Here is a 225729-nt window from a genome sequence, read left to right on the forward strand (position 1 = left end):
CCGCCGACGCCGAGGCCCTGCTGAAGGCCGAGATCGAGCCCGGCAAGACCGTCCAGGCCCTGATCGAGGAGAACAGCGCCAAGATCGGCGAGAAGCTGGAGCTGCGCCGCTTCGCCCACTTCCAGGGCGCCTTCGTGGCCAGCTACCTGCACAAGTCCGACCCGTCCCTGCCGCCGACCACCGGCGTGCTGGTCGAGCTGGACACCGAGAACGCCGAGGTGGCCAAGGACGTCGCGCAGCAGATCGCCGCGATGGCGCCGAAGTACCTCGCCCGCGAGGAGATCCCCGCCGAGGCGATCGAGAAGGAGCGGGCGCTCGCCGAGCAGCTCACCCGCGACGAGGGCAAGCCCGAGCAGGCCATTCCCAAGATCGTCGAGGGCCGGGTGAACGCCTACTTCCGCGACTTCGTGCTCCTGGAGCAGGCGTTCGTGAAGGACGGCAAGAAGACGGTCGCCAAGGTCCTCGACGAGGCCGGGGTGAAGGTCGTCCGCTTCGCCCGGTTCAAGGTCGGGCAGGCATAAGGGCACTCTGGAGACAGGTACCCGAGACATCGCAACGCAACGAGGAGGCCGCCGACGTGCAGGACAAGACGACCACCAGCGCGACGGCGGCCTCGTCGTCCGACCGGGCCCCATCCATTCGGAGCGCCTCCGGCCAGCACGCGCCGCGGGCCGGCTGGAAGCGGGTGCTGCTGAAGCTGTCGGGCGAGGCGTTCGCCGGACGTGACCCGCTCGGCATCGACCCCGAGGTCGTGCAGCACGTCGCCGAGGCCATCGCCGAAGCCGTCCGGGACGGCGTGCAGGTGGCGGTCGTGTGCGGCGGCGGCAACATGTTCCGCGGCGCCGTCATGGCCGAACGCGGCATGGACCGGGGCCGCGCCGACTACATGGGGATGATCGGTACCGTCATCAACTGCCTGGCCCTCCAGGACTTCCTGGAGAAGCTCGGGCTGGACACGCGCGTGCAGACCGCCATCACCATGAGCCAGGTGGCGGAGCCGTACATCCCGCGGCGCGCCATGCGGCACCTGGAGAAGGGCCGCGTGGTCATCTTCGGCGCCGGACTCGGCCAGCCGTTCTTCTCCACCGACACCACCGCCGCGCAGCGCGCGCTGGAGATCGGGGCAGAGGCGGTACTGAAGGCAACCCAGGTGGACGGCGTGTACGACGCCGATCCACGAAAGAATCCAGAGGCGGTCAAGTTCGACCGTTTGGAATACGGTGAAGTTCTACAGCGGGGCCTGAAGGTCATGGACGCCACGGCCATCAGTCTCTGCATGGACAACGCGCTCCCCATCGTGGTCTTCGACCTCATGGGGCAGGGCAACATCGTCCGGGCCGTCCGGGGTGAGAAGATCGGCACGCTGGTCAGCCCGGCACAGGGCTGACCGCAGCCCGCGGCGGCGCCGTCCGTGCCGCCCGACCGCAGGACCAGGGCCGACCAGATGACATGGGAGTCGCAGTGATCGACGAGACCCTCCTCGAAGCCGAGGAGAAGATGGAGAAGGCGGTCGCGGTCGCCAAGGAGGACTTCCAGGCCATCCGCACCGGGCGGGTCACCCCCGCGATGTTCAACAAGATCACCGCCGAGTACTACGGGACGCCGACGCCGGTCAACCAGCTCGCGTCGTTCACGCTCCCGGAGCCGCGGATGGTCATCGTCCAGGTCTTCGACAAGTCGTCCATGCAGGCGGTGGAGAAGGCGATCCGCGACAGCGACCTCGGCGTGAACCCCACCAACGACGGCAATGTCATCCGGGTCGTGTTCCCCGAGCTGTCGGAGGAGCGCCGCCGCGAGTTCATCAAGGTCGCCGGGACGAAGGCCGAGGAGAGCCGGGTCTCCATCCGCAACATCCGCCGGCGCGCCAAGGACACCCTCGACAAGCTCGCCAAGGACGGCGAGGCCGGCGAGGACGAGGTGCGGCGTGCCGAGAAGGATCTCGACGACATGACGCACCGTTACGTGGCGCAGGTCGACGAACTGCTCGAGCACAAGAAGGCCGAACTGCTCGAGGTTTGATGGAACTCGACGATGCCGGGGGGCCTTCGGGTTCCCCGGATGAGCCGGAGGTCGACATGGCCGGCCCACCCCCCGGAGAAGCACTGGACTCGCCCTCCGAGCAGGACGGCTCCGCGAAGAACGTCCCCCCTGCGGACGTGCCGCCCTCCGGTGCCACCGCCGCGTTCCCTTCTGGGACGTCGAATACGACGCATTCCGACGCGTCCCCTGAAGGCCCCTCTGGGGAGGCCGAAGGGAAACGTGAGAGCAAGACCGGCCGTAACCTGCCGCTGGCCATCGGCGTGGGCGTCGCCCTGGGCGCGCTGGTCCTGGTGTCGCTCTACACAGTCAAGGAGATCTTCCTTGGCGTGATGGTCGTGTTCCTCTTCCTCGGTATGCGCGAGATCACCGAGGCGTTCAAGAGCCGCGACATCCACGTCCCGTTCATTCCGGTCGCGGCGGGCATGGTCGGCACACCCATCGCCGCCTACATATGGGGGCCCACCGCCACGGTGGCGGCGGTGTCCCTGACCGTGCTGGCGCTGTTGATGACGCGCATGACCGAGGGCGCCGCCGGATACGTGCGGGATGTTGCCGCAGGGTCGTTCATAGCGGGCTACCTGGTGCTCATGGGCGGGATCGTCGCGCTGCTCATGCGCCCGGACGACGGCGACCACCGCATCGTCATCTTCATCGCCACGACCGTCGCGAGCGACATCGGCGGTTATTTCGCCGGGTCCTTCTTGGGCAGGCACAAGCTGGCGCCCACGATCAGCCCCAAGAAGACATGGGAGGGCGTCACCGGCTCGGCCATCACGTGCATGGCCGTCGGTGGCTGGCTGGTGTGGTGGCTCCTGGACGGCGGGCACGTCTGGCAAGGTGTGCTCATCGGGCTCGCCGCCGTGGTCACCGCGACCGCCGGCGACCTCGTCGAGTCGATGGTCAAGCGTGACCTCGGCATCAAGGACATGGGAACACTCCTTCCGGGCCACGGCGGGGTGATGGACCGCCTCGACTCCCTGATCGCGACGGCCCCCGTCGTGTGGCTTCTTCTGGAACTGTTCCTTCCGAGCTGAGACGCCGCCAGGGCGCGTTTCGAGGACAGGTCAGCCAGAGCGCTCCTGGGAAATGACCCAGGAGCGGCCCTGCTGGGCAAGACGCCGGATGAGCGCGTCCGATCCCTCGCTCTTGGCGTAGCGGTGATCCTCACCGGTGATGGGCACGAGCCACAGCCATCGGACGGCGTCGCCGTTGAGTGTCAGCCCGGTCAGCGCGGGCGCTTCAGTGCCTGCCAGACGGCTCGGGTCGTCCAGGAGCAGTACGCCTTCCCAGGACGACTCGCCGCCGCCCAGGGGGAACGTGCGGGCCTCGTGGTACCACTTGACGACGTCTCCAGGCGCGAACCATGTCACCGACCGCCATGGGTACTGCGCCAGCCAGGGAAAGATGCTGCCGGCCTTCTGGCTGGGGAGTGTGCTGGCGACGGCGAGTTCTATCCGTCCGTATGGGGCGACGTCGTCTTCGTACAGTTCGACCGTGGGCATACGTTGGCGGCTCATCCCGACCGTGCTCAACACGGTGAAGTCACGATCGCCTCTCGCGGGACGTTCTGACACGCCTACAGTCGGGGCCACCCCGGTTCTGCCGCTCGCCAGTTGCCGTCCAACGTCGTGCCAGTAGTGGCCACTTGGTCCGAGCCTTTGCAGCAGATGGCCGAGCACCGACTGCTGGAACTCAGCCCAGGAACCGTCGGCGTGGCACCGCTTCCAGTGCTCACGCGCCTGGTCGATGCGTGGCCCGAAGTCCTTGATCTCCTCGTCCAGGGGGAACGCGAACGGGCTCTGCCGTGTGGCGTCGCGGGCGTATCCGGGGATGCCGCGTCCCATGTCCGACCAGCCGGGGATCACGAACAGGGGATCGCCCGCCTCCAGGACGGCGACACCGTCGCCTTCCTCGAACCACACCACTTCCAGGGCCTCGGCGTCCAGCGCGGCGCGTCCCGGCGGATGGTGCACGTGGGACTCCGGCAGGAGGGGCGCACGGCCCGCGTCCAGCCGGGACTGGTCCAGCTCCGGCGGGGCCTTGCGGTGGTTGGCGACCCACGTTGCCCCGACCACCGAGTCCCGTGCGTCCTTCAGGTAGGCCACGGTGACGTCGCCGTCGGTCTCGACGATGAGCCGCCGACTGCCGTACGGGCTCGCCGCGGCGTGAACGACCTTGGCCGCGGACCCTCGGGGCGAGGCGTCGCCCCTACGCAATACCGCCATGATCGAGACCTTAGTCGCAGACAAGGTCATGTGCAGGAATGTCGCCCTACACGTCGTTCGCGGACGGACGAGGCACCGGCCGGTGTTTGCGACACTGGAAGGACCATGTCTACGACCCCGCCCGACACCAGCGGCACCAGGCCCGCGAAGACCCCGGCGAAACTCGTCTTCGCCGCCCCGAGGCGCGCCAGGCCGCCGAGGCACCTGGCCGACCTCACCACGGCCGAGCGCCGGGAGGCGGTCGCCGAGCTGGGGGAGAAGCCGTTCCGCGCCGACCAGCTGTCCCGGCACTACTTCGCCCGTCTTGTCGACGACCCCGGCAAGATGACCGATCTGCCGGCCGCCGTCCGCGAACGCCTCGTGTCCGAGCTGCTGCCCTCGCTGCTGACGCCCGTGCGCGAACTCGACTGTGACGGCGGGACGACGCTGAAGACCGTCTGGAAGGCGTTCGACGGCGTCCTGTTCGAATCCGTGCTCATGCGCTACCCGGACCGGGCCACGATGTGCGTCTCATCCCAGGCGGGGTGCGGCATGAACTGCCCCTTCTGCGCGACGGGGCAGGCGGGGCTCACCCGTAACCTTTCCACGGCCGAGATCGTCGAGCAGGTCGCCGCGGGCGCGCGCGCACTCGCGCGTGGGCGCATCCCGGGTGGGCCGGGACGCGTCTCGAACATTGTCTTCATGGGCATGGGTGAACCCCTGGCCAACTACAAGGCCGTGATAGGCGCGGTGCGTCGTATCACTGATCCGGCGCCTGCCGGGTTGGGCATCTCCCAGCGGTCGGTCACGGTCTCCACGGTCGGGCTCGTCCCCGCGATCGAGAAGCTCGCCGCTGAGGACATGTCCGTCCGGCTGGCGGTGTCCCTGCACGCGCCCGACGACGAGCTACGGGACGATCTGGTGCCCATCAACAACCGGTGGAAGGTGTCCGAAGTCCTGGACGCGGCGTGGGCCTACGCGGATCGCAGTGGCCGCCGTGTCTCGATCGAATACGCCCTCATCAAGGACATCAACGACCAGGCATGGCGGGCCGATCTTCTCGGCAGGCTCTTGCGCGGGCATCTCGTACACGTCAATCTGATCCCGTTGAATCCGACACCGGGTTCCAAGTGGACCGCCTCCCGGCCCGAGGACGAGCGCGAGTTCGTCCGGCGCCTGGAGGCCCACGGGGTCCCGGTCACGGTGCGCGACACCCGGGGCAGGGAGATCGACGGGGCCTGCGGCCAGCTGGCCGCGTCGACCAGGGACTGAGCGCGCCGCGGACGTGTCCCCGGCGTCCCGCGGGCGCGGGACGCCGCTGAGGAGCACGGTACGGGTGAGGACGAGCGCGCGGTTGCCGGTGGCCTTGCGCGGCTACGACCGGAACCAGGTCGACGCCCTGCTGAAGCGGATCTCGCAGGCGCTGGACGGCGGGCCGCCGGTCTCCGCGGACGAGGTGCGCGCGGCCCGTTTCGACGTCGTCCTGCGCGGCTACGACAACCGCGCGGTGGACGAACTGCTGCGCGAGTGCATCAGGGAACTCCAGGCCAGGGCGCCGATCAGGGAACGTCCCGGACGGCCCCGCGCGCACCCGGCGTGGCTGATCACCTGGATCCAGAACGCCCGGTTCTCCGGGGCCGGCCTGCGCCCCGGCTACGACGTGCGGGACGTGGACGCGTTCCTGGACCGGGTGATCGCCGGCCTGCGCGGCGCGGCCCCGCCCGTGACGGCCCGGGATGTTCGGGAAAGCGCCTTCCGCGTCGTCCGGCTGGGGCCCGGCTACGACGAGCAGGAGGTCGACCGGTTCCTGGTGCAGCTCGCGAGCGCCCTGGAGCACTGACCGGAGTTATCCACAATTTCGGCCGCGGCTGCGTGTGGCCGCCGCGCGAGGTCACGCTACGCGCATGGACAACTTCGTGGCACAGCGGCAGCGGCTCCGCGCCCTGTTCGACGTCTTCCTCACGCCCGAGCTCTCGGCGGTCCTGCTGCCCCTGGCCAGGCCCGCGTTGCGGCCCGGCGCCGGGGACGGGGTCCACGTCCGCCTCGGCGGTACGCCCCTCCTGCCGCCGGGCGAACCCTGGCCCACGTGGGAGGGCCGCTCCCTGGCCTTCCTCGGCGCGATCGACTTCACCGGGCTCGCCCGCTTCGGCGGGATCCCCGGTCTGCCGTCGTCCGGCAATGCCGCCTTCTACTACACCGACGAGATCCCGCGGCCCTGGGGCGACAAGGCCGCACAGCGGAACGGCTGGCGCGTCTTCACCGGCGACCTCCGCGAAACGAGCCCGCCGCCGGGCGCGGCCATCTACCCCCAGGCCGCGCTGAGTGCCACTCCGTTCCTCTCCCTGCCCTCGCCCCAAGAGGCCGTGGTGCGGCGCATGGACACCATCTACAGCGGCCTCCTGCCCGTCTACGAGCAACTGCACGCAGCCTGGACGCGCCACACGTGGCCGGACGACATGCCGGTCCACCAACTGGGCGGATGGCCGACCCTGATCCAGCGTCCGATCGGCCCTGACTGCCTGTACGCGTCAACGGGCCGCACCCTGGACTCCGTCAAGCCGCCATCCCTCACCCCCGAGGAGCAGCGCGCCGTGGAGGAGTGGCGCCTCCTCCTCCAACTCGACTCCGACGACCGCCTCGGCTGGTACTGGGGCGACCCGGGCCGCGTGTACTTCTGCAACCGCCAGGACGACCCCTTGGAACGAGCATGGCTGACCCTGCAAGCCGCCTGATTCTGCAAGCCGCCTGACCGCGCGCCACACCCGCCGCGGTGAGGTCAGGGGCGGCGGTGGGCGGTGGCGACGTAGGCGGCGCCGACGACGGCGGACCAGAGGAGGAGGTGGAGCGCTATCGCGGGGAAGCGGGAGGTGAAGGCCGCCGGGCCGTGGTGGGCCGCACGCAGCCAATCGATCATCGGGACGGAGAGCCAGGCGAGGCGTCCGATGCCGAGGAGAAGAAGCGCGGTGGCCCCGCCGAGGAGAACGAGCAGGGATACGCCCGGATCGGGGATGAGCGCCCGGCTCGTCCAGGCGCCGAGCAGGGTGCCGGGAACGGCGACGAGAGCGTTCAGGGCACAGCCGGCCAGGATCGCTGATCCGGGGCACTCCAACCGGACGGCCTGAAGGAGGGGAACGAGCAATGCGACGGCGCCCAGGGAGAGGTTCGTTCCGTACGCCGCGAGCAGCCCCGCCCAGATGGGAGTGGAACGGTGGCGGACGGCGGTGGCCGTCAGTGCGCGCTGCTCGTCGGGCTGGGTGTCGAGCAGGGCGCGCGCCGCCCAGGCCCACACCGGGAACATGAACGCGGCCGTGTCCGCGAACGTCCGGGCGGCGAGGTCGGCCGCATGCGGTCCGCTCGGCCCCTGCAGGAGGAACAGCGCCACGAACAGCGCCACGATGATCAGCGGCTGCAGGACGCGCAGCGAACCGGCGTAGCCGGCGACCTGAAATCGGACGAGCGCGATCATCGCTTGGGCCTCCGTACCCGGTAGCCGTCCGCGCGGAGCTTGGTCTCCACGGTGTCGGCATGGTCCTCGGGTACCTCGACCTCCAGGACGGTCCAGTCCGTGGCCGCACCGGACGGGAGCCGGGTGACCGTCGCCTCGGCCACACGCAGCCGGTCGACGTCCGGGAGAGCCTCGATGCACCGCTGGTGGTCGCTGACGACCACGGTCGCGCCGTCGCCTGCGAGGTCGGAGATCAGCCCGGGGAGGGCGCCGCGCGTGGCCGCGTCCAGACCTGCGAACGGCTCGTCCAGGACCAGGAGTTCCGGGTCGCCCATGAGGGCCTGCGCGAGCCCGATCTTCTGGGCGCTGCCCTTCGACAACTCGGGGAGCCGCACGTCGAGGAGGTGATCGAAGCCGAGCCGCTCCGCCCATGTGCCGGCCGCGTCCGCCGGCACGCGGCGCATCGCGGCCATGTGCCGCAGATACCCGCGGACGCTGAACGGCTGGTCCACGGGGAAACGCTCAGGCGCGTACCCCACCCGTGCCGGCCGGTCTTTGACGACGCCCGCACGAGGTTTCCGTAAACCTGCGACCATGCGCAGCAAGGTGGACTTCCCGGCGCCGTTACGCCCGGTCACCTCGGTCACGCTGCCGGGATCGAGGGACAGCGTGACGTCCTTGAGCACCCAGGGGTCCGACCGGCGATAACGAAAGGCGACACTCTCAAGCCGCATGAGAACCGCACGATAAGCCCCCGCCCGTAAGGGCGGCGTTAATCGCACTCGCCCCCACCCGCGAGCGTGTGGCGGCCCGCAGGTTTCCTCGGCGGGGGGCCGGTGAACGGCAGGTGGGACGCGAGCGATCCGGCCATCGCCTTGCTGATCTTGGCTGCGGACCGCGATCGACGCCACCGAGCCGGCAAGGCGGCCGCCTCCCTGCTCACCGCCGCTTGACACAGAGAGGTGCCGGAACCCGTACGTCCCCTCAGCGGTGTGCGGGGGCTGCGGGACTGTGCGGGGGCGGGAGAATGAGGGGATGGGTGAGCCGGCGGGCAAGGGCTGCGCATTCTGCGAGATCGTTGCGGGGGAGCGGGCGGCGCATGTCGTGCTGGACGCGCCGGACGCGGTGGCGTTCCTGGATGCGCGGCCGCTGTTCAAGGGCCATACGTTGCTGGTTCCGCGGACGCACTACGAGACGCTGGGCGATCTGCCCGGGGACTTTCTCGGCCCGTTCTTCGGGCACGCCCAGCGGCTCGCGGGGGCGATGGAGTCGGTGCTCGGCGCGGCGGGATCGTTCGTGGCCATGAACAACCGGATCAGCCAGAGCGTCCCGCATCTGCATGTGCACGTGGTGCCGCGCAATCGGAAGGACGGGCTCCGGGGTTTCTTCTGGCCGCGGCACAAGTACGACTCCGACGGGGAGGCGGCCGGGTATGCGGCGCGCCTGTCCGAAGCGGTCGCCGGCCGTTCATGACCCCACCGGGTGCCCGGGGTGTGTCCGCGGCCGTTGCTCATGGCCGGCGAGGACGAGGCCGGGAAGGTGGAGGCCGCTCTCTTCACGCAGTTCGCGGACGGCCGCTTCGAGGGGTGTTTCGCCCGGTTCGATGCGGCCCTCTGGTAGCTCCCACTGGTGGCGGTGGCGGTGGCGGTCGAAGACCAGGAGCAGGTGGTAATCGTGCCAGACGGCGGCGAGGGCCGCGGGCATCGGCGCGTCGAGCGGTGCGGCGGGGGTGTGCGTGGCCGCCGGGAAGCCGAGAAGCGCGTTGCCCTCGTCGTCCTCCGCCAGGGCTTCGCCCATGGACCGGTCCTCCGGTTGCGCGGTGGTGTCCTCCCGCCGAGCCCGCCCGAAGCCACGGGGTGTCCGCGCACCCAATCAGGGTGGCCGGTTCGGATGCCCGTGGTCGGGCGCGCTCGGTGGGAGGCGGGGGATGCTCGGGAGCGTTGGTGGCGGGGCGGGAGACTCCTCGGCCGGTGCGGCGCTCAGGTCAGTGCTATCAGGAGAGCCACGTAGGGAGGTGTCGGGTCGACGTCGGCGGGGGGCGCTTGGCAGGTGGCGTGTTCGTGGAGGTCGCGTTCGGCTCGGTCCAGGGCGGCGGAGAGGACGTAGTCGGTGATCGTCCAGCCGATCAGCTCGGCCGCCTTGCGGATTGCGTGGAACTGGTCCGCGGAGGTGCAGAAGGCGATGTGGTCATCGGTGGCGGGAAGGTCCTGGCGGACCGACTCTGGCATGGCCGGTCTCCTTCCTTGCGGCTCTTAAAAGTACGCCGCGAGGTGTTGCCAGGACATCCCCATTGAGAACGAGAATCGTCGGGTGTGCGGAGGAGTCAGCGGGTCCCCCAGGAGTAGGTCTGTTTGCGCAGCTTGAGGTAGACGAACCCTTCCGTGGAGACGACCCCGGGCACGGCGCGGATACGGCCGAGAAGTTCCAGCAGACGTGCGTCGTCCTCGCAGACCAGCTCGACGAGGATGTCGAACGAGCCGGCCGTGATGACGACGTAGTCGATCTCGGGGAGGCCGGCGAGCTCGTCGGCGATCCTCTCCAGGTCGCCCTCGCACTTGACCCCGATCATCATCTGCCGGAAGAAACCGAGCATGAGCGGGTCGGTGACGCCGACGATCTGCATGACGCCGGCGTCGAGGAGCTTCTGGACGCGCTGGCGGACGGCGGCCTCCGACAGGCCGACGGCCTTGCCGATGGCAGCGTAGGAGCGGCGGCCGTCCTGCTGGAGCTGCTCGATGATGTGCTTCGCGGTCTCGTCGAGCTGGACGCGGGATGCGCGTTCCATGGGCGGTCTCCTAGTTGCGGCATCGAGAGTGGGAGGCGTCTGGACCAAGCGAATCAGTCGTGAAACTGGATCGTAACAACGGAATCACTTGTGTTGGGCTGAATCCTCTGTCAGGGTCGGGCCAACAGGACACAACGGGCGACGTTGCCCAGGAGGGACCTGAGGATGAGCGGCGAGCGGCTGCGCAACTTTATCGGCGGCGAGTACGTGGACGCCAAGGACGGGCGGACGCTGGAGGTGGTCGACCCGAGCACCGGCGAGGCGTACGCGGAGGCGCCCGTGTCCGGCGCCGAGGACGTCGATGCCGCGTTCCGCGCGGCGGCCGACGCGTTCCCCGCTTGGCGCGACGCCACGCCGGGTGAGCGCAGCCTGGCGATGCTGCGGTTCGCGGACGCGGTCGAGGCACGGGCCGAGGACCTGGTGAAGGCCGAGGTCCGCGACACCGGCAAGCCGGTCCAGCTGACCCTGGACGAGGAGGTGCCGCCGATGGTGGACAACCTCCGCTTCTTCGCCGGGGCCTCCCGCGTGCTGGAGGGCAAGGCGACCGGCGAGTACATGGCGGACCACACCTCCTCGATCCGGCGGGAGCCGATCGGGGTGTGTGCGCAGGTGACGCCCTGGAACTACCCGATGATGATGGCGGTCTGGAAGTTCGGGCCGGCGCTGGCGGCGGGCAACACCGTCGTGCTCAAGCCGTCGGAGACGACGCCGGCGAGCACGCTCATGCTGGCGGAGATCGCGGCCGAGGTCCTGCCGCCGGGCGTCTTCAACGTGGTCTGCGGCGACCGCGACACCGGACGCGCGCTGGTGGAGCACCCCACGCCGCAGATGGTGTCGATCACCGGCAGCGTCCGGGCCGGCATGGAGGTCGCCGCGGCGGCGGCCAGGGATCTCAAGCGCGTGCACCTGGAGCTCGGCGGCAAGGCGCCCGTCATCGTCTTCGACGACGCGGACGTCGAGGCGGCGGCGACGGGCATCGCCGAGGCCGGCTACTTCAACGCGGGGCAGGACTGCACCGCCGCCACGCGCGTCCTGGTCGCCGAGCGGCTGCGGGGCGAGTTCACCGAGGCGCTCGTGGAGGCCGCCAAGGGCACCGCCGTCGGGCCGCCGAGCGACGCGGACGCCTTCTACGGGCCGGTGAACAACGAGAACCAGCTCGCGCGCGTCCAGGGGTTCATCGACCGGGCGCCCGGCCACGCGAAGGTCCTGACCGGTGGCGAACGGGTCGGGGACCGCGGCTACTTCTTCGCGCCCACCGTCGTCGGCGGCCTGAAGCAGGACGACGAGATGGTGCAGAACGAGGTGTTCGGGCCGGTCATCACCGTGCAGAGCTTCTCGGACGAGCAGCAGGCCATCGCGTGGGCCAACGGCGTCAAGTACGGCCTCGCCGCGAGCGTGTGGACGCAGAACCACGGCCGCGCCATGCGGATGAGCAAGGCACTGGACTTCGGCGCCGTGTGGGTCAACACCCACATACCCTTCGTGTCCGAAATGCCGCACGGCGGCTTCAAGCACTCCGGCTACGGCAAGGACATGTCGATGTACGGCATCGAGGACTACACCCGCATCAAGCACGTCATGCACTACATCGGCGGCTGACCACCGCCGCCCGAGCCCGTGAAGGAAGACCCGCCATGACCGAGACCCAGCAGGCCCCGGCGCGCGACGACCCGGGTCGCGCAGTTCCCGCCATCGAGCTCACGGGAGTGGAGAAGGCGTATTACGCCCATGGCGAGACCGTGGCCGCGGTCCGCGGTGTCGACCTGGAGATCGGGCAGGGGGAGTTCTTCTCCCTGCTCGGCCCGTCCGGCTGCGGCAAGACGACGACCATGCGCATGATCGCCGGCTTCGAGGAGCCGACGGCGGGCGCCGTCCACTTGCACGGCCAGGACGTCACGGGTGTGTCACCCAACCGGCGCGACGTGAACATGGTGTTCCAGTCGTACGCGCTGTTCCCGCACATGAGCGTCTTCGAGAACGTCGCGTTCGGCCTGCGCCGGCGCGGCGTTCCGAAGGCGGACATCACGCGGCGGGTGGGGGAGATGCTGGACATCGTCGACTTGGCGGGGCGGGAGCGGCGCCGCCCCGCCGAGTTGTCCGGCGGCCAGCAGCAGCGGGTCGCGCTGGCCCGCGCGCTGGTGAACCGGCCGCGCGCCCTGCTGCTGGACGAGCCGCTGGGGGCGCTGGACCTGAAGCTCCGCCAGGCGATGCAGGTCGAGCTGAAACGCATCCAGCGCGAGGTCGGCATCACGTTCGTGTACGTGACGCACGACCAGAGCGAGGCCCTGACCATGTCGGACCGCATCGCCGTCATGAACGACGGGCTGATCGAGCAGCTCGGCACGCCGCGGGAGATCTACGAGCATCCCGCGTCCCGGTTCGTGGCCGGGTTCATCGGGACGTCCAACCTGCTCGACGGCGAGGTCGCCGAGATGGGGCCGGGCACCGCGGTGATCTCCTACGGGCCGGATGGGCGGATCGAGGTCCCGGTGCGCGACGGGGTGAAGGTCGCGGCGGGGCAGCGGCTGGAGCTGACCATCCGCCCGGAGAAGATCGACATCGGGCTGGACAAGCCGGCCGACGGGCTGTGCGCCGTCCGCGGCACCGTGACCGAGGTCGTCTACCTCGGGACGTCGACGAGCTACAACATCACCACCCACACCGGCGCCGATGTCGTGGTCTTCCTGCAGAACGCCACGTCCGCCGATGACATCGCCACCCGCGGCGACAGTGTCTGGCTGTCGTGGGAGCCGCGTCACTCTTACGCCATAGGAGCCCCCCAGTGAGCAGCATCGACCCCGCTTTCCTGCGCGGCCTCACCCGCCCCCGCCTGGCACGTTCCAGTTATGCCCGCAGGGACGTCCTCCGGATGATGGGCGCGGCCGGTGCGGGACTCGCCCTGTCGGCCTGCGGCGTGCAGGGGCAGGGCGGCAAGGAGAAGGTCAGCCAGAGCGACGTCCAGAAATACTGGGCGGGCAAGACGAGGAACGGCCGGCTCAACTGGGCGAACTGGCCGGGCTACATGCAGGACGACCGCGAGACGATCAAGGCGTTCGAGAAGGAGACCGGCATCAGGGTGACCTACAAGGAGGTCATCCAGGAGATGGCGCCGTGGTTCGGCAAGATCCAGGCGCCGCTGGCGGCGGGCCAGTCCATCGGCTTCGACCTGATGATCATGACGAACGGCATCCAGCTGGAGCAGTGCCGCCAGCTCGGCTACCTGGCGCCGCTCGACCTGTCGAAGCTGAGGAACTTCCAGGCGAACGCGGGCGAGGCGTTCAAGAACCCGTCCTACGACCCGGGCAACGCCCACACGATCCCCTACGAGTCGGGCGTGACCGGCATCGCGTACAACACCAAGTACGTCAAGGAGGAGATCACCAGCATCGCCCAGCTCTTCGACCCGAAGTACAAGGGCAAGGTCGGCATGCTGGGCGACTCGCAGGAACTCGGCAACTTCGGGATGTTCCTGCTCGGCATCGACCCGGAGAAGTCGACGAAGGCCGACTGGGAGAAGGCCGCCGAGAAGCTCCGCGAGCAGCGCGACAAGGGCATCGTCCGCAAGTACTACAGCCAGGACTATGTCGATGCCGTCAGCAAGGGCGACGTGTGGCTGACGATGGCGTGGTCCGGTGACGTCTACAGCCTGACGAGCCCGGACGTGAAGTTCGTGGTGCCCAAGGAGGGCGGCACGATCTGGACCGACAACCTGTGCATCCCGAAGACCGCCGAGAACCCGGTGGACGCGCTGACCCTCATGGACTGGCTGTACGTCCCGGAGAACAACGTCCCGCTGACCGAGTTCATCAACTACATGCCGCCGATCCCGTCCACCCAGCGGCTCATCGCGCAGAAGGCGGAGAAGGCCACCGGATCGCAGAAGAGGGACCTGACCCGGCTGAGCACCAGCCCGCTGATCTTCCCGTCCGAGAGCGACCTGGCCCGGCTGCGGCACTACCGGCGGCTCACCCAGGCCGAGGAGCCCGAGTACCAGAAGATCTTCGAACCCATCGCCAAGGGGTCGTGATGGCGCGCGGACGGGGGCGGCTCGCGCCGTACCTCATGATCCTGCCGAGCGGGCTGTGGATGGCGGTGTTCTTCCTCATCCCGATGGTCTTGATGGTGTCCCTGTCGCTGCAGACGGGCAACCTCATCGAGGGGTTCCGGCAGACGTTCCACTGGCAGAACTACACCGACGGGCTGAACACCTACGGCGACAAGTTCGTCCGGTCGCTCTGGTACGGGCTCCTGGCGACGGTCGCGTGCATCGCGCTCGCCTACCCGGCCGCGTACTGGATCGCGTTCCGCGGCGGACGGCACAAGTCGACGTACCTGTTCCTGCTCCTGCTCCCGTACTTCGTGTCGTTCATCCTGCGGACGGTGTCGTGGAAGCTCGTGCTGACCGACAACGGGCCGATCCTCGGGCCGCTGCGCGGCAGCGGGATCCTGCCGAAGGACTTCCACATCCTCGACACCGGCGTCGCGGTGGTGTCCGGGCTCGCCTACAACTTCCTGCCGTTCATGGTGCTGCCGATCTACGTGGCGCTGGAGCGGATCGACCACCGGGTGGTCGAGGCGGCCTACGACCTGTACGCGAGCCGGCTCCAGGCGTTCACGCGGGTGATCCTGCCGCTGTCGCTGCCCGGTGTGTTCGCCGGCGTGATCATGACGTTCGTGCCGGTGTCGTCGGACTACGTCAACGCCGAGGTCCTCGGCGGACCGCAGAACACCATGATCGGCAACGTGATCCAGACCGAGTACTTCAACAACAGCGCCTACCCGATGGCGTCGGCGCTGTCGTTCTCGCTGATGGCGATCCTGCTCGTCGGCATCTTCGCCTACGCGCGCACCCTCGGCACACAGGACGTTCTGGAGGCGGCGGGACGATGACGACGCTCACCACCACGAAGACCCCGGTACGGGGCCGTCCGGCCCGCCCGAAACGCCGGATCTCCGGCCTGCACGCCTACACGCTCGCGCTGATCGCCTGGCTGATCCTGCCCATCGCGATCATGATCCTGTTCGGGTTCAACGACACCCGCAGCAAGCAGAACTTCGAGTGGCAGGGCTTCACGCTCAAGTGGTACGCCCACCTGTTCGACAAGGGCGACCTCACCACCGCGGTGATCAACTCGCTGACGATCGCGCTGCTCAGCACGCTCATCACCACGATCCTCGGGACGTTCGCGGGCCTCGCGCTCGGCCGGTACCGGTTCCGCGGCAAGGGCTCGACGAACCTCGTGCTGTTCATGGCGATCTCCTGCCCGGAGATCGTGATGGGCGCGTCGCTGCTGTCGATGTTCGTCACGTTCAACCTGCCGCGCGGCTACCTGACGATCCTCGTCGCGCACGTGATGTTCTCCATCGCGTTCGTCGCGGTGACCGTCCGGGCCCGCGTCGTCGGCCTCGACCCGGCGGTGGAGGAGGCGGCGCAGGACCTCGGGGCCGGGCCGTGGACCCGGTTCCGCCTGGTCACCCTGCCGATGATTATGCCGGGTGTGGTCGCGGGCGCGCTGCTGGCGTTCGTGCTGTCCATCGACGACTTCATCATCACCAACTTCACCAGCGGCTCCACCATCACGTTCCCGCTGTGGATCTACGGCTCGACCCGGACGGGAACGCCGCCGCAGGTCAACGTGATGGGAACGCTCATCTTCGCGGTCGGCATCGTGATCGCGGTCGTCTCCGCACGGCGCAACATGCGCGCGCCGCGCTGACGACGTCCGCCGGAGGACGACATGGACGTTCAGAAGGCGCTCGCCGACGCCGAGCCGAAGCCGTACTGGCTGCAGGACCCGGCCCGTCCCGGGGCCGGGTCCCCGCTGGAGGGCGCGCGGGAGTGCGACCTCGCCGTCATCGGCGGCGGGTACAGCGGCCTGTGGGCGGCCCTGCTGGCCAAGGAGCGCGACCCGTCGCTGGATGTGATCGTGCTGGAGGCCGGCCGGATCGGCGGTGCCGCGTCCGGCCGCAACGGCGGGTTCTGCGCCGCCAGCCTCACCCACGGGCTGCAGAACGGCATCGGCCGCTGGCCGGACGACATGCACACGCTCGAACGCCTCGGCTGGGACAATCTCCGCGCCATCGGCGACACGCTCACCCGGTACGGCATCGACGCCGAATGGGAACCCACCGGGGAACTGAGCGTCGCCACCGAGGAATGGCAGGTGCCCGCCCTGGAGGAGGCGGCGGAGACGGCGATCGAGCTCGGCTGGGAGCCCGTGCTGCTCGACCGGGACGCCGTCCGCGCCGAGGTCGACTCGCCGACCTACCTCGCCGGCCTCTGGGACCCGGACGCCACCGCGATGGTGCATCCCGCCAAGCTCGCCTGGGGCCTCGCGGACGCCTGCCGTTCCCTCGGCGTCCGCGTCTTCGAGAACACCGGCATCACGGGCCTGCGCTCCGGGATCCGCGGGCTCCACCTGACCGCGCGCCACGGCGCCGTGGTCACCGCCCGGCGGGTGGTCCTCGGGACGGGCGCGTTCCCGCCGCTGCTGAAGCGCCTGCGCGGCTTCGTCGTCCCCGTGTACGACTACGCGCTCATGACCGAACCGCTCACCGCCGCCCAGCGCGAGGCGATCGGCTGGAAGAACCGGCAGGGCATCGGAGACAGCGCCAACCAGTTCCACTACTACCGGCTCACCGCGGACGACCGGATCCTGTGGGGCGGCTACGACGCCATCTACCACTACGGCAACGCGATACGTTCCGACCTGGAACAGCGTCCCGCCACGTTCGGCACCCTCGCCCGGCACTTCTACGAAACGTTCCCCCAGCTCGAAGACGTCCGCTTCACCAACGCCTGGGGCGGTGTCATCGACACGTGCAGCCGCTTCTGCGCGTTCTTCGGGACGGCCTACGACGGCAGGCTCGCGTACGCGGCCGGCTACACCGGCCTTGGCGTCGGAGCCACCCGCTTCGGCGCGGACGTCATGCTCGACCTCCTGCACGTCGGCCTCGCACCTGGTGAGGAGACCGAGCGGACCCGGCTGAAGATGGTGCGGACCAAGCCCGTCCCGTTCCCGCCCGAACCGCTCCGGTACGGCGTGATCGAACTGACCCGGCGCGAGATCGCCCGCGCCGACCGCAACGCCGGCCGCCGCGGCCTCTGGCTTCACACCCTCGACCGCCTCGGCCTCGGCTTCGATTCGTGAGTCAGTCGGGGGAGGCGTCGGTCGTCCCGAAGATCACTGAGGAGATCTCCAGGTAGAGCTGCTCGGGGTACGGCATGAAGTTGATGCTCTGGAGCCACTGCTTCTGGCCCGCGGACTCGGTGCGGAACTCGCCGTAGCCGAGCATCCGGCCGAGCATGGACCGGTTCAGCGCGATGTCGGTGAGCTTGGTCAGCGGCATCATCACGACGTTCCGGTTGAACACGCCGCTGATCACCATGACCCGGTGCTCGGTGACCAGGAAGAACTCCAACGACCAGGCGATGACCTTCCAGACCAGGTAGGCGATGGCGATCAGCCACAGCCACCAGATCCAGGCCGCGCCGGTGACCGCGCTGACCGCGCCGCACACGATGAGCCCGGCGACGACGGCGGAGACCGGCACGAGCAGGACGGCGGGGTGCCGGCGCACCGCGATGACCCGTCCCTCGTAGGCCATCAGGTACTTGTCGACGGTGCGCGACGAGTTGTCGCGGTGAACGATCATGTCCTGCAGATTCACGGCGGCGTCCTCGTCATGATCCGGTTGGTCCCAACGGTAGCCGACGGCGCGCCGGCCGCGCAGGGGGCCGCGTGGTAAGGGCTCTGGGGTCGTAAGGGATCTTGTCGGCGGAAGGCCGGGCGCCCGAAGATGGGCGCCATGGAGTTCGCTCCGGACGTGACGGCGCGCCCCGTCTGGCGGCTGCTGCTGCGGGGCCTCGGCGTGTACCTGCCGGGCTGGGAGATGCCGGCGGGCGTGCTGCACGTCCGGGACACGGCGGCGGCCGGCGGGTTCGGGCCGCCCGCCTACCTGGACGGCGGCGCCGGGTTCGGCATCCAGATCCCGGACCGCCGCCGGGGCCTGGAACCGGACCGGGAGATCTACGTCCGCGGCCGGGAGAACCCGAGCTTCGGCATCGTCGTCGCGGGCCCGGCCGCGGCGATCGGCAGCCGGGTCGTGGACGCCGGCGTGCTGCTGCGGTTCGCGCGCCGGCTGACGTTCGAGGAGCTGTTCGACACCCGCGACGCCGGCTCCGTCCCGTACGCGGTGCGCGGTGCGCGGGCGGTGGAGAACGTGGTGTTCCTCGACCGCGCGGCCGGGATCGGGCTGTGCGCCGAGGTCGACCCGCTCACCCGCGCCGCCGCCTGCCCGCTGTACGTGCGCATGGGAAGCCCGGCGGAGCGGACCGTGCGAACCTACGGGGCGCCCCGCCCTACGGGCCGGCCCAGCCGGTGAGGTCCCACAGCTGATGGGACGGCAGCCGCCGCAGCCGGACGGCCGCGGCGGCCGGATCCCAGAACACCTCGTCACTCTCCAGCTCCAGTGACTGCGCGGCGGTCAGCACGGCGCACAGCAGTTCGCCGCGCGTCCGGACGGCCAGGAGCGGGCCGATCTGCGCGACGGCGCCGGAGCACTCCGCGAGCGTCCGCAGGAGGGCCTTGAGCGCGGCCTCGTCCTCGGGCGGGCGCGCTGGCCTCACCCCGGACGGGACGCCGGGCTCCACCCGGGCCAGGCCGTGCCCGGACCCGCGGGCGCCGCCCCCCGGCAGGTCGGCGCCCGTGGAGATGAGCAGCGCGCTGAACACGCCGGCGAGGTCCTCGCAGGCATGCCCGCCGAGGAAGTAGCGGCGGCGTCCGGGGGAGCCGGGCGCCGGGTCGTCCGCGCCCTCCGCCGTGCGGAACCGGACGTTCAGCCGGTTCACGCGGACGCACCGCTCGTACACCTCGCAGAGGATGTCCTCCAACTGGCCGTCGCGGGTCCAGAGCCGCCCGGCGGCGGTGACGGCGTCGCCGGGCGCGCGGGGACGCCCGGTGAGCGCGGCGGTGACGGTGCCGTTCAGCTCGCCCTCGGTGAACTGCAGCAACTCGGCGACGATGTCCTCGACGTCCTCCAGCGTGCGGGTGAGGGTGCGCTGCAGCTCCAGGATCTGCGTGCCGCCGCGTTCGAGGTCGGCGAGCCGTTCGAGGGCCGCGTCGACCTTCCCGGCGGCCGTGCCGGCGTGCGCGCGGGTGACGGTGCGCACCGACGTCTCGACCTCGCCGAGCTTGCGGCGCAGCGCGGCCAGCGTGATCCGCTGCTGCTCCAGCTCGTGCAGCCGTCCCGCCTGCGCGCGCAGGTGGTCGTCGGCCCGGTGGACGAGGCCCGCCAGCTCCTCGACCTGCCCGGTGTTGCGCCGGAGCCGGTCATCGAGCGCGGGCAGTACGTCCTGCTTGACCCGCGCCAGCTCGGCGGTGAGCCGCTCGCCGACCGTGACCAGGACGTTGTTCTGCTTGGTGACCTGGTCGTTCAGCTCCTCGATCCGCCGGGTGAACGCGTCGGCCTGGTCGCGGCTCTGCTTGCCCGCGTACAGTTCGAGCGCCCCCACCACGACGCACATCACCACCAGGATGACGGTCGTCATGGCACTCCTCGGGGCGTGACGGCGATCGCCGGATCCAGTTTTGATCGCGACCATAACTTGCGATCATGTGCGCCGACCGAAACTTACGTAACCGACTGATCTCAGTGACCGCCCGCTCCCGCCAGCCCCTTCCATGTCATTCCGTAATCGGTTACGTGCTATAAGTCGCGGACTTTCAGACGCAGCCCTCGAATTGCGGGACGGTGGTGGTGAGCTTCAGCCCGGTGTTCCCGAACCACCGCTTCAGCAGTTGCGGCATGGTGCCGTCCTGGTACAGCCCGGTGATCGCCTTGTTCACCGCCTCGCAGCCGTCCACGTCGCTCCTGCGGATGCCGACGCCGTACGGCTCGTCGGTGAAGGAGGCGTTCACGATCGTGAGCTTCCGGCCGTTCGCGGCCGCCTTCCCGGCGAGTCCGGCGAGGATCAGGTCGTCGGTCGAGACCGCGTCCAGCCGGTTCTCGACGAGATCGGTGAGGCAGGCGGAGTAGCCGTCCTCCTCGACCGGCAGCGCGGCGACGCCCTGCTCGTCGTGGATGCGCGGGAACGACACCGAGCCGCGCACCTTGCAGAGCCGCCGGCCCTTCAGGTCGTGGATGCTCCGGATCTTCCCGGCGTCGGACGCGCGGACGAGGACGTCCTGGTGGGCGACGTAGTAGGGGCCCGCGAACGCGACCTTCACCTTGCGTTCGGGGGTGACGGAGTAGCTCGCCACGACGAGGTCGACCTCGCCTTCCTGGAGCATCTTCTCGCGCGTCGCGGAGTACACCCGCTTGAACGCGACGTTCTTCCCTGCGACGCCCAGCCGCCCGGCGATCGCCTTGGCGACGTCGATGTCGAAGCCCTTGTACGGACCGTCGCCCTCGCGTTCGCCGACGCCCGGCTGGTCGGCGTTGACGCCGATGACCAGCCGATCCTTCGTCGCGACGGAGGTCTCGCCGGCGTCGGCGAGGCCGCACGCCGCGGCCGGGCCGAGCATGGTGAGCGCGGCGGCGGCGGCCGCGGTGCGCCGCGCCCTCACTTCGACCACCGGTACTCCGCCAGGCGGGGCCGCACCCCGGCGAGCACGAGCAGGGCGATGGCGGCGCCCGCGGCCGGCAGGACGGCGTACCAGCCGCTCGTCCCGCCGTCCCCGTCCCGCACGGCGTCGTCGAACGCCTTCCGGTGGATGCCGATCAGTGCCTGCAGCGACCGGTCGTACCGTGTGAAGTCCGCGCCCGCGGCGCCGCGGGCGGCCACGGCCTGATCCCGCTGCCCGCCCTTGACGAGGTCTCTCATCCGCCGGTCGTTCGCCTGGACCTTCCGGTAATCGCGCAGGACGCCGTTCATGACGTTCACCAGCTGTGCTTTCTGCTCGGCCGACTCCGCCGGGCGGTTGGCCTCGGTGCCGAGGAAGCCGAGGAACGGCGCCCGTCCGGGCTCGAACGACAGATCCTTCTGCACGGCCGCGTTGTACTGGGTCAGGTTGCCCGCCTTCAGATAAAGGACGGTCTGGGATTTGCTCAGATACACCTGCTCGTAGGCGTCGGCTCGCCCGGGGTCGAGCAGGAACCGGGTCTCGTCCGCGTTCGCGCTGTTGCTGATGGCGCGCGTCCGGGAAAGCGCGAGGATCGAGTCGAAGCCCTCTTCCTTGGCCTTGCGCAGATGGCCGGCCTGGCCGGACAGCATGAGGGTGCCCGCGCCCACCAGGACGAGCGTGCCGATCGTGGCCAGCGCCAGTGGCACGTTCAGCAGCCGGCGGAAGCGCTTCGCGAGGTACAGCTGGAATCCGGCCAGGGTCGCCAGCAGCGCCACGCCCGCGACCAGGACGCCCGTGCGGCCCATGAGGACGGCCGACCGCCTGTCCTCGTAGGTGTGCCGGACGAGGGTCCCGTTGTCGAGCGTCAGGTTGTACGCCTTGGGCAGCAGGTCCAGCTTCATCAGGTCGGCCGCCTGCCGGTAGAGCTCGGTGACCTGCTGCGACGGCGGACCGGACGGGTGCGGGGACTGCCGGTCCAGCAGGAGGGCCTGCCCGGCGAGGCGCTCGTAGCGGCCCAGGGCGTCCAGCAGGTCCCGGGCCGTGTTGTTCTCCGTCGTCTCATCGGCGAGCTTGGCGGCCTTGAGCAGCGCGTCCCCGGCCTTGCGCCGGTTGTCGTCGTAGCGGGCGACGGCCTGATCGCGTCCGCCGCCCGGTGCGTCGCCGATGAGCAGCGCGTTGGCGAGCTGCGCGTCCATGTCGGAGAGCTGGAAGTACAGGTCGCCGGTGGCGACGACCTGCGGGCCCGCGTCGTGCCCGATGACCCGCACGCCCTCGCGGGCGTTCGCGACCGCCGCCCAGCCGATGCCGAGCAGCACCACGAGCAGGACGAGCGACAGCGCGGTCAGCGCCCGGACGCGGGCCGCGACCGTGCGGGGCAGCAACCGCGCGACGCCTGCCGGCGGTTTCTCGGGCGCATGCCGGAGCCGCCCGGCGGAGCCGCGGCGGGCGGGCGGCGCCTGCGTCGCAGGGGCGGGCGGGCCCGCCGGGGGAGACTGCTGAACGGCGGTCATGTCGCCTCGCCTCGGATGAGCGTGATGGTGGTCCAGGCGCCCACGTGGATCCGGTCGCCGTCAGAGACCGGGACCTCCACGTTGTACGGGATGGGTTCGGTGGACCCGTTCAGGCAGGTCCGGTTGGTGGAGCCGGGGTCGACCAGCGTCCAGGTGCCGTCCGGCTTGCCCAGCAGCACCGCGTGGACGTGCGAGACGCCGGGATCCTCGGGCGGTTCGCGCAGATCGATCTCGGGCGGGGACGGCTGCGCCGAACTGCGCCGCCCGATCCGCACCTCCCGCCCGGTCAGCGGGATCCGGCGCTCGGGCGCGTACGGGGGGAACGAGAGCGCCGCCGAGTCGGGCCCCTCCTCGGCGATGACCGTGGCGAAGTACTCGCGGTCGGCCGTCACCACCGCCGTCCAGGCCGTGCCGGGAACGGGCGGGGAAGGGACGGGCGGCGCCGGAACCGGGGGCGCCGGCGCGGGATCCGGCGGCGTGGGAACCGGCGGGCCGGGCACCGGAGGGGCCGGTACGGGCGGCGCGGGCCGCGGATCGGAGGGCGCCCGGTCCCCCGCCGGCGCCGTCCGCGGTGTCGGCTTGCCGCCGCCGGTCGCGAAGTCGTAGCCGCAGGCCTCACAGAACCGGTCGGTGCCGGGCGTCCCGCAGTCCGGGCAGGGCCGGGCGGCACCGCCGGACGGGGCCTGGAGCCCGGCCGTGCCCGGCGGCCCGGCCGCAGGGGCGTCGCCGATGCGCTCGCCGCAGACGTCGCAGTAGTCCGCCGCCTGCGAGGCGTGTCCGTTGGGGCAGCTCGCCATGCTCAGCCCTCGCCCCTCCGCGTGGTCACGGTCTCGTCCTTGCGGGTCCGGACCGTCTTGCTGGAGCGGGTGTCCAGCTCCATCTCGGCGGCCTTGTCGATGTCGCGCTTCAGCCGGACGGTCCCGGTCGCCGGGTCGATGACGTCCACGACCCGGCGCAGCATCGCGGTGATCGCGTCGTTGCCGGCCTCGTCGGCGAGCACCACGGCCCGGCCGAGCCGCGCCGTCGCGGTGTCGAGGTCGCCGTCCTTGCGGGCCTGCAACCCCTCCTGGATGACGGCGGCCAGTTCCGCCTGCCCGGTGTAGTGCGCCACCCGCGCGTTGATCTGGGTGGACCGCGCCTCGTCGTCCGTCCACTGGGCGAGCACGTTCCCGGTCGCGAGGACCTTCGCCTCCTCACCCGGCCCGCCCGGCACGACCAGCTTCACCCACGCGGCGCGCAGTTCCTTGCCCACCGGACCCGGCGGCACGTCCACGCAGATGTGGTAGTCACGGCTCTCGGCGCCCCACGCGCCCAGCGGGTAGTCGCCCGCCTGCGGCGCCGACTCCACGCGCTTGCCGGTCAGATCCTCCACCGACGGCATCACCTGCTTGACGAACCGCAGCGTCGCGGTCTGCGGCGTCCACACCCGCAGCGCGACGTCGGCGACGGACTTGCCCATCGCCGCCTCCGTCATCGCCTGGAAGTCGGCGACGAGGCCGGCCGGGTCGGCGACGATGTCGACACCGCCCAGCATCGCCGAGGCGACCTTGCGCAGTTCGGCCACCTCCCAGTCGGTGCCGACGCCGCGGCAGTCGCACACGAAGCGGCCGCCGCACTCCGCCAGCGCGGCGTCCAGTTCCTCGGGCGTCTCATGCTGGTTCTTGCCGTCGGTCAGCAGGATCGCGTGCCGGATACCGCCCTGGACCGTGTCGAAGAGCCGGTTCGCCAGCCGCAGCCACGACCCGATCGCGGTGCCGCCGGCCGCCTTCAGCCCGCTCAGCGCGTGCTTGGCCGCCGCGCGGGTCTCCGGCGACGCCGCGACCAGCCCCTGATGCCGGGGAAAGACCATCGTGGCGGTGTTGGACCCGGAGACGACGGCGAACTCCACACCGTCCCGCAGCGTGTCGATCGCGACCTGGGCGGCTGCCACCGCCGCGCGCAGCTTGGTCTCCGGATAGGACATCGAGCCCGAGGTGTCGATGATGATCACCTCGGATGCCCGGGTGGTGGACGGGACCGCCGCGCCGCCCGCCGCGGTCGCCTCGACGGACACGATGGCGTGCACCTCGCGTCCGCCCTCGGGCAGGAACCGATTCTGGTCGATCTTGATGGTGAACTGCGGCTCGCTCATCGGGGCTGCTCCGTGCTCTGCGGGATGTCGCGGCTCTGGGCGGGGAGACGGGGAACGGACGAGGCGGGGGACGGGAGGGGGATCACGGCGACGGTGATGTTGTCGCGGCCGCCCGCGTCCAGGGCGTGCCGCACCAGCGCCCGGGCCGCGCCGAGCGGGTCGGCCGCCGGGTCGGGCCCGGTCCCGGCGCCGCCCGGACCGCCGGCCAGCAGCGCCGCCAGGTCGCCGGCCGCCGGGAAGTAGTTCCACAGGCCGTCGCTGCAGACCAGCAGCGTGCCGGGGCCCGCGGGCCGGAACGTCGCGACGTGCGGGCGGACCTCCCCGGCGTCCACGCCCAGCCACGCGGTGATGACGTGCGCGTTCGGGTGCGCCTCCGCCTCCGCCTCGGTCAGCGAGCCCTCGGCGACCATGAACGCGGCCCACGAGTCGTCCTCGGTGAGCCGGCGGGACGGGCCCAGCTCGGCCATGTCGCCGGTGCTGACCTCGGCGGCGCCCGCGCCGGTCTCGTCGGCCGCCGGGCCCGATGCCCCGTTCTCGCCGGGGCCGGCCGCGCCGTCCGCGGACAGCCAGTAGGCGCGGCTGTCGCCGACCCAGCCGACGGTGACGGCCCCGCCGCGCGTCACCGCGGACACGTACGTGCACGACGGTGCGTCGGACGGGGACGTGGCCAGCGCGGCGACGGCCGCCGCCGCCGCCAGCGCGGCGTGCCGGGTGGCGTCCTCGGGGTCCTCACCGGCGTCGAGCCGCGCCGCCAGCTCGGCGGCGCCGACGTCGGCGGCCGCGCGGGACGCCTGCTCGGGACGCTGCGACGATCCGACGCCGTCGGACACCACGGCCGCGATCCCGGTGGCGTGGGCGGTGAGGGCGAGCGCGTCCTCGTTGCGGCTGTAGCGGCGGCCGCGGTCGCTGGCGCCCGCCGCCACCACCGGCCGGCCGCCGGCACCGCCGGGGGCGGGCAGCTCGATCTCGACGTGGTCGCGTTCGGCGGGCTGGCGCAGCCCGCAGCGCTCGCAGTAGCCGTCCGCGTCGATCGCGGCCCCGCCACAGCCGGTGCACGGCCGCGCCGCCGCCCGCTGCCGCGCGGACGGCGGCTCCTGCTCGATCGCCTCGTCCGGGCGGCCCGCCCCGGACGAGGCCGCGGACGGCGCGTCGGTGAGGCGGTGCCCGCACTCCTCGCAGAAGACCTCCTCCGGGTACACGAGCTCGCCGCAGGCGGGACAGGAGAGTTCGGCCGCCTTGATGTGATCGGCGGTGGTGCGGTCGGCGGCCGCCTGGTCGGTTCCGGCGTGGTCGGTGCCGGTCTGGTCGTCGGTCACAGCAGCGTCCTCGGGCGTACGGCGTTGGCGGAGTCGACGAGCCGGCGGCACTCGTCCCGGTCACGGGTGCGGCGCGCCAGCTCCCGGTACGTCGCCTCCAGCAGGCGGCGCAGCGAGGTCTCGGTGAGCGGCGCGCCGAGCAGCGACCCGCCCTGCGTGCCGCCCGCCGCGGCGGACCCGCCGAGGAGCCAGTCGAGCGCGGCCTCCAGCACCTCGGCGGCGAGCCGGTCGCGGCGCTCGGCGTCCAGGTCCAGGGCGGCGAGCCGGTCACCGGCGGCGACCAGCTCGGCGGCCGTCAGTTCCGCGGGCGGACGGCCGCGCACCGCGGTCGCCACCGCCGCCACCTGCGCGGGCACGTACCGGATGGAGATCTTCGGCACCGAGTCGAGCGCGGCGACGGCCGCGCCCCGGTCACCCGCCGCGAGATGCACACGGGCCAGGCCGAACGCCGCGTTGATGTAGTTCTGGTCGGTGCGCCACACCGTCTCGTACAGGCGGATCGCCTCGGCCGGCGCCGTGGACTCCCGGCAGTAGGCGAGCCCCAGCCTGGGCGCCGGCTCGCCGGGCAGCAGCCCGTACAGCCGGTCGAAGAGCGGCTCGGCGTCGGCCACGCGGCCCCGCGCCAGCAGTGCGACCGCGCGGTACCAGCCGATCCGCCAGTCGCCGGGACGTTCGGTGGCGAGCTCGTCGAGCAGCCGGTCCACCTCCTCGGCCGCGCCCAGCTCGATCTTGATGCGGGCGAGCGCCAGCCGGACCTCCGGGGTGCGCGCCGGCGCGCTCGCCGCCGCCTCCGCGGCCTGCGCGGGCTCCAGCGCGGACAGCCCGGACACGAACCCGGCGGCGGGGTCGGTGCCGTCCACCAGCGGCACCGGCAGCGCCGCCGCGGCCGCCTCCGGCGGGACGGGCGGCAGCGCCTGCTCGCCGGCCGCCTCGCCCGTCCGCGTGGTGAACCGCTCCGGGCCGAACAGCCCGGACGGGGCGGGACGCGGCGTGCCGTCCCCGGCGGCGAGCACCTCGCGCAGCACGCCGGTGAGCTGCTCGGCCATCTCCGCCGCGTCCTGGAACCGCTGCGCCGGGTCACGGTGCGTCGCGCGGCGCAGGAACCGGTCGTAGGACTCGAACCGCCGCAGGACCGGGACGTCCGAGCGCGGCGGCAGCGAGTCGACGAACGTCCTGGTGTAGCCGCGGAACGGGAAGCTCAGCACGGCCAGCGCGCGGCCGACCGTGTACAGGTCGGAGGAGACGGACGGCCCGTCGGCGGCGATCTCCGGCGCCTGGTAGCCGACCGTGCCGTAGATGGCGCCGTCGGGGTCGGCCAGCCGGCGGACGCCGCCGAGGTCGATCAGCCGCAGCTGCTCCTCGGACTGGATCACGTTGTCCGGCTTGAAGTCGCAGTACACCAGGCCCTGCGCGTGCAGGTACTCGAACGCCCGCAGCACCTCCAGCCCGTAGGCGATGGCCTGCGCGAGCGGCAGGTGCTTCTCGCCGGGCGGCTGCGGCTGGCGGAGCAGGATGTCCTTCAGCGACTCCCCGCCGACGTACTCCATGACGATGTAGCCGTCGCCGCCGTGCTGGACGAAGTTGTAGATCTTGACGATGTTGGGGTGCTCGACCTCGGCGAGGTAGGCGCGCTCGGCCGCCGCCGCGGCCATGGCGTCGGCGTCCCCGCTGTCCAGCAGGCCCTTCAGCACCACCCAGCGATCGCTGACGTTGCGGTCCTTGGCCAGGTAGATCCAGCCGAGGCCGCCGTGGGCGAGGCAGCCCAGCACGCCGTACTGCCCGCCGACCAGGTCGCCCGGGCTGAGCTTCGGGGTGAAGGAGAACCGGGCACCGCACTTGGGGCAGAAGCCCTCGGTCCGGCCGGGCCGGTCGCCGCGGCCCCGGCCGACGGGCTCGCCGCAACTGCTGCAGAACCGCTTGGCCTCGGCGACCTGCGGGTCGCTCATCACCGCGCCGGCGGGGTCCCGGTAGGGGACGCGCGGCACCTCGACCAGACCGGCGCCGAGCATGCCGCGGCGGCCGGACGAGCGCGACGACCCGGTGCGGGTGCTGCCCGTCCGGGTGCTGCCGGTCGTGGCGGCCGACGCGACGCGGGAGGTGTGCGCGGGCGGCGAGCCGCAGACGTCGCAGTAGCCGTCCATGACCGTCCCGGGGCAGCCGGCCTGCCCGCATCCGTCGTCCGGCTGCTCGGCGGGCGGACGCGGCGCCGGCACGCCCGGCGCGGTGCCCGGTGCGATGCTCGCCGGGGGGCTGCCGCAGATGTCGCAGTAGCCGTCCGAGATCGTCCCGCCGCAGCCCGGCTGCATGCACGCGTCAGGCGCGGACGGTGCCGCGGTACCGGGCGAGGCTGCCACGCCGCATAGGACGCAGTAGCCGCCGTCGACGGTTCCGCCGCAGCCCGGCTCGGCGCACTGGCTCATCGTTCCGCTCCCTTCGTCCGCGACATGATGGCCCGCTGGTACTCCGACAGCGTCACGGTCGCGCGCCGCAGGTCGCAAGGGGAGGTCCACAGCAGCTCGCGGGCCTGCTCGTAGATCCGGGCCAGTTCGGCGTCCTCGGCGTGGCCGAGCCGGGCGGCCTTCACCCGGTAGGCCGCCAGCCGGCCGCGCAGTTCCTCGCGGCGGTCCAGCAGCCCGCGGATCACGCCCGCGGTCTCGCGGGCCTGCTCCAGCGCCGTGGCGGCGGCGCGTTCCAGGCCGGCGACCCGTTCGGCCAGATCGTGCCAGCCGCGGCGCGCCGGCGCGCCGGCCCCGCCGACCGCGGCGAGCCGGTCGGCGAGACTCGCCGACCGCTCGGGCAGCTCGGGCAGCACCGGGGAGGCGATCTTGGCGAGCACCTCGTCCCGGACCGCGCGGGCCTCCGCCTCCGCCTCGCGCAGCAGGTCCAGGACGGCGCCGACACCGCGGATCCTGTCGGCGAACCCGTCGCGCAGCCGCTCCGCCTCCGCCAGCCGCCGGCGCACCCCGGCGAGGCCGGTGAGGACCGCGTCCAGCCGCGCGGTGTCGGCACGGCCGTCCCGCGCGAGGGCCAGCGGGTCGCCGCGCACGGCGGCCGCGACGGCCTCCAGCTCGTCGCGGAGACGTTCGAACTCCGGGTCCGTCCCGCCGAGGGATTCGAGCAGTTCCCCGGCGGCCCGCCGCTCGGCCTCCACCTCCGCGAGCCGGGACAGCAGCGTCGACCAGACCGTGTCCAGTGCCGCGACCGACCGGGCGACCCCCTCGTACAGCGCCGTCATCCGGTCGACCGCCGCCCGCAGCGTGAGCCGCTCGCCGGACGGGACGGCCAGCAGCGTCCGCCGCTCCAGCGGGACCTCGGTGACGGGCAGCTCCACCGACGGGCCGGTGAGCAGCCGGGTCAGCTCCACGAGCTGCGCCTGCCCGGGCCTGGGGTGGCGGGCCCGCAGGCCGGCGGCCGCGTCGACCGCGCGCCCGTACAGGTCGAACAGCGTCCAGAGGGACGTCGTGCGGGACCGCACGTCGGACTGTACGCGCCGCGTCTCCCCATCGAGTACCGCTCCGTCCAGTAACTGGTACCCCTGGTGGGCCTCCAGTTCGAGCAGCGCGCCGCCGATGCGCTCCTTCTCGTCCTGGAGCCGTGCCAGCGCCCGGTCGGCCTCCTCACGGCTCATCGGGGGGCCGCCCACGCGCGCGTCACTCAACGCCGGTCCACGCTTGGCCCATGTCCGCCCCTGATTCCCCCGGATGGAGCACGTTTCGGGGCCTCAGTGTTCCGCATGCACGGCCGCCTTCTCAACCGCGGAGCGATCACCGGTCCCCGGCGTCCGCGCCCTGCGTCACGCGACGCGATCCGGCCGCGCCTCGGGCCTGTAAAATGTCGGTGTTCGAACGTATCATCGAAGTATGGCGAACGTTGTGACGCACCTCCAGACCGCGCCCACCGAGCCGGCCCCGCTCACCGCGGCCGAGATCGCCGCCCTCGCGCTCTCCCTCGCGCACCTCGGCACCGGCCCGCAGGCCACGACAGCCCGCCGTGCCCTGCACACCCTCCTCGACGCCGCCCCCCACGACGACGTCGTCACCACCACCCTCGCCACCCTCACCACGCCGCTCGACACCGCCACGTCCGACCGCGCCCGCGTGATCGCCGCCGCCATCACCGACCACCGCGTCGTCCGGCTCTGCTACGGCGACGCCGGCGCCAACGTCACCATCCGCGAGGTAGAACCCGTCACCTGCCTCGTCCACCGCGACCACTGGTACCTCGTCGGCTGGTGCCGCATGCGGCGCGGCATCCGCGCCTTCCGCTTCGACCGCATCCTCGCCGTCGAGTCCACCGGGCTGCGCGCCCGTCCCCGCCGCGCCGAGCGCTACCTCCCGTTCCAGCGGAAGGCGGGCTGACCGCCGCGCAGCAGACGGCCCACGGCGCGGCCGACGTGTTCGCCCGTGCCGTGGGCCAGGCGCCGCAGCGGGGTGCGCAACGGGTCGGCGGCCTGTTCGGCACGGAGGACGTCGATGATGTCCTGGACGGACTTGCGGACCAGGTCGCGCACCTCCGACATCGCCGCGTCGTCGTCCGCGTGGCCCGCCCAAGGCGTGGTGTCGATCGGCTCGCCGAAGCCGAAGTAGAGGCGCTCGGGACGCGGGATCGGCGTGAGACCGAGGCCGCGCGAGACCGGCGGCAGCAGGTCGTCGCGCTTGCCGCGTTCACCCATCACCACACGTCCCAGCGCCCGGGCGGGGGCGAGAAGGCGGCTGTCGGACTCCAGGAGCGGGGTGAACATCTCCTCCACGCCGACCGACCCGAACGGGACGATCGGGCAGCCCGCCTCCACGGCGAGCCGGGCGAAGCCGAGCCGGCCGTCCCACTGCAGCCGGTACCGGTCGTGGCGGGCGCGGGTGGCCTCCCGGGCGCCGCCGGGGAACACGACGACGATCTGCCCGGCCCGCAGGAGGGCGCGGCAGTTGGCGCGGGTGCCGTCGACGGAACCGCCCATGGTCATCAGCGACCGCCAGCCGGGCAGTTGCCAGTGCAGGTGGTCGGCCATCGAGCGGACCCAGACGCCGTGGCGGCGGTGGATCTCGAAGAAGATCAGCGGTGCGTCGACGATCCCGTAGACGGTGTGGTTGCCCGCGAGGAGCGCGGGCCCCCGCCGGGGGACGTTCTCCAGCCCGTGGAAGACGGGCGACGTCCACGCGCGCCACGGTTCGAGCGCCATGTCCGCCGCGCGGATCAGGTGCTCGGGCGGTGGGGTCCAGTCGATGGGGGAGGCCATGTACGCAGCGTAAACGGGGACCGGTCATGCCTCCGCCATGAGATCTGCGTGCGGTTCACGGGCGGGGCCGGCGCCCGTCAGACCGCCACCGTGCACTCGACGGCGCCGGCCACGACGGCCTTGATGTCGTGGGTCCGGGTGTAGGCGGCGCGCTGGAACCGGGCGCCGTTGCCGCGTTCGAGGAGGCGGCGCAGAAGGAGGGTGACCGATTCGAGGTCGCCCGACCGTTCGAGTGCGGGGGAGAGGTGGTCGAGCAGCGCGGTGACGACCAGGCGGGCGGGGGCGGCGCGGCGGGTGCACGGGTGGACGAGGTCGTCGCGCAGCCCGGAGCGGCCGGCCCGCCACATCGCCAGCCGTATCAGGTCGGTCCGCACCCGGTCGGGCGGCTCCCCGGCGTGCCAGGCCCCGGCGGCGGTGTCGACCAGCGCCCGGACGAACGCGGCCATCAGCACGGCGTCGTCGGCGTCCAGGCACACGTCCGGCACCCGGATCTCCACGGTCGGGTAGCGCCGGGACAGCCGGGCGTCGAAGTAGATCATGCCCTCGTCGAGGAGCGCGCCGGTCGCGAGCAGCGCCTCGACCGTCGCCCGGTACGCCTTCGCCGAACCGAACAGCTCGGTCGGGCCGCTGGACGGCCAGCGGCTCCACACCTGGTGCCGCCAGCTGTCGTAGCCGGTGTCGGCGCCCTGCCAGAACGGCGAGTTCGCACTGAGCGCGAGCAGCGGCGGCAGCCACGGCCGGATGCGGTCCAGGACGGCGACGCCCTCGTCCGGGGACTCGATGCCGACGTGCACGTGGCAGCCGCAGGTGAGCTGCTCGTCGGCGGTGCGCCCGTAGGCGTCCGCCATCCGCAGGTAGCGGTGCGACGGGGTGAGCGATGGGCGGACACACGCCGGGGACGTGGCGAGCGCGGCCACGGCGGTACCGACCCCCGCCGCCGACTGGGCCGCCGCCAGCCGCGCGGACCGGATGTGGTCGGACAGTTCGCCGAGCGACGTGCAGACGGGGGTGGCCGTTTCCAACTGCTCGCGCTGGAACTCGGTCTCCAGCGGTTTCGACCGCCCGCCGCCCGCCAGGAACACTTCGTCATGGCACTGCGCGTAACGGATGACGGATCCGGACACCGCCTGCGGGGCGCCGTTCGCCGGGTCGACGAGGAGGAGCTCCTCCTCCACCCCGAACGTGCGCGGACCTGTGTGAACGGTCACGAGGGTGTCCTTCCCCGTGAGTGCACCGATGTGCGTCCGGGACGGGAATCGTCCCGGTCGAAGGGCCGTGCCCGCAACGCGCCCGTCCGCGATCGAGCGCTTGGCCGAAAGCTGGACGTGGACGTTGCCTGTTTCGCTGAGCCACCCGGCGAGCGGTGTCCCCGTCTCCTGGCAGCGGACGAGGTGGAGCAGGGGCCGGCCTTGCTGATCATGAGCCCGGCCGACCTGCTTCAGAAGGTCAGAGCCGGTCGATCTCCGTCAGATCGATGTCGATGTCGAACGGCACCGTGAGCTTGAGCCGGTCGTGGTGAACGCCGGTCGCGACATAGGTCTTGGTGGCCACGTCAAGCTCGAAGACACAGACCATGGGGCGCCCGCCGGTGTTCTCCACGCGCCAGAAGTGAGGAATGCCGGCCTCGGCGTAGAGTTGCGGCTTGCGTTCTCTGTCTCGTATCGCGGATTCTTGCGAGACGACCTCGATGGCGAGGAGGACGTACTCGGGCTCGTATGAAGTTTGGTCCCGTCCGGTGATGCCCTTGGCATCCAGGACGAGGACGTCGGGCTCCGGCCGCTGGCGATCGGCCAACGTGACCGTCATCTCTCGACGAACACGCAGGCCATCGGGTAGCTGCCGACGCAGGGCGCTCTCAAGGAGCGAGACCGTCAGCATGTGGAAGTCGGCTTGGGGGCTCACGAGGATGATGCTGCCATCGATCAACTCTGCGTGAGATGGCAATTGCGGAAGGTGGTCGAGATCTTCTGCCTTGAAGCCCTCCGGCGGAGGAAGGAGCCACCCGGGCACGGGCGGGTCATGGCGGTGCTCTTCCGCCTGGCCGTTGTCCGTGGAGTGCTGGACGTAAGGCGCCCGCTCAGGGTCTGGCATGTCGTCCACTGGCAGTGCCCTCATGGTGTCCTCCCAGGCGAACGGGTTCTCAGCCACTTCGTCTTGCCCTAGGCGAGCCTACCAACTGAGCCGGTTCCGTATTGGCTAAGTCACGGATCGTAAGCCGGTCAGGGGCGTTCCCAGCGGACGGAGCTCAACGCCAGCAGCGCGACGTGGAACGAGACGCAGGACTCCACGTCGTCGAGATCGGCGTCGAGGACGCGTTCTATACGGCGCAGGCGTTCATAGAAGGCGGGACGGGAAAGGTGGGCCTGCTGGGCGGCGACGGCCTTGTTGCGCCCCGACTCCAGATACAGCTCCAGGATGCGGGTCAGGTCGCTGCCCCGCTGGGCGTCGTACTCCAGCAGCGGCCCCAGCTCGCGCTCGACGAACGTCTGGACGCGGGCGTCGTCGCGCAGCAGATGGAGAAGCCCGCGAAGGCGCAGGTCGGGGAGCCGGTAGAACAGCCGGGCGCCGGAACCGCGGGCGGCGACGTCGGCGACCTGCTCGGCCTCCAGGAACGACCGCCGGACGTCCTGGATCGTCTCCACCACCGACCCGGCGGCCATGACGGTGCCGCCGGACTGGTTGCGGATGCGGGTGGCGACCTCGGTGAGCGCCGTCTCCGCGTCGGCGCGGGCGGGCAGCGAGGCGAGCACGCCGACGCGGGCGTGCGGTCCGCCCTCGTCCAGCACCCCGACGAGCGCCGCGAGGCGGGCGTCCTTGCAGGCCGCGGCGGCCGTCTCGGCGAGCGCGGACAGCTCGCCGACCGGCGGCGCCGCCGTGCCGGGCCCGCGATGCCGGAGCACCACGCCGAGCAGCCGCCGCCCGGACAGCGGCACGCCGAGCGCGCGGGCGCGGGCCGCGGCCTCCTGCGGGTCGGAGTAGGCGTGCGCGAGGATGCGGGCGATGATCGTCCCGTGCGCCTGGCGCTCGACGCTTTCGGCGTGCCGGTCCAGCAGCCGGCCGAGGGCGAGGGTGGTGGCGGCCCGCTCGATCAGCACGGTGTCGCGCGGTGACGGCGGCGAGCCGAGGACGATGATCAGCCGGCCCCAGTCCTCGCCGCGCGCGCCGACCATGGTCACCAGCCAGCCGGAGGTCGGGTCGTAGCCGGTGCGGCGGCCCGGCCGGACGGCGCGCGAGCGGGTCTCCCACGCCGACAGCAGCTCCGCCGGGTCGGCGCCGCCGGCGTCGGCGGCGAGGACCTGGTGCGCGAGGTTCTCCAGCACGACGGGATGCCCGCCGAGCGCGGCGACCTGCCGGACGACCTCGTCGGTGGAGGCGCCCTCGACCGACAGCTGCGTGAAGATCTCGTGGAGCCGCTCGGACGCGCGCAGCTCGGCGAACTGGTCCTGCACGATCCGCGCGTGCACGGATTCGGTGATGTCCACGAACGCGGGCTCGTGCGCGAGGACGATCACCGGGAGGCCGTGGTCCTCGGCGGCGGTGGTCAACGCGGACGGCAGGACGCTGGCGTAGCGCCGGCCCAGCTCGATCATCAGCCCGCTGACCCCGACCTCGGCGAGGTCGGCGATGTAGGCGCGCAGCCGCTCCGGCTCGTCCGGCAGCGCGATCCCGGTCGTCAGGACGAGCTCACCGCCGTGCAGCAGGTGCGCGATGTCGGTGACCTCGGCGACGTGCACCCAGCGGACGCGGTTGCCGGTGCGGTCCGCGCCCGCGACGACGTGCGGCTGGCCGCGGCGGACCGCGTCGAGCTGGAGGACGTCGTCGACAGTGGGCAGCATTGCTCGCGATGATATCCGGACGCGGTGCCGGCGGTGCTGATCGCGTCGTTGCAGGAGGTCAGCCGCCAGCAGACCGTTAACGGGAGGCGCCCGGTCGTGACACTCTGCGGGTGGCCCGGGCCGTCCGGGCGGCCGAGACTTGAGTCATGTCGGAACACGCGAACCTGCTCCGGCGCCACAGGGCGGTCATGCCGTCGTGGATGGCGCTCAACTACACGGACCCCATCGAGATCGTCGGCGGCAAGGGCGCCCGCGTGACCGACGCCGAGGGGAACGTCTACCTCGACTTCTTCACGGGCATCCTCACGAACATGCTCGGCTACGACGTCCCCGAGGTGCGCGACGCGGTGGAGCGGCAGCTCGCCACCGGGGTCGTGCACACCTCCACCGCGTACCTGCTGCGCGGGCAGATCGAGCTGGCCGAGAAGATCGCCCGGCTGTCCGGCATCCCGGACGCGAAGGTCTTCTTCGCCAACTCCGGCACGGAGGCGAACGAGACGGCGCTGCTGCTGGCCGCGTACGCGCGGCGCAGCGACCAGGTCCTGGCGATGCGGCAGAGCTACCACGGCCGGTCGTTCGCCGCGGCGGGCGTCACCGGAAACCGGGCCTGGACGAACCTGTCGTTCTCGCCGCTGGACGTCCACTTCCTGCACGGCGCCGACCGGCACCTCCCGCAGTTCGCCGGCATGTCCGACGAGCAGTACATCGACGCGTGCGCGCAGGACCTGCGGCACGTGCTCGCCACCGCGACCGGTCCCGACGTCGCCGCGCTCATCGCCGAGCCGATCCAGGGCGTCGGCGGCTTCACGATGCCTCCGGACGGGCTGTTCGCCGCGTACAAGAGCGTCCTGGACGAGTCCGGCATCCTGCTCATCTCCGACGAGGTCCAGACCGGCTGGGGACGGACGGGCCAGGGCTTCTGGGGCATCCAGAACCACGGTGTGACCCCGGACATGATGACGTTCGCCAAGGGGCTCGGGAACGGCTTCGCGGTCGGCGGCGTCGTCGCGCGCGGCGACCTGATGGACGCGCTGCCCGCGCTCGGGATCTCCACGTTCGGCGGCAACCCGGTCTCGATGGCCGCCGCGAACGCGACGCTCGACTACGTCCTGGACCACGACCTGCAGGCCAACGCGGCGAAGCAGGGCGCGAAGATCATCGGCGGCCTGCGCGGTGCCGCCGGGCGGCTGCCGGTGGTGAAGGACGTCCGCGGCAAGGGCCTGATGTTCGCGGTCGAGCTGGCCGATCCGGGCACCGGTGAGCCGAGCCCGCCGCTCGCCGCCGCGGTGATGGAGGCGGCCCGCGAGCGGGGGCTGCTGATCGGCAAGGGCGGCCTGTCCGGCAACGTGGTGCGCATGGCGCCGCCGATGACCCTGACCGACGCCGAGGCCGCGGAGGGGCTCGGCATCCTGATCGCATCTCTTGAGACGGTGAACGGGGAAGCCGCATGAGCCGGCACGTCACGCACTGGATCGGCGGCAAGCCGTTCGACGGGGAGGCGGCGCGGCGCGGCGACGTCTACGAGCCCGCGTCGGGGCGGCTCGCCGGGACGGTCGACTTCGCCGGCCGGGCCGAGGTCGACGCGGCGGTGGCCGCGGCGAAGGCCGCGTTCCCCGGCTGGCGGGACGCCTCGCTCTCGCAGCGCGCCAAGGTGCTGTTCCGGTACCGCGAGCTGGTCAGCGCGCACCGGGACGAGCTCGCGCGGCTCATCTCCGCCGAGCACGGCAAGGTGATCTCGGACGCGGCCGGCGAGGTGGCCCGCGGCCTGGAGGTCGCCGAGTTCGCCTGCGGCATCCCGCACCTGCTCAAGGGCGGGTTCTCGGAGAACGTGTCCACGCGGGTGGACGCCTACTCGATCCTGCAGCCGCTCGGCGTGACCGCCGGGATCACCCCGTTCAACTTCCCGGTGATGGTGCCGATGTGGATGTTCCCGGTGGCGATCGCGTGCGGGAACACGTTCGTCCTCAAGCCGTCGGAGAAGGACCCGTCCGCGTCGGTCCGGCTGGCGGAGCTGTGGGCCGAGGCCGGCCTGCCGGACGGGGTGTTCAACGTCGTCCACGGCGACAAGGCCGCGGTGGACGGGCTGCTGCACCACCCCGACGTCAAGGCCGTCAGCTTCGTCGGCTCCACGCCGATCGCGCGGTACATCTACGCGACGGCGGCGGCGAACGGCAAGCGGGTGCAGGCGCTCGGCGGTGCCAAGAACCACATGCTGGTGCTGCCGGACGCCGACCTCGACCTCGCCGCGGACGCCGCCGTGTCGGCGGGATTCGGCTCGGCGGGGGAGCGGTGCATGGCGATCTCCGTCGTCGTGGCCGTCGACCCGGTCGGGGACGAGCTGATGGCCAAGATCCGCGAGCGGGTCGCCAAGCTCAAGGTCGGTCCGGGCGACCACCCCGAGTCGGAGATGGGCCCGCTCGTCACGCGGGCGCACCGCGACAAGGTCGCGTCCTACCTGGACGGCGGCGTCGCGCAGGGCGCCACCCTCGCGATCGACGGACGCGACCCGGACGTCCTCGGCGGCGCGGGCGACGGATTCTGGCTCGGCCCGACCGTCCTCGACCACGTCACCCCCGAGATGGACGCCTATAAGGACGAGATCTTCGGCCCGGTGCTGTCGGTCGTGCGCGCCGGCTCCTACGAGGCGGGCATGGAGCTGATCGCCGCCAACCCGTACGGCAACGGCACCGCGATCTTCACCAACGACGGCGGGGCGGCGCGTCGCTTCCAGAACGAGGTGGAGGTCGGCATGGTCGGGGTGAACGTGCCGATCCCGGTGCCGATGGCGTACTACTCGTTCGGCGGCTGGAAGGACTCGCTGTTCGGCGACAGCCACGCCCATGGCATGGAGGGCGTCCACTTCTATACCCGCACCAAGGCCGTCACCGCGCGCTGGCTTGATCCCAGCCACGGCGGTGTGAACCTCGGCTTCCCCACCAACGGCTGACAAAGCGGACATACGGCCGGCGGCCCCAGGCTGCCGGCCGTATGCCCGGGTCGCCGGCTTTGTTTGGGAATTTCCCACCACCGCCGTTCTTGGTCGTCAATTTTCGTCGCGCGGAAATAGTGACGGCACCCATTGACGGGCTCTGTGCCGGGCGACACAATCTCACTGTCTCAATTAATTGAGGCGAAATTGAAAGTCAGGGTGCGCAGTCAGGGAGTCGCGCTATGGCCGCAGGCGACCACGCCGCAGAGGTGGACGCGCTCGGAAGGCGATTTCCGGGCTGGACCATTTGGTTCGGCCTGTTCACCGGCCATTGGTGGGCCCTGCCGCCCAAGGGCCGCGATGTGGGCGACCTCGTCGAGGCCGACACCCCGCAGCGGCTCATCGCACGGATCGAGGTGGTCAAGCACGCCGCCCCGAGGCGGCCGCCGGCCGATGGGCCGGCTTCGGGTGACGGCCCCGCGCGGCCGTCCCGCGACACCCGGCAGGACGCGCGGCGTCCCTCGAACCTCCTCCGTCTCGAGGGCGTCACACCGCCGCCGTTCGGCCGGGGACCGGTGATCGCGTGGCCGGGCAGCACCGCAGGATGATCCGCTGTTCCCCACCCTCGCCACGCCCGCCGGTGCCGCCGCGGTCCCGGGCAGGACGGCAGCCCGCGCCATATCCCTCTCCAGCAACCTCCGTGTATGGCGCGGACGCCAGCACCCGCCGTCCCCCGGGGCCCCGGCGGTTTCTCCGTTGACGACCCGGCCGTAAAGTCTCAGGAAATGGTGGGGCAATGGTCATGGGGTTCTTACCTTCAAGAAAGATTGCGCGGGCGGGCCCGGGGGCCGTTCTTCGGTAATTGGCCGCCGCTGCGTCGTCTGCCGGAGGAAAAATTCCCGGAGACCGTCGATTGAATCGCGCCCGCCCGCCCGGACGGCGGGAATGGCGGTGTGGACGCTCCGCGGGAAACCGGCTCCGGGCGGGTGCGGGCCGCCCGGCCGCGCCGGAGACGCTACGCTGCGCCGACGGGCCCGTTCACGAGGAGGAGGGCCCTGGGCACGGATCGGGAGCGACATGCGGTGGACGGCCACGGCACGGGTCAAGGCGGCGGCGGCCCTGGTGGCGGCCGCGGCGCTCGCCGCGGCGGGCCTCGCCGCCTGCAGCGAGGACGCGGACGTGCCCGCCGGCGTCGCCAAGGTGGCGAGCACCCTCGGCCCCGGTGAGGGGATGCTCAACCTCCTCACCCTCCCCGGCTCCATCGAGAGCGGCGACACCGACCCGCGCGTCGACTGGGTCACCCCGTTCCAGGAGCGCACCGGCTGCAAGGTCGGCCTCAAGGTCGTCAAGACGCCCGAGGAGATGGCCGACCTCATGCGCGACCGGGACCGCCGCTACGACGGCGTCGCCGCGCCGCCCGAGGTCGCCGGGCGGCTGGTCACCGAGAAGCAGGTCGCCCCCGTCAACACCGACCTCGTGGACGGCTACAAGAAGCTGGAGCCGAAACTCCGCGGGCTGCTGGAGCGCGAGGGCAAGCACTACGGCATCCCGTACGTATGGGGTTCCAACCTGCTCATGTTCGACACCCGGACGGTCCCGCCGCCGGCGAGCTGGGCCGCCATCTTCGAGCCCGGGCAGGCCCGCCGGTACTCCGGGAAGCTGATCATGCGGGACAGCCCGCTCGCCATCGCCGAGGCCGCGCTCTACCTGAAGGGCCGGGAGCGCAAGCTCAAGATCCGCGACCCGTACTCGCTGACGCCGAAGCAGCTCGCCGCCGCCGGGCGCGTGCTGGCGAAGCAGCGCCCCTACGTCGGCGAGTACTGGGACCTGCCCGCCGACGCGATCAGCGCGTTCGCGGGGCAGCGGGCCGTGCTCGGCCAGGCGTGGCCCTACCAGGTGGACGTGCTGACCCGCGCGGGCCGGGCCGTCCGGGGCGTCATCCCGTCCGAGGGCGTGACCGGCTGGCTGGACGCGTGGATGATCGGCGCCCGCGTCCAGCACCCGAACTGCATGTACCAGTGGTTGCAGTGGACCGCGTCGCCGGACGTCCAGCAGCAGGTCGCCGAGTGGACCGGTGTGGCGCCCGCGAACCCGCAGGCGTGCTCGGGCGACCGGCTGAGGTCCGGCTTCTGCGCCGCCTACCACGTCGGCGACCGCGACTACATCAACAAGATCATCTTCGCGCACGCGCCGGCGAAGGCGTGCGGCGGCGAGTCGAAGAAGAACGACTGCACCGATTACGCGGAGTGGACGAGGACCTGGATCGAGGCGACGCATCCGCAGGCGGGCGGGCAGCCGAAGGCGAAGCCCTGACGGCCTGGGAGGTCTCTCCGGCGCGCCCGGCCGCCCCCAGCCGGGCGCGCCTGCCGGGTGGTCCCGGGCTTCCCCCCGAATGCCCGGGTCACCCCTCTCCCTGGAGAGACCTCCACGGCGGCGGGAGTCGGGCCCGCCGCCCTCGCCGGCGCCGGCCCCCCGACCGGCCCGCCGGCGTCCGTGCGCGACTCCCCGAGGCCCCGCCGTAGGCGGGGTACCGGCGGGGCGGGTGCGCAGTCGGCGCACGCGAACACCCCGGACGAGTCCGGCAGGCGGCCGGCGCGGACGCGCGGCCGGGGCCACTTCTTGCGGCGGACGACGCACGCGTCACCCGGGAACCGGGCCGTGCCCAGCCCGCCCGGGTCCACGACCGGCTCGCCCGTCTGGCCCATTCCCATCCCCCTGGAGGGAGTCGCTTCACGTGACTCCTTTATAGGTGGGGCCGGGTGTTGTCACCGTTACCAAAAGTGAAAAGGGCGGCAAAGGCTGTCATGTCGGCCGCCTGTTCACCGGGGGGCGGTCCTAGCCGGCTCCTCGGCCACCGCGACTGCCGCAACCGCTTCGACCAGGGGCTTTGCAGACCAGGGTTATGCGACCACGGGCTGGGTGCTTTGCAGTGCTTTGGCGGTGTTGTGCGTACAAAGGAGACATGTCGGCACGGAACGTCGGTTCTCCGCACGTCCGGCCGCACAGGCCCCGCTCCGCACGGGCTCGCGGGACACCGGCCGCGGTGAGCGCGCTCGGTTCCCTGCTGGTGGCCGCGGTGGTCGTGGCGGCCGCCGTGCTCCACCTGCTCGCCGGAGTCCAGCACACCGGTGTGCTCCTGCTCGTCACGGCCGTGCTCTGCGTGGTCGTCGTCGCGCTCGCCTCCTGGGGCGTCCGGCACGCGGTCGCGCGGGCGCTGGAGCCGGTCGACCGGCTCCAGGCGGAGATGGCGGAGCTCGGTGACACCGATCTGAGCCGCCGCGTCGGCGTCCCGCCCGCCGGGGACGGCGCCGAGCAGCTGGCCGGCCGCGTCAACGAGCTGCTCGGCCGGCTGGAGAACGCGGCCGAGCAGCGGCGCGCGTTCATCGCCGGCGCCTCGCACGAGCTGCGCACGCCGCTGACCGGCCTGCGCACCCGCATCGAGCTGGCCCTCCTGGACGACCCCGCCGACAGCGACCTCGTCGACAACCTGAGGCGCGCCCTGGGCGACGCCGAGCGCCTGCACCAGATCGTCGACGACCTCCTCGTCCTCGCCCGGCTCGACTCCGGCGACCCGCCGGCCGGCGAGCGGCTGGATCTCGGGGCCCTGGTGGAGAGGGAGGTGGCCCGGCAGCTGCCGCCCATCCCGGTGAGCGTCAAGGCGGAGACGGGCGTCATGGTCACGGGCAGCGGGGTGCGGCTCGGCCGCGTCCTGGTCAACCTGCTCGCCAACGCCCAGCGCTACGCCGCCGCGCGGATCGAGGTCGCGGTGCGCGCCGAGGACGGCGAGGCCGTGGTCGAGGTGTACGACGACGGCCCCGGCATCCCACCCGCCGACCGCGAGCGCGTCTTCGAGCGCTTCGCCCGCCTCGACTCGGCCCGCAGCCGCGACAAGGGCGGCAGCGGCCTCGGCCTCCCGATCGCGCGGCAGATCGCCGTGGCCCACGGCGGACGCCTCTACATCGCCGACGGCCCCTACGGCGCCCGCCTCGTCCTCCGCCTTCCCCTTGCGCGCTGACCCGGCGGACCGCGGCCACGAGGGGAGGCCGGGCGGGCCGATGACCGACAATGGAGCGGTGAACTCTCCCTCTCACCACGACGCGTCCGCCCGTGAGGTGGTCGTCCTCGGCTCCACCGGTTCGATCGGCACCCAGGCGCTGGAGGTGATCCGCCGCAACCCCGGCCGGTTCCGGGTGACCGGGCTCGCCGCCGGCGGCGGCCGGGTCGGCCTGCTGGCCGAGCAGGCGCTGGAGTTCCGGCCCGAGATCGTCGCGGTGGCGAAGGCGTCCGCCGCGCAGGAGCTCCAGCTCGCCTTCTACGCCGAGGCCAAGCGGCGCGGCTACGCCTCCGGCGACTACGCCATCCCGAAGATCGTCGCGGGTCCGGACGCGGTCGCCGAGGTCGCCGCCTGGCAGTGCGACGTGGTCCTGAACGGGGTGACCGGCGCGCTCGGCCTGGCCTCGACGCTGGCCGCACTGGACGCCGGGCGGACCCTCGCCCTCGCCAACAAGGAGTCGCTGATCGTCGGCGGCCCGCTCGTCAAGGAGCGGGCACGGCCGGGGCAGATCGTCCCGGTGGACTCCGAGCATTCGGCGCTGGCCCAGTGCCTGCGCGGCGGCCGCGCCGAGGAGGTGCGGCGGCTCGTGCTGACCGCGAGCGGCGGCCCGTTCCGCGGCCGGAGCCGCGCCGAGCTGTCCGGTGTCACGCCCGAGCAGGCGCTGAACCATCCGACGTGGGACATGGGGCCCGTCATCACCATCAACTCCGCGACCCTGGTCAACAAGGGGCTGGAGGTCATCGAGGCGCATCTGCTGTTCGACGTCCCGATGGACCGGATCGAGGTCATGGTGCACCCGCAGTCGGTCATCCACTCGATGGTCGAGTTCGTCGACGGCTCCACGCTCGCGCAGACCAGCCCGCCCGACATGCGGCTGCCGATCGCGCTCGGCATCGACTGGCCGGGCCGGGTCCCGGACGCGGCCCCCGGCCTCGACTGGACCAAGGCCCACACGTGGGAGCTGTTCCCGCTCGACGACGCGGCGTTCCCCGCCGTCGCGCTGGCGCGGCACGCCGGTGAGCTGGGCGGGACCGTCCCGGCCGTTTACAACGCCGCGAACGAGGAATGTGTGGACGCGTTCCGCGCGGGACGGCTCCCGTTCCTCGGGATCGTCGACACGGTCGCGCGGGTGGTGCAGGAGCACGGTTCGGGTACGCCCGGGGAGCTGACGGTGGACGACGTCCTCGCGGCCGACGGGTGGGCGCGGGCCAGGAGCAGGGAACTGACCGGAACCGACTGACCCCGGGCACCCCGGGATCGAGCCCAAGGGGACCTGGATGGCCTTCTTCCTGGGCGCGGTGGCGTTCGTCATCGCGCTGCTCGCGTCGGTGATGCTGCACGAGGGCGGCCACCTGCTCACCGCCAAGCGGTTCGGGATGAAGGCCACGCAGTACTTCGTGGGTTTCGGGCCGACCCTGTGGTCGATGCGCCGGGGTGAGACCGAGTACGGGGTGAAGGCGATCCCGCTCGGCGGCTTCGTCAAGATCGTCGGCTATACCCCGCTGGAGAAGATCGATCCGGCGGACCGGGATCGCGCGTTCTACCGGCAGCCCGCCGGCCGTCGCGCGGTCGTCATCGGGTCGGGTGTCGTCGCCAACTTCGTGTTCGCGTTCGTGCTGCTCATGGTGATGGCCATGACCGTCGGCGAGCCGCGGCCCGGCACGGTGACCAACACGGTCGACAAGGTCACGACCTGCGTGCCGGCCGGGCTGCGGGGCGGCTGCGGCGGTGACCGTCCGCCCTCCCCGGCGACGCGGGCGGGGCTGCGGGCCGGTGACCGCGTCGTCGTGTTCAACGGCACGCCGATCTCCGGCTGGGACCAGCTCACCGGGGCGATCGACAAGACGAAGCCGGGTGAGACGGTGAAAGTGGTCGTCCAGCGGCCGGGTACGGGCGGGCAGGTCACGCTGCCGGTCACGCTCGCGGACGTGGAGGGGCGGCCGTTCATCGGCATCTCCGCGAAGGTCGTCGGCGGCGGCTACGACCGGGCCGGGCCGCTGGACGCGGCGGCGTTCGCCGCGCGCGGCATCGGCCGGACGATCCAGGGCATCGGCAAGGTCGCGGCGGACCTGCCGTCCGCGGTACCGAAGCTGTTCTCACCCGCCCGGGAGAGCACGCCCGGCGGCCAGGTCGGCAGCGTGGTCGGCGCGACCGAGGTGTCCGGGCAGATCTTCTCGTCCCAGAGTTCCGCCCGGGACAAGCTCGCCCTGTACCTGTCGCTGGTCGTGTCGGTGAACATCTTCCTGGGCGCGGTCAACGTCCTGCCCCTGCTTCCGCTGGACGGGGGGCACCTCGCCGTGGTCGCGTACGAGCGGCTGCGCGCGGGCGTCAACCGGATCCGGGGACGGCCGGATCCGGGCACGGTCGACATGACCAAGCTGCTACCGCTGACGTACCTGGTGGTCCTGTTGCTCGTGGGGTTCGGGGTGCTGCTGATCCTCGCCGACCTGTTCAACCCGCTCCGGCTACCGGGATGACGCGCGATGTTCGCGCAATGGAGTCGTATGGTCCCGGTCTTCGTCACCGGGTGCCGTCAAGACGGCCGCCCGTGGCGCTTAGGCTTTGTACCGGGGCCGCGAGTAAGAGGAGAGGGATGAGCGTTTCACTGGGAATGCCGGGTGTCCGCGGGGACGACGACGAGCAGAGGGCGCAGGGGCTGAGCGTGCCCCGCCGCGCGTCCCGGCGGATCATGGTCGGGAACGTTCCGGTCGGGGGTGATGCGCCGGTGTCGGTGCAGTCGATGACCACGACGCTGACCGCCGATGTGAACGCCACGCTGCAGCAGATCGCGGAGTTGACCGCGGCGGGGTGTCAGATCGTGCGGGTGGCGGTGCCGTCGCAGGACGACGCCGACGCGTTGCCGGCGATCGCGCGCAAGTCTCCGATCCCGGTCATCGCCGACATCCACTTCCAGCCCAAGTACGTGTTCGCGGCGATCGAGGCGGGTTGTGCGGCGGTGCGGGTCAATCCCGGCAACATCAAGAAGTTCGATGACAGGGTGGGGGAGATCGCGCGGGCGGCTTCGGATGCGGGGGTGCCGATCCGGATCGGGGTGAACGCCGGGTCGCTGGACAGGCGGTTGCTGGAAAAGCACGGCAGGGCCACTCCCGAGGCGCTGGTGGAGTCGGCGCTGTGGGAGTGCTCGCTGTTCGAGGAGCACGGTTTCGGTGACATCAAGATCTCGGTCAAGCACAACGATCCGGTGGTGATGATCGAGGCGTACCGGCGGCTGGCGGCGGCGTGTGATTATCCGCTGCATCTGGGGGTGACCGAGGCGGGGCCGGCGTTCCAGGGGACGGTGAAGTCGGCGGTGGCGTTCGGTGCGCTGCTGAGCGAGGGGATCGGGGACACCGTCCGGGTGTCGTTGTCGGCGCCGCCGGTGGAGGAGGTGAAGGTCGGTATCGCGATCCTGGAGTCGCTGGGGTTGCGTGAGCGGGGTCTGGAGATCGTGTCGTGTCCGTCGTGCGGGCGGGCGCAGGTGGATGTGTACACGCTGGCCGAGCAGGTCACCGCGGGGTTGAAGGACTTTCCGGTGCCGCTGCGGGTGGCGGTGATGGGTTGTGTGGTGAACGGTCCGGGTGAGGCGCGGGAGGCCGATCTGGGGGTGGCGTCGGGCAACGGCAAGGGCCAGATCTTCGTCAAGGGGAAGGTCGTCAAGACCGTTCCGGAGGCGCAGATCGTCGAGACGCTGATCGAGGAGGCCATGCGCATCGCCGAGGAGATGGGCATCGAGATCGGCGAGGACGGCTCGGTGAGCGGGCCGGGGGCCGACGTCGTGGTCGGCTGACCGGCGACGAGCCTGCGCCATGGCGCACAGGGCCCCGGGTGTGAACCCGGGGCCTTTTCGTGTGTGCGCAAAGGTCGCGTGAAGGTGCGCCCTTTTTGCAGCTCCGGGACCGGAACGTCCGGGGTTGTCACAGAGTTCCGCTGATCTTGTCACGATTCGGCATCCACTTGTGAGGGCCCCTGTCCTGGCGCACGCCGAAAACGCCACAATCTCCTGTCGTTTACCCGGATGCCTGACTCAACGGAGTCGGCACGATAGGGGGATATGTGAAGAGGATCGTTGTCATGGCCGCAGTGGCCGGGCTCGGTCTCACCGGTCTGGGCGCCACAAGCGCGCAGGCCGCGGGCCCCTCCGCCGGAACGGCCGGAGGCTTCAATCCCGCCGCGCTGAACTGGCACGCCTGCCCCGCGGACTTCGTCCAGACGGTGCACGACTTCTACGACGCCCTGTACCCGGTCTCCAAGATCGTGCAGTGCGCCGAGCTGTCGGTGCCGCTCGACTACGCCAAGCCGAACGGCACGAAGATCACCCTCCAGCTCACCAAGACGCCCCACACCGGCGAGGGTGAGGCCAAGGGCGACATCGTCGTCAACCCGGGCGGACCGGGCGGCGGCGGCGCGCTGTTCGGGCCGCGCGTGTTCGCGCAGAACTCCGCCCCGATGCGCGAGGCCTACAACGTCATCGGGTTCGACCCGCGCGGCGTCGGCATGAGCGTCCCGGCCCTCAGCTGTGACCCGAACTACACCAACGCCCCGCGCCCCGACTACGGCACGGGTGACCGCAAGTCGGTCAGCACCTGGCTGAAGATCTCCAAGAACTACGCCGAGGCGTGCGGCAAGGCAGACAAGATCGGGCTGCTGAACCACATCAAGACGATCGACTCGGTCAACGACATCGAGTCGATCCGCCGGGCGCTCGGCAACAAGAAGCTCGACTACTACGGCGCCTCGTACGGGACCTACCTCGGTTCCACCTACGCCACCGTGTACCCGCGGAACGTCGGCAAGATGGTGCTGGACGGCAACGTCGGCCCGTCCGACGCCTGGTACCAGGCCAACCTGAACCAGGACGTCCAGTTCGACATCAACATCGAGTACTACTTCGGCTGGATCGCGAAGTACGACTCGGTGTACCACCTGGGCACCACCCAGAAGCAGGTCCGCGACTACTTCTACAAGCTGCGCCACGACCTCAAGTACAAGCCGGTCTACTACACCGACCCGGACAGCGGGCAGGCCCTCGCGGTCGGGCCGGACGAGCTGACCGACGTGATCCTGAACGCCGGCTACCGCCGCAGCCGGGCCATCTGGCACGGCTACGCCGCCGCCCTGTCGGCGTACAAGGCCGGCGACACCGCCACCTTCGCGCAGACCTTCGGCGCGCAGACCACCGGCGGCTCCGACGACAACGGCTTCGCCGTCTACCTGGGCGTGCAGTGCACCGACGTCCAGTGGCCGACGAAGTGGAGCAAGTGGCAGCGCGACAACGAGCGGATCAACCGCAAGCACCCGTTCGAGACGTGGGGCAACGCCTGGTACAACGCCCCGTGCCTGTACTGGCCCGCCAAGGCCGGCGAGCCGGTGAACATCGGCCACACCCGTGACCTGCCGCGCAACATCCTGATGTTCCAGTCGACCGCCGACGCGGCCACCCCGTACGAGGGCGCGCTGGACATGCAGCGCCGGCTCAAGGGCTCGCGCCTGGTCGTCCAGGACGGGGACCGGACGCACTGCATCGTGCACCGCGGCTCCGCCGAGGTCGACGCCTACTTCGACGCGTACTTCCTGCGGGGAGAGCGGCCGGAGAAGCGCACCGTGCACGTCCCGCAGCTCGGTGACCCGACCCCGCCGTCGCAGGCGTCCGCCCGGACGCTGAGCGGCACCCGGGTGCCGGACGCCGCGCGCCTGGAGGCGGACGTCATCCGCTGACCGGCGCCGGACGGCCTGTCCTGAGGGCCCCGGGGAGCGATCCCCGGGGCCCTTCGGCGTCCCGGCCCGGGACGCGCCGCGACATCACGAAGTTCCACGGAAATTGTCACGATTTCGCATCCAGTCACCCAGTGCTCTGCCGTCATAAGCGACATAACCGTCACAATCTCCACGCAATCCGCATCCGTTTGTATCGGCGTGGCTCCCCTCTCCGGCCCAATGGGGCGTCGGAGCCGCCGATCTGAGGGGGTCTAGTGAAGAAGATCGTTCTCGTCACGACCGCGGCGGTCGTGGCGGCGGGGGGCGGCACCGTGGCCGCCGTCTCCGCGAGCGCGGACGCCGGCCGGGCCGGCGCCGCCACGGTCGCGGCCCAGAGCATCGACTGGGGCAAGTGCGAGGTCAGCGGTCCGAACGACCCGATGAACAAGGCGCAGTGCGCCGAGGTCGAGGTGCCGCTCGACTACAGCCGGCCCAACGGCCGCAAGATCTCCATCGCGGTGTCGCGCTTCAAGCACACCGACGAGAAGAACTACCAGGGCGTCCTGTTCGTGAACCCCGGCGGCCCGGGCGGCTCCGGCCTGCGCTACGCGCCGGCCCTCGCCCGCTGGATGGGCGGCGTCGGCCACGCGGACGTCGCGGCCAAGTACGACATCATCGGCTTCGACCCCCGCGGCGTCGGGTCCAGCAAGCCCGCGCTGACCTGCGACCCGAACGTCAACGACCCGATCCGGCCGGACTACGTCCCGCGCTCGGCGAAGCAGGAGCGGGCCTGGATCGCCAAGTCGAAGAAGTACGCGCAGGACTGCGCGAAGAACTTCGGCTGGATGCTGCCGCACATGCGCACCACCGACGCCGCCCGCGACGTCGACTCGATCCGCGCGGCCCTCGGCCAGCAGAAGATCAGCTGGTACGGCTTCTCCTACGGCACCTACTTCGGCGCCACCTACGCCACGCTCTTCCCTGGCCGCGTGCAGCGGATGGTGCTGGACGGCAACGTCAACCCCAAGACGGTCTGGTACGACGCCCAGCTGGAGCAGGACAAGGCGTTCGAGCACAACATCCGGGCCTGGTTCGCCTGGATGGCCAAGTACGACTCGATCTACCACCTCGGCACGTCCGAGAAGGCCGTCCGCGCCACCTACTACAAGGCGCTCGACGGGGCCAGGAAGTCCCCCATCGGCGGCAAGATCGGCCCGGCCGAGCTGACCGACATCGTGCTCAGCGCCGGGTACAACACCGGCTACTACATCCCGTTCGCGCAGGCGCTCTCGGCGTGGGTCAACGCCAAGGACCCGTCCGGCCTGCTCGACTGGCTCAACACCGGCGGCCAGGACAACGACTTCGCCGTCTACAACGCCGTCCAGGCGGCGGACGCCCGCTGGCCCCGCAACTGGAGCAAGTGGCACCACGACGCGGCCGAGCTCTACCGGCAGGGCTACAAGTTCGAGACGTGGGGCAATGTCTGGTTCAACGCCCCGGTCGCGTTCTGGCCCTTCCAGGGCGGCCCCGCGTTCAAGCTGAAGGGCGCCAAGGGCCTGCCGGGCATGCTGCTCGTCCAGTCCACGGAGGACGGGGCCACGCCGGTCGTGGGCGGGCTGGAGATGCACAAGGTCTTCCCGTCCTCGCGGCTGGTGTTCGAGGTCGGCGGCAAGACCCACGCCAACACGCTCAACGGCAACGCGTGCCTGGACGACAAGGTCGCGGCGTACCTCGACACCGGCGCGCTGCCGGCGAGCCACCGCGGCCCGGACGCCTACTGCAAGGCCGTCCCGGCGCTGAACGACCCGGACCCGACGGGCATGACGATGAAGGCCGCCCGTGCCACCACGGGCAAGGACCTTCCGGTCGGACGTCCGTAGGACTTCCCTAGCACGCCGTTCCGTGGCGTGTCCGTCCCCCGCCGGGACGGGCACGCCACGGTTCGTTTGTGCGGTCTCGCCCGGGACCGCCGTTATCGAACCCGCGGGGGTGTCCGGCAGCCGGACCGCATAGGCTTGGGCTCGTGGAGCTTTCAGTGGTGAGGGCCGACCGGGGGCCGTTCCCGTCCCGGGGCCGGTAGCCATGCGCATGCTGGGCTCGATGCCGGTGCGCGTGCTGGACGATCGGTACCGGGCCGAGGCCCTCGCGATCCTGGACGCCGACCCGGTGTCCAACGTGTTCGTCAGCTCGCGCGTGCACGCCGCGGGCCTCGACCCGCGGCGTCTCGGCGCCCAGATGTGGGGTTACCTGCGTGACGGGCGGCTCGTCTCGCTGTGCTATTCCGGTGCCAATCTCATCCCGGTCGCGGCCGGGCCGGAGGCGGTCCGCGCGTTCGCCGAGCGGGCCCAGGCGCAGGGGCGGCGCTGCTCGTCCATCGTCGGGCCCGCCGGCGCGGTGGGGGAGCTGTGGGAGATCCTCGCGCCGTACTGGGGGCCGCCGCGGGCCGTCCGCGCGTCCCAGCCGGTGATGGCCACCTCCGCCGTCTCCGGCGTGCCGGCCGATCCGCGTGTCCGGCGCGTCAGGATGGAGGAGTTCGACATCGTCTACCCGGCCTGCGTCGCGATGTTCACCGAAGAGGTCGGGGTGTCGCCGAACGCCGGTGACGGCGGCGTCCTCTACCGGGCCCGCGTCGCCGAGCTGATCCGCGACGGCCGCGCGTTCGCCCGGATCGAGGACGGCCGCGTCATGTTCAAGGCGGAGATCGGCGCCGTCACCCCGCGGGCCTGCCAGGTGCAGGGCGTGTGGGTGCCGCCCGACCTGCGCGGCCGGAGACTGTCGGAGACCGGGATGTCCGCGGTGGTGCGGGAGGCGCTGCGCAGCATCGCGCCGATCGTCTCGCTGTACGTCAACGACTACAACACGCGGGCACGCGCGGCCTACCGGCGGGTCGGATTCAGCGAGCAGGGTTCTTTCATGTCGATCCTCTTCTGACCTGCGTCCGGCTTGTCGCTGCGTGCCCGATCTGCCCCGATCACCTGATTTGATCTTGCCGGACGGGTACCATCCCGCCGTGGAGTTCGCCGGGGCACTGCGGCAGGCGATCCAGGCGAGCGGGCTGACCCTGGAACGGATACGCCACCGCCTCGGCCGGCGGGGGCTGACCGTCAGCGTGGCCACCCTCAGTTACTGGCAGCGGGGTCGCAGCCGGCCCCGCTCACGCACCGTCGTGGTCGTGCTGGAGGAGATCCTCCAGGTGCCGCCGGGCACGCTCACCGACCTGCTGGACGATCCCGCCCCCAGCACGGCGCCCGGCCGGGGCACGGCCGGACGCGGCGGGCTCACCGGGCCTCCCGGCGCCGGGGAGCGGGGCCGCACGGTGCGCGAGCTGTGGCCCGACCCCGAACGCTACGCCTGCCTGGTCGGGCAGCTCGACCGGTCCGGGGACCACCGGCTCGAACGGCTCAGCATCCACGACGTGTACCGGCTGGACGGGACGCGCGGCTGCTGGACGCTGTCGGTCCGCACCGTCCTGCGCGCCGCGGGCGACGACATCGACCGGGTGGTGTGCGTCCACCGGACGGGCGGCGACCAGGCGGGCAGGGCCGGCGGCGGGACGGGCGGGCTCGCGGCCGTGCGGTACTGCCGGCCCGGCCGCATCCGCGCCGAGGGCGGGCTGATGGCGTTCGAGCTCGTCTTCGACCGGGTGCTGTCCACGGGGGACACGGCGGTCGTCGAATACGAGGTGGGGCCGGTCGGGGAATCCCCGCCCGACAGCTACGACCGGCGCTTCTCCCATCCCGTCCACGACTACGTGGCGATCATCCAGTTCGACGGCGACCGGCTGCCCGCCCGCTGCTACGGTTTCACCGCGGAAAGCTCGCAGGCCCCGCGGCAGCGGCTCGGCGAACTGTGGGTCGGCACGTCCGGCAGCGCGAACCTCGCGGTCGGCGCGGTCCGGCGCGGCATCGTCGGCATCGAATGGGAGTGGCATTGACCGGCATCGGCGCTGGGGCGCCGTTGCGGGGCTCGCCTGTTGGCATCGGGGCCCGCGGGTTTTACAGTGAGCGCGGAAGTGGCAATTCCAATAGTCAAGGCCGTTTGGCGGGGGGCCGGCCGGAGTGGATCCGGGAGGCCGCAAGTGCAGAGTGTCGCAGAGGATGATCTTCTACAGGTCCTACAGTACGGTCCGTTCAACGTCGCCCTCCACGCCGCCATCCAGGCGCGTGGCCTCAGCCTCGACTCGCTGCGGCGCCGCCTTGAGGAACAGGGCATCGCCGTCAGCCTGTCCACGCTGAGCTACTGGCAGCGCGGGCGGACCAGGCCCGAACGCGCCGACTCGCTGCGCGCCGTCCGCGGCCTTGAGGTCATCCTCGAACTGCCGCGCCATTCGCTGCTGACGCTGCTCAAGCCCGCGACCGAGCGCACCGCCGGGCCGTGGCTGCCGGTGGAGGAGCTGTGCCCCGAGCCGGGCGTCCGCGACCTGCTGGACGAGATCGGTGACCGCGGGGAACGGCTGATCACCGGGCTCAGCCTGCACGACCAGTACCTCGTCGGCCGCCGCCGGGAACTGCGCGAGGTCCGGGTCCGCGCGGTGTTCCAGGCGCAGCAGCGCGGCGTCGACCGGTGGGTCGCCGTCTACCACCATCCGCAGGGCGTCCTGCCGTCGTCGCGGACGGTGCGCGGCTGCCGGTTCGGCCGGGTCCGGATGGACGAGTCGAGCGGGCTCATCGCCGCCGAGCTGCTGTTCGACCGGGCGCTCGGCCGCGGTGAGACGTACCTGCTGGAGTACGGCTTCGGGTTCGAGGAGACCGGCCCGCCCATCTGCGAGGAGGGGCGCGGCTTCCGCACCCCGCAGCACGAGTACCTCATCGAGGTGCGGTTCCACCCGTCCGCGCTGCCCGCCCGCTGCTACCGGACGTGGCGTCCCGACGGCCACACCGCGCTCAAGGACTCCGCCGACCTGCGCATGTCCAGCTACCACAGCGTCCACTTCATCGAGTTCGGCGTGGCCGCCGGCTGCCACGGCATCCGCTGGGAGTGGGATTAGCGGGGGAGCGGGACTAGAGGACGAGCAGGCGCAGCAGGCGGTCGAGTTCGGCGGCCGGGTCCCCGGTGAGGCCGGCGTGCACCGGGCCCGGCTGGACGATCGTGCTGCGCGGCGCGGTCAGCCACCGGAACCGCCTGCCCGGGCTCTGCGACGCGGCCTGCCCGGCGCGTTCGCCGCCGTGGCACACCGCGTCCACGCCCTTGAGCGCCGACCGGACGCCCGCCAGGTCCAGGGACGGGTCGAGGGCGGACAGGCGGCGCTCGTCCAGGTGCGTCCGGCAGCCGAGGTAGTCGAGCGCACGGCAGTACACCACCACGCCCACGTTCATCGACTCGCCGCGTTCGACGCGGGGGACGACCCGCAACGCCGCGTACTCGAACACCGTGGGCTCGGCCGCCGCCCTGATGTTGCTCGTCCCGCCGCCGCCCGTGCGGGTCCTGCGCGGCGGGGCGCCCCCCCGCGCCTCCCGGTCCGTCCCGCTCATGCCGGGCCTCCCAGCCGGCCGGGACGGTTCTGCCCGCGCCGCGCGGACGTGTCCGGCGCGTGCCCGCCGACCTCCAGGTCGGGCAGCCAGTCGCGCGGCTTGCCGGCGCGCGGCAGCAGGATCTCGACATAGGCGTCCCGGAGCTGCTGCGGGCCGGCGAAGCCGGGCTCGCCCTCCAGCCACAGGTCGGGCACGAGCGCGGTCACCTCGCGCAGCAGACCCTCGGTGATCTTCGGGGCGAGGTCGGCCTCGGCGGCCTCCAGCCGGGTCGCGTACGGGGTCAGCACGTGGTCGTCCACGTCGTAGGGGCCGGAGAACAGCCGGGCCGCGTTCGCCCAGGCGTGGTGGAAGATGAGGCTTGCGCCGTGGTCGATCAGCCACACGTCGCCGTGCCAGACGAGCATGTTCGGGTTGCGCCAGCTGCGGTCCACGTTGCCGATGAACGCGTCGAACCACAGCACCTGCGACGCGAAGCCGGGGTCGGGACTCCAGCCGAGCGGGTCGAAACCGAGCGACCCCGGCAGGAAGTCGACGCCGAGGTTCCAGCCGGGACTGGCCTTGAGGAGGTCCTGGACGTCGGGGTCGGGCTCGTGCCGTCCGATGGCCGGGTCCAGGTCGATGAGCACCTGCTCGGGCACCCGGAAGCCGAGCCTGCGGGCCAGCTCGCCCGCGATCACCTCGGCGATCAGCGCCTTGCGGCCCTGCCCCGCGCCGTGGAACTTCATGACGTAGGTGCCGAGATCGTCGGCCTCGACCACGCCCGGCAGGGAACCGCCCTCGCGCAGCGGCGTCACGTATCGGATGGCCGTCACATGTGGCAACACGTCGCAACGCTATCGGGTGGGGGTGTGCGCGGGATAATCGATGACATGGGCGTTGAACTGCTCGACCTGTCGGTGCCGATCAGCACGGGCATGCCGGTGTATCCGGGTGATCCCGAGGTGGAGGCCGTCGCGGCGCTCACCGTCGCGGACTCCGGCGTGAACGTCCTCGCGCTGCACATGGGGTCGCAGTCCGGCACCCACGTGGACGCCCCGTTCCACATCGACGACGCCCTGCCCCGCCTGGACGAGATTCCGCTGACCCGCTTCACCGGCCCGGCCGTGGTCATGGACGTCCGCGGGCTGCCGCCCCGCACGCCCATACCGCCGGAGGCGGTCCCGTCCGGCCTCGGGCCCGGCGACGTCCTGCTCATCGCGACGGGCTGGTCCGCCCACTGGGGGACGGACGACTACCTGGCCCATCCGTATCCGGCGCCCGAGACGGCGGAGGCGATCGTCGCCGCCGGTGTCCGGACGGTGGCCATCGACGCGCTCAGCGTGGACCGCACCCCGCCGCCGGGCTCCGCCGAGTTCTCCCTGGCCGCGCACCGCGTCCTGTGCGGGGCGGGCGCGGTGATCGGCGAGAACCTGACCGGGCTCGGGCTCCTGGTCGACGCGCAGGACGAGGGCTGTGCGATCGAGGTCTCGCTGTTCCCCATCGCGCTGGCCGCCGCCGACGGTGCCCCGGTCCGGGCCGTGGCCCGCGTGGACGACCGGGCCGTCCTGGTGTGAGGGACGGAAGGGACTGGCATACGGCGTGGAGCGGCCCGCGCGTACCGGCGGGCTACCGGATCATGCGGAAGCAGAAGAAGGTCGGGAACCGGTAGTACTGCCCCTTGCCCGCCTTCACCGCGCCGAGGATGATGAACGTCCACCCGGCGATCAGCAGCTCCAGGTACGGGACGAGCAGCAGGGCGAGGAAGCCCGGCTCCTTCAAGGCGATCGCCGGCGGCACGCAGACCGCCACCACCACGAGGACGTGGATCAGCATGGTGAGCTGCTGGTTCATCGACTGCGCCGCGTGGAACCGGGTGAGCGGCGAGGTGTTCTTCTTCACCAGGTAGATGATCAGCGCGGGGAAGAAGCCGATCAGCACGTTCCCGACGTAGGCGAAGATCGCCCAGGTCGTCTCCTCGGGGGGACCCTGCAGAGGCACGCCGTTGGGGACGCCCGGGGGCCCGTACCCCCACCGCGGGTCGTAGGGGCCGGGAACCGCCCCGGGCGGCTGACCGTAGGGCTGCGAATACGGCGGCGGCTGCTCGGGCGGTGGCGGCGGGGGCTGGTCCGTCACGTGCTGTCCTCGCGCTCTGTGGGCGGCTATGGGAGATACCGCAGGAATCTATCTGAACCGGGTTCGCCGACGCGGGTCCCCCGGAAGGCACGGCGCCGTTCCCGAACCGCATGGGCCGGGCCGCGGAACGGACCCCGCCGTCCGGAGCGGACGCCCGGCTAATTTAGAATTTCGTTCGGCTAATAGGGCGGTGTTCCGGGGACGCCGCCCGCGAGGAGGCTGAATGAGCGCGATCCCGATGGAACGGCCCGAGCTGGAGGAGGACGAGGCGGCGGCCCTGAGCGGCCTCGCCGCCCGCGTCCGCGAACTGGCCGAGGCCACCGTCCTCACCGGTGTCGACCCGGCCGAGGCCGCCGCGGTCGCGGCCGAGGTCGAGGCGCTGACCGCGCGGCTCGCGGCCGAGCGCCGGGACGCCCCGCCGTTCGTCCGGTCCTCCCCGCAGCGGATGGACCGGCAGATCGCCAACCCCGTCACCGGCGCCCTCAACCCCCTCGCGCCGCCCGTCGAGCTGACCGTCAGCACGGACGGCATCGTCCGCGGCGAGTTCACCCTCGGCGCCGTCTACGAGGGACCGCCGTCGTACGTGCACGGCGGCATGTCCGCGATGGTGCTCGACCAGGCCCTCGGCATGGCGGCCGCCGCCACCGGCACACCCGGCATGACCGCCGCCCTGGAGACGCGCTACCGGCGTCCGACCCCGCTCGGCGTCCCGCTCTCGGTGGAGGCGAAGGCCAGCCGGGTGGAGGGGCGCAAGGTCTACGCGTCCGGGACGATCTCCGGGCCGGACGGCCGCGTCACCGTGGAGGCCACCGCGATGTTCGTCATGCCGCAGTGGTTCGTCCCGCACTCCTGACGCCGGCCGGCCGCCCCGCCCGCGTCTCGGCCCGGCCGGCGGCGGGCCGCCGCCCGTGGCGTCTCAGTATTCGTAGACCTGCACCTTCGGCGCGTGCTGGAACCACGACGCGATGACCGACGAGGTGTGCTCCTCGTCGTCGATGAAGTCGACGCGAAGCCATCCCTCGGCCTGCGTCACGCGTGTCTCGTAGTCCGGATTCGGCGTCGCCGACACGAGCCGCACCCGGTTCTTCTCGAACGACATCGCGGCGCGTCCGCCGAGGGTCGCGTAACTGCGCACATTGCCGGGCGGTTTCGAGGCACCCCCGGGCCTGCCGGGTGCCGGCTTCGGTGACCTGGACGGCGCGGGCGCGTTGTCCTCGCCGTCCGGCGGGCTCGGCGATCCGGTCGGCGGTGCGGCCGGGCTGGAGTGGATGACGGAACCCGCGATCGGCGGCGCCGACCGTTCCGACACTGCACCCCGGACGACGTCGCGGATGCCGAACCACGAGAACGCCACTGCGAGCGCAGTCACTCCAACCCACGGAGTAACATACGACATTGTGCGACGCATGGGCACATGGTGGCATACGGTTCCGCCATGGCAAGCGTTCTGGTGGTCGAGGATGACGCGAATGTCCGGACCGCCTTGATCCGGGAACTGGGCGCGCGGGCACATGTCGTACGCAGCGTCGGCACCGCGATGGACGCGCTGCGAGAGGTCACCCAGGCACCGCCCGACGTCGTCGTCCTCGACCTCGGGCTGCCCGACCTCGACGGTGCGGAGGTGCTGAAGATGCTGCGCGGCATCTCCGACGTCCCGGTCATCATCGCGACGGCGCGCGACGACGAGCCGGAGATCGTCCGGTTATTGAACGCGGGCGCCGACGACTACCTCATCAAGCCGTTCTCCATCGAGCATCTCAGCGCCCGGCTCGCCGCGGTGCTGCGGCGGGCGACCCGGGCCGGGCCGACCGCGGAGCTGCGCGTCGGCGGCCTGCACATCGACCTCGACCGGCGGGAGGCGAGGCTGGACGGCAAGCCGCTGGCGCTGACCCGCCGCGAGTTCGACCTGCTCGCCTACCTCGCCGCCCGCTCCGGCCGGGTGGTGGCGCGGCGCGAACTGCTCGCCGAGGTGTGGCGGCAGGCGTACGGCGACGACCAGACCATCGACGTCCACCTGTCCTGGCTGCGCCGCAAGCTCGGCGAGACCGCGGCCGCCCCCCGCTACCTGCACACGGTGCGGGGTGTCGGGGTCCGGCTGGCCGAGCCCGACCCGCGCTCATGAGGAAGACGCTCGTCCTGGTGTCCCTGGCGGTCACCTCGATGGTCGCGCTGGCGTTCCTGATCCCGCTGGCGCTCACCGTCCGCGAGATCGCCCGGGACCGCGCCCTCACCACCGCCGAGCGGCAGGCCAGCGCGCTCGGCCCCGTCCTCGTCGTCACCGAGGACCCGGCCGCCCTCGAACGCGCCGTGGCGAGCACCCAGGCCGGCGCCGAGGGACGGATGAGCGTCCACCTGCCGGCCGGCGGCCTCGTCCCGAAGCACAACCGCGGCGGTTTCAGCGCACGATCCGAGCAGCTCACCGAGGCCCGGCGGCGCGGACGCTCCTACACCGCCCGCGTCGACGGCGGATACGCGCTGCTGCAGCCGGTGTCGCTGGACGCGGGCCGCACCGCCGTCATCGAGGTCTTCCTGCCGGACGAGGACCTGTCGCGCGGCGTCTGGAAGGCCTGGCTCGTCATGACGGCGGTCGCCGGCGCGCTCGTCGCGGGGTCCGTCGCCGTCGCGGACCGGCTCGGCAACCGCATGATCCGCTCCACCCGGCGGCTCGCCGAGGCGGCGGGCGCGTTCGGGGACGGCGATCTGTCGGTCCGCATCGAGCCGGACGGGCCGCCCGAACTGGTCGAGGCGGGGCTCGCGTTCAACGCGATGGCCGACCATGTCGTCCAGCTCCTGGCCGCCGAACGGGAGATGGCCGCGGACCTGTCGCACCGGCTCCGCACCCCGCTCGCCGCGCTGCGGCTGAACGCCGAGGCGCTCGGCGACGGGCCCGTCGCCGACCAGACCCGGCAGGCCGTCGACCGCCTCGAACACGAGGTCGACCAGATCATCCGGACCGTCCGGCGGCCCACCGGGCGGGGCAGCTGCGACGCGTCCAAGGTGCTGCGCGACCGGATCGAGTTCTGGTCCGTCCTCGCCGAGGACGAGGGCCGCTCCTGCGAGCTGATCGGCGCCGACGAGCCCGTGCCGCTGCCGCTCCCCGGCACCGAGCTGGCCGCCGCCGTCGACGCACTGCTCGGCAACATCTTCCGGCACACCGCCGAGGGCACCGGCTTCGCCGTCACCCTGCACCAGGGGCAGGGCATCACCGGCATCCTCGTCGCCGACGGCGGTCCCGGCATCACCGACCCGGACGCGGCGCTGAAGCGCGGCAGCAGCGGCGGCGGCTCCACCGGCCTCGGCCTGGACATCGCCCGCCGCGCCGCCGAGTCCACCGGCGGCTACCTGCGCATCCACCGCAGCATCCTCGGCGGCGCCCAGGTGCAGATGTGGTTCCGGACCCGGTGGCTGCCGCCCACCCGCCGCTCCCGCCGCCTCGTCGGCCGCCGCCACTCCCGCACCTGACACCCCGGCCCAACGACAAGGCCCAGGCCACCGGACCCGGCTTCGGACCTTCACCGGGGACGATGCCGCCCCGATGGACGCTTCTCTAGTCCCGGGCGTGGTCGCCGGTCGCACCGTCGATGAGTTCCCGGATGATGTCCATATGGCCGACGTGCCGGGCGGTCTCCTCGATCATGTGGATGAGCACCCACCTCAGCGTCACGGTCGCCCCATGCCACGCCGTCCCGCGTGACTCGACGTCCAACTCCTCGATCATCCGGTCGGCCGCCGCGCGTGCCCGTCCGTAGAACGCGACGATCTCCTCCGCGGTCTCACCGGGCTCGACCCTGAGATCGGCGTCTGGATCGTCATCGTCGAACGGCAGCGGCTCCGTCTCCCGCCCGAACGTCTCGCAGAACCACCCGTACTCGACGGCCGCCAGATGCTTGGTCAGCCCCAGAAGGCTCGTCCCGGACGGCGTCATCGGCCGCCGCACCTGCTCCTCGTCCAGCCCTTGGAGCTTCCACAGCACCGCGTCACGATGCCGGTCGAGGGCGATCTTCAGACTTTCCTTCTCACCACCGGTAAACGGCACCTGTTCCATTCCGCGACGGTACCGCCCGCCCTCCGCCACCGCGCGGGCGGGATGATGACCTTCCCGCGACCACCCGATCGCCGGCCACCCCTGAGAAGGCGGACCCCCAGCCAGCGAGACAAGACCGCCGCCCCTCCTGTTTTCGCAGACGAGTGACTTCCGACGTGCCCTCTCCAACGGCACCACCTGAAGCCTGAATAAGGGCGGCTCAGCACTTCCCTAAGTGAGGCCCAAGCCTGGATTCTGCGTTGATCCAGGTGGGGGAAGGGCGCCGTGTCGTCCGGAGTCTCGGGGAGCCAACTCGGGAGCCGCGCCTACGCGGACTTGGTCTTGAAGATGTCGTTCATGTGCTCGGCGCCGTCGCGGATCTCGGGCTTGAGCTGGTGGCGGTAGACGGTTTCGGTGATCTTCGTATTGGAGTGGCCTACGAGGACGCTGATCTTCTCTATGGGCACGTCGTGGTCACTCATGATGGACACGAACGTGTGCCGCAGTTCGCGGGGGCACCACTCGGCGGGATTCAGGTTGGCCGCCTTGAGAACCATGCGGAAGCGGTGGCGGACGTGTTGCGCGGTGTACGGGCGCCCGTCCTCGTGACAGAAGACGAGGTCGTTGTCCTGGTACGCCTTGCCCGCCTTGAGACGTTCCGCTGCCTGTCTCGTCTTGAGGGCGCGCAGGGCGTCAACGGCCATGTCGGCGATGCCGAGACCGCGTCGGCTGAGCGTCGTCTTGGTCTCACCCTTGTGCCGGTCGGCGCGGAGGACGTAGACGGTTGCTTTGTCGAGATCGACGTCACTCCATTTGAGGGTGCGGAGTTCCTCCGTACGGAGTCCGGAGACGATCGCCAGGACGACGTACGCGCCGAATCGGTGCTTCGGCTTGCTCGCCTCCTCAAGGAGCGCGCTCGCCTGCTTGAGGGTGAGTGAGCGTGACTTGCGGGCGGGCTTGCCGTCTGGCGTGTCCACCAGTTCGGCGACGTTCCGGCCGATGCGGTCATGGCGTGCCGCTCTGCGGATCGAGCGCTTGAGGATGCTGTGCACGATGCCGAGAGAGGACGAGGTGAGGTGTTCGGCTCTGCCGTTGAGCCACGTCTCGACGTCGTCCGCCGTGAGGTCCTTGAGACGCGTCCGTCCGATGAACGGGATGAGTTGATGATCGACGAGTGACCGGTAGACCTCGTTGGTAGCAGGTGACTTGCCGGACGTGGCGAACGCGGTGAGGAACTCTTCTACCGCGTCCCGGACGAAGTAGTTCCGATCCGTCTTGATGCCCTTGTCCAGCTCTTCTACGGCTTCCTTGAGCTTGTTCTTGACCTCTGTCTTGGTGCGTCCCTTCCTCTTGAGCCGCTTGCGCTTGCCGTCCGGGCCGAACCCGAGTGAGAGAGCGCCGGTGTACCCGTCGCCCTCCTCGTAGATCGACCCTTCGTACGTGCCGACCAGGATCTTTGCCAACGGATCCCTCCTCGTATCGATCGAGGTCACCACCGACCATAGCTCAAGACGTCCCAAGACGTCCCTTGGTTGGGAGGTCCGTTCGCGGACGAGGTGTCCGGACGGACCTCCCGCGCGGGTGTCAGCGCTTGGCCTCTTCGAGGGAGGGCTCTTCCAGGGAGGTGACGAACTCGGCGAGGTGCCGGTCAGTGATGCGGCGCAGCTTGCCGATTTTGATGCTGCGGAGTTGGCCGGTGCGGATCAGGAAGTAGACCTTGTCCCGTCCGACGTTGAGAATCTCGGCCACTTGCTCGACGGTGTACGCCTGCAGGGGACACCACCTCCTCTCACCCCGGCTTGATCCGGGGGCGTGCGTGATGTGGGTGGGGATCATCTCCTTGGTTACGGTGGGTGCTCGTCTCCGTCTCGTCTCACGGGCTTCTCAGCCGCCCATACGTGCAGGCGCGCGCGTGAGACGAGACGTTGAGACGACTACCGGACGTGATCGGACGCCTTGTAGCGGCCTCGTCCGACCTGGACGGCGCGGCCTGCCTTCACCAACTCGGAGAGGCGCCGGTAGAGGGTCGGCCGGCTCAGTTGCGTGATCATCAGAAGGTGCGCGATCGGAAGACCCTCGTCCGGCGCACCGTCCAGGGCTTCCCGTAGCGCGTTCTCGGTGCGGTCTTCACGGGACGGCGTCACGAGGACGGACGGCTCGGAGATGGGCGTCATGCGCGCTTCGTCCAGCGCGCGCCGGGAGACCTCGTCCAGCGCCGGACGGACGGACGCATGACGCTCTGCCGTCTCGGCCACGGTCACATCGGTGAGCAGGTACGCGCGGCCTCGCCGAGGTGTGTCGTGTTCGGGCGCGGAGAGCAAGAACTTGCCGGGCGCATCGAGGGTCTGGGCGTGCCATCCGGCGCTGAGCATCCCTTGCCCGAGAATGAGATCGACGTCCTTACGCTCACGGACGCGGAAGCTCACCCGGACGTCCATCTGAGACCGGACAGCGCCCTTACCCATGGCTTTCTGCGTGGGCCGCTGGGTGGCCGCGATGAGCGTTACGGCGACGGCGCGCCCCCGCCGCGCGATGGAGTCCGTGTCTCCGGCGGCATCGGGGGCGTCATCGGCGAGTTCGGCGTACTCGTCCACGACGATGACGAGCGCGGGAAGTTCTGGCGTCGGCTCCCACACGCGCCGACCGTTCGCCGCAAGCCAGTCGGCGCGCGCCTCAAGAACGGCGATGGCATCGCGCAGCATGGCGCGGGCTTGCTCCGGTGTGGTGGCGAGTCGATCGATACAGGACGCCCATGGCTGCAGCTCCATGCCGCGTTTGAGGTCGATGGCCCAGATGACCACGTCCCGGCATGCGCTGAGATTGCCCATCAGCACATTGATTCCACCGCTCTTCCCCGAACCGGCCACGCCACCGATAAGGCCGTGACGTCGCAGCAGCAGAACACGCGCGCCGGTGGCGTCTTCGAACGGGCCGAGGCTGATCGGCTCGGTAATGGAGGAGACGGACGGTCCAGGCCACGGGATCGCGTCGGCGTGCGGGTCGGAGTCCAGTACCCGCAATTCGAAACGGTTGGCCTTGTCATCCCGTGTCGGAAAGACACGGACCGCGCCCCGGAACGTCCCGAGAGCCGACTCGATCGCGGGAACCTTCGCCATGACGTCCTGGATCGTCTGGCCGCGTGCCAGGGCAAAGCGTGCGCGCCATCCCCACACGTCCACTACCGCGGATTGCGCGCGTGATCCAGCGAGACCGACCGATTGGGCGATTTCCGGCCACGCGGCTATCTGTCGATCGACACGCACTTTCGTGCGTCGTCTCCGATGCGTCCACCAGGGAACGGCGAGCAGGAAGCCGCCACCGGCGAGCAGCATGGGAAGCGGCCCGAACATGACGCCCAGCGCGGTAGCGGCAGACAACCACCCACCGCCACCCATGGCGACGGTAGCGGCATAGAACCGCTCGATTCGCAGCGAGAGCCCGACCCGTGCCCCGAACATGGCGAGCGCCCAAGCGGCCACCGTCGCGACGCTCAACAGCCACGGCCACCATTGCGGGTGTGTGAGGTGCAAGACCGCGCCCCCAAGGGCGAGCACGGCGAGCAGGTAGGCCGGTGCCAGCTCCGACCGATACCGCCACAGAGCCCGCGCAACGAGGATGCCGGCGACGTCCGGGAACGGCCCCTCACTGTCGATGATCACCATGGGCTGAAGCCCGCTGTGGCGCATCTTCCGCGCATGCCGCCGCATCTGACGCGTCCGGCTCACGAGCGCCCCCATACGTCCGGGGGCAGATACCCTTGCGCGCGTAGTTCGTCCCGCAGGTAGTACAGCGGATCCGGTTCGGCATCACGTTCGGCCTTGAGGGTGGCGCGCCCGGCGGCCACCAGGTTTGCCCGGTCACGCCGCACCTTCGAAAGCGCGGCGGCAAGTCGCCTGATCTCGGAGACGAGAACGGGAACATCGGCGAGCGCGGCGTAGAGACGAACCCACAAGTCCTCAACGGACGGCATCGCAGCGGACAGATTCGAGACGATCTCACGCGCGGCGAGATTACGAGAACGGACCTCCTGAACGTTGACCTTGACGTGCGACGGCGTATCAGGCACCAGGGCATCCCTCCCTTCGGTCGGGGGACTTCAGTGCTGAGAAAGGGACTGGACGAGAACGGCCACTAGTCGGCGGATCTCAGGTGCGGCACTGGTCGCGGCGAGGAAGAACCCGAACAGCAGACACACCGCGATGTGCCAGCCGCGAAGCCCCATGTACCGCCACGCGACCCACACCACCGCGCCGAGGATCACCACCAGGGGAACCGAGACGTTCACGGGGTCACCTCCTCACAGCCACAGGTCCGGGTACCGAGAGCCACGCCCCCGCCGCAGCCACCGGGCGCGGGCGCGGCACTTGCGGCACCGCCGGTTACCGGGCTCGACACGCGCGCCACACACGCACGCATGGCCAGTGATGACGCGAGGCATACGCCGCATCCTCACCGCCCCACCGGAACACGACGCGGAACCTCGTCGCACGTCCGAGTGCTGAGCAGACGCCGGGAGGCCGCCCCGGAGCGCGACGACTCGGCGCGCCCCCGCGCAACCCGCCGCTCCTCGGCGTGAATGCCGATGACGAGCATGGCGAAGATTCCGCAGGTGGAGCCCGCGAGGAAGACGGCGATGATCGATGCCAGGACGAGGATCATGTGCGATCCCTCCTCTCATAAGGCCCGGATCCGGCGGGGGCGGTTTCGGGCGGTCGGTGGCTTACGAGAAAGAGAGTGCGCCTGACCTGGGGGACGAGATCACTACATGACTGGACGTGTTCATGACGTCCTCATAGGGTTGACGGCGTCCTAGGACGTCCCGGAACCCGGACGGGTGCATGCCGAACGAACGCCTACGCGCCACACTGCTAGAGCAGGGCTTGACTATCGCCATGCTCGCCGAGTCGATCGACGTGGACCCCAAGACGGTAGAACGGTGGATCACCAAAGACCGAACTCCGTACCGGCGACACCGTTACGCAGTGGCTTCGCGCTTGGGCGTAGACGAGACGTTCCTCTGGCCGGACGCCCTCACCAACGAGCAGGTCACCGCAGCATCCAGCAGTGAACTAGTGACGATTTACCCGCACCGGACGTCCGTCCCAAGGGACGCATGGGGACGTCTCTTCGCCACAGCCAAGGAAGAGATCGGCGTCCTGGTCTACGCGGGCCTGTTCCTCTCCGAAGACGCCGGAATCCAACAAACGTTCGCAGACAAGGCCAGAGCCGGTGTCCGCGTCCGCATCCTCCTCGGCGACCCCGACAGCCCACAGGTATCCGAACGCGGAACAGATGAAGGCATAGAAGAGGCTATGGCCGCGAAGATCCGCAACGCCCTCGTCCTCTACAAGAACCTGCGCAAACAGGACGGTGTAGAGTTCCGCTTTCACCGCACGGTCCTCTACAACTCCATCTACCGTGCCGATGACCAGCTCCTCGTCAACACCCACGTCTACGGTGTCACGGCCCCACACGCTCCCGTTTGGCACCTACGCCGCATAGCTGGCGGAGACCTGGTGAACACCTACCTGGAGAGCTTCGAACGCGTCTGGGAAGGCGCCACACCCATACTGGGGGACTGGCCATGAGTCGCAGAATCGACTACTACGACGACCCCAACGCCCCCAAGGCCAACAGCCTCGTCCCATCCGTCAACGTCGTCGTAGAAAACGACAAGGGCGAGATCCTCATGATCCGCCGCACCGACAACGACAACTGGGCACTCCCAGGCGGAGCCATCGACCTAGGTGAGTCCGTCGCTCAAGCCGCGGTTCGCGAGACCAAAGAAGAAACCGGCATCGACGTCGATGTCACCGGCCTTGTCGGCATCTACAGCAACCCCAAGCACGTCATCCACTACACCAGCAACGACGAGGTCCGCCAGGAGTTCAGCATCGTCCTCACCGCTCACCCCCACAGCGGCCGTCCTACCCCCAGCAAGGAATCAAGCGAAGTCCATTGGATCCATCCGGCCAACATCTCGGACCTGCAGATGGATCCCTCCATGCGGCTTCGCATCAACCATGGCCTCACAGGTTCCGAGACCCCGATCATCAACTAGACAGTCTGGAACTGACTCTAAGCCTCAGAGTCCGGAAGCGCCTCTTCGACGGGTCTGTGGCTGACGACGGTGTTGGAATGACGTCACAAAGGATGACATTTAAGATCCGAGGGATTGCAATATGAATAATCGAAACGTGGGATATCTAAGAGGGCGCGTTGTTCTTCGACCGTGGCGCGTAGGGGTATTGATTGATCAAGATAACGTCGACGACGTTCGAGCTGCAATGCTCTCATTGAGTGGCGTTTGGGGTGGCTGCTATATGCCAATCCTGGACAAAAACGAGGATGTGAGTTTGTTGAATGATATCGCCGAACGATATCAGCTGGATTCGCTGTATTGCGAGTCGCCGGGTGATGGACTGCAAGAGATGATATCGGGCCCAGGGTGGCGGTGGAGAGGACGGGGTCAGTGGGGGCCGCTTGCGTCTAGAGCGGACTTCCGTCGTGGACTTATCAAGACCGAGTCGCTAGTGGGTTCTGAAGTAGATTTCGCCGTTCCGATCTGGGACAACAGTGATCCTTATAGTCTCTTCTATCTTGCCTCGTGGGGATCTGCTGACCAGTCCGTCTCTCGGAATGGGGTTGAGGCGCGGAGGGTTCCCTCTTCGAATGAGGTGGGAATGGGCTATCTTTTCACCTCATCTATCCCCTATGAGAAGGTTGGATGGCTTCAGGCTTCCCGCATGGAGATCAGTATTTCGCCTTATGCCGAGAGGGTTGGACCGGGTATATATATTGTACGAAATGACTCACTGTCCGATATAATAGAGTTCTGGAATTTGCGTTCAACGGGAGCAAATATCATTGCAGTTCCAGCGAATGCCCAAGATGCCCTTCTCGGCTACTTTATAAGAACGGTTGAGCGAATTTTTGAACTTCCGGATGAATCGGGAGGAATGGTAGACGTTAGAGCCGGATTCAATATCTGGGGAATTGAGCATGCAAACGCTGAGGTTGCGGAAGCCATAACCTCCGCTACAGCGCAATTGGGTGAGGTCGAGTGCCGGCCGGGAGATTATTTGACTCGGGAGTTGTTCTGGTTCCCCGGCATCACTACAAGATTTCGGAAGTCTTTTCACGTGAAATTTGATTCAGGCTCCCATTCTGCACATCTGCAACTACCTGAATTTCCGTTGCCTAGCGGCTCTCACATGCCGTTCATTGGCGTTGTGGCTGCGGATGTAAGCATCCACAGTGACGCCGGACAGGATCCTCGGCTCAGCTCAAAAGCTCCACCATATCGTCGTCACTCAAATCTTATCGAATCACGACTTGCCCGCTCGAGTGTCGATCAAGCCCGGGTGACAAGAGATGGTTTGGTGCTAGGCATCCAAGCTGGTGAAAATTATGTCGAGATACCATTCATCTATAACCTTGACATAATGGAAGTGCTCTTCGATGACAAAGGACTAGAATTGTCGCAATCAAACGAAGGGAAATTTCAGACTCGTGCTGCTGAGATGATTGGAGGAGCTTTTAGTGGTGCAACGACCCAACCGGGATTTCGGCTGGCGATTGAGCTTGCGGCAAACAAGGCGAGTGGTATTAGTCTTCAAGAGCTAAAGGCTACTTTTGAGAAAGGGCGGGGTGAGTGGCCCGACCCTCTATATCATCATGACATGAGTCCGAAAGATTATGTGGATCACCAGGTGAAACTTCTTCTCAATTCGGGCCTGTTGGTGCCCACGTTGGCCGTTCACTGCAGTCACTGCCGAGTGGTGAGTCAAGTTCATCCTAAAGATCTCGACGCGTCAATCAGATGTGAGTTCTGTGGCGAAAATTTTAGTCTCGCTCTTTCGCTAGCATTGAGTAAGCCAAATTGGCGCTACAGGCTCGCAGCTCATCTATCTGCGGAGAAGGTGCAGGCGCTTCTTCCTGTACTAGCTGTTCTTTCTACACTGGGTCAGTTGCTGTCCATGGAGCGCCCCGCAATGAATCATGTCTTGGGGCTGGAAGTTGTCGACAAGGGACGCATAAATGCTGAGATAGATATCGCTGTTATCCTCGACCATCGGCCAATTGTCACAATCTTGGGTGAAGTCAAGAATCGGAATCGGATCGACCTGGTCGATATTGAGAATCTTGAGATTGTTCAAAAGCATCTCCTGAGCAAAGGGGTAAGATGTTTGATTATGGTTGGCTCTCTAAAAGATAATCTGACGCACGATGAAATTGCTGTTCTTCGAGGTTATGCAGAAAGGAGTAATGGGGTGGCGCGCATCGGGTATGGCAGAGTCGTCCCTACTATGCCGCTAATTCTAATGGGTCCCGATCTCTCTCTCCCTTGGGGGCATGATGAACACCCCTGGCGCTGGGGAGAGCCTGGTAGTGGCATGGGCGTATATGGAACTGCAATTGAGTCGTGCCGTCGACACCTCGGGCTTGTTGGCTATAGTACGCGTTCGACTGAAGATGACCTAGTCGCTGATTATGAATGGTCGTCTGATAGTTAGGCTCCGGGCCCTTCGCTCGACAGTCAAGTGGGAAAGTACTGGATTATCATTTTCTATCTTGAATGCTGCGGACTGCGTCCGTTAGTTGAGGTTCGGCGTGGTCAATGAAGCGGGTAACCAAGCTGCCGGGTCCGTAGCGGTTGCGGATCTCGGCTAGGCGGGTTTTTACGTCTACGGGGGCGCCATCGGGAGTTGTGGTCATGTCGCAGTAGGTGAGGGCACGGCTCAGGTGAGGGTCGGCTGGCGGGAATTCCTGGGTGAGGGTGTCCGATAGGCCACGCTCGCGAGCCTCGAGGATGGCGCACGAGTGATGAGCAACGAGTTGGCATAGCGCTGGCTGAGCGTTATGAGCGTCGCGGAGATAACGTGCGCCGTCGAGAGGGTGGAAGCCTGTCTCAACAAGATCAGGGGCGTAGCCGATGTCATGTAGCCATGCTGCGCCCTCGAGGAGATCAGCTTGGCAGCCAAGGAGGGGGGCGAGGCTGCGGGCCTGGCCAGCGACACCCTTTGTGTGGGCCCAGCGGCGGGGCAGCGACTCTTCGAGGTGTTGACGTGCGATCTTGCGTGCCCACATGGCTGTGTTATTCATGTCTCAGACGCTACGTGCGCATCGGTGGACGTTCACGGACGCCAGCGGATCATCTAGGGACGTCTTGATTGACGAAGCGTCCCTTGCCGTGGACGCAGGTGACGAGGCCGGCGGCTTCGAGGGCGAGGAGGGCCGCGCGGGCTGTAGTGCGGGATACGCCGTAGCGGCGAGAGAGTTGAGCTTCGCTTGGTAGGGCGTCGCCCGGTTGGAAACGTCCGGTCTCGACCTGGTGGCGCAGGTTCGCCGCTATGTTCTCGGACCGCGTGTGCGGTTGCGTGGCGCCGTCCTGGACGAAGCGTCCTACGCCGGTGCGGGCGGTGATGAGTCCCTCGTCCCGCAGGGCGGACAGAGCCCGCCGCACGGTGTTGCGGGCAACGCCGAATTCGGCGCAGAGCGCGGCCTCGCTCGGTAGGCGGGTGCCGGGGGCGTAGGTGCCGTCTGTGATGCGTTGGCGTAGTGCGGTGGTGATGCGCGTGTAGGTGCCCCATGCCGTGCGGCGGGTCATGTCAGGACTTCTCGTCTCTCATGGCATCGAACGCCGCTGAGATCCAGGGGGTGAGGAGGATGTTCAGCTTGTCCGCGGCGAGGTCGGTGCGGTTGCAGGGGGCGAGCCATAGGCCGGTGGTGGATTGGTACCACCAGGCGCCGTTTCCCCAGGCGACCGTGACGCTCTCGCGAATGGTCGGCGCGGCCTTGGCGAACACGCGCAGGACATGACGGCGTCCGATGGTGCGGAGTTGCGTTGTCCAGCCGTTGCGGCGTACGGCGAGTGCGAGGCGGGTGAGATGCCAGCGTGCGCGCCATGGGCCGCTGTAGGTGGGCAGAGGGAGCGCGGGCGGTGCATCCGGGGTGATGAACACCGGCCGCGCCACCTCCGCCCCACCCCAGGGGGCCGCGCTCCCCTTCGCGGCCCCCGCTGGTGACGTGCGCGGGGATCGGTCCCGCGCCATCACCAGGTCCCGGCGCGCGCCACCTCGGCGCGCGCGGCCTCATTGACGAGCGCCTCGCGCAGGGCGGCGGGGCTCGATCGGATCACCGTGGGGTCCACACCTGCGTGCGGGTCGTGCAGGCTCGCCACCCAGTCCCCGAGCCGCCCGTCCGATCGCACCGCGCGCCAGATCCGGTGACCGGTGAAGTCCCGGCGCAACGCGGCGAGCGCCTCGTCCGCCGCGCGCGTGTCGGTGTCGTTGGGGGACGGGGTGGCCTTCTGGGGCCGGTCGGTGGACATGGGGACTCCTCGGCTTGTGTGTGCTTCCTTGAGGCGAGGTGTGTCTTCGCCGTATGTCTTGAGCCTTCCGTCCGGATCGGGACCTCTCTATCGGCATCTAGGGACGTCTTGGGACGTCTTCTGTTAGCGTCGCTTGTGCGTCGTTCTCACTTGCATCCGTGGGAGGTCCGGTGAACGACTTGTTGCGGCGTGCCCTTGCCGACGCGCGCCTGACCGAAGCCGGCGTTGCGGCCCGGTTGGGTGTGGACCCCAAGACCGTTCACCGATGGGTCACCGGACGCGTGCCTTATCCGCGCCACCGGACGAGGGTTGCGGCCCTGGTCGGACGGGACGAGGCGGACTTGTGGCCGCAGCTTGCAGCGGCGAAGGTCCGCTCAGAGCCGCCGGTGATCGACGTCCTTGCGACCTACCCGCATCGGTGGGCCGTCCCTCGTCTGGTCTGGCAGCAGCTCTTTCAGGGCGCGCGGGAGGAGATCGGCGTTCTGGCCTACGCGGGCCTCTTCCTCGCCGAGGACATGGGCATCATGCGCACGCTCGCCCAGAGAGCACGGAGCGGCGTCCGCGCGCGGATCCTGCTCGGTGACCCGGACGGGATGTGCGTTGCAGAGCGGGGGAGTGATGAGGGCGTGGGCGAATCCATGGCCGCCAAGATCCGCAACGCCCTCGTCCACTACCGGGTCCTGCGGGGTGTGGACGGCGTTGAGATCCGGCTGCATGACACCGTCCTCTACAACTCGATCTACCGCGCCGACGACGATCTACTGATCAACCCGCACGCCTACGGCATCGCAGCGTCCCATGCTCCGGTCCTGCAACTGCGCAGGGCCGAGGACGGCGACATGGCGAGTACGTACCTGGAGAGCTTCGAACGCGTCTGGGCCGGTGCATCGCCGATGGCGTAGCAGCATGTGAAAGCCCCAGTCACGGCCCGGACGGGACATGACTGGGGCTTTGTGGTTCACGCCGGGGCGGAGCGCTCCGCGTTGGTGATGATCTGCTTGACCTTGCGGCGGTCGATGCCGTGTTTCTCGGCTAGGTAGCGCTGAGAGAGGGGGCGGCCCGGACCGTTCAGGCTTGCCCGGTACTCGTCCAAGACTGCTTGTTCCGGCGTCCGCTCCACTTTGGTACGAGGTTGCGCCGGTTCGGTGCCCTCCTCGTCCTGGACGAGGGCTGAGCGTGCCGCGTTACGGGTGAGGGTCATCAGGAGTTCGAACGAACCCACCAGGGCGAGTGCTGGCCATGCGCTGACTATCGCGCCTATGGGGCCGTGGGACGCGCCGTGTGCCACGTTGGCGCCTACCGTGGCCACGATGCCTACGGCGAGGCTCCACTTCGCCAACGGTGGTGCTGGGTGCTTCCGGCGGCTTGCGTCCAGGATCACCATGGAGGCCGCCCAGATGAGGCCGTCCACTGTGAAGGGGACGAGGCGTGCGGTGGTGCCTGCCTCGCCGTGGGAGCGGACGAGTTCGTAGGCGTGGCGGTACGAGATGATCGCGGCGACGCCGGCGACTGCCACCACGGCGAGGGCCGTTGTGATGCGGGTTAGGCGGTCAACCACGCGTCAGCTCCTCTCGGAGGTCGATGACGCACGGGTCGTCCTTGCCGTGGGTGATGGTGAGTTCGGCGAGGGTCAGGGCCGTGATGGCGCCGTTGCGGTCGAGCGGCGTCGGCCATGTGGTGGCGTGCCAGACCTTGCCGGTGCGGGTTGCTGTGGCTATGACCTTGCCGTTTGTGGTGGCGGTCATCGTGGTTTCGGTGATTTCGAGGGCCATGGGTTGGGCCTCCTCCCTGCTGGGAGGGAGGGAGCCGGGGGAGCCAATCTCGGGAGCCAACGTGAGTCGAGATGGTCCGACTCGCTTCGACTGTGCCGGACGGTTCCCCTGGGCTCCTTCCCTTGTTTTCGCAGGTGAGCGGCTACCGGATCGGCTTCCCCGGACGGCCCCGGACGGTGCCTGAATAAGGCTTGCTCAGCGGTTCCCTAAGTGAGGCTTAAGGACGTCCTGTTATGGGGGGCGGGGGCCTAGCGTTGCGGGTGTCAGAGCTGAGAGACGGCGGAGGTGCACAGGCGAAGAGCAGAGTGAACGTCGGCTGAGGTTCCGACGAGATTCCTGATTGAGACAGGCTTCCGGCCCGCACGGCCCCTCCCCCCGCTCTGGGCCGTGCGGGCCGGAAGCCTGTCTTCAGTTTCTGGGGAGGGCGCCCAGGAGGAGGAGGCGGAGGGCGTCGGCGGTGCCGGTGGCGGTGGTGTCGCCGGTGGCGAGGCGGCGGATCGCGAGGCCGTAGAGCATGGCGACGACCGCGGGGGCGTGGTGTTCGGCGTCCGGGATGCCGAGGGCCTTGAGGACGGCGGTGGCCAGGCGGTCGTAGGCCTCGACGGAGCGTTTCGAGGTTTCGCGCAGCGCGGGGTCGCGGGCGGCGTGGAGGTGGAGTTCGAGGTTCGCGACCTGCTCGGGGCCGTAGGTGAAGTCGACGATGGCCTTCTCGACCTGCTCGGCGGCCTGGACCGGGGCGATGCCGGATTCGGCGAGGGCCGTGACATAGGCCGTGATGCGGGTGATCTCCGCTTCCACGAAGGTGTGCAGGGCCTCGCGGAGGAGGTCCTCCTGGCTGGGGAAATGGTAGGTCAGGGAGCCGAGGGAGACGCCGGCCGCGCGGGCGACGGCACGGTTGGTCACGGCGCCGATCCCTCGCTCGCCGATGAGGCGGAGGGTGGCTTGCAGGATCTCGTCACGGGCGCTCATCAGTGGCCAGTCTTCCGTAGAGACAGGGGGTTCGCTATCGTTCGTTCGAACGAACGATAGCGGGAGGTCGTGTGGTGCTGGGGCTGGCGGGGCAGGCGGAAGCGCTGGCGAAGGGCGAGGTCTCGTCGAGGGAGCTGGTCGAGCGGAGCCTGGAGCGGATCGAACGGCAGGAATCGCTCGGGGCGTTCCGGGTGGTGCGGCCGGAGGCCGCGGCGCAGGAGGCGCTGGAGGCCGACAAACGGCTCGCGGAGGGGGAGCGGCTGCCGCTTCTCGGGGTGCCCGTGGCCATCAAGGACGACACCGATCTGGCCGGGGAGACCACGCCGTTCGCGGTGGCGGGGGATCACCGGCCCGCGGCGCGGGACGCGGAGGTCGTGCGGAAACTGCGGGCGGCCGGTGCCGTGATCGTCGGCAAGACCACGACCTGCGAACTCGGATTGTGGCCTTTCAGCGAGTCGGCCGAGTACGGGTGCGCGAGGAATCCGTGGAATCCCGAGTACACGCCGGGCGGGTCGTCGGGCGGCTCGGCGGCGGCCGTGGCGGCGGGAATGGTGGCCGCGGCGGTGGGGTCGGACGGGGCCGGGTCCATCCGGATTCCGGCGGCGTGGACGGGCCTGGTCGGCATCAAGCCGCAGCGGGGACGGGTTTCCGGGTATCCGCAGACCGACCCGTTCAACGGGATCACCGTGTGGGGGCCGCTGGCCAAGAGCGTCGAGGACGCCGCCCTGATGCTCGATGCGATCAGCGGGAGTCATCCGGAGGACGTGTACCAGGTCGATGCGCCCGTGACGTCCTTCGTGGAGGCCGCGCGGCGGGAGCCGCGGAGGCTGCGGATCGCCGTTTCGTTCCGGACGGCCTTCGGGGTGAGCGGCAGGCTCGATCCGGAGATCCGGGCGGCGGTCGAGCGGCTCGCCCGGAGGCTGACCGACCTGGGGCACAAGGTCTTTCCCGCCGATCCCGACTACGGGCCGGTGGGGCTCGGGCTCATTCCGCGCGGGACGGCCGGCGTCGCCGACTGGCTGGATTCGCTGCCGAACCCGAGACCCGACCGCCGCACGGAGGCGGAGGCGCGCATCGGGCGGGTCGTCGGGAGACGGCTGCTGCCGCTGGCGAAGAAGATGGACCCCTATCTGCGGAGGAGGGTCGGCCGCATCTTCCAGTTCGCCGATGTCGTGATGACGCCCACCACCGCGCAGCCGCCCTTGAGGGTCGGGGCCTTCGACGGGGCCGGATACCAGAAGACCCAGTCGGGGGTCGCGGCGGCGTGCCCCTACGCGTGGACGTGGAATGTGCTGGGCTGGCCGGGCGTGAACGTCCCCGCCGGATTCACCGGGGCCGGGTTGCCCATCGGGGCCCAGCTTCTCGGGCACGACTCCGACGAGGCCACGCTCATTTCGCTCGCCGCCCAGCTGGAGGCCGTCGAAGGGTGGGTCGAGCGGCGTCCCTAGCCCGTGGCGGCCGCCGGTGCGGGACCGGACCGGCGGCCCGCCGCGCTCAGTACCCCGCGCCGGTCAGCATGCCGCCGTCCACCAGGACCTCGCTGCCGGTGCAGTAGGACGAGTCGTCCGAGGCCAGGTAGACGATCAGGCCCGAGACCTCCTTGGAGTTGCCCATGCGGCCGAGGGGCAGCGCCTTGAGGAACGCGTCGGCGCTGTCGACCGTGGCCGCGACGACGTCGTCCTGCATGGACAGGGGCGTCAGCACGCCGCCGGGATGGACGGAGTTCACCCGGATGCCGTACTGCCCGAGCTCGCGGGCGGCGGACTTGGTCAGGCCGCGGATGCCGAACTTGCTGGCGCTGTAGGCGGCGAGGCCGGCCGCCCCGATGAAGCCCTCGGTGGACGACACGTTGACGATCGAGCCGCCGCCCGCCTCGCGCATCGGCCCGGTGACCGTCTTCACCCCGAGCCACTGGCCGATCAGGTTCACCTCCAGGATCCGGCGGAACTCGTCCAGCTCCATGTCCTCGATGCGCTTGTGCCGGATGATCCCGGCGTTGTTGACGAGGACGTTCAGCGCCCCGAACGTCGACGTCGCGGTCTCGACGGCCGCGTCCCAGTCCTGCGGCGACGATACGTCCATCCGGACGAACCGGACGGCGTCTCCGAGTTCGGCGGCGAGCTTGGCGCCCTCCTCCTCCAGGACGTCGCCGAACACGACCTTGGCGCCCTCGTCCAGGAACCGGCGCACGTGCGCCTTGCCCATCCCGCGCGCGCCGCCGGTGATCAGCGCCACCTTCCCGTCAAGCTGCCCCATCAACGCTCCTCGTCGCCCGTTGCCACCCCGCTAACCTAGCGAACGCTTGGTCAATGCAACAAGGCGCCCCTACCCGGTGCGGAGGCCGTCGAAGAGCAGGGTCAGCATGCGGTCCGCGTACGCGCCGGGCTCGGGGGTGCGCTCGGATGCGACACCGATCGCGTTGGTGAGCCGCAGCAGGTCGCGCGGGTCGATCTCGGTGCGGATCGTCCCCGCCCGCTGAGCCCGGTCCAGGAGCCGGCCGAGCGCGTCGCAGATCGCGGCGGCCGCGGCGCCGAGGCCGGTGTCCGCCCACTCCGCCGACATCGCCTCGATGATCACGGTGGACGTGCCGCGCGGGGTCGCCGCGCCCGCGAGATAGGTCCGCAGCCAGCGTCCGAGCGCGGCCTCGGCGTCCTCGGGCCCGGTCAGCAGATCCTCGGCGTGCGCGAGGAGAGCGTCGATCCGCTCCCGCAGGACGGCGTGCAGCAGCGCGTCGCGGGTGGGGAAGTGCCGGTACAGCGTCCCCGACCCGACGCCGGCGCGCTTGGCGATGTCGTCGAGGGACGCGCCCGTGCCGTGTTCCATGAAGGCGGTGCGGGCGGTCGTGATGAGTCGCTCGTAGTTGCGGCGGGCGTCGGCCCGCATCGGCCGGGTGTCCATGGGCACCGTCCAGCGGTGTGGCGGATGGCCCGGGGGCTCCGCCTGGCTTTCGGACGAGCCTGCCATCTCCGCGGGCGGTGCGCTACCCGGCCAGGGCCTCCCGGGACAGCCGGTCGGCTCTGCGCGTGGTCTCCGGCAGCCGGTATTCGGGCGTAAGAGCGAGGACGTTCCGGCACGCCGTATCGAGGTCGGTGCGGTGACCGACGGACACGAACACCGGCTTCACGCCGTCCCGCGTGCGCAGCACCCGTCCGACGACCTCGCCGCCGTCCCTCAGCGGGCTGGAGTCACCGCGCCGCGGACCCGGCTGCTCGTACGTGCCGATGAAAGCGGTCTTGCCGACGCCGATGGCCGGCAGCCCGGTCAGGACCCCCAGATGGCAGGCGAGCCCGAACCGCCGGGGATGCGCGACCCCGAACCCGTCGCAGACGAGCAGGCCGGGCGTTGTCCTGAGGTTGCGGAGCGCGTCCAGCAGCGTCGGCAGCTCCCGGAACGCGAACAGGCCCGGTACGTACGGAAACGCGGCCGTGCCGACGGCCACCGACTCCTCCAGCACCTCCAGCGTCGTGCCGTCCAGGACGACCACGGCGGCGGCCAGCGGTGTCCCGACACCGCCGCCGTCGCCCGCATAGGAGACGTCCAGCCCCGCGACCGTGCGCGGCCGGACCGGCCCGGGGACGCCCGGTTCGAGCATCGCGCGCAGCCGGTCCTGGATCGCCTCCGCCTCCTCGACCGTCGACGGCCAGGTGTGCAGGTCACGTATCTCCATGCGTCCGTGTCTACACGGTCGGGACAGCGAGGCGTAGGCGGCCCCGGCCGCGGGGCGCCGCTAGCGGCCGAGGTGGTGGACGGGTTCGGCCAGCGGCTCCTCGGCCCGCCGGGGCAGGCGGGTGCGGCCGAACTCCAGGGTCAGCAGCGCGGCGGCCAGCAGGCCGATGTCGAACCAGGAGCGGAAGACGACGTTGCGCGGCTTGTAGGACGGCCTGAACTTCTTGTTGAACAGATACAGGGACTCGACGGCGATCCACGGGTCCAGCAGGCGGAGGGCGTGGTAGCCGGCCTTCTCCAGGGGGCGGCGCTCGTCGTTGTCGAGGAGTTCGCGGAACGCGGCGAAGTTCAGCGAGACGACGCCGTGGCCGTGCTCGGCCGCGTACTCGATCATCTCGACGATGAGGCGCTCGTTGACGCCGTTGGGGCCGCCGGGGCTGCGGCGCATCGCGTCCAGGCTGAGGCCCTCGCCGGCGGTGACGTAGCGTTGGAACGCGATGGGCTCCTCGCCCGCGTCGTAGGCGATCGCGACGATGGCCCCCGGGTGGTAGCCGGTGAGCAGTTCGTCCAGATTCATGGCGAAGCCGCGTTCGGCCGCGCCGCCGAGCGAGCGGGCCGCGACGTCCAGCAGCCGGTCGCGCAACGCCGGGGACAGTTCGTTCTCCGGGACGATCCGGGAGGTGACCCCGGTGTTCTCCGTGCGCTTCACCGCCTGGCGGACGTTGCGCATCCGGCGGCCGGTCAGCGTGAACTCGGCGGGCCGGATGACGACCTCGTCGCCGAAACCGATCGTCCGGCACCGCCCCCAGGCGGGGAGGATGCCGTCGCTCGCGCCGAGGACGGCCGGGCGCCACCCCGCCGTCCGGCACATCGCGAGGAACGCGCGGACGGCGTCGGCGTGCGAGGCGGGGTCGCCGACCGGGTCGCCGCCCGCGACCGCGACGCCGAACAGGACGCGGTAGCCGATCGCGGCCCGGCCGTCCGCGCTGAACACGTACGCCTTGTCGCGGCGCAGCGCGAACGGGGCCAGGGTGTCGGAGCCGGGATGCGCGACGAGGTGCGCGACGCGGCGGCGTTCTGATGCGTCGCCGGGGGGCGGCGGGGGGTCGGGCGCGAGCAGCGTGGTGACCAGGACGAGGAGCCCGGCGGCGCCGGCGAGGCCGAGCACGCCGGGCAGCCAGGACGCGCCGTCCAGCGGCGCCCCGGTGGAACCGAGGCCGGCCGCGACGTCGCCGACCGACCGGACCGACACGCCGCCGAACAGCAGCGAGCCGGAGACGGCGGCGACCACCAGCAGCGCGCCCGTCTTCACCGCGGTGCGGACCCGTTCGTGGTGCGGGCGCACCGGGAACCGGGCGCGCTCCAGCCACAGCCCGCCGAGGGCCGCGGCGAGGAGCGGCAGCCGCCACAGCGGGTCCTCGCCGGTGACGACGGCGAGCAGGCCGAGCGCGATCAGCACGACGAGGCCGTACCAGGCGGCGCGGCGGCGCAGCAGCACGCCGCGGGCGACGAGCGCGAGCGCCAGCGCCAGCGCGATGGCGTGCGCGTGGATGAGCGGGCCGCCGGTGACCAGCCGGGACAGCCGGCCGAGCCAGTGCGGGGACCCGGGCAGCGCCGGCACCGCGATCAGCACGGCGATGAGCGCCGTGGCCAGTGCGAGCGGCCAGACGGGCCGTGCCGCCGCGCGCACGGCCGGTTTCCCCGGTTCCACGAAGGACACCTCCGCTGAGCCCCCAACCAAGATCCTTTGGAACTCATTCCCTGGGCCGGGCGTCGATCACGCCTCTCAGGGCGGCCCGCGGTCGCAAGCGCAGACCGCTCACCGATCTCTTGCCCCGCCGGACGCCCGACGAACCGGTACCCTCCAGATGATGAAGCGGCTCCTGCTCGTCCATCACACGCCGTCCCCGTCCGTGCAGGCGATGGTGGAGGCGGTGCGCGCGGGCGCGTCCACCGACGAGGTCGAGGGCGTGGAGCTCGTGACCCGGGCGGCGCTGACGGCCTCCGCCGTGGACGTCCTGGAGGCGGACGGGTACCTTCTCGGCTCGCCGGTCAACCTCGGCTACCTCTCCGGGGCGCTCAAGCACTTCTTCGACCAGATCTACTACCCGTGCCTGGAGGAGACGGGCCGCCGCCCGTTCGGGGCGTTCCTGCACGGCAACAACGACGCCACCGGCGCCCTGCGCGCTCTCGACGCCATCACGACCGGGCTCGGATGGAAGGCCGTCCAGCCGCCGGTCGTGGTGACGGGGGAGCCCGGCAAGGCCGACCTGGAGGCGTGCTGGGAGCTCGGCGCGATCACGGCGGCGGAGCTCGGTTCCGGCTGACCGGAGGCCGCCACCGATAGTTTGCCCGCATGAGTGGTTTCCGTCATGTGGCGATGTTCAAGTGGGTCGAGGGAACGACGACCGGCCAGCAGGACGAGGTCGCGGCGAAGCTGGGTGAGCTGCCCGGCCTCATCCCGGAGATCAAGGTGTACAGCACGGGGGTGAACGCGGGCGTGAACCCCGGCGGCTATGAGTTCGCGATCGTCGCGGACTTCGCCGACCGCGACGCCTACCTCGTCTACCGCGACCATCCCGCGCACCGCGCGGTGCTCGACGAGTTCATCACGCCGATCGTGGCCGAGCGCGCCGCCATCCAGTACGAGATGTGACGGAGAGTAAAACCGAGCAAGCGCTTGTGCTTGAACGATTTTCGGGTTAGTTTCGACAGAGACGCCCGCTGGGGACGGATCGCGCCCCGTTCCCGGCGGGCGGCATACGCTCCGGACCGTCCCCCGGCGTGGGCGCGACGTCGTAACGTTGCGGCGTGAGCCACACTCCCGACGGGCGGAACACCCGATGATCCGCGTGCTGCTCGCCGACGACCAGTCCCTCGTGCGGGCCGGCTTCCGCTCGCTGCTCGCCGACGGCGAGGACATCGAGGTGGTGGGCGAGGCCGACCACGGCGCCGAGGCCGTCGCGCTGGCCCGCGAGCTGCGTCCCGACGTGATCCTCATGGACATGCGCATGCCCGAGATGGACGGGCTCGCCGCCACCAGGGTGATCGCCGCCGACCCGGGGCTGCGGGACGTGCGGGTCGTGGTGCTCACCACCTACACCGAGGACGAATACGTCTACCAGGCGCTGCGGGCGGGTGCGTCCGGGTTCCTGGTGAAGGACATCGAGCCGGAGGAACTGCTGCGGGCCGTGCAGGTCGTCGCGGGCGGCGAGTCGCTGCTGGCCCCCGCGGTGACGCGCGCGGTCATCGAGGGCTTCGTCGCGCGGGCCCCCGAACCGCCCCGGCCGCGGGCCGGGGCGCTCGGGACGCTCACCGGCCGCGAGCGCGAGGTCGTCCGGCTGGTCGGACGGGGCCTGTCCAACGAGGAGATCGCCGAGCGCCTGCTGGTCAGCCCGTTCACCGCGAAGACGCACGTCAGCCGGGCCATGGGCAAGGCGGGCGCGCGGGACAGGGCCCAGCTGGTGGTGCTCGCCTACGAGTCGGGACTGGTCACCCCCGGCTCCGCAGGCTCATGATCTCCTCGCGGAGCTGCTGCGGCGAGGGAGCCTCCAGCAGCCGCGGGCCTTCCCGCAGCGGCACCATCGCCCACCAGGACCCGGTCGCCTCGCCGTACCAGACTCGCACCCCCGGGAACTGCTGCTGAAGGCCACGCGCCGTGGCGGCGCGCTGGGCCGCGGGCGTGGGCTCGTCGCGACCGCCGGTGCCCCGTTGAACCGTCATGTCGCCCTCCCCCCGTAGAACTCTTCAGTGGCAGCATCCCCACGGGCCAAGGCGACACCCCTACTCGGCAAATTATGACTAAGTCCACTATGGGGGTTAGGGACGGCGCACAGTGGGATACCGCGCCGGATGTACTCCAACCGAAGTATTCGGACAGCCGAATGACGCCGCCAGCCGGATGCCCCGGGCGGCGCCGCGGAACCACGCTGGAGCGGACGGTATCCCTCCGAGTGCGGTGCGTCCGCAAAAGGTGGTTCCCATGAGGTTGGCCAGGCTCGCCCGGTTCTGCTATCGGAGACGGCGCCTGACGGTGGCGGGCTGGATCATCGGCACGATCGTCGTGATGGTCCTCGGGTTCGGTTTCGCGGCCGAGCCGCTGAACGACTTCTCCGGCGGTGACTCGGGTTCGGCGAAGGCGTCCGACCTCCTGGACGAGCACTTCCCGGGCAACAGCGGCGACTCGATCACGCTGGCGGTCCGCGCGGACGGCGGCGTCCGGTCCCCGCAGGTCAAGGCCCGCGTGGAGCAGGCGATCGACCGGCTCGCCAAGACGCGGCACGTGGCGTCGGTGTCGTCCCCGTACGAGCGGCCGGGCCAGATATCGCGGGACGGGAAGACGGCGTTCGCCGTCGGCGACCTGGACGTCCCCTCCGACGACATGCCCAGGTCCGCGGTGACCGCGCTGCTGGACGACGTGCGCACCGGCGCCGGGCCCGTCCGGCTCGAACTCGGCGGATCGGCGGTCGACACGGCCGAGACGCCCGGCGGCGGCCCCTCCGAGGCCATCGGCGTGCTCGCCGCCATCGTCATCCTGCTGGTCGCGTTCGGGTCGGTGCTGGCGATGGGGTTGCCGATCGTGACGGCGCTCTTCGGCATCGGCTCCGGCCTCGCGCTGATCATGTTGATCGGGCACCTGCTGCCGGCGCCGGCGTTCAGCCCCATCATCGCCGCGCTCATCGGCCTCGGCGTCGGCATCGACTACGCGCTGTTCATCGTCACCCGCCACCGGGAGGAACTGCACGCCGGCAACGATCCCGAGGACGCCACCGTCACCGCGGTCAGCACCGCCGGACGGGCCGTCCTCTTCGCCGGCAGCACCGTGGTGATCGCGCTCATGGGCCTGTTCATCATGCAGCAGAAGCTGCTCAACGGCGTCGCGGTCGCGGCCGGCGTCGCCGTGCTGATGACGATGCTCGGCGCGGTGACGCTGCTGCCCGCGCTGCTCGGCTTCGCCGGGCACGCCATCGACCGGTTCCGCGTCCCCGGCCCGCGTTCCGGTCGGGCGGGCAGGGCCCGCCGCCCGCTCGCCGAACGCTGGGCGCGGACCGTCCAGGCCCACCCGGTCGCCGCCGGGCTGTGCGCGGCCGTGGTGCTGCTGCTCCTCGCCGTCCCCGCGCTGTCGATGCGGCTGAGCCTGCCCGACTCCAGCACCCAGCCGCACGACCACAGCGGCTACCAGGCGAGCCGCATCATGGCGGAGGGCTTCGGGCCCGGCACCGCCGCGCCACTGATCATCGTCACGGAGGACGGGAACGGCGGGGCGGCGGCCAGGCTCGCCGGGGCGGTCCGCGAGACGCCGGGCATCGCCGCCGTCCAGCCGCCGCGCACCAGCGAGGACGGCCGGGCGTCCATCGTCATCGCGTTCCCGAAGACGGGCCCGCAGGACGAGGAGACGCCGAAGCTCGTCCACACGCTGCGGGACGAGGTGATCCCGCGGACGGGCGTGCACGCCCACGTCGGCGGGCCGAACGCCGCGTCGATCGACTTCGCCGACGAGGTCGGCGGCCGGCTGCCGCTGCTGATCGCCGTGGTCGTCGGCCTGTCACTGGTGCTGCTCGTCGCGCTCGTCCGGTCGGTCACGGTGGCGGTGCAGGCCGCGCTGATGAACCTGCTGTCGATCGCGGCTGCGTACGGGGTGGTGACGGCCGTCGTCCAGTGGGGCTGGGCGGGACGCCTGCTCGGCTTCCCCACCGACATGCCGGTCACGACGTGGGTGCCGCTGATGATGTTCCCGATCCTGTTCGGGCTCTCGATGGACTACGAGGTGTTCCTCGTCTCCCGCGTCCGCGAGATCTACGAGGCGGGCATGCCGACCCGCGAAGCCGTCGCGCTCGGGCTGTCGCGCACCGCCCGCGTGATCACCGCGGCCGCCGCGATCATGGTGATGGTGTTCCTGTCGGTGCTGCTCGGCGCGGACGTCGCCGTCAAGCAGATGGGCCTCGGCCTCAGCGTCGCGATCCTGATCGATGCGACCGTCGTGCGGCTGGTGCTCGTCCCGGCGCTGATGGAGCTGTTCGGGGAGGCGAACTGGTGGCTTCCCGGGCCGCTCGGGCGGCTGCTGCCGTCCCGCCCCGCGCACGCGGTGGAGATGCGGCCGGGCGCGCGGGTCTAGTGCAGGTTGATGCCGTCGAACATCACCTTGAGGTAGTGCTCGGCGAGGCCCTGGGCGTCCAACTGCCCGCCGGGCCGGAACCAGCGGACCGCCACCCACACGGTGTCGCGGATCATCCGGTAGGTGAGCTTCGGGTCGAGGTCAGGACGGAACAGCCCTTCCGCCTGGCCCGCCTGGAGCGTGGACACCCACATCTTCTCGACCTCGTCCTCGGACTTGGTCAGGTAGGCGAACCGCTCCATCCCCTTCAGGTAGTTCCAGTCGTTCTGCATCACCGTGATCGCGGCCCGGTGCGGCTCCAGCGTGCCGAACGCGACGCGGACGAGCCCGGCGATGGTGTCGCGCGGGTTGCGGCCCTCGTCGATCACCGCCCGGTAGGACTCCATGATCTCGGTGAAGAACCCGGAGAGGATCTCGTCCACGATCGACTCCTTGGAGTCGAAGTGGTGGTAGAGACTGCCGGAGAGGATGCCCGCCTCATCGGCGATGTTGCGGACCGTGGTGGCCTGGAAGCCCTTCTCCGCGAAGAGTTCGGCCGCGAGCCTGACCAGGTGCTCGCGCCGTTCCGACGCCAGGGCGGGCGAGCCCCTGCCGCGGCGGGATCCGCCCTCGCCCGCGGCACGGGTTCTGGATCGTCCGGACTTAGCGCTCGTGGTCGTCACCCTCTCATTATGCCGTGTCGCCCAACCGCTTGCTCGATTCGATCGCCGCCCCAGCGTACGGGCAATACCAAGCGCTTGCTACATTTCCGGGCGAGTGTCTCATGCGGCATCTAGGGTCGAAGGCATGCCCGACGTGATCGTGTTCGACCTGTACGGAGTGATCGCCCGCACCCAGAGCCCCGAGGCGGTGCGGCGCATCGAGGACATCGCCGGGACGTCCGGCCCGGCCTTCTGGGACGCCTACTGGGGCTGCCGCCCCGCCTACGACGCCGGCCAGGAGAGCGCGGCCTACTGGGCGGAGGTCGCCGGCCGGCTCGGCGTCACCTTCCCCGACGTCCCCGCGCTGATCGAGGCCGACCTCGGCAGCTGGACGGACGTGGACGACGAGATGGTCGCCCTCGTCCGCGAACTGGCCGATGAGGGACGCACGCTCGGGCTGCTGTCCAACATCATCGACGACCTGGTGCCCCGCTTCGAGGCCCGGCACGGAGCCTGGCTCGGCCGCTTCGACGCCCTCGTCTACTCGTGCCATATCGGCGTCGCCAAGCCCGACCCGCGCGCCTACGAGATCTGCGCCGAGCGCCTCGGCGTCACCCCCGCCGACGCCATCTTCTTCGACGACACCGAGCGCAACGTCCTCGCCGCCCGCGAGGCGGGCATGCGCGCCGAGGTCTTCACCGGCCCCGCTCAGGTACGCGCCCTGGTCGGCTGAACCGCCCGCGCCCCCGGCGGACCGCCGGGGGCACGCGGCCGGCGTCGTTCAGGGCTTGCGGGCCACGCCGCCGAAGGAGTCGATGGGCCGGGGCGCGCCGACCTGCGGGAAGTCGGGCCGCCACAGCGGGGTCGACACGACACCGGGCTCCACCAGATCCAGGTCCGCGAACAGCGCCTCGATGTACTCGGGGGTGCGCGCGTGGTACGGGACCGTCCCGGCCTCCGCGCAGAGGCGGAGCGCCTCGCCCCGAGCGGTGGCCTCGGCGGGCGTCCACTCGTTCACGCCGAGGACGTTCGTGCCGTCGTTGACGACCACGAAACTGCCGGACGGCAGCGCCCGGACGAGCCGCCGAACAATCCCCGGCGGGTCGTCCTCGTCCGCCACGTTGCCGACGATGCCGAGCAGCAGCAGCCCGATCGGCTCGGTGAGGTCGAGGAAGGCCGCGGCCTCCTCGATGATCGCCTCAGGCTCGCGGATGTCGGCCTGGATATAGGCGCAGGCCCCCTCCGGAGCGCTGGTCAGCAGCGCACGGGCGTGCGCCACGACCACCGGGTCGTTGTCGACGTACACGATCCGCGAGTCCCGGGCGTCCCGCTGCGCGACCTCATGGGTGTTGTCGACGGCGGGCAGCCCGGTCCCGATGTCGAGGAACTGCCGGACACCCTGGCCGGTCATGAAATGCACGACCCGGATCAAAAACGCCCGCGACTGCCGTGCCACGTCCGCGATCTCCGGATACACCGCCGCGATCCGATCGCCGATTTCACGGTCGATCGGATAGGTGTCCTTGCCGCCCAGCCAGTGATTCCACAACCGCGCCTGATGCGGCCTCGTCACATCGACGACCGGACCCGGCTGCGCCGTCCCGTCCTGTGCCATGCCACCTCCCCGGGAATGGTCCGCACCACCCTAGAACCGCCGGCCGCATAACCGTCATGCAGCGAGTGAACGCTTTCCCCCGGCTGTCCGTATGTGGCCATGATGACCCGAGCACACCAGACCCACCCTGGAAACGGCCATCTGTTCCGACCCCGATTAAGGTCGCAGCGATCACCCCTTTCGGGCATCTCTTTGAGAGGTATCCCGTGCAAGATGAGTGATTCGATCGGTCGCCGCGGCGGAGCCTCGACATCGGATGGTCCATATCCGGGGCGATTTCAAGGTCGCCTGCCGCGCGGCGGTTGTGTCGTCATGTGCTGAGCGGGATCGGCACCGATCGGCTCGCTGCCGGCGGCGATGGCCGGTTCCCTTGATAGTCGGCAGGTAGTCGCCCTGTTCGTCTTCGGCTAGGTAGCGGGCGGTGTCGAAGGTCACCAGTGCCCGGTGACGTCCAGCTCGCCGTCGTCCAGCAACCGCAGCGGGTGCCGGAACCAGCGCAGGTCCGCGACGCCGCTGTGGCTTGCATATGAAGTGACCGGATGCGGTCAAGGGTGCATAAAAAGACTCCAGGTGAGCCCATAAAAGGCAGCCAATCCCGGACAGAGGTCACGGTCGCCGATATTTATTTTTCCGGGCGGCCCTTATGGAGTTGAACTGGGCATGGCGCCCCCATGGGACGCCGAGCCTTTGAGGGTCTACTCGTTATGGATGGGGCATATTTCGAAGCCGATGGAGTCGATAATTCGACTCAGATGCCGCCGGGATCATCGGAGGTCGGCCGTGAAGAACCTCCGATGGATGTGAAAATTCTGTAGTTTGGTGATCTTGCATGGGAGTCGCGACCGCCGCGCCGATGTCATGAATGCGGTTCGTGAATGTGCGGGATTGGTCAGGTGTGAGCAAGGAGTCTGGTAAGGAGGAATGCGACGGCCATGACGGCCATGCCGGCGAGAGTGAGGGCGGCCGCACGTTTGCCGTTACTTTTTGCTCCGCGGAGGAACAGATATCCTCCGATGAGAAATCCCGTGGCGCCTACGAGACCGCCGAAGTAGAGGTATATCGCGGATGAGGCTCCAAGGGCTGCACCTGCAGCCATGGCCATGCCACCTACAAAACACAGACGAAAGCGATGATCCATGGTGACCCTCCTTTTTGGGTATATCGATGGCGGGCAAGATGTTGGCAGGAGGCGGAGGCGATTGCAAGTCGAGCGGGAACCTCGGTCTTCCGGTAGAAGGAGAATGCATGTCGTTCCGTGTTGAGCCGGGTGCGCTGGAGACATTCGCTCAGTCTCTGGGGGTGCTCGCCGGGGACGCCAAGAAGGCAAAGGGTTATGTGCAGGGCAATCAGAAGGCGGTGGACAGTGAGAGAGGACTGCTCTTCGGGTATGTATATGCCCTCCGGCCGCGACAAGCTGGACCATCGTGGGGCCGTCCGTCGGAATGGCCGTGATCATGGCACAGATCGGCCTGGGCATCCAGAAGTGGCTGGAGGTCCTTGGATATGTCGGATTGACCGTCGCCGCGGTCTTCGGGTTCATCGGCCTGGTCAGCGGGACGCTCGGTTCGATCCACGGCCTGGACGCCCAGCCGTTCCCGAAAGGCTCCTACGACAACAAGGTGATCTAGCGATGACAGAGTTCGACGAGACCGGTCAGCCGATGATGGACATTGCGCGGGGTGACCAGCGGGCCTCCATGCGGATTCGCCGCGATCTCGAGGTCCTCAAGGACAACTCGGCGAATCCCGAGTTCCAGCGGCTCGTCCAGGACGTTCTGGCCGGTCGCAGGTCGCTACGGGAGGCGGCGGGCAGTGCGATCTTCGGTGCCGAGATGTCGCCGCGCATCGACCAGGTCGAAGAGAAGTGGCAGGAGGCGATGGCCGAGGATCAGGAGGTGGTGGACGAAGAGCAGGTGGAGCAGTACAGGCGCCTCCAGGCGGAGGCGCGGAACACGATGCGGGAGATCACGGAGAAACTGCAGGAGCTACAGCGGCTCCAGGACGATCTCGATGCCGGATAGGGGGATCAGGGGGCGGGTGGGAGTTCGCTGCCGGCTTCGGCGGCCTTGGCCAGGCGTTCGCGGAGGGTGCGCAGGAGTTCGTCGCCCTGTTCGGTGAGGCGTTCGATCGCGGGGAGCGCAAGGTCGTCGCGGACGGTGTCGGCGAGCAGTTCGTCGTACTCGTGGGCCTTCTCGGCGATGGCCTCCAGGTGGCGCTGGGCGTGCAGGACCTCGTCGGCCGACTTGGCGCGTTCGGCGTAGCGTTCGAGCGCCTCGACGCGGCGGGTCACCGCGTCGACCGAGATGTCGAGCTTGTCGCGCAGCGGGCGGAGCGCCGCCTCCACTTCGGGGATTGCCGCGGTCCCCGACATCGTGGCGTGGTCGGCGCGCAGCTTCGACTGCTTCGCGAGCACCTGCGCGATCTCCCACTCCTGGCGGGGCAGGGTCACCGCGTTGTCCACCGCGTCCAGCAGGCCCTCGCGGTTGACGTCGGAGTCGCGGACGGTGTCGATCGCGCTCTGCACGCGGGCCAGCATCGCGCGGCCCTCGCCGTCGAAGTCCTCGGGGGTCAGGTAGCGGTCGCGGCGCCGTTCCAACTCGCGGGCGCGGCGCAGGTCGAGGGAGACCGACGGGGTGCCGAGCGCGACCAGCACCGCGAGCATGCCGAGGCCGACCAGCCACAGCGAGCCGAGCAGCGGTGAGCCGACCAGGCCGAGGGCGAGCACCGACAGCGGCGCCAGCCACAGCAGCGGCCGGCGGCGCTCCACGATCGTGTCGAGTTCCGCGCGGAGCGTCGGGTCGGCGACGGGGCGCGGCTCGGCGGGGGAGCCGTCCTCGGGGGCGCGCGGGGGCGCTGTGCGCCGCCAGGACGTCGGGACGTGGGTCTCGAACGCGAAGTCGGTGCACGCGATCTCGATCTCGGTCGGGCCGGAGGGCAGCGGCCACGAGCCGACGGGGTCGCCTCCGCCGGGGCCGGTGAACCGCACCCACCAGCCGCCCTTGCCGTCTTCGCATCTGTAGCGGCCCGGGGCGATGTCGATGCCGACGAAGAACGTCCCGATTCCCGGTATGGAATCACTCCACGCGCCACTGGTCACCGGAGACCTCCCGTACCTGAACGACGTCCGGGGGACGGTAAGAGGTGCATTACCCACACTCCGACCCCGGAAAGCCGGATCGGGTTTGGAATACTCCACGGGTGCGACCCGACTACGACCCCCTCGATGATCCGCCTTGGGCGATGCAACTGGTGGTACACGCCGAGAAGGCCGATCCGCCCGGCCATGACGCGGTCTGCGAGGCGGCGGCGACGGCGGTCGTCCGGCTGCTCACCGATCCCCGCGCGACCGAGGGCGAATGGCGGGAGGCCGTCGGCGAGTGGGAGTCGCGCCGTATCCGGAAGGTGACGCGGCGGGCACGCGGGGTGCGGTGGCCGGAGGCGGAGGCACTGCCCGGTGTCACCGTCGAGCACGCGGGCGCGCAGGTCCGGGCCTTCCCGCCCGGGCCGGTGGCGGACGTCCCGCCGCAGTTGGCCAGGCTCCAGGTCGCGGGTCTGGATCTGGCCGAGGAAGCGGAGCCCGGGCCGCCGCCCGAACCCTCGTACGCGGTGATCGCCCTCAACCCGGACGTGACGATCACGACCGGCAAGGCCGCCGCGCAGTGCGGGCACGCCGCGCAGCTGCTTCTCCGCCAGGGACGCCGCAAGGACGTGGCGGCGTGGGCCGAGGCCGGTGCCCGCGTGCACCTCGCCCGCGACGTCCCGTGGAGCCGGTGCGTGAAGAAGGCGGCGGTCGCCGTCCGGGACGGCGGGTTCACCGAGGTTCCGCCCGGCACGATGACCGCCATCGCGTGGATCGTCCGTAAGTAGGACGTGGCGCGCCGGGGTCGCCGGCGCGCCACGGTGAGCGGTCAGGGCAGGGTGACGGCGACCGGTTCGATGCCGGCCGCGCGGATGAGGGACGGCAGGCGTCCGGCGAACGGGTGGTGGTCCACCGGCAGGCCCCGCGGGTTGTCGATCACGTAGTGGACGACCCCGCCGGAACGGGTCTCGGCCCACCGCGCACCGGCCGACCGCAGGACGGACGCGGCCTTCGCGGCGTCCGCCGCCTTCACCGACACGCGGATCGGCGACTCACGCGACGGCAGTTCCGCCGCCGCCCGCACGGCCTTCGCCGTCCCCTGCGGTGCCGGGGCCTTGGCCGGGTCGGGCCCGAGGATCGCGTTGTAGAGCAGCTTGGCCGTGCCGTCGCTGAACGCGCGGAAGTTCGGTTCCGCCGCGAACAGCACGGAACGTCCCGCGCCGACGGGCTGGTCCACGACCGCCGCGGTGCCGCCCAGCTCGGATGAGCCCCGCTCGAACCCGGAGACGAACCAGTCGGGCGAGTCCGCCTGCGGATACGACACCACGACGCCGGTCGACGCCCGCATGACCAGGTCGTAGGACGTGAAGTTCCAGGCCGTCGCGCCGACGCCCCGCGCCAGCGGGCTCGACCGGTCCACCTTCACGCGGAACATCGTGCCGGGGATGTCGGACGTCGGCTCCGCCAGCACCGCGGTCGTGAGCCCCAGCCGGGCGGCGAGTTGCGTGCCGCCCTGCCAGCCGATGTACCGGCCGCCGTCCCGCGTCCAGCGCTGGAGTGCGGCGCGCCCGGCATCGCCGAGCGCGGTGTAGGCGGACGAGGCGGGACCGTCCGGGGTGACCAGGACCTCGATGCCGTCGAGCCCGCCCGCCGCGACGTCCGCCGGGGTGAGCGGCGTGAACGGCAGCTTCCACTCGCGGTCGAGGCGGTGCCGCAGCCACCCGGCCGACTCGCGCGCCGACGAGGAGGTCTTCGACAGTTGCAGGACGCCGAGCTTCGGCGCCCTGCCCTCATGCCCCGGACGCGGCGCGGGCAGCGTCCGCACCGGAACCGCCCGCGGGCGCAGGACGGCGCCCGACGACCCGCCCGGAACGTTCCCCAGCAGGGGCAGGCTCCAAGCCGTCACGTCGTAGAAGTACGGGAACGGCGTGTAGGAGTCCTCGCCCAGCATGGCCTGGATCCAGTGCTTCTGCCCCTGCGCCATCGTGATCCAGTACGTGCCCGCGGGAAGCGTCGTCTTCGCCTCGGCCCGCCCGTACGCCTTGAAGTCCGGGACGGTCAGCGGCCGGACGAGCCTCTCGACGCGCACGCCCATGCGCTGCAGGCGCCGCACGATGAGGCGGACCTCCGCGCGCTTGGCCGGGTCGTCGTCCCGCAGGAAGTAGCCGCGCACCTTCCGGTCCGGCACCTGCCGGTCGATCTGGTTCGGCGGGTTGTAGATCTGGTTGGGCTCCAGCTCGCCCGCCTTGCCCTGCGCGTAGGCGTCCACCGTCATCCGGCGCCACTCGGTGAGGACGCGGTGCCGGCTGTGTGCCGCCGCCGACAGCGACACCCACTGGGTGAGGTACTGCTCCTTCACCCGCTCCGGGTACGGGCTCTCGTCGCCCTTCTCGTACGTCATCCCGGCGGCGAGGAACCCGCTGGTCGGCACCGAGTCCCCATACCCCTGGTAGAAGAGGTCGTAGACGTCGCGGTTGAAGAAGTCGATGCCCTGCCGCGTGAACTCGGCCGCCATCGCCGCGCCGTACAGGTCGTTGATCCAGCCGATGGCCTGCTCGGGCGTCTCGTGGTAGATCGGGTCGGCGTTCGGCGGGAAGAAGTACGACGTCCCGCCCATCTCGTGCGCGTCGATGTAGAGCGCCGGCGGGTAGGTGTTGAGCATCGCCAGCTTGCCGTCGGTCTCCGGCTGGGTGCGCGCGAACCAGTCGCGGTTCATGTCGAAGCCGTAGGCGTTCTGGCGCGTGTTCAGCTCGCGGCCGTCCGGGTTCTGGGTCGGCAGGACGACGACGAGCGCGTTGTCGAGGATCGCCGTGGCGGCGCAGTCGGTGCGGTCACCGAGGTCGCGGAGCACCTTGAGCGCCGCGTCCGTGCCGCTCGGCTCGTCGCCGTGGACGTTGCCGCTGATCCACAGGATCGGGACGCCGTGCTCGGTGATCCGCCGCGCGAGCGCCTCCGGCGTGCGCGGGTCGCGCAGCAGGCCGGCATCGGACCGGACCTTGGCGAGTCCCGCCTTGGACATCAGTGCGGGACGTCCGGCGATCGCGTACTTGAGCGGACGTCCCTGCGCGGTCGTGGCCAGTGTCCCGGACACGACGCGCTCGCTCTCGGCGGCGACCGTCTCCAGGTAGGCGTCGGATTGGGCGGCGCTGACCGGCCGCTCACCGAGGTCGAAGCCGAGGACCTGCTTGGGGGAGGGAACCTTGCCCCGGTACACCGGGGCCGTCTGTACCGGGTCGCAGCCGGCCGGGGCGGCGGGCCGCGCCGCGGCGGGCGCCGCGAGCGACGCGGGCACCGCGAGCGATGCCGCCAGGACCACCGGCCATGCCAGTCTTCGGGCTCTCATGGGCCACAACGTGACACCGGGCGGGGGTCACACCAAGGGCAACATCTGCCAAGATCAGTCGCGCCTTTCGGGGCGCGGGCGCGGCCCGGTCAGCGCGGCGGCCCGGTTGATGGCCTGGAGGGCGAACTCCTGCGTGCGGGTGAGCCCCCGCGGCCCGATGGGGGACGAGCCCGGCGCGGCCTCCCGCGGCGCGGCGGCGAGCTGGGCCTTCGCGCTCAGCCCGTAGGACAGGAACAGCAGCACGACGAACGCCGCCAGGTACAGCAGGTGCTCGGCCAGGCCGCCCCACCGGCCCTTGAACACGTCCAGGACGGCGAACATCGTGAACCCGGCCATCCATCCCGCCAGCGGGGGCACGAACAGCATGTCGCGGCGGAGCAGCACCCCCGCCACCGTGCCGAGGACGAGCAGCGCCTCGATCGCCTTGACGAAGATCAGGACACCGGCCGCCGGGCCGGACCCGAAGTAGCCCTCGATCTCCTCCACGCGGTCGCCCCACAGCAGCACCCCGCTGACGAGGCTCGTCACGCCGTACGCGACGAGGAACACCCCGACCGCGTAATGGAACCGGTGCCACGTCCGCGCGCCCCGTGCGGCGCCGCCCGGCGGTGCGGCGGCCGGGCCGGCTCCAGGCTGGGCACCCGCGCCCACCGTCATCTTCGCCCCCCATGTTCCGGTTCCTGTGCTACGCGCAAGATATCCCGGATAGGGTCCCCGGGACCTCCAAAACGCGGGCCGCGCACGCCTTCGGTGCCGCCTCACACCCCGCTGACCAGCCGATGTGCTTGCGCCGGGGCCGGTGAAGCGGGAGGCTGAGCACACGTCGGGCCGTGCGGAGTCCGTGAGGAAGCAAGGATGACGCCTGACGATACGGGAACGGCCGCGCTGTCGAAGACGCGGATCGAATATCTGGAAGAGCTCGGCGGTGAGCTGGTCAAGCGCGGCCTCCGGGTGCGTCTTCTCCTGCCCCGCGGCCAGTCGCCGAGCCTGCACGTGGTGAACCCGGACGTCTCCGCCCTCACCGAGAACATCCTGGTGGAGCAGGGCGCCGGCGGCTGGTGGTACTGGTGGTCGTGGGCCGAGCGCATCGCCGCAGCCGACGACGTCACCGCCGCCGCCGACCGCGTGGCCCGCGTTCTCGCCGCCCGCTGAGGGCGCCCGCCGCCGGGGCGGTCCTCCCGCACCGTCCCGGCGCTCTCGCACGCCCGTCCGCTGCGCCGCCCACGGGACCGGCGGTTGGCCGGGTGAATGTTGAGGCGCTAAACATTTCGCCGACCTTGGCTGTCGCAGGAACGCGTGGACGGTGGACGCCGCTCGCCGGCACCGGGCCCGTCATGTCGCGTTCCACCCTCGTTGATCTCGTGTTATGTGATTGTTACCGCGCACAACAAATCAGCGAGCCGACGGGTCTGGCGTTCCGGGCGGGCGCGACATAAGTTGCGGGGCACAACATTCACGCCGGTGAACGTGTGACCTGGCTCATCGGCATGGCTTACCCCCCGGCCGCGGCACGCGGCCACCCCCAGAAAGGACCCGGGCAATGCGCAAGGGGATCCTCAGCCTGACGGCCCTCACGACAGCCGCGGCGCTCAGCCTCACCGCGTGCGGGGGCGACGACAAGGGCGGCTCCAGCGGATCGGCCAAGGGCAAGGTCGGTGTGATCCTGCCTGACACGACCTCGTCCGTCCGCTACGAAAGCTTCGACCGGCCGTACCTGGAGCAGGCGTTCAAGGCCGCCGGCGTCGACTACGACATCCAGAACGCCGAGGGCTCGACCCAGCGCTTCCAGACGATCGCCGACCAGATGCTCACCAGCGGCGTCACGGTCCTGATCGTGGACGGCCTCGACTCCAACTCCGCGGCGGCCGTCCAGCGCAAGGCGCAGGCGCAGGGCGTCAAGACCATCGACTACGACCGCCTCACCCTCGGCGGCGTCGCCGACTACTACGTATCGTTCGACAACGTGAAGGTCGGCGAAGAACTCGGCAAGGGCCTGCAGAAGTGCCTCGGCGACAAGGCCGCCAACATCGCCTACCTGAACGGCGCCCCCACCGACAACAACGCGACCCTCTTCGCCAAGGGCGCGCACAACGTCCTCGACCCGGTCTCGAAGTACAAGAAGGTCGCCGAGCAGCCCGTTCCGGACTGGAAGGCCGAGAAGGCCGCCACGCTCTTCGAGCAGATGTGGACCGAGCAGCACGGCGAGATCGACGGTGTGCTCGCCGCGAACGACGGCCTCGGCGGCGCGGTCGTCTCGATCCTCAAGAAGAACAAGGAGGCCGGCAAGGTCGCCGTCACCGGCCAGGACGCCACCCTGGAGGGCCTGCAGAACATCCTGGACGGCAACCAGTGCATGACGGTGTACAAGCCGGTCAAGCAGGAGGCCGACGCCGCCGCCAAGCTCGCCGTCTCACTCATCAAGGGTGAGAAGGCCGAGACCAACGGCACGACGAACGACCCCGTCGGCAAGCGGGACGTCCCGTCGGTCCTGCTGAACCCGATCGGCGTCTTCAAGGAGAACGTCAAGCAGGTCGCCGACGACGGCTTCGTCAAGAAGGAAGACCTGTGCAAGGGCGCCTACGCCGCCAAGTGCAAGGACGCGGGCATCCAGTAGCGAGCCCACGCCGACCTCGTGGCGGGCCCCGCACCGCTGAGTGCGCCCCGGGTACCCGGAACCCGGGACGCCAGGGGCCCGCCACGGGCAGGACACAGATCCTCGCGGAAGGAAACACGTGGCTGAAAACGGAGACCCCGTCCTGCGCCTGACCGGGCTCAACAAGAGCTTCGGTGCCGTCCATGTGCTGCACGACGTGGACTTCACCGTGCGGCTGGGCGAAGTCATGGCCCTCGTGGGCGACAACGGCGCCGGCAAGTCGACCCTCATCAAGTGCATCGCCGGGATCCACCCGATCGACTCGGGACAGATCGAGTTCGCGGGCCGCCCGGTGACGATCGACGGCCCCCGCACGGCGTCCGACCTGGGCATCGAGGTCGTCTACCAGGACCTCGCCCTCGCCGACAACCTCGACATCGTGCAGAACATGTTCCTCGGCCGGGAGCGGCGCAAGGGCATCGTGCTGGACGAGTCGTCGATGGAGGAGGCGGCGCGGGAGACGCTCGCGAAGCTGTCGGTCCGGACCGTCAAGTCCGTCCGCCAGCAGGTGTCGAGCCTGTCCGGCGGGCAGCGGCAGACCGTCGCGATCGCCAAGGCCGCGCTGTGGGAGTCCAAGGTCGTCATCCTGGACGAGCCCACCGCCGCACTGGGCGTCGCCCAGACCCGGCAGGTGCTCGACCTCGTCCGGCGTCTCGCCGACACCGGGCACGCGGTCGTGCTGATCTCGCACAACATGAACGACGTGTTCGAGGTCGCCGACCGCATCACCGCCCTTTACCTCGGCCGCGTCGCGGCGGACGTCGCCCGCTCCGAGGTCACCCACGGCCAGGTCGTGGAGCTCATCACCGCCGGCCGTTCCGGTGATCTCGGCCTCGCGCCGACGACCGCCGCCGAGAGCATCTGAAGGGGGAGCAGGTGTCCACCGACATCCCCGAAGGCAGGGAGGCCGCCGTCATGAAGCTGGCGGACTCCGACTTCGCAGGCGACCGCCGCGAGCACGACATGAGGTCCGCGGCGCTCGACTACCTGAACAAGATCAAGGCCGGGGAGCTGGGCGCGCTGCCCGCCATCCTCGGGCTCATCTCGCTCGTCGTGCTGTTCACCGCGCTGAAGCCGGACACGTTCCTCAGCAAGGCCAACCTCGCGAACCTGTCCACGCAGGCGATGCCGATCACGATCCTCGCGATGGGGCTCGTGTTCGTCCTGCTGCTGGGCGAGATCGACCTGTCCGCCGGCGTCGCGAGCGGGCTGTGCGCGGCCGTGCTCGCCAAGCTGATCACCGATGCCGGGCAGCCCTGGTACGTCGCGGTGATCAGCGGCGTGGCGATCGGCATCGTCATCGGCACCGCCATCGGCTGGCTCGTGTCGGTGCTGCGGATCCCCTCGTTCGTCGTCACGCTGGCGTTCTTCCTCGGCCTGCAGGGCATCACGCTGCGGCTGATCGGCGAGGGCGGAACGGTGCCCGTCCGCGACGACGTCATCGTGGCGCTGTCCAACACGAACATGCCGATCTGGCTCGGCTGGCTGCTCGCCGCGCTCTGCGCCGCCGGCTACGGCGCGACGCAGCTGCTGCGCTGGCGCCGCCAGCACGTCCGCAACCTGCACTCCAGGCCGCTGCAGTTCGTCCTCGCCCAGTGCGCCGTCGTCGCGACCGCCCTGCTCGGCTCCACCTATGTGCTCAGCCAGGACCGTGCCGTCAGCCCGCTGATCTTCCTCGGCGGCATCCCCTGGGGCGTGCCGCTCGTCGGCGTCCTGCTGATCGTCTGCACGTTCGTGCTCGGCCGCACCGCCTACGGGCGGCACATTTACGCCGTCGGCGGCAACGCCGAGGCCGCGCGCCGCGCCGGCATCAACGTCACCCGCATCCGGATCTCCGTCTTCATGATCGGATCCGGGCTGGCCGCGATCAGCGGGATCGTGGCCGCGTCCCGGCTCAACTCGGTCGCCACCGACGCGGGCGGCGGCAACACGCTGCTGTACGCGGTCGGCGCGGCCGTCATCGGCGGGACCAGCCTGTTCGGCGGCCGCGGCAAGGCCCGCGACGCCGTGCTCGGCGGCCTGGTGATCGCGATCATCGAGAACGGCCTCGGGCTGCTCGGCACCAAGGCCTACCTGAGCTTCCTCATCACCGGCCTCGTGCTGCTGCTCGCCGCCAGCATGGACGCGCTGGCCAGGCGGCGGCGGTCGGCCGCCGGGCGGTGACATCTATGCGGGGGGCGGAGGACGGCTGGGAGCCGGTGGCCCGCACCATCGGCTCTCCGGCCCTGCCGGGGGGCGCGGCTGATACGCTCACTGACCACGACCGCCTGGCGCGCGGCGGCGGTGCGGCACGGTGGGAGCCCCTCGGCATGTCAGTGACGCCAGCACTGGACCTCCGCGGCATCGACAAGAGCTACGGGTCCGTGAAGGTTCTGCACGATGTCGCGTTCTGCGCCCACCCCGGCGAGGTCACCGCGCTCGTCGGCGACAACGGCGCCGGCAAGACGACCCTCGTCAAGTGCATCGGCGGCATCCATCCCCCCGATCGGGGCGAGTACCGCTTCGAGGGAAGACCGGTCCGGGTCGGCAGCCCGCGCGACGCCGCCCGCCTCGGGATCGAGATCGTCCACCAGGACCTCGCGCTCTGCGAGAACCTCGACATCGTCCAGAACCTCTTCCTCGGCCGCGAGCGGCGCCGCGGCCTCGCCCTCGACGAGGCCGCGATGGAGGAGATGGCGCGCAGCACGCTGTCCGGCCTCGCCGTCCGCACGATGGGCTCGGTCCGGCAGCGGATCGCGACCCTGTCCGGCGGGCAGCGGCAGACCGTCGCGATCGCCCGCGCCGTCCTGTGGGACAGCAAGGTCGTCGTGCTGGACGAGCCCGCCGCCGCGCTCGGCGTCGCGCAGACCCAGCAGGTCCTGGAGATCGTCCGGCGGCTCGCCGACAGGGGCCTGGCCGTCGTGCTGATCTCGCACAACATGAACGACGTCTTCGCCGTCTCCGACCGGATCGCCGCGCTCTACCTCGGCCGGATGGTCGCGCAGGTCAGGACGGCCGACGTCACCCACCGGCAGATCGTCGAGCTGATCACCTCCGGTGTCAGCGGAGAGCTGGGGCTACGCCGATGATGAAGGCGGGCCCGTCACAGGAGGACATCCGGCGGCACAACCTCGGGACCCTGCTGCGTTTCGTGCACCTGCGCGGCCCCGCGTCGCGGGCGACGCTCGCCGAGTCGCTCGGCCTCAACCGCAGCACGATCATGGCGCTGACGTCCGACCTCACCGCCGCGGGGCTCGTCCGGGAGGAACTGCCGCGCGGCCCGGGGCGCCGCGCCGGGCGGCCGTCCCTCGTCGTCCGGCCCGAGTCGACCCGGGTGTACGTGCTGGCGTTCGAGGTCGGCGTCGACCGGCTCGTGGTCGCGCGCGTCGGGCTCGGCGGTGTCGTCCTGGACCGCCGCGAGGGCGTGCGGGCCCGCGGCTCCGACCCCGCCGAGCTGCTGGGCGTGCTCGTCGCGGGCGCCCGGTCCCTGGTCCGCAAGGCCGAACGCGACGCCGTCTGCGTGGGCGCCGCGCTGGGGTTCCCCGGCATGGTGCGCCGGTCCGACGACACCATCGTGTTCGGGCCGAACCTCGAGGCCGGCGACCTCCGGCTCGGTGACGCGCTGTCGCGCCGGCTCGGCCTCGGCATCCCCGTCTCGGTCTGCAACGACGCCAACCTCGGCGCCCTCGCCGAACATGAGCGCGGCGCCGGAGTGAACTGCGACAACCTCATCTACCTGCACGGTGACGTCGGCGTCGGCGGCGGCATCATCGCGCACGGCCGGCTGCTCGGCGGCGAGGAGGGCTTCGGCGGCGAGATCGGCCACATGATCGTCAATCCGGGGGGACGGCCCTGCGCGTGCGGCTCCAAAGGCTGCCTGGAGGCGGAGGTGGGGGAGCGGGCCCTGCTGCACCACGCCGGCCGCGCGGAGATGCCCGGACAGGCGGGGCGGGACGCGGTCCGCGAGGTGGTGGCGTCCGCCGACGCGGGCGACATCGTGGCGCGGGAGGCGCTGCACCGCGTCGGCACCTGGCTCGGCCTCGGCGTCGCCAACCTCGTCAACGTGTTCAACCCCGGCATGGTGGTCTTCGGCGGGACGCTCCGCGACATCTATCTCGGTGCCGCCGCGCAGATCCGCAGCGTCCTTGCGACCGGCGCGCTCGCCGCGCCCCGAGAAAAGGTCAAGCTCCGCACCACCGCCCTCGGCGACGACACCACGCTCGTGGGCGCGGCCGAGTTCGCCTTCGCGGAGGTCCTGGCCGACCCCGTCCAGGTGCTGGCCCGCCTCAGAGCCCCCGAAGACAGCCCGGTGTGATCGCGTCGCCGCAGCGGCGGATCTCGGGGGTGCGCAGGGGGACCGCGGTATAAGGGGTGACGAACGCGAAGGCCATCATGCCGTCCATCAGGAGGGCGCCGGCGGTGGTGAGGCGGCCCTTGACGCGGGCTCCCAGGCGGCCGTGTTCGTGGAGGACGCCCCAGGCCATCCAGCCGACCGCGACGACACCCCAGTACGACACGAGCCGGTAGAGGCCGACGGCCGCGGCGGCGGGTGACAGCGTCGCGCCGAACGCGACCAGCGACGCGGCCATGCTGCCCTCGATCGCGCCGAGCCCGCCCGGCAGCAGCGGTAGCACGCTGCCCGCCGCCTGGGCGGCGAAGTAGGCGAGGGCGATGCCGTTCGGCGAAACCTCGATGCCCACCGCGTGCGCCGCCGACAGCAACGCGAGGATGTCGAACCCCCAGTTCAGCAGGGCGAGTGCGGCGAGTGCCGCCCAGTCGCGGCGGGCCGGGCGCAGGACGTCGCGGACGCCGGCCACCCGCTCGGCGTGCGGGGCGATCCCGGGGTGGGCGAGCGCGGCGCGGTAGCCCCGGCGCAGCGGCGCGGTCACCAGGGCGCGCAGCGACGGCCGGCGCAGCACGGGGACGAGTGATACCGCCAGGATCAGCGGCAGGCCCAGCGCGATCAGCGCAGGCCCGCGGGCGTGCGGGTCGGCGAGCAGCGCCAGCAGGCCGATCAGCGAGTAGGCGGTCGTGGTGATCACGCCGCCGGCCAGGATCACCGCCGTGGCGAGCTGAGCCGACGCTCCGCCCCGCCGGAACTGGCGGAACGTGTAGACGATGCTCACCGCCGGGCCCGCGGGCAGCGTGGTGGACAGTGCGTTGCCCGCGTACGTGATCGCGAACGCGCGGCGCAGCGGCATCCGCAGCCCGCCGATGCGCAGCAGCCGGCGCTGCAGCCGGGCGAACGCGCCCATCGACCCCGCCACGGCCAGGACGACCATGGTGAGCCAGCCGGGATCGGCGTTCGATGCGGCCGTCCAGATGGCACCGAGGTCGGGAAGCTCGTCCCGGTAGAGGGGGAGGAGGGCGAGGGCCGTCAGGACCAGTGCCCACTGGACGAGCAGGCCCGCCTTGCGCCGCCACCAGGGGCGCCGGTCCTCCCGCTCGTCATGGGGCGGGAAAGGGGATTCGACGTCGGCGGGGGGATCAGCCGGTGCCGTGACTGTCTCATGCATGTCCCGGTCACCTCGCAAGCTAGCCCGCATTGCGCAACCTACGGCCCACCTATGACATTCCCGCCGGTGCGGAAACGAACCGCAAAGGGGCCCGTGTCACACGCGTCACCGGCGGCCGTGATCGGCTGCCGGCCAGGGGGCTCGCCCCGGCGCCCGCACCCGGCCCGTGCGGGCGCCGGATGCGGTCAGGGCCGGCGGGTGGGGTGCACGGCGTCGGCCTCGGCGGGGGTGTCCGGATGCGGCCGATCCCGGTCGCCCGGCCTGGCCGCCTCCTTTTCGTACTCGGTGATGCTCAGTCCGTCCCGGCTCTGCTCGGGTTCCTCGATGACCAGGTCCTCGGGCGGGTCGGTCACGTACTCCTCGGTCAGGCGGATCTGCTCGTCCTGATCGTCGTCGCCCATGTGGTCGATGTCCGCGCGGAAGTCGCGGGACTCCCCGGGCTCGCGTGCCCTCATGGATTCCTCCCGGTTTGTCGTGATTTCATGTGATCGGACCGGTATCCCCGCTGACCCGGCCCCTACTCGCGGACGGCGACGAGCCCGCCGAGGACACCGGCGTACGCCGTCCGGGTGGTTACGATCCGGTGCATGGGCGTACAAGCTGTGATCTTCGACTGGGGCGGCACGCTGACCCCCTGGCACGACCTCGAACTGGCCGACATGTGGCGCGCGATCTGCTCCGCCCACCTGCCCCCGGAGACGGTCGAGAGGGCCGCCGCCGCGCTCGCCGACGCCGAGATGGAGCTGTGGCGCCGCGGCACCGAGGAGCACCGCAGCGCCACGCTCGACGAGGTGTTCGCGATGGCCGGGGTGGAGCCCACCGAGCCGCTCCTCGCGACGCACTTCGAGACCTGGACCCCGCACACCCACACCGACCCCGCCGTCCCCGGCCTGTTCCACGCCCTCCGCGAGCGGGGCATCAAGATCGGTGTCCTGTCCAACACCATCTGGTCCCGCGAGTGGCACGAGCGCGTCTTCGTCCGCGACGACGTCCTCGGCCTGCTCGACGGCGCCGTCTACTCCAGCGAGATCCCCTGGACGAAGCCGCACGCCGAGGCGTTCCGCGCCGCCATGGACGCCGTCGGCGCCACCGACCCCGAATCCTGCGTGTTCGTCGGCGACCGCCCGTACGACGACATCCACGGCGCCAAGTCCGCCGGCCTGCGCGCCGTCCAGATCTGGCACCAGACCACCCACACCTTCGAACGCCCGGGCCTCACGCCCCCGGACGCGCTCATCCACGGACTGGACGAACTGCTTCCGCACGTGGAGCGGTGGCATTCACCGTGAGGGTTTCGCGGCAACGATCAGGTCGCGGGAGATGGCCTGGTCCACGCGGTGGCGGAAGTCCTGGTAGGCGCCGGAGTCCCGGACGTCGAGCCCGCTGGAGGTGAGGATCTCGGCGAGCTGCTCACGGCGGCCGACGAAGGTGTTCCAGGAGATCCCCATCGCGCCGCCCGGACGCAGCAGCCGCGTCCACTCGGGCACGGCGGCCGTCAGCAGATCGATCGGGCTGCGCGACAACTGCGGCTTCCCCTTGCCGCCGGGCCCCGCGCCCTTGGGACGGCTCCCGTGCTGGACGCCGTACGGAGCGTCGGTCACGATCAGGTCGAACGAGGCCGGGCGGAAGAACTTCCCGGCCAGCAGCGAGTCGGCGTTCACGACGGTGATCTCCATCGTCTCGCCGCTCTTGTAGCGCTCCTTGGACGCGCCGAGCGTGACGTGGAGACGGCGCCCGAGGACCGCCTTCTCCCGGCGGACGCTGGTGATCTCGGCCTGGTGCTTGACCCGGTTGTTCTTCAGCCAGGTCTTGATGAAGGCCGAGTAGGCGTCGAAGTCCTTGCCGTCGATATCGATCCCCGCGGCGTCCAGCCCGTACATCATGGCCTGGTTGAGGGTCGTGCCCCGTCCGCACATGGGGTCGAGGACGCGGGGACGGCCGGTCACCAGGTCCATGGGCGAATCGGTCGCCATCGCGGTGACGTTCAGCAGCAGCTTGGTGAAGTACTCGTTCGTCTTGCCGGAGTACTTCTGGATGGTCAGCAGGTCGCTGCCGAACACGTCGAGGGGCCGGAGCAAGACCGGACGGAGCAGCCCGTCCTCGATCTGGAACAGCGCGTAGAGCGACGACAGGTTCGACAGAAGGCGCACATCCTGGTCCGACAGGTCGTCGGCGGAGAACGTCACGTACGGGACGCCGCCGATGGCGGTCTCCTGAATGTCGCCGACGCGTCCGCCGAGGGCCTGTTCGCTGAACACCGTCAGCTCGGCCTTCACCAGGCGGGAGGCGGCCTGGGCATAGACGCGGTTGTGCGAGGGAGAGACGAGGAGGCCGTACGCGGTCATCTGGCGAACTCTACTGGTGACAAGAGGGGGACCGCCGGGACCGGTGGACCCGGCGGTCCCCGCACGGCCCTTGGGCGGGCCGTTCCTCCTCTGTCAGGCCGCGCGGGTGTCAGGCCGCGTGGGCGGGACGGTTCGGCCCGTCCCCGGCGGGGAGCTCTGCCCTGGCCCGGCCTTCCACCGCCGGCGGGACCTCCGCGGCCGGAAGGTCCGGCAGGTGCCGCGCGGCGGCGTTCAGCAACTCGGCCACCCGGCTCTTGAGGCTGGCGAGGTCGGCGCGCGCCACGTCCGCCTGCGCCTGCGCCCTGCGCGCCTGGCGCCGTGCGGCGTCACGCTCGGCCGCGAGCCGGTCGAGCTGTTCGCGGTAGGTGTCCCGCAGCTCGTCGAGGGCGCTGCGCCCGCCGTCCTGCGGAGTGGTGGTCACGTTTGGGCTCCTCCCCCGAGTGGTCCCTGTGGGTAGTCCCTGCACCACCGGGACCAACGCGATCGATCGGGCGCATTGTTCCCATCGTGCGGAAGATCACTCCCCCGGTTCGGGACGCGGCGACAGGGCCGCGGACGGCAGCCCGGGGAAGGCGTCGCGCGGCGCCGGGACGCCCGCCCGGGAACGCCAGCGGGCCGACCGCGCCATCGCCCGCTGCGCGCTGTCGGCGGCGAACGCCCGCAGATCCGGGGAGGAGAGCCCGGCGAGGCCGACGTAGGCGGGGACGAGGTCGTCCTCCAGCACCACCGCGAGCCGGGCGGCGCCGCGCGCGTCGGTGACCTTGACCGGCAGCCGGTACGCCGGCGCCGCCGCGACCGGCACGGCGGACAGGATCGACACGAGCGCGTCGCGCTGGGCCCGGTGCTCGTTCCACATCTCCTTCGCGGTCTCCCGCAGCGGCCCGCGCAGCCGGGCGCCGAGCACCCCGTACCCGTACACGGCCGCGTGTTCGGCGGCCAGCGCCGTCTGCACCGCCCGGGTGTCGGAGGCGGCCCGGACCGCCGGAGCCCCGCCCTTCACCGTCATGGCGTGGCCCGCCTCGCACGCGCCGATGCTGGCGAGCAACTGGGCCAGCGCAGGGCCCGCCTTGGCGGCGTCGGCCGTCCGTGCCCGCGCCGCGCGCTCCTCCGCACCGCGCAACTCCGCGAGCGCCCCGGAACCGCCGACGGGGATCAGGGGCGCCGTGCCGGGGGAGGGGGTGGCGCCGCCCTGGACCGCCCGGTCGCCGGAGCCGGGCACGTAGTGCCGCTTCAGGACCGCCAGATGCTCCCGGTGGTGCGTGAGGGCGAGGCTCAGGCGCCCGGCCAGCGAGGGGGCGACGGACAGCGCCGCCTCGTACGCCGCGATCAGGCTCTGCTCGGACGCGATCGCGCCGATGAGCACGGACACGTCCGTGCGCGGGGCCGCCTCCGCCGTGCAGCCCGCGAGCCAGGGCGGGACGAGCGCGCCACCGGCCAGCGCGGCGGCCCGGCCGAGCAGGGCCCGGCGTGACACGATTTCCGGCATGCGCGGCACGGCCTCTGGCAAGGGAGTCTCCTCACCCGGTGGTGTGGTGGCGGTGGCCCTCCGCGGTCGCGGGCTCTGGACGCGTCATCAGGCCAGCTCAAGCATTCCATATCCGCCGCGCCGCCGTGCCGCCGGAAAGACCGCTGTGGTCCCCGGCTGTCGATAGTCTTGAGGTGTCGACGGACGAGCGGTGACATCCGCGATCGCAGGCGCAACAACAGAGGGAGGACCCATGAGCGTCGAGTCCCGTGGTGGCCGCGCTCACGGGGGGCGCGGTCCGGGCAGGGGTGCCGACGGCTCCGCGCGCCCGTCGCGCGATGCCACCATCGCCGCGCTGACCCGGCTGCTCGCGCCCGCGGTGAACGCCGCGGGCTTCGATCTGGAGGAGATCGATGTGCGCCCGGCCGACCGCCGCCGGCTCGTCAAGATCGTCGTGGACGGGGACGACGGGGTCAGCCTCGACGACATCGCCCGGCTGAGCGAGACGGTCTCCCGGCTGCTCGACGAGTCCGATGCCATGGGGACCTCGCCTTATGTGCTGGAGGTGACCTCGCCCGGCGTCGACCGACCCCTCACCGAGCCGCGGCACTGGCGCCGTGCCGTCGGCCGGCTGGTCGTCGCCCCGCTGGCCGACGGGAGCCAGATCGAGGGCCGTGTGGTGGCGGCCGACGACGAGGCCGTCGAGATCGACGTCGTCCAGAAGCGCCGGAGCAGGGGAGCCGGGGGCGGCGGGAGGTCCGCCGGGCCGAAGAACGCCGGGCCGGAGACGGTGCGGCGCCGGTTCGGCCTCGGCGAGCTGGGGCGCGGTCGCGTGCAGGTGGAGTTCAAGCACCTCCCCGGGGAGCCCGGGGGGTCGTCCGCCGAGAGCGGCTCTCCTTCGAACCACGCGGCCGAGGAAAAGCGTTCTCCGGCTGAGCCGGATTAGAGGGGGGAACCTCGTGGACATCGACATGACCGCCCTGCGGAGCTTGGAGAGCGAGAAGGACATCTCGCTCGATGTGGCCGTCAAGGCCATCGAAGACGCCCTGCTGATCGCCTACCACCGGACGGAGGGCGCGGCGCCGAAGGCGCGCGTCGAACTGGACCGGGAGAGCGGGCACGTGACCGTGTGGGCGACCGAGACCGACGAGGAGGGCAACGACCTCCGGGAGTACGACGACACCCCGACCGGGTTCGGCCGCATCGCGGCGACCACGGCCAAGCAGGTGATCCTGCAGCGGCTGCGGGACGCCGAGGACGAGCTGACGTTCGGCGAGTACGCCGGCCGCGAGGGCGACATCGTCAGCGGCATCATCCAGCAGGGCAAGGACCCGCGGAACGTGCTGGTCGACCTCGGCAAGATCGAGGCCGTCCTCCCGCCGCAGGAGCAGGTGCCCGGCGAGCGCTACGACCACGGCGATCGGCTGCGCGCCTACGTGGTGCAGGTCCGCAAGGGGCACCGCGGGCCGTCGGTGCAGCTGTCGCGGACGCATCCGAACCTCGTCCGCAAGCTGTTCGCGCTGGAGGTTCCGGAGATCGCCGACGGCACCGTGGAGATCGCGGCGATCGCCCGCGAGGCCGGCCACCGCACCAAGATCGCGGTGCGCTCGCGCAAGCCGGGGGTGAACGCCAAGGGCGCCTGCATCGGCCCGCTCGGCAGCCGGGTCCGCAACGTGATGGCCGAGCTGCACGGCGAGAAGATCGACATCGTGGACTGGTCGGACGATCCCGCGGAGTTCGTCGGGAATGCCCTGTCGCCCGCGCGGGTTTCCCAAGTCAAGGTGGTCGACGCCGACGCCCGGGTCGCCCGGGTGGTCGTGCCCGACTACCAGCTGTCCCTGGCCATCGGCAAGGAGGGGCAGAACGCCCGCCTCGCGGCCCGGCTGACCGGCTGGCGGATCGACATCCGCTCCGACACCGAGCCCGAGCAGGCGCCCGTGAAGACCACCGAGTCCGGCCAAACCGGATCTTCTACGTCAGGAGAGCATGCGACAGGCCCCGCCGACGCCTCGGCGCGGTAGACTCATGAAACGTGGCCGGGCGGCCCCTGTACGTACGTGTGTGGGCTGCCGGGTTCGCACGGTCAAGTCCGACCTGCTGCGCCTGGTGGTGGTCGAGGGCGTCATCGCCCCCGACCTCGACGGGTGCCTGCCGGGACGGGGTGCGTATCTGCATCCCGAGCCGGGGTGTCTCGAGCTCGCGGAGCGGCGTCGGGCGTTCCCGCGGGCGTTCCGCCTGCCGGGGCCGCTCGACGGTGGCATGCTGCGGGAGCGGCTTGCGGCCCGCGCCGCGCGGCAGCAGGATGGCCGAATGGTAAGCGACGTCTAGTCGGAAGCAGGTCGAGATTGCTATGAGCGCTCGATGAGCACGCCGCGATGAGTACGGCAAGTTAGCGACGGTCCGGAGGCCGCACCCCCGGACCGAGTAGGGAGTGCAGTGGCGAAGGTCCGGGTTTACGAACTCGCCAAGGAGTTCGGTGTCGAGAGCAAGGTCGTCATGGCCAAGCTCCAGGAAATGGGCGAGTTCGTACGGTCGGCGTCCTCCACGATTGAGGCGCCGGTCGTTCGCAGGCTGACAGAAGCCTTCTCAAATTCTTCTTCGTCCCCCAAGCAGGGGGACAAGCGGGGCGCGCCGAAGCGACCTTCGGCTCCGCGTCCCGCCGCGCCGCGTCCGGGTCCGCCCGGCGGCGCGTCCGACGGGCAGGGCGCGCGCCCGCAGGCGCCGCGTCCCGCCGCACCGCGTCCGGCGGCACCCCGTCCGGGCCCCGGCGGCTCCGGTGGTCCCGGTGGCTCTGGTAGCCCCGGTGGCGCCGGTGGCCAGGGGGGTGGCGTGCCCAAGCCGGCTCCGCGTCCGCCGGTCCCGCCGGCGCCGAGCACGCCGGTGAACGCGCCCGTGGCGCAGGGCCCGGGTGCCCCGCCCTCGGGTGGTCCCGGCGGCGGCAACCGCGTGCCGGGCGGCCCGAAGCCGGGCCCCCGCCCGCCCAAGCCCGGCCCGCGTCCAGGGCCCCGGCAGGGCGGTGGAGGCGGCGGCCGGCCGCGTCCGGGCAACAACCCCTTCAGCTCGACCAACACCGGCATGGGCCAGGCGCCCAAGCCGGGGCCGCGTCCCGGCCCCCGTCCGGGCGGTGACCGTCCGGGCGGCGGCGGTGCCGCGGGCGGTCCGCGCCCCGTTCCGCGTCCGGGCGGTGCCCCGGGCGCCGGCGGTCCGCGTCCGAACCCCGGCAGCATGCCGCCCCGTCCGGGCGGTCCGCGGCCGAGCCCGATGAACATGCCGTCCTCGCGGCCCGCCGGCGCCCCCGGGCGCGGTGGTCCCGGTGGTGGCGGCCGTGGTCCGGGTGGTGGCGGCGGCGGTGGTCGTCCCGGTGGCGGCGGTCGCGGTCCGGGCGGCGGCGGTCGTCCCGGTGGCGGCTTCGGCGGTCCCCGTGCGGGTGCCGGTGGTCGTCCGGGCGGCGGCGGTGGCGGCTTCGGCGGTCCCCGTCCCGGTGGCGGCGGCCGTGGCCGCGGCGGCACACAGGGCGCCTTCGGACGTCCCGGAGGGCGCCCCGCGCGCGGACGCAAGTCGAAGCGGGCGCGTCGCCAGGAGTTCGAGAACATGCAGGCGCCCGCCGTCGGCGGCGTCTCGGCTCCGCGCGGCAACGGCAAGACGATCCGGCTGCCGCAGGGCGCGTCCCTGACCGACTTCGCCGAGAAGATCGGCGCCAACCCGGCGTCGCTCGTCGCGATCATGATGCATCTCGGCAAGATGGTCACCGCGACCCAGTCGGTCGACCCCGACGACCTGATGTCGCTCGGGCTCGAACTGGACTTCGACGTCCAGGTCGTCAGCCCCGAGGACGAGGACCGCGCGCTGCTGGAGTCCTTCGACATCGAGTACGGCGAGGACGAGGGCGGCGAGGAGAACCTCCAGTCGCGTCCGCCGGTGGTCACCGTCATGGGCCACGTCGACCACGGTAAGACCAAGCTGCTGGACGCCGTCCGGCACGCCAACGTGCAGGCGGGCGAGGCCGGCGGCATCACCCAGCACATCGGCGCCTACCAGGTCGAGACCGAGGTCGACGGCGAGGACCGCAAGATCACCTTCATCGACACCCCGGGTCACGAGGCGTTCACCGCCATGCGTGCCCGCGGTGCCGACACCACCGACCTGGTGGTGCTGGTGGTCGCGGCCGACGACGGCGTCAAGCCGCAGACCACCGAGGCGATCGACCACGCCACCGCGGCGGGGGTCCCGATCGTCGTCGCGGTCAACAAGATCGACGTCGAGGGCGCGGACCCGAACCGGGTCCGGGCGCAGCTCACCGAGTACGGCCTGGTCGCCGAGGAGTTCGGCGGCGACACGCAGTTCGTCGACGTGTCCGCCAAGCAGGGCACGAACATCGACGGGCTGCTGGAGGCGATCATCCTGACCGCCGACGCCGAGCTCGACCTGAAGGCCAACCCCGACATGCCCGCCCAGGGCTCGGCCATCGAGGCCCACCTGGACAAGGGGCGGGGCGCCGTGGCGACCGTGCTGGTGCAGCGCGGCACGCTCCGGGTCGGCGACTCGATCGTCTGCGGTGTGGCCAGCGGCCGTGTCCGGGCGATGCTGGACGAGAACGGCACGAACGTCGAGGAGGCGGGCCCGTCCCGTCCGGTGATGGTGCTCGGCCTCGCGGCCGTGCCCGGCGCCGGTGACAACTTCCTCGTCGTCGACGACGACCGGGTCGCCCGGCAGATCGCCGACAAGCGGGTGGCGCGCAAGCGCAACGCCGAGCTGCTGCGCAGCCGCAAGAGCAGCTCGCTCGAGGACCTGTTCAAGGACCTGGAGCGCGGCGACCGGCAGGAGCTGCTGCTCATCCTCAAGGGCGACGTGTCCGGTTCCGTCGAGGCGCTGGAGGACTCGCTCCTCAAGATCGACGTGGGCGACGAGGTCAACCTGCGGATCATCCGCCGCGGTGTCGGCGCGATCACGCAGGACGACGTCAACCTGTCGCTGGCGTCCGAGGGCGCGGTCATCATCGGCTTCAACGTGCGGCCGGAGCGCAACGCGCAGGAGCTGGCCGACCGCGAGGGCGTCGACATCCGGTACTACTCGATCATCTACCAGGCGATCGAGGAGATCGAGGCGGCCCTCAAGGGCATGCTCAAGCCGGAGTTCGAGGAGGTCCAGCTCGGCACCGCCGAGGTCCGCGAGATCTTCAAGGTGCCGCGGATCGGCAACATCTCCGGCTCGATGGTCACCTCGGGGATCATCCAGCGCAACGCCAAGGCCCGCCTCGTCCGCGACGGCGTCGTGGTCGCCGACAACCTCACGGTGTCGTCGCTGCGCCGCTTCAAGGACGACGCGACCGAGGTCCGCGAGGGCTTCGAGTGCGGTATCGGCGTGGGGTACAACGACCTCAAGCTGGGCGACGTCATCGAGTGCTTCGAGATGCGGGAGAAGCCCCGCGACTGAGGCAGCCGGCACGCCCGCGGGCCCGGCCCCCACCGGCCGGGCCCGCGGACGGCCGTTTCGCCGCCGATGTGATCGTTCGATCGGGCGGCACGACGCCGGGCGGATCTTCTGGCCTGGCGTCCGTCATGTCCGGCGCGCCCACCGCCCGCGGGCGCGGCCGGGAACACGGCGGGTGATCCCCGTCGTTCCATCTTTGAAGATCCCGAGGTGATCGACCAGGTGTACGTGGGTGCGCTGACACTCGACCTGCTGCTGGGGGACGTCCGTTCGCTGAAGCAGAAGCGGTCCGTCGTCCGGCCCGTCATCGCGGAGGTGCGCAAGCACTTCCCGGCGGTGGCCGTTGCCGAGACCGGTGACAACGACCTGCACCGCAGGGCGGAGATCGGGGTGGCGGTGGTCTCGGGTACCGCCGCGAACTGCACCCAGGTGCTCGACCAGTGCGAACGCCTGGTGGCCGGGCGGCCGGAGATCGAGCTGCTGTCCGCCCGCCGGCGGATCTTCAACGATGACGACTGAAGGACGGCTGGAACGGGGCTCTGGCGGGGTGGAAGACGACGTTGCGTCCATGTCGCCGGGGTGCGGAGGGTCATCCCCCGCAAGGAAACGACCCGAGGTGTGGGTACGGGTCGTCGTTGGACCATAGAGGGTCGGCAGACCAGAGAAAGGGAGTGCGATCATGGTGGACGCAGCCCGGGCGCGTAAGCTCGCCGACCGCATCCAGCAGATCGTGGCCGAGATGCTGGAGAGGCGGATCAAGGATCCGCGGCTCGGCTTCGTGACCGTGACGGACACCCGCATCACCAACGACCTGCGCGACGCGACCGTGTACTACACGGTGTACGGGTCGGACGGCGAGCGCGCCGAGACGGCCGCCGCGCTGGAGAGCGCCAAGGGCGTGATCCGGTCGGAGGTGGGACGCAAGACGGGGGTCCGGCACACGCCCAGCATCACCTTCGTCATGGACTCCCTCATGGAGAACGCGGCGCACATCGACGACCTGCTGGCCAAGGCGCGCGCCAAGGACGCCGAGGTGGCGCGGGCCGCGCAGGGCGCGGCCCCGGCCGGTGACGCGAACCCCTATCGCGAGGCGGCCGCGGACGAGGAGGACCTCGACGCCGACGACGCCGGCTCCGCGGGGCACGAGGCGGCGGGGGACGGTGAGGACGGCAGTTCCGGGCGCCCGTCATCGTGAGCGGACCGGAGGTGCGCGCGGAGCCTCCGGGCGCCGGCCGGCCCGAGGAGTGCCACCTGCACGATGCGGACGGGTACGGCGCGGGCGGCCATGACACCGTCCCGCGCGGTGGCGGTGGCGGACGGGCCGGCGCGCACGCGGGCACGTCCGCCGATCTCGAATGGGACCGCGCGGTCGGGCTGATCAACGCGGCGGAGGAGGTCTGCCTCGTCTGCCACGTGACCCCGGACGGGGATGCGCTCGGCTCGATGCTGGCGCTCGCGCAGGTGCTGCGGGCGCTCGGCAAACGGTGCGCGGCGTCCTTCGGGGAGCCGTTCACCGTGCCGGCGATCCTGCGGTTCCTGCCGGGGCAGGAGATGCTGGTGGAGCCCGCCCGGCTGCCGGAGGCGCCGGAGCTGATGATCTCGCTGGACGCGGCGGGCCGGGCCCGGCTCGGCTCCCTCGCCGGACGCTCCGACCGGGCGGGCGCGCTGATCGTCGTCGACCACCACGCGTCCAATGTCGGGTTCGGCGGCGTGCGGCTCGTCGATCCGGCCGCCGCCGCCACGGCGGTCCTGGTGGAGGAGTTGATCCGCAGGCTCGGCGTCCCGCTGGACCGCGACGTCGCGCAATGCCTGTACGCGGGGCTCGCCAGCGACACCGGTTCGTTCAAGTACCCGTGCACGACCCCCGAGGTCCACGACCTGGCGGGGCGGCTGCTGACCGCGGGAGTCCGGCCGGACGCGGTCGGCCGCGAGCTGTGGGACCGGGCGCCGTTCGGCTACCTGCAGGTGCTCGCGGGCGCGCTGGCGCGGGCCCGGCTGGAGCGCGACGCCGCCGGCGGCCGCGGCCTGGTGTGGACGACGATCCCCCGGGCGGACCGGGACGCCCGCGACGTCCGCTACGACCAGCTCGAAGGCGTCATCGACCAGCTCAGGCGCACGGATGAGGCCGAGGTCGCGGTCGTGTGCAAGGAGAACGACCGGGGCGAGTGGTATGTGTCCACCCGGTCCAAGGGCTCGGTCGACGTGGGCCGCGCCTGCGTCGACCTCGGCGGAGGCGGGCACCGGACCGCCGCCGCGTTCACCATGGGCGGGGAGCCCGCCTGCATCATCGACCGGCTGCGTGCGGCGCTGCGCGTGCCCGGCGACGGCGACGACTGAGATTGCGGAGCGCGCGTGGACAATTCGGGACTCGTCATCGTGGACAAGCCCGCCGGCTGGACGTCGCACGACGTGGTCGGGAAGATGCGGCGGATCGCCCGGACCCGGCGGGTCGGGCACGCGGGCACGCTCGACCCGATGGCGACGGGCGTGCTCGTCCTCGGGGTCGGCAAGGCCACCCGGCTCCTCGGTCATCTCGCGCTGACGGAGAAGGGGTACGACGCGACGATCCGCCTGGGCCAGGCGACCAACACCGATGACGCCGAGGGCGAGATCACCGCGACGGCTTCGGCCGGGTCCGTCACGGACGAGACGCTGCGCGCGGGCATCGCCGGGCTGACCGGGACGATCCAGCAGATCCCGCCGCAGGTCAGTGCGATCAAGGTGAACGGCGAGCGGGCCTACAAGATGGCGCGCAAGGGGGAGGAGGTCGCGCTCGCGGCACGTCCGGTGACCGTGCGCGAGTTCACGGTCCTGGACGTCCGGCGGCGGGGCGACGTGGTCGATGTGGACGCCTCCGTCTCCTGTTCGTCCGGTACCTACATCCGCGCGCTCGCCCGCGACCTCGGTGCCTCCCTCGGGTGCGGCGGCCATCTGACCGCGCTGCGCCGCACCCGCGTCGGCCCTTACGACCTGCCGATGGCGCGGACCCTCGACCAGCTCGGCGAGAAGCTGGAGATCCTCCCGATGGGCGAGGCGGTCGCGGCGGTGTTCCCGCGCCGGGACGTGTCGGACGACGAGGCCCGCAAGGTCGCGCACGGCGGGCGGCTCCCGGCCGCGGGGCTGGGGCCGGGCCCGGTCGGCGTCTTCGCACCGGACGGGACGCTGCTCGCCCTCGTTGAGGAGCACGGCGGGGCCGCCAAGCCGCTCGCCGTCTTCGTGTCCTGAGCCGGATGTCCTGACCGGATGTCCTGACCGGGGCGTCCTGACCGGGCGACAGGGCAGGTGGTAGGGCGGGCGATGCGCCCGTGGCGAGCATCACCGGACGAAAGTAATGCACGGCAACCTACGCTCACGTAACCTACGTGGGCGTAGGTTAGTTGGTGAGGAGGTGTCCGTGACCACTGTGAAGGACCACCCCCCGGTGGCGTCCCCGACCCGGCCCCGGCTGCGCGGCTGGCTGCACCTCGGCGCGTTCCCCGCGGTGCTGATCGCCGGGCTGGTGCTGGTCGCGCTGGGCCCGAGCGTGCAGGCGCGGCTCGCGTCGGCGGTGTACGTGGCGACATCGGGGATGCTGTTCGGAATCTCGGGGACGTACCATCGGCAGCGCTCGCATCGGCTGATCGAGGTGCTGCGCCGCTTCGACCACGCCAACATCTATCTGATCATCGCCGGGACGTACACGCCGTTCGCCGTCGTGGCGCTGGACGGCGGCGTCCGTCTCGCCGTCCTCCTCACCGTCTGGACGGGCGCCGTCGCCGGCGTCGTCTTCCGGACGACCTGGATCGGCGCCCCCCGCGCCCTCTACGTGACCCTCTACATCGTGCTGGGCTGGGTCGCGGTGTTCTTCCTGCCACAGTTCCTGGCCGGCGCCGGCGTGGCCGCCTGCGTGCTGGTCGCGACCGGCGGCATCTGCTACAGCGTCGGCGGCGTCGTGTACGGGCTGCGCCGCCCCGACCCGTTCCCGCACTGGTTCGGTTTCCACGAGGTGTTCCACGCCTGCACCCTCGCCGCCTACATCCTGCAGTACATCGCGGTATCGCTGGTCGTCTACCGGTCCGGGTGACGGGTACCCCCTGGGTGCGACCGGCGCGGCCGGCGCATGGCAGTCTTAAGGACGCAGGAGAAGGCCGGCAGGCACGTCCTACGCAGGGAGACAAAGGTGCGGCGTTGGAATGGCCTCGACGAGGTCCCCGCGGACTGGGGCCGTTCGGTGATCACCATCGGGGTGTTCGACGGCGTGCACCGCGGCCATCAGCGGATCGTCGGCGCGGCGGCGGAGGAGGCCCGCCGCCGCGGCCTGCGCTCGGTGGTCATCACGTTCGACCCGCACCCCGACGAGGTCGTCCGGCCGGGCAGCCATCCGCCGCTGCTCGCCACCACCAGGCGCCGCATCGAACTGCTGGAGGGCCTCGGCACGGACGCGGTCGTGGTCGTGCCGTTCGACCTTGAGCTGTCCAAGATGCCGCCGGACGAGTTCGTCCAGTCGGTCCTGGTCGACCGGCTCCACGCGGCGCACGTCATCGTCGGCGAGGATTTCCGGTTCGGGCACAAGGCCAAGGGCGATGTCGCACTGCTGCGGGAGCTCGGCGAGAAGTACGACTTCACCGCCGAGGGGATGCCGCTCGTGGCCAACGGCGACACCATCTCGTCCACCTACATCCGGGGACGTCTCGACGCCGGCGAGGTCGAGGCGGCGGCGCGGGCGCTCGGCCGCCCGCACCGCGTCGAGGGCGTCGTCGTGCGCGGCCACCAGCGGGGCCGCGCGCTCGGGTTCCCCACCGCGAACCTGGAGACGCTGCCGCACACCGCGATCCCGGCCGACGGCGTCTACGCGGGCTGGCTGGTCTGCGACTCCGACCGCTACCCGGACTTCCGCTGGCCCGCCGCGATCTCCATCGGCACGAACCCGACGTTCGAGGGCGCGGGGGAGCGGACCGTCGAGGCGTACGCACTGGACCGTGACGACCTCGACCTGTACGGCGAGCACATGGGCGTCGACTTCGCCGCCCGCATCCGCGACACGCTGAAGTTCGACTCGATCGAGGCGCTGATCGAGGAGATGCACCGGGATGTCGCGCGGGCTCGGGAGGTCACCTCCGGCCGGCCCCGGTGAGCCGTCCCCGCAGACCACCCCGGTGTGGTGCGTACCCTGCGACAACAGAGGCTTTCGCTTCGTGACGGACGGCGTTTCCGGCATGGTACGGTGAAGAGTCGCCGGGAAGGGCCCCGGCGCGGCTGGCTGCACCCTCATGCGGCCCGCCACTCTCTTAAACGCACCATGCGGACCGTGCGCCCTCCGGGTCCGGATCTGCGGGTGACGATCCCATCGAAGGAGCCACGTGTCGCTCGACACCGCCACGAAGAACCAGATCATCGCCGAATACGCGACCACTGAGGGTGACACCGGATCGCCGGAGGTCCAGGTCGCGCTGCTGACACGCCGCATCAACGATCTGACCGAGCACCTCAAGGAGCACAAGCACGACCACCACAGCCGCCGGGGCCTCCTGCTGCTGGTCGGCCGTCGTCGCCGGCTCCTGAAGTACCTCGCCAACAAGGACATCAACCGTTACCGGCAGCTGATCGAGCGTCTCGGCCTGCGCCGCTAGACGGTAAGGGAGTGGCCCGTGGGGCCACTCCCTTCCTTTGTGGCCCCCCGCGGCCGGAGGGCCCGCCCGGCCCCGGCCGCACAACTGCAGACAAGCCTCGCGGACACCGCTGGTGCGGGCCGGTCCTCGGTAGTGGCTTCCGGATCCGTTGCGCCGCATCGGCGGCGATCTCGATCCGGGTGCTTCGATCGAAGACCGGCAGCGTGACAAGCCGGCGGGAAACGGCCGCGAGGACCGACATGGAACCCTTGAGGAGGTTTCCCGTGACAGAAGCCGTGCGCATCGACGGTGCGCAGAGCACCGAAGCCGTGATCGACAACGGCACGTTCGGCACCCGCACCATCCGCTTCGAGACCGGCCGGCTGGCCCGGCAGGCGGCCGGCTCCGCCGTCGCCTACCTCGATGACGAGACGATGGTGCTGTCGGCGACCACCGCGTCCAAGAAGCCCAAGGAGAACCTGGACTTCTTCCCGCTGACCGTGGACGTCGAGGAGCGGATGTACGCGGCCGGGCGCATCCCCGGCTCGTTCTTCCGCCGCGAGGGCCGTCCCTCCGAGGACGCGATCCTCACCTGCCGGCTGATCGACCGGCCGCTGCGCCCGTCGTTCACCAAGGGCCTGCGCAACGAGATTCAGGTCGTCGAGACGATCATGGCGCTGCACCCCGACCACCTGTACGACGTCGTGGCGATCAACGCCGCCTCGATGTCCACGCAGCTGGCGGGCCTGCCGTTCTCCGGTCCGATCGGCGGCGTCCGCGTCGCGCTGATCGAGGGCCAGTGGGTCGGCTTCCCCACCCACCCCGAGCTGGAGCGCGCCACCTTCGACATGGTCGTCGCCGGGCGCGTCCTGCCGGACGGCGACGTCGCGATCATGATGGTGGAGGCGGAGTCCACCCGCGACACCCTCAAGCTCGTCGGCGAGGGCGCGACCGCCCCGACGGAGGAGACCGTCGCCGAGGGCCTTGAGGCCGCCAAGCCGTTCATCAAGGTCCTGTGCAAGGCGCAGAGCGACCTCGCGGCCGTCGCCGCCAAGGAGACCGCCGAGTACCCGATCTTCCTGGACTACCAGGACGACGTGCTCGCCGCCGTCACCGAGGCCGTCGGCGACGAGCTGGCGCAGGCGCTGACCATCGCCGGCAAGCAGGAGCGCGAGACCCGGCTCGACGCGATCAAGGCGGCCACCGCCGAGAAGCTCGCCGAGCGGTTCGAGGGGCGCGAGAAGGAGATCTCCGCCGCCTACCGTGCCGTCACCAAGAAGCTGGTCCGCGAGCGGGTCACCCGCGACGGGCTGCGCATCGACGGCCGCGGCCCGAAGGACATCCGCCAGCTGACCGCCGAGGCGCACGTCGTCCCGCGGGTGCACGGCTCGGCGCTGTTCGAGCGCGGTGAGACCCAGATCCTCGGCGTGACGACGCTGAACATGCTCCGCATGGAGCAGACGATCGACACGCTCAACCCCGAGCGCACCAAGCGCTACATGCACAACTACAACTTCCCGCCGTACTCCACCGGTGAGACCGGCCGGGTCGGCTCGCCCAAGCGCCGCGAGATCGGGCACGGCGCGCTCGCCGAGCGCGCCCTGATCCCGGTGCTGCCGAGCCGTGAGGAGTTCCCGTACGCGATCCGGCAGGTGTCGGAGGCGCTCGGCTCCAACGGCTCCACCTCGATGGGCTCGGTCTGCGCGTCCACCATGTCGCTGCTGGACGCGGGCGTCCCGCTCAAGCAGATGGTGGCGGGCATCGCGATGGGCCTGATCAACGAGGGCGGCGAGTACGTCACGCTGACCGACATCCTCGGTGCCGAGGACGCGTTCGGCGACATGGACTTCAAGGTCGCCGGCACCCGTGACCTGATCACCGCGCTGCAGCTCGACACCAAGCTCGACGGCATCCCCGCGTCGGTGCTGGCCGCCGCGCTGAAGCAGGCCAAGGGTGCCCGCCTGGCGATCCTGGACGTGATGCAGGAGGCCATCGAGGCGCCCGCCGAGATGAGCCCGAACGCGCCGCGGATCATCACGATCAAGGTCCCGGTCGACAAGATCGGCGAGGTCATCGGCCCCAAGGGCAAGATGATCAACTCGATCCAGGACGACACCGGCGCCGACATCACGATCGAGGACGACGGAACCATCTACGTCGGCGCCACCGACGGCCCGTCCGCCGAGGCCGCCCGGCAGGCGATCAACTCGATCGCGAACCCGCACATGCCGGAGGTCGGCGAGCGGTTCCTCGGCACCGTCGTCAAGACCACCACGTTCGGCGCGTTCGTGTCGCTGCTGCCCGGCAAGGACGGCCTGCTGCACGTCTCGCAGATCCGCAAGCTGCACGGCGGCGCCCGGATCGAGAACGTCGAGGACGTGATGGGCGTCGGCGAGAAGGTCCAGGTGGAGGTCACCGAGATCGACCAGCGCGGCAAGCTGTCGCTGGTGCCGGTCGAGGTCATCGAGCGCGAGGCCGCCGAGAGGGCCGAGAAGGGCGATGAGGACGCCGGCGCCGAGGCGTCGGGGGGCGACGACTCCGGCGAGCGCCGGGAGCGCCGCGACGACGGTGGGCGCGGCCCGCGCCGCCGCCGCACCCGCCGCGGCGGCGACGACGCCGGCCAGCACAACTCCTGATCCCGGCTTTGACCGGCCGGCCGGTCCGCAGCAGAACCTCCAGCGCAGCCGTCCTGAGAAGGGACGGCTGCGCTGGGGGCTGTGGGATGGCCGGCCGGCCGCTTTCCAACGACGGAATGTGAGCGATACGTGACCCTGCCGGCGCGGGCGCAGGAGCCCGGCACCACCACCACGATCCATGCCGACGGCGCCGGCGCGGTGCGCCGCACCGTCCTGCCCGGCGGGCTGCGCGTCATCACCGAGACGATGCCGACCGTGCGGTCCGCCGCGTTCGGCATCTGGTCGGCGGTCGGCTCCCGCGACGAGGCGCCCGCCGACGCCGGCGCCAGCCACTACCTGGAGCACGTGCTGTTCAAGGGCACCCGGCGGCGGTCGGCGCTGGAGCTCTCCGCGGCGATCGACGCGGTCGGCGGCGACCTCAACGCGTTCACCGCCAAGGAGTACACCTGCTACTACGCGCGGGTCCTGGACGCCGACCTGCCCCTCGCCGTGGACGTCGTCTCCGACATGGTCGCCGAGTCGGTCAACCGCCCCGAGGACGTCGAGGCCGAGCGCGGCGTGATCCTCGAAGAGATCCACATGCGCGACGACGACCCCGGCGACCTGATCCACGACGAGTTCGCCACCGCCCTGTACGGCGACACCCCGCTCGGCCGTCCCATCCTCGGTACCGAGGAGTCGATCAACGCCCTGTCCCGCGACCGGATCCACGGGTACTACCGGGAGCACTACGTCCCGTCCAAGCTGGTGGTGTCGGTGGCGGGCAACATCGACCACGACGAGGTCGTCGGGCTGGTGTCGCGCGCGTTCGAGGGCCACCTGACCGGGGACGCCGCGCCCGCCGCACCGCGCCTGGACGGGACGCCCGCGCCGCTCGACCCGCGCAGCGTGGTGATCGACAAGGACACCGAGCAGGCGCACATCATCCTCGGCGGCGCCGGTGTGTCCCGCACCGATGACCGCCGGTTCGCGCTCGGCGTGCTGAACGCGGCGCTCGGCGGCGGCATGTCGTCCCGCCTGTTCCAGGAGATCCGGGAGAAGCGCGGGCTGGCGTACTCGGTGTACAGCTACACCGCCCAGTACGCCGACTCGGGCATCTTCGGCGTCTACGCGGGCTGCCAGCCCGCCAAGGCCGAGGAGGTCCTGTCGATCTGCCGGGACGAGCTCGCCAAGGCCGCCGATGAGTGCCTCACCGATGAGGAGCTGGACCGAGGCAAGGGGCAGCTGCGCGGTGCCATGGTCCTCGGCCTGGAGGACACCGGTTCCCGCATGAGCCGCATCGGCAAGAGCGAGCTGGTGTACGAGTCGCTGCTGCCGGTGGAGGAGGTACTGGCCCGCATCGAGGCCGTCACCCTCGACGACGTCCGGGCCATCGCCCGTGAGCTCCTCGCCGGGCGCCAGGCACTCACCGTCATCGGCCCGGTGGGGGATCGGGACTTCACCGCCTGAACGTCGTCGGTGGCCGTGAACGGGGCGGGTTGTTAAGCGGACCATAGTCCGCTATCTTCCGAAGGGTAATCGGACCATGGTCCGTATGCCTTCGTTGAAGGGACCCTCATGTCTCGTCTGCTGCACATCTCCGCCTCGCCCCGCGGTGCCGCGTCCGAGTCGCTGGCGATCGCCGGAACGTTCACGGACGCCTACCGCGAGGTCCACGGCGACGTCGTCGACCACTTCGACCTGTGGGACGGCACGCTTCCGGTGTTCGGGCCGGCCGGAGCCGGCGCCAAGATGACCGTGTTCGCGGGAGAGGACCCGTCCGGTGAGCAGGCGACCGCCTGGCGGGCCGCCCGCGCCGTCTTCGAGCGCTTCGACTCCTATGACCGGTACCTGTTCAGCGTGCCCATGTGGAATTCCAGCGTCCCGTACGTCCTCAAGCAGTTCATCGACGTGGTCTCGCAGCCCGGCTGGGTGTTCGGCTTCGACACGGAGAAGGGCTACACCGGCCTGCTGCGCGGCAAGAAGGCGGCCGTCGTCTACACCAGCGCCGTCTACGGGACGGGGCGCCCGCCGGAGTTCGGCTCCGACCACCAGGCCCCGTTCCTGGCCGGCTGGCTGCGCTGGACCGGGATCACCGATCTCAGCAGCGTCGAGTTCCGCCCGAACCTCGCCACGGGCGACGCCGAGAGCGGACGCCGCGCCGCACACGCCGAAGCGCGCGAGCTGGGCAAGCGCTTCTGACGATAGGCTCGGGCAGGGAGCCAACCGGGAGGAACACGTGACAAAGGTCGGGGTGCTGGGCGCGCGGGGCCGCATGGGGGCCGAGGTGTGCCGAGCCGTGCAAGAGGCCGACGGCATGGAACTCGTCGCGGCCGTCGACCATGGGGACGCGCTCGACGCGCTCACCGCCGCCGAGGTCATCGTCGACTTCACCAACCCCGCCGTCGTCATGGACAACCTGAAATGGTGCGTCGAGCGCGGCCTGCACGCCGTCGTCGGCACCACCGGGTTCGACCCGTCCCGCCTCGACACGGTCCGCTCCTGGCTGACCGATGACTCGTCCGGGAACGTCCTCATCGCCCCGAACTTCGGGATCGGCGCGGTGCTGATGATGCACTTCGCGCAGCAGGCGGCCCCGTTCTTCGAGTCCGTGGAGATCGTCGAGACGCACCATCCGAACAAGGTCGACGCCCCGTCCGGCACCGCCTACCGCACCGCCGAGCTGATCGCCGCCGCACGCGCCGAGGCCGGCGTGTCCCCGTCGCCGGACGCCACCACCTCCGAGGTCGCCGGTGCCCGCGGCGCGGACGTGGACGGGGTGCGCGTGCACGCCGTCCGCATGTCCGGCGCCATCGCCCACCAGGAGGTCGTCCTCGGCGGGCACGGCGAGCTGTTCACCATCCGGCACGACTCGATGAACCGCGAGTCGTTCATGCCCGGTGTGCTGCTCGCCGTCCGCAGGGTCCCCGAACTCGACCGCCTCACCATCGGCATCGAGGCGCTCCTCGGCCTGTGATGGACTTCGCCGCCGAGCCCTGGGACTACCTCGCCGCGTCCGAGGCGATCGACATCGAGCATCCGCTCGTCCAGTCGATCGCCTCGGAGTTGCGGACCGGTGACGACATCGCCTACGCCCACGCGGCCTTCGACCACGTCCGCGACCGGGTCACGCACTCGATGGACGCCACCGACCCACGCGTCCCCTGGCGTGCCTCCGACGTCCTGGACCAGCGCACCGGGCTCTGCTATGCCAAGTCCCACGCCTATGTGGCGCTGCTGCGCGCGGGCGGCATCCAGGCGGGTCTGTGCTACCAGCAGTCGTCCGGCATCCTGCACGGCCTCACCGCCGCCCTGGTGGACGACCGGTGGGTGCTGCTCGACCCGCGTGGCAACAAGCCGGGGATCGACGTGCGGTTCTCCGCGTCCGAGGACCGCCTCGCCCACCCCGGCGACCCGGTCCACCCGACGATCTACGCGGCGCCGCCCGGCTTCGTCCTCGAAGGGCTCAAGGCCATGTCCGAGCCCGCCGCCCTGCCCGCCCTGCTCTGACGGACCCGCGCGTACCCGTTCCACTTGCTCGGGTTGGTGCGCCGCGGGCCCGGGCGGCGATCCTCAAGGGCGGTACTCGGCGAAGTCACCTCCAGCGCGAGTTCGAGGTGCTCGGGGAGTGCCTTCCTGAGCTGGGCACGCCGTCCCCTGATGGCGGTCTTCTCGTCGAGGACGCAGAGATCCGGAACCAGTGGTCCTCACCGGGAACCGGATCAGCTGGGCGGGGCCGGGCTCGGAAAGCCGTACTTGTGGAAGAGCTTCTGCGCGGCGGGGGCGAGCAGCCAGGACACGAAGGCGTCCGCCTCGGCCTCGTGTTCGGAGTCGCGGACGGTGGCGGCGGGGAAGGCCGCGGTGACGTTGAGGTCCGCCGGGATGGGGACGCTGCTCGCCGCCACCCCCGCCGAGCGCAGGTCGGTGATGTAGACGATGCCCGCGTCGGCCTCGCCGGAGCGGATCCTGTCCAGGACGGCGCGGGCGCCGATCTCCTCCGAGTTCCACCGGACGGACAGCCCGGCCTTCGCGAACACCTGCCGCGTGTAGCGGCCCACCGGGACCGTTCCGGCGCCGACGGCCACGCGCAGGCCCGGCCGGGTCAGGTCGTACAGGCTCCGGATGCGCCGGGGGTTGCCGGGCCCGACCGCGATCGTGAGTGAGTCGTGCGTGACGATCGAGCGGCGTCCGGTCAGGTACTCGGCCGCGTCGTCCATGCTCGCCCTGTCCGCCGTCACGAGGACGTCGCCCGGGGTGTGGTCGGACAGCCGGTCGACCATCTCCGGGGAATCGCCGAACACGAAGCGCAGCTTCACGCCCGGATGCTCCTGGTGGTAGGCCGTGCCCATCTCACCGAAGACCTCGGTCAGGGACGAGGTGGCCAGGACGGTCAGCGTCGCCGGCCCCGGCGAGCCGCCGCAGCCCGTGAGGACGCCGGGCAGGACGAGTACGGTGAGCAGCGTGGAGGCGCGGAGACGCCGGCGGCCGGGGAAATCGGGCATATGGCCTCATCCTAGGGTCGGGATCCTTTCGTGCCGGTGATTCAGCGTGGTGTGTCAGTGGTGCGCACTAGTGTTTCCGGCAACTGAAGATCACGTCCTCGGAGGCCCGACGATGTCCCTCGACCTGATGGAACTGCTGCCCGGCGACTGGCGGGAGCGGCTCGATCCGCTGCTCGACCCGATCGCCACCGCCGCGCTGGGCGCGTTCGTCGCGGGGGAGTACGCCGCGCAGGCCGTCTACCCGCCGCGCGAGGACCTGTTCAACGCGTTCCGGCACTGCCCGTTCGACGGCACCCGCGTGCTGATCCTCGGCCAGGACCCCTACCACGGTGCGGGCCAGGCGCACGGGCTCAGCTTCAGCGTCCGCGACGGCGTGCGGCTGCCGCCGTCGCTGCGCAACATCTACAAGGAGCTGGCCACCGACCTCGGCGTTCCGGTTCCGCAGTCCGGTGATCTCACCCGCTGGGCCGACCAGGGGGTCCTGCTGCTGAACGCGGTGCTGACCGTGCGCGCCGGCGAGGCCGGATCGCACGCCGGCAAGGGCTGGGAGGACTTCACCGACGCCGCGATCCGCGCGCTGAACGACAAGAGCGAGCGTGTCGTGTTCGTGCTCTGGGGCGCCTACGCCCGCAAGAAGGCGAGGCTGATCACGGGCCCGCAGCACACCGTGATCGAATCGGCGCATCCGAGCCCGCTCAGCGCCAAGAAGTTCTTCGGGACGCGCCCGTTCAGCGCCGTCAACAAGGCTCTCGTCGACGCCGGGCTTCCCGAGATCAACTGGGGCTAGTCTCCCTCTCCCGGGGGAGGGGGCGGCCGTGGATTCCCCCGGCGGCGGGAGGCTCGGGCCAGGCGGTTGCGGGCATCGTCGGGGGCATGACCGCTTCAGTTCAGTTCCCCGGCCGGACGCACGCCGCGTGCGGCGGTCCCGGCCGCCTGCGCCTGGCCGTCTGCGCAGCGACGGTCGCCGCGTGCGTTCCCTACCTCACCATCAAGATCGCCTGGCTGTCCGGCAGCACGGTCGGATGGAACGATACGGCCTCCGCGCGGGACTCGGCGCTCTACGTCGCCAACGCGATCACGATGGGCATGGACGCGCTGGCCGTGGTGATCGTGCTGGCGTTCACGTTCCGGTGGGGGCTGCGGATTCCGGCGTGGCTGGTGCTGACGCCGATCTGGATCGCCGTCGGGCTGCTCACCCCGATCGTCCTCTCCGTTCCGCTCGGCGTGCTCCTGCAGACGCTCTTGTCCTCGGAGCCGCTGACCACCGGCGATCAGCCGATCCAAGGCTGGGTGTACGGCGTCGTCTACACGGGCTTCTCCCTGCAGGGCCTCGGCCTGCTCACGGCCTTCGTCCTGTACGCACGGAGCCGCTGGGCGGACGTCTTCACCGTCCGCACCAAGGACGTCCCTGAAGGCGCCACCCACTCGCTGCAGGCGCTGCTGGCGCGCACGGCGAGCGTGTTCGCGGTCGCCTTCGCGGCCGTGCACCTCTACTGGGCGTTGGGCGGGACGGCAGGGCTCCGCGAAGCGGAACTCGACCATAGGAATGTGGCCCAGCAACTGAGTGACGGCATCTGGGGAGGGCTGGCGCTCGCCGGTGCCGCCGCCCTCCTGGTGATCGTCCAGCGCCATGGCCGTCCGGACCGGTTCATAGCGCCGCTGGCCGTTGCCTGGGTCGGCGCCGCCACCACGTTCGCCTGGTCGCTCTACGGGCTCCTCGTGACGCTCGCGCAGCCGGGCTTCCTGGGGGACGACTCCACCGTCACGGCCAACCTGACGGCTCTCGGCGGGCTGCTGGCGGGGCTTCTCATGGGCGTCACCGGTGCCGTCCTGCTCGCCGAGCGTCAGACGGCCAGGCCGATCGCCAGCAGCACGCCGTAGGCGATCTGGAGCCGGCCGGTCTCGCCCAGCACGGGGATCAGGGCGGGGCCGGTCGCGCCGTTCAGCACCTTCTGCGTCGGCGGCAGCGACAGCGGCGCCGCGAGCAGCGCGATCAGCACCCACGGGTGCGGTGCCGCCAAGGCCAGGGCGAACATGAACGGCAGGGCCGTGCAGGCCGCGTACAGGATCCGGGTCCAGGGACCGCCGAGCATGACGGCGAGGGTCCGCTTGCCCGCCTCCCGGTCGGTCGGGATGTCGCGCAGGTTGTTCGCGACGAGCAGCGCGCAGGCGAGCAGCCCGATCGGCACCGCCGCCGCCCACGCCTCCCACGGCAGCCCCTCGACCTGGACGTACACCGTCCCGACGACGGCGACGAGACCGAAGAAGACGAACACCGCCACCTCGCCCAGCGCCCGGTAGCCGTACGGCGTCCTGCCGCCCGTGTAGAACCAGGCCGCGAGGATCGCGAACGCGCCGACGAGCAGCAGCCACCAGGTCGTCACGGCGGCGAGCGCCAGCCCGGCCACCGCCGCGGCGAGGAAGCAGCCGAGCGCGGCGGCGAGGACCTGCCTGGGCGGCGCGGTCTTCGATCCGACGAGCCGGAGCGGGCCGACGCGTTCCTCGTCGGTACCGCGGATGCCGTCGCTGTAGTCGTTGGAGTAGTTCACCCCGATCTGCAGGGCGAGGGCGACGAACGCGGCGAGGGCGGCGCGCCACCAGACGGGTTCGCCCTCGCCGACGGCGACGCCGGTGCCGACGACGACGGGAACGAGGGACGCGGGCAGGGTGCGGGGCCGGGATCCGGCGACCCATTGGGAGAGCGTGGCCACAGTTACCGCTTGTTCTCGTGGGACGACAGGGGGACTACTTCTCTGATTCTTCCCGATGAAGATCACCGCTCGGGCGCAGCCGCAGTGACACCCCGAGCCCGAGCGCGAGGATCGCCGCGGTGGTGAGCGCCGCGTTCCGGGTCGCGATCGCGAGGCTCTCGTCGGCGGCGTGCGCCGCGGCGGCCAGCGCGGGGTTCTCGTGCAGGTCGCGCCCGTACGTTCCGGCGCTCTCCCGCAGGTCGTGCGCCATGGCGGCCTGCCGTTCGGGGGGCAGCGCGGAGCCCGCCAGCCGGTCGGTCATCGCGTGCCCGAGGCTCGTCGCGAACACCGTCCCGATCGCGGCGATGCCGAGCGCCGCGCCGATCTGCCGGGCCGTCGACTGGGTTCCGGACGCCTGCCCCGACTGCGCCGGCGGGACGTCCGCCAGCGACACGTTCGTCAGCTGGGCCGAGGTCAGGCCGAGGCCCAGCCCGTACAGCAGCATCCACGGCGCGAGCCCGAACCCGCCGGTCGTGGCCGACACCGTGAGGCCCAGCGCGATGACGGCGCCGACCTCCAGCACCATGCCGAGCTGCACGACCCGGTGCGCGCCGCGCTTGTTCGCGAGCCTGCCCGCGTACCCGCCGGACAGGAACGCGCCGATGGCGAGCGGCAGGATCGCGAGGCTGATCTGCAGCGGATTCGTGCCGTGCACGCCGAGCAGGAACAGCGGCAGGACGAACAGCAGCCCCAGTTCGCCGACGTTGATGAGGGCCGAGGCCAGGTTGCCGCGGCGGAAGTTCGGGATGCGGAACAGTTCCAGGTCGAGCATCACCGGACGCCCGGCCGCCGCCCGGGACCGCTCCACCAGGACCAGCGCCCCGATCAGCAGGACCCCGAGCACGAGGACGACCGGGACCGGCGACGGCGCCGTCTCCGGCCAGTGGAACCCGGCCGGCGAGAGCGGGCGGGTCACGGTCCACCAGCCGTAGGTCTGGCCCTCGATGATCCCGAACACGAGCGCGCCGAGCCCGAGTGCGGACAGCAGCCCGCCCGTCCAGTCGATCTCGCGCCGTGCGCTCCCGGCGCTCGGCTGCCGTGTCTCGGGCAGCAGCCACAGCGCCCCGGCGACGAGCGCGGCGCCGAGCGGCAGGTTGATCCCGAACGCCCAGCGCCAGCCGCCGCCGGTGGCGACGGCCCCGCCGATGAGGGGGCCGAGCGCGGCCATACCGCTGATCATCGAGCCCCAGATGCCGAACGCGACGGCCCGGTCCCGCCCGGTGAACATCGTGTTCAGCGTGGACAGCGTGGCCGGCATGATCATCGAGGCGCCGGCGCCCTGCAGCGCCCGCGCACCGATCAGCGCCGGGCCGCTCCCGGCCAGCGCGGCGGCGAGGCTCGCCGCCGCGAACACCGCCGTGCCGAGCACGAACAGGCGGCGCCGCCCGAACAGGTCGCCCGCCCGGCCGAACGGGATGAGCAGCGCCGCGAACACCAGCGCGTACAGCGACGTGACCCACTCGGCGCCGGTGGTGGTGAGGCTCAGGTCCGTGACGATCCGGGGCAGCAGCACGCCGACGATCGTGGCGTCCACGACGATCAGCGACACGCCGAGGCTGATGACGGCCATGCCGAGCCAGCGATGCCGGACGGCGGGTGCCGCCGCGGAGGTGCGCGGCGGTGTCAGGGAGGTGGACTCGGGCACGACTTCAAAGATATTGCGGAGTCACGGGTGCACCTCACCGGCCCCTGCTTCGGCGCTGATGTCGGTGTGGAACCGGATCTGCCGGACGGGTTCCCCCATGTCGAGCGTGCGGGCCGTGCCGTCGGGCGCCCAGCCGGCCGAGCCGAGGAACGTCCGGGTCACCTCGTCGGCCTCGAACACCCAGCTGATCAGGGTGGTGAAGCCGTCCTCACGGAGCAGGTCGGCGGTCGCGGCGAGCAGCCGGCTGCCGTGCCCGGCGCGGGTGTGCAGCGGATCGACCAGCAGTGTGATCAGCTCCGCGGTGCGGGCCGGGTCGAGGTCGGCGTCCTCGGCCGGGCCGTGTGCGGCGAACCCGACGACCAGGTCGGACGCCACGGCGACCAGCAGCCGGTGCCGGGGGGTCGGCGGCGCCGCGGCCGCGTCCGCCCAGCGTTCCCGCCACGTCTCCACCGCGGCGGGGGAGGTCACCTCGTCGAGGACACCGGCGGGCAGGACGTCGCGGTACCCGTGCCGCCACGCCCGCACCTGGATGTCGGCGACGGCGGCCGCGTCCGCCCGCCGTGCGGGCCGCACCCCCACGTCCGCCATGCCGTCCTCCGCCCTCTCAACGCGCCCTCTCAACGGAAACCCGGCGTCCACACTAGCGAGCCGTGCGGCCGGTCAAGCCCGCGGCCTACGGCGAGCGCGGTAGGCGCGGGTCTTGGTGCGGTTTCCGCAGACGCTCATCGAACACCAGGCGCGGGAGCGGTTCTTGGAGGTGTCGAGGAACGCCCAGCGGCAGGTGTCCTCCTGGCAGACCTTCAGCCGGGGCCAGGTCCCGGCGGCGACCGACTCCATGATCGCGGCGGCGAGGCGGGCGAGGCCGGCGGCCGTCCCGGGCGGGTCGAGCGGGACGAGCGCGGGACGCGGGCCGGTGAGCGTGACCCGCAGCGGGAGGGCGGCCAGGGCGTCCTCCAGGGCGTCGGGGAAGCCGGCCTCCCGCGGCCCGTGGTGGGCGGACATGGCTTCGCGGAGGCCCTCCCGGAGCGCGACGGCCGTGCGCAGGTCATGCTCGTCCGCCCGGGTGCCCTCGGGGACGAGGCCGCGTTCGGCGAGCCAGCCGGCGAGCGCGCCGGGCGTCGCGATGTCGTCGGCCGCGGACTCGGTGTCGAACGTGTTGACGAAGTCTCTCAGCAGCAGCGCGGGGTCTCCGTCGATGTGAGCGTCCGCCATCACCCCTCCTGCTCGTCCACTCGGCACTCTACCAAGGTGCGACACCGTCATAAGGGTTTGACTGGTTGCGTTTATCCGACACCATCGTTACGGTTTAGGTGGTGTCAATGAAGGGGGAGGACGAGATGAACACGTTGCCCTACCTGGCCGGGCTCGCCATGCGGCACGCATGGGCGGAGCGCGAGTACGCAAAGCTCCACGCGGACATCGTCGAGGCGAGGCTCACCGCCCGCGCCAAGTCGATGGACCGCGCCGCACGGACACGGGCCCGGCTCCGTGACCGGCTCAGCGGGACTCGTCCGGCGCGCCATCCGCAGCCCGCGGTGTACTGCGCACGCGCCGCCGCGCACTCGGCCGGCATGGTCCGGGTGGCGGGAGGCGCGCGATGAACGACGTCACCCCGACGGTGGGCAACATCGTCATCGACTGCGCCGAGCTGGACGCCATGGCGGCGTTCTGGGGCGGGCTGCTCGGCATGAAGACGACCATGTCGAGCGACAACTGGCTCGACCTTGAGCCGCTTGGCGGGAACGGACCGACGCTGTCGTTCCAGCGCGTCCCGGAAGGGAAAACGATCAAGAACCGGCTGCACCTGGACCTGGACGTCCCCGACATCCACGCCGCCGGCGAGCGGGCGGCGCGCCTCGGCGCGACCCCGGCCGCCGAGCCCGTGGAGGGCGCGAGGACGTCGTTCCAGGTCTGGCGTGATCCCGAGGGCAACGAGTTCTGCTTCTGCGGCACGTCATGAACGCCGCGACTTCATGACCGGAGGACCGTGGCGAGCCGGCGGACGCCCTCGGCCAGCTCCGGCTCCGAGGCGGCCGTCCCGTAGCTGATCCGCAGGTACGGGGCGGGCGCCTCGGCGGGGAAGAAGGGCCGTCCCGCACTGACCAGGACACCGGCGCGCAGAGCGGCCTCGGCCAGCGCCGCGTCGTCGGTACCCTCGGGCAGCCGCGCCCACAGGTGGAGACCGCCGGCCGGCCGGTTCACGTGCAGCTCCGGCAGCTCGCGGGCGAGCGCGGCGCGCAGCGCGTCCCGGCGCGCCAGCAGCGCGGCCCGGACGGTCCGCAGATGCCGCGGCCATCCGGGCGAGCTGACCAGTTCGAGCAGCGTCTCCTGCAGGGGCCGGGCCGGGAAGAACTCCTCCACGAGCTGCGTCGCGCGGATCCGCTCGGCGACCGGGCCCCGCGCGATCACGGCCGCGACCCGCAGGCTGGGCGCGGTGGCCTTGGTGAGGGACGCGATGTGGACGACGCGGCCCTCGGCGTCGGCCGCGATCAGCGGCGGCGGGGGCGGGTCGACGCCGAGGTGGCGCGCGTAGTCGTCCTCCACCACGAACGCGCCCGCCGCGCGCGCCACGTCCAGCACCCGCGCCCGCCGCTCGGCGCTCAGCACCGTGCCGGTCGGGTTGTGGAAGGCCGGCTGGCTGTAGAACACCCGTGCCCCGCTCATCGCGAACGCCTCGGCGAGCAGGTCGGGACGGACCCCGTCCCCGTCCACCGGAACGGGCACCGGGTGCAGCCCGCTCGCCCGCGCGACCGCGAGGACGCCGAGGTAGGTCGGTGACTCGACCAGGACGGGCGCGCCGGGCGGCAGCAGCGCGCGCAGCACGGTCGTCAGCGACTGCTGCCCGCCGCTGGTGATCACCACGTCGGCGGGGGAGACCACGCCGCCGACCGTCCGGGCGAACCAGGCGCGCAGCGCGGGCAGCCCGCCGAGCGCGGGCATCTCCCAGGCGTCCGGGCGCCGGGCGGCCCGCGCCGCCGCCGTCGCCAGCGCCCGCGTGGGCTGCAGCGTGGGATGCAGGTAGCCGCCGCTGAGCGGCACCACGCCGTCGGGCGCCGGGGTGAGCAGCCAGGCCACCCCGGACGGGTCCACGGACCGGTCGCCGAGCGTCACCGCCTGCCAGCCGAAGTCGGCCGGTTCCGCACCGGCCGCGCGGCGGTCGGCGGCGAACGTCCCGCTGCCCGGCCGCGTCACCACCAGACCCTCGGCGGCGAGCAGCCCCAGCGCGCGCGACACCGTCACCGGGCTGACCCGGTGCCGTTCGACCAGCGCCCGGCTCGACGGCAGCCGCTCGCCGGGACTCATCCGGTGGACGCCGGCGCGCAGCGCGTCGGCCAGCGCCGTCACACTGCTATCGTTTTTCATGAAGACTCAGGATAGCGCTACTGCCTCCATACCGATAGCGGAGCACCCCTCCGGGAGGGGCCTCTGGCTCGCCGCGCTCGGCGTGCTGATCTACTCGTTCACCCTCCCCGCCACGGTCTTCGCGCTGGAGGGGGTCGACCCGTACGTGGTCGGCGTCGGCCGGTCCGCCGCCGCGGGCGTCCTCGCCGCCGTCGCACTGCTATCGGTGCGGGCCCGTCCGCCGCGCCGCGACCAGTGGGCCGGGCTCGCGGTCGCCGTGGCCGGGGTGGTCTTCGGGTTCCCGGTGCTGTCCACGCTCGCTCTCGATCACGGCGCCTCGTCCGCGCACTCGGCCGTCGTGGTCGGACTGCTGCCCGCCGCGACCGCCGTGTTCGGCGTGCTGCGCGCGGGGGAGCGGCCGTCCCGCGCGTTCTGGCTCGCGGGCACGGCCGGTGCGGCCTGTGTCACCGGCTTCGCGCTGATCCGCGGCGCCGGCCGTGTCACCGCCGCCGACCTGCTGCTGTTCGCCGCGCTCGTCGCCGCCGCGGCCGGCTACACCGAAGGCGGCCGGCTGACCCGCGACATGCCGGGCTGGCGCGTCATCTCCTGGGCGCTCATCCTGGCCGCGCCGATCACCGTCCCGGTCACCGGATGGCTGCTCGCCACGACCCACCCGCGGTGGACGGGACACGCCGTCCTCGGCTTCGGCTATGTCACCGTCTTCTCCGCCTACCTGGGGTTCTTCGCCTGGTACGAGGGCCTGGCGCGGGCCGGGATCGCGCGCGCCAGCCAGACCCAGCTCGCCCAGCCGATACTGACCCTGATCTGGTCCGGGCTCCTCCTCGCCGAGCCGATCGACGCCACGACCGCGCTGGCCGCCGTCGCCGTGCTGGTCTGCGTGGCCCTCACCCAGCGGGCCCGGATCGGCCGCGTGCCGACCACCGCACCCGGCGCGCGAACATGCTCTGGCAGGGATCGTTTCCCGACCGGGCCGTGAGCGGGCCCGAGGGCGCGGCCTGGCGCACGGCGTCCGAAGCATCCCGCCGATCCGAGATCATGGCGTGATGAGGCACAAGGGGCGGGTTGGGGGGATTCGGTGCGGGGTGCCGCGCTGGGCGGTGTGGACGGCGGCGTACCCGCTGGGGCTCATCGCCCTCGTCTTCGCGGGGGCGTGGGTGTGGTGGCAGCCCGAGCCGAAGGCGCGAGGCACCGAGGTCAACGCGCTGTGGGCCCGGCACCAGTGGGTGGGGGAGCCGCACGGCGACGCCGAGTACCGCGCGTTCGGGAACCTCCTGAAGGAGAACCGCATCACCGACGTGTTCTTCCACGCGGGTCCCTTCGAGGCGGACGGCACCGTCCCCGCCTCCAAGTACCGCAACGCGCGGCGGCTCATCGGCGCCATGCGCGAGCACGCGCCGGGCGTCCGCGCACAGGCGTACCTGGGGCAGATCCGGGTGGTGGACGGGGAGGGCGTCATCGACCTCGACGACCCGGCCGTCCGGGAACGGGTTCTCAAGACCGACGCGGCCTTCCTCGACCTCGGCTTCGACGGCATCCACTACGACTTCGAGCCCATCTATCCCGACGACGACGCGTTCCTGACGCTCATGGCCGACACCCGCGAGTTGACCAGGTCGCGCGGCAGGCTGCTTTCGGTCGCGCTGGAGCAGCCGACGCTCGCCGACGCCCTGCAGCCCGTCTACAGGATGCTCGTCCCGCGCACCGGCGCGGTCCACTACCCGCCGCGTCCGACCGAGGACTTCCTGCGCGCCGTCGCCGACCGCGCCGACCAGGTCGCGATCATGACCTACGACGTGGCGCTGCCGACCCGCTCCCTCACCGGGTGGCACTTCGCCCGGCACACCCGCGCGACGCTGGAGCTGATCGGCGACCGCACGACCGTCTTCATGGGCGTCCCCACCTACCGTCCCCTCATGGAGTGGGCGGAGGACCTGCCGGTCGCGCTGCGCGGCGTCCGCCGCGGTGTCGGCCAGCTGGAGCGCCCGCCGAAGCGCCCCTACGGCGTCGGCGTGTACGCGGACTGGACGACCCGGCCGGACGAGTGGGCCCGTTACCGCACCATCTGGCCGCCTCCGGCGACAGGAGGTCCTGGCGGTTGAGAAAACCGGCCGCCGACGTTTCCATTCCCTTGTCTTCGCAGGTAGAAAGGTTGGGGTAACCGCGCACCCGCGGGGTATTGCCCGGTGCGGAGGTAAAGATCCGACCTGCGGATGGCAAAGAAAGTGGGGGACGAGCCGATGGGCAGTCAGCAGACCGCGGCGCGCGATGCCGACCGGATCGGCGAGCTGTCAGCCGAGTTCACCGGCTGGCGGATCGGCCGGGGCGGATCCGGCCACTGGTGGGCCGTCCGCGGGAACGATCTCGTGCGCACCCCCGACGTCGAGGAGCTGCGTGTCCGGTTGCATGAGATGACCGCTGGGTCACGTTACCCAACCGAGGCCGGGAAGTGGCCGGACTGACCCCGTAACGCCGCATTTGCGTGCCACGATGTGGAGAGAGAAGCCGCCGCCACGCGTACCCCCGAGCGTGTGGCGGCGGCTTCTCCCTTTCACTTCGGCCGTTCCACTTGCACCTGCGGGTCCAAGTGGACGGCCGGAACGGTACCGTTCGTTGCATGGCACCCAGCACAACGACTGACGCTCCGTTTGGACGGATGCTGACCGCCATGGTCACCCCGTTCCTGCCGGACGGCGGCGTCGACTACGACGGCGCCGCGCGCCTCGCGACCCACCTGGTCGACGAGCGGCGCCACGACGGCCTCGTCGTCAACGGGACGACGGGCGAGTCGCCCACGACGAGCGACGACGAGAAGAGCAAGCTTCTGCGCGCGGTCATCGAGGCGGTCGGCGACCGCGCGGTGATCGTCGCCGGTGCCGGAACGAACCATACCGAGCACACCCTGCAACTCGCGCGGCAGGCCGAGGCCGCCGGCGCGCACGGGCTGCTCGTGGTCACGCCCTACTACAACAAGCCGCCGCAGGAGGGCCTCGTCCGGCACTTCACGGCGGTGGCGGACGCGACGGGGCTGCCCTGCATGCTCTACGACATCCCGGGGCGCGCCGGGGTGCCGATCGAGAACGACACCCTGATCCAGCTCGCCGAGCATCCGCGGATCATCGCCGTCAAGGACGCCAAGGGCGACCTGTTCGGCGCGTCCCGCGTGATGGCGCAGACCGATCTGGTCTGGTACTCCGGCGACGACAACCTCAACCTGCCCTGGCTGTCGGTCGGCGCGGCGGGGTTCGTCAGCGTGGTCGGGCATGTCGTCGGCGTCGAACTCCATGAGATGATCGACGCATACCGCGCCGGTGAGCACGGGCGGGCGCTGGAGATCCACCGTCGGCTGCTTCCCGTGGTCACCGCCATCATGACCCGTACGCAGGGCGCCATCGCCGTCAAGGCAGCGCTGAACCTGCTCGGCCTTCCCGGAGGCGGTCCGCTCCGTGCGCCGCTGCTGGAGGCTTCGCCGGAGTTCGCGGCGCGCCTGCGTGAAGACCTCACGATAGGGGGAGTCAAAGTGCCCGAGGTCGCCATCCCGGAGGTCGCCCGGTGAGTCATCCTCACCCGGAGCTCTCGGAACCGCCCGCGCCGCCCGAGGGCGGTCTGCGCATCGTCGCGCTGGGCGGGCTGGGGGAGATCGGCCGCAACATGACGGTGTTCGAGTACGGCGGACGCCTGCTCGTCGTCGACTGCGGCGTGCTGTTCCCCGAGACCGAGCAGCCCGGCGTCGACCTGATCCTGCCCGATTTCGAATACATCAGGGACCGCCTCGACGACATCGAGGCGGTCATCCTCACCCACGGTCACGAAGATCACATCGGTGCCGTCCCCTACCTGCTGCGCGAACGCCGCGACATCCCCCTCGTCGGCTCCAGGCTCACGCTCGCGCTGCTGGAGGCCAAGCTCACCGAGCACCGCATCAAGCCGGTCACCGACGTGGTCGCGGAGGGCGAGCGGCGCGACTTCGGGCCGTTCGACTGCGAGTTCCTCGCCGTCAACCACTCCATCCCGGACGCGCTCGCCGTCGCCATCCGCACGCCCGCCGGTCTCGTCCTGAACACCGGCGACTTCAAGATGGACCAGCTGCCGCTGGACGGCCGGCTCACCGACCTGCCCGGCTTCGCCCGGCTCGGCGCCGAGGGCATCGACCTGCTGATGGCCGACTCGACCAACGCCGAGGTGCCGGGATTCGTCACCAGCGAGCGCAACATCGGCCCGGTCGTGGACGAGGTGTTCCGCACCGCCAGGGAGCGGCTCATCGTCGCCTGCTTCGCCTCCCACATCCACCGCGTCCAGCAGGTCCTCGACGCCGCCGTCGCCAACGGCCGCAAGGTCTGCTTCATCGGGCGGTCGATGGTCCGCAACATGGGCGTCGCGCGCGAGCTCGGCTATCTCGACGTGCCCGAGGGCATCATGGTCGAGCAGAAGGAGCTGGACGGCATCCCCGGCGACCGGCTGGTGCTGGTGTGCACCGGGTCGCAGGGCGAGCCGATGTCGGCGCTGTCGCGGATGGCGAACCGCGACCACTCGATCCGCATCACCGAGGGCGACACCGTGATGCTGGCGTCCTCGCTGATCCCCGGCAACGAGAACGCGGTCAACCGCGTCATCAACGGCCTCACCCGGTGGGGCGCCCGCATCGTCCACAAGGGCAACGCGCTCGTGCACGTGTCCGGGCACGCGTCGGCGGGCGAACTGCTGTACGTGCTGAACGTGACGAAACCGGCCAACTTCATGCCCATCCACGGGGAGTGGCGGCACCTGCGCGCGCATGCCAAGCTCGCCGCGCTCACCGGCGTCCCCGACGACGGCATCGTCATCGCCGAGGACGGCGTCGTCGTGGACCTCGTGGACGGGCGCGCCCGCATCGCCGGCGCCATCCCCGCCGGCTACGTGTACGTGGACGGGCTGTCGGTCGGGGAGGTCACCGAGACCTCGCTGAAGGACCGGCGCATCCTCGGCGAGGAGGGCTTCGTCTCCATCGTCGTCGGCATCGACTCGACGTCCGGCAAGCTCGTCGCCGGGCCGGAGGTGCACGCCCGCGGCGCCGGCATCGTCAACGAGGACTTCGACGAGGTCATCGCGCGGATCGAGGACGTGCTACGGGACGCCGCCGGCAACGGCGTCAACGACCCGCACCAGATGAGCCAGCTCATCCGGCGCACCGTCGGCAAGTGGGTGAGCGACAGCTACCGGCGCCGCCCGATGATCGTCCCGGTGATCGTCGAGGTCTGAGCCGCCTTCGGCCGGCCGCGGGGCCCCGCGCCCCGCGGCCCGCCGTCCAACACGCCCGTCCGCCATCCCGGGAACCTCCAGGGTCCTTGGTTACTCTCATAACCATGGCCACACGTACGTCCGGGAGCGCAAAGGGGGCGGCGGGGCGTAGTCAAGGGGGTGCGAAGAAGACCTCCTCCTCGCGCACCGGGGGCGGTGCGGCCCGCAGGTCCGCGGGTTCCTCCCCCCGCAAGCGGCCGAGCGGCCCCGCCAGGGGCGGCCGCGGTTCGGGACGGGGGCGTCCCCCGCAAAAGCCCGATCCGGCCTCGCAGGCGGTCCTCGGGTTCTTCAAGCTCCTGTTCAAGCTGTACCTGCTCGCGGCCGTCGCGGTCGGGTCCGTCTTCCGCGCCTACGGGCACGGCGCCCGCAGCCTCGACCCCGAGCACCGGCGGGACGGGCTCGGGCTGGCCCTGCTCGGCTCCTCCATCGTGCTGGCCTCGGTGACCTGGTTCCGGCCCGACGGCGTCGTCACGGTCGCGCTGGAGAAGGTCGTGCGCGGCGGTCTCGGCATCATGGCGATGGCACTGCCGGTCCTGCTGGCGCTGCTCGCGTGGCGGACGCTGCGCCACCCCGAGCACCACGAGGACACCGGCCGCGTCGTCATCGGCGTCACCGCGCTCGGCGCCGGCGTGCTCGGCATCCTGCACATCGCCGCGGGCGTCCCGTCCCCGGCCAAGGACATGGACGGCGTCCGCGAGTCCGGCGGCGTGCTCGGCTGGCTCGTGTCGGCCCCGCTCGAAACGGCGCTGAGCGGCTGGGTCGCCGTCCCGCTGCTGCTGCTCCTGTCCGGGTTCGGGCTGCTGGTCGTCACCGCGACACCGATCGCGAAGGTTCCCGAGCGGATCGCCGACCTGTGGGCGATGGCGACGCTGCAGAGCCGCCCGGAACCCCCGTCCGCCGCCGAGGGCGAGGGCGAGGACGCGCCGAAGAAGCGGCGCCGCAAGAAGAAGACCGAGGACGGCGACGACGAGCTGGAGGTCGGCGAGCACTCCCGGCCCTACGACACGCCGCTGCTGGAGGACGAGCCGAAGAAGGCCGCCCGCCCGAAGCGCGACCTCGCCGACGAGCTGTTCGACCCCGACCCGTTCGGCGCGGACGTCCCGCCGCCCGCGCCGCCCGTCGACGACGAGCCGATGGACCGGCACGTCGCCGGCGAGTCCATGGCCGAGGCCGAGCCTCCCGAGTCTCCCGAGGTGCGCGACCCGACGCCGGCGCCGCGCCGGTCCGAGCAGCTGCCGCTGTCGTCGTCCGGCGAGATCTACGTGCTGCCCGACCCGTCCGAGCTGCGTCCCGGCAGCGTGTCCAAGCCGCGGACGAAGGCCAACGACACGGTGGTGAACGCGCTCACCGGCGTGCTGGAGCAGTTCGACATCGACGCCCAGGTCACCGGGTTCACCCGCGGCCCGACGATCACCCGCTACGAGATCGAGCTGGGCCCGGCGGTGAAGGTCGAGAAGGTCACCGCGCTGACCAAGAACATCGCCTACGCGGTGAAGAGCGCCGACGTGCGCATCATCTCCCCGATCCCCGGTAAGTCCGCGATCGGGGTGGAGATCCCGAACACCGACAAGGACATCGTCAGCCTCGGCGACGTGCTGCGCTCGCCCGCCGCGACCAACGAGCACCACCCGATGATCGTCGGGCTCGGCAAGGACGTCGAGGGACGCACGGTCGTGGCGAACCTGGCGAAGATGCCGCACATCCTCATCGCGGGCGCCACCGGCGCGGGCAAGTCGACGTGCATCAACGGGCTCATCACCTCGATCCTGATGCGCGCCACGCCCGACGAGGTGCGGATGATCCTGGTCGACCCCAAGCGGGTCGAGCTGACGATGTACCAGGGCATCCCCCACCTGATCACGCCGATCATCACCAGCCCGAAGAAGGCGGCCGAGGCCCTGGAATGGGTCGTCGGGGAGATGGACCGCCGCTACGACGACCTCGCCGCGTCCGGGTACCGGCACATCGACGACTTCAACAAGGCGGTGAAGGCGGGCAAGCTCAAGCCGCCGCCCGGCAGCGAGCGCGTCTACACGCCGTACCCGTACATGCTGGTCATCGTGGACGAGCTGGCCGACCTGATGATGGTCGCGCCCCGCGACGTGGAGGACTCGGTCGTCCGCATCACCCAGCTCGCCCGCGCCGCCGGCATCCACCTCGTCCTGGCGACGCAGCGGCCGTCGGTGGACGTCGTCACCGGGCTCATCAAGGCGAACGTCCCCTCCCGGCTGGCGTTCGCGACGTCGTCGCTGTCCGACAGCCGCGTCATCCTCGACCAGCCGGGTGCGGAGAAGCTGGTCGGGCAGGGCGACGCGCTGTTCCTGCCGATGGGCGCGAGCAAGCCGATGCGCATCCAGAACGCCTACGTGGCGGAGAAGGAGATCCACGGGATCGTCGACCACTGCAAGAAGCAGATGGAGGCGGACTACCGGGACGACGTCGCCGAGTCGAGCAAGCCGAAGAAGGAGATCGACGAGGAGATCGGCGACGACCTGGACCTGCTCGTCCAGGCGATCGAGCTGGTGGTGTCGACCCAGTTCGGATCGACGTCGATGCTGCAGCGCAAGCTCCGTGTCGGGTTCGCCAAGGCCGGGCGGCTGATGGACCTGATGGAGAGCCGCGACATCGTCGGGCCGAGCGAGGGATCCAAGGCCCGGGACGTTCTGGTCAAGCCGGATGATCTTCCCGGGGTGCTCGCGGAGCTGCGCGGTGGCGGCTGAGCGGCGGCGGACCCGGACCCGGACGGCGCATTGCGGAATGATGCGAAATCTTGCCCTGTTTCGAACGTGTTGTCAGTCGCCCAGCGGGCATTGCCGTTCCTAGACTGGTGCCGCAGTAACGCGGAATCGGCCGCGAGCGCCCTCGAAGGAGGCCCGAGGTGAGCATCGGTGAGACCTTGGCGGAGGAGCGTCAGCGGGCCGGTCTCTCGATGACACAGGTGAGTCTCCAGACGCGGATCCGCGAGACCGTGATCCGCGGCATCGAGGCCGACGATTTCTCCGCCTGCGGCGGCAACTTCTACGCGCGCGGCCACATCCGCAGCATTTCGCGGGTCATCGGCATCGACCCCGAGCCGCTGGTCGCCGAGTTCGACGCCGCTCACGGCGGCGCCCCGCAGCCGGTCTCGGCGATGTCGGCGTTCGAACCCGAGCAGCCCCTCGCGTTCCGCGAGCGCAAGGCGCCGAACTGGAGCGCCGCGATGGCGCTGGCGCTCGCTCTCGTCGTCATCTACGGGATCGTCCAGGTGGTGGGGCATGACCGCGGCGGCGAGCGGCGCACCGCCCAGCAGGTCGCCGGGACGCCCGCGCCGTCGCCGTCCACGCCGCCGAAGAGCAGCGCCCCGATCGCCGAGGCGCCGCGCACGAAGGTCGAGGTGCGGGTCGAGGCGAAGCGCACGACGTGGGTGAACGTCATCGGTGACAAGGGCAGGACGCTGTTCAGCGGCACGCTGCACAAGGGCGACGAGAAGGACTTCACCGCCAAGAAGAAGGTCAAGCTGGTGATCGGTGTCGGGGGCAGCGTCAACCTGACCGTCAACGGCAAGGACCTCGGCTCGCCCGGCAAGGGCAAGGGCGTCCAGCGGCTGAGCTTCGACCGCAACGACCCCGAATCCGCTTGAGCCGGGGGCAGGGGTCGCTGGTACGGCGGGGTGCCGGAGCCCATTACCTTTAGGGGCATGTCCACTCGCCGCAAGGTCTCGCTCATCACGCTCGGCTGCGCCCGCAACGAGGTCGATTCCGAGGAGCTCGCCGCGCGCATCGAGGACGCGGGCTGGGACCTGGCGGACGGCGCGGACGGCGCCGACGTGGTGGTCGTCAACACCTGCGGGTTCATCGAGGCCGCCAAGAAGGACTCCATCGACACGCTGCTGGCCGCGCACGACTCGGGCGCCAAGGTCGTGGCGGCCGGCTGCATGGCCGAGCGGTACGGCAGGGAGCTGGCGGAGGCGCTGCCGGAGGCCGACGCCGTGCTCGGCTTCGACGACTACACCGCGATCGGGGAGCGGCTGGACGACGTCATGGCGGGCCGCCGGCATGACGCGCACACCCCGCGCGACCGCCGCACGCTGCTGCCGATCAGCCCGGTCGAGCGTCCCCGGTTCGTGCGCTCGCCCGCCGAGGGGCCGTCCCCGCGCACGCCGCAGGCGTCGCCCGTGGCGGTCCCCGGGCACGGCGGGGCGGAGGACCTGCCGGACGGGGTGGCGCCGGCGTCCGGCCCGCGGGTGCTGCGGCGGCGGCTCGGCGGCGGGCCGGTGGCGCCGCTGAAGCTGGCGTCCGGCTGCGACCGGCGCTGCACGTTCTGCGCGATCCCCGCGTTCCGCGGCGCGTACGTGTCGCGCCGGCCGGCGGAGGTGGTGGAGGAGGCGCGCTGGCTCGCCGGGCACGGCGTCCGCGAGCTGGTGCTCGTCAGCGAGAACTCGACGTCCTACGGCAAGGACCTCGGTGACCTGCGCGCGCTGGAGAAGCTGCTGCCGGACCTCGCCGCCGTGGACGGGATCGAGCGCGTCCGGGTCAGCTACCTGCAGCCCGCCGAGACCCGCCCGGGGCTCATCGAGGCGATCTGCGGCACGCCCGGCGTCGCGCCGTACTTCGACATGTCGTTCCAGCACGCGAGCGGCCCGGTGCTGCGTTCGATGCGCCGGTTCGGCGACCGGGAGCGGTTCCTCGGGCTGCTCGGCCAGATCCGCGCGCTGGCGCCGGACGCGGGCGTGCGGTCCAACTTCATCGTCGGCTTCCCCGGCGAGAGCGAGGACGACTTCGAGGAGCTGGTGGAGTTCCTGTCGGCCGCGCGGCTGGACGCGATCGGGGTGTTCGGCTACTCCGACGAGGACGGTACGGAGGCCGCGGATCTGGACGGCAAGCTCGACCCGGCCGAGGTCGCCCGCCGCGTCGCGGAGCTGTCGGAGCTGGCGGACGAGCTGACCTCCCAGCGGGCCGAGGACCGCATCGGCTCGCGCGTCCGCGTGCTGCTGGAGGAGGAGGCGGAGGACGGCGGTTTCGAGGGCCGTGCGGAGCACCAGGCGCCCGAGGTGGACGGGACGGTCCTCGTCCGCGGCGAGGGCCTGGCGCCCGGCGAGATCGTCGAGGCCCGCGTCGTCGGCAGCGACGGCGTGGACCTCATCGCGGAGGTGCCATGATCGCGGACTCGACGGATCCGGTCGCGGGCTCGCCGGCCCCGCCGCCGGCCGGCGTGTGGAACATCGCCAACGCGCTGACCATGCTCCGGATCGCGCTGGTCCCGATCTTCGTGTGGCTGCTGTTCCTGGACGGCACCGGCTGGCGGCTCGCCGCGTTCGCGGTGTTCGCCGTCGCCTCGATCACCGACAAGATCGACGGTGACCTCGCCCGCGCGCGCGGCCTGGTCACCGACTTCGGCAAGATCGCCGACCCGATCGCCGACAAGGCGCTCACCGGGGCCGCGCTGGTCAGCCTGTCGGTGATGGGGGAGCTGTGGTGGTGGGTGACGATCGCCATCATGGTCCGTGAGGTCGGCATCACGGTGCTGCGCTTCGTCGTCATCCGGCGCGGTGTGATCCCGGCCAGCAAGGGCGGGAAGCTGAAGACGATGCTCCAGGTCATCGCCATCGGCTTCTACATCCTGCCCGGCCCGCTGGACTATCTGCGCTGGATCACGATGGGCGCCGCGCTCGTCGTCACCGTCGTCACCGGCGTGGACTACGTCGTCCGGGCGTGGCGGATGCGCCGCGCGCCCGGCGAGTCCTGACCCGCCCCGCGGGCCGCCGGGAAAGGCGGTGATACCTGACACCGGTTCGTCGGCTTGGAAGTCGGCCGTGACGCGCGCGGGAGACCGCGAGGCCACGCCCACCCCGGTCGTGGCCCCGCGGCCCCGTTGCGCTGGCGCCACGCTATTCGATTATCCCTGTCCGCGCCCGAACAGACGAATCGGGCCGATGAGTTTTGACTCACATTGTGACCTGCGCTTCCCGGTTCTGTCGGGTTCACGGCCGATGACGTGCGGCGACGATGCGCGTCCGTCCTCGTGGGCCGTCCGCGCACGGTGACGGGCAGGGTCCCGTCCGCGGGAACAAAAGCGCGCCGTGTCTTTTCCGCCGCGACGGAAAAGGGATATGCCGCTTGGACCGGTTCGAACACGCCCGCGGCGGCGCCGTCCTCATTCGGCCGTCTTTCCCGGTCAACCGCCGGGCGGGCGGGGCCGTCCCGGGCGGGCGCCGGTAGATTCGAGACGCTCGCGACGAACCGTGATCACCGAGGATGGGGACGCCATGCGGGTCGAACTGCTCACCGTCGGGGACGAGCTGCTCCTCGGCGACACGATCAACGGGAACGCGGCGTGGCTCGGCCGGCGGCTCGCCGACCACGGCGTCGAGGTCACCCGCAGCGTGGTCGTCGGCGACGAACTGGAGGTGATCGTCGCGGCCGTGACGACCGCGCTGGAGCGTGCCGACGCGGTCATCACCACCGGCGGTCTCGGCCCCACCTACGACGACCTGACCCGGGACGCGCTGGCCGAGGCGGCGGGCGCCGCCCTCGTCCGCGACCCGGACCTGGAGCGGCGGCTGCGCGAGCGGGTCGCCCGCGCCGGCCGGGAGTTGCAGCCGATGGCGCTGCGCATGGCGGACGTCCCCAAGGGCGCACGGGTGCTGGCCAACTCCGCGGGCTCGGCGCCGGGCCTGCGCGTCGAACTGCCCGGCGGGGTCGTCTACGCGCTGCCCGGCGTCCCGTTCGAGATGCGCACGATCATGGACGAGGTGGTGCTGCCGGAGCTCGCCCGGATCGCCGGGCTGCCCGCGGTCGCCCGCCGCACGCTGCGCACCGCCCGGATGTGGGAGTCGGTCGTCGCGACCCGGCTCGCCGAGGTCGAGGCGATGGACGGGGTGAAGCTCGCCTACCTGCCCGACCCGGCGGAGGTGAAGATCCGGATCACCGTGGCCGGTCCCGACGCCGCCGGGCGCCTGGCGGGCGTGGAGGCGCGCGTCCGGTCGCTGCTCGGCTCGGCCGTCTACGGGGCGGAGGAGGAGTCGCTGGACCGGGTCGTCCACCGGCTGCTGGCCGCCCGCGGCGAGACCGTCGCGGCGGCGGAGTCGCTGACCGGCGGGCTCATCGGCGCGGAACTGACCGCGATGCCCGGTTCGTCCGCCACCTACGCGGGCGGCATGGTGACGTACGCGACGGAGGCGAAGGAGCGGTTGCTGGGCGTCCCGGCGGATCTGCTCGCCGAGCACGGGGCGGTCCATCCGGTTGTGGCCGCGGCGATGGCCGCGGGCGTCCGCGACGCGGTCGGCGCGACCTACGGGCTCGCCGTGACGGGCGTGGCCGGCCCCGACACGCAGGACGGGCGCCCGGTGGGAACGGTCTACATTGCTGTGGCCGGACCGAAAGGTTCACGCACCGTGGTCAGCCCGCGACTCCCGGTGTCCGGTGCCGGGCCGGAGATTCGCGCGGTGATCCGCCGGATGACCGTGGTGCACGCCCTTGAGCTGCTAAGACGCGTCCTGATGGGGCTTGACGTCGAGGACGGGAGCGAGGAGGCTCGGGCAGATCGGGAAGACCTGGACTGATTACAGCGTTACGTTCCGAGCGAACACGAAATCAACGGTCTGCCATGGCCGCCGTCAAGGCGGGTACGGTGGAACCGGCAGATGGTCCGAACTGAGGGAGGGAGCGAGACGATGGTCCTGCTTCGCCAGCTGCTCGGTGACGTACTGCGGCAGCTGCGGCTGCGCCAGGGACGCACCCTCCGTGAGGTGTCCGCGGCGGCGCGGGTGTCACTCGGCTATCTCTCCGAGGTCGAACGGGGGCAGAAAGAGGCCTCTTCGGAGTTGCTGTCCTCGATCTGCAAGGCCCTGGGCGTCCCGCTGTCGCACGTGCTGAGGGAAGTAGCGGATCAGCTGGCCCTCGCCGAGCTGCAGCACGAGCCCGTCATGGCGGGCGCGCCGCAGCATGAGCGCATTTCCGCCGAGAGCATTCCGGAGACGCCGGAGGAGATCACCGGGGAGTTCCGCGCCGACATGGTCGCGGCCTGACCCGTTCTTGGTGCGTTCATGCCCGACCGGGGGCCGCGGGTGTGCGCGGTCTCACGCATGAACGCGGCATTCGAGGGGATTTCCGTGTCGTAGCGGATAACCGTAAACGACGCGGAAGGAGCCTGATAATGGGGACGGTCAAGAGCCCGCTTCCGGATGAGGCCGCGAAGGTCGCGGGACAGGCCCTGCAGGGCGCCCTCATCGATCTGATCGATCTCGCTCTCGTGGCCAAGCAGGCGCACTGGAACCTGACCGGGCGCAACTTCAAGGTCGTCCACGAGCATCTGGACGAGATCGTCGCCCTCGCCCGCAGCGGGCAGGACGATGTGGCCGAGCGCGCCGTGGCGATCGGCGTGAATCCCGACGGCCGTGCCCGCACGGTCGCCGACCGTACCGAGCTGCCGCAGCTCGATGCCGGCTACCTGGTCGACGACAAGGTCGTCGCCGCGATCACCGACACCCTGGCGCAGATCATCGGCCGGTTCCGGGAGCGCATCGCGGCCACCGACGAGCCGGACCAGGTGACCCAGGACCTGCTCATCGGCATCACGCACGAGCTCGAGAAGCAGCACTGGATGTTCCAGGCGCAGACCTGACCGGCGCGACCGGGCCCGGCGCCGTGCCGCCGCGATCCAGGCACGGAACGGGCGCCGAGTGCGATGGGCCCCGGCCCCGTCCCGCACCGGCGGGGCCGGGGCCTTTTCGCGTTCCGGGCCCGCCGGCGCCCCGAATGCGGTGATCATTGGGGGATGAACGTCATGGCGGCGGCGCCGCTGAGATACGCCGCGCTCGGTGCCGCGCTGCTCGCCCTGGCCGCCTGCGGCGCAGAGGGGCACGGCGCGGGGCGTCCGTGCACGGAGATCGGCGCACAGCCCGGCTTGAGCGTCGCCGTCTCGGCTCCCGACGCGGGGCGCGTCGAGTCGGTGGCGCTGCGGGTGTGCTGGGACGGGACGTGCCGGGAACCGCGGGTCGAGCTGCATCCGTCGTCGACGGCCGTCCCGATGGGCTGCGACGGCGCCGAACCGGACGCGGGCTGCGGCGCCGCCGCGTCGCCGGACGGCGGCAAGGCCGGGTTCGCCCCCGTCGAGGGGCTGCCGAAGGCACCGGTGCGGGTCACCCTCACCCTGCGCGGCGCCGGCGGCCGGACGCTGCTCGACGAGCGCGTCGACGTCACCCCCGAGGCCACGTTCCCGAACGGCCCGGACTGCGGCGAGGGCGCCCCACAGGCCGGGCTGACCGTTGCGGGCGGTGCGGTGACCGTCCGATGATCATGGGCGCGGGGGCCGGGCGGGCGCCGGCCCGGTACCGGGGGCGGGCTGGCAGCGCGGGCACCAGAAGGTGACGCGCTCACCGGCATGGGAGGGCTGGTCCGCGCGCTCGATCGGGGTCCCGCAGCGCCGGCAGGGACGCCCGGCCCGCCCGTACACCCAGTGCTCCCTGCCTCGTCCCAGGTCACCGGTGGTGATGTGGCCGTGCCGCGCCTTGTTGGCGTCCAGGAGCCGGTGTGACAGCTCCACGAGACCTTCCAGGCCGGGGACGTCTTCGACCCGCGTCCACGGGTTCACGCCCCGCAGGAACAGGATCTCGGCCTTGTAGATGTTGCCGATGCCGGCGAGCCGTGTCTGGTCGAGCAGCGCCTCGCCGGCGGCCCGCGCGGGCTGCTCGCGCAGCCGCCGGGCGGCCTCGGCGGCCATCTGCGGGCCCCACGACGGATCGAGCAGATCGGGGCCGAGGTGGCCGACCGCCGTGTCCTCCTCGGCGGTGCGCAGCAGTTCGACCAGGCCGAGGGAGTGGCCGACCGCCTGCCACTCGGCGTTCGCCAGGACGAGCCGGACCCGGTGGTCGCGTGGCACGGGTCCCGCCCGGCGGATCTGCCAGCGGCCCTCCATCAGCAGATGCGTGTGGACGGTCAGCCCGCCCTCCACGCGGACGAGGAGATGCTTGCCCCGCGACACCGCGTCCAGGACCGTCCGCCCGCGCAGGTCGGCGGTCGCGAACCGGGGGACGCGGAAGTCCGAGCGCGTCAGCACCCGCCCGGCGAGCGCCTCGCGCAACCGCCGGGCGGTGAACCAGACGACATCGCCTTCCGGCATGGCGGATTCAGATCAGGGACGGGCTCTCCCAGGCGGACGGGTCCTCGGTGAGCTTGCGGACGGGGGCGGGCAGTTCCCCGGCCGCGATGTGCGCGAGCGTGACCTGCTCCAGGATGGCGCGCTCGCTGGCGCGCAGCGCGATCCACACCTCCTGCAGGGATCGCGCCGGCCCCTCGTAGCCGACATGCTCGGGACGCTCGCCCCGCACGCCGAGCAGCGGCCCGTCGATGGCGCGGATGATGTCGGCGAGGGAGATCCGCTCGGCCGGCCGCGCCAGCCAGTAGCCGCCCTCGGGCCCCCGCTGGCTCCGGACCAGGCCGGACCGGCGCAGCTGGCCGAGGATGTTCTCCAGGAATTTGGGCGGGATCCGCTGCGCCTCGGCGAGCTGTACCGCGGTCACCGGGCGACTCCCGGCGACCGCCAGCTCGGCGGCGGCGCGCAACGCGTAGTCGACCCTGGCGGACAATCGCATGCGGGTATTATCCCTTGCCGATCGGACCAGTCGGACACCGTGTCGAAATCGGGCGCCGCGGGCGACGCGGCGCGCCCGCCGGAACCGGGCTCCTCCTCCGGCGGGCACGCCACGGACCTAGCCGGCCGCGGTCAGGCCGAGCAGCTCGGCGGCGGCCTGGGCGTTGGCGGCGGCGGCTCCGTAGGTGGCCAGGTAGACGGCCGAGCCGGGACGCCAGACGGGGAGCCCCATCTCCACGACGACGGTGTCGGGACGGGCGGTCAGCAGGGCCGTGGTGAGGGCCCGCTGGCCGGCGTGCCGGTGCGCGTCGCGCAGGACGACGATGAGCCCGCGTCCCTTGGCGCGGTCCAGGACCCGGTCCGCCGCCCCGTCCGTCCCGTCGGCCTGGACGGCGTCGGGCGCCCACGGGTGCAGTCCCCACGGGGTCGGGCCGACCGCGATGTTGCCGGCCGACTCCGTCTCGACCACCAGGGGCGCCGCGTCCCAGCCTGGGAGCGCCCCCGCGACCCGGATGGCGCGGCGGGCGGCTTCGAGCCCCGCCGCGCGGTCCACGACAGCGGAGCCGTGCCCGGCCAGCCACTCCTTGAGACGGGCGGTGCGCTCGGCGGCGTCCGCCAGCCGGGTCATCGGCAGCCGCCCGGTCCGCACCGCGTCGTCGATCGCGGCGAGCGTCGCCGCGACCGTCTCGGCGTGCTCGCGCGGGCCGAGGCACAGCAGATCGGCGCCCGCGATGAGCGCCCGGACGGACGCCTCCGGGATGCCGATCGCGCCGCTGGCGCCCTGCATGTCGAGCGCGTCGGTGACGATCACGCCCGGATGGCCCAGCCGCTCGCGGAGCAGCCCGGTGATGGCCGCATGCGACAGCGTCGCCGGGACGCCCCCGGTGATCGCCGGCAGGTTGAGATGCCCGGTCATCACCGCGCGGGTGCCGGCCGCGATCGCGGCCCGGAACGGCACCAGCTCGCGGCGTTCCAGCAGGTCCAGGTCGGCGTCGACGAGCGGGACCGACAGGTGCGAGTCGTCCACCGTCGCGCCGTGGCCGGGGAAGTGCTTCGCGCAGGCCGCGACGCCCGCCTCCTGCGTTCCGGTGACGGACGCGGCGGCGTGCCGGGCGACCAGTTCGGGGTCGGAGCCGAACGAGCGGGTCCCGATGACGGGGTTGTCGTCGGCGGTGTTGACGTCCACCGACGGCGCGAAGTTGACGTTGACGCCGACCTCGGCCAGCTCGGCGCCCAGGGAGCGGTAGATGCGGCGGGTCAGTTCCGGATCGTCCACGGCGCCGAGCGCGGCGTTGCCCGGATAGGGGCTGCCGGTGGCGTGGCCGCCGAGGCGGGTGACGTCACCGCCCTCCTCGTCGATCGTGATGAACGGGTCGCCGGCCTCCCGTAGCCGCGCGGTGAGCGCGGCGAGCGACTCCGGGCTCGGCACGTTGCCGGTGAGGGCGAAGAGCGTGACGCCGCCGAGGCCGGCCTCCAGCTCGTCCAGCAGCCAGCGCGGCGCGGTCGCCCCGGGGAACGACGGGAGCAGTGTGCCGCGCGCCAGCCGGGCGATCTCCGCCGTGGTCGCGATGTCGCCGGCCGTCACCCCTTCACCGCCCCGGCGGTGAGGCCGGACACCATACGGCGCTGGACGAGCAGGAAGAAGGCGATGACGGGAATGGTGAGCAGCGTGGACGCTGCCATGATGGGCCCCCAGGCGTTGCCGCTGCGGCCGAAGAAGAACTGCAGCATGATCGGCAAGGTGTACTTGTTCTGGTCGTCGAGGAACGTGAACGCGAAGATGAACTCGTTCCAGGCGGTGATGAAGGAGAAGATGCTGGTCGCCACGAGTCCGGGCGCGACCAGCGGGAGCAGGACGCGCAAGAACGTGCGGACCGGGCCGGCGCCGTCGATGGCGGCCGCCTCCTCCAGTTCGCGCGGCACCGCGGCGACGAAGCCGCGCAGCATCCAGATGGCGAACGGCACCGCGAAGCCGACGTAGACGAGCGCGAGCCCCGCCAGGCTGTTGAGCAGGTCGAGCCGCTTCAGGTCGAGGAACAGCGGGATGACCAGCGCCTCGCACGGCACCATCTGCACGATCAGCAGCATGATGAGGAACGTCGTGCGGAACCGGAAGCGGAACCGGGCGACGGCGGTGGCGGCCATCAGCGCGAGCAGGCCCGACGCCAGGACGGTGACGAGGGCGAGGATCGCGCTGTTGCGGAAGTACTCCCAGAAGGAGACCTCGGCGATGCCGCCGTTCAGCACCAGGTCGAAGTGCTCCAGCGTCGGGTGGGCGGGGAGCGGCTTCGGTGTCGTGCTGAAGATCTCGGTGTTCGGCTTGAACGCGGTGGACGCCATCCAGAAGACGGGGAAGACCGCGATCAGGAAGACGAGCAGGCCCGTCCCGTTCAGCAGCATCCCGCGCGCCCGGCGTTTCATCGCGCGGGGACGGCCCCCCGCGCCCCCCGGCCGCTTCGCGGGTCTGAGCCTCATCGTGTCTCCCCCTGACGGACCATGACCCGCACGTACAGGGCGGTGACGACGAGCAGGATGAGCGTGAGCACCAGCGCGATCGCCGAGCCCATGCCGAGCTTCGGATTCAGTGAGCCGAACGCCTCGGAGTAGCCGTAGAGCGACAGGTTGAACGCGTCGCGGTTGGCCGTCCCGGACATGATGAACAGCTGGGTGAAGACCTTGAAGTCCCAGATGATCGACATGACGATCAGCACGAGGAAGATCGGCTTGAGCATCGGGTAGGTGATGCTCCAGAACGTCCGCCACGGGCCCGACCCGTCCACCCGTGCCGCCTCGTACAGTTCGCCGGGGACGCTCTTCAGCCCGGCCAGCACGGACACGGCGACGAACGGGCACGCCTGCCACACGACGCACACGGTCAGGACGGTGTAGGTGGACAGCGGCGTGGCGAACCAGTTGTGGTCGTTCCAGCCGCCGCCGGCGAGGAAGTCCGGCAGCAGGGCGAGGAACCAGTTGACCAGGCCGCCGGTCGTGCCGAACAGCCAGCTGAAGATGATCGCGGCGGTGACCGGCGGGGTCGCCCAGGCGACCATGACGCCGCCGGCGACGAAGCCGGACATCTTCCTGCCGAGCTTGTTGAGCAGCAGGCCCACGAGCGTCCCGATGAGCAGGGTCAGGGACACCGCGACGACGGCGAAGAGCACCGTGTGCCGGAGGGTCTGCCAGAAGAACGGATCATTGAAGATCTTGTCGAAGTTCTCGGTCCCCACCGGCTCGGCCGGCTCGCCGCGCAACTGGCGGTTGCCGACCTTCTGGAACGACATGATCCCGATCTGGATCATCGGCCAGAACATCAGCACGGCGATCACGAGCACGGTCGGCGCGATCAGCAGGTAGGGCCCGCGGCGGGGCCGGCGGCGGGGGCGCGCCCGGCCGGAGAACCTCCGGCCGGGCGCTCTCCGCACCGCGGGTGCGGTGTCGAGCATGGACGTTCCGATCAGCCGGGGCTACGGGTTCAGCAGGGTGTTGGCCTGCTCGTTCGCCTTCTTCATCTCCCCTTCGGCGGGCTTGCCCTGCATGATGGCCTTCACCGCGTTCGGCAGCACCTTCTTGGCCTGCTCGAACTCGCCCCAGCCCGGGCTGATCGGCGGGAACTCGGTGTTGCCGGCGATCTCGGTGAAGATCTCCAGCTTCGGGTCGGAGAACTTCACGTCCGAGCGCATGGAGGAGAAACCGCTGTAGTCGGCCCACGCCTTGGCGTTCTTGGCGTTGTTCAGGACCGTGATGTAGTCGAACGCCGCGGCCTTGGCCTTGCTGTCGTTCCAGACGGCGAGGTCCGAGCCGCCCGCCATGACCGGGGCGTTGCCGCCGGCCTTGCCCGGGATCGGGAACACACCCCACTTGTCGGCGTTCTTGTCGGAGACCTTCTTCATCTCCTTCAGCGCCCAGCTGCCGTCGATGTACATGCCGAGCTTGCCGAGCGCGAAGTCGCGCTGCGGGCCCTCAAGCTCGTTCTTGCCGACGTACTTCTCGGGCGCGACCTTCTCGGTGGTGACGAGACCGGCGTAGTACTCGACCGCCTCGACGGCGGCGGGCTGGTCGAGCTTGCCGGCCCACTTGCCGCCCTCCTTGGCGGCCACGTCGCCGTTGTTGCCCCAGATGAAGCTGAGCAGGGCGTTGGTCTGGTCGCTCGGGATGCCGATGCCGGGCACCTTCTTGGCGTCCTGGACCTTCTTGGCGGCGGCGGTCAGCTCGTCCCAGGTCTTCGGCGGCTGGATGCCGAGGTCCTGGAACCAGTCCGTCCGGTACCAGACGCCGCGGACGCCGCCGTACCACGGCACCGCGTAGATCTTGCCGTCGGCGGTGTCGTTGCCGAGCGCGGTCCTGTTGAGCGTCTTGCCGTCCGCCCAGCCGTTGAACCGGCCGGTGATGTCGGCGAGGCTGCCCTGGTCGATGTGGGACTGGACGTCGGTGTTGCCGAGTTCGGTGACATCGGGCCCCTCCCCGCCCGCCGCCGCCTTCTGGAACGTGGTGGCGACCTGCGGCCAGGGGACGTATTTGATCTGGACGTCGGTGTTCGGGTGCTTCTGCTTGAACTCCGTCTCGACGTCGTCGAGGAACTTGGTCTGCTCCGGCGTCCCGTCGCCCATCATCCAGACCTTGAGCCGCGCCGGGTCCTTGTCCGCGCCGGCCCGGTCGTCCTTGCTGTCGCCGCCGCAGGCCGTGGCGGCCAGGGCGATCGCGGCCGCCGCGGCCGCCACCTTGATGTACTTCACTGGGGGTTCCTTTCCGGCATCGCCTCGCGCGGCCTTATGGCCTGCGGAGCGAGTGGGAACGGCGCGAACCCTTTAGGGTCCTGGCCATGCCCTCCTCGCGTTCGCATCGCTCGCGGGCGCCCTGCTCGCCAGTCCGCGCTCTGCGCGCGCCCCCGGCCCGGGGTACCGGACCGGCCGGCGCTTGGGCGTAAACTAACAAGAAACTTTCCTAAACAAAACCGCCCGTTAGCGGATTGAGACATCGAGGGGGCCGGCATGGCCACACGCCCGGGAACGCCGAGGCTGCTGCGTGAGCTCAACGACCGCGCGGCGCTGGACCTGCTCGTCGAGCGGGGCCCGCTGACCCGCGCCCAGATCGGGGAGCACACCGGGCTGTCGAAGGTGACCGCCTCCCAGTTGCTGTCGAGACTGGAGGAGCGGGGGCTGGTCTCGGTCGTCGGCGAGCAGGCCGGGGGACGCGGGCCCAACGCCGCCCTGTACGCGGTCGTCCCGTCCAGTGCCTATGTCGCCGGGCTGGAGGTCGGGCCGGACGGCGTCACCGCCGGTGTCGCCGACATCACCGGACACATCGCCGCCCAGGTCACCGTGGACCCGAACGGCGCCGGCGAGCCGGTGAAGATGGTCCACAACGCCGTCGTCAAGGCGTGCCGGTCGGCCCGGGTCGCGGTGTCGAAGCTGAACGCCTTCGTCATCGGGACGCCCGGCGTCGTCGACCCGCGCTCCGGGGATGTCCAGTTCTCGTTCGACCTGCCGTCCTGGCACGAGGGCGTGCTGGCCGCGCTGAGGACCGACCTGCGGCGGCCCGTGACCATAGAGAACGACGTCAACCTGGCCGCGATCGCCGAACGGGCGTACGGCTCCGCGCAGGGCGCCGACGACTTCGCGCTCATGTGGTTCGACCGCGGCATGGGCCTGTCGGTGATGCTGGGCGGCCGGCTGCACCGCGGGCGCTGGGGCGGTGCGGGGGAGATCGGCTACCTGCCGGTCCCGGGCGCGCCGCTGCCGCTCGGCGCCGCCCGCCGCGCCCCCGAGGACGAGGGCGTCACCGAGTCGACGACCTGGGGGATCCCGACCCTCGCCGGAGGTTACGGGGCCCTGGTCGGCGCCGACGCGGTGCGCGCCCTGGCCCACGAGCACGGGATCGCCGAGCCGACCGCGTTCGACTGCGTCAGCGCGGCCGCCGCCGACGAGAGCCGCGGCGGCGCGTTCCTGGACGAACTCGCCAACCGCATCTCCTACGGCGTGACCTCGGTCAACATCGTCCTGGACCCGGGCCTCGTCGTGCTGTCGGGAAGTCTCGGCCGGGCCGGCGGACGTCCCCTCGCCACCCGCATCGAGCGGATCGTCGGCCGGATCAGCCCCACCCGTCCGGCCGTGGCCGTCACCGGGGTGGAGGGCAACCCCGTTCTGCGCGGCGCCCTGTACGCGGCGCTGCAGAAGGCCCGCGACGAGGTGTTCTCTGCGGGCGGGACGCCCTAGCGGCGAGGCGGCTCAGGCGAAGCCGAGCGCCCCCCCCGCCGGCCGGCGGGGGGTGTCCCTATGGGATTCGTCAAGCTGCTCGGGCGGCGGGTTTGCGTGAGGGCTGGTAGGGCTGTTTGTCGCGGAGCATGGCGTAGATGACATCGCTGCGGCGGCGGGCCAGGCAGATGAGGGCGGCGTTGTGTTTCTTGCCCTCGGCTCGCTTGCGGTCGTAGTAGGCCCTGCTCAGCGGGTCGGAGAGGGAGGCGAACGCGGCCAGGAACATGGCGCGTTTGAGGGCCTTGTTGCCGCCCTTGGGTGGGTGTTCGCCCTTGATGGAGGATCCGGAGCGGCGGGTGACGGGCGCCAGTCCGGCGTAGGCGGCCAGGTGTCCGGGGGTCGCGAACGCTGTGATGTCGCCGATCTCCAGCAGGATTCGTGCGCTGGTCCTGATCCCGATGCCGGGCATCGAGATCAGGACCCCGGCGAGAGGGTGGGCATCGAGGATCTCCTCCACCTGGGCCGCGACCTGGTCGCGTTGGTCGTGGACTGATCGCAGGGATCGGGCCAGGTGGGGCAGGACGGTCGCGGCCGCGGCGGTGCCGGGAACCACGACGGTCTGGGCGTCCAGGGCCGTGGTGACCGCCTCGATCAGGCGTCCGGCCATGCGCGGTGCCAGCGGCCGGGTGGTGGCCAGCAGCTGGTCGGCGGTGGCGGCGCGCAGCCCGTCCGGGCCGCCGCAGGTGATCAGCAGCTCCAGCGCGGCGGGGTGGTGCAGCCGTGGTCCCAGGGCCCTCTCCAGGGCGGGGTGGATGGTGACCAGCAGCCCGCGGATCCGGTTGACCAGCCGGGTTGATTCGCCTGCCAGGTCGTCGTCGAACCCGACCAGGACCTCCAGCTCGGCCAGGGTTTCCTGGCCGGTGTCGACGCGGCGCAGGGAGTGCGGGAGGGTGCGGGCGGCGTCGGCGATGATGCAGGCGTCGCGGGCGTCGGTCTTGGCGTTGCCGGGGTGCAGGTCGGCCAGGCGCCGCATGGTCAGGCCGGGCAGGTAGGCGACCTGGCAGCCCTGGTCCCGGGCGACGGCGACGGGCAGCGCACCGATCGAGGCGGGCTGATCGACCACCACCAGTACCCGGCCGCGGCGGCCGAGCTGGGTGAACAGGGTGCGTAGCCGCTGTTCGTCGTTGGGCAGGGGCTTGTCGTGCAGCTTCTTGCCGGAGGGGTCCAGGGCGCAGGCGTGGTGTTCGCCCTTGCCGACGTCCAACCCCAAAAACACCGCGTACTCGACGCTCACGTCTACCTCGATCCGGGGTGTTTGGCCTGGTCACAAGTCCTGGCGACGGCTGCCGGCATCCACGTTACGGCGAGACGATCACTTCGTCACAGAAGGTGCCTTGTCCCTATGAGCGGTCCACCGACGCCACCCGGGCCCGGTGACAACACCCCCCGGATCATGCCTGCGACAGGGGGCTTGAGTCATGCCGGGCCGGGTGACCTGGCTCCCCACCGTGGCGGGGACGTGAAAACGGTAACGGGGGGCGCTTTTGTGGACCGTTCCTTCAGCGGCTACCCGGCGACGCCGCCGCGACGGCGGCCTCCTTGTGGCGCCGCGGATCGTTCAGCGCCCGGTCGATGACGGTCTGGCTGATGATCTGGCGCTTGCGCCGGAGCGCGGCTGCCTTCCGTGCCGTAGGTGTCATGGCGAAACCCCGTTCCGCGGTGACGCTTTCCCCTTGGCCACCGCAACCCCGTGATGACCTCATGATCTCAAACGGAAGGGGCGGAAGGGATCCAACCAAGGAATGAAATCGGACTCAGACCAACAGCGGAGAACGCCCTTGGCGGCACTGGCCTCCACACTGGGATCATGGAGGGGAACGCCGTCTCGGACCCGCCCGCGGGGGGGACCGCGACAGATCGACCGAGGGGACGCCATGGCGCTGCGTGACCGGCTGCGGAGGCTCGCCCAGAAGCCGGGCAGCGTCGACCTGGCGCCCTTCCGCGCGCTGGCGGACGAGGCGGGAAGGCGCGAGTCCCGGGTCCGGGAGCTGTCCGATGCCGAGCTGACCTCCGCCGTGTCCGCTCTCCGCGCGGAGGACGACCCGGCGGAGCTGTGCGCCCTCGGCCGGGAGGCCGCCCGCCGGACGCTGGGGGAGCGGCCGTTCGACGTCCAGCTGATCGGGACGCTCGCGCTGCTGTCCGGGCACGTCGCCGAGATGGCGACCGGCGAGGGCAAGACCCTGGCGGGGGCCCTGGCCGCCGCCGGGCACGCGTTGCGCGGCCGTCAGGTGCACGTGCTGTCGGTCAACGACTACCTGGCGCGCCGCGACGCGCAGTGGATGGGCCCGCTGCATGCGATGCTGGGCGTCTCCGTGGGCTGGGTGGGGCAGTCGTCCACGCCCGGCGAGCGGCGGTCGGCGTACGCGGCCGACGTGACGTACGCGCCGGTCAGCGAGGTCGGCTTCGACCTGCTGCGGGACCGGCTCGCCACCGACCCCGGCGACCTGGTCCTGCCCTCGCCGTCCGCCGTGCTGATCGACGAGGCCGACTCGGTGCTCGTGGACGAGGCCATGACGCCGCTCGTCCTCGCCGGGGCCGCCGGCCTCGACGCCGCCGACCCCCGGCACGCCGACCTCGTCCGGCGGCTGCGGCCCGGCCTGCACTACGCCACCGACGACGAGGCGCGGAACGTCCAGCTCACGCCGGCCGGGGCACGCGAGGTGGAACGCGTTCTGAACCTGGACCTCTACGCGCCCGAGAACCTTTCCACGCTCACCGCGGTGAACGTGGCGCTGCACGCCGAGGTCCTGCTGCACCGCGATGTGGACTACATCGTCCGGGACGGCGCGGTGAAGCTGATCAGCGAGTCGCGGGGCCGGGTCGCGCTGCTGCAGCGCTGGCCGGACGGGCTGCAGGCCGCGGTGGAGGCGAAGGAGGCCCTGGAGGCGTCCCCGAGCGGCGAGATCCTCGACTCGATCACCGTCCAGGAGCTGATCGGGCGCTACCCCGTCCGGTGCGGGATGACCGGCACGGCGATGGCCGTGTCCGGCCGGCTCACCGAGTTCTACTCGCTGCAGATCGCGATCATCCCGCCGAACCGGCCCTGCGTCCGTGTGGACGAGCCCGACCGCCTCTACGCGACCACCGCCGACAAGGACGTCGCGATCGTCGAGGAGATCGCCGCCGCGCACGCCGCCGGGCGGCCGGTGCTGGTCGGCACCGGCGACGTCGCCGAGTCCGAGCGCCTCGCCCGCCGCCTCGCCCGCGCCGGGCTGGACGGGGTCGTCCTCAACGCCAAGAACGACGCCGAGGAGGCCGCGATCATCGCCGAGGCCGGGGCCCCCGGCGCGATCACCGTCTCGACCCAGATGGCGGGCCGCGGCACCGACATCCGCCTCGGCGGCAGCCCGTCCACCGCCCCGGGCACCGCGCCCGCCGACGCGCCGGGCTCCGACCACGACCGCGTCGCCGAGGCGGGCGGACTCCTCGTCATCGGCACCGGCCGCTACCACAGCAGCCGCCTGGACGACCAGCTCCGCGGCCGCGCCGGCCGGCAGGGCGACCCCGGCGGCTCCGTCTTCTTCACCAGCCTCCAGGACGACCTCGTCACCCGCTACGCGCCCGACGAGAAGAGCAGGGCACCCTCGGACGACGACGGGCTGATCACCGACAAGGGCGCGCACTGGATCGTCGGCCACGCCCAGCGCGTCGCCGAGGGCGTCGCCCTCGAACTGCACCGCAACACCTGGCGCTACAACCACCTGATCGGACTGCAGCGCCGCGAGCTTCTCACCGAACGCGACGCCGTCCTGCACGGCGACGCCGCCGGCCGGGCCATGGCCGCCGCCGCCCCCGGACGGCACGCCGAGCTCACCGCGATCGCGGGCGCGGGCGCGGTCACCGCCGCCGCGCGCCAGATCGTCCTGTACCACCTGGACCGCTGCTGGGCCGAGCACCTGGCCTACCTCGCCGACCTGCGCGAGGGCATCCACCTGCGCTCCCTCGGCCGCGGCCTGGACCCGCTGATCGAGTTCAACCGCGAGGCCGTCCCGGCGGGCAAACGCCTCCTCGGCGACGCCCGGAACCGCGCGGTGGCCGCCTTCGCGGCCCTGACCGCCGATGAGAGCGGCATCGACCTGGCCTCCGCCGGCCTGAAACGCCCCTCCGCGACCTGGACCTACCTCGTCCACGACAACCCGTTCGGTTCCCTGGACGAACGAGCCCTCCGGGGCCTGATCGCCATGTTCAAACGCCGCCGCTGACCCCGGGCCGCCTCCCCGGAACGCGTCCGCCGCGATCACGCATGATCAGGAGCGGAGGCGCAGGCCCCGGGGGGTCGGATGGAAACCCGCGGACTCCAGGGCGGCGGCCAGCGGGGAGTCGCTGATCGCTTCCCCGTCGGCGCGTTCCACGGTCAGCTTGCCCAGGGCGCCCTCGCGGACGGCCAGCGCCAGGGCGTCCACCGCCGGTTGCCGGATGCCCGGATCATCGGACCAGGTCAGCAGGGTCCGGCCGCCGCGTTCGACGTAGAGGACGAGGCGCCCCTCGACCAGCACGACCAGCGCGCCCGCCTTGCGGCCGGGCTTGTGGCCGCCGGCGGCCTCCTCACCGCGTTCCGGCCAGGGCAGCGCCGCCCCGTACGGGTTGGCCGGGTCGGTGGCGGCGAGGACGAGGGCCCGGCCGCCGGGTTCGCGGGGCGTCTCCCAGAGTGCGGGGACGTCGCCCGGGGGAGCGGCCGCGGGGCGGAGCGCGCGGAGCCGGTCGACGGCGCCCGGCAGGGCGAACTGGGCGGCTCCCAGGCCCTCGACGAAGTAGCCCCGGCGGCACCGGCCCGTCTCCTCGAACGCGCGGAGCACCGGGTAGACGGCGGAGAAACCGCCGGGGGTGCGTTCGGCGGCGACGGCACCGCGTATCACGATGCCGTACCGCTCCAGGAGGGCTTCGGCGAGGGCGTGGGACCGCAGTGTCGCGGTGGCCTCCCGCTCGGGGAGCGGCCACCAGCGTCCGGCGACCGTGGGCGGGCCCGTCCTGGACGGCAGGACGGGACGGCCGCGGCGTGTCGTCCGGGAACGGTGCGCCGGACGGCCGGACCCCAGCGCGGCGCGCAGCGGCGCCATCGTGTCGTTGGTGAGGTGCCCGGACCATACGAGGTCCCACAGGGCGGTGACGAGGTCGGCATCGTTCGCGGTGACGTCCTTGTTCACCCGGTCGGACAGCGTCCGGAAGAAGTGGGCGCCGCCGTCACCGAGCGCGTCCAGGACGGCCCGATGCACGGGCGTGAGGGTGATCTCCGCGGGTTCCGGCATGAGGAGCGGCGCGGTGTCGGCCAGGTAGAGCGCCACCCAGCCGTCGCCGCCCGGCAGACCGCCCTGCCCCGCCCACACGACCTCGCCGGCGGACGTCAGCTCGTCCAGCATGGCGGGGGTGTAGCCGGGCACCCGGGACGGCAGGATCAGCGACTCCAGCGCGGACGCCGGGACCGCCGCGCCCTGCAACTGCTCGATCGCCTGGACGAGCGCGTCGACGCCCCGCAGCCGCGACCCGCCGTAAACGCCGTGCCAGGCGGGCAGGAAACGGCCGAGTGACTCCGGCGGGGACGGTTCCACCTCGGCGCGGAGCCGGGCCAGGCTGCGGCGCCGCAGCACGCGCAGGACGCCGGTGTCGCACCATTCGGCCGTCAGCGGGCCCGCAACGGCCTGGGCGGGCAGGAACTCGCCCTCGACGACCCGGCCCGCGCCCGCCAGCCGCCGCAGGGTCTCCACGACCACGGCGATGCCCAGCCCGAAGCGGGCGGCGGCCTCACCCGCCCGGAACGGCCCGTGTGTGCGCGCGTACCGGGAGATCAGGTCGCCGAGCGGGTCGCCCACCGGTTCGAGGAACGCTTCCGGGACGCCCACGGGCAGCGGCGCCCCGAGCGCGTCGCGGAGCCGCCCCGCGTCCTCGATCACGGCCCAGCGCTCCTGCCCGGCGACCCGCACCCGGATCGCCCGCCGCGCTCCCTCCAGCTCCACCAGCCACCGCGCCACCAGGGCGAGTACCGCGCCGGAGTCCGGAGCCGCGTCCGGACCCGCCGCCTCGCCCTCCAGGGCGGCGTGACCGCTCGGCGCGGCACCCGGGCCGAGGGTCCGTTCGGCGACCTCCGCCGTGGTGAGGGGCCCGAGGACGCGGAGGAGGTCGGCGACGCCCTCCATGTCGCGGGCACGGCGGTCGGCGGCCAGGCGCTGGAGTTCGCGTTCGGTGTCGGCGACGGCGTCGGGGTCGAGCAGCTCGCGGAGATCGGCCTGGCCGAGCAGTTCGGCGAGCAGCGCCGAGTCGAGCGCGAGTGCCTGGGCGCGGCGTTCGGCGAGCGGGGAGTCGCCCTCGTACATGAACGCGCCGACGTAGTGGAACAGCAGGGACCGCGCGTAGGGCGACGGCTCCGGCGTCTCCACCTCGACCGTGCGGACCTTGCGTCCCGACAGGTCGCGCATGAGCTGCACCAGGCCAGGGACGTCGAACACGTCCTGCAGGCACTCGCGGATGGTCTCCAGCACGATCGGGAACGAGGGGTACTTGCTCGCGACGGCGAGGAGCTGCGCGGCGCGCTGGCGCTGCTGCCAGAGCGGCGTGCGCCTGTCGGGGCGACGGCGGGGGAGCAGCAGGGAACGCGCCGCGCACTCGCGGAACCGGGCCGCGAACAGCGCCGAGCCGCCCAGCTCGTCCACGACGACGCGCTCGATGTCGTCGGCGTCGAAGACGGCGAGATCGAGGCCGGGCGGCTCGTCCATGTCCGGGATGCGGATGACGATGCCGTCGTCGGCGTGCATGGCCTGCGCGTCGACGCCGTACCGTTCGCGCAGACGGCCCGCGATGGCAAGGGCCCAGGGCGCGTGCACGCGCGCGCCCAGCGGAGAGTGGACGACCATACGCCAGTCACCGAGCTCGTCGCGGAACCGTTCGACGACCACCGTGCGGTCGTCGGGGACGTGCCCCGTGGCCTCACGCTGCTCGCTCACGTAGGAGACGAGGTTGGCCGCGGCCCAGGCGTCCAGCCCCGCGGCGGAGACGCGCTCGCGGGCCTCCCGCGCGGGCAGGCCGGCCAGCTCGCGGGTGAACGAGCCGAGCGCGCGGCCCAGCTCGGCCGGCCGCCCCGGTGTGTCGCCGTGCCAGAACGGCAGCTTGCCGGGCCGGCCGGGGGCGGGGGAGACGAGCACCCGGTCGGGCGTGATGTCCTCGATGCGCCACGAGCTGGCGCCGAGCACGAACACGTCGCCGACGCGCGACTCGTAGACCATCTCCTCGTCCAGTTCCCCGACGCGGGACCCTCCGGAGGCCGTTCCCCGGGCGGACGGAGCCCCGCCGGCGAGGAACACTCCGAACAGGCCGCGGTCCGGGATCGTCCCCCCGCTGGTCACCGCGAGGCGTTGCGCGCCGGGACGGCCGTGCAGGACGCCCGTCACCCGGTCCCACACCAGGCGTGGGCGGAGTTCGCCGAACTCGTCACTGGGGTAGCGCCCGGCGAGCATGTCGAGGCACGCCTCCAGGGCCGAACGCGGGAGCGTGGCGTAGGGAGCGGCGCGCTTGACCAGTGATTCCAGATCGTCGACGGTCCATTCGTCCATGGAGACCATCGCGACGATCTGCTGCGCGAGGACGTCCAGGGGGTTGCGCGGGTAGCGCAGCTCCTCGATCTCGCCGTCGCGCATCCGCTCGGCCACCACCGCCGTCTGGACGAGGTCGCCCCGGTACTTGGGGAAGATCACGCCCTTGGAGACGGCACCGACCTGGTGGCCCGCGCGCCCCACCCGCTGGAGCCCGCCGGCCACCGACGGCGGTGACTCCACTTGGACGACCAGATCGACGGCGCCCATGTCGATGCCCAGTTCCAGGCTGGACGTCGCCACGACCGCCGGAAGGCGCCCCTCCTTCAGAGCGTTCTCGATGCCGGCCCGTTCCTCCTTGGAGACCGAGCCGTGGTGCGCTCTGGCGATCTCCAGAGGGGCGCCTCTGGCCGCACCCGCCTGGGCCATCGTGGCGGCGGGGGAGTGGTCCTCGGGCAGGGGCTCGCCCGTCGTGCGTTCGTAGGCGAGCTCGTTCAGCCGTCCGCAGAGCCTTTCGGCCAGCCGCCGTGAGTTGGCGAACACCAGTGTCGAGCGGTGTGCCTGGATGAGGTCGAGCAGACGGTCTTCGACATGGGGCCAGATGCTGCGCTGCCGGGGGTCGGCCGTACCGGAGTCGTCAACGAACTGGCCGACCTCGCCCATGTCCTCCACGGGGACGACGATGTCGAGATCGAAGACCTTGTCGGACGGAGGCTGGACGACGGAGGCCGAGTTCGTCCCGCCCAGGAAGGCCGCCACCTCGTCCGCGGGACGGACGGTCGCCGACAGGCCGATCCGCTGGGCGGGCCGATCGAGGAGGTCGTCCAGCCGTTCGAGGGAGAGCGCCAGGTGCGCGCCGCGCTTGGTGCCCGCCACCGCGTGCACCTCGTCCACGATGACGGTCTCGACACCGCGCAGCGACTCGCGCGCCCGCGAGGTCAGGATCAGGAACAGCGACTCGGGCGTGGTGATCAGGATGTCCGGAGGCTTGACGGCGAGCCGGCGGCGCTCGTCGGCCGGGGTGTCGCCCGACCGCATCCCGACCCGGACCGCCGGCTCGGGCAGGCCGAGCCGGCGCGCCGCCTGCCGGATCCCGGTCAGCGGGGCGCGCAGGTTGCGCTCGACGTCCACGGCGAGGGCCTTCAGCGGCGACACGTACAGGACGCGGCAGCGCCGCAGCGGATCGTCCGGGACGGGCCCGGTGGCGAGCCGGTCCAGCGACCACAGGAACGCCGCCAGGGTCTTGCCGGACCCGGTGGGCGCGACGACGAGCGTGTCGCCGCCGCCCGTGATGGACTCCCACGCCCCGGCCTGGGCGGGGGTGGGCGCGGCGAACGCCCCGCGGAACCAGGCGCGGGTCGCCGGGGAGAAGCGTTCGAGCACGTCACCGCCCATGGCGCCATACTGCCTCGCGGGGCCGACAGAACGCGACGGGGTGGCGGGCGTCACCTTGTAAGCAAGCACTTGTCCGGGCATGGTTCTACGGATGGGACACTCGCCGCCAAGGGGATCTCGATGACCTACGTCCTGCTCGTCCTCGGGATCCTGCTCGCCCTGGCCGCCGCCAACGCGCACGCTCCCCGGCGCAGCGCCGTCCTGCTCACGCCGAGTTTCTTCCTGGGGTGGCTGACCATCGAGATGGCGCCGCACGTGCTCGTCACCGGGGCCGTCGCCACCACGCTCACGGCCGTGTTCGGTGGACTGGACGGCTGGCCCGGCTGGACGGGTCTCGCCCTGGCGGCGCTGGGCATGGCGGGCGTCGCGGCCACCATCGTCGCGTCCCGCCGTACGGTCGTCACGCTGCGGGGCAGCGGCGCGCCCATCGACCTGGACCCCGAAGGCGCTCCCCACTATCCGCTCTCGCATCTGATCGTCCCGCCGCTGTGCCTGATCCCGCGCAAAGGCGTGCGGGTCGAACGCAACGTCGTCTACCGCGAGGACGGCCGGCTGCGCCTGAAGCTGGACGTCTTCCGGCCGACCGGCGAGCTCCCCGGCGATGAACTGCGTCCCGGGCTCATGCAGATCCACGGCGGCGCGTGGGTCATCGGAGACAAACGCGAGCAGGGATTGCCCTTGCTCAACCACATGGCCTCGCAGGGATGGGTCGGCTTCAACGTCAACTACCGGCTCAGCCCCCGCGCCACCTGGCCCGAGCACCTCATCGACCTCAAGCACTTCCTCGCCTGGTACAGGGAGCACGCCAGGGAGTACGGAGCCGATCCCGGCTTCCTCTGTGTGACCGGTGGTTCGGCCGGCGGGCACCTCGCGGCGATGGTCGCGTTGACGGCGAACGTGCCCGAATTCCAGCCGGGCTTCGAGGACACCGACACCAGCGTGCAGGGTGCCGTCCCGTTCTACGGCGTCTACAACCTCTTCGAACCGGGGCCGTGGCCGCGTCCCATGGGCGCCACCGGCCTCATGGAACGAATGGTGATCAAGCAGCCCTTCGAAGGGAACCGGGAAGCGTACGCCAAGGCGTCCCCCGTCACGTACATCAGTGAGGACGCGCCGCCCTTCTTCGTCATCCACGGAAGCCGCGACTCGCTCATCCCCGTGGCCGAAGCACGCCGGTTCGTGGAACGGCTCCGGGACGTCTCCAAGTCACCCGTCATCCATGCCGAGATGAAGGGGGCCCAGCACGCCTTCGACGTCTTCCCCTCCTACCGGACGGCCCGCGTCATCGAGGGCGTCGAGCGCTACCTGACGGGTCTGCACCGCCAGCACCGCCAAGGGACCGGACCCGCCGTCCCCGGCGAGGTCACGCGGTCCTTGGGGGAGTCCTCCGTCGGATAGCGTGGAGCGGTGCGGCTCACAGTTTTCTGGGATCGGATGAAGCAGCAGTTCGGCGAGCGCTACGCCGAGAGTGTGGCCAAGGACTACGTCATGGCCGAACTGGGCGGCCGCACCATTGAGCAGGCACTCACCGACGGGGAACCCGCCAGGAAGGTCTGGGAGGCCGTCGTCGCGAACTTCGACGTGCCGTCCACCCTGCAGTAGCCGCTACAGCCGAATGCGGTGCGGGACGAACGACGACGTGTCGTCGGTGATGAGTCCCGACGTCTCCCTGATGCCGAGGCCGGCCGCTTCATCGTGGACCACCCACGCCCCCAGCACCGGGTGCTCGCCATCGAAGTCCGGCAGCGGGCAGAACTCCTGGAAGACGAACCCTTCCGTGCCGTAGTCGCCCTCGGTTCGCTGCTCGGTTCCGTCCGGCAGGACGATGCGCATGCTCGCCCCCTCCCGCCCCAGCAGCGGCTTCTGCACGTAGGACGTGAGGTCCGAGGGTGTGTTCAGGTAGGCCGGCAGCAGGTTGGGGTGCCCGGGGAAGAGCTCCCACAGCAGGACGAGCAGCGCCTTGTTCGACAGCACCATCTTCCAGATCGGCTCTATCCACGACGTGGGCGCTCCCGGAATGTTCTTCCCGAACGGCTCGGCGACGATCCACTCCCACGGGTAGAGCTTGCAGAGCGTCCCGATCTCCCGCTCGTCCAGGTCCACGAAACGCCCGCGTGCGGAGTCCCAGCCGATGTCCTCCATGGCGATCGCCATGCCCGGCAGGCCGGCCTCCTCGGCCGTCTCCTGCATGTAGGCGATCGTCATGACCTCCTCACCGGTCTCGTCATCGGCCGTCCAGGCGAAATGGACCGGCCCCCCGCCCGCGGCCGGAGCGATCTCCTTCCAGCGGGCCACGAGCCGCTCGTGAATGGAGTTCCACTGGTCGTCCCCCGGATGGGTGTCCTGCAGCCAGTGCCACTGGACGACGGAGCTCTCGACCAGGGCCGTCGGAGTGTCGGCGTTGTACTCCAGGAGCTTGGGCGGGCCCTGGCCGTCGTAACGCAGATCGAACCGCCCGTACAGGTGCGGATCGCCGCGCCGCCACGACTCCTCGATCAGCGGCGCCACCCAGCCGGGGATGCCGAGAGCGTGGTAGCGGCCGGTGGACACGACGTGCTCGACCACGTCCAGGCACATCCGGTGCAGCTCTTCGACGGCCGTTTCAAGGGCCAGTACCTCGATCATGTCGAAGACGTAGTGCACGGACTCGTCCCAGTAGGGCCGGGTCAGGTACTCGGGGTGCGCGGTGCGGTGGAAGGCCAGGCCGTGCGCCTCGATCTTCTCCGCCCAGCCGTCACGCGGCGTCGAACGCATACGGTGCACGGGTCAGCCTCCGCTCCGGCCGCTGCCGCCGAACCCGCCACGGCTCAGCGTCCGCCCGCTGCTCGACTTGATCTTCCCGTCGGGCCGGATGCCGCTGCCGCCGGACGCGAACCCGGAGGTGCTCTTCCCGCCGTAGTACCAGAAGTACCGGCCGTACGCGTGGGACGTGCGGTCGATGTCGCCGGGGTCGCAGTTGCCGTCCGGGACGACCCGGTAACCGCCCCTGCCGGGCGAATTCCGATCGACGCATCGCGCCGTGGTCGAACCGGCGCCGCACGCGACGAGCGTCAGTGACAGCGCGCTCACCATTCCCACTTTCACGACGCGGGAGCTGAACCGGCGATCGGTCTCCTGTGGGGACACGGGCACACGTCCTTAGTCAAGCATCAGTGATCAGGCAGCCTAGAACTGCGGATCATGAGACGGAAGAGGCATGTGTCCCGGTTCCGCGCCGACCGGTCATTCGGGTACGGGCAGGTGGGCGTAGAGATCCATCGCGTCCACCGACGACGGCAGATCGCTGACCTGACCGTCGCCGACCTCCACCACGCGCCATGCGCCGTCCGTGCGGCGGGCCAGGTCGGTGGTGATGAAACGGCAGCCGAGCGCGCGGACGGCCGGCGCCACGGCGTCCACGTCCGGATCGAGTTCCACATCAGGGCTGTCGGGATGCGGGCCCACCAGGGCGGGCTCGCCGTCCACCCACCACACGCGCGCCTCACCCTCGCCGTCGTACTCCTCGAACTCGCGCACGACGAGGCCGCCCGCCAGATGGTCGTCCCGTAGCGCGACCATCTTGGACGCGACGTCGTGCAGCCGTGCGAGGTTCTTCACGTCGGGGACGAAGCACGCCTCCTCCCACTCGTGCTTGCACGACTTCACGTAGTCCTTGACCACGGCCGGGCCGCCGCGCAGCGAACGGACGAGCTCCTCCAGTTCATGGAGGGCACCGGGGTCCTGCCCCGGGCCGAGGGGCCGCCACACGCTGTGCGGGGTGAGCCCCGCGAACGTCTCATGCCAGCCCGGCAGCTCGTGCGCGCGCCTGTAGTCGTCCGGATGCGTCAGCAGGACCGTCCCGCGCCGCTTCAAGGCGGCGGCCATCGCGCCGTACTCCTCCGCCGAGAGCATCCAGCCGCGATACCAGGCGGGCCCCAGGCCGGAGGGCACCGCGCCGACGGCGTCCTCTGCGTCGCCGCGCCGCAGCGCGTCGTGGTCGATCAGGGCGATCTCGCCGTAGTGGTCCCGCACGGCGGCGGCCTCGCGGGAGAAGTGGGGGTCAACGCGCCGGGGATGGAGCGGATCGACGCAGAAGAGGACGGTCAGCGTCATGTTCGGAACCCTCCGTGGACTGCGCCAGCGTACGGGGTCGGGACCAGAGAGCGCACGGCCATTCATGCTCGAATCGGCATAACGAGCGATGATCGAACGGATGTTCGGTAAGCTGGTCTCTGACGCGCGGCGTCGTCCATGGCGGTGCCGTCCATGGCGGCGTCGTCCACAATTGCGCGGGGGCTCGAAAAGTGTCGGTGGCCCGCCGTAACGTCGCCCTCGACAGCGCAAAGCAGCGGCCGAGAAGCCGACAGTCACGACGAGAAGGACATCTCATGGCAGCGAACGACCGGGAGAAGGCTCTCGAGACCGCACTCGCCCAGATCGAGCGGCAGTTCGGCAAGGGGTCGGTCATGCGGATGGGCGAGGAGGCGCGGGCGCCCGTCGAGGTGATCCCCACCGGCGCGATCTCCCTCGACATCGCGCTCGGCATCGGCGGCCTCCCGCGCGGGCGCGTCGTCGAGGTCTACGGCCCCGAGGGCTCCGGCAAGACCTCCATCGCGCTGCACGCGGTGGCCAGTGTCCAGAAGAAGGGCGGCATCGCCGCGTTCGTCGACGCCGAGCACGCGCTCGACCCCGAGTACGCCGCCAAGCTCGGTGTCGACATCGACGCCCTGCTGGTCTCCCAGCCCGACACCGGCGAGCAGGCCCTGGAGATCACCGACATGCTGATCCGCTCAGGCGCGATCGACATCGTCGTCATCGACTCCGTCGCCGCGCTCGTCCCGCGCGCCGAGATCGAGGGCGAGATGGGCGACAGCCACGTCGGTCTCCAGGCCCGCCTCATGTCCCAGGCCCTGCGCAAGCTCACCGGCGCGATCAACCAGACCAAGACAACCGCCATCTTCATCAACCAGCTCCGCGAGAAGGTCGGCGTCATGTTCGGCTCCCCGGAGACCACCACCGGGGGCCGGGCGCTGAAGTTCTACGCCTCGGTCCGGCTGGACGTCCGCCGTATCGAGACCCTCAAGGACGGCACCGAGGCCGTCGGCAACCGCGTCCGCGTCAAGGTCGTCAAGAACAAGATGGCTCCGCCCTTCCGCGTCGCCGACTTCGACCTCCTCTACGGCCAGGGCATCAGCCGCGAGGGCGGCCTGATCGACCTCGGCGTGGAGCACGGCTTCGTCCGCAAGTCCGGTGCCTGGTACACCTACGACGGCGACCAGCTCGGCCAGGGCAAGGAGAACGCCCGCAACTTCCTCAAGGCCAACCCCGACATGGCCGACGGCATCGAGAAGAAGATCAAGGAGAAGCTGGGCATCGGTCCCAAGGTCGACAAGGAGGCCGAGCCCGCCCCGGCCGCCGCGCCGCCCGCGCCCCCGGCTCCGGCCGCCGCCGGCCGGACCACCGCCGCGAAAAGGGGGGCGAAGGCCACCAAGACGGGTGATTCATAACCAAGAATCCGCGGCGGTGGGTGACTCTTGACGAAGGGTGAGCGATGATCTCGTATGCAGGGCGGCGGCGCCTCACCCGGCACCGCGCGATCGGTGCACGGACCTTCCCCGGCGGCGCCGCCGCTCCCACGGCCGCATGAGCGATCCCGAGGCCAGGGCCCGCGAGATCTGCCTGCGTCTGCTGTCGGCGTCGCCCCGCACGCGGGCCCAGCTCGCGAGCGCCCTGCGCCGCAAGGACATCCCGGACGAGGTGGCCGAACGGGTCCTCTCCCGCTTCACCGACGTCGGCCTCATCGACGATGAGGCGTTCGCGCGGGCCTGGGTCCGGTCCCGGCATGCCGGCCGCGGCCTGGCCAGGCGAGCCCTGGCCGCCGAGCTTCGCCGCCGCGGCGTGGCCGAGGACACCGTCGACGAAGCCGTCGAGTCCCTGGACCCCGCCGAGGAGGAGGAAACCGCCCGCGCCCTGGTTCACCGCAAACTCCCGGCCACCAGGGGCGCCGACCCCGCCAAGCGCATGCGCCGCCTGGTGGGCATGCTCGCCCGCAAGGGCTACCCGCCCGGCCTCTCCTACCGGGTGGTCAAAGAGGCGCTGGCCGAAGAGAGCACCGACCTGGAGACCATCCCCGACGACGCCTTCGACTGACCACCTTCCATACGGGGCGGGTCATATGGGGCAGGTCATACGGGGCAGGCCCGCGCCCCGCGCACGGACGTGGGCCGGTGACACTCCGGGTTGCGGAGCGGGGTGACTGCCGGGTGAGGTGTTTTCTGACTCTCCCCCACAAGAGTGATCGGCCTGGTGAGAAGGGGCGTGGAGGGTCGGGAAGGGCGGTAAGGAAGGAGTCACGCTGACGTTCGGTTAGTCCGGAATGCCCTTCGTTTGCTTGCTCATTACCTCCGCGCCGCTTACCGTTACGGCAGTGAGGAGTTACTCCGCGTCTTGCGGATTGCCATACGACCGAGCACGTTCCAGCAGCTGAGAGGCACACAGGACACCGTTCGCCGACCGGATACGGCCGGGGCATCGGGGCGCGCCGCGCGTGGCCCCGCGATGTCGTGCATCCGAGCGCGAGTAAATCCTCGCTAGGCAGGGTCCCGAAGTCCGGAGGGGCCCGCGGCGAGGAAGGATCTGCCTCATGGAGAGCGTCCTGCTGGGTGCAGCTCTGCTGGTGACCCTGGTCGCTCTCATCATCGTCGTCCTGTGGCGCCCCGGCACGCCCGGGAAGGCCGCGGCGGAGATGGCCCGCGCGCAGAGCGAGGCCGACGAGATCCGGTCGAAGGCGAAACGGGACGCGCAGGAAACCCTGGAGAAGGCCGAGCAGGAGGCGCAGCAGATCGCGTCCGCGGCGCGCACCGAGGCCGAGGAGGAGGGCCGGACCCTCCGGGACGACCTGCGGACCGTCCGGGAGGATCTGGAGCGCCGGGAGGCGCGTCTCGCCGAACGCGAGCAGCGGCTGGACGGCGAGGTCCGCCGGCTGGAGGAGTGGCAGGAACGGCTCGCCGCGGCCAAGCACGCGCTGGAGGCCCGCAAGGAGGAACTGGCCGGCGTCGCCGAGGAGCGGCGCAAGATCCTGGAGCGGGCGGCCGGGCTCACCGCCGAGCAGGCCAGAGGCGAACTGGTCGCGGCGATCGAGAACCAGGCGAAGCGGGAGTCGATCCCCATCGTCCGTGAGATCGAGAACGCGGCGCGGGCGGAGGGCGAAAAGCGCGCCCGCAAGATCGTGACACTGGCGATCCAGCGGGTCGCGAGCGACCAGACGGCCGAGTCCGTCGTGTCGGTGCTGCATCTGCCGAGCGACGAGATGAAGGGCCGCATCATCGGCCGCGAGGGCCGCAACATCCGCGCGTTCGAGACGACGACCGGCGTCAACCTGATCATCGACGACACGCCCGAGGCGGTGCTGCTGAGCTGTTTCGATCCGGTGCGGCGGGAGGTCGGCCGGCTGACGCTGGAGAAGCTCGTCCTGGACGGGCGCATCCACCCGCAGCGCATCGAGGAGATCTACGAGCGCAGCAAGAGCGACGTGGAGCAGTTGTGCGTGCGGGCCGGCGAGGACGCACTGGTCGAGGTCGGCATCGGCGACATGCACCCGGAGCTGATCGCGCTGCTCGGGCAACTGCGGTACCGGACGTCCTACGGGCAGAACGTGCTGAAGCACCTGATCGAGTCCGCGCATATCGCCGGGGTCATGGCGAGCGAGCTGAGGCTTCCCGTGGAGGTCGCCAAGCGATGCACGCTGCTGCACGACATCGGCAAGGCGCTCACCCACGAGGTGGAGGGCAGCCACGCGCTGATCGGCGCCGAGATCGCGCGCCGCTACGGCGAGCACGAGGATGTCGTCCACGCGATCGAGGCCCACCACAACGAGGTCGAGGTCCGGACGGTGGAGGCCGTCCTCACCCAGGCGGCGGACGCGGTGAGCGGCAGCCGGCCCGGAGCGCGCCGGGAGTCCCTGGAGGCGTACGTCAAGCGCCTGGAGCGGCTCGAGCAGATCGCCCGCGACAAGCACGAGGGCGTGGAGAAGGTCTTTGCGATGCAGGCCGGACGCGAGATCCGCGTGATGGTCAAGCCGGACACGGTCGACGACATCCAGGCACAGGTCATCGCCCGCGACATCGCCAAGCAGGTCGAGGACGAGCTGACCTACCCGGGCCAGATCCGTGTCACCGTGGTGCGGGAGTCCCGGGCGACCGAGTTCGCCCGCTGAGCCCCGGTCCGGCGCCCGCCCGCCGGAGAGCGGACGGGCGGGACGGATCAGCCGACCGTGAGGTTGATCGGCTCCACGCCGCGCGGTTCGAAACCGAGGGTCTGGCCGTAGAAGGCGAGTTCCGCCTCCAGGCAGCGGATCATCGTGTCGGCCTTCCGGAAGCCGTGCGACTCGCCCTCGAACGTGAGGTAGGCGTACGGCATCTTCTTGTCGGCCAGCGCCAGCGCGAAACGCTCGGACTGGTCCGGCGGCACGACCGGGTCGTTCAGCCCCTGGAGCAGCAGGACGGGGCACGCCGTCCGGTCGGCGCGGCCGAGCGGTGAACGCTCCTCGTAGGCGCGCTCGAAGCCGGGCAGGGGGCCGATGAGCCCGAACAGGTAGTGCGACTCGAAGTCGTGCGTGGCCTCGGCGAAGCTCTGCAGGTCGCTGATGCCGAAGTAGGACGTCGCGGCCTTGAACAGGTCCGTCTGGGTGATCGCAGCGAGCGTAGTCCAGCCGCCCGCGGAACCGCCCCGGATCGCCAGCCGTGCCGGATCGGCTATGCCACCGTCCACGAGTGCCTGAGCCGCGGCTATGGCGTCCTCTACGTCGACGACGCCCCACTGGCGGCGCAGCCGTTCACGGTAGGCGCGGCCATAGCCGGTCGATCCGCCGTAGTTGACGTCGATGACCCCGATGCCGCGGCTGGTGAAGTAGGCCCGCTCCAGGTCGAGCACCGTGGAGACCCGCTGGGTGGGGCCGCCGTGCACGAACACCACGTACGGCGGCAGTTCACCCTCGGGCCCCGCCGCCTCCGGGTTGGTCGGCGGGAACACGTACGCGTGGACGGGACGCCCGAACGGCCCCTCCAGGCGTTCGGCGCGCGGCCTGGACAGGTACGCGACGTCCGGCAGCTCGGCCAGCTCGCGCCGCAGCCCCTCGACGCGCCCGGTCGTGGTGTCGACGCGGACGACCGAGGGCGGCAGGTCGGGCCCGCCGGCGATGCCGACGATCGTCGTCCCGTCCGCGGACAACTGCGTCGCCCAGTGCTCGTACGGGACCTCCAGGTCGACGAGGTCGAGGGTCTCCGGATCGTAGACGCCGAGCCGCATGTCGCCCTCGCCGTGCAGGACGGCGAGCCGCCCGTCGCTGAGCAGCGCGTACGGCATGCCGCCGAGCTGCCACAGCGGGCCGGTGAACTCCTCCTCGGCCGGGTAGAGGGCCTGCGGCGACTCACCGTGCAGGCCGACCTGGTAGATGTTCCACCAGCCGGGCCAGTCGGAGATCACGTACAGGGACTCGTCGTCGCGCCACAGCGGCGCCAGGGCCGACTCGGTGAGCCCGCCCTTGACGGTCCTGGGCGCGACCGTCGCACCGTCCTCGATGGCCGCCACGCGCAGCTCGGTGCCGTCCCACGGCATGCGCGGGTGGTTCCACTGCACCCACGCCAGGTGCCCGCCGCCCGGCGACGGGACGGGCGAGGCGTAGAACTGCGCACCGGTGACCAGCTCGCGGATCGCGCCGGCGTCCCCGGCGGCGCTGCCGTCCAGCGGGACGGCGACGATGGCGCGCCGGATCCCGGTGGTGCCCGGCTCCTCCGCCGGAGGGTGCCCGGCGTCCTCGCCCTCGGCGGGCGCGGGCTCGGCCGGCGCCGTGATGTGGCCTTCGCACACGCACCAGATCTCCGTCCCGTCCGGGGACAGGACGTAGTCGGCGTAGCGCAGCCCCGCCGGGACGGCCGGTTCGGGCGTCAGCGGGTACGGCTTGGGGTCGCCCTCGTCGAGCCGGTGGAGCCGCTGGTCGTCGTAGTTGGAGAACACGACCGACCAGCCCTCGCCGGTACGGATCGGCAGGTAGGACCGGCCCCCGTACTCGTGGACGCGGGTACGGGCGTCCCACGGCGCCTGGAGCAGATCCGTGCGATGACCGCCGTTGAGATGGACGACCGTGGTCCGCCCGCCCTCCTCGGGCCGGGTCTCCTGCCACCACACGTCATCGCCCGCGACGGTGGGAAAACTGAGGCGCAGCCGGGCGCGGGCGACATCGGCCGCGGAGATGGGGGAGGGCCAGGAGCCGTAGGGGAGGGTCGCACGAGCGGTCATAACAGGAATCGTCCCGCATACGGGGATCGGTTGGGGCCATGACGGCCTGTTTGACTTCGGAAAGATACATGCAGGCCACCGGCGGACTCGCCGGCAACAGAGCGGGGGTGCCGCCGGAACCGGCGGCACCCCCGCACGGGCGCTCAGGAGGTCAGGCCAACGGGACGGGCTGCCCGGTGACCCCGACCCCCGGCACGGGCGGCGGCCCGCCCGCGTCCATGGGCCTGGCCTGGGTCTTGCGGCTGCGGCGGCTGCGGGACTCCAGCGCCGTCGCCAGCCGGCTCACCGACATGTTGATCGCGATGTAGATGACCGCGACCACGATCCCGGCCTGCAGGACGTTGTTGCTGTAGTTGGCGGGTACCTGCTTGAAGCCGGCCTGCAGCAGTTCGGGGTAGGCGATGATGAACCCGAGCGCGGTGTCCTTGAGCAGGACGACGATCTGGCTCACGATGGCCGGCATCATCACGGTGATGGCCTGCGGCAGCAGGACGAGCCGCATGACGCCGTTCTTGCGCAGCCCGATGGAGTAGGCGGCCTCCGCCTGCCCCTTCGGAATCGACAGGACGCCCGCGCGGACGACCTCGGCGAGCACCGACCCGTTGTACAGGGTGAGGCCGAACACGACCGCGGCGAACGCGGGCACGGTGACCACGCCGGCGTTGCTCTCCACGCCGAAGATCGAGAAGAAGTAGTCGACCGACAGGCGCTGCAGCTGGCCGAACTGGGACTCGGCGATCGCCGGGCTGATCTTGTTCGGGACGAAGAACGCCAGGAAGATCAGGATCAGCAGCGGGAGGCCGCGGAAGAACTCCACGACGGCCCCGGCGGGGAGCCGGATCCACCAGTGGTCGGAGAGCCGGGCCAGGCCGAACACGACGCCGAACAGCAGCGCGAGGACGGTCGCGACGGCGGCGGCCTTCAGGGTGCTCAGCAGGCCGGGGATGATCAGGTGCCGCCAGACGGTCCACTTGGTGAACGGCGTCCAGAGCTTCTCCGCGAGCTGGCCCTTGTCGGCGAGGCGCCAGATGAGCGCGGCGAAGACGGCGGCGATCACCACCGACACGATGACGGTGAGGATCGTGTTCCGCGTGCGCGCCTTCGGCCCTGGGATGTCGAAGAGTACGGTCGCTTCCTTGCTCATCGCGCCACCGCCATCCGCTTGGCCAGCCAGCCGAAGAAGTATCCGGTCGGCAGGGTGAGGATCAGGAAGCCGACGGCCACGCCGAGGAACAGCGGGATGACGCCGTTGGCGAACGTGGGCTTGTCAACGATCGTCTTGGTGACCAGCGCCACCTCGGCGTAGCTCGCCGCGGCGGCCACCGTGGTGTTCTTGATCATTGCGATGAAGACGCTGCCCAGCGGCGCGATGATCGCCCGGAACGCCTGCGGCAGGATGATCGTGCGCAGCGACTGGGTGAAGGTCAGCCCGATCGACCGCGCCGCCTCCGCCTGCCCCAGCGGGACGGTGTTGATGCCCGAGCGGAGCGTCTCGCAGACGAAGGCCCCGGTGTAGGCGGACAGGCCGAGGACGGCCCACCAGTAGTAGGTGACCGACGAGTTCGAGGAGAACTTCAGCGCGAGGATGTCGTTGAGGCCGAGGCTGCACATCAGCAGCACCAGCGTCAGCGGCGTGTTGCGGACGATGCTGACGTAGCCCGTGCCGAAGGCGCGCAGCACCGGCACCGGGGCGACGCGGAAGCTCGCCAGGACCGTGCCGATGACGAGGGAGAGCACCGCCGCGGCGGCCGCCAGGCGGATCGTCGCCCAGAACCCCTGGAGGATCTCGTCGAAGCTGTCGAAGAACGGGCTGAAGTCAAACATTGCTCAGCTGTTTCATGGCGTTCCAGCGATGTCGGGCCGGCCGTCGGCCCCGGCCGTCGGGCCGGCGGCCGGGGCCGACGGGGTCAGGCCGGGCCGGTGCGTCCCCCGGAGAACCTCTCCCGGGACGCACCGGCCTGACGGGCGTCGGGCGCCGTCCCGATCAGGAGCAGCCCTCCATCTGCGGGACGGTCGTGGTGAACTTCAGCCCGGTGCCGACGAAGTGCTTCTCCAGCAGCGTCTTGGCGGTGCCGTCGGAGTACATGTCGTTGATGGCCTTGTTGACGGCCTCGCAGGTCTCGGTGTCGCCCTTCTTGAGGCCGACGCCGTACTTCTCGTCGGTGAAGGGGTCGTTGATGACCTTGAAGGCGCCCTTCTGCTGGTTGGCGAACCCGGCGAGGATCAGGTCGTCGGTGCTGACCGCGTCCAGCGCCCCGGACTTCAGCTTGCTCACGCACTCGGAGTAGCTGCTGGCGTCCACCAGCGTGACGCCCTTGATGTTGAGCTTGCCGTCCGGCGGGCCCTCGGTGATACGGCGGAAGGAGTTGGACCCGGCCGCCTTGCAGAGCTTCTTGCCCTTGAGGCCGGCGGCCTTCTTGATGCTGTTGTCGCTGGCCTTCACCATCGTGTCCTGGTGCGCGATGTAGTAGGGACCGCCGAAGGTCACCTGGCTCTTGCGCGCCTCGGTGATGGAGTAGGTGGCGACCACGAGGTCGACCTGCCCGCCGCCCAGGAACGACTCACGGTTCGCCGAGGTCGTCTCCTTGAAGGTGATGCCGCTCGCGGGGACGCCCAGCTTCTGGGCGATGTACTTGGCGACGTCCACGTCGAAGCCGTCGTAGGTGCCGTCCGGTTTCTTCAGGCCCAGCGCCGGCTGGTCGAATTTGATGCCGATCGTCAGTTTCTTGTCGGCCTTGGCCTTCTGGACGACCGTCTTGGCCTCGGTCTTCTCCGCGTCGCTGCCACATGCGCTGAGCGCCAGGGACAGCGCCATCCCCGCTCCGATGAGGGCTCCGAAACGACGTACTCGCATTTCTCGTCCTGCCTTTGCTCTCAGTGGGTGAGGATCTTGGAGAGGAAGTCCTTCGCGCGGTCGGTGCGCGCGTTGGTGAAGAACGCGTCGGGGGCGTTCTCCTCGACGATCTGGCCGTCCGCCATGAACACGACCTTCTGCGCGGCCCTGCGCGCGAACCCCATCTCGTGGGTGACGACGATCATCGTCATGCCCTCGCGGGCGAGGCTCGTCATGACGTCCAGCACCTCGTTGACCATCTCGGGGTCCAGTGCCGAGGTCGGCTCGTCGAAGAGCATCACCTTGGGCCTCATCGCGAGCGAGCGCGCGATCGCCGCCCGCTGCTGCTGTCCGCCGGACAGCTGCGCCGGGTACTTGCCGGCCTGGTTGGCGATGCCGACCCGGTCGAGGAGCTCCATCGCGTACTTCCGCGACTCCTCTTTGCCCTGCTTGCGGACCTTCACCGGCCCGAGCGTGACGTTCTCCAGGATCGTCTTGTGGGCGAACAGGTTGAACGACTGGAACACCATGCCGACGTCCGCGCGCAGCCTCGCCAGCTCCTTGCCCTCCTTGGGCAGTTCCTTGCCGTCTACGAGGATCCTGCCGCTGTCGATGGGCTCCAGCCGGTTGATCGACCGGCACAGGGTCGACTTGCCGCCCCCGGACGGGCCGATGACGACGACCACCTCACCCGGGTTCACGGTGAGGTTGATGTCCTTGAGGACGTGGAGGTCGCCGAAGTGCTTGTTGACGTTCTCCACCACGACGAGAGGCCGGCCGTCCGGGGAGGAGGCCGACTCCTGGATGGAGTCCTCCGGCCCGCCTTTGGTGAGGTCGAGCCCGCCTTCGCTGTCCGTCATGCGGTCGGACTCTACGTTATCGGCGGACCCGCAGAAGTTGCCACGCGGTACCGATCCGATCACGAATCCCCATGTCGGACGGGGTCTGTCGTTGCGGAGAGTGATCATCGGAGCTGAGGGGCCGGGTGCGCCTCGTGCGGCCGCACGCGTTCCATCGTGGCGTGACGTGCCCGTACCCTTGGTTACCGTCATGAGTGCGCCAATGGAGACGGCCCCCCGTACGTACGAGATCCGTACCTACGGGTGCCAGATGAACGTCCACGACTCCGAGCGGCTGTCCGGGCTGCTGGAGGCGGCCGGGTACGTCCGCGCGGAGGACACCGAACCGGACGTGGTGGTGTTCAACACCTGCGCTGTGCGGGAGAACGCCGACAACAGGCTCTACGGCAACCTCGGCCATCTGCGGCCGGTCAAGGACGGCCATCCCGGCATGCAGATCGCCGTCGGCGGCTGCCTCGCGCAGAAGGACCGCGACACCATCATCAAGCGGGCCCCCTGGGTGGACGTCGTGTTCGGCACCCACAACATCGGGTCGCTGCCCGCACTGCTGGAACGGGCCCGCGTGCAGAGCGAGGCACAGGTCGAGATCGAAGAGTCCCTGGTGACCTTCCCCTCGACGCTGCCGACGCGCCGCGAGTCCCCGTACGCCGCGTGGGTGTCGATCTCCGTCGGCTGCAACAACACGTGCACGTTCTGCATCGTCCCGTCGCTGCGCGGCAAGGAGAAGGACCGCCGGCCGGGGGAGATCCTCGCCGAGATCGAGGCGCTCGTCGCCGAGGGCGTCCTGGAGATCACGCTGCTGGGGCAGAACGTCAACGCCTACGGCTCGGGTTTCGGTGCGCTGTCCGCCGCGCCGGACGAGGTGCGCGCGATGACCAGGGGCGGCAACACGGCCTTCGCCGGGCTGCTGCGCGCCTGCGGGGGCGTGGAGGGGCTGGAGCGGGTCCGGTTCACCTCGCCGCACCCCAAGGACTTCACCGACGACGTCATCGCCGCGATGGCGGAGACGCCGAACGTGATGCCGTCGCTGCACATGCCGCTGCAGTCCGGTTCGGACGCGGTGCTGCGCGCGATGCGCCGGTCGTACCGGCAGGAGCGCTACCTCGGCATCATCGAGAAGGTCCGGGCCGCGATCCCGGACGCGGCGATCACCACCGACATCATCGTGGGGTTCCCCGGCGAGACCGAGGCCGACTTCGAGGAGACCCTGCACGTGGTGCGGGAGGCGCGGTTCTCGTCGGCGTTCACGTTCCAGTACTCCAGGCGTCCGGGAACCCCGGCCGCGACCATGGACGGGCAGCTCCCGAAGGAGGTCGTCCAGGAACGCTACGAGCGGCTCGTCGCCCTCCAGGAGGAGATCTCCTGGGAGGAGAACAAGAAGCAGCTCGGCCGCACCCTGGAGCTCCTGGTCGCCGAGGGCGAGGGGCGCAAGGACGAGGCGACCCGGCGGCTGTCCGGCCGCGCGCCCGACAACCGGCTGGTCCACTTCGCCGTCCCGGCGGAGCCGGTCCGTCCCGGCGACATGGTCACCGTCGAGGTCACCTACGCCGCACCGCATCACCTGGTCGCCGACAAGCCCGTGCCGGCCGTCCGCCGGACGCGCGCGGGCGACGCGTGGGAGGCTCGTCAGGGCGGGAACGGCGGTCAGAAAGGCGTGTCGCTGGGGATGCCCTCGATCGGGCGCCCGGCCCAGCCGTCGTCCCCCGGCCACGGCTGCTCCTGAGCGGGTCATCGCGGCCGGTCCGGTTCCCAAGGAGGCAGCGTGCTGGTAGCGGCGGCGGTGTGCCCGCATCCGCCCGTACTCGTCCCGGAGATGGCGGGGGAGGCGGCGCCGGAGCTCGACGCGGTGCGCGCCGCGTGCGACCGGGCCATCGGCCACCTCGCGGGAGCGGACGTCCTGATCGTCGTCGGAGGAGGTGCGCAGACGTGCTCCTATGGGACGGACGCCTACGCGACGCTCCGGCCCTACGGGCTCGACTGGACGAGCCCAGGCGACCCCAAGGGCGACGCTGAGGCACTGCCGTTGTCGTTGACGATCGGGCACTGGCTGCTGGAACGGCGGGGCTTCGAGGTCGGCGCGCACTATCAGGCCGTCGCCTTCGACGCCGAACCAGAAGAGTGCCTGGCGCTCGGGCGGGGTCTGGCAGGGGCGGCCGACCGCGTCGCGCTGCTGGTGATGGGTGATGGGTCGGCCTGCCGCTCGGAGAAGGCGCCCGGGTATCTCGATGAGCGCGCGCTTCCCCATGACGAGGGCGTGGCGCGCGCGCTTGGCACGGCCGACGCCGCCGCCCTGGCCGCCCTGAGCCCCGAGGTCTCCCGGGACCTCCAGGCGGCGGGGCGTGCGGCGTGGCAGGTGCTGGCCGGTGCAACCGGTGGTGCGGCCGGTCTCGCCGGCGACCTGCTCGCCCACGAGGCGCCGTACGGTGTCGGCTACTTCGTGGCGTGCTGGTCGCGGACCGGCCGCCCGGCGGGTTAGGACGGCCGCCCGCCGCGCCGGCCGGGCTCACCGCCCGCCCGTACCCGCACCGCCCGGCCATGCCCGTTCTGTTGCGACAATCGATCCCGTGACCTCACCTCATGCCCCTGTGATCGCGGTGGTCGGGGCGACGGCCGCCGGCAAGTCCGATCTCGCCGTGGAGCTGGCGCTGCGCCTGGACGGGGAGGCGGTCAACGCCGACTCGATGCAGCTCTACCGCGGCATGGACATCGGCACGGCCAAGCTGTCCGCGGCCGAGATGCGCGGGGTTCCCCACCACCTGCTGGACGTCTGGGAGGTGACGAAGACCGCGAGCGTCGCCGAATACCAGCGGCTCAGCGCCGACGCGATCGCCGGCGTCCGGGGCCGCGGGCGGACGCCGATCCTGGTCGGCGGATCGGGCCTTTACGTGCGGGCCGCCCTCGACCACCTGGAGTTCCCGGGGACGGACCCGGCCGTCCGGGCGCGCCTGGAGGACGAACTGGCGCAGGCCGGGCCCGGCGTGCTGCACGAACGGCTGCGCGGACTGGACCCCGCGGCGGCCGAGGCGATCCTGCCGAGCAACGGCCGCCGGATCGTCCGGGCCCTGGAGGTCATCGAGATCACCGGCCGCCCGTTCACCGCGACGCTGCCCGAGCACCGGTACCGCTACGACGCGGTCGTGCAGATAGGGCTGAGCGTCCCGCGCGAGGCGCTGGACGAGCGCATCGCGCTGCGCGTGGAGCGCATGTGGGACGCGGGCCTGGTCGACGAGGTCCGCGAGTTGGAGAAGAAGGGCCTGCGGGACGGCCTGACCGCCGGGCGCGCCCTCGGCTACGCGCAGGTCCTCCGGTTCCTCGCGGGGGAGTGGACGCAGGAGCGGGCGAAGGAGGACACCGTCCGGACGACCCGGCGTTTCGCCCGCAGGCAGGAGGCGTGGTTCCGCCGCGACCCCCGCGTCCAGTGGCTGCCCTACGACGCTCCCGACCTGGTCGAACGCGCGCTCGCCCGGATCGGCTGACGCGCCGGGCGGGGTCGTCCGGCGCAGGCAATACGATCGGGGGATGCGGTTCGTCAAAGGCCACGGCACCGAGAACGACTTCGTGATCCTCCCCGACCCGGACGGCGCGCTCGACCTCACTCCGCGGGCCGTCGCGCGGCTGTGCGACCGGCGGGCCGGGATCGGCGCCGACGGCGTCCTGCGCGTCGTCCGGACGAAGGCGGCCGGGTACGAGGCCGACGCCGAGTGGTTCATGGACTACCGCAACGCCGACGGCGGCATCGCCGAGATGTGCGGCAACGGGGTGCGCGTCTTCGCCCGCTACCTGGTCGACGCGGGCCTGGCCGCGCCCGGCGAGTGGGACGTGGCGACCCGCGCGGGCCTGCGGCGCGTGACGCTCGGCGCGTCCGGCGACGTGAGCGTGGACATGGGGCCGCCCGAACTCCTCGGCTACGGCGAGGCGACCCTGGCGGGGGCGACGTTCCAGGGCCGGCGGGTCAGCATGGGGAACCCGCACCTGGCGTGCCGCGTGGACGGGCCGGTCGACGCCCTGGACCTGTCGCGCGCCCCCGGCTTCGACCCGGCCGCGTTCCCCGACGGGGTGAACGTCGAGTTCTTCCGCGCCGTCGGGGAGCGGCACGTGGAGATGCGGGTGTACGAGCGCGGCTCCGGCGAGACCCGCTCCTGCGGCACCGGCACGGTCGCCGTGGCCGCCGCGGCGTCCCTGGGGACGCCGGGCGCGTCCGAATGGACCGTGGACGTTCCCGGTGGCCGGGTGACCGTCACCTTCGACGGGGAGACCAGCCATCTGCGGGGCCCCGCCGTGCTGGTCGCCGAGGGTGAGACCCACCCCGGCTGGATCTGACGGAACCCCTTCTCACCAGGGAATGCGCGCGTTCCGCGGCCGTCCCGGCTTGAACGGGACAAGTGTCCCTCTCCAACGGGACCTTCCGCCGCATAACTTCTTTCTTGCACACCCTCTGGTGAATGGCCCGTATGGACCGGGATGGGAGCCCCGGAGCCGTACGGAGCCAGAGGGCCGGTGGCGACCTTCTTGGCGGGGGGCGGTCACCGGCCCTCCCACCAGGGGTGATGCCGAAGATCCCCGTGAAGGGCACGTCAGGGATGGACGCCGTTGACCGGCAGCCTGGCCCGGACCAGTGTCCCGCCCTTGGGGCCGGGCCCCACCGTGCAGGACCCTCCGAGTTCGGCCGCGCGTTCCCGCATGGACGACATGCCGACGCCGGAACGCACGTGCGCGGGCAGCCCCACTCCGTCGTCCCCCACCGTGACGTGCAGGTCGCCGTTCAGGCACAGCCGCACCTCGGCGCAGCCGGCGCCGGCGTGCCGGTGGACGTTCGTCAGCGCCTCCTGGACGATCCGGTACGCGGCGACCTCGGCCGCGGCCGGCAGGCCCTGCAGGTCGCCCTCGACGCGCACGTCCACCCGCGGACCGTCCCCGGTGGCGACGACCCCGCCGAGCGCCTGGATCGCGCCTTCCAGCCCCAGATCGTCCAGTGCGGGCGGACGCAGGCCGTAGACGAGCTCCCTGATGTCGCCGATGGTGCGTCCCATGGTGGCGCGCAGATCCTCCAGGAGCGCGTCCACCGCCCCGGGGTCGGTCTTCAGCGTGATGCGGGCCGCGTCCACCGTCATGGCGAGGCTGGCGAGGGTGGGGCCGAGCCCGTCGTGCAGGTCGCGGCGCAGCCGCCGCCGCTCCTCCTCCCGGGTGCGCAGGATGTGCTCGCGGGAGCGCTGGACGTCCGCGGCGAGCCGCACCGCGTTCGCCAGTTCGGCGAGGTTGCGGGCGAGGACGCCCGACAGCCGCGCGTCCGGGGTGCGGGTGACGCCGAACAGCAGCCGGCCCACCGGCTCCCCGTGCCACACCAGCGGGATGAGCTGCGGCCGGCCGCCGAGGACGCCGTCCTCCGCGGAGATCGTCCGGCCGTCGCGGTCCAGGACCTCGATCACCGCGCCGGTCGCGTGCAGCGCGGAGCGGGCGACCTCGGCGGCCACGGCGAGCGCGGCACCGGGGTCGGCGGCGGTCTGCAGCCGCCGGTTGAGGCGGTCGGCGATCCGGTACGGGTCGCGTTCGCCGTGGATGAACCCGTCCACCGTGCGCTGGAGACGCCGCCGGACGGGCTCGAACACCGCGCCCGCGACGATCGCCCCGGCCAGGCCGGCGAGGGTGCCCCTGCCGTGCGCCAGCAGGCTCGCGGCGCCGACCAGCGCGAAGTACACGCCGGTGATGACGACGACGAGCCCCGCGTACACCAGCGTCCGGCTGATCACGAGGTCGATGTCGTACAGCCGGTAGCGGGAGATCGCGATGGCGATGCAGATCGGGACGGCGACGATGGTGATGTTGCGCAATGGATCCCCGATGGGGCTGTTCTCGCCGATGTAGATGACCCCCTCGGCGAGGATTCCGGGGTAGACGACCCAGGCGATCTGGCGCCGGACGTCCGGCGCCGACCGCACGAACCGGACGAGCACCGAGAACAGGCCCGCGGCCAGGGTCGCGATGATGATCGCGCTGATCGGCGGCGGGATCGCGTCGAACGGGTAGACCGACACGCCGTCGTGCCAGCGCCGCACCCCCGGATCGATCGTCAGATGAACGCAGACGATGACGGGAACGAGGCAGGCCAGGACGAGCACCGGGCGGAACCAGCGCGACACGAGCCGCCCGTCCGGGAAGATCAGCGGCAGGACCAGAGTCAGGGCGTAGGTGTCAACGGCCCACAGCCAGGTCCCGAGCCACGTGATGAATCCGGCGCCGGGCCAGCCGTGCAGGTCCGCCCATGGGCCGAGATTCAGTGACAGGACGTATACCGACGCGCTGGCACCGGCGCCGACCATCAGCCACGCGACCTTCAGCCTGGGCCGGTGCGGCAGCAGGAAGGCGCCGACCGGCGTCCAGGCGAGCGCGACGAGGATCTCCGGGTGCCACCAGACCATCCGCAGGTGGGCGGGCATCCGGGTGCCGATGATGAGCGACGTGGTGACGAACGCGACCGCGGTCAGCGCGAGCAGCGCGCCCACGCGTCCTGCCGCACGGCCGTGTTCTGCCGTTTCCATCATCCGCTCCCCGCCCGAGGTAATGGAATGTTAAAGCGTCTTGGTCACCGTCCCGCACTCCGAAGGGCGTCCGTCTCAGGACACCGGGATCCGGTTCGGTGGACGCCGGCCTGGGGCACGGTGCACTGGGACGTGCCGTGATGGTAACCGCGTAATCCGCCGAGGAGAACGGAAGACGCAGGTCAGAGTCGCAGGAATCGGACTTCGCGCACTTCGCCGCCCGGCGCGGGTGACGGCTCCGCGCCACGAGAAGGAGGGGCCTGGTCGCACCCCCGCCGCCCCCGGCCGGCCCGCGCGCACCCGCGGGTTACCGGTTCGGGTGGCCGGGTCAGGCCAGTGGAGTCAGCATGCCGTCGCGCGTCGGCGCCTTCCGCCCGGCCGGCGCCGCGGGCCGTCCCGGGGTCCTGGCGGGCGGCTGCGCCGATCTCCCGGCTCTCGGCGTTTTCCGGCGCGGTGAGTGATTGATCGATAGCATTCCGTGGCTGTTGCTGCGTGATCCCGGGAGGGGAGACATTGGCGGGGTTCCTGGTGCGGCGGCTGGTCGGCCGCGGAGTGCTGGTCGTTCTCGCCGGGAGCCTCGCCTATCTGCTCGCCGCCGGTGTGCTCGATCCGCGGGCCGAGTTCGAGGGGCGCGCGCCACGCCCGCCGGAGGCCGTCGTGGAGGCCCGCCTCAGCGCCCTCAACCTCAGCGACCGGGTTCCCCTGGCGAGCCGTTACCGCATCTGGGCCCGGGGTGTCCTGCACGGTGATTTCGGCCGGACCCAGGAGGGGGAGCCCGTCAACGCCGAGTTATGGCGTCGTCTCGGTGTGAGCCTGCGGCTGTCGGTCCCCGGAAGCGTCATCGGGAGCGTTCTGGGGGTGCTCCTCGGGGCCTATGCGGCGGTCAGGCGTGGACAGGGCGCCGACAGGGTCATCACGGCCGGGTCCTATCTGCTCCTGGCCGTCCCCGTGTTCGTCCTGGCGGCGCTGTTACAGATGGCCGCCGCCACGGCGAACGATGCCATGGGCGTGCGGGTGTTCGCGTGGGTCGGGGAGTCCACGCCGGGAGAGCCGGGCGCCTTCCGCGGGCTCGTTGACCAGGCACGGCATCTGGTGCTCCCGACGGCCACGATCGCGCTGGCCCAGTTCGCCCTCTACTGCCGCTATCAGCGGGGCTTGATGCTCGATGTCCTGCACGCCGATTTCGTCCGGACCGCGCGGGCCCGGGGGCTCCGGCGGCGGCGCGCCCTGCTGCGGCACGGGCTGCGCACCGCGCTGATCCCGATGATCACCTACTTCTCCTACGCGTCCGGCCTGCTCGTGCTCAGCGGCGTGTTCACCGAGAAGATCTTCGGCCGGCACGGGCTGGGGGAGTGGCTGGTCGACTCGATCACGCGCGGCGACGTCAACGCGGTCGCCGCGATCGAGTGCGCGGCCGCCTGCGCGGTGCTGCCGGCCGGCCTGGTCTCCGACGTCCTGAGCGGTCTCCTCGACCCTCGGCTGCGTGCCGGGGCCGCGGCATGAGGACGCGGCGGGGCGCGGCCGGTGCGGTACTGCTCGTACTGGTGTTCCTGCTGGCGTTCGCCGGGCCGCTCGTGTCGCCGTGGGGCTGGGACGAGACTGACTTCACGGCGTTCCACCAGGAGCCGTCCGCGCGTCACTGGCTCGGCACGACGCAGAGCGGACGGGACGTGTTCGCCCTCACCCTGCGCGGCGCGCGGAGGTCGCTGGCGATCGGGCTGCTCGCCGCCGTGCTGTCCACCGGCGTCGCCGCCGTGATCGGGACCGCGGCCGGGTTCGCGGGCGGTGCGCTCGACCGCGCCCTGATGTGGGGCGCCGATCTTCTCCTGGTGCTTCCGCCGTTCCTCGTCGTCGCCCTCCTGGCGCCGGGCGGGGCCTGGCCGATGCTCGTGCCGGTGCTCGCGGCGTTCATGTGGATGCTCACGGCCAAGGTGGTGCGGGCCATGACGCGGTCGCTGCGCGAGCGCGAATACGTGCTCGCCGCCCGGTTCCTCGGGGTGAGCGGGCCGCGCGTGATCGTCCGGCACGTTTCGCCGCGGCTCGCGTCGCTGCTGGCCGTGGACGCGAGCCTGACCGTCGGCGTCGCGATCATCGCCGAGGGCGGGCTGTCGTACCTCGGCCTCGGGGTTCGGCCGCCGGACGTCTCGCTCGGCACGCTGGTCGCGGAGGGGCACGGCGCGGCGGCCACGTGGCCGGCCGGGGCGGCGGCCGGGCTGCTCGTCCTGATCGTCCTCGCCGTGAACCTGCTGGGGGACGGGCTGCGGGACGTCCTCGATCCGCTGAGGGACGGGCGTTGACGGTTCTTCGGGTCACCGACCTGGAGGTCGGTTACGCGGGCGGTGCGCGCGCCGTGCGCGGGGTGAGCGTCACGGTCGGGGCGGGCGAGGTCCTCGGAATCGTCGGTGAGTCGGGGGCGGGCAAGACGGCGCTCGCGCTCGCCGTGATGGGGCTCCTTCCCGGCGGTGCCACTGTGGCGGGGTCCGTGCGGCTGCACGACGAGGAACTGGTCGGACGGTCCGACGCCGAACTGTCCCGGGTGCGCGGCAAAGACCTGGCGATGGTCTTCCAGGAGCCGGCGCTGACGCCCGTCCACACCGTGGGCGACCAGATCGCTGAAACCGTCCGGGTGCACTGCGGGGTCACGCGGGCGGCGGCGCGCGCGCGAGCCGCGGAGTTGCTCGATCTGGTCGGCATCCCCGGTGCGGCGCGGCGGGCTCGCGCGTACCCGCACGAGTTCTCCGGCGGGATGCGGCAGCGCGTGATGATCGCCATGGCGATCGCCAACGAGCCGAGCGTGATCCTGGCCGACGAGCCGACGGCCGCGCTGGACGTGACCGTCCAGGCGCGGGTCTTGGACGTGCTCCGGGCCGCCAAGGAGGCGGTGGGCGCCGCGATCGTGCTGATCACGCATGATCTGGGGGTCATCGCGGGCTTCGCCGACCGCGTCATGGTGATGCGCGGGGGAAAGGTCGTGGAGACCGGGCCGGTGGAGCAGATCTACCGGGAACCACGCGCGGCCTACACGGCCGGGTTGCTGCGCTCCATTCCGCGCATAGGCGGGGCCGACGCGCCTCGGCCCCGGCCTGAGCGTCCGGTGGTGCTGCGAGTGGACGGCCTTGTGCGGCATCACCCCGTCCTCAAGGGGACGCTGGTGCGGCGCCGGGCGGGGACCGTGCGCGCCGTGGACGGCATCGGATTCGACGTCCGGGAAGGCGAGACGCTCGCGCTTGTGGGGGAGTCGGGGTGCGGCAAGACCACGGCCCTGATGGAGATCCTGCGGCTGTCGCGCCCGCAGGAGGGACGCGTGGTCGTCCTCGGCCAGGACACGGCGTCCTTGAACGCGGCCCGGCGGAAGGCCCTGCGGCGGGACGTCCAGGTCGTGTTCCAGGACCCGGCCGCGTCGCTCAACCCGCGTATGCGCGTGGCCGGTATCGTCGCCGAGCCTCTGACCACGCATGGCGTTCCAGCATCACTGATCAAAGGCCGCGTGGGGGAGTTGCTGGAGCAGGTGGGCCTGAAGACTGAACACGCTAGGCGCTACCCCCACGAGCTTTCGGGCGGGCAGAGGCAGCGTGTGGGCATCGCCAGAGCACTCGCCCTGGAACCTCGCATTCTCCTCTTGGACGAGCCAGTCGCAGCCCTGGACGGTTCCGCGCAGGCGGCCGTCATAGCTCTGCTGGAGGGGCTCCGTGAGCGTCTCGGGCTGACGTATCTCTTCGTCGCTCATGACCTGGCCGTCGTCCACCGCATCGCTGATCGGGTCGCCGTCATGCATATGGGACGCATCGTCGAGATCGGGCCGGTGGGCGACCTCTACCGCGCGCCCGCCCATCCGTACACGCGTGCGCTCTTGGACGCGGTCCCGGTACCTGATCCGCTGCTGGAACGCGGTCGTCGTCGTGTCCTCCTACGGGGAGATACGCCTGATCCCATGACACCGGTCAGGGGATGCCGGTTCCGGTCTCGCTGTCCTCGCTACCCCATGCTCCCGGCGGCCGACGGGCGCCTATGTGAGGAGCAAGACCCGTCACCGGGGCGAGAAACGGATCGGTTAGTCGCCTGCCACCACCCCCTAGTCACCATCGGAGCAGAATGATGAGACGGATACTCGGCGCAGTTTTCTTAGGCATCGTGCTGATGACCGGGTGCAGCGGCACTGAGAAGCGGGATCTGACCAATGCGTCCGGCGAGCTACCCGCGTCCGATGTCAACCCGGCCCCGCGCGACCGCGTCATGAACGGCGGGACGCTCCGCTGGCCGCTGCCGGAGTTCCCCGCCCAGTGGAATTTCAACCACGTCAACGGCACCAAGGGCGCGGTCGAGCACGTCCTCCAAGGCGTCCTGCCGTACCTGATGCGCGCGGACGAGAAAGCCGTTCCGCATCCCGTCCCGGAGTATCTGCAATCGGCCACGCTGAAACGGGCCGAGCACGGCCAGAGCGTTACCTACCGGCTCAACCCGCGGGCCAGATGGTCGGACGGCCGGCACATCGGATACGCCGATTTCGTGGCTCAGGCGCGTGCGCTTTCCGGACGGGACCCGCGCTATGAGGCGTCCACCGTCACCGGCTACCGCCAGATCGAGCGCATCGAACAAGGCGCCGGCGAACACGAGGTCAAGGTGACGTTCGCCAAGACCTATGCCGACTGGCGTAGCCTGTTCAACCCTCTCTATCCGGCCTCCGCCTACTCCAGCCCGCACGCATTCAACATCGGCTGGGTGAACCGGCTCCCCGTCACTGCGGGCCCGTTCACGATCGACCGGATCGACCGGACCGCCAAGACCGTCATCTTGGCCCGCGACCCCGCCTGGTGGGGCGTGCCCGCGAAACTCGACCGCATCGTCTATCGCGCAATGGACACCAGCGCGATGCCCGGCGCGTTCGCCAACGACGAGATCGACCTCATGGACATCGGCCTTGACGCAGGCGCGTTGCAGCGCGTCCGGAGCGTCCCCGGGGCCGAGGTGCGCCGGGCCGGCGGACCGGACTGGCGGCATTTCACGCTGAACGCGGCCGGGGCCGCCCTGTCGGACGTCCGCGTGCGGCGTGCGGTCATGCTCGGCATCGATCGACGGGTCATCGCACGCTCGGACCTGTCCGGCCTCGGCGTGCCGGTCCAGACGCTCGGCAACCACTTCTACGTCAACACCCAGAACGGCTACCGGGACAACTCCGCGGTGCTCGGCGCCTACGACCCCCGGCGTGCCCGACGCCTCCTGGACGAAGCGGGCTGGAAACCGCACGGCAAGTACCGCGCCAAGAACGGGCGTACGCTCGCCCTCCGGTTCGTGGTGCCGTCCGGCGTCCCCATCGGCAAGCGTGAAGCGGAACTGGCGCGCGCACTGCTCGAACGCATCGGCGTCCGTATCGACATTCGGCTGATCCCCGCCGATGACGCCCTGGACAGCTATGTCACGCGGGGGGACTTCGACATCGTCCCGTTCTCATGGCTGGGCACGTCGTTCCCGGTGTCTCCGATGAGGGCGGTGTTCGCGCGGCCGCGCGGCGGCAATGTCCGGCAGAACTACTCGCGCACCGGAACCGCCGCCATAGACACGGCGATGGACCGGGCCATCGCCGAGGCCGACCCGGCGAAGATCCACGTCCTTGTGAACAGGGCCGACCGGCTCATCTGGCGCCAGGCGTCGGTCCTGCCGCTGTACCAGCGTCCCCAGCTCGTCGCGGCCCGCGCGAACCTGGCCAACATGGGAGCGTGCGGCTTCTCCGAACCCGCCTACCAGGACATCGGGTTCACGAACCGATGAGATCCGGACGGTTATGGGAAGGCGAGCCGGATGCCCTTGCTGTCGTTGGCGTACCGCGCGCTCCACACGTACAGCCGCAGATCGTCGGCGGAGAGGTCCTCGTTCACCGGCAGGTCCGAGGCGATCCGGACCACGTAGGAGGCGCCGCCCGGCATCATCATGCTGCCGTTCTCCTCGACGGGCGCCTTGGCCCCCTCGACACGGGCGGTGACCTCGCTGTGGTTGGGCAGCGTGCACATGTCGTCGGGGATGCCCGCCTGCGGCATGCACCGCTCCCGTGCCGACTCCGGGACCTGCGCCTTCGGCATGAACAGGTCGGCGGGGAAGTCCAGGAGGACGGGCCGCCGCTGGCTGTTGGTCAGGACGTAGTCGGCGTAGGCGTAGGTCGTCCCCGACGGCGGGGCCTTCGTGGCGCCGAGCGGCTGCCGGTCCGTCCCCGCCCGGACCGCGGCCAGGCTGTAGCCGTAGCCCTCCGGGGTCGTGAAGTCCACCGGCGGGCCGGCCTGCGGCGAGGGCACCGCCGAGCCCGCCTTGGCGCTGTCGCCCTGGCTCGCCAGGGTCGGCTGGGCGGACCCCTCACCACCGTCCGCGCCCGGCCGCAGGATCACGATCCCGGTGGCCACCGCGGCGATCCCGACGGCCCCGGCGACGGCGGCGGCCAGGCCGAGCCTCCCCGCGCCGGCCTTCTTCCTCCGGCGATGCGAACGGTACGGCTGGTGGCTGTTGGACATGGCGATGCGGGCTCCCTCGGGCCTGGTGGGCGCAGTAGGCGTGTCCTGTCTAGCCTCGGTCGGCGATGGCGGCTGGACAGGATACCCGACGCCGGATCGGCGGCATTCAGGGGCTGTGGGTTACGAACCGCGTGAGATGAGGGCGTCGCGGCCAAGGCCCCGCAGGGAGGCGTCCAGCACCTGCGCGGTGTGCGCGACCGCGATGCCGGCGCCGCGCCCGCGCAGCGCGGTGGCGATCTGCATGGAGCAGCCGGGGTTGGCGGCGACCAGGAGTTCGGCTCCGGTGGCGTCCACGTTCCCCGCCTTGCGGTCGCCGAGATCTGCGGCGGCCTCCGACTGGAACAGGTTGTAGGTTCCGGCGGAACCGCAGCAGACGTCCGGTTCGGCGATCTCCCGCACGGTCAGCTCGGGAATCGCGGCCAGCAGCGCGCGGGGCTGGCTCCGCACGCCCTGCGCGTGGGCGAGGTGGCAGGCGTCGTGATAGGCGACGGTGACCGGAAGCGGCCTCCGCTTCGCCCGGGGCCCGAGTTCCACGAGGTACTCGGCGAGGTCCCGCGTCTTGGCGGACAGCGCCTCCGCCCGCGCCGCCCAGGCCGGATCGTCGGCGAGCAGCGTCCGGTATTCCTTCATCGCCGACCCGCAGCCCGCCGAGTTCACCACGATGACGTCGGCGGACTCGAACGCCTCGACCGTCCGGCGGGCGAAGGCGCGGGCCTCGTCCTCGCGTCCGGAGTGCAGGGAAAGCGCCCCGCAGCACCCCTGGTTCCGCGGGATGACGACGTCGCAGCCTTCGAGGGCGAGGACGCGCGCCGTGGCGGCGTTGACGCCGGGGAAGAACTCGCCCTGCACGCAGCCGGTCAGCATCCCGACCGTGGCGCGGCGCTCCCCGCGTGCGGCGACCCGCCCGGGCAGCCGCGGCGCCCTGCCGAGGGGCGGTGCCAGCCGTTCCATCGCCGCGAGGGACGGTGAGATGCGCTCCAGGATGCCGCTGCGCCGGACGAGCCGCTCCAGACCCGACTTCTGGTAGGCGCGCAGGGGGCCGCGCAGAGCACGCAGCCTCCGCCTGTAAGGGAACAGCTGGAACACCATCTCCCGTATGGCCCGCTCCTTCAGCGAACGTGGATGTTCGCGTTCCACGTCGGCGCGGGTGATCTCGATGAGACGGTCGTACTGGACGCCGGACGGGCAGGCCGTCACGCACGCCATGCAGCCGAGACAACGGTCGAAATGCTCGACCATCGGCCCGCTGAGCGGCGCGCCCTCCACGTGCTGCTGCATGAGATGGATGCGGCCCCTGGGGGAGTCCATCTCCTCACCCCACAGCACGTACGTCGGGCATGTCGGCAGGCAGAAACCGCAGTGGACGCAGTCGTTGAGCAGATTCGGGAGATCGTCTTGGGCGCCCATCAGATACCTCCCGCGAAACGGCCGGGTGACAGCCGGTGTCCAGGGTCGAACTGGTCTTTCACGCGCCGCATCAGCGTGAGCGCCGGAACCGGCCCCCACAGGTCGATCACGCCGCGCACCTCTTCGGGGGCGTAGCGGACGACGGCGTGGCCATGGTGACGGGCCAGGACGCCCCGTAGCCGGCCTAGGAGGTCGGCGACCTCGTCTGGTGCCATTTCGGGGGGCAGGCCCACATGACCATGGCCGCTTCCACTCCAGGTGGCGGCAATGTCAGGGCCGAGCATGGTGAGGAGGGCGCGGAGCGAAGGCGGGGGCGCACTGATATCGATGAGGGTGGTGCCGTCCGGGTAGCGGCCCCACCCTTCCGGTGCGGTCTCGGTGATTTCGGCGTTCTCGTCGAGGAGCCCTGCGGTCTGCCCAGCGCGCGCGGAGACACCGTCGGGTACGCCTTCCAGAAGGACCGTGACCGTCCCCGGGCTGGTGTACTCGACGGCGCTGGGCGCAACAGGGGAGTGGAAGACGGTCTGGACGGCGTCGTGTGCGTCCTCCGGCCCGCGCACGGCACACGTCACGTACGCGGAGGCGGCCGGGATCGGGTGCAGGCGGAACGTCGCCTCCACGATCAGGCCCAGGGTTCCGTACGAGCCGCAGAAGAGCCGTCCGAGGTCGTACCCGGCGACGTTCTTGACGACCTTGCCCCCCGACCGGGCGACCTGACCGTCCGCCCGGACGATGGTGAGCCCGATGACCAGGGCCCGGGGCGTCCCGTACAGCGTGCGGAGCGGACCCGCCGCGCCCGTGGCGATCGTCCCGCCGACCGTGGAACCGGGCAGGGGCACGTCCAGGGCCAGGCGCTGCCCCCGCTCCGCGAGCCTCTGGCCGAGCCGCTCCATGGGAAGGCCCGCCTCGGCCTTCGCGACGAGATCTCCTGCGGTGTGCTCGACGAGTCTGTCCAGCCGGTGGGTGTCGATCAGCAGATCGCAGCGTTCCGGAGGCGCCCCCCAGTCGAGGCGTGTCTCGGCCCCACGCGGCACGACGGCCAGGCCCTTCTCGGCGGCGACGCGCATGACGTCGGCGGCCTCCGCCAGGTTCTTCGGCGCGGCGACGAGCGCGGGCTCGACACCGAGCACGCCTTCCGCCGGCTCGCCGGGCCGTACGTCGGCGCAGACCTTCGCCAGGGCGTCCAGGGGCCGCATCAGAAGATGTCCGCCTTTCCCTCGTACGGGTGGGGGCCCTTGCGTTTGCCGGGCACCTCGCCGCACAGCCGCGGTGTGGGGAAGACCTTGCCGGGGTTGCACAACCCCGCCGGGTCGAACCCGCAGCGGACCATCTGCATCGTGTCCAGGTCGGTGTCGGTGAACATCCGGGGCATGTAACGGGACTTGTCGACGCCGACGCCGTGCTCACCGGTGATGGAGCCGCCGTGCTGGATGCAGAGGTCGAGGATCGCGCCCGACACCGCCTCGGCGCGCTCCTCCGCGCCCGGCTCGGCGTCGTCGAACAGCACCAGCGGATGCAGGTTCCCGTCGCCCGCGTGGAACACGTTCGCGACCCGCACGCCCGACTCGGCCGACAGCGCGTCGATGCTCGCGAGGACGTCCGGCAGCACCGTCCGGGGGATGACGCCGTCCTGGACGAGGTAGGCGGGGCTGATGCGGCCCACCGCCGCGAACGCCGACTTGCGTCCCTTCCAGATCAGCGCCCGCTCCGCGTCGTCCGCGGCGATCCGGATCTCGAACGCGCCCGCGTCCCGGCACAGCCGCTCCACCTCGGTGAACTGGGCCGCGACCTCCGCGTCCGGGCCGTCCAGTTCCACGATCAGCACCGAGCCGGCGCCCGGCGGATAGGCGCAGTGCACCGCGGCCTCGGCCGCCTCGATCGCCAGCGCGTCCATCATCTCGATCGCCGCCGGGACGACGCCCGCCCCGATGATCGCCGACACCGCCGTGCCGCCCGCCTCGATCGAGTCGAACGCCGCCAGCAGCGTCTGCACGGTCTGCGGGACCCGTGTCAGCCGCACCGTGATCTTGGTGGTGATGCCGAGCGTGCCCTCCGCCCCGACGAACACGCCCAGCAGGTCGTAGCCGGGCCCGTCCGCCGGCAGTTCGACCAGTTCGCCGTCCGGCGTCACGACCTCGCAGGCCAGCACGTGGTGCGCGGTGAACCCGTACTTCAGGCAGTGCGCGCCGCCGGAGTTCTCCGCCACGTTCCCGCCGACCGAGCAGATCTGCTGGCTGGACGGGTCGGGCGCGAAGTAGTACCCGTACGGGCGGACGGCCCGCGTCACGTCCAGGTTGATCACACCGGGCTCCACCACGGCCCGCTGGCCCGGGACGTCGATCTCCAGGATCCGGCGCATCCGGGACGTCACGATCAGCACGCCGTCCGCGCGGGGGAGCGCCCCGCCGGACAGCCCCGTCCCGGATCCGCGCGCCACATACGGCACGCCCGCCGCCGCGCATTCCCGGACGATCGCGGCGATCTGCTCGGCGGTGTCGGGCAGCACGACGATCCCGGGCGTCGACCGGTGGGTGGTGAGGCCGTCGCACTCGTACGTGCGCAGCCGCACCGGATCGGTGATCACCCGGCCGTCCCCGAGCAGTGCCTCCAGCCGGGGTCCGAGCGCTGTGAGCATGGACTCCATCTTTACCACCCTCCGCCGCCCCCGAAACCCCTGCACAGCCGGCGAACCGGTTCGTACCGCGGCATCGCCTCGGAGTGCCGCGGCCCCCTTCCGCGGCGCCCCGGCGATCTGCGCGGGTCCCCCGGTGGCCGGGCGCCGCGGGACGCCGGCCACCGGGAACATCGCCCGGCTTACGGGAACTGCTGGTAGGCGGGGGTGGTGAGGAACTCGGCGTACTCGCCGGCCAGGGTGACCTCCTTGAAGAGGGCGACGGCCTGGTTGTAGCGGGGCTCGTTGTAGGACTGCCCCAGCTCCTCGCGGATCTTGCCGAGCTCCTCGTCCAGGAGCTGCTCCACCCACTCCCTGGTGATCTTCTTGCCCTCGGCGGTGGAGACGCCGTTGTAGATCCACTGCCACACCTGGGAGCGGGAGATCTCCGCGGTGGCCGCGTCCTCCATCAGGTTGTGGATCGCGACCGCTCCGGCGCCGTCCAGCCAGGTGGCGAGGTAGCGCAGCGCCACGTCGATGTTGTTGCGCAGGCCGGCCTCGGTGATCTCGCCGGGGGTGTCCTTGATGTTGAGGAGGTCCGCCGCGGAGACCCGGACGTCCTCGCGGAGCCGGTCGAGCTGGTTCGGCCTGTCGCCGAGGACGCCGTCGAACACCTCGCGGCAGACGGGGACGAGGTCGGGGTGGGCGACCCAGGAGCCGTCGAAGCCGTCGCCGGACTCGCGGGTCTTGTCGGCGCGGACCTTCTCCAGCGCGACCCTGTTGACCTCCTCGTCCCGGCGGGACGGGATGAACGCCGCCATGCCGCCGATCGCGTGCGCGCCGCGCTTGTGGCACGTCCGGACGAGCAGCTCGGTGTAGGCCCGCATGAACGGGGCGGTCATCGTGATCGCGTTCCGCTCGGGCAGGACGAACTCGGCGCCCCGGTCCCGGAACTTCTTGATCACCGAGAACAGGTAGTCCCAGCGGCCGGCGTTCAGGCCGGCGGAGTGGTCGCGCAGCTCATAGAGGATCTCCTCCATCTCGAACGCGGCCGGGATCGTCTCGATCAGCACGGTCGCGCGGATGGTGCCGCGCGGGATCTCCAGGGCGTCCTGGGCGAGGTTGAACGCGTCGTTCCAGAGCCGCGCCTCAAGGTGGCTCTCCATCTTCGGCAGGTAGAAGTAGGGGCCCTTGCCCTTGTCCAACTGCCGGCGGGCCGAGTGGAAGAAGTACAGCCCGAAGTCGAACAGCGACCCCGACATGGGCTCGCCGTCGACGAGGAGGTGCTTCTCCTCCATGTGCCAGCCGCGCGGCCGGACGACGATGGTCGCGAGCTCCTCGTCGGCCTTCAGCGCGTAGGTCTTGCCGGTCTTCCCGTCGGTGAAGTCGATGGTGCGGTCGAGGGCGTCCCGCAGGTTGAGCTGGCCTTCGATCATGTTCGTCCACAGCGGCGTGTTGGCGTCCTCGAAGTCGGCCAGCCACACCTTCGCGCCCGAGTTCAGCGCGTTGATCGTCATCTTCCGGTCGGTCGGGCCGGTGATCTCGACGCGGCGGTCCACCAGGCCGGGCGCGGGCTCGGCGACGCGCCAGGAGTCGTCGCCCCGGATGCTCGCGGTCGCGGGCAGGAAGTCCAGCGTCCCGCCCGCGGACAGCTTGCGCTGCCGCTCCGCGCGGGCTTCGAGGAGCTCCTTGCGGCGGGCGCCGAGCTCGCGCTGCAGGGCGGCGAGCAGGCCGAGCGCCTCGGGGGTCAGGATCTCCTCGTAGCGATCGCCGAGGGGCCCGGTGACCTCGATGCCTTCCAGTCCAGCCATCAGCCTGCCCTTTCGTATAGCGAAATTTGACTTCTGTTACGTGGAGAACGGTACTCGGCGGTACAGAGCCGGGTCAAAGCGGGTGCCCTCGCTGGATCTCCCCGGGTGCGCTTACGCCAACCCAGGGCGGGAACCATGGCGATAACCACGTGACCACCGTGGAAGACCCGTGAGACGATCGCCGGGAAGATACGGCCGCGAGGCGGCGTTCTACCGAGGACATATGACTCAACCTTTCTCTGCAGACCAGACCCAGGACCAAGACGAGTTCGAGTACGAGCCCATGACGGGCGAGCTCGACCTGGAGGACCGCCGGGCACTGCGCCGCGTCGCGGGCCTTTCCACCGAGCTGACCGATGTCACCGAGGTCGAGTACCGCGCCCTGCGGCTGGAGCGGGTCGTCCTCGTGGGCGTCTGGACGGACGGCACGGCCGCGGAGGCCGAGAACTCCCTGCGCGAGCTGGCGCTGCTCGCCGAGACCGCGGGCTCGCAGGTGCTCGACGGGCTCATCCAGCGCCGGTCCCGTCCCGACCCGGCCACCTACATCGGCTCCGGCAAGGCCGCGGAGCTGCGCGACATCGTGATCGCCACCGGCGCCGACACCGTCATCTGCGACGGCGAGCTGGCCCCGAGCCAGCTGCGGCACCTGGAGGAGACCGTCCAGGTCAAGGTCATCGACCGGACCGCGCTGATCCTCGACATCTTCGCCCAGCACGCCAAGAGCCGCGAGGGCAAGGCGCAGGTCGAGCTCGCGCAGCTCGACTACCTGCTGCCGCGGCTGCGCGGCTGGGGCGGCAACCTGTCCCGGCAGGTCGGCGGGCGCGCCGCGGGCGGCGTCGGCATCGGCGGACGCGGCCCCGGCGAGACCAAGATCGAGCTGGACCGGCGGCGGATCCGCACCCGGATGGCCAGGCTGCGCCGGCAGATCGCCGAGATGTCCAAGGCGCGCGACACCAAACGCGGCGAGCGGCGCCGCCACCGGGTGCCCGCCGTCGCCATCGCCGGCTACACCAACGCGGGCAAGTCGTCCCTGCTCAACCGGCTCACCGGTGCCGGGGTGCTGGTGGAGAACGCGCTGTTCGCCACCCTCGACCCCACCGTCCGGCGCGCCGAGACGCCCGGCGGGCGCGCCTACACCCTGGCCGACACGGTCGGGTTCGTCCGGCATCTGCCGCACCAGCTCGTCGAGGCGTTCCGGTCGACGTTGGAGGAGGTCACCGACGCCGGGCTGATCCTGCACGTCGTGGATGGGTCCGACGCCGACCCCGAGGCGCAGATCGACGCCGTCCGCGAGGTGCTGCGCGAGATCGGCGCCGACGAGATCCCCGAGATCATCGTCATCAACAAGGCCGACGCCGCCGACGAGCTCGCGATCGCGCGGCTGCAGCGCCGCGAGCCGCACAACGTCGTCGTGTCCGCCCGCACCGGGTTCGGCATCGAGGAGCTGCGCGCCGCCATCGAGGCCGACCTGCCCGGACTGGAGAACGAACTCCACGTCCTCGTGCCCTACGAGCGCGGCGACCTCGTCGCGCAGGCGCACGAGCGCGGTGAGGTGATCAAGCAGGAGCACGTCGCCGAGGGCACCGTCCTGCACGTGCGTGTGCCGGCCGACCTCGCGGGTGAGCTTTCCCGATACGAGACCGTCTCTCCGGTGGCCTGAACCCGCCCCGCCGGGTCCCACGCGGGACCCCGCGGGTTCGGGGCGCCTTCTGCAAATTTTTTTCGACCGTCTGGAGGCGGTCGAAAAAAACAACCTGATCGCCGAACGGTGACAGCTTGCCCGATCCGCTTGACGACCCGGTTGAAATCCGTACGGTCTGTAGAGCTAGGGGCGGGGTGATTGCTGTCGATGAGCTGCGATCAAAGGTTGTCGTACGGGCCTTCGGTGCACTACCGTGACGAAACCGATACCTCCGGTCTCGTTGCCCATGGCGGCCGTCCGGCCGCCCGGCCCTCCAACGGCGGGTCGCCGGCATACGGCCGGTGTTTCGGATCGAGAGCAGGTGGCCATGACAGGTCCGAACACCGGCGCGAGGGCCGGCGGCCCCATCCCGCGCCCCGCGGCGCTCGGTACCGCGCTGCGGCGCGCCTGGCTCCCCCCAGGTCGGTGACCCCATGACGGTACGGCTGTTGACGAACATCGGCAGGCTCTGGACGGGCACCGACGTCTGCAGCAACGCCGCGGTGCTCATCCACGACGACCGGATCGTCTGGGCCGGGCCCGCGTCCGATCTCCCGGAGAGCGTCCCCGGCGTCATCGACGACATCGTCGACGTCGACCACGTCGAGAACCTCGGCGGCGGGCTCGTCACCCCGGGGCTCATCGACGCGCACTCCCACCCCGTCTACGCGGGCAACCGCTGGGCCGAACTCGCCATGCGCACCAGCGGGTCGTCCCACTCGGCCATCACCGCGGCGGGCGGCGGCGTCAACTCCACCGTGACCGTCACCCGGGGAACCGACCCCTGGACGCTCTGCAACGGCGTCCGCGAACGGCTCCGCCAGTGGATTCTCGCCGGGACCACCACGGTCGAGGCCAAGACCGGCTACCACCTCACCCGCGACGGTGAACTCGCCGACATCCGGATGCTGCGGTCGCTGGAAGGCGAGCCGTCCATGCCGCGCATCCACGCGACGTTCCTCGCCGCGCACATCCTGCCGCCGGAGTTCTTCGGCCGCCGCCGCGACTACATCGAGGCCGTCCGGCTGTGGGCGGGCGACGCCGCCGTGGCGGGTGCCGACTCGATCGACGTCTACTGCGACGAGGGCCACTTCACCGCCGAAGAGGCCCGCGCCCTCCTGCTCACCGGCAAGCGCGCCGGGCTCAAGGCCCGCATGCACGCCTGCGCCAACGAGCGCGTCGGCGCGGCGCAGGTCGCCGCCGAGGTGGGCTGCGCGTCCGCCGACCTGCTGACGCAGGCCAACGACGACGACATCAAGGCCCTCGCCCACGCCGGGGTCACCGCCACCGTCTGCCCCGGCAGCGCCCTCAACAGCAGCCGGCCGCCGGCACCCGTCCGGCAGATGCTCGACCGCGGCGTCACCGTCGCGCTCGGCACCGACCACAACCCCGGTCAGTGCGGCATCACGTCCATGCCGCTCGTCATCGGGCTGGCCGTCGCGATGTTCGGGCTGAGCGTGACCGAGGCCCTGCGCGCCGCCACCCTGGGCGGGGCAGCGGCCCTGCGGGTCGGTGACCGCGGTTCCCTCGCGCCCGGGATGCTCGCCGACATCGTCCTGTGGGACGCCGACCACGAGGGCGCGTTCGCGTGGGCGTTCGGGCTGCGGGCGCTGCGCATCTGGCGCGGCGGCGTACCCGTCCAGCCCTGACGCGCCCGGCCCGCGGCGGGTAAAGCGGGCAATACGGGTAATGTCCCCATCATGGGGAGTGCGGTCGCGGTCGTCACGGATTCCACCGCCTACCTTCCCCCCGGGCTCGCCGAACGCCACGGGCTGACCGTCGTCCCGCTGCAGATCGCCGTGGGCGGCACCACCCGGGATGAAGGCGACATCAGCACCGCCGAGGCCGCACAGGCGCTGAAGGAATGGCGTCCCATCACCACGTCCCGGCCCGCGCCCGAACGCTTCACCCGCGCCTACGAGGCCGCTGCCTCCGCCGGTGCCCGCAGCATCGTCTCCGTCCACCTGTCGGCGGCCCTGTCCGGGACGGTGGAGGCCGCACGCCTCGCGGCGGACGCCGCGCCCGTGCCCGTAACGGTCATCGACAGCGGAACCATCGGCATGGGGCTCGGGTTCGCCGCGCTCTCCGCCGCGGCCACCGTGATGTCCGGCGGCACCGCAGAGGAGGCCGCATCCGCCGCCTCACGCCGAGCGGAGCTCACCCGGTCGCTCATCTATGTCGACACCCTGGAGCATCTGCGGCGAGGCGGCCGGATCGGTGCCGCGGCCACCCTCCTCGGTTCCGCCCTCATGGTGAAGCCTCTCCTGGACATCACCGACGGACGGATAGCGCCGCTGGAGAAAGTCCGCACCTCCTCGCGCGCGCTCGCCCGGCTGGAGGAACTCGCCGCCGCCGAGGCCGGCGACCGCCGGGTGGACCTGGGCGTCCAGCATCTGTTCGCCCCGGCCCGCGCGGAGACCCTGGCCGCCCGGCTGCGCGCACGCATCCCGCACGTCGAGGACGTCTACGTCGGCGAGGTGGGCCCGGTCATCGGCGCCCACGTCGGCCCCGGCATGCTCGGTGTGGTGGTGGCGCCGCGACTCTGACCGCCCGCCGGGCTACCGGGAGGCGAGAAGGCGGCGGAGGGCGGTCGGAGGATGGCCCGTCTCCTCCTTGATCGTCCGGGTCAGGTGGGCGTGGTCGGCGAAACCGAGATCGCCGGCGAGACCCGCCAGGTCGCGTTCGCCCTGTTCGATGCGGTCGAGTGCGCGGCCGACCCGGATCCGGTTCCGGAAGCGGGTGACGGACATGCCGGTCTCCCGGCGGAACGTCCGGCTCAGGTGGGACGGCGAGACCTCCAGGAGCCGGGCCAGCGGGACGAGCGCCGCCGCTTGCGGATGGTCGCTGACGATGGCCTCGCGGGCTTCGTCGACCAGGGCGCGGCGGATGCGGCCGGTGTCGTCCAAAGCCAGGTGGACGAGAAGCCCCAGCAGCCGTTCGGCTGTCTCGTAGCCCACGTCGGGGCCGGCTCGCAGCAGGAGCCGGTGGGCGACGTCCGCGCGCGCGCCGACCCTGACCATCCCGGCCGATCCCCGCCACAGACCGGGGGAGAGCGTGATGGCGGTGCACACGTCACCGCCCGCCGGATGCGCGAACCGGCCCTCCCCGCCCGGAGCCTCCGCATACCCCATCGTGGGGTCGATCACGGCGCGGCCGTGGCGAGAACGCATGCGGAACCGTCCCACCCGTACGAGGACGATCCGGTGAGCGGTGAACGACTCCGGCTCCGACCAGCCGGGCCGGTGATCGGTGCAACGCACCGTGTGGACGGCGAAGTCCTCCGTCACGGCCACGGCCGTCGACTCGCGCATGGCCGCCATCGTACGCAGATCAAATATCTTCAAGCGCCGTTACGGGCTGGGCGCGCACACTCGCCGAATGGTCAGGCGATGGCTGCTGGTGGTCCTGCTCACGGGCCAGACGATGGTTTCCATGGACGGCTCCATCGTGGCGGTGGCGCTGCCCAATATCGCGGCGGGGCTGCACTCGTCCGGGGCATTGCTGCAACTCGTCACGGGCGGATACATCTTCGCCTTGGCCGTACTGGTCGTCACGGGGGCACGCCTAGGCGACAAGCACGGCTACCGCAAGATGTTCTTCTTCGGGCTGTTCGGCTTCACCGCCGCGTCCCTGGCCTGCGGACTTGCGCCGACCGGTGCCGTGCTCGTCGCCGCGAGGGTCATTCAGGGAGCGTCGGCCGCGCTGCTGCTGCCCCAGGTGCTCTCGCTCATCCAACTGGCCTTCGACGGCCCTGCCAGGGCACGTGCACTCGGCCTCTACTCGATGGTTCTGGCGCTAGGGGTGGCCCTGGGACAGGTCGCGGGAGGCGTCATCGTGACCTTGGGAGGCAGTTGGCGTCCCATCTTCCTGGTCAACGTCCCCATCGGCGCCCTGCTCCTTGCCATAGGACCCCGAGTGATGCCCCCAGAACCTACGAGGGCAACGCGCCTGGATCTCCCCGGCGTGGCCCTGCTCTCTTGCGGAATGGCCGCGTTCGTGGTGCCGCTGGTGCTGGGCAGGGAACAGCACTGGCCGCTCTGGACGTGGCCGTCCCTGGCGGCAGGCTGTGTTCTTCTCGCGGTCTTCCGCGTCCATGAACTGAGGGTCACGTCGCCGCTTCTGGATCTGTCGGTGTTGCGGCGGCCTGCCGTCCGTCCCGGCCTGTTCGCGGCCTGTGCGGTGATGGGCGCCTACACCGGATTCCTGTTCCCGCTCGCGCTCTACCTACAGGACGTTCTCGGCTTCTCGCCGCTTCATGCCGGGTTGACGTTCGTCCCGTACACGGTGGGTTTCGCTACGGCGGGCCTGGGCTGGACGCACCTGCCGGCGCGCATGCGGCCCGCTCTCCCGCCCGCCGGACTCCTCTCCTTCGCGGTCGCGGCCTCGGCCTTGGGTCTTGCGGCGGGAGACGGATGGCCGACACTCCTGTCCGTCCCGCTGCTGTTCATCTCCGGCGCGGGCCATGCCGCGGGCTTCAGCCCCCTCGTGGACCGGGTAACGGGCTCGGTGGGCCCCGACCAGGCATCGTCGGTCTCCGCGCTGACCAACACCGGGACACTGCTGGCGAACGTCCTCGCGATCGCCGTCTTCGGTGGCGTCTACCTCTCAGGGCCGGGCACGCTGTCCCACGTCACGGCGCTCATCGCGGCCCTGCTCGTCCTCGCCGCCGTGGCCGCCGGGCGCCGCTGACCGGGAGTTGTCCACAATTGCGCAACCCGGCGCGGCCCCCCGCGGGCTCTCCTTACCGTCAGGCGGCATGAGACCCGACCCGCAGGACCGGCTGCACACCCTCATGGGCCGGCTGAAGCCGCCCACCGCTCCCGACGCGCCCCCGGCGGCCCGCTTACGTGCGATGCCGGAGAAATCCCACGTCCGCACCCTCGTCCTCATCGGCGTGGTCGCCGCCCTGGTCGCGGCCGGCTACCTCTGGCTCGCGCGCCCGAGACCCGATGACCGGGCGGTCCCCGCCGCGAGCGCCTCCCTCACCGACCCGCGGCCGGCCGTGTCCGTGAGCCCGGCGGCGGCCTCCTCCCCGGTGGTCGTCCACGTTCTCGGCAAGGTCGAGCATCCGGGCGTGATCACGCTCCCGTCCGGCTCCCGGGTCGCCGAGGCCATCAAGGCCGCCGGCGGTGTCCGCCCGGGAGCGAAGACCGGCACCCTCAACCTCGCCCGCACGCTCGTGGACGGCGAACAGATCCCGGTCGGCGTCCCCCGGCCGACCCCGCCACCGGGAGCCGCCCCCTCCGCCGGCCCGTCCGGAGCGCCCGGCACTCCGCTCGACCTGAACACCGCCACCCCGGACCAGCTCGACGACCTCCCCGGCGTGGGCCCCGTCCTGGCCCAGCGCATCGTCGACTACCGCGCCCAGCACGGCGGGTTCCGCTCGATCGACCAGCTCCAGGAGGTCAACGGCATAGGCGCCCGCCGCTTCGCCGATCTGAAACCCATGGTCCGCGTATGACCCACGACATCCGCCTGCTGATCCCCGCCATCGCCACCTGGGTGGCGGCCGCAACGACCATGGGCCTCCCCCCGAAACTCACCTACGCCCTGGCGGCAACGGCGGCCCTGGCGTCCCTCTGCCTGCTGATCCCGCGCTCCCGCACAGCGCACCCCGGCGGGACGGGCGGGCGGGTCGTCATCGGGGTCGTGCTGGCGTGCGCGGCGGCGTCGGCGTGCGGGGTGGCGCTCCGGGCGACCGCCGTCGGCGGCGGGCCGGTGCGGGACCTCGCCCGCGCCGGACGGCCGGCCGCGGCGGAGGCGGTGGTGACCGAAGACCCGCGGGCCACCCCCGGCCATGGCCGCCGGATGGTCGTCCTCCGGGCCCGGATCGAGGCGGTGCGGCGGGCCAAGGTCCGCGTTCCGGTGCTGCTCATCGCGGGCGACCCCCGCTGGCTTCGCCTCCTTCCCAGCCAGCGGGTACGGCTGCGGGGCCGGTTCACGACCCCCGAGGGCGCCGGCCTGCTGGCCGCGGTCGTGATCGTGCGCGGGCCGCCCACCGTCCTCGGCACGCCGTCCCCGGTGCAGCGCGCCGCCGAGCATGTACGTGCCAGACTGCGGGCGGCGGTGGACCGGCTCCCGCCGGATCGGCGCGGTGTCCTGCCGGGCATGGTCGTCGGCGACACCTCGCGCATCGACCCCGCGCTGGCGGAGCACTTCCGCACCGCGGGCCTCACCCACCTCCTGGTGGTCTCCGGCGCGAACCTCGCGATCGTCGTCGGCGCCGTTCTGGGGCTGTGCCGCCTCGCCGGTCTCGGGCCCCGCCGGGCCCCGCCCTTCGCCGTGCTCGCGGTGTTCGGATTCGTCATCGTCGCGCGGCCGGAACCGAGCGTCCTGCGGGCGGCGGTCATGGGGTCGATCGGCCTGCTGGCCCTGGTCACCGGCCGGGAACGCCAGGGGCTTCCCGCGCTGGCCGCCGCCGTCCTGCTCCTCGTCCTGATCGATCCGGAACTCTCGCGCTCGTACGGGTTCGCGCTCTCGGTCCTGGCCACGGCCGGGCTGCTGGTCCTGGCCCCGCCGTGGCGGGAACGGCTCGGCCGGTGGCTGCCCGGCCCGATCGCCGGCGCCCTCGCCGTCTCGGCCGCCGCCGAGGTCGCCGTGGCACCCGTGCTCGTGACGCTCTCCGGCGAGGTGGGCGTCGTCTCCGTGTTCGCGAACCTGCTGGCCGCCCCCGCCGTCGCCCCCGCCACCCTCCTCGGCGCCCTCGGGGCCGTGACCGCGCCCGTCTCGCTGCCCGCCGCCCGGCTGATCGTGTGGCCCGCCGGCCTCGCCGCCGGCTGGATCATCTGGGTCGCCCGCACCGCCGCGAAACTGCCCTACGCGACGATCCCCTGGGCCGGCGGCGGGCTCGGCGCCGTGACGCTGCTGGCGGCGGGCGGAGCCGCCGTCCTGATCCTGCGCAGTGGCCGCCTGCGTCTCATCGCCGCCGCGGCCATGACCGGTGTCCTCATCGCGGTCGTCGCCATGCGCGCGATGTCCCCCGGCTGGCCGCCGCCCGGCTGGCAGATGGTCGCCTGCGACGTCGGCCAGGGCGACGCCCTCGCGCTGTCCGCAGGCCCCGGCCAGGCCGTCGTGGTGGACACGGGCCCGGACCCCGCCCCGGTCGACCGCTGCTTGCGGCGGCTCGGGGTGAGGGACGTCCCGCTCCTCGTCCTGACCCACCCGCACGCCGACCACATCAACGGCACGTCAGGTGTCAGACACGGCCGTACGGTCCGCCAGGTGCTGACCACGCCCCTCACCTCCGGCCGCGAGGCCCGCTACACATCCGGCATCCCCATCGGTCCCGCTGAGCCGGGCCGGCAATGGCGCATAGGCGAGTTGACGCTTTCGGTCCTGGCCCCACCCGGCAACGGCCCGACCCTCTCGGCCCAGGACGACGGCACAACGGTCAACAACGCGAGTGTGGTCCTCCTCGCCCGCAAGCCCGGATTCAGTGCACTCCTGGCGGGCGACATCGAAGCGGACGCACAGCGAGCCCTGGAATCGGCCGTCCCCCGCGTCCAGGTTCTGAAGATCCCCCATCACGGCTCCCGCAGCCAGGACCCGCGCTTCCTGGCCGCCGCTCACGCGGCCGTTTCCCTGATCTCGGTCGGCGAGCACAACGACTACGGCCACCCTTCCCCGGCGACCCTCAACCTCCTCAGCCGCCTCCACACCCGGATCTACCGCACCGACCGGGAAGGAGACATAGCCATAGTCCGCACCGCAACCGCCGTAACAGTGGTCTCTCGCCACTGACCGAGCGCGAGAACCGCCGGATGGCACGGGGCGAGGGACGGGCGTGGCATGCTGCTGGGGTGTCGGTTGAGCCCATCATCTTGATCATCGGTGACGAAGAGCTGCTCGTGGAGCGGGCCATCGCCGATGTCGTCGCGTCCGTGCGGGCGAAGGATCCCGATGCCGAGGTGACCGACCTCGCGCCGGGCGGGCTGGAACCCGGGCGGATCTCGGAGCTGACGTCGCCGTCGCTGTTCGGAGGCGGGAAGGTGCTGGTGCTCCGGTCGGCGCAGGATCTCGGGAAGGACCTGACGGCCGAGGTGCTCAGGTACGCCGGGAACCCGGCGGACGAGGTGGTGCTGGTCGCCGTCCACTCCGGCGGGGCCAGAGGGAAGGCGCTGGTGGAGGGGCTGACCAGGCTCAAGGCGCGCAAGATCTCGTGCCCGAAGGTCACCAAGGTGGGGGAGCGGGTCGATTTCGTGCGGGCCGAGATCCGCCGGGCGGGCGGGAAGATCTCGGCGGACGGGGCGCGCGGTCTGCTCGACGCGGTGGGCAACGACCTGCGGGAGCTGGCGGCGGCCTGCAGCCAGCTGGTCGCCGACACCGGCGGGAAGATCGACGACGCGGCCGTCGCCCGCTACTACCGGGGACGCGCCGAGGTCAGCGGGTTCACGGTGGCGGACAAGGCCGTCGAGGGGCAGCTCGCCGAGGCCCTGGAGCAGCTCCGCTGGGCCCTCGCGACGGGTGTGGCGCCGGTTCTGATCGTCAGCGCGCTCGCCCAGGGGGTGCGGGGGCTGGCGAAGGTCGGCGGGGCGCCGCGGGGTGCGCGTGGCGCGGCGCTGGCGAAGGAGCTGGGCATGCCGCCGTGGAAGATCGACCGGGTGCAGAAGCAACTGCGCGGCTGGTCCGGCGACGGGGTCGCGCGGGCGCTGAGCGCGATCACCGAGGCGGACGAAGCGGTCAAGGGGGGTGCCGCCGATCCGGCGTACGCGCTGGAGAGGGCGGTCGCCCAGATCGTCGCCGCTCGGGGCCGGCACCCCGCGCCGTAGGTGCCGCACCGCGCGCCGGTGACGGGCTCGCGGGTGATCTCGGCGGTGAGGGGTGCGTTCTCGGGCGCTTCGGACATATCGCGCCGGTGAGGGTGATTCACGGCGGGTAATCTCACGAATCGTATGCGGGTGGATCGATTCTGTGACGATGATGGGGCATGAGCTTCCCATTGATGCAGGGGTACGACCGCATCGAGATGGTCGCCGACCTCGATCCGGTGGCGGCGGTGCGGGACCGGGAACTCGGCGAGCGGATGCGGGACTACCCGAAACTCTTCCCGGCCGGGTCGCCCGACTTCGGGTTCGCGATCCAGAGCGGGACGCGCTGGCGCATCGGGTCCGTCGGGGCGTCCAACCCGGAGGAAGGGCGGCGGAGCCTGGCCGCCCATCTGCGCCGGACGGTGACCGAACGCGAGCCCGCCCCGGAACTCGCCCGCGCGATGACGGCCGCCGCCGACCGGCTGGATCCCGAGGAGGGCGAGCAGCTCGCCAAGGACGAGTGGGAGATCGGTGACCGGCGCTACCGGGTGATCCGGATCGAGAAGTTCACCCTGGTGGGCGGTGGTGCGATGGAGCCTCCCCGGTCCACCGACACCGATCCGGCCGGGGCTCCGACGCTGCTTCGCGGCCACCCCATCGATCCGCTGGCGCCGGCCGGGCACTGGGAGACGCAGTTGAGGCTGAACCTCCTCGGGCACCGGCCCCACCCCGGTACCGTCCCGGACATCGTCCAGACCGAGGCCGACCATGCGATCCGCACGCACCCGGGCGTGCTCCTGCTGCCGCCGACCTTCATCGTGGTGGAGATCGAGGACGGTGCCTGGAAGCCCCTCACCGGGGGAGAGGGCCCCGATGTGGCGCGCCATCACCTGGCCTGCCACTTCACCGAACTGCTGCCCCTGCTCCGCGAGTTCCAGGGAGATCCGGCCTCGGCGGAGGAACTCGCCGGGTGGGCGCGGGCGGCGGAGGAGATCAGGGCCACGGACGGCCACGAGTTCGCCACCATGGGACGCGTGTTCCGCACGGTGCGGGTCTCGCGGATGATGCGGATCGGCCGGGACGGTCCCGAGGGGCCGCGGCCGTCCGACCAGGAACGCTACGGGAGGGCCGCCGCCCAGTAGGCCGCGGCTGCGCGGGCATGGGGAGAACCTAGCGTTCGGCTTTGGCCTTCAGGCCGTTGGCCTCCATGGTCACGTAGCGGCGGGTCAGGCGGCCCGTGAGGAGGGAGACCAGGGGAACCAGGGGGCCTTTCTGGTCGACGCTGAGGCGGACGGTGACCGTTCCGCCGGGCCTGGGGACGATGTCGTGGCCGCCGGTCGTGGTGACGCCGGGGGAGCGGGATTCCCAGGTGAAGCTCTTGCCCTCCTCGAACGCGGTGACCGTCCAGACGGCGGCGGGAAGCTTCGGCTGGTGGACGCGGGCCCGGCTGGAGAGGGTGAACGGTTCGTCGAGGATTTCGACGCGCTCGATGGAGGCCGTCATCTCGGGCCAGCGTTCAACGTCTTTCAGGAGGGCCCAGACGGTGTCCGGAGCGGCGTCGATGTCGACGGATACCTCGAAATGCACGATGTGCCCCTCACGGCGGTGCGGACGGCGGTCGGGAGGCCGGCCACCGGGGAACGTCAGCGAGGCCCCGCGGGCGGAGAGCGTAGCGGGGACGCCGGCAGGCCGATGATCTCGCAGGCCGCCAGGCCGGGAGGCAGGGGGTGGCCGTTCACGCCGGCGGGGCCGCCGCGCGGGGATGCGAAGTGCGGCACATGCCCGATCGGGCCGCCGCCGAGGTCATTCGCGGATATATTCCGGCGGCACGAAGCCGGCCAGCCACACGCCGTTCGCGCTGACCCGGAACTCGTGCCCGTCCGCGGCCATCCGCCCCGCTTCGACGGCGAGGACGACGGGCTTCCCGCGGCGGGCGCCGACGCGCCGGACCGTTTCGCGGTCGGGGGAGAGATGCACGGCGTGCCGCCCCATCGGCAGCAGGCCGTCGCGCAGGATCGGCTCCACGGAACGGCGGACGGTGCCGTGGTAGAGGAACTGCGGCGGGGACGCCGAAGGCAGGTTCAGCTCGACCGGGACCGAATGCCCCTGGGCGGCCCGGATCCGGTTCCCGTCCAGCTCGAAGCGCTTCTTGTCGTTCACGTTCACCACGTGCTCCAGTTCGGAGCGGGTGAGCGCGAAACCGTGCCGGGAACACGCCGCGAGCAGTTCGGTGACGTCCACCCAGCCTTCGGCGGAAAGGGTGAGGCCGATCCGCTCGGGGCGGTGCCGCAGATGCCTGGCGAGATACTTCGAGATCTTCACCACGCGGCGTTCGTCCATGGACATGCGTCGGGGCCGGCGCCCGAAACGGCCGGCCCCGGGCGTGCGGCTCTTACTTGGCCTGCAGCGTGGCGGCGCGCTTGGCGATCGCCGACTTGCGGTTCGCGGCCTGGTTCTTGTGGATGACGCCCTTGCTGACGGCCTTGTCCAGCTTGCGTGCCGCGTTGTGCTGCGCCGCGACGGCGTCGTCGACGTTGCCGGCCTCGGCGGCCTCGCGGAACTTGCGGATCGCCGTCTTCAGCTCGGACTTGACGGCCTTGTTGCGCAGGCGGGCCTTCTCGTTCTGCTTGTTGCGCTTGATCTGGGACTTGATGTTAGCCACGTCGTAGTGCCTCAGCTTGGTTGCGATCCTTGCCTGCTCACGCGCAGGCTCTGACGAATGTCTGAACGGGGGCGGACGGTGCCCCGGGGCACGACGCTACGCCACACGCAGTCGCACAGCCTACCAATCACCGGAGCCCGTCCCAAACTGGGCCGTGCGCGGAGCATCGCGTCCAGCATGGGACTATGGAAGCACCTCTGTCCATGCCCGCCAGTGAGTTTTGCGAACGGACCCCGGTGCCAGCACCCGAGCCTGACAAGACCGATCCCGCGATCATCCGCAACTTCTGCATCATCGCGCACATCGACCATGGCAAGTCGACCCTCGCGGACCGGATGCTGCAGCTGACGGGGGTGGTCGAGGAGCGCCAGATGCGCGCCCAGTACCTCGACCGCATGGACATCGAGCGTGAGCGCGGCATCACGATCAAGAGCCAGGCCGTCCGGCTGCCGTGGACGTCCGGCGGCGTCGACCACGTCCTCAACCTGATCGACACCCCGGGGCACGTCGACTTCTCCTACGAGGTGTCGCGGTCGCTGGCGGCGTGCGAGGGCGCGGTCCTGCTGGTGGACGCGGCGCAGGGCATCGAGGCGCAGACGCTCGCGAACCTGTACCTGGCCCTTGAGGCCGACCTGCACCTGATCCCGGTGCTGAACAAGATCGACCTGCCCGCGGCGCAGCCGGACAAGTACGCCGAGGAACTGGCCGGGATCATCGGCTGCGACCCGTCGGACGTGCTGCGCGTGTCGGGCAAGACGGGCGAGGGCGTCCGCGAGCTGCTCGACAAGATCGTGGCGGAGGTGCCGGCGCCGGTCGGCGACCCGGACGGCCCCGCCCGCGCGCTGATCTTCGACTCGGTGTACGACACCTACCGGGGCGTCGTCACCTATGTCCGGATCATGGACGGACGGCTGTCCCGCCGCGAGAAGAGCCTGATGATGTCGACCGGGGCGGCGCACGAGACCCTGGAGGTCGGGGTGATCTCCCCGGAGCCGAAGCCCGTGCACGGTCTCGGCGTCGGCGAGGTCGGCTACCTGATCACCGGGGTGAAGGACGTCCGGCAGGCGCGGGTCGGCGACACCGTGACCGGCGCGTCCCGTCCGGCGCCCGAGTCGCTCGGCGGCTACCGCGACCCGAAGCCGATGGTGTTCTCCGGCCTGTACCCGGTGGACGGCGACCAGTACCCGGAACTGCGCGACGCGCTCGACAAGCTGCGGCTGAACGACGCCGCGCTGGTCTACGAGCCGGAGACGTCGGCGGCGCTCGGGTTCGGGTTCCGCTGCGGCTTCCTCGGCCTGCTGCACATGGAGATCGTCCGGGAGCGGCTGGAGCGCGAGTTCGACCTCTCGCTGATCTCCACCGCGCCGAACGTCGTCTACCGCGTGGTGATGGAGGACGGGACGGAGCACACCGTCACCAACCCCAGCGAGTTCCCCGAGGGCAAGATCGGCGCGGTGTACGAGCCGGTGGTGAGGGCGACGCTGCTGAGCCCGTCCGAGCACATCGGCGCGATCATGGAGCTGTGCCAGGGCCGCCGCGGCGTGCTGCTCGGCATGGACTACCTGTCGGAGGACCGTGTCGAGATCCGCTACACGCTGCCGCTCGCCGAGATCATCTTCGACTTCTTCGACCAGCTGAAGTCGCGGACGCGCGGCTACGCGTCGCTCGACTACGAGCCCAGCGGCGAGCAGGAGGCCGACCTGGTGAAGGTCGACATCCTGCTGCAGGGCGAGTCGGTGGACGCGTTCAGCCAGATCGTCCACCGCGACAAGTCCCGCGAGTACGGGCTGATGATGACGGCCAAGCTCAAGGAGCTCATTCCCCGGCAGCAGTACGAGGTGCCCATCCAGGCGGCGATCGGCGCCCGGATCATCGCCCGTGAGAACATCCGCGCCATCCGCAAGGACGTCCTCGCCAAGTGCTACGGCGGTGACATCTCCCGCAAGCGCAAGCTGCTGGAGAAGCAGAAGGAGGGCAAGAGGCGGATGAAGACCATCGGGCGGGTGGACGTCCCGCAGGAGGCCTTCGTCGCCGCCCTCTCCACCGGTGGCGGCGACACAGACAAGGGCAAGAAGTAGCGGCTACTTCAGCAGGGGCCAGGCGACGACGGCCGGGACGCGGCGGAACTCGCCGCGGTTGGCTGCCCGGCCCGCGAAGACGAGGAAGACCATCACGGCGGCCGTGAACAGGACCGGCACCCAGATGAAGGCCTCGACGGCCAGGGACAGCAGGCCGCCGACGATCCACACGGCGGTGGCGGCGATGCCCATGTTGAGGCCCTGCGCGGCGTGCCGCCGGACGAACGGCGACCGGGCCTTGCCCAGGTAGACGATGGCCGGAGCGATGACGCCGACGAGGAACTGCCCCACGTACGCCATCAGCGACCACGTCTTGTCGTCGTCACTGACGGGGCCGTAGTGACCGGGTATCTGGACGGTGCCCCCACCCTGCTGGGGCTGGGGCTGCTGCCAAGCCGCATTGTGCTGTTGCTGCTGAGGCTGCGGGGATTGCTGCCAGGCATTGTTACCGGGCTGCTGCCAGGGGGTCTGCTGGGGCTGCTGCCAGGCGGAGCCAGGCTGTCCCTGGCCGGGCGACGGGGGAGGCCCGTAGGCCATGGCGGACGTCCTCTCCTTAGTTCGCTACGCGTTCGGTATGCGAGTCATTGCGCGAAGTGTACGACTCTTAGGACGCGCCAGGAGTTCGGACGGGTTCCGTTCCACCGCCCGGCCCGTGGCCGTTTCGCGCCACCGGCCGGGGAGCGCGCGTCAAAGGATCCGGAGCGCGCCGAGCGCGGCCGGCGGCTGCAGCGACACGGCCGTGAACCGGTCCGCCTCACCGGGCCGGTAGAGGGTGAGGCCCGACGCCGCGAGCCGGACCGTCCTGCCCCGCGTGACGATCTCGTGGCCCAGTTCGCGCAGCAGCGCGGTCACGTCGCCGGCGGGCTGGTCGAGCAGGTCGATGCCGTCCAGCCGGAAACGCAGCTCCGGGTTGCCGCTCCAGCCGGGCGCCCGTGTCCCGCAGATCTCGGCGAGCCGCTCCACGCCGTCCTCACCCCGGTCGGTGGACAGCGCCAGGGTCCCGCGCCCCACCCGGACGCTGCGGTGATCGGCCCAGCCGCACAGGAACGACGACTTCGGCGGAGGGGTGCCGCAGCGCTCGGCGATCGTGGTGAGGGTCGTCCACGCGTCCGGGGCGTGCGTGGAGAACAGCAGATTCGCCTGGGGCAGCAGCGCTCCGCGGCCCGGTTCCAGCGTGATGACGAACGGGGCGACCCGGCCCGGGAACCGCGCGGGGTCGGCCTCCTTGAGTGTGACGAGACCCTCCCACGCGACGGGCTCGTCCACCGCGAACCAGGTGATCACGGCCTCGGCCCCGAACTCCCGGAACGCCGCGTCGGTCAGCCGCTGGCCGACCGATTCGCGCAGCCCCTCGGCCGTCTCGGCGAGCCTGCGCCGCCACCACGGCGGCTCGGGGTCGGCCCGGCCGCCGGTCGACCAGCGGGTTCCCGCGCCGGGCAGATCCGAACGCCGCTCGCCGCCCGCGCCGTCGACCACCACGCAGTGCCAGCCGTCCGGCTCGCCCTGCAGCAGCACCCGCGCCGGCGCCCGGTCCTGCTCGGCCGCACCCTCGTCCACCATCCCGATGACTTTATCCACCCAAGAGGTCCGGCACGCCTCATTCCGCCCGCGCGGCGGACGGGTCCATTACGACACGGCGGGGTTGCTCGACCTGGGCGCGTATGTCGGTACGGTCGAACCAGCGGCCTGACCCGACCTCCCGGAGGTAGCGTGACCGACCCCGAGCAGGTTCTGCGTTCCGCGAAGGAGCGGGAAACGGTGAACGACGCCGTCCGCGCGCTGCGCTCCGCCGCCCCGGAGGGCTGGGAGCTGCTCGAGTTCGAGTTCCGCGCGACGGTCGGCATCGACAGCGCCTCGCTCGAGGTCGAGGACGCGGGCGGCGGGCGCCGCGCGGTCATCCCGCCGGGGCAGGCCATCGGGAAGATGGACGAGTTGCGCCGCGTCATGTACCGCGGCGGCAAGGGCGCGTGGTTCACCGCCCGCCTGCGGGTCGAGCGCTCGGGCCGGTTCAGCGCCGAGTTCGACTACGACGGGGAACCCGATTTCACCCCGCCCCTGACCCCGTCCGCCTACGCCCAGGACCTCGACCGCTTCCCCCGCTCGGACGCCCACATCCCCGACTGGCTCCGCGTCAAGCTCGGCGAGGTCTGAGCAGGGAGCCGGGCGGGGCAGACTTGAGGGGTGCCCTCGACTCTTCCTGACGGTGACCCCGTACCGGCGGACGGTGCGCTGCCCCGCACCGCCCTGGACGGGCTGGGAACGCGGCCGTTCGCGTTCTACGTCCATGTGCCCTTCTGCGTGACGCGGTGCGGGTACTGCGACTTCAACACCTACACGGCGACGGAGCTCGGCCCGGGGGCGGGCCGTGACTCCTACGCCGACACCGCCATCAGCGAGGTGCGGATGGCCCGGCGCGTCCTCGGAGACGTGGACCTGCCAGTCGAGACGGTCTTCGTGGGCGGCGGTACACCGACACTGCTCCCCCCGGACGACCTGGGCCGCGTCCTGGCCGCCATTGACGCCGAGTTCGGGCTCGCCCAAGGCGTGGAGGTCACCACGGAGGCCAACCCCGAGTCGGTGGACGAGGCATACGTGGCCAAGCTCCGAGAGGCCGGGTTCACCCGGATCTCGTACGGTATGCAGAGCGCGCGCGAGCACGTCTTGGCCGTCCTGGAACGCACCCATACGCCGGGACGCATCCCGCAAGTCGTCGAATGGACGCGCAAGGCGGGGTTCGAGCACATCAATCTGGACCTCATCTACGGCACGCCCGGCGAATCCGACGACGACTGGAGAGCCTCCCTGGAGGCGGCCCTGAGCGCCGAGCCCGATCATGTATCGGCCTATGCGCTCATCGTCGAAGAGGGCACCCGCCTGGCCGCCCAAGTGAAACGCGGCGAACTCACGGCCCCCGACGACGACGCCATGGCCGACCGCTACCTCATCGCCGACGAGATGCTGGGCGCCCACGGCCTCCACTGGTACGAGATCTCCAATTGGGCGACCGACCCCACGGCCGCCTGCCGCCACAACATGCTCTATTGGACGGGTGCCGACTGGTGGGGTGTCGGCCCCGGTGCGCACAGCCACGTCGGCGGAACACGCTGGTGGAACGTCAAGCACCCCGCCGCCTACGCCGCCCGCCTCGCAGAGGGCACCACCCCTGCCTACGCCAGGGAGGTCCTCACCGGGGAGGACCGCCACATCGAACGCGTCATGCTCGAACTACGCCTGGCCCAGGGCTGCCCCACCACCCTCCTGGACGACAGGGCGGCCCGCACCGCGATAGCCGACGGCTTCCTGGAACCGGCTCCCTACGAACACGGCCGCGCCGTCCTGACCCTCCAGGGCCGTCTCCTGGCCGACGCCGTAACCCGCGCCCTCACCTAGGCCGTGGTCACGAAATCGATGAGTTCCTCCACCCGGCCCAGCAGGGCGGGTTCCAGGTCGGTGTAGGTGCTGACGGAGTTCAGGATGCGTTTCCAGGCGGCGCCCGTGTCGTCGCCCCAGCCGAGTTCGGCGATGACGCCCTCCTTCCAGGGGACGCCGCGCGGGATGCGGGGCCAGGCGCGGATGCCGACGGCCGCGGGCTTGACCGCTTCCCAGATGTCGATGAAGGGGTGGCCGGTGACCAGGACGTACGGGGACGACACCTGCGCGGCGATCCGGGACTCCTTGGAGCCGTCCACCAGGTGGTCGACGAGGACGCCGAGGCGGCGGTTCTCGTCCGGGGCGAACTCCTCGACGATGGCGGGCAGGTCGTCCACGCCTTCGAGGTACTCCACGACGATGCCCTCGACCCGCAGGTCGTGGCCCCAGATCTTCTCGACCAGCTCGGCGTCGTGGACGCCCTCCACATAGATGCGGCTCTCCTTCGCCACGCGGGCGCGCAGGCCCCGCACGGCGATCGAGCCGGACGCCGAGCGGGCCGGTCCCCTGGGCGAGGCCTGCGGGCGGACGAGCGTGACCGTCCTGCCGTCGATCAGGAAGCCCGACTTGGTCAGGGGGAAGACGCGGCGCTTGCCGAACCGGTCCTCCAGGGTGACGCCGAACTTGTCGCAGCCGACCACGGCACCGCAGAAACCGCTGTCGGGATCCTCCGCGACCAGCCCGGGTTCGGCCGGGATCTCCGGAATCTGGCCCTTGCGGGGCCTGCGCCAGTCGCCGGCCAGCACGTCGTTTCCGTAGTTGTCACTGCGCACGGGTCCGCACATTAACCCGGCGGGACGGCTGCGCGGGGTCGTCCCTCGTCCCTCGGCGTGGCGCCGGTGTCCGATGCGGATAGGATCGCGCAGCCGTGCGGGGAGTGCGGGGGCACTCCGATGAGGGGCTTCGGGGCCGTACAATTGGCACTCTAGAGTAAGGAGTGCCAGCGGTAGGGGTCGGGACGAAGGAGGTGACGCCGTGCTGGACGACCGGAAACTCGCGGTCCTGCGCGCCATCGTCGAGGACTACGTCTCCACCAACGAGCCGGTGGGCTCCAAGGCCCTGGCGGACCGGCACAATCTCGGGGTGTCGCCCGCGACGATCCGCAACGACATGGCGGTGCTGGAGGAGCAGGGCTACATCGCCCAGCCGCACACCAGTGCCGGGCGCGTCCCCACCGACAAGGGCTACCGGCTGTTCGTCGACAGGCTGTCCACGATCAAGCCGCTGTCGGTCGCCGAGCGCCGTGCGATCGAGACGTTCCTGTCCGGCGCCTACGACCTCGACGACGTCGTCGGCCGCACGGTGCGGCTGCTCGCGCAGCTCACCCGGCAGGTCGCCGTCGTGCAGTACCCGTCGCTGACCCGCTCGTCGGTGCGGCACGTCGAGCTGGTCCCGGTCGCCGAGGGACGGCTGCTGCTCGTCCTGATCACCGACACCGGGCGGGTGGAGCAGCGGGTCATCGAGACGCCCGGCAGCGTCTGCGAGGAATCGATCGGGCATCTGCGGGCGTTGCTCAACACATGCCTGGACGGGCTCGGCCTCGGCGATGTGCCGGCCGCCGTCGCCGACCTCCCCGAGAGGGTGGGGCCGGACGACCGGCCGGTTGCGGCCGCGGTGCTGTCCGTCCTGCTGGAGACGCTCGTCGAGAAGCACGAGGAGAAGATCGTTTTCGCCGGCGCGGCCAACCTCGCCGCCGTGGACTTCTCGCAGAGCCTGCGGGAGGTGCTGGTGGCGCTGGAGGAACAGGTGGTCCTCATGAGGCTGCTCGGCGAGACCGGGGACTCCTCTACAGTTACGGTGCGGATCGGCACCGAGAACCCCGATCTGGGGCTCCGATCGACCTCGGTCGTCGCCGCGGACTACGGGGTGGGCGACCTCACCTTGGCCCGGCTGGGAGTGCTCGGGCCTACACGCATGGATTACCCCAGCACGATGGGAGCGGTACGGGCAGTGGCACGCTACGTGGGACAGATCCTGGCGGGGTCGTAAGGTGGCGAACGACTACTACGCGACCCTGGGCGTCCGGCGCGACGCCAGCGCCGACGAGGTGAAGAAGGCCTACCGCCGGCTTGCGCGGGAACTCCACCCGGACGTCAACCCGGATCCGGAGACCCAGGAGAAGTTCAAGGAGATCACCCAGGCGTACGAGGTGCTCTCCGACCCCAAGAAGCGCGAGATGTACGACCTCGGCGCGGACCCGTTCGCCTCCGGGGCCGGCGCGGGCGCCGGCGGGTTCGGCGGTGCCGGGTTCCCGTTCAGCGACATCATGGACGCCTTCTTCGGGACGGCGACATCCCGCGGCCCCCGGTCGCGGGCGCGGCGCGGCCGGAACGCGACGCTGCGGGTCGAGCTCGACCTGAGCGAGACGGCGTTCGGCACGACCCGCGAGCTGTCCATCGACACCGCGGTCGCCTGCGCCACCTGCGAGGGGTCGGGCTGCGCGCCCGGCACCCACCCGGAGACGTGCGAGACGTGCCACGGGCGCGGCGAGGTGCAGCAGGTGCAGCGCTCGTTCCTCGGTCAGGTCATGACGGCGCGGCCGTGCCCGGCGTGCGGCGGGTTCGGCTCGGTGATCCGCAACCCGTGCACCGAGTGCTCCGGCGACGGCCGGGTCCGCACCCGGCGGACCGTCAAGGTCAAGATCCCGGCCGGGGTGGAGAACGGCATCCACATCCAGCTCGCCGGCGAGGGCGAGGTCGGGCCGGGCGGCGGCCCGCCCGGCGACCTGTTCCTGGAGATCGTGGAGAAGCCGCACGCGATCTTCGAGCGGGAGGGCGACGACCTGCACTGCACGGTCGAGATCCCGATGACCGCGGCGGCACTCGGCACCAGCGTCACGATCGAGACGCTGGACGCGGCCGAGGCCGTCGACATCAAGCCCGGCACGCAGTCGGGGCAGGTCATCACGCTCTACAACCGGGGCGTCCGGCACCTCAACGAGAGCGGTCGCGGCGACCTGATGATCCACGTGAACGTGGAGACGCCGACCCGGCTGGACGAGGAGCAGGAGGAGCTGCTGCGCCGTCTCGCGGCGCTGCGCGGCGAGGAGCGTCCGCCCGGTAAGTTCGCCCCCGGGCAGCGGGGCGTGTTCTCCCGCCTCAAGGACGTGTTCAACCAGCACTGAAGCGCCGTGGCGGCGGCCTACCAGGAGGGCCGCCGCGGCGAGCATGGTGACCAGGGAGGACGCCCATGAGCCCGCCGGTGTTCCTCGCCGCGACGGACGCGCTGGAACGCGGTTCCGTCGTTCTGGACGGGCCCGAGGGGCGGCACGCCGCGGCCGTGCGGCGGCTGCGGCCCGGGGAGCGCGTCGATCTGACCGACGGCGCGGGCCTGCTGGCCGAGTGCGTCGTCACCGCCGTCGACCGCGCGTCCCTCACGCTGGATGTGCTGGACCGGCACCGTCAGCCCCCGCCGTCGCCGCGTCTCGTGGTCGTCCAGGCCCTCCCGAAGGGCGACCGGGGTGAGCTGGCCGTCGAGACGATGACCGAGGCCGGCGTGGACGAGATCGTCCCGTGGGCGGCGGAGCGCTGCATCACCCGATGGCGCCCGGACCGCCGTGCGAAGGCACTCGGACGCTGGCGTGCGACCGCGCGGGAGGCGGGAAAACAGGCGCGGCGCAGCCGGCTGCCCGAAGTAGCGGACCTCGCGTCCACCGAGGACATCGCCGGAAGGGTCTCCGCCGCGTCCCTGGCCCTGATCCTGCACGAGGAGGCGGAGTCGCCGCTGAGCACGGTGAAGCCGCCCGCGGAGGGCGACATCGTCCTCGTCGTCGGTCCCGAGGGCGGGATCAGCGAAGCCGAACTGGAGCGGTTCTCGGCGGCCGGCGGGCGCCCCACCAGGCTCGGCCCGACCGTCCTGCGCACGTCGACGGCCGGGGTGGCGGCGGTGAGCGTGCTGCTGGCCGCCACCGGCCGCTGGTAGCCGCCGCGCGTCAGGGCACGGCCCCGGCGTCAGGGAGTGGTCGCGGCGCCCTGCTCGCCCGGGTTCACGGGGGCGCTCGTCGGCGTCTGCGTCGGCTGATCGGTGGGCTGCGGCGTCGTCGGCGGCGTGGTGGGCTCGGTCGGCGTCGTCGGCGTGCTGGGCCGGGCGGTCGGCGTCTCGCTCGGGCACGGCTTGGTCGTGGGCGACGGCGTGGCGGCGGTGCTGGGCGAGGCGGAGGCGGTGCCCGACGCCGGCGGCGGGATGCGGCAGGACGACAGCCCGGGTGACGAACTGGGGCGGGCCGTCGACGTGGTCGTCGGCGCGCCGGACACGCTGCTCCCCGGCGAAGCCGGGTCGGGGAACTCGGGGCTGCCCTGGGAGTCGCTGCGGTCCCCGTCGGCGTCGCCGTGCCCGCTGTCGGACGGCCCGTTGCTGCCGACCGACTGCTGGATGAGGTTGATGGTCTGCGGTGCCGTCACGCCGAGGCCGGCGATCACCACAGCGGCGGCCACGGCGAAGACGGGCCGCGCCCAGCCGACGGTGAACCGGTCCCACCCGAACCGGGCGGGGCCGAACCGTCCGAGACCGAACCGGCGGCCCTGCCCCTCGGCGATCCGGGCCCGGATGCGCTCCAGGCCGTCGCCCGCGGGGTTGACCGAGTCCGCCTCCGCGCGCAGGGCGCGGCGCAGGATCTCGCCGTGCTCGTCGTGGGGGTCGGTGGTCATGAGAACTGCTCCAGGACGTTGCGTAGCGCGGTCATTCCGCGCGCCGTATGACTTTTCACGGCGCCGCGGGAGATGCCCATCGTGTTGGCGATCTCCGCTTCGGAGAGATCGGCGTAGTAGCGAAGGACGAGCGCCTCCCGCTGGCGGGCGGGAAGCCGGGACAGCGCGTCGATGACCGCCGAGCGTTCCAGCTCCCCGATGGCCCCGGCCTCCGCGCTCGGCGCGTCCGGCAAGCCCTTCGGGGCGTACTTCTCGACGACGGCGCGGTGCCGGAGCACCGATCGCGACCGGTTCACCACCGATTGGCGCAGGTACGACAGGGCCTTGTCGGGATCGCGCAGGCGGCGCCATCCGCCGTGCATCGCCACGAAGGCGTCCTGGACGACCTCCTCGGCCGTCCCGGCGTCCCGTACGAGCATGGCCGCCAGGCGTACTAGCGAACGGTAGTTGGCGCTGTAGAGCGCGGTCACAGCCTGGTCGGCGTCCCAGGCGACGGCCACCGCCCCCGCCGTGCCCCTGGCCACGAGGGTCTCGGTCACGTCAGTTGGACGCGCACCCTCGTCGCCCGGTTTACGAAAGGGCATGTCCTGGTCTGCCTCGGTCACCTATCCGCCGCCTTCGCCGGCCCCGGCCGTCCATTCGGACGGTCGCCCTCGGGGTGGCGTGAATCGGGCGCCCCCGCCCGGCCGAGACGTGCCGCAACGCCGTGCGAACCAGGGGGTACGCCTTGAGCTGACAACCTTAACCAGTGACCGGTCGGAATGGTGACCGTAACCGGAGAGTCGATGGGGGAAAAACCGATCCACCACGGGGCGCCGCGGGCCGTGCCGGCGCGGGGCTCGATAGGATTCCGGGGCGGTCGCGGCCGCGGCGAGGGGAGACAGATGACCGACTGCCTGTTCTGCAAGATCGTTTCTGGTGACGTGCCCGCCAAGATCGTCCGCGAGTCGGCGGGGGTGGTGGCGTTCCGTGACATCAACCCCCAGGCGCCCACGCATGTGCTGGTCATCCCCAGGGAGCACCACTCGACCGCCGCCGAGCTCGCCGCGTCCGACGCCGAGCTGCTGGCCGAGGTCGTCCGCGAGGCGCACCAGGTCGCGGTCGACGAGGGCATCGCCGACACCGGCTACCGGGTCGTGATCAACACCGGCGCCCAGGCCGGCCAGACCGTCTTCCACGTGCACGCCCACGTGCTCGGCGGGCGTGGCCTCAACTGGCCGCCCGGCTGACCCCCGGCCGCGGCCCCGCAGGGGCGTTCGGCGCGCGAAAAATCCTTCGGCGCCGTGGCGGGGGTGCCCAGTACGATGGATGTGGCATACCTGGACACCCTGAGTACACAGAAGGCAGGTCCGAAAGGCCGCAAGGCCCGGCTGATGGTCGAATCAACTCACACGAGGTCAACTCGCCCGGAGCGCGACGACCGGAACGGCGCGCGCTCGCAGATCAAGATCGTGGTGCCGGACGACCATTCGATGGTGAGCCTGCTGGGCTCCCGGGACGAACTGCTCCACACGATCGAGCAGGCGTTCGGCAGCGACATCGACATCCACGTCCGCGGCAACGAGATCACCGTGACCGGGCCCGAGAGCGAGACCGACCTGGTCTCCCGGCTCTTCACCGAGATGTTCGAACTGCTGAAGGGCGGCACGCAGCTCACTCCCGACGCCGTTGAGCGCAGCCTCGCGATGCTGCGCGGTGAGAGCGACGCGCGTCCGGCGGAGGTCCTCACCCTGGACGTGCTGTCCAGCCGGGGCCGGACGATCCGCCCGAAGACGCTGAACCAGCGGCGCTACGTCGACGCGATCGACAGGCACACGATCGTGTTTGGGATCGGCCCCGCCGGCACCGGCAAGACGTACCTGGCGATGGCCAAGGCCGTCCGCGCGCTGCAGGACAAGCAGGTCAACCGCATCATCCTGACGCGTCCCGCGGTCGAGGCGGGGGAGCGGCTCGGGTTCCTGCCCGGAACGCTCTACGAGAAGATCGACCCGTACCTGCGGCCGCTGTACGACGCGCTGCACGACATGCTCGACCCCGACTCGATCCCGCGCCTGATGGCCGCCGGGACCATCGAGGTCGCCCCCCTCGCCTACATGCGCGGGCGGACGCTGAACGACTCGTTCATCATCCTGGACGAGGCGCAGAACACCTCGCCCGAGCAGATGAAGATGTTCCTCACCCGGCTCGGGTTCGGCTCGAAGGTCGTCGTGACGGGCGACGTCACGCAGGTCGACCTCCCCGCCGGGCAGATGAGCGGGCTGCGCGTCGTCCAGGAGATCCTGGAGGGCGTCGAGGACATCGACTTCTGCCGGCTGACCAGCCGCGACGTCGTCCGGCACAGGCTCGTCACCGACATCGTCGACGCCTACAACCGCTGGGACGAGGCGCGCGTGCCGGAGATCAAGCAGGGTGCGGCCGGACGCGGCGGATCCCGCAAGCGAGGGCGGCAGTGAGCATCGAGGTGCTGAACGAGTCCGGCGTCCCGGTCGACGAGAAGGCGATCGAGCGGCTGTCGCGGCACGTTCTGGACGGCATGCGCGTCCACCCGCTGGCGGAGCTGTCGGTCCTGCTGGTCGACGAGGCCGCGATGACCGAGCTGCACGAGAAGTGGATGGACGAGCCGGGCCCGACCGACGTGCTGTCGTTCCCCATGGACGAGCTGCGTCCCGGCCACCTGTCCGGCGGCGCCGACGAGGACGGCGAGACCGATCCGGGGCTGCTCGGCGACGTCGTCCTGTGCCCGTCGGTGGCGGAGAGGCAGGCGCGGGAGGCCGGGCACAGCACCGGGGACGAGCTGGAGCTGCTGTGCGCGCACGGCATCCTCCATCTCCTCGGTTACGACCATGCCGAGCCGGAGGAGCACAAGGAGATGTTCGGCCTGCAGGCCGAGCTCCTCACCTCCTGGCGGGAGAAACGCGGCGGCTGATGAGCACCGCGCAGGCGTGGCTGTCGGCCCTGGCGGTGGGCCTGGTCCTCTTGGCGGGGCTGCTGGCCGGCACCGAGGCGGCGCTCGCCCGGGTGTCGCGCGTCACCGTCGATGAGGCCGTCCGCGAGGGGCGGCGCGGCGCGGAACGGCTCGCGGAGGTCGTCGCCGACCCGGCCCGCTACGTCAACATGGTGCTGCTGCTGCGGATCGGCTGCGAGCTGGTCGCGACCGTGATCGTGGCGGACCTGTGCATCTCCTGGCTGAACGAGACGTGGCGCGCCTACGTCACCGCCGCCGCGATCATGATCGTGGTCAGCTATGTGGTGATCGGGGTCGGACCGCGCACCCTCGGCATCCAGCACGCCGAGCGGATCGCGCTGGCGGGCGCCGCCGTGATCCATCCGGTGACGCGGGTGTTCGGGCCGCTGCCCCGGCTGCTGATCGCGCTCGGCAACGCGCTGACGCCCGGCAAGGGGTTCCGGGAGGGCCCGTTCGCGTCCGAGGCGGAACTGCGCGACCTCGTCGACCTCGCCGAGCAGCGCAGCCTGATCGAGCCGGTCGAGCGGGAGATGATCCACTCGGTGTTCGAGCTGGGCGACACCCTCGTCCGCGAGGTGATGGTGCCGCGCACCGACATCGTGTTCATCGAGCGCACCAAGACGCTGCGGCAGGCGCTGTCGCTGGCGCTGCGCAGCGGTTTCTCCCGCATCCCCGTCGTCGGCGAGAACGAGGACGACGTCGTCGGCATCGCCTACCTGAAGGACATCGTCCGCCACACCCAGGAGCACCGGGAGAGCGAATCCGTGGAGACGGTCGGCTCGGTGATGCGGCCGGCCACCTACGTCCCCGACAGCAAGCCGATCGACGAGCTGCTGCGCGAGATGCAGGCCCGGCAGATCCACGTCGCGATCGTCATCGACGAGTACGGCGGCACCGCCGGCCTCGTCACCATCGAGGACATCCTGGAGGAGATCGTCGGGGAGATCACCGACGAGTACGACCGCGAGACCCCGCCCGTCACCTGGCTGCCGGACGGCGCCGCCCGCGTCACCGCCCGCCTGCCCGTCGAGGACCTCGCCGAGCTGTTCGGCGTCGAACTCGACGCCGAGGAGGTCGAGACGGTCGGCGGCCTGCTCGCCCACGCCCTCGGCCGGGTCCCCATCGAGGGCTCCACGGCCGCGGTCGGCTCCGCCGAGAACGGCCCCGTCCTGTCCCTCAAGGCCGAGACCATCGCGGGCCGCCGCAACCGCATAGGCACGGTGCTGGTGCGCAGGCTGGGCGCCACCGCCGCGCAAGCGCCGGACACCGAGGATTCCGGCCAGACCCGCTAGGCGCCCATCACCGGCTTACCGGCGCGTCCGCATCACCCACCGGCGCATCACCCACCGGCGCATCACCCACCGGCGACGCCATGGACACTGCCGTCGGGGCCGGCGATGAGGACGGGAGCCTTGGGGCCGAGGTCCCGGACGGCGGTGATGTCGGACGGGTCGGGGGCGTCGGCCGCGGTGACGACGGCGGCGGCCTCCAGGTCCTCGGCGCCGCTGGAGACGGCCATCGCGACGGCGACCTTGAGGGCCGAGAGCTTGAGGGACGGCAGGTCCACGCTCGTGGCGGAGTAGGTGCGGCCCGTCTCGTCGCGCACGGCGGCGCCCTCGGCGGCGCCGGTGCGGGCCCGCGCCGACCGGGCCAGGGTGATGATCTTCGCGTCCTCGGGGTTCAGCTCGCTCACGTCGCCCAGCGTACGGGGTGCGGCGGGACCGCAAGTCACCGCCAAGTGGGCGCCAAGGGCGCCGCGCGATCCTCAGCCGGTCGGAGAATGCCGTTTCTGGGGAGAAAATGATGTCCCGTCTGCTTTACCGCCTGGGGAGGGCCGCGGCGTCGCGGCCCTGGCGGTTCATTGCCCTGTGGCTGACCCTCGTCGCCGCGATGGCCGGGCTCGCGGGGGTCGCCGGGGGCGCCCCGCACGACGACTACACGCTGGCCGGGACGGGGTCGCAGCAGGCCACCGACCTGCTGCGGGAGCGGTTCCCCGCGCTGTCGGGCGCGGACGCGCGGGTGGTCGTGCACGCGAGGTCCGGGACGGTCGACCGGGCGAGGCTGGCCGCGGCGGCGGGCGAGCTGCGGAAACTGCCGCACGTCGGCGAGGTGAGCCCGGCGCGGCCGAGCCCGGACGGCGCGACCGCGCTGATGACCGTCCAGTACTCGGTGCCCGTCACGGACCTGGCGCCGCGGGAGACGCTCGACCTGCTGCGGTCGGCGACGCGGAGCCTGGACGCGGCCGGATACCAGGTGGAGTTCGGCGGCCAGGTCCCCGAGAACGTGACGGCGCCCGGCGGGGTCGCCGAGGCGATCGGGATCGTGGCCGCGCTGATCATCCTCTTCCTGGCGTTCGGGTCGCTGGTCGCGGCGGGACTGCCGCTGGCGGTGGCGCTCACCGGGCTCGGCGTGGGCGTGTCGGGGATCACGCTGGTGGCGGCGTTCACCGATGTCGCGACCACCGCGCCGACGCTGGCGACCATGGTGGGGCTCGGCGTCGGCATCGACTACGCGCTGTTCATCCTCACCCGGCACCGGGAGGGGCTCGCGGCGGGGCTCGGCGTGCCGGAGGCGGCGGGCCGGGCCATCGCGACCGCCGGCCTGTCGGTGATCTTCGCGGGGTTCACCGTGCTGCTGGCGCTGTGCGGGCTGGTGCTGTCGGGCATTCCGGTGTTCATGACGATGGGCTTCACCACGGGCCTGGTCGTCGCGGCGACCGTGCTGAGCGCGGTCACGCTGCTGCCGGCGGTACTGGGGCTCGCCGGCCGCCGCGTCCTGCGCCGCCGCGACCGGGCCGACGGCGCGACGATCACGGTCGAGTCGCCGCGGGTCCGGCGCTGGGCCGGGCACGTCGGACGGCACCCGTGGCCGTGGCTGCTCGCCGCGTCGGCGCTGATGCTGACCCTGGCCGCGCCCGCGCTCGGCATGCGGACCTGGCCGAGCGACGCGAGCAGCGAGCCGACCTCCAACACCGTCCGGCAGGCCTACGACCTGGTCGCGGACGCCTACGGGCCGGGCGCGAACGGGACGCTGCTCGTCACCGTCGATCTGCGCAAGACCGATCAGGCCGTCCTGGCGGGGCTGTGGGACCGGCTCGCCCGCACCGACGGGGTCACGGCGGTCGCGCCGGCGCAACTGTCCCCGCACCGCGACGCCGCCGTGATCATGGTGACGCCCGAGTACGGGCCGCAGGACGAGCGGGTGACCGGCCTCGTCGACCGCATCCGCGCGGACGCGCTGCCACCGGGCGCCGAGATCACCGGGCTGACCGCCATCTATGTGGACCTGTCCCGGATGCTGGCCGACCGGCTCTGGCCCGTGATCGGCGTGGTCGTCGCCACGTCCTTCGTCATGCTCATGATCGTCTTCCGGTCGCTGCTGGCGCCGCTGAAGGCCGCCGTGATGAACCTGCTGTCGATCGGCGCCGCGTACGGGGTGCTCACGGCCGTGTTCCAGTGGGGTTGGGGCACGGACCTGCTCGGGCTGCCGCACAGCGTCCCGGTGTCGTCGTTCATCCTGCTGCTGATGTTCGCGGTCCTGTTCGGCGTGTCGATGGACTACGAGGTCTTCCTGCTGTCGCGGGTCAGGGAGGAGTGGCTGCTGCACGGGGACGCGCGCGGCTCGGTCACCACCGGCCTCGCCGCGACCGGCCGGGTCATCTCCAGCGCGGCGCTGATCATGGTGGCGGTCTTCCTCGGCTTCGCCGCCGACCCCGGCCTGGTGGTCAAGCAGATGGGGGTGGGGCTCGCGGTCGCGGTGGCGCTGGACGCGAGCGTCGTCCGGCTGGTGCTGGTGCCCGCCACGATGGCGCTGCTCGGACGGGCGAACTGGTGGCTGCCGGGGCCGCTCGCCCGGGTCCTGCCGGCCATCGATCCGCATGGCGGCGCCGGGCCCGCCGCCGCGGCCGAACGGGAGCCCGAACCGAGCCGGGCGTAACCGGGGGACGCCCGGGATGGGCGGGCGCGTCCCGGCTAGGCTGAGCGGGACATGTCGCCTGTCGTACGCGTTCTCGGGGCCTTCGGCGCCGAGGTGGCGGGGGTGCCCGCCGACCTCGGCGGACCCCGGCAACGCTCGGTGCTGGCGCGCCTCGTCGCCGCGCGGGGCGCGATGGTCCCCGCCGGCCGGCTCGTCGAGGACCTGTGGGCGCAGGCGGCGCCGTCCCGCGCCGCCGCCGGCCTCCAGTCGTTCGTGTCGCACCTGCGCCGCGCCCTCGAACCGGAGCGTCCGCCCCGCACGCCCGCGCGCGTCCTGGTCACCGAGCCGCCCGGGTACGCGCTCCGGCTGCCGGACGACGCCGTCGACGCGTGGCGGTTCGACGCGCTGGTCGACGCCGCCGCCGAACTGCTGGAGAGCGATCCGGCCGAGGCTCGCCGCCGGGCGGAGGCCGCGCTCGCCGAGTGGCGCGGGCCCGCCTACGCCGAGTTCGCCGACCTGCCGTGGGCCGCCGCCGAGACCGCCCGGCTGGACGAGCGCCGCCGCCTCGCCGTGGAACGCCGGGCCGAGGCCATGCTGCGGCTCGGGGCCGCGGCCGAGGCCGTGCCCGACCTGGAGACCCACGCCGCCGCCGAGCCGCTGCGCGAGGAGGCGTGGCGGCTGCTGGCCCTCGCCCTCTACCGCGCCGGACGCCAGGGTGACGCGCTCGCCGCGCTTCGCCGGGCCCGCGCGACGCTGACCGAGGAACTCGGCGTCGATCCCGGTCCCGCGCTGCGCCGCCTCGAAACCGACATCCTGGCCCAGTCGCCCGGCCTGGGGGAGGATGTCGGTTTCGAGGCGGCACCGGCGCGTCCCGTCCTGCGGCTCGCGCCCGCGCCGCAGGAACCGGCGGCCTTCGTCGGGCGCGTCCGGGAACTCGCCCGGCTGACGGACGCGGCCCGCGACGCCGCCGCCGGCCAGGGCGGCCTGGTCCTCGTCGCAGGCGACGCGGGCATGGGCAAGACCGCGCTCGCCGAACGGTTCGCGCGCGGCCTCGCCGGCGAGGGCTGGATGTGCGCGTGGGGCCGCGCGCCCGAGACCGGCGGCGCGCCCGCGGCCTGGCCCTGGGCCGAACTGCTGCGCGAACTGGCCGCCACCGCGCCGCCCGGCGCGGACCTCGCCGCACGCCTCGGCCCGCTGCTGGGCGACGCCGCCGGACGCGCCGACGCCGACGCCGTCACCGGCCGGTTCCGGCTCCACCTGGCCGTCGGCGACTACCTCACCGCGATCACCGGCACGGCGCCGCTGCTGCTCGTTCTCGACGACCTGCACTGGGCGGACGAGGAGACCCTGGCGCTGCTGATCCGGCTCGCCGGGCGGCTCCGGGACCGTCCCGTCCTGCTGGTGGCCACGTTCCGGCACACCGAGGTCGCCGACGGTCTGGCCGCGGCGCTCGCCGCCCTCGCCCGCCACGAGCCCGTGCGGATCGCCCTCGGCGGCCTGTCCCCGGCCGAGGTCGCCGCCCTCGTCCGCGGCATCTGCACCACCCGCGTGGACGACGCGGAGCTGTCCGCCATCGCCGAGCGGACGGGCGGCAACCCGTTCTTCACCCGTGAGACGGCCCGGCTCCTCGACGCCGAGGGCCTGCCCGCCGCGACCCGCCGGGTGCCCGCCGGCGTCGGCGACGTGCTGCGCCGCCGCATCGCGCGGCTACCGGGACCGGTCCAGGGTGTCCTGCTGGACGCCGCCGTCCTCGGCCGCGACGCCGACCTGCGCGTCCTGGCCGAGCTGGCCGGGGACGACGACACGGTGCTCGACGCGGTCGAGGCGGGGCTCGGCGGCGGCCTGGTCACCGAGCCCGCGCCCGGCCGGATGCGGTTCGCGCACGCCCTCGTCCGCGACACGCTCTACGGGGGCCTGTCCCGCGCCCGCCGCACCCGGCTGCACGGCCGCGTCGCCGCCGCGCTCGAACGGCACACGCCCGACGAGGTCGCCTCGATCGCGCACCACTACCTGGAGGCGGGCACGGACCCGGACAAGGCCGTCCGCTACGCGCGCCGCGCCGCCGCGGCCGCCGAGGCCCGCTTCGCCCACGCCGCCGCCGCCGACCTGTGGGTCCGCGCCGTCGACACGCTGCGCGCGCAGGGGCCCGGCGCGACCCGGGAACGGCTGGAGGCGGAGATCGCGGCGATCCGCTCCAGCGCGCTGGCCGGGCAGGTGGTCAACGCCCGGAAGCGGCGGATGGCCGCGATCGCCGACGCCCGCGCGGCCGGCGACGTCCGGCTGCTGGCCCGGATCATCGCGAGCTTCGACATTCCCACGCTGTGGACGAGCCGCGAGTACGGGACCATCGACCGCGTCGTGGTCGAGGCCACCGGCGAGGCGCTCGCCCGGCTGCCCGGCGACGAGCCCGAACTGCGCGTCCGGCTCCTCACGACCCTCGCGATGGAACTGGAGGGCGAGCAGGACGACCGCGGGCTCACCGCGTCGCAGGAGGCCGTCGCCACCGCCCGCGCGCTGGGCGCCCCCGAACTGCTCGCCGCCGCGCTCAACGGCGCCTACGTCAACGGCTACCGCACCGCGGACGGCCTCGCCCGGCGGTGCCGGATCGCGACCGAGCTGCTCGGCCTCGCCACCGAGCACGACCTCGGCACCTACCGCGTCCTCGCGCACCTGCAGCTCCAGCAGACCGCCGTCGCCGCCCTCGACCTGCCCGTCGCGCGCCGGCACCTGGAGGAGGGGCGGCGGCTCGCCGACCAGTACGGGCTGCCGCTGCTCGCGCAGATCGGCGGCTGGTACGCCGGGCTCGTGCACGCCTTCGCCGCCCGGTTCGATGCGGCGGAACGCGCGTACGAGGAGGTCGGCGGCGCCATCGGCCGGAGCGGCATCTGGTTCAGCGAACGCGGCATGGTGTTCGTCGGCCTGTTCTGCGTGCGGCTCGCCCAGGGCCGCGTCGGCGAGCTGGTGGACGGCGCCGCATGGCTGTACCGGCAATGGAGCCATGTCGAGGCCACCGCCGACCTGTACGCCCTCGCCC

212 protein-coding genes (2 of these 212 cut by a window edge) are annotated in these 225729 nt (G+C 71.4%); 121 read left to right on the top strand and 91 right to left on the bottom strand.

Annotation, left to right across the window (positions count from 1 at the left end):
• From tsf to ACQP1N_RS10720, 4 genes are all read left to right on the top strand, one after another.
• Positions 1-521 carry the 3' portion of a translation elongation factor Ts gene (gene tsf / locus ACQP1N_RS10705; RefSeq protein WP_067799381.1) on the top strand. Its footprint begins 316 nt before the window's first position, so 521 of the gene's 837 nt are visible here — the last part of the coding sequence; the start codon falls outside the window, past its left edge; the stop codon is at positions 519-521.
• A gap of 116 nt (positions 522-637) precedes the next feature.
• The gene (gene pyrH / locus ACQP1N_RS10710; protein WP_067799452.1) at positions 638-1387 is read left to right on the top strand and encodes a UMP kinase; all 750 of its coding nucleotides are present in this window, start codon (positions 638-640) and stop codon (positions 1385-1387) included.
• Between the two features lie 74 nt (positions 1388-1461).
• On the top strand, positions 1462-2019 hold the full coding sequence (gene frr / locus ACQP1N_RS10715; RefSeq protein ID WP_067799384.1) for a ribosome recycling factor: 558 nt from the start codon (positions 1462-1464) through the stop codon (positions 2017-2019).
• A 56-nt stretch (positions 2020-2075) separates the two neighbouring features.
• Positions 2076-3074, top strand: coding sequence for a phosphatidate cytidylyltransferase (locus tag ACQP1N_RS10720; RefSeq protein WP_084263015.1), 999 nt, complete (start codon positions 2076-2078; stop codon positions 3072-3074).
• 30 nt (positions 3075-3104) lie between these two features.
• Here the strand turns inward: ACQP1N_RS10720 and ACQP1N_RS10725 are convergent, their stop codons facing one another.
• On the bottom strand, positions 3105-4265 hold the full coding sequence (locus ACQP1N_RS10725) for a suppressor of fused domain protein (protein WP_433230810.1): 1161 nt from the start codon (positions 4263-4265) through the stop codon (positions 3105-3107).
• Positions 4266-4370: 105 nt separating this feature from the next.
• Here ACQP1N_RS10725 and rlmN point away from each other — a divergent pair, with 105 nt between their 5' ends.
• The 3 genes from rlmN to ACQP1N_RS10740 all read left to right on the top strand — a co-directional run bounded on the left by rlmN (position 4371) and on the right by ACQP1N_RS10740 (position 6976).
• Complete coding sequence (gene rlmN, locus ACQP1N_RS10730) at positions 4371-5516, top strand: 23S rRNA (adenine(2503)-C(2))-methyltransferase RlmN (protein ID WP_433230812.1); 1146 nt, start codon at positions 4371-4373, stop codon at positions 5514-5516.
• Positions 5517-5580: 64 nt separating this feature from the next.
• Positions 5581-6084, top strand: coding sequence for a DivIVA domain-containing protein (locus ACQP1N_RS10735; RefSeq protein WP_433230815.1), 504 nt, complete (start codon positions 5581-5583; stop codon positions 6082-6084).
• Positions 6085-6148: 64 nt separating this feature from the next.
• Positions 6149-6976, top strand: coding sequence for a YwqG family protein (locus ACQP1N_RS10740; protein ID WP_433230818.1), 828 nt, complete (start codon positions 6149-6151; stop codon positions 6974-6976).
• A 44-nt stretch (positions 6977-7020) separates the two neighbouring features.
• On the opposite strand, the gene ACQP1N_RS10745 is transcribed toward ACQP1N_RS10740, so the two are convergent.
• Entirely contained in the window at positions 7021-7710 is a 690-nt protein-coding gene (locus tag ACQP1N_RS10745; RefSeq protein ID WP_433230820.1) for a hypothetical protein, read from the bottom strand.
• On the bottom strand, positions 7707-8423 hold the full coding sequence (locus ACQP1N_RS10750; RefSeq protein WP_067799395.1) for an ATP-binding cassette domain-containing protein: 717 nt from the start codon (positions 8421-8423) through the stop codon (positions 7707-7709). Before ACQP1N_RS10750 ends, ACQP1N_RS10745 begins: the two co-directional genes overlap by 4 nt.
• Before the next feature lie 301 nt (positions 8424-8724).
• On the opposite strand from ACQP1N_RS10750, the gene ACQP1N_RS10755 reads away from it, so the two are divergent.
• Positions 8725-9162 carry an HIT family protein gene (locus ACQP1N_RS10755; RefSeq protein ID WP_433230823.1) on the top strand — a complete coding sequence of 146 codons (438 nt, stop codon included), beginning with the start codon at positions 8725-8727 and terminating at the stop codon, positions 9160-9162.
• On the opposite strand, the gene ACQP1N_RS10760 is transcribed toward ACQP1N_RS10755, so the two are convergent.
• From ACQP1N_RS10760 to ACQP1N_RS10770, 3 genes are all read right to left on the bottom strand, one after another.
• Complete coding sequence (locus tag ACQP1N_RS10760; protein WP_433230826.1) at positions 9157-9486, bottom strand: NUDIX hydrolase; 330 nt, start codon at positions 9484-9486, stop codon at positions 9157-9159. The genes ACQP1N_RS10755 and ACQP1N_RS10760 overlap by 6 nt on opposite strands.
• Positions 9487-9668: 182 nt before the next feature.
• Positions 9669-9917: a DUF1778 domain-containing protein gene (locus ACQP1N_RS10765; protein WP_067799403.1), complete on the bottom strand. Its 249-nt coding sequence runs from the start codon at positions 9915-9917 to the stop codon at positions 9669-9671.
• A gap of 95 nt (positions 9918-10012) precedes the next feature.
• The gene (locus ACQP1N_RS10770; protein WP_067799410.1) at positions 10013-10474 is read right to left on the bottom strand and encodes an Lrp/AsnC family transcriptional regulator; all 462 of its coding nucleotides are present in this window, start codon (positions 10472-10474) and stop codon (positions 10013-10015) included.
• 165 nt (positions 10475-10639) lie between these two features.
• On the opposite strand from ACQP1N_RS10770, the gene ACQP1N_RS10775 reads away from it, so the two are divergent.
• From ACQP1N_RS10775 to ACQP1N_RS10800, 6 genes are read left to right on the top strand one after another with little or no spacing between them, the layout of a single operon-like run.
• Positions 10640-12073, top strand: a complete 1434-nt coding sequence (locus ACQP1N_RS10775; protein WP_067799413.1) for a gamma-aminobutyraldehyde dehydrogenase — start codon at positions 10640-10642, stop codon at positions 12071-12073.
• A 35-nt stretch (positions 12074-12108) separates the two neighbouring features.
• Entirely contained in the window at positions 12109-13260 is a 1152-nt protein-coding gene (locus tag ACQP1N_RS10780; protein WP_433230830.1) for an ABC transporter ATP-binding protein, read from the top strand.
• Positions 13257-14501 carry a polyamine ABC transporter substrate-binding protein gene (locus ACQP1N_RS10785; protein ID WP_067799419.1) on the top strand — a complete coding sequence of 415 codons (1245 nt, stop codon included), beginning with the start codon at positions 13257-13259 and terminating at the stop codon, positions 14499-14501. Before ACQP1N_RS10780 ends, ACQP1N_RS10785 begins: the two co-directional genes overlap by 4 nt.
• Positions 14501-15364, top strand: a complete 864-nt coding sequence (locus ACQP1N_RS10790; protein WP_433230834.1) for an ABC transporter permease — start codon at positions 14501-14503, stop codon at positions 15362-15364. Before ACQP1N_RS10785 ends, ACQP1N_RS10790 begins: the two co-directional genes overlap by 1 nt.
• Entirely contained in the window at positions 15361-16191 is an 831-nt protein-coding gene (locus ACQP1N_RS10795; protein WP_067799427.1) for an ABC transporter permease, read from the top strand. Before ACQP1N_RS10790 ends, ACQP1N_RS10795 begins: the two co-directional genes overlap by 4 nt.
• 21 nt (positions 16192-16212) lie before the next feature.
• Positions 16213-17625 carry an NAD(P)/FAD-dependent oxidoreductase gene (locus ACQP1N_RS10800; RefSeq protein WP_067799429.1) on the top strand — a complete coding sequence of 471 codons (1413 nt, stop codon included), beginning with the start codon at positions 16213-16215 and terminating at the stop codon, positions 17623-17625.
• A 1-nt stretch (position 17626) separates the two neighbouring features.
• On the opposite strand, the gene ACQP1N_RS10805 is transcribed toward ACQP1N_RS10800, so the two are convergent.
• Positions 17627-18145 carry a PH domain-containing protein gene (locus tag ACQP1N_RS10805; protein WP_306303167.1) on the bottom strand — a complete coding sequence of 173 codons (519 nt, stop codon included), beginning with the start codon at positions 18143-18145 and terminating at the stop codon, positions 17627-17629.
• Between the two features lie 138 nt (positions 18146-18283).
• On the opposite strand from ACQP1N_RS10805, the gene ACQP1N_RS10810 reads away from it, so the two are divergent.
• Positions 18284-18859: a hypothetical protein gene (locus tag ACQP1N_RS10810; protein WP_242608721.1), complete on the top strand. Its 576-nt coding sequence runs from the start codon at positions 18284-18286 to the stop codon at positions 18857-18859.
• Here ACQP1N_RS10810 and ACQP1N_RS10815 read toward each other — a convergent pair.
• The 8 genes from ACQP1N_RS10815 to ACQP1N_RS10850 all read right to left on the bottom strand — a co-directional run bounded on the left by ACQP1N_RS10815 (position 18837) and on the right by ACQP1N_RS10850 (position 29625).
• The gene (locus ACQP1N_RS10815) at positions 18837-20024 is read right to left on the bottom strand and encodes a hypothetical protein (RefSeq protein WP_433230837.1); all 1188 of its coding nucleotides are present in this window, start codon (positions 20022-20024) and stop codon (positions 18837-18839) included. The two genes, ACQP1N_RS10810 and ACQP1N_RS10815, sit on opposite strands and share 23 nt — an antisense overlap.
• 175 nt (positions 20025-20199) lie before the next feature.
• Positions 20200-21051: a transporter substrate-binding domain-containing protein gene (locus ACQP1N_RS10820; protein WP_433230840.1), complete on the bottom strand. Its 852-nt coding sequence runs from the start codon at positions 21049-21051 to the stop codon at positions 20200-20202.
• Positions 21039-22550 (bottom strand): hypothetical protein, encoded by a 1512-nt coding sequence (locus ACQP1N_RS10825; RefSeq protein WP_433230843.1) that lies wholly within the window; start codon positions 22548-22550, stop codon positions 21039-21041. Before ACQP1N_RS10825 ends, ACQP1N_RS10820 begins: the two co-directional genes overlap by 13 nt.
• Positions 22547-23347 carry an FHA domain-containing protein gene (locus ACQP1N_RS10830; protein ID WP_433230845.1) on the bottom strand — a complete coding sequence of 267 codons (801 nt, stop codon included), beginning with the start codon at positions 23345-23347 and terminating at the stop codon, positions 22547-22549. Before ACQP1N_RS10830 ends, ACQP1N_RS10825 begins: the two co-directional genes overlap by 4 nt.
• 2 nt (positions 23348-23349) lie before the next feature.
• On the bottom strand, positions 23350-24681 hold the full coding sequence (locus ACQP1N_RS10835; RefSeq protein WP_433230848.1) for a vWA domain-containing protein: 1332 nt from the start codon (positions 24679-24681) through the stop codon (positions 23350-23352).
• Complete coding sequence (locus ACQP1N_RS10840) at positions 24678-25997, bottom strand: protein phosphatase 2C domain-containing protein (protein ID WP_242608723.1); 1320 nt, start codon at positions 25995-25997, stop codon at positions 24678-24680. The genes ACQP1N_RS10835 and ACQP1N_RS10840 overlap by 4 nt, the downstream gene beginning before the upstream one ends.
• Complete coding sequence (locus tag ACQP1N_RS10845; RefSeq protein WP_433230851.1) at positions 25994-28417, bottom strand: tetratricopeptide repeat protein; 2424 nt, start codon at positions 28415-28417, stop codon at positions 25994-25996. Before ACQP1N_RS10845 ends, ACQP1N_RS10840 begins: the two co-directional genes overlap by 4 nt.
• Positions 28414-29625: a hypothetical protein gene (locus ACQP1N_RS10850; protein ID WP_084263080.1), complete on the bottom strand. Its 1212-nt coding sequence runs from the start codon at positions 29623-29625 to the stop codon at positions 28414-28416. The genes ACQP1N_RS10845 and ACQP1N_RS10850 overlap by 4 nt, the downstream gene beginning before the upstream one ends.
• A gap of 232 nt (positions 29626-29857) precedes the next feature.
• Here ACQP1N_RS10850 and ACQP1N_RS10855 point away from each other — a divergent pair, with 232 nt between their 5' ends.
• On the top strand, positions 29858-30355 hold the full coding sequence (locus ACQP1N_RS10855) for a helix-turn-helix transcriptional regulator (protein WP_067800485.1): 498 nt from the start codon (positions 29858-29860) through the stop codon (positions 30353-30355).
• On the opposite strand, the gene ACQP1N_RS10860 is transcribed toward ACQP1N_RS10855, so the two are convergent.
• From ACQP1N_RS10860 to ACQP1N_RS10875, 4 genes are all read right to left on the bottom strand, one after another.
• Positions 30325-31230, bottom strand: a complete 906-nt coding sequence (locus tag ACQP1N_RS10860; RefSeq protein ID WP_433230854.1) for a lysophospholipid acyltransferase family protein — start codon at positions 31228-31230, stop codon at positions 30325-30327. The genes ACQP1N_RS10855 and ACQP1N_RS10860 overlap by 31 nt on opposite strands.
• Before the next feature lie 77 nt (positions 31231-31307).
• Positions 31308-32438 carry a carboxylate-amine ligase gene (locus tag ACQP1N_RS10865; RefSeq protein ID WP_433230856.1) on the bottom strand — a complete coding sequence of 377 codons (1131 nt, stop codon included), beginning with the start codon at positions 32436-32438 and terminating at the stop codon, positions 31308-31310.
• Between the two features lie 238 nt (positions 32439-32676).
• Positions 32677-33378, bottom strand: a complete 702-nt coding sequence (locus tag ACQP1N_RS10870; RefSeq protein WP_242608724.1) for a Uma2 family endonuclease — start codon at positions 33376-33378, stop codon at positions 32677-32679.
• Between the two features lie 71 nt (positions 33379-33449).
• Entirely contained in the window at positions 33450-35066 is a 1617-nt protein-coding gene (locus tag ACQP1N_RS10875; RefSeq protein ID WP_067800491.1) for a PucR family transcriptional regulator, read from the bottom strand.
• A 146-nt stretch (positions 35067-35212) separates the two neighbouring features.
• On the opposite strand from ACQP1N_RS10875, the gene ACQP1N_RS10880 reads away from it, so the two are divergent.
• The 13 genes from ACQP1N_RS10880 (at position 35213) to ACQP1N_RS10940 (ending at position 52730) form a co-directional block, all read left to right on the top strand.
• Entirely contained in the window at positions 35213-36517 is a 1305-nt protein-coding gene (locus tag ACQP1N_RS10880) for an aspartate aminotransferase family protein (protein ID WP_433230860.1), read from the top strand.
• Entirely contained in the window at positions 36514-38013 is a 1500-nt protein-coding gene (locus ACQP1N_RS10885) for a CoA-acylating methylmalonate-semialdehyde dehydrogenase (protein ID WP_433230862.1), read from the top strand. The genes ACQP1N_RS10880 and ACQP1N_RS10885 overlap by 4 nt, the downstream gene beginning before the upstream one ends.
• Before the next feature lie 224 nt (positions 38014-38237).
• A complete protein-coding gene (locus ACQP1N_RS10890; RefSeq protein WP_067800499.1) occupies positions 38238-38603 on the top strand; it encodes a hypothetical protein in 366 nt (121 codons plus the stop codon).
• A gap of 469 nt (positions 38604-39072) precedes the next feature.
• Complete coding sequence (locus ACQP1N_RS10895) at positions 39073-40308, top strand: extracellular solute-binding protein (protein WP_067800502.1); 1236 nt, start codon at positions 39073-39075, stop codon at positions 40306-40308.
• A gap of 730 nt (positions 40309-41038) precedes the next feature.
• On the top strand, positions 41039-42010 hold the full coding sequence (locus ACQP1N_RS10900; RefSeq protein WP_433230865.1) for a sensor histidine kinase: 972 nt from the start codon (positions 41039-41041) through the stop codon (positions 42008-42010).
• Between the two features lie 40 nt (positions 42011-42050).
• Complete coding sequence (gene dxr, locus ACQP1N_RS10905; protein ID WP_067800507.1) at positions 42051-43289, top strand: 1-deoxy-D-xylulose-5-phosphate reductoisomerase; 1239 nt, start codon at positions 42051-42053, stop codon at positions 43287-43289.
• A gap of 37 nt (positions 43290-43326) precedes the next feature.
• Positions 43327-44526 carry a M50 family metallopeptidase gene (locus ACQP1N_RS10910; RefSeq protein WP_067800509.1) on the top strand — a complete coding sequence of 400 codons (1200 nt, stop codon included), beginning with the start codon at positions 43327-43329 and terminating at the stop codon, positions 44524-44526.
• A gap of 116 nt (positions 44527-44642) precedes the next feature.
• Positions 44643-45836 carry a flavodoxin-dependent (E)-4-hydroxy-3-methylbut-2-enyl-diphosphate synthase gene (gene ispG, locus ACQP1N_RS10915; RefSeq protein WP_407642210.1) on the top strand — a complete coding sequence of 398 codons (1194 nt, stop codon included), beginning with the start codon at positions 44643-44645 and terminating at the stop codon, positions 45834-45836.
• Between the two features lie 284 nt (positions 45837-46120).
• Complete coding sequence (locus tag ACQP1N_RS10920) at positions 46121-47764, top strand: alpha/beta hydrolase (RefSeq protein ID WP_067800513.1); 1644 nt, start codon at positions 46121-46123, stop codon at positions 47762-47764.
• Positions 47765-48018: 254 nt separating this feature from the next.
• Positions 48019-49623 (top strand): alpha/beta hydrolase, encoded by a 1605-nt coding sequence (locus ACQP1N_RS10925; RefSeq protein WP_433230871.1) that lies wholly within the window; start codon positions 48019-48021, stop codon positions 49621-49623.
• Between the two features lie 208 nt (positions 49624-49831).
• Positions 49832-50674, top strand: coding sequence for a GNAT family N-acetyltransferase (locus tag ACQP1N_RS10930; RefSeq protein ID WP_067800551.1), 843 nt, complete (start codon positions 49832-49834; stop codon positions 50672-50674).
• Positions 50675-50753: 79 nt separating this feature from the next.
• Positions 50754-51677 carry a helix-turn-helix domain-containing protein gene (locus ACQP1N_RS10935; protein ID WP_433230874.1) on the top strand — a complete coding sequence of 308 codons (924 nt, stop codon included), beginning with the start codon at positions 50754-50756 and terminating at the stop codon, positions 51675-51677.
• Between the two features lie 144 nt (positions 51678-51821).
• Positions 51822-52730: a hypothetical protein gene (locus ACQP1N_RS10940; protein ID WP_067800515.1), complete on the top strand. Its 909-nt coding sequence runs from the start codon at positions 51822-51824 to the stop codon at positions 52728-52730.
• 13 nt (positions 52731-52743) lie between these two features.
• Here the strand turns inward: ACQP1N_RS10940 and ACQP1N_RS10945 are convergent, their stop codons facing one another.
• Together ACQP1N_RS10945 and ACQP1N_RS10950 are read right to left on the bottom strand one after the other, a co-directional pair.
• A complete protein-coding gene (locus ACQP1N_RS10945; RefSeq protein WP_242608728.1) occupies positions 52744-53058 on the bottom strand; it encodes a DUF3037 domain-containing protein in 315 nt (104 codons plus the stop codon).
• Between the two features lie 152 nt (positions 53059-53210).
• On the bottom strand, positions 53211-54038 hold the full coding sequence (locus tag ACQP1N_RS10950; protein WP_067800516.1) for a HipA family kinase: 828 nt from the start codon (positions 54036-54038) through the stop codon (positions 53211-53213).
• Between the two features lie 45 nt (positions 54039-54083).
• On the opposite strand from ACQP1N_RS10950, the gene ACQP1N_RS10955 reads away from it, so the two are divergent.
• Positions 54084-54767 carry a cyclase family protein gene (locus ACQP1N_RS10955; protein ID WP_067800517.1) on the top strand — a complete coding sequence of 228 codons (684 nt, stop codon included), beginning with the start codon at positions 54084-54086 and terminating at the stop codon, positions 54765-54767.
• Between the two features lie 52 nt (positions 54768-54819).
• Here the strand turns inward: ACQP1N_RS10955 and ACQP1N_RS10960 are convergent, their stop codons facing one another.
• Positions 54820-55326: a DUF4870 domain-containing protein gene (locus tag ACQP1N_RS10960; protein ID WP_433230878.1), complete on the bottom strand. Its 507-nt coding sequence runs from the start codon at positions 55324-55326 to the stop codon at positions 54820-54822.
• Positions 55327-55549: 223 nt separating this feature from the next.
• On the opposite strand from ACQP1N_RS10960, the gene ACQP1N_RS10965 reads away from it, so the two are divergent.
• The gene (locus ACQP1N_RS10965) at positions 55550-56179 is read left to right on the top strand and encodes a PaaI family thioesterase (RefSeq protein WP_067800523.1); all 630 of its coding nucleotides are present in this window, start codon (positions 55550-55552) and stop codon (positions 56177-56179) included.
• Positions 56180-56242: 63 nt separating this feature from the next.
• Here ACQP1N_RS10965 and ACQP1N_RS10970 read toward each other — a convergent pair whose 3' ends face one another.
• Positions 56243-56695 carry a hypothetical protein gene (locus ACQP1N_RS10970; protein ID WP_131732512.1) on the bottom strand — a complete coding sequence of 151 codons (453 nt, stop codon included), beginning with the start codon at positions 56693-56695 and terminating at the stop codon, positions 56243-56245.
• 66 nt (positions 56696-56761) lie between these two features.
• On the opposite strand from ACQP1N_RS10970, the gene ACQP1N_RS10975 reads away from it, so the two are divergent.
• Positions 56762-57448: a response regulator transcription factor gene (locus ACQP1N_RS10975; RefSeq protein WP_174548866.1), complete on the top strand. Its 687-nt coding sequence runs from the start codon at positions 56762-56764 to the stop codon at positions 57446-57448.
• Positions 57445-58788, top strand: coding sequence for a sensor histidine kinase (locus ACQP1N_RS10980; RefSeq protein WP_067800531.1), 1344 nt, complete (start codon positions 57445-57447; stop codon positions 58786-58788). Before ACQP1N_RS10975 ends, ACQP1N_RS10980 begins: the two co-directional genes overlap by 4 nt.
• Positions 58789-58873: 85 nt before the next feature.
• On the opposite strand, the gene ACQP1N_RS10985 is transcribed toward ACQP1N_RS10980, so the two are convergent.
• The 7 genes from ACQP1N_RS10985 to ACQP1N_RS11015 form a co-directional block, all read right to left on the bottom strand.
• Positions 58874-59371: a DinB family protein gene (locus ACQP1N_RS10985; RefSeq protein WP_433230883.1), complete on the bottom strand. Its 498-nt coding sequence runs from the start codon at positions 59369-59371 to the stop codon at positions 58874-58876.
• 305 nt (positions 59372-59676) lie between these two features.
• Positions 59677-60813: a tyrosine-type recombinase/integrase gene (locus ACQP1N_RS10990; protein WP_433230886.1), complete on the bottom strand. Its 1137-nt coding sequence runs from the start codon at positions 60811-60813 to the stop codon at positions 59677-59679.
• A gap of 121 nt (positions 60814-60934) precedes the next feature.
• Positions 60935-61099, bottom strand: a complete 165-nt coding sequence (locus ACQP1N_RS10995) for a helix-turn-helix domain-containing protein (RefSeq protein WP_433230888.1) — start codon at positions 61097-61099, stop codon at positions 60935-60937.
• Between the two features lie 185 nt (positions 61100-61284).
• Positions 61285-63012: an FtsK/SpoIIIE domain-containing protein gene (locus tag ACQP1N_RS11000; protein WP_433230890.1), complete on the bottom strand. Its 1728-nt coding sequence runs from the start codon at positions 63010-63012 to the stop codon at positions 61285-61287.
• A 59-nt stretch (positions 63013-63071) separates the two neighbouring features.
• Positions 63072-63416 carry a hypothetical protein gene (locus ACQP1N_RS11005; protein ID WP_433230892.1) on the bottom strand — a complete coding sequence of 115 codons (345 nt, stop codon included), beginning with the start codon at positions 63414-63416 and terminating at the stop codon, positions 63072-63074.
• 30 nt (positions 63417-63446) lie between these two features.
• Positions 63447-63635 (bottom strand): hypothetical protein, encoded by a 189-nt coding sequence (locus ACQP1N_RS11010; RefSeq protein ID WP_433230895.1) that lies wholly within the window; start codon positions 63633-63635, stop codon positions 63447-63449.
• A 164-nt stretch (positions 63636-63799) separates the two neighbouring features.
• Positions 63800-64009, bottom strand: a complete 210-nt coding sequence (locus ACQP1N_RS11015) for a hypothetical protein (RefSeq protein ID WP_433230897.1) — start codon at positions 64007-64009, stop codon at positions 63800-63802.
• A gap of 179 nt (positions 64010-64188) precedes the next feature.
• Between ACQP1N_RS11015 and ACQP1N_RS11020 the strand changes: the two genes are divergently transcribed.
• From ACQP1N_RS11020 to ACQP1N_RS11030, 3 genes are all read left to right on the top strand, one after another.
• Positions 64189-64938: a helix-turn-helix domain-containing protein gene (locus ACQP1N_RS11020; protein ID WP_433230899.1), complete on the top strand. Its 750-nt coding sequence runs from the start codon at positions 64189-64191 to the stop codon at positions 64936-64938.
• A complete protein-coding gene (locus ACQP1N_RS11025; protein WP_433230902.1) occupies positions 64935-65411 on the top strand; it encodes an NUDIX hydrolase in 477 nt (158 codons plus the stop codon). Before ACQP1N_RS11020 ends, ACQP1N_RS11025 begins: the two co-directional genes overlap by 4 nt.
• A 622-nt stretch (positions 65412-66033) precedes the next feature.
• Positions 66034-67866, top strand: coding sequence for a hypothetical protein (locus ACQP1N_RS11030; protein WP_433230904.1), 1833 nt, complete (start codon positions 66034-66036; stop codon positions 67864-67866).
• 46 nt (positions 67867-67912) lie between these two features.
• Here ACQP1N_RS11030 and ACQP1N_RS11035 read toward each other — a convergent pair whose 3' ends face one another.
• The 4 genes from ACQP1N_RS11035 to ACQP1N_RS11050 all read right to left on the bottom strand — a co-directional run bounded on the left by ACQP1N_RS11035 (position 67913) and on the right by ACQP1N_RS11050 (position 69683).
• Positions 67913-68455: an HD domain-containing protein gene (locus ACQP1N_RS11035; protein ID WP_433230906.1), complete on the bottom strand. Its 543-nt coding sequence runs from the start codon at positions 68453-68455 to the stop codon at positions 67913-67915.
• A gap of 49 nt (positions 68456-68504) precedes the next feature.
• On the bottom strand, positions 68505-68960 hold the full coding sequence (locus ACQP1N_RS11040) for a GntR family transcriptional regulator (protein ID WP_433230909.1): 456 nt from the start codon (positions 68958-68960) through the stop codon (positions 68505-68507).
• Between the two features lies 1 nt (position 68961).
• Positions 68962-69315 (bottom strand): hypothetical protein, encoded by a 354-nt coding sequence (locus tag ACQP1N_RS11045; RefSeq protein WP_433230912.1) that lies wholly within the window; start codon positions 69313-69315, stop codon positions 68962-68964.
• Positions 69316-69404: 89 nt separating this feature from the next.
• Entirely contained in the window at positions 69405-69683 is a 279-nt protein-coding gene (locus ACQP1N_RS11050; RefSeq protein ID WP_433230915.1) for a hypothetical protein, read from the bottom strand.
• Between the two features lie 170 nt (positions 69684-69853).
• Between ACQP1N_RS11050 and ACQP1N_RS11055 the strand changes: the two genes are divergently transcribed.
• Positions 69854-70585, top strand: coding sequence for an XRE family transcriptional regulator (locus ACQP1N_RS11055; RefSeq protein WP_433230917.1), 732 nt, complete (start codon positions 69854-69856; stop codon positions 70583-70585).
• Between the two features lie 56 nt (positions 70586-70641).
• On the opposite strand, the gene ACQP1N_RS11060 is transcribed toward ACQP1N_RS11055, so the two are convergent.
• From ACQP1N_RS11060 to ACQP1N_RS11070, 3 genes are all read right to left on the bottom strand, one after another.
• On the bottom strand, positions 70642-71241 hold the full coding sequence (locus ACQP1N_RS11060) for a DUF2637 domain-containing protein (protein WP_433230920.1): 600 nt from the start codon (positions 71239-71241) through the stop codon (positions 70642-70644).
• Positions 71234-71455 (bottom strand): hypothetical protein, encoded by a 222-nt coding sequence (locus ACQP1N_RS11065; protein ID WP_433230923.1) that lies wholly within the window; start codon positions 71453-71455, stop codon positions 71234-71236. The genes ACQP1N_RS11060 and ACQP1N_RS11065 overlap by 8 nt, the downstream gene beginning before the upstream one ends.
• A 408-nt stretch (positions 71456-71863) precedes the next feature.
• Positions 71864-72424: a TetR/AcrR family transcriptional regulator gene (locus ACQP1N_RS11070; protein ID WP_067800537.1), complete on the bottom strand. Its 561-nt coding sequence runs from the start codon at positions 72422-72424 to the stop codon at positions 71864-71866.
• Positions 72425-72495: 71 nt separating this feature from the next.
• On the opposite strand from ACQP1N_RS11070, the gene ACQP1N_RS11075 reads away from it, so the two are divergent.
• Entirely contained in the window at positions 72496-73872 is a 1377-nt protein-coding gene (locus ACQP1N_RS11075; protein WP_067800540.1) for an amidase, read from the top strand.
• A 46-nt stretch (positions 73873-73918) separates the two neighbouring features.
• Here the strand turns inward: ACQP1N_RS11075 and ACQP1N_RS11080 are convergent, their stop codons facing one another.
• The 4 genes from ACQP1N_RS11080 to ACQP1N_RS11095 form a co-directional block, all read right to left on the bottom strand.
• The gene (locus tag ACQP1N_RS11080; protein WP_067801671.1) at positions 73919-74680 is read right to left on the bottom strand and encodes a glucose 1-dehydrogenase; all 762 of its coding nucleotides are present in this window, start codon (positions 74678-74680) and stop codon (positions 73919-73921) included.
• 69 nt (positions 74681-74749) lie between these two features.
• A complete protein-coding gene (locus tag ACQP1N_RS11085; RefSeq protein WP_433230928.1) occupies positions 74750-75322 on the bottom strand; it encodes a TetR/AcrR family transcriptional regulator in 573 nt (190 codons plus the stop codon).
• Between the two features lie 82 nt (positions 75323-75404).
• Positions 75405-76091 carry an endonuclease V gene (locus tag ACQP1N_RS11090; protein ID WP_433230931.1) on the bottom strand — a complete coding sequence of 229 codons (687 nt, stop codon included), beginning with the start codon at positions 76089-76091 and terminating at the stop codon, positions 75405-75407.
• Between the two features lie 60 nt (positions 76092-76151).
• Complete coding sequence (locus ACQP1N_RS11095; RefSeq protein ID WP_433230934.1) at positions 76152-77801, bottom strand: bifunctional lysylphosphatidylglycerol flippase/synthetase MprF; 1650 nt, start codon at positions 77799-77801, stop codon at positions 76152-76154.
• 160 nt (positions 77802-77961) lie between these two features.
• Here ACQP1N_RS11095 and ACQP1N_RS11100 point away from each other — a divergent pair, with 160 nt between their 5' ends.
• The 3 genes from ACQP1N_RS11100 (at position 77962) to ACQP1N_RS11110 (ending at position 79608) form a co-directional block, all read left to right on the top strand.
• The gene (locus tag ACQP1N_RS11100; protein WP_433232662.1) at positions 77962-78417 is read left to right on the top strand and encodes a flavodoxin family protein; all 456 of its coding nucleotides are present in this window, start codon (positions 77962-77964) and stop codon (positions 78415-78417) included.
• A 29-nt stretch (positions 78418-78446) separates the two neighbouring features.
• The gene (locus tag ACQP1N_RS11105; RefSeq protein ID WP_067801682.1) at positions 78447-78746 is read left to right on the top strand and encodes a Dabb family protein; all 300 of its coding nucleotides are present in this window, start codon (positions 78447-78449) and stop codon (positions 78744-78746) included.
• Positions 78747-78933: 187 nt separating this feature from the next.
• Positions 78934-79608 carry a response regulator gene (locus tag ACQP1N_RS11110; RefSeq protein ID WP_067801685.1) on the top strand — a complete coding sequence of 225 codons (675 nt, stop codon included), beginning with the start codon at positions 78934-78936 and terminating at the stop codon, positions 79606-79608.
• On the opposite strand, the gene ACQP1N_RS11115 is transcribed toward ACQP1N_RS11110, so the two are convergent.
• Positions 79583-79813, bottom strand: coding sequence for a hypothetical protein (locus tag ACQP1N_RS11115; RefSeq protein WP_067801689.1), 231 nt, complete (start codon positions 79811-79813; stop codon positions 79583-79585). The genes ACQP1N_RS11110 and ACQP1N_RS11115 overlap by 26 nt on opposite strands.
• Positions 79814-80072: 259 nt before the next feature.
• On the opposite strand from ACQP1N_RS11115, the gene ACQP1N_RS11120 reads away from it, so the two are divergent.
• Positions 80073-82205 carry an MMPL family transporter gene (locus ACQP1N_RS11120; protein ID WP_433230938.1) on the top strand — a complete coding sequence of 711 codons (2133 nt, stop codon included), beginning with the start codon at positions 80073-80075 and terminating at the stop codon, positions 82203-82205.
• Here the strand turns inward: ACQP1N_RS11120 and ACQP1N_RS11125 are convergent.
• Positions 82202-82867 carry a TetR/AcrR family transcriptional regulator gene (locus ACQP1N_RS11125; protein WP_067801696.1) on the bottom strand — a complete coding sequence of 222 codons (666 nt, stop codon included), beginning with the start codon at positions 82865-82867 and terminating at the stop codon, positions 82202-82204. The genes ACQP1N_RS11120 and ACQP1N_RS11125 overlap by 4 nt on opposite strands.
• Before the next feature lie 124 nt (positions 82868-82991).
• Between ACQP1N_RS11125 and ACQP1N_RS11130 the strand changes: the two genes are divergently transcribed.
• Entirely contained in the window at positions 82992-83579 is a 588-nt protein-coding gene (locus ACQP1N_RS11130) for an HAD family hydrolase (RefSeq protein WP_433230942.1), read from the top strand.
• A 48-nt stretch (positions 83580-83627) separates the two neighbouring features.
• On the opposite strand, the gene ACQP1N_RS11135 is transcribed toward ACQP1N_RS11130, so the two are convergent.
• Positions 83628-84461 (bottom strand): SAM-dependent methyltransferase, encoded by an 834-nt coding sequence (locus ACQP1N_RS11135; RefSeq protein ID WP_433230945.1) that lies wholly within the window; start codon positions 84459-84461, stop codon positions 83628-83630.
• Positions 84462-85915: 1454 nt separating this feature from the next.
• Here ACQP1N_RS11135 and ACQP1N_RS11140 point away from each other — a divergent pair.
• Positions 85916-86089: a hypothetical protein gene (locus ACQP1N_RS11140; protein WP_433230949.1), complete on the top strand. Its 174-nt coding sequence runs from the start codon at positions 85916-85918 to the stop codon at positions 86087-86089.
• Between the two features lie 2 nt (positions 86090-86091).
• Positions 86092-86481 carry a hypothetical protein gene (locus ACQP1N_RS11145; RefSeq protein ID WP_433230952.1) on the top strand — a complete coding sequence of 130 codons (390 nt, stop codon included), beginning with the start codon at positions 86092-86094 and terminating at the stop codon, positions 86479-86481.
• A 5-nt stretch (positions 86482-86486) separates the two neighbouring features.
• On the opposite strand, the gene ACQP1N_RS11150 is transcribed toward ACQP1N_RS11145, so the two are convergent.
• The gene (locus ACQP1N_RS11150; RefSeq protein WP_433230955.1) at positions 86487-87557 is read right to left on the bottom strand and encodes a hypothetical protein; all 1071 of its coding nucleotides are present in this window, start codon (positions 87555-87557) and stop codon (positions 86487-86489) included.
• 101 nt (positions 87558-87658) lie between these two features.
• Here ACQP1N_RS11150 and ACQP1N_RS11155 point away from each other — a divergent pair, with 101 nt between their 5' ends.
• Positions 87659-88327, top strand: a complete 669-nt coding sequence (locus ACQP1N_RS11155; RefSeq protein WP_433230958.1) for a hypothetical protein — start codon at positions 87659-87661, stop codon at positions 88325-88327.
• A gap of 41 nt (positions 88328-88368) precedes the next feature.
• Here the strand turns inward: ACQP1N_RS11155 and ACQP1N_RS11160 are convergent, their stop codons facing one another.
• Together ACQP1N_RS11160 and ACQP1N_RS11165 are read right to left on the bottom strand one after the other, a co-directional pair.
• Positions 88369-90882 (bottom strand): M14 family zinc carboxypeptidase, encoded by a 2514-nt coding sequence (locus ACQP1N_RS11160; RefSeq protein WP_433230960.1) that lies wholly within the window; start codon positions 90880-90882, stop codon positions 88369-88371.
• 54 nt (positions 90883-90936) lie between these two features.
• On the bottom strand, positions 90937-91539 hold the full coding sequence (locus ACQP1N_RS11165; RefSeq protein WP_433230962.1) for a hypothetical protein: 603 nt from the start codon (positions 91537-91539) through the stop codon (positions 90937-90939).
• A 198-nt stretch (positions 91540-91737) separates the two neighbouring features.
• On the opposite strand from ACQP1N_RS11165, the gene ACQP1N_RS11170 reads away from it, so the two are divergent.
• The 6 genes from ACQP1N_RS11170 to ACQP1N_RS11195 all read left to right on the top strand — a co-directional run bounded on the left by ACQP1N_RS11170 (position 91738) and on the right by ACQP1N_RS11195 (position 97829).
• The gene (locus ACQP1N_RS11170; RefSeq protein ID WP_067801725.1) at positions 91738-92034 is read left to right on the top strand and encodes a hypothetical protein; all 297 of its coding nucleotides are present in this window, start codon (positions 91738-91740) and stop codon (positions 92032-92034) included.
• Between the two features lie 388 nt (positions 92035-92422).
• Positions 92423-93496, top strand: a complete 1074-nt coding sequence (locus tag ACQP1N_RS11175; RefSeq protein WP_067801728.1) for a sugar ABC transporter substrate-binding protein — start codon at positions 92423-92425, stop codon at positions 93494-93496.
• Positions 93497-93614: 118 nt separating this feature from the next.
• Positions 93615-94400 (top strand): ATP-binding cassette domain-containing protein, encoded by a 786-nt coding sequence (locus ACQP1N_RS11180; RefSeq protein ID WP_067801732.1) that lies wholly within the window; start codon positions 93615-93617, stop codon positions 94398-94400.
• An 11-nt stretch (positions 94401-94411) separates the two neighbouring features.
• A complete protein-coding gene (locus ACQP1N_RS11185) occupies positions 94412-95698 on the top strand; it encodes a sugar ABC transporter permease (protein WP_433230966.1) in 1287 nt (428 codons plus the stop codon).
• A 146-nt stretch (positions 95699-95844) separates the two neighbouring features.
• Positions 95845-96603 carry an ATP-binding cassette domain-containing protein gene (locus ACQP1N_RS11190; RefSeq protein WP_067801769.1) on the top strand — a complete coding sequence of 253 codons (759 nt, stop codon included), beginning with the start codon at positions 95845-95847 and terminating at the stop codon, positions 96601-96603.
• Positions 96603-97829: an ROK family transcriptional regulator gene (locus tag ACQP1N_RS11195; protein ID WP_067801735.1), complete on the top strand. Its 1227-nt coding sequence runs from the start codon at positions 96603-96605 to the stop codon at positions 97827-97829. Before ACQP1N_RS11190 ends, ACQP1N_RS11195 begins: the two co-directional genes overlap by 1 nt.
• On the opposite strand, the gene ACQP1N_RS11200 is transcribed toward ACQP1N_RS11195, so the two are convergent.
• Both ACQP1N_RS11200 and ACQP1N_RS11205 read right to left on the bottom strand, forming a co-directional pair.
• Complete coding sequence (locus tag ACQP1N_RS11200; protein ID WP_067801737.1) at positions 97801-99030, bottom strand: lysylphosphatidylglycerol synthase transmembrane domain-containing protein; 1230 nt, start codon at positions 99028-99030, stop codon at positions 97801-97803. The genes ACQP1N_RS11195 and ACQP1N_RS11200 overlap by 29 nt on opposite strands.
• A gap of 185 nt (positions 99031-99215) precedes the next feature.
• Complete coding sequence (locus tag ACQP1N_RS11205) at positions 99216-99485, bottom strand: hypothetical protein (protein WP_067801740.1); 270 nt, start codon at positions 99483-99485, stop codon at positions 99216-99218.
• A 132-nt stretch (positions 99486-99617) separates the two neighbouring features.
• Here ACQP1N_RS11205 and ACQP1N_RS11210 point away from each other — a divergent pair, with 132 nt between their 5' ends.
• Positions 99618-100319, top strand: coding sequence for an HAD family hydrolase (locus tag ACQP1N_RS11210; RefSeq protein WP_067801742.1), 702 nt, complete (start codon positions 99618-99620; stop codon positions 100317-100319).
• On the opposite strand, the gene ACQP1N_RS11215 is transcribed toward ACQP1N_RS11210, so the two are convergent.
• The 3 genes from ACQP1N_RS11215 to ACQP1N_RS11225 all read right to left on the bottom strand — a co-directional run bounded on the left by ACQP1N_RS11215 (position 100311) and on the right by ACQP1N_RS11225 (position 102882).
• A complete protein-coding gene (locus tag ACQP1N_RS11215; protein WP_433230970.1) occupies positions 100311-101375 on the bottom strand; it encodes a TRM11 family SAM-dependent methyltransferase in 1065 nt (354 codons plus the stop codon). The genes ACQP1N_RS11210 and ACQP1N_RS11215 overlap by 9 nt on opposite strands.
• 109 nt (positions 101376-101484) lie before the next feature.
• Complete coding sequence (locus ACQP1N_RS11220) at positions 101485-101796, bottom strand: hypothetical protein (RefSeq protein WP_067801754.1); 312 nt, start codon at positions 101794-101796, stop codon at positions 101485-101487.
• 96 nt (positions 101797-101892) lie between these two features.
• Positions 101893-102882: a ferritin-like domain-containing protein gene (locus ACQP1N_RS11225; RefSeq protein WP_242608727.1), complete on the bottom strand. Its 990-nt coding sequence runs from the start codon at positions 102880-102882 to the stop codon at positions 101893-101895.
• 211 nt (positions 102883-103093) lie between these two features.
• On the opposite strand from ACQP1N_RS11225, the gene rimP reads away from it, so the two are divergent.
• The 16 genes from rimP (at position 103094) to ACQP1N_RS11305 (ending at position 119983) form a co-directional block, all read left to right on the top strand.
• Positions 103094-103786 carry a ribosome maturation factor RimP gene (rimP, locus tag ACQP1N_RS11230; protein ID WP_433230975.1) on the top strand — a complete coding sequence of 231 codons (693 nt, stop codon included), beginning with the start codon at positions 103094-103096 and terminating at the stop codon, positions 103784-103786.
• A gap of 25 nt (positions 103787-103811) precedes the next feature.
• Positions 103812-104861: a transcription termination factor NusA gene (nusA, locus tag ACQP1N_RS11235; RefSeq protein ID WP_084263174.1), complete on the top strand. Its 1050-nt coding sequence runs from the start codon at positions 103812-103814 to the stop codon at positions 104859-104861.
• 40 nt (positions 104862-104901) lie between these two features.
• Positions 104902-105168, top strand: a complete 267-nt coding sequence (locus ACQP1N_RS11240) for a YlxR family protein (RefSeq protein WP_067801761.1) — start codon at positions 104902-104904, stop codon at positions 105166-105168.
• A gap of 108 nt (positions 105169-105276) precedes the next feature.
• A complete protein-coding gene (gene infB / locus ACQP1N_RS11245) occupies positions 105277-108273 on the top strand; it encodes a translation initiation factor IF-2 (protein WP_433230978.1) in 2997 nt (998 codons plus the stop codon).
• A 207-nt stretch (positions 108274-108480) separates the two neighbouring features.
• On the top strand, positions 108481-108789 hold the full coding sequence (locus tag ACQP1N_RS11250; RefSeq protein ID WP_242608709.1) for a DUF503 domain-containing protein: 309 nt from the start codon (positions 108481-108483) through the stop codon (positions 108787-108789).
• Positions 108790-108949: 160 nt separating this feature from the next.
• Entirely contained in the window at positions 108950-109465 is a 516-nt protein-coding gene (gene rbfA / locus ACQP1N_RS11255; RefSeq protein ID WP_433230982.1) for a 30S ribosome-binding factor RbfA, read from the top strand.
• On the top strand, positions 109462-110607 hold the full coding sequence (locus ACQP1N_RS11260) for a DHH family phosphoesterase (protein WP_242608708.1): 1146 nt from the start codon (positions 109462-109464) through the stop codon (positions 110605-110607). The genes rbfA and ACQP1N_RS11260 overlap by 4 nt, the downstream gene beginning before the upstream one ends.
• Positions 110608-110622: 15 nt before the next feature.
• Positions 110623-111495: a tRNA pseudouridine(55) synthase TruB gene (gene truB / locus ACQP1N_RS11265; RefSeq protein WP_067792116.1), complete on the top strand. Its 873-nt coding sequence runs from the start codon at positions 110623-110625 to the stop codon at positions 111493-111495.
• 169 nt (positions 111496-111664) lie between these two features.
• Entirely contained in the window at positions 111665-112333 is a 669-nt protein-coding gene (gene trhA, locus ACQP1N_RS11270) for a PAQR family membrane homeostasis protein TrhA (protein ID WP_433230987.1), read from the top strand.
• A gap of 96 nt (positions 112334-112429) precedes the next feature.
• Complete coding sequence (locus ACQP1N_RS11275; RefSeq protein ID WP_067792113.1) at positions 112430-113383, top strand: bifunctional riboflavin kinase/FAD synthetase; 954 nt, start codon at positions 112430-112432, stop codon at positions 113381-113383.
• Positions 113384-113609: 226 nt separating this feature from the next.
• Positions 113610-113879: a 30S ribosomal protein S15 gene (gene rpsO, locus ACQP1N_RS11280; protein ID WP_067792110.1), complete on the top strand. Its 270-nt coding sequence runs from the start codon at positions 113610-113612 to the stop codon at positions 113877-113879.
• 239 nt (positions 113880-114118) lie between these two features.
• The gene (locus ACQP1N_RS11285) at positions 114119-116494 is read left to right on the top strand and encodes a polyribonucleotide nucleotidyltransferase (protein WP_433230991.1); all 2376 of its coding nucleotides are present in this window, start codon (positions 114119-114121) and stop codon (positions 116492-116494) included.
• Positions 116495-116623: 129 nt separating this feature from the next.
• Positions 116624-117943 carry a M16 family metallopeptidase gene (locus tag ACQP1N_RS11290; protein WP_433230994.1) on the top strand — a complete coding sequence of 440 codons (1320 nt, stop codon included), beginning with the start codon at positions 116624-116626 and terminating at the stop codon, positions 117941-117943.
• Positions 117944-118051: 108 nt separating this feature from the next.
• Positions 118052-118675 carry an FMN-dependent NADH-azoreductase gene (locus ACQP1N_RS11295; RefSeq protein WP_433230997.1) on the top strand — a complete coding sequence of 208 codons (624 nt, stop codon included), beginning with the start codon at positions 118052-118054 and terminating at the stop codon, positions 118673-118675.
• Positions 118676-118712: 37 nt separating this feature from the next.
• On the top strand, positions 118713-119450 hold the full coding sequence (gene dapB, locus ACQP1N_RS11300) for a 4-hydroxy-tetrahydrodipicolinate reductase (protein ID WP_084262288.1): 738 nt from the start codon (positions 118713-118715) through the stop codon (positions 119448-119450).
• Positions 119450-119983 carry a transglutaminase-like domain-containing protein gene (locus ACQP1N_RS11305; RefSeq protein ID WP_433232666.1) on the top strand — a complete coding sequence of 178 codons (534 nt, stop codon included), beginning with the start codon at positions 119450-119452 and terminating at the stop codon, positions 119981-119983. The genes dapB and ACQP1N_RS11305 overlap by 1 nt, the downstream gene beginning before the upstream one ends.
• Before the next feature lie 212 nt (positions 119984-120195).
• On the opposite strand, the gene modA is transcribed toward ACQP1N_RS11305, so the two are convergent.
• Entirely contained in the window at positions 120196-120975 is a 780-nt protein-coding gene (gene modA, locus ACQP1N_RS11310) for a molybdate ABC transporter substrate-binding protein (RefSeq protein ID WP_433231001.1), read from the bottom strand.
• Positions 120976-121087: 112 nt separating this feature from the next.
• On the opposite strand from modA, the gene ACQP1N_RS11315 reads away from it, so the two are divergent.
• Together ACQP1N_RS11315 and ACQP1N_RS11320 are read left to right on the top strand one after the other, a co-directional pair.
• Positions 121088-121762, top strand: a complete 675-nt coding sequence (locus ACQP1N_RS11315) for a uracil-DNA glycosylase (protein WP_067792094.1) — start codon at positions 121088-121090, stop codon at positions 121760-121762.
• Positions 121763-121848: 86 nt separating this feature from the next.
• The gene (locus ACQP1N_RS11320; protein ID WP_067792092.1) at positions 121849-122856 is read left to right on the top strand and encodes a DUF3995 domain-containing protein; all 1008 of its coding nucleotides are present in this window, start codon (positions 121849-121851) and stop codon (positions 122854-122856) included.
• Here the strand turns inward: ACQP1N_RS11320 and ACQP1N_RS11325 are convergent.
• The 4 genes from ACQP1N_RS11325 to ACQP1N_RS11340 form a co-directional block, all read right to left on the bottom strand.
• Positions 122820-123686 (bottom strand): 1,4-dihydroxy-2-naphthoate polyprenyltransferase, encoded by an 867-nt coding sequence (locus ACQP1N_RS11325; protein WP_067792090.1) that lies wholly within the window; start codon positions 123684-123686, stop codon positions 122820-122822. The genes ACQP1N_RS11320 and ACQP1N_RS11325 overlap by 37 nt on opposite strands.
• A 34-nt stretch (positions 123687-123720) precedes the next feature.
• Positions 123721-125370, bottom strand: coding sequence for an MFS transporter (locus ACQP1N_RS11330; RefSeq protein WP_242608706.1), 1650 nt, complete (start codon positions 125368-125370; stop codon positions 123721-123723).
• 21 nt (positions 125371-125391) lie between these two features.
• Positions 125392-125958: a GNAT family N-acetyltransferase gene (locus ACQP1N_RS11335; RefSeq protein WP_067792088.1), complete on the bottom strand. Its 567-nt coding sequence runs from the start codon at positions 125956-125958 to the stop codon at positions 125392-125394.
• 72 nt (positions 125959-126030) lie between these two features.
• Positions 126031-126582, bottom strand: coding sequence for a CGNR zinc finger domain-containing protein (locus ACQP1N_RS11340; RefSeq protein ID WP_067792084.1), 552 nt, complete (start codon positions 126580-126582; stop codon positions 126031-126033).
• Between the two features lie 125 nt (positions 126583-126707).
• Here ACQP1N_RS11340 and ACQP1N_RS11345 point away from each other — a divergent pair, with 125 nt between their 5' ends.
• Both ACQP1N_RS11345 and ACQP1N_RS11350 read left to right on the top strand, forming a co-directional pair.
• The gene (locus ACQP1N_RS11345) at positions 126708-126971 is read left to right on the top strand and encodes a hypothetical protein (RefSeq protein ID WP_131732495.1); all 264 of its coding nucleotides are present in this window, start codon (positions 126708-126710) and stop codon (positions 126969-126971) included.
• Positions 126968-127330, top strand: a complete 363-nt coding sequence (locus ACQP1N_RS11350; RefSeq protein ID WP_433231008.1) for a VOC family protein — start codon at positions 126968-126970, stop codon at positions 127328-127330. Before ACQP1N_RS11345 ends, ACQP1N_RS11350 begins: the two co-directional genes overlap by 4 nt.
• 11 nt (positions 127331-127341) lie before the next feature.
• Here ACQP1N_RS11350 and ACQP1N_RS11355 read toward each other — a convergent pair whose 3' ends face one another.
• Positions 127342-128733, bottom strand: coding sequence for a PLP-dependent aminotransferase family protein (locus ACQP1N_RS11355; RefSeq protein WP_067792073.1), 1392 nt, complete (start codon positions 128731-128733; stop codon positions 127342-127344).
• Here ACQP1N_RS11355 and ACQP1N_RS11360 point away from each other — a divergent pair.
• The 13 genes from ACQP1N_RS11360 (at position 128732) to ACQP1N_RS11420 (ending at position 143280) form a co-directional block, all read left to right on the top strand.
• Complete coding sequence (locus ACQP1N_RS11360) at positions 128732-129709, top strand: DMT family transporter (RefSeq protein WP_433231012.1); 978 nt, start codon at positions 128732-128734, stop codon at positions 129707-129709. The genes ACQP1N_RS11355 and ACQP1N_RS11360 overlap by 2 nt on opposite strands.
• A gap of 106 nt (positions 129710-129815) precedes the next feature.
• Entirely contained in the window at positions 129816-130832 is a 1017-nt protein-coding gene (locus tag ACQP1N_RS11365; protein ID WP_242608705.1) for a hypothetical protein, read from the top strand.
• A 111-nt stretch (positions 130833-130943) separates the two neighbouring features.
• The gene (locus tag ACQP1N_RS11370) at positions 130944-131192 is read left to right on the top strand and encodes a hypothetical protein (RefSeq protein ID WP_131732494.1); all 249 of its coding nucleotides are present in this window, start codon (positions 130944-130946) and stop codon (positions 131190-131192) included.
• Positions 131193-131386: 194 nt separating this feature from the next.
• Positions 131387-132286, top strand: coding sequence for a 4-hydroxy-tetrahydrodipicolinate synthase (gene dapA, locus ACQP1N_RS11375; RefSeq protein WP_067792067.1), 900 nt, complete (start codon positions 131387-131389; stop codon positions 132284-132286).
• Positions 132283-133968: a ribonuclease J gene (locus ACQP1N_RS11380; RefSeq protein WP_067792064.1), complete on the top strand. Its 1686-nt coding sequence runs from the start codon at positions 132283-132285 to the stop codon at positions 133966-133968. Before dapA ends, ACQP1N_RS11380 begins: the two co-directional genes overlap by 4 nt.
• Positions 133969-134072: 104 nt before the next feature.
• Positions 134073-136727, top strand: a complete 2655-nt coding sequence (locus ACQP1N_RS11385; RefSeq protein WP_433231017.1) for a DNA translocase FtsK — start codon at positions 134073-134075, stop codon at positions 136725-136727.
• A 158-nt stretch (positions 136728-136885) separates the two neighbouring features.
• On the top strand, positions 136886-137626 hold the full coding sequence (locus ACQP1N_RS11390; protein ID WP_067792058.1) for a helix-turn-helix domain-containing protein: 741 nt from the start codon (positions 136886-136888) through the stop codon (positions 137624-137626).
• A 57-nt stretch (positions 137627-137683) separates the two neighbouring features.
• A complete protein-coding gene (rimO, locus tag ACQP1N_RS11395) occupies positions 137684-139144 on the top strand; it encodes a 30S ribosomal protein S12 methylthiotransferase RimO (protein WP_433231021.1) in 1461 nt (486 codons plus the stop codon).
• Complete coding sequence (locus tag ACQP1N_RS11400) at positions 139141-139731, top strand: CDP-alcohol phosphatidyltransferase family protein (RefSeq protein WP_067792052.1); 591 nt, start codon at positions 139141-139143, stop codon at positions 139729-139731. The genes rimO and ACQP1N_RS11400 overlap by 4 nt, the downstream gene beginning before the upstream one ends.
• Before the next feature lie 496 nt (positions 139732-140227).
• A complete protein-coding gene (locus ACQP1N_RS11405) occupies positions 140228-141547 on the top strand; it encodes a CinA family nicotinamide mononucleotide deamidase-related protein (protein ID WP_433231025.1) in 1320 nt (439 codons plus the stop codon).
• Positions 141548-141658: 111 nt separating this feature from the next.
• On the top strand, positions 141659-142012 hold the full coding sequence (locus ACQP1N_RS11410; protein WP_067792046.1) for a helix-turn-helix domain-containing protein: 354 nt from the start codon (positions 141659-141661) through the stop codon (positions 142010-142012).
• Between the two features lie 128 nt (positions 142013-142140).
• Positions 142141-142608, top strand: a complete 468-nt coding sequence (locus ACQP1N_RS11415) for a Dps family protein (protein WP_433231029.1) — start codon at positions 142141-142143, stop codon at positions 142606-142608.
• Between the two features lie 153 nt (positions 142609-142761).
• On the top strand, positions 142762-143280 hold the full coding sequence (locus tag ACQP1N_RS11420) for a hypothetical protein (protein ID WP_067792040.1): 519 nt from the start codon (positions 142762-142764) through the stop codon (positions 143278-143280).
• Here ACQP1N_RS11420 and ACQP1N_RS11425 read toward each other — a convergent pair whose 3' ends face one another.
• The 6 genes from ACQP1N_RS11425 to ACQP1N_RS11450 all read right to left on the bottom strand — a co-directional run bounded on the left by ACQP1N_RS11425 (position 143281) and on the right by ACQP1N_RS11450 (position 149309).
• The gene (locus ACQP1N_RS11425) at positions 143281-144105 is read right to left on the bottom strand and encodes a DNA-formamidopyrimidine glycosylase family protein (RefSeq protein ID WP_433231031.1); all 825 of its coding nucleotides are present in this window, start codon (positions 144103-144105) and stop codon (positions 143281-143283) included.
• A 7-nt stretch (positions 144106-144112) separates the two neighbouring features.
• Entirely contained in the window at positions 144113-144577 is a 465-nt protein-coding gene (locus tag ACQP1N_RS11430) for an RrF2 family transcriptional regulator (RefSeq protein WP_067792034.1), read from the bottom strand.
• Positions 144578-144694: 117 nt separating this feature from the next.
• Positions 144695-146161 carry a glycoside hydrolase family 3 protein gene (locus ACQP1N_RS11435; RefSeq protein ID WP_242608704.1) on the bottom strand — a complete coding sequence of 489 codons (1467 nt, stop codon included), beginning with the start codon at positions 146159-146161 and terminating at the stop codon, positions 144695-144697.
• Entirely contained in the window at positions 146158-147051 is an 894-nt protein-coding gene (locus tag ACQP1N_RS11440) for a carbohydrate ABC transporter permease (RefSeq protein ID WP_433231034.1), read from the bottom strand. Before ACQP1N_RS11440 ends, ACQP1N_RS11435 begins: the two co-directional genes overlap by 4 nt.
• Positions 147048-148019: a carbohydrate ABC transporter permease gene (locus ACQP1N_RS11445; RefSeq protein ID WP_067792028.1), complete on the bottom strand. Its 972-nt coding sequence runs from the start codon at positions 148017-148019 to the stop codon at positions 147048-147050. Before ACQP1N_RS11445 ends, ACQP1N_RS11440 begins: the two co-directional genes overlap by 4 nt.
• 21 nt (positions 148020-148040) lie before the next feature.
• Positions 148041-149309 carry an extracellular solute-binding protein gene (locus tag ACQP1N_RS11450; RefSeq protein ID WP_067792025.1) on the bottom strand — a complete coding sequence of 423 codons (1269 nt, stop codon included), beginning with the start codon at positions 149307-149309 and terminating at the stop codon, positions 148041-148043.
• A 255-nt stretch (positions 149310-149564) separates the two neighbouring features.
• On the opposite strand from ACQP1N_RS11450, the gene ACQP1N_RS11455 reads away from it, so the two are divergent.
• Entirely contained in the window at positions 149565-150788 is a 1224-nt protein-coding gene (locus ACQP1N_RS11455; RefSeq protein ID WP_067792022.1) for an ROK family transcriptional regulator, read from the top strand.
• Between the two features lie 70 nt (positions 150789-150858).
• On the opposite strand, the gene ACQP1N_RS11460 is transcribed toward ACQP1N_RS11455, so the two are convergent.
• Together ACQP1N_RS11460 and ACQP1N_RS11465 are read right to left on the bottom strand one after the other, a co-directional pair.
• On the bottom strand, positions 150859-152061 hold the full coding sequence (locus tag ACQP1N_RS11460) for an IS110 family transposase (RefSeq protein ID WP_433231038.1): 1203 nt from the start codon (positions 152059-152061) through the stop codon (positions 150859-150861).
• Between the two features lie 265 nt (positions 152062-152326).
• On the bottom strand, positions 152327-152467 hold the full coding sequence (locus tag ACQP1N_RS11465; RefSeq protein ID WP_157419121.1) for a hypothetical protein: 141 nt from the start codon (positions 152465-152467) through the stop codon (positions 152327-152329).
• Positions 152468-152701: 234 nt separating this feature from the next.
• Between ACQP1N_RS11465 and secA2 the strand changes: the two genes are divergently transcribed.
• The gene (secA2, locus tag ACQP1N_RS11470) at positions 152702-155029 is read left to right on the top strand and encodes an accessory Sec system translocase SecA2 (protein ID WP_433231041.1); all 2328 of its coding nucleotides are present in this window, start codon (positions 152702-152704) and stop codon (positions 155027-155029) included.
• Positions 155030-155074: 45 nt separating this feature from the next.
• On the opposite strand, the gene ACQP1N_RS11475 is transcribed toward secA2, so the two are convergent.
• Positions 155075-159742, bottom strand: coding sequence for an ATP-dependent helicase (locus tag ACQP1N_RS11475; RefSeq protein ID WP_433231044.1), 4668 nt, complete (start codon positions 159740-159742; stop codon positions 155075-155077).
• Between the two features lie 120 nt (positions 159743-159862).
• Here ACQP1N_RS11475 and ACQP1N_RS11480 point away from each other — a divergent pair, with 120 nt between their 5' ends.
• The gene (locus tag ACQP1N_RS11480; RefSeq protein WP_433231047.1) at positions 159863-161140 is read left to right on the top strand and encodes an alpha/beta hydrolase fold domain-containing protein; all 1278 of its coding nucleotides are present in this window, start codon (positions 159863-159865) and stop codon (positions 161138-161140) included.
• 9 nt (positions 161141-161149) lie between these two features.
• Positions 161150-161344 (top strand): DUF3046 domain-containing protein, encoded by a 195-nt coding sequence (locus ACQP1N_RS11485; RefSeq protein WP_084262284.1) that lies wholly within the window; start codon positions 161150-161152, stop codon positions 161342-161344.
• Positions 161345-161347: 3 nt separating this feature from the next.
• On the opposite strand, the gene ACQP1N_RS11490 is transcribed toward ACQP1N_RS11485, so the two are convergent.
• The 3 genes from ACQP1N_RS11490 to ACQP1N_RS11500 form a co-directional block, all read right to left on the bottom strand.
• Complete coding sequence (locus ACQP1N_RS11490; protein WP_174548802.1) at positions 161348-162505, bottom strand: glutathionylspermidine synthase family protein; 1158 nt, start codon at positions 162503-162505, stop codon at positions 161348-161350.
• 3 nt (positions 162506-162508) lie between these two features.
• The gene (locus ACQP1N_RS11495) at positions 162509-162868 is read right to left on the bottom strand and encodes a hypothetical protein (protein ID WP_242608703.1); all 360 of its coding nucleotides are present in this window, start codon (positions 162866-162868) and stop codon (positions 162509-162511) included.
• A gap of 96 nt (positions 162869-162964) precedes the next feature.
• Positions 162965-163834, bottom strand: coding sequence for an ATP-grasp domain-containing protein (locus tag ACQP1N_RS11500; RefSeq protein WP_433231051.1), 870 nt, complete (start codon positions 163832-163834; stop codon positions 162965-162967).
• A 275-nt stretch (positions 163835-164109) separates the two neighbouring features.
• Between ACQP1N_RS11500 and recA the strand changes: the two genes are divergently transcribed.
• The 3 genes from recA (at position 164110) to rny (ending at position 167936) form a co-directional block, all read left to right on the top strand.
• Complete coding sequence (gene recA / locus ACQP1N_RS11505) at positions 164110-165228, top strand: recombinase RecA (protein WP_067792004.1); 1119 nt, start codon at positions 164110-164112, stop codon at positions 165226-165228.
• A 136-nt stretch (positions 165229-165364) separates the two neighbouring features.
• On the top strand, positions 165365-165871 hold the full coding sequence (locus ACQP1N_RS11510; protein WP_067792001.1) for a regulatory protein RecX: 507 nt from the start codon (positions 165365-165367) through the stop codon (positions 165869-165871).
• 493 nt (positions 165872-166364) lie between these two features.
• Entirely contained in the window at positions 166365-167936 is a 1572-nt protein-coding gene (rny, locus tag ACQP1N_RS11515) for a ribonuclease Y (RefSeq protein ID WP_067791998.1), read from the top strand.
• A gap of 47 nt (positions 167937-167983) precedes the next feature.
• On the opposite strand, the gene ACQP1N_RS11520 is transcribed toward rny, so the two are convergent.
• The 5 genes from ACQP1N_RS11520 to ACQP1N_RS11540 form a co-directional block, all read right to left on the bottom strand.
• Entirely contained in the window at positions 167984-170017 is a 2034-nt protein-coding gene (locus ACQP1N_RS11520) for a S9 family peptidase (protein WP_067791995.1), read from the bottom strand.
• A 151-nt stretch (positions 170018-170168) separates the two neighbouring features.
• Positions 170169-171161: an amino acid ABC transporter permease gene (locus ACQP1N_RS11525; RefSeq protein ID WP_067791992.1), complete on the bottom strand. Its 993-nt coding sequence runs from the start codon at positions 171159-171161 to the stop codon at positions 170169-170171.
• The gene (locus tag ACQP1N_RS11530) at positions 171158-171841 is read right to left on the bottom strand and encodes an amino acid ABC transporter permease (RefSeq protein ID WP_433231058.1); all 684 of its coding nucleotides are present in this window, start codon (positions 171839-171841) and stop codon (positions 171158-171160) included. Before ACQP1N_RS11530 ends, ACQP1N_RS11525 begins: the two co-directional genes overlap by 4 nt.
• Positions 171842-172001: 160 nt before the next feature.
• The gene (locus tag ACQP1N_RS11535) at positions 172002-172871 is read right to left on the bottom strand and encodes a glutamate ABC transporter substrate-binding protein (protein WP_067791985.1); all 870 of its coding nucleotides are present in this window, start codon (positions 172869-172871) and stop codon (positions 172002-172004) included.
• Between the two features lie 20 nt (positions 172872-172891).
• On the bottom strand, positions 172892-173710 hold the full coding sequence (locus tag ACQP1N_RS11540) for an amino acid ABC transporter ATP-binding protein (RefSeq protein ID WP_084262283.1): 819 nt from the start codon (positions 173708-173710) through the stop codon (positions 172892-172894).
• Between the two features lie 190 nt (positions 173711-173900).
• Here ACQP1N_RS11540 and miaB point away from each other — a divergent pair, with 190 nt between their 5' ends.
• The 4 genes from miaB (at position 173901) to dapF (ending at position 178030) form a co-directional block, all read left to right on the top strand.
• Entirely contained in the window at positions 173901-175433 is a 1533-nt protein-coding gene (gene miaB, locus ACQP1N_RS11545) for a tRNA (N6-isopentenyl adenosine(37)-C2)-methylthiotransferase MiaB (RefSeq protein ID WP_067791983.1), read from the top strand.
• Positions 175434-175472: 39 nt separating this feature from the next.
• Complete coding sequence (locus ACQP1N_RS11550) at positions 175473-176186, top strand: hypothetical protein (protein WP_084262282.1); 714 nt, start codon at positions 175473-175475, stop codon at positions 176184-176186.
• A gap of 109 nt (positions 176187-176295) precedes the next feature.
• Positions 176296-177186: a tRNA (adenosine(37)-N6)-dimethylallyltransferase MiaA gene (gene miaA / locus ACQP1N_RS11555; protein WP_433232668.1), complete on the top strand. Its 891-nt coding sequence runs from the start codon at positions 176296-176298 to the stop codon at positions 177184-177186.
• A 43-nt stretch (positions 177187-177229) separates the two neighbouring features.
• Positions 177230-178030, top strand: coding sequence for a diaminopimelate epimerase (gene dapF / locus ACQP1N_RS11560; protein WP_067791977.1), 801 nt, complete (start codon positions 177230-177232; stop codon positions 178028-178030).
• A 254-nt stretch (positions 178031-178284) separates the two neighbouring features.
• Here dapF and ACQP1N_RS11565 read toward each other — a convergent pair whose 3' ends face one another.
• A complete protein-coding gene (locus ACQP1N_RS11565) occupies positions 178285-180246 on the bottom strand; it encodes a sensor histidine kinase (RefSeq protein WP_433231064.1) in 1962 nt (653 codons plus the stop codon).
• Positions 180247-180759: 513 nt separating this feature from the next.
• Between ACQP1N_RS11565 and ACQP1N_RS11570 the strand changes: the two genes are divergently transcribed.
• The 4 genes from ACQP1N_RS11570 to ACQP1N_RS11585 are packed head-to-tail and all read left to right on the top strand — an operon-like array spanning position 180760 to position 186012.
• Complete coding sequence (locus ACQP1N_RS11570) at positions 180760-181749, top strand: ABC transporter permease (protein WP_067791974.1); 990 nt, start codon at positions 180760-180762, stop codon at positions 181747-181749.
• A complete protein-coding gene (locus ACQP1N_RS11575; RefSeq protein WP_433231067.1) occupies positions 181746-182543 on the top strand; it encodes an ABC transporter permease in 798 nt (265 codons plus the stop codon). Before ACQP1N_RS11570 ends, ACQP1N_RS11575 begins: the two co-directional genes overlap by 4 nt.
• The gene (locus ACQP1N_RS11580; RefSeq protein WP_067791968.1) at positions 182540-184342 is read left to right on the top strand and encodes an ABC transporter ATP-binding protein; all 1803 of its coding nucleotides are present in this window, start codon (positions 182540-182542) and stop codon (positions 184340-184342) included. The genes ACQP1N_RS11575 and ACQP1N_RS11580 overlap by 4 nt, the downstream gene beginning before the upstream one ends.
• 41 nt (positions 184343-184383) lie before the next feature.
• Positions 184384-186012, top strand: coding sequence for an ABC transporter family substrate-binding protein (locus ACQP1N_RS11585; RefSeq protein WP_433231071.1), 1629 nt, complete (start codon positions 184384-184386; stop codon positions 186010-186012).
• Positions 186013-186023: 11 nt separating this feature from the next.
• Here the strand turns inward: ACQP1N_RS11585 and ACQP1N_RS11590 are convergent, their stop codons facing one another.
• From ACQP1N_RS11590 to aceB, 5 genes are all read right to left on the bottom strand, one after another.
• Positions 186024-186743: a hypothetical protein gene (locus ACQP1N_RS11590; protein ID WP_433231073.1), complete on the bottom strand. Its 720-nt coding sequence runs from the start codon at positions 186741-186743 to the stop codon at positions 186024-186026.
• 120 nt (positions 186744-186863) lie between these two features.
• Positions 186864-188150, bottom strand: a complete 1287-nt coding sequence (locus ACQP1N_RS11595) for a (Fe-S)-binding protein (RefSeq protein ID WP_433231075.1) — start codon at positions 188148-188150, stop codon at positions 186864-186866.
• On the bottom strand, positions 188150-189346 hold the full coding sequence (locus ACQP1N_RS11600; protein ID WP_067791953.1) for an FAD-binding oxidoreductase: 1197 nt from the start codon (positions 189344-189346) through the stop codon (positions 188150-188152). The genes ACQP1N_RS11595 and ACQP1N_RS11600 overlap by 1 nt, the downstream gene beginning before the upstream one ends.
• Positions 189346-190785, bottom strand: coding sequence for an FAD-linked oxidase C-terminal domain-containing protein (locus ACQP1N_RS11605; RefSeq protein ID WP_433231080.1), 1440 nt, complete (start codon positions 190783-190785; stop codon positions 189346-189348). The genes ACQP1N_RS11600 and ACQP1N_RS11605 overlap by 1 nt, the downstream gene beginning before the upstream one ends.
• Positions 190786-190964: 179 nt before the next feature.
• On the bottom strand, positions 190965-192572 hold the full coding sequence (gene aceB, locus ACQP1N_RS11610) for a malate synthase A (RefSeq protein ID WP_067791947.1): 1608 nt from the start codon (positions 192570-192572) through the stop codon (positions 190965-190967).
• 223 nt (positions 192573-192795) lie between these two features.
• Between aceB and hflX the strand changes: the two genes are divergently transcribed.
• The 3 genes from hflX (at position 192796) to ACQP1N_RS11625 (ending at position 196799) form a co-directional block, all read left to right on the top strand.
• Entirely contained in the window at positions 192796-194232 is a 1437-nt protein-coding gene (gene hflX / locus ACQP1N_RS11615) for a GTPase HflX (protein ID WP_433231083.1), read from the top strand.
• A gap of 455 nt (positions 194233-194687) precedes the next feature.
• A complete protein-coding gene (gene hutI / locus ACQP1N_RS11620) occupies positions 194688-195902 on the top strand; it encodes an imidazolonepropionase (RefSeq protein WP_067791941.1) in 1215 nt (404 codons plus the stop codon).
• 51 nt (positions 195903-195953) lie between these two features.
• On the top strand, positions 195954-196799 hold the full coding sequence (locus ACQP1N_RS11625) for a DegV family protein (RefSeq protein WP_067791938.1): 846 nt from the start codon (positions 195954-195956) through the stop codon (positions 196797-196799).
• A gap of 12 nt (positions 196800-196811) precedes the next feature.
• On the opposite strand, the gene ACQP1N_RS11630 is transcribed toward ACQP1N_RS11625, so the two are convergent.
• The gene (locus ACQP1N_RS11630; protein ID WP_433231086.1) at positions 196812-197564 is read right to left on the bottom strand and encodes a helix-turn-helix domain-containing protein; all 753 of its coding nucleotides are present in this window, start codon (positions 197562-197564) and stop codon (positions 196812-196814) included.
• 67 nt (positions 197565-197631) lie between these two features.
• Here ACQP1N_RS11630 and ACQP1N_RS11635 point away from each other — a divergent pair, with 67 nt between their 5' ends.
• From ACQP1N_RS11635 to ACQP1N_RS11655, 5 genes are all read left to right on the top strand, one after another.
• A complete protein-coding gene (locus tag ACQP1N_RS11635) occupies positions 197632-198942 on the top strand; it encodes an MFS transporter (protein WP_433231088.1) in 1311 nt (436 codons plus the stop codon).
• 67 nt (positions 198943-199009) lie between these two features.
• Positions 199010-199714: a ComEA family DNA-binding protein gene (locus ACQP1N_RS11640; protein ID WP_084262280.1), complete on the top strand. Its 705-nt coding sequence runs from the start codon at positions 199010-199012 to the stop codon at positions 199712-199714.
• A complete protein-coding gene (locus tag ACQP1N_RS11645; RefSeq protein WP_433231090.1) occupies positions 199711-201993 on the top strand; it encodes a ComEC/Rec2 family competence protein in 2283 nt (760 codons plus the stop codon). Before ACQP1N_RS11640 ends, ACQP1N_RS11645 begins: the two co-directional genes overlap by 4 nt.
• A 20-nt stretch (positions 201994-202013) precedes the next feature.
• Complete coding sequence (gene holA, locus ACQP1N_RS11650) at positions 202014-203021, top strand: DNA polymerase III subunit delta (protein ID WP_433231092.1); 1008 nt, start codon at positions 202014-202016, stop codon at positions 203019-203021.
• 158 nt (positions 203022-203179) lie between these two features.
• On the top strand, positions 203180-204142 hold the full coding sequence (locus ACQP1N_RS11655; RefSeq protein ID WP_433231095.1) for a DUF5954 family protein: 963 nt from the start codon (positions 203180-203182) through the stop codon (positions 204140-204142).
• A 28-nt stretch (positions 204143-204170) separates the two neighbouring features.
• Here ACQP1N_RS11655 and ACQP1N_RS11660 read toward each other — a convergent pair whose 3' ends face one another.
• From ACQP1N_RS11660 to rpsT, 3 genes are all read right to left on the bottom strand, one after another.
• The gene (locus ACQP1N_RS11660; RefSeq protein WP_067791930.1) at positions 204171-204587 is read right to left on the bottom strand and encodes an SRPBCC family protein; all 417 of its coding nucleotides are present in this window, start codon (positions 204585-204587) and stop codon (positions 204171-204173) included.
• A 216-nt stretch (positions 204588-204803) separates the two neighbouring features.
• Positions 204804-205346 carry an RNA 2'-phosphotransferase gene (locus ACQP1N_RS11665; RefSeq protein ID WP_433231097.1) on the bottom strand — a complete coding sequence of 181 codons (543 nt, stop codon included), beginning with the start codon at positions 205344-205346 and terminating at the stop codon, positions 204804-204806.
• A gap of 46 nt (positions 205347-205392) precedes the next feature.
• Positions 205393-205662, bottom strand: a complete 270-nt coding sequence (gene rpsT / locus ACQP1N_RS11670) for a 30S ribosomal protein S20 (RefSeq protein WP_433231100.1) — start codon at positions 205660-205662, stop codon at positions 205393-205395.
• Between the two features lie 203 nt (positions 205663-205865).
• On the opposite strand from rpsT, the gene lepA reads away from it, so the two are divergent.
• Positions 205866-207740 carry a translation elongation factor 4 gene (gene lepA, locus ACQP1N_RS11675; RefSeq protein WP_067791925.1) on the top strand — a complete coding sequence of 625 codons (1875 nt, stop codon included), beginning with the start codon at positions 205866-205868 and terminating at the stop codon, positions 207738-207740.
• A gap of 3 nt (positions 207741-207743) precedes the next feature.
• Here lepA and ACQP1N_RS11680 read toward each other — a convergent pair whose 3' ends face one another.
• Together ACQP1N_RS11680 and ACQP1N_RS11685 are read right to left on the bottom strand one after the other, a co-directional pair.
• Positions 207744-208040, bottom strand: a complete 297-nt coding sequence (locus ACQP1N_RS11680; protein WP_067791921.1) for a DUF4870 domain-containing protein — start codon at positions 208038-208040, stop codon at positions 207744-207746.
• 387 nt (positions 208041-208427) lie between these two features.
• A complete protein-coding gene (locus ACQP1N_RS11685) occupies positions 208428-209300 on the bottom strand; it encodes a hypothetical protein (protein WP_433231102.1) in 873 nt (290 codons plus the stop codon).
• A gap of 150 nt (positions 209301-209450) precedes the next feature.
• Here ACQP1N_RS11685 and ACQP1N_RS11690 point away from each other — a divergent pair, with 150 nt between their 5' ends.
• Positions 209451-209891: a hypothetical protein gene (locus tag ACQP1N_RS11690; protein WP_067791914.1), complete on the top strand. Its 441-nt coding sequence runs from the start codon at positions 209451-209453 to the stop codon at positions 209889-209891.
• A gap of 30 nt (positions 209892-209921) precedes the next feature.
• A complete protein-coding gene (hemW, locus tag ACQP1N_RS11695) occupies positions 209922-211130 on the top strand; it encodes a radical SAM family heme chaperone HemW (RefSeq protein ID WP_067791912.1) in 1209 nt (402 codons plus the stop codon).
• On the opposite strand, the gene ACQP1N_RS11700 is transcribed toward hemW, so the two are convergent.
• A complete protein-coding gene (locus ACQP1N_RS11700) occupies positions 211127-211942 on the bottom strand; it encodes a DUF3097 domain-containing protein (RefSeq protein ID WP_433231105.1) in 816 nt (271 codons plus the stop codon). The two genes, hemW and ACQP1N_RS11700, sit on opposite strands and share 4 nt — an antisense overlap.
• A gap of 202 nt (positions 211943-212144) precedes the next feature.
• Here ACQP1N_RS11700 and hrcA point away from each other — a divergent pair, with 202 nt between their 5' ends.
• From hrcA to ACQP1N_RS11715, 3 genes are all read left to right on the top strand, one after another.
• The gene (hrcA, locus tag ACQP1N_RS11705) at positions 212145-213158 is read left to right on the top strand and encodes a heat-inducible transcriptional repressor HrcA (protein ID WP_067791907.1); all 1014 of its coding nucleotides are present in this window, start codon (positions 212145-212147) and stop codon (positions 213156-213158) included.
• A 1-nt stretch (position 213159) separates the two neighbouring features.
• Positions 213160-214293 (top strand): molecular chaperone DnaJ, encoded by a 1134-nt coding sequence (dnaJ, locus tag ACQP1N_RS11710; RefSeq protein ID WP_067791905.1) that lies wholly within the window; start codon positions 213160-213162, stop codon positions 214291-214293.
• Between the two features lie 65 nt (positions 214294-214358).
• Complete coding sequence (locus ACQP1N_RS11715) at positions 214359-215090, top strand: 16S rRNA (uracil(1498)-N(3))-methyltransferase (RefSeq protein WP_067791903.1); 732 nt, start codon at positions 214359-214361, stop codon at positions 215088-215090.
• 29 nt (positions 215091-215119) lie between these two features.
• Here ACQP1N_RS11715 and ACQP1N_RS11720 read toward each other — a convergent pair whose 3' ends face one another.
• The gene (locus ACQP1N_RS11720) at positions 215120-215815 is read right to left on the bottom strand and encodes a hypothetical protein (RefSeq protein ID WP_067791901.1); all 696 of its coding nucleotides are present in this window, start codon (positions 215813-215815) and stop codon (positions 215120-215122) included.
• Positions 215812-216399: a SigE family RNA polymerase sigma factor gene (locus ACQP1N_RS11725; protein WP_067792131.1), complete on the bottom strand. Its 588-nt coding sequence runs from the start codon at positions 216397-216399 to the stop codon at positions 215812-215814. The genes ACQP1N_RS11720 and ACQP1N_RS11725 overlap by 4 nt, the downstream gene beginning before the upstream one ends.
• A gap of 300 nt (positions 216400-216699) precedes the next feature.
• On the opposite strand from ACQP1N_RS11725, the gene ACQP1N_RS11730 reads away from it, so the two are divergent.
• From ACQP1N_RS11730 to ACQP1N_RS11745, 4 genes are all read left to right on the top strand, one after another.
• Positions 216700-217044, top strand: a complete 345-nt coding sequence (locus ACQP1N_RS11730) for a histidine triad nucleotide-binding protein (protein ID WP_067791899.1) — start codon at positions 216700-216702, stop codon at positions 217042-217044.
• A 144-nt stretch (positions 217045-217188) separates the two neighbouring features.
• The gene (locus tag ACQP1N_RS11735) at positions 217189-218268 is read left to right on the top strand and encodes a PhoH family protein (RefSeq protein WP_084262290.1); all 1080 of its coding nucleotides are present in this window, start codon (positions 217189-217191) and stop codon (positions 218266-218268) included.
• Entirely contained in the window at positions 218265-218741 is a 477-nt protein-coding gene (ybeY, locus tag ACQP1N_RS11740) for an rRNA maturation RNase YbeY (protein ID WP_067791897.1), read from the top strand. The genes ACQP1N_RS11735 and ybeY overlap by 4 nt, the downstream gene beginning before the upstream one ends.
• A complete protein-coding gene (locus tag ACQP1N_RS11745; RefSeq protein ID WP_433231110.1) occupies positions 218741-220072 on the top strand; it encodes a hemolysin family protein in 1332 nt (443 codons plus the stop codon). Before ybeY ends, ACQP1N_RS11745 begins: the two co-directional genes overlap by 1 nt.
• 62 nt (positions 220073-220134) lie before the next feature.
• On the opposite strand, the gene ACQP1N_RS11750 is transcribed toward ACQP1N_RS11745, so the two are convergent.
• Positions 220135-220473, bottom strand: a complete 339-nt coding sequence (locus ACQP1N_RS11750) for a cytidine deaminase (RefSeq protein WP_433231112.1) — start codon at positions 220471-220473, stop codon at positions 220135-220137.
• A 110-nt stretch (positions 220474-220583) separates the two neighbouring features.
• Between ACQP1N_RS11750 and ACQP1N_RS11755 the strand changes: the two genes are divergently transcribed.
• Positions 220584-222716 carry an MMPL family transporter gene (locus ACQP1N_RS11755; protein ID WP_067792124.1) on the top strand — a complete coding sequence of 711 codons (2133 nt, stop codon included), beginning with the start codon at positions 220584-220586 and terminating at the stop codon, positions 222714-222716.
• Between the two features lie 51 nt (positions 222717-222767).
• Positions 222768-225729: the 5' portion of an ATP-binding protein gene (locus ACQP1N_RS11760; protein WP_067791889.1), read on the top strand. The gene runs 380 nt beyond the window's last position; 2962 of the gene's 3342 nt are visible here — the first part of the coding sequence; the start codon lies at positions 222768-222770; its stop codon lies beyond the right edge, outside the window.

It is taken from the genome of Actinomadura formosensis (genome assembly GCF_050948385.1).
GTDB classification, from domain to species: Bacteria; Actinomycetota; Actinomycetes; order Streptosporangiales; family Streptosporangiaceae; genus Spirillospora; species Spirillospora formosensis.

What these genes read in the sequence shown, in the direction of transcription:
- ACQP1N_RS10720 (WP_084263015.1), top strand. Translation starts at nt 2,076, where the DNA reads ATGGCCGGCCCACCCCCCGGAGAAGCACTGGACTCGCCCTCCGAGCAG.
- ACQP1N_RS10725 (WP_433230810.1), bottom strand. Translation starts at nt 4,265, where the DNA reads ATGGCGGTATTGCGTAGGGGCGACGCCTCGCCCCGAGGGTCCGCGGCC.
- rlmN (WP_433230812.1), top strand. Translation starts at nt 4,371, where the DNA reads ATGTCTACGACCCCGCCCGACACCAGCGGCACCAGGCCCGCGAAGACC.
- ACQP1N_RS10740 (WP_433230818.1), top strand. Translation starts at nt 6,149, where the DNA reads ATGGACAACTTCGTGGCACAGCGGCAGCGGCTCCGCGCCCTGTTCGAC.
- ACQP1N_RS10745 (WP_433230820.1), bottom strand. Translation starts at nt 7,710, where the DNA reads ATGATCGCGCTCGTCCGATTTCAGGTCGCCGGCTACGCCGGTTCGCTG.
- ACQP1N_RS10750 (WP_067799395.1), bottom strand. Translation starts at nt 8,423, where the DNA reads ATGCGGCTTGAGAGTGTCGCCTTTCGTTATCGCCGGTCGGACCCCTGG.
- ACQP1N_RS10755 (WP_433230823.1), top strand. Translation starts at nt 8,725, where the DNA reads ATGGGTGAGCCGGCGGGCAAGGGCTGCGCATTCTGCGAGATCGTTGCG.
- ACQP1N_RS10760 (WP_433230826.1), bottom strand. Translation starts at nt 9,486, where the DNA reads ATGGGCGAAGCCCTGGCGGAGGACGACGAGGGCAACGCGCTTCTCGGC.
- ACQP1N_RS10765 (WP_067799403.1), bottom strand. Translation starts at nt 9,917, where the DNA reads ATGCCAGAGTCGGTCCGCCAGGACCTTCCCGCCACCGATGACCACATC.
- ACQP1N_RS10770 (WP_067799410.1), bottom strand. Translation starts at nt 10,474, where the DNA reads ATGGAACGCGCATCCCGCGTCCAGCTCGACGAGACCGCGAAGCACATC.
- ACQP1N_RS10775 (WP_067799413.1), top strand. Translation starts at nt 10,640, where the DNA reads ATGAGCGGCGAGCGGCTGCGCAACTTTATCGGCGGCGAGTACGTGGAC.
- ACQP1N_RS10780 (WP_433230830.1), top strand. Translation starts at nt 12,109, where the DNA reads ATGACCGAGACCCAGCAGGCCCCGGCGCGCGACGACCCGGGTCGCGCA.
- ACQP1N_RS10790 (WP_433230834.1), top strand. Translation starts at nt 14,501, where the DNA reads ATGGCGCGCGGACGGGGGCGGCTCGCGCCGTACCTCATGATCCTGCCG.
- ACQP1N_RS10795 (WP_067799427.1), top strand. Translation starts at nt 15,361, where the DNA reads ATGACGACGCTCACCACCACGAAGACCCCGGTACGGGGCCGTCCGGCC.
- ACQP1N_RS10800 (WP_067799429.1), top strand. Translation starts at nt 16,213, where the DNA reads ATGGACGTTCAGAAGGCGCTCGCCGACGCCGAGCCGAAGCCGTACTGG.
- ACQP1N_RS10810 (WP_242608721.1), top strand. Translation starts at nt 18,284, where the DNA reads ATGGAGTTCGCTCCGGACGTGACGGCGCGCCCCGTCTGGCGGCTGCTG.
- ACQP1N_RS10815 (WP_433230837.1), bottom strand. Translation starts at nt 20,024, where the DNA reads ATGACGACCGTCATCCTGGTGGTGATGTGCGTCGTGGTGGGGGCGCTC.
- ACQP1N_RS10825 (WP_433230843.1), bottom strand. Translation starts at nt 22,550, where the DNA reads ATGACCGCCGTTCAGCAGTCTCCCCCGGCGGGCCCGCCCGCCCCTGCG.
- ACQP1N_RS10830 (WP_433230845.1), bottom strand. Translation starts at nt 23,347, where the DNA reads ATGGCGAGCTGCCCCAACGGACACGCCTCGCAGGCGGCGGACTACTGC.
- ACQP1N_RS10835 (WP_433230848.1), bottom strand. Translation starts at nt 24,681, where the DNA reads ATGAGCGAGCCGCAGTTCACCATCAAGATCGACCAGAATCGGTTCCTG.
- ACQP1N_RS10845 (WP_433230851.1), bottom strand. Translation starts at nt 28,417, where the DNA reads ATGAGCCAGTGCGCCGAGCCGGGCTGCGGCGGAACCGTCGACGGCGGC.
- ACQP1N_RS10850 (WP_084263080.1), bottom strand. Translation starts at nt 29,625, where the DNA reads ATGAGCCGTGAGGAGGCCGACCGGGCGCTGGCACGGCTCCAGGACGAG.
- ACQP1N_RS10855 (WP_067800485.1), top strand. Translation starts at nt 29,858, where the DNA reads ATGGCGAACGTTGTGACGCACCTCCAGACCGCGCCCACCGAGCCGGCC.
- ACQP1N_RS10860 (WP_433230854.1), bottom strand. Translation starts at nt 31,230, where the DNA reads ATGGCCTCCCCCATCGACTGGACCCCACCGCCCGAGCACCTGATCCGC.
- ACQP1N_RS10875 (WP_067800491.1), bottom strand. Translation starts at nt 35,066, where the DNA reads ATGCTGCCCACTGTCGACGACGTCCTCCAGCTCGACGCGGTCCGCCGC.
- ACQP1N_RS10880 (WP_433230860.1), top strand. Translation starts at nt 35,213, where the DNA reads ATGTCGGAACACGCGAACCTGCTCCGGCGCCACAGGGCGGTCATGCCG.
- ACQP1N_RS10885 (WP_433230862.1), top strand. Translation starts at nt 36,514, where the DNA reads ATGAGCCGGCACGTCACGCACTGGATCGGCGGCAAGCCGTTCGACGGG.
- ACQP1N_RS10890 (WP_067800499.1), top strand. Translation starts at nt 38,238, where the DNA reads ATGGCCGCAGGCGACCACGCCGCAGAGGTGGACGCGCTCGGAAGGCGA.
- ACQP1N_RS10895 (WP_067800502.1), top strand. Translation starts at nt 39,073, where the DNA reads ATGCGGTGGACGGCCACGGCACGGGTCAAGGCGGCGGCGGCCCTGGTG.
- dxr (WP_067800507.1), top strand. Translation starts at nt 42,051, where the DNA reads ATGACCGACAATGGAGCGGTGAACTCTCCCTCTCACCACGACGCGTCC.
- ACQP1N_RS10910 (WP_067800509.1), top strand. Translation starts at nt 43,327, where the DNA reads ATGGCCTTCTTCCTGGGCGCGGTGGCGTTCGTCATCGCGCTGCTCGCG.
- ispG (WP_407642210.1), top strand. Translation starts at nt 44,643, where the DNA reads ATGAGCGTTTCACTGGGAATGCCGGGTGTCCGCGGGGACGACGACGAG.
- ACQP1N_RS10920 (WP_067800513.1), top strand. Translation starts at nt 46,121, where the DNA reads ATGGCCGCAGTGGCCGGGCTCGGTCTCACCGGTCTGGGCGCCACAAGC.
- ACQP1N_RS10930 (WP_067800551.1), top strand. Translation starts at nt 49,832, where the DNA reads ATGCTGGGCTCGATGCCGGTGCGCGTGCTGGACGATCGGTACCGGGCC.
- ACQP1N_RS10945 (WP_242608728.1), bottom strand. Translation starts at nt 53,058, where the DNA reads ATGAACGTGGGCGTGGTGGTGTACTGCCGTGCGCTCGACTACCTCGGC.
- ACQP1N_RS10955 (WP_067800517.1), top strand. Translation starts at nt 54,084, where the DNA reads ATGGGCGTTGAACTGCTCGACCTGTCGGTGCCGATCAGCACGGGCATG.
- ACQP1N_RS10965 (WP_067800523.1), top strand. Translation starts at nt 55,550, where the DNA reads ATGAGCGCGATCCCGATGGAACGGCCCGAGCTGGAGGAGGACGAGGCG.
- ACQP1N_RS10975 (WP_174548866.1), top strand. Translation starts at nt 56,762, where the DNA reads ATGGCAAGCGTTCTGGTGGTCGAGGATGACGCGAATGTCCGGACCGCC.
- ACQP1N_RS10980 (WP_067800531.1), top strand. Translation starts at nt 57,445, where the DNA reads ATGAGGAAGACGCTCGTCCTGGTGTCCCTGGCGGTCACCTCGATGGTC.
- ACQP1N_RS10985 (WP_433230883.1), bottom strand. Translation starts at nt 59,371, where the DNA reads ATGGAACAGGTGCCGTTTACCGGTGGTGAGAAGGAAAGTCTGAAGATC.
- ACQP1N_RS11000 (WP_433230890.1), bottom strand. Translation starts at nt 63,012, where the DNA reads ATGGTGATCATCGACAGTGAGGGGCCGTTCCCGGACGTCGCCGGCATC.
- ACQP1N_RS11015 (WP_433230897.1), bottom strand. Translation starts at nt 64,009, where the DNA reads ATGATCCTCGTCCTGGCATCGATCATCGCCGTCTTCCTCGCGGGCTCC.
- ACQP1N_RS11020 (WP_433230899.1), top strand. Translation starts at nt 64,189, where the DNA reads ATGCCGAACGAACGCCTACGCGCCACACTGCTAGAGCAGGGCTTGACT.
- ACQP1N_RS11025 (WP_433230902.1), top strand. Translation starts at nt 64,935, where the DNA reads ATGAGTCGCAGAATCGACTACTACGACGACCCCAACGCCCCCAAGGCC.
- ACQP1N_RS11030 (WP_433230904.1), top strand. Translation starts at nt 66,034, where the DNA reads ATGGGCTATCTTTTCACCTCATCTATCCCCTATGAGAAGGTTGGATGG.
- ACQP1N_RS11035 (WP_433230906.1), bottom strand. Translation starts at nt 68,455, where the DNA reads ATGAATAACACAGCCATGTGGGCACGCAAGATCGCACGTCAACACCTC.
- ACQP1N_RS11040 (WP_433230909.1), bottom strand. Translation starts at nt 68,960, where the DNA reads ATGACCCGCCGCACGGCATGGGGCACCTACACGCGCATCACCACCGCA.
- ACQP1N_RS11050 (WP_433230915.1), bottom strand. Translation starts at nt 69,683, where the DNA reads ATGTCCACCGACCGGCCCCAGAAGGCCACCCCGTCCCCCAACGACACC.
- ACQP1N_RS11065 (WP_433230923.1), bottom strand. Translation starts at nt 71,455, where the DNA reads ATGGCCCTCGAAATCACCGAAACCACGATGACCGCCACCACAAACGGC.
- ACQP1N_RS11070 (WP_067800537.1), bottom strand. Translation starts at nt 72,424, where the DNA reads ATGAGCGCCCGTGACGAGATCCTGCAAGCCACCCTCCGCCTCATCGGC.
- ACQP1N_RS11080 (WP_067801671.1), bottom strand. Translation starts at nt 74,680, where the DNA reads ATGGGGCAGCTTGACGGGAAGGTGGCGCTGATCACCGGCGGCGCGCGC.
- ACQP1N_RS11085 (WP_433230928.1), bottom strand. Translation starts at nt 75,322, where the DNA reads ATGGACACCCGGCCGATGCGGGCCGACGCCCGCCGCAACTACGAGCGA.
- ACQP1N_RS11090 (WP_433230931.1), bottom strand. Translation starts at nt 76,091, where the DNA reads ATGGAGATACGTGACCTGCACACCTGGCCGTCGACGGTCGAGGAGGCG.
- ACQP1N_RS11100 (WP_433232662.1), top strand. Translation starts at nt 77,962, where the DNA reads ATGAAGCGGCTCCTGCTCGTCCATCACACGCCGTCCCCGTCCGTGCAG.
- ACQP1N_RS11105 (WP_067801682.1), top strand. Translation starts at nt 78,447, where the DNA reads ATGAGTGGTTTCCGTCATGTGGCGATGTTCAAGTGGGTCGAGGGAACG.
- ACQP1N_RS11110 (WP_067801685.1), top strand. Translation starts at nt 78,934, where the DNA reads ATGATCCGCGTGCTGCTCGCCGACGACCAGTCCCTCGTGCGGGCCGGC.
- ACQP1N_RS11115 (WP_067801689.1), bottom strand. Translation starts at nt 79,813, where the DNA reads ATGACGGTTCAACGGGGCACCGGCGGTCGCGACGAGCCCACGCCCGCG.
- ACQP1N_RS11120 (WP_433230938.1), top strand. Translation starts at nt 80,073, where the DNA reads ATGAGGTTGGCCAGGCTCGCCCGGTTCTGCTATCGGAGACGGCGCCTG.
- ACQP1N_RS11130 (WP_433230942.1), top strand. Translation starts at nt 82,992, where the DNA reads ATGCCCGACGTGATCGTGTTCGACCTGTACGGAGTGATCGCCCGCACC.
- ACQP1N_RS11135 (WP_433230945.1), bottom strand. Translation starts at nt 84,461, where the DNA reads ATGGCACAGGACGGGACGGCGCAGCCGGGTCCGGTCGTCGATGTGACG.
- ACQP1N_RS11140 (WP_433230949.1), top strand. Translation starts at nt 85,916, where the DNA reads ATGGCACAGATCGGCCTGGGCATCCAGAAGTGGCTGGAGGTCCTTGGA.
- ACQP1N_RS11145 (WP_433230952.1), top strand. Translation starts at nt 86,092, where the DNA reads ATGACAGAGTTCGACGAGACCGGTCAGCCGATGATGGACATTGCGCGG.
- ACQP1N_RS11160 (WP_433230960.1), bottom strand. Translation starts at nt 90,882, where the DNA reads ATGAGAGCCCGAAGACTGGCATGGCCGGTGGTCCTGGCGGCATCGCTC.
- ACQP1N_RS11165 (WP_433230962.1), bottom strand. Translation starts at nt 91,539, where the DNA reads ATGACGGTGGGCGCGGGTGCCCAGCCTGGAGCCGGCCCGGCCGCCGCA.
- ACQP1N_RS11170 (WP_067801725.1), top strand. Translation starts at nt 91,738, where the DNA reads ATGACGCCTGACGATACGGGAACGGCCGCGCTGTCGAAGACGCGGATC.
- ACQP1N_RS11175 (WP_067801728.1), top strand. Translation starts at nt 92,423, where the DNA reads ATGCGCAAGGGGATCCTCAGCCTGACGGCCCTCACGACAGCCGCGGCG.
- ACQP1N_RS11190 (WP_067801769.1), top strand. Translation starts at nt 95,845, where the DNA reads ATGTCAGTGACGCCAGCACTGGACCTCCGCGGCATCGACAAGAGCTAC.
- ACQP1N_RS11195 (WP_067801735.1), top strand. Translation starts at nt 96,603, where the DNA reads ATGAAGGCGGGCCCGTCACAGGAGGACATCCGGCGGCACAACCTCGGG.
- ACQP1N_RS11200 (WP_067801737.1), bottom strand. Translation starts at nt 99,030, where the DNA reads ATGCATGAGACAGTCACGGCACCGGCTGATCCCCCCGCCGACGTCGAA.
- ACQP1N_RS11205 (WP_067801740.1), bottom strand. Translation starts at nt 99,485, where the DNA reads ATGAGGGCACGCGAGCCCGGGGAGTCCCGCGACTTCCGCGCGGACATC.
- ACQP1N_RS11210 (WP_067801742.1), top strand. Translation starts at nt 99,618, where the DNA reads ATGGGCGTACAAGCTGTGATCTTCGACTGGGGCGGCACGCTGACCCCC.
- ACQP1N_RS11215 (WP_433230970.1), bottom strand. Translation starts at nt 101,375, where the DNA reads ATGACCGCGTACGGCCTCCTCGTCTCTCCCTCGCACAACCGCGTCTAT.
- rimP (WP_433230975.1), top strand. Translation starts at nt 103,094, where the DNA reads ATGAGCGTCGAGTCCCGTGGTGGCCGCGCTCACGGGGGGCGCGGTCCG.
- nusA (WP_084263174.1), top strand. Translation starts at nt 103,812, where the DNA reads ATGACCGCCCTGCGGAGCTTGGAGAGCGAGAAGGACATCTCGCTCGAT.
- rbfA (WP_433230982.1), top strand. Translation starts at nt 108,950, where the DNA reads ATGGTGGACGCAGCCCGGGCGCGTAAGCTCGCCGACCGCATCCAGCAG.
- ACQP1N_RS11285 (WP_433230991.1), top strand. Translation starts at nt 114,119, where the DNA reads ATGGAACCCTTGAGGAGGTTTCCCGTGACAGAAGCCGTGCGCATCGAC.
- ACQP1N_RS11295 (WP_433230997.1), top strand. Translation starts at nt 118,052, where the DNA reads ATGTCTCGTCTGCTGCACATCTCCGCCTCGCCCCGCGGTGCCGCGTCC.
- ACQP1N_RS11305 (WP_433232666.1), top strand. Translation starts at nt 119,450, where the DNA reads ATGGACTTCGCCGCCGAGCCCTGGGACTACCTCGCCGCGTCCGAGGCG.
- modA (WP_433231001.1), bottom strand. Translation starts at nt 120,975, where the DNA reads ATGCCCGATTTCCCCGGCCGCCGGCGTCTCCGCGCCTCCACGCTGCTC.
- ACQP1N_RS11315 (WP_067792094.1), top strand. Translation starts at nt 121,088, where the DNA reads ATGTCCCTCGACCTGATGGAACTGCTGCCCGGCGACTGGCGGGAGCGG.
- ACQP1N_RS11320 (WP_067792092.1), top strand. Translation starts at nt 121,849, where the DNA reads ATGACCGCTTCAGTTCAGTTCCCCGGCCGGACGCACGCCGCGTGCGGC.
- ACQP1N_RS11335 (WP_067792088.1), bottom strand. Translation starts at nt 125,958, where the DNA reads ATGGCGGACGTGGGGGTGCGGCCCGCACGGCGGGCGGACGCGGCCGCC.
- ACQP1N_RS11340 (WP_067792084.1), bottom strand. Translation starts at nt 126,582, where the DNA reads ATGGCGGACGCTCACATCGACGGAGACCCCGCGCTGCTGCTGAGAGAC.
- ACQP1N_RS11345 (WP_131732495.1), top strand. Translation starts at nt 126,708, where the DNA reads ATGAACACGTTGCCCTACCTGGCCGGGCTCGCCATGCGGCACGCATGG.
- ACQP1N_RS11350 (WP_433231008.1), top strand. Translation starts at nt 126,968, where the DNA reads ATGAACGACGTCACCCCGACGGTGGGCAACATCGTCATCGACTGCGCC.
- ACQP1N_RS11360 (WP_433231012.1), top strand. Translation starts at nt 128,732, where the DNA reads ATGAAGACTCAGGATAGCGCTACTGCCTCCATACCGATAGCGGAGCAC.
- ACQP1N_RS11355 (WP_067792073.1), bottom strand. Translation starts at nt 128,733, where the DNA reads ATGAAAAACGATAGCAGTGTGACGGCGCTGGCCGACGCGCTGCGCGCC.
- ACQP1N_RS11370 (WP_131732494.1), top strand. Translation starts at nt 130,944, where the DNA reads ATGGCAAAGAAAGTGGGGGACGAGCCGATGGGCAGTCAGCAGACCGCG.
- dapA (WP_067792067.1), top strand. Translation starts at nt 131,387, where the DNA reads ATGCTGACCGCCATGGTCACCCCGTTCCTGCCGGACGGCGGCGTCGAC.
- ACQP1N_RS11385 (WP_433231017.1), top strand. Translation starts at nt 134,073, where the DNA reads ATGGCCACACGTACGTCCGGGAGCGCAAAGGGGGCGGCGGGGCGTAGT.
- rimO (WP_433231021.1), top strand. Translation starts at nt 137,684, where the DNA reads ATGTCCACTCGCCGCAAGGTCTCGCTCATCACGCTCGGCTGCGCCCGC.
- ACQP1N_RS11400 (WP_067792052.1), top strand. Translation starts at nt 139,141, where the DNA reads ATGATCGCGGACTCGACGGATCCGGTCGCGGGCTCGCCGGCCCCGCCG.
- ACQP1N_RS11410 (WP_067792046.1), top strand. Translation starts at nt 141,659, where the DNA reads ATGGTCCTGCTTCGCCAGCTGCTCGGTGACGTACTGCGGCAGCTGCGG.
- ACQP1N_RS11415 (WP_433231029.1), top strand. Translation starts at nt 142,141, where the DNA reads ATGGGGACGGTCAAGAGCCCGCTTCCGGATGAGGCCGCGAAGGTCGCG.
- ACQP1N_RS11420 (WP_067792040.1), top strand. Translation starts at nt 142,762, where the DNA reads ATGAACGTCATGGCGGCGGCGCCGCTGAGATACGCCGCGCTCGGTGCC.
- ACQP1N_RS11425 (WP_433231031.1), bottom strand. Translation starts at nt 144,105, where the DNA reads ATGCCGGAAGGCGATGTCGTCTGGTTCACCGCCCGGCGGTTGCGCGAG.
- ACQP1N_RS11430 (WP_067792034.1), bottom strand. Translation starts at nt 144,577, where the DNA reads ATGCGATTGTCCGCCAGGGTCGACTACGCGTTGCGCGCCGCCGCCGAG.
- ACQP1N_RS11440 (WP_433231034.1), bottom strand. Translation starts at nt 147,051, where the DNA reads ATGAGGCTCAGACCCGCGAAGCGGCCGGGGGGCGCGGGGGGCCGTCCC.
- ACQP1N_RS11445 (WP_067792028.1), bottom strand. Translation starts at nt 148,019, where the DNA reads ATGCTCGACACCGCACCCGCGGTGCGGAGAGCGCCCGGCCGGAGGTTC.
- ACQP1N_RS11455 (WP_067792022.1), top strand. Translation starts at nt 149,565, where the DNA reads ATGGCCACACGCCCGGGAACGCCGAGGCTGCTGCGTGAGCTCAACGAC.
- ACQP1N_RS11465 (WP_157419121.1), bottom strand. Translation starts at nt 152,467, where the DNA reads ATGACACCTACGGCACGGAAGGCAGCCGCGCTCCGGCGCAAGCGCCAG.
- secA2 (WP_433231041.1), top strand. Translation starts at nt 152,702, where the DNA reads ATGGCGCTGCGTGACCGGCTGCGGAGGCTCGCCCAGAAGCCGGGCAGC.
- ACQP1N_RS11475 (WP_433231044.1), bottom strand. Translation starts at nt 159,742, where the DNA reads ATGGGCGGTGACGTGCTCGAACGCTTCTCCCCGGCGACCCGCGCCTGG.
- ACQP1N_RS11480 (WP_433231047.1), top strand. Translation starts at nt 159,863, where the DNA reads ATGACCTACGTCCTGCTCGTCCTCGGGATCCTGCTCGCCCTGGCCGCC.
- ACQP1N_RS11500 (WP_433231051.1), bottom strand. Translation starts at nt 163,834, where the DNA reads ATGACGCTGACCGTCCTCTTCTGCGTCGATCCGCTCCATCCCCGGCGC.
- recA (WP_067792004.1), top strand. Translation starts at nt 164,110, where the DNA reads ATGGCAGCGAACGACCGGGAGAAGGCTCTCGAGACCGCACTCGCCCAG.
- ACQP1N_RS11510 (WP_067792001.1), top strand. Translation starts at nt 165,365, where the DNA reads ATGAGCGATCCCGAGGCCAGGGCCCGCGAGATCTGCCTGCGTCTGCTG.
- rny (WP_067791998.1), top strand. Translation starts at nt 166,365, where the DNA reads ATGGAGAGCGTCCTGCTGGGTGCAGCTCTGCTGGTGACCCTGGTCGCT.
- ACQP1N_RS11520 (WP_067791995.1), bottom strand. Translation starts at nt 170,017, where the DNA reads ATGACCGCTCGTGCGACCCTCCCCTACGGCTCCTGGCCCTCCCCCATC.
- ACQP1N_RS11525 (WP_067791992.1), bottom strand. Translation starts at nt 171,161, where the DNA reads ATGAGCAAGGAAGCGACCGTACTCTTCGACATCCCAGGGCCGAAGGCG.
- ACQP1N_RS11530 (WP_433231058.1), bottom strand. Translation starts at nt 171,841, where the DNA reads ATGTTTGACTTCAGCCCGTTCTTCGACAGCTTCGACGAGATCCTCCAG.
- ACQP1N_RS11535 (WP_067791985.1), bottom strand. Translation starts at nt 172,871, where the DNA reads ATGCGAGTACGTCGTTTCGGAGCCCTCATCGGAGCGGGGATGGCGCTG.
- ACQP1N_RS11540 (WP_084262283.1), bottom strand. Translation starts at nt 173,710, where the DNA reads ATGACGGACAGCGAAGGCGGGCTCGACCTCACCAAAGGCGGGCCGGAG.
- miaB (WP_067791983.1), top strand. Translation starts at nt 173,901, where the DNA reads ATGAGTGCGCCAATGGAGACGGCCCCCCGTACGTACGAGATCCGTACC.
- dapF (WP_067791977.1), top strand. Translation starts at nt 177,230, where the DNA reads ATGCGGTTCGTCAAAGGCCACGGCACCGAGAACGACTTCGTGATCCTC.
- ACQP1N_RS11565 (WP_433231064.1), bottom strand. Translation starts at nt 180,246, where the DNA reads ATGGAAACGGCAGAACACGGCCGTGCGGCAGGACGCGTGGGCGCGCTG.
- ACQP1N_RS11575 (WP_433231067.1), top strand. Translation starts at nt 181,746, where the DNA reads ATGAGGACGCGGCGGGGCGCGGCCGGTGCGGTACTGCTCGTACTGGTG.
- ACQP1N_RS11585 (WP_433231071.1), top strand. Translation starts at nt 184,384, where the DNA reads ATGACCGGGTGCAGCGGCACTGAGAAGCGGGATCTGACCAATGCGTCC.
- ACQP1N_RS11590 (WP_433231073.1), bottom strand. Translation starts at nt 186,743, where the DNA reads ATGTCCAACAGCCACCAGCCGTACCGTTCGCATCGCCGGAGGAAGAAG.
- ACQP1N_RS11595 (WP_433231075.1), bottom strand. Translation starts at nt 188,150, where the DNA reads ATGGGCGCCCAAGACGATCTCCCGAATCTGCTCAACGACTGCGTCCAC.
- ACQP1N_RS11600 (WP_067791953.1), bottom strand. Translation starts at nt 189,346, where the DNA reads ATGCGGCCCCTGGACGCCCTGGCGAAGGTCTGCGCCGACGTACGGCCC.
- ACQP1N_RS11605 (WP_433231080.1), bottom strand. Translation starts at nt 190,785, where the DNA reads ATGCTCACAGCGCTCGGACCCCGGCTGGAGGCACTGCTCGGGGACGGC.
- aceB (WP_067791947.1), bottom strand. Translation starts at nt 192,572, where the DNA reads ATGGCTGGACTGGAAGGCATCGAGGTCACCGGGCCCCTCGGCGATCGC.
- hflX (WP_433231083.1), top strand. Translation starts at nt 192,796, where the DNA reads ATGACTCAACCTTTCTCTGCAGACCAGACCCAGGACCAAGACGAGTTC.
- hutI (WP_067791941.1), top strand. Translation starts at nt 194,688, where the DNA reads ATGACGGTACGGCTGTTGACGAACATCGGCAGGCTCTGGACGGGCACC.
- ACQP1N_RS11625 (WP_067791938.1), top strand. Translation starts at nt 195,954, where the DNA reads ATGGGGAGTGCGGTCGCGGTCGTCACGGATTCCACCGCCTACCTTCCC.
- ACQP1N_RS11630 (WP_433231086.1), bottom strand. Translation starts at nt 197,564, where the DNA reads ATGCGCGAGTCGACGGCCGTGGCCGTGACGGAGGACTTCGCCGTCCAC.
- ACQP1N_RS11635 (WP_433231088.1), top strand. Translation starts at nt 197,632, where the DNA reads ATGGTCAGGCGATGGCTGCTGGTGGTCCTGCTCACGGGCCAGACGATG.
- ACQP1N_RS11640 (WP_084262280.1), top strand. Translation starts at nt 199,010, where the DNA reads ATGAGACCCGACCCGCAGGACCGGCTGCACACCCTCATGGGCCGGCTG.
- ACQP1N_RS11645 (WP_433231090.1), top strand. Translation starts at nt 199,711, where the DNA reads ATGACCCACGACATCCGCCTGCTGATCCCCGCCATCGCCACCTGGGTG.
- holA (WP_433231092.1), top strand. Translation starts at nt 202,014, where the DNA reads ATGGCACGGGGCGAGGGACGGGCGTGGCATGCTGCTGGGGTGTCGGTT.
- ACQP1N_RS11655 (WP_433231095.1), top strand. Translation starts at nt 203,180, where the DNA reads ATGAGCTTCCCATTGATGCAGGGGTACGACCGCATCGAGATGGTCGCC.
- ACQP1N_RS11665 (WP_433231097.1), bottom strand. Translation starts at nt 205,346, where the DNA reads ATGTCCATGGACGAACGCCGCGTGGTGAAGATCTCGAAGTATCTCGCC.
- lepA (WP_067791925.1), top strand. Translation starts at nt 205,866, where the DNA reads ATGCCCGCCAGTGAGTTTTGCGAACGGACCCCGGTGCCAGCACCCGAG.
- ACQP1N_RS11680 (WP_067791921.1), bottom strand. Translation starts at nt 208,040, where the DNA reads ATGGCGTACGTGGGGCAGTTCCTCGTCGGCGTCATCGCTCCGGCCATC.
- ACQP1N_RS11685 (WP_433231102.1), bottom strand. Translation starts at nt 209,300, where the DNA reads ATGGTGGACGAGGGTGCGGCCGAGCAGGACCGGGCGCCGGCGCGGGTG.
- ACQP1N_RS11715 (WP_067791903.1), top strand. Translation starts at nt 214,359, where the DNA reads ATGAGCCCGCCGGTGTTCCTCGCCGCGACGGACGCGCTGGAACGCGGT.
- ACQP1N_RS11720 (WP_067791901.1), bottom strand. Translation starts at nt 215,815, where the DNA reads ATGACCACCGACCCCCACGACGAGCACGGCGAGATCCTGCGCCGCGCC.
- ACQP1N_RS11725 (WP_067792131.1), bottom strand. Translation starts at nt 216,399, where the DNA reads ATGCCCTTTCGTAAACCGGGCGACGAGGGTGCGCGTCCAACTGACGTG.
- ACQP1N_RS11730 (WP_067791899.1), top strand. Translation starts at nt 216,700, where the DNA reads ATGACCGACTGCCTGTTCTGCAAGATCGTTTCTGGTGACGTGCCCGCC.
- ACQP1N_RS11735 (WP_084262290.1), top strand. Translation starts at nt 217,189, where the DNA reads ATGGTCGAATCAACTCACACGAGGTCAACTCGCCCGGAGCGCGACGAC.
- ACQP1N_RS11745 (WP_433231110.1), top strand. Translation starts at nt 218,741, where the DNA reads ATGAGCACCGCGCAGGCGTGGCTGTCGGCCCTGGCGGTGGGCCTGGTC.
- ACQP1N_RS11755 (WP_067792124.1), top strand. Translation starts at nt 220,584, where the DNA reads ATGTCCCGTCTGCTTTACCGCCTGGGGAGGGCCGCGGCGTCGCGGCCC.